This is a genomic window from Vallitalea okinawensis, assembly GCF_002964605.1.
In the GTDB taxonomy this organism is placed as follows: domain Bacteria; phylum Bacillota; class Clostridia; order Lachnospirales; family PQDH01; genus Vallitalea_A; species Vallitalea_A okinawensis.
The window spans coordinates 576,716-807,401 of the sequence record NZ_PQDH01000002.1; the positions used below are offsets into that span (position 1 = coordinate 576,716).

Annotated in this window: 193 protein-coding genes, 3 pseudogenes and 2 riboswitches (1 of these 198 only partly in view); of the genes and pseudogenes, 42 read left to right on the forward strand and 154 right to left on the reverse strand. The window is 34.0% G+C overall.

The window, feature by feature from the left end:
• Positions 1-197: 197 nt before the first annotated feature.
• Positions 198-761, forward strand: coding sequence for a glycerol-3-phosphate responsive antiterminator (locus C1Y58_RS07660; protein ID WP_105615423.1), 564 nt, complete (start codon positions 198-200; stop codon positions 759-761).
• On the opposite strand, the gene C1Y58_RS07665 is transcribed toward C1Y58_RS07660, so the two are convergent.
• The 9 genes from C1Y58_RS07665 to C1Y58_RS07705 all read right to left on the reverse strand — a co-directional run bounded on the left by C1Y58_RS07665 (position 730) and on the right by C1Y58_RS07705 (position 10,610).
• A complete protein-coding gene (locus C1Y58_RS07665; RefSeq protein ID WP_105615424.1) occupies positions 730-2,007 on the reverse strand; it encodes an FAD-binding oxidoreductase in 1,278 nt (425 codons plus the stop codon). The genes C1Y58_RS07660 and C1Y58_RS07665 overlap by 32 nt on opposite strands.
• Complete coding sequence (locus C1Y58_RS07670; RefSeq protein WP_105615425.1) at positions 2,000-2,893, reverse strand: electron transfer flavoprotein subunit alpha/FixB family protein; 894 nt, start codon at positions 2,891-2,893, stop codon at positions 2,000-2,002. Before C1Y58_RS07670 ends, C1Y58_RS07665 begins: the two co-directional genes overlap by 8 nt.
• Positions 2,890-3,657 carry an adenine nucleotide alpha hydrolase family protein gene (locus C1Y58_RS07675; protein ID WP_105615426.1) on the reverse strand — a complete coding sequence of 256 codons (768 nt, stop codon included), beginning with the start codon at positions 3,655-3,657 and terminating at the stop codon, positions 2,890-2,892. The genes C1Y58_RS07670 and C1Y58_RS07675 overlap by 4 nt, the downstream gene beginning before the upstream one ends.
• Before the next feature lie 2 nt (positions 3,658-3,659).
• Positions 3,660-5,096 (reverse strand): FGGY-family carbohydrate kinase, encoded by a 1,437-nt coding sequence (locus C1Y58_RS07680; protein WP_105615427.1) that lies wholly within the window; start codon positions 5,094-5,096, stop codon positions 3,660-3,662.
• Positions 5,097-5,106: 10 nt separating this feature from the next.
• Complete coding sequence (locus C1Y58_RS07685; protein ID WP_105615428.1) at positions 5,107-6,387, reverse strand: MFS transporter; 1,281 nt, start codon at positions 6,385-6,387, stop codon at positions 5,107-5,109.
• 25 nt (positions 6,388-6,412) lie between these two features.
• On the reverse strand, positions 6,413-7,852 hold the full coding sequence (locus tag C1Y58_RS07690; RefSeq protein ID WP_105615429.1) for an FAD-binding oxidoreductase: 1,440 nt from the start codon (positions 7,850-7,852) through the stop codon (positions 6,413-6,415).
• 40 nt (positions 7,853-7,892) lie between these two features.
• The gene (locus C1Y58_RS07695; protein WP_105615430.1) at positions 7,893-8,678 is read right to left on the reverse strand and encodes an SDR family oxidoreductase; all 786 of its coding nucleotides are present in this window, start codon (positions 8,676-8,678) and stop codon (positions 7,893-7,895) included.
• A 212-nt stretch (positions 8,679-8,890) separates the two neighbouring features.
• Positions 8,891-9,829, reverse strand: a complete 939-nt coding sequence (locus C1Y58_RS07700; RefSeq protein WP_105615431.1) for an electron transfer flavoprotein subunit alpha/FixB family protein — start codon at positions 9,827-9,829, stop codon at positions 8,891-8,893.
• Complete coding sequence (locus C1Y58_RS07705; RefSeq protein ID WP_105615432.1) at positions 9,819-10,610, reverse strand: electron transfer flavoprotein subunit beta/FixA family protein; 792 nt, start codon at positions 10,608-10,610, stop codon at positions 9,819-9,821. The genes C1Y58_RS07700 and C1Y58_RS07705 overlap by 11 nt, the downstream gene beginning before the upstream one ends.
• A gap of 417 nt (positions 10,611-11,027) precedes the next feature.
• Here C1Y58_RS07705 and C1Y58_RS07710 point away from each other — a divergent pair, with 417 nt between their 5' ends.
• The 3 genes from C1Y58_RS07710 to C1Y58_RS07720 all read left to right on the forward strand — a co-directional run bounded on the left by C1Y58_RS07710 (position 11,028) and on the right by C1Y58_RS07720 (position 14,637).
• Positions 11,028-12,179: an agmatine deiminase family protein gene (locus C1Y58_RS07710; protein ID WP_207655726.1), complete on the forward strand. Its 1,152-nt coding sequence runs from the start codon at positions 11,028-11,030 to the stop codon at positions 12,177-12,179.
• A gap of 110 nt (positions 12,180-12,289) precedes the next feature.
• The gene (locus C1Y58_RS07715; protein WP_170311549.1) at positions 12,290-13,225 is read left to right on the forward strand and encodes a response regulator transcription factor; all 936 of its coding nucleotides are present in this window, start codon (positions 12,290-12,292) and stop codon (positions 13,223-13,225) included.
• 329 nt (positions 13,226-13,554) lie between these two features.
• Positions 13,555-14,637, forward strand: coding sequence for an acyltransferase family protein (locus tag C1Y58_RS07720; RefSeq protein ID WP_105615434.1), 1,083 nt, complete (start codon positions 13,555-13,557; stop codon positions 14,635-14,637).
• 116 nt (positions 14,638-14,753) lie between these two features.
• Here C1Y58_RS07720 and C1Y58_RS07725 read toward each other — a convergent pair whose 3' ends face one another.
• The 17 genes from C1Y58_RS07725 to C1Y58_RS07805 form a co-directional block, all read right to left on the reverse strand.
• The gene (locus C1Y58_RS07725) at positions 14,754-16,322 is read right to left on the reverse strand and encodes an aminotransferase class I/II-fold pyridoxal phosphate-dependent enzyme (protein WP_157950009.1); all 1,569 of its coding nucleotides are present in this window, start codon (positions 16,320-16,322) and stop codon (positions 14,754-14,756) included.
• Between the two features lie 754 nt (positions 16,323-17,076).
• Complete coding sequence (locus C1Y58_RS07730; RefSeq protein ID WP_105615436.1) at positions 17,077-18,036, reverse strand: CehA/McbA family metallohydrolase; 960 nt, start codon at positions 18,034-18,036, stop codon at positions 17,077-17,079.
• Between the two features lie 104 nt (positions 18,037-18,140).
• Complete coding sequence (locus C1Y58_RS07735; protein ID WP_242985357.1) at positions 18,141-19,262, reverse strand: glycoside hydrolase family 88 protein; 1,122 nt, start codon at positions 19,260-19,262, stop codon at positions 18,141-18,143.
• A gap of 30 nt (positions 19,263-19,292) precedes the next feature.
• Positions 19,293-20,675 (reverse strand): sulfatase family protein, encoded by a 1,383-nt coding sequence (locus C1Y58_RS07740; protein WP_105615438.1) that lies wholly within the window; start codon positions 20,673-20,675, stop codon positions 19,293-19,295.
• A 74-nt stretch (positions 20,676-20,749) separates the two neighbouring features.
• Entirely contained in the window at positions 20,750-21,730 is a 981-nt protein-coding gene (locus C1Y58_RS07745; protein WP_105615439.1) for a PHP domain-containing protein, read from the reverse strand.
• Between the two features lie 66 nt (positions 21,731-21,796).
• Positions 21,797-22,102 carry a hypothetical protein gene (locus tag C1Y58_RS07750; protein WP_105615440.1) on the reverse strand — a complete coding sequence of 102 codons (306 nt, stop codon included), beginning with the start codon at positions 22,100-22,102 and terminating at the stop codon, positions 21,797-21,799.
• A 105-nt stretch (positions 22,103-22,207) separates the two neighbouring features.
• Positions 22,208-22,894: a DUF1961 family protein gene (locus tag C1Y58_RS07755; protein ID WP_105615441.1), complete on the reverse strand. Its 687-nt coding sequence runs from the start codon at positions 22,892-22,894 to the stop codon at positions 22,208-22,210.
• Between the two features lie 50 nt (positions 22,895-22,944).
• Complete coding sequence (locus C1Y58_RS07760; protein WP_105615442.1) at positions 22,945-24,015, reverse strand: TolB family protein; 1,071 nt, start codon at positions 24,013-24,015, stop codon at positions 22,945-22,947.
• A 26-nt stretch (positions 24,016-24,041) separates the two neighbouring features.
• On the reverse strand, positions 24,042-25,838 hold the full coding sequence (locus tag C1Y58_RS07765) for a sulfatase (RefSeq protein WP_105615443.1): 1,797 nt from the start codon (positions 25,836-25,838) through the stop codon (positions 24,042-24,044).
• A 27-nt stretch (positions 25,839-25,865) separates the two neighbouring features.
• Positions 25,866-27,791 carry a DUF3604 domain-containing protein gene (locus C1Y58_RS07770; protein ID WP_105615444.1) on the reverse strand — a complete coding sequence of 642 codons (1,926 nt, stop codon included), beginning with the start codon at positions 27,789-27,791 and terminating at the stop codon, positions 25,866-25,868.
• Between the two features lie 12 nt (positions 27,792-27,803).
• Complete coding sequence (locus tag C1Y58_RS07775) at positions 27,804-30,956, reverse strand: alpha-mannosidase (RefSeq protein ID WP_105615445.1); 3,153 nt, start codon at positions 30,954-30,956, stop codon at positions 27,804-27,806.
• A 45-nt stretch (positions 30,957-31,001) separates the two neighbouring features.
• A complete protein-coding gene (locus tag C1Y58_RS07780) occupies positions 31,002-31,877 on the reverse strand; it encodes a sugar phosphate isomerase/epimerase family protein (RefSeq protein WP_105615446.1) in 876 nt (291 codons plus the stop codon).
• A 241-nt stretch (positions 31,878-32,118) separates the two neighbouring features.
• Positions 32,119-33,663: an extracellular solute-binding protein gene (locus C1Y58_RS07785; RefSeq protein ID WP_105615447.1), complete on the reverse strand. Its 1,545-nt coding sequence runs from the start codon at positions 33,661-33,663 to the stop codon at positions 32,119-32,121.
• Positions 33,664-33,713: 50 nt separating this feature from the next.
• A complete protein-coding gene (locus C1Y58_RS07790; protein ID WP_105615448.1) occupies positions 33,714-34,583 on the reverse strand; it encodes a carbohydrate ABC transporter permease in 870 nt (289 codons plus the stop codon).
• A gap of 34 nt (positions 34,584-34,617) precedes the next feature.
• On the reverse strand, positions 34,618-35,559 hold the full coding sequence (locus C1Y58_RS07795) for an ABC transporter permease (protein WP_105615449.1): 942 nt from the start codon (positions 35,557-35,559) through the stop codon (positions 34,618-34,620).
• A gap of 435 nt (positions 35,560-35,994) precedes the next feature.
• Positions 35,995-38,391: a helix-turn-helix domain-containing protein gene (locus C1Y58_RS07800; protein ID WP_105615450.1), complete on the reverse strand. Its 2,397-nt coding sequence runs from the start codon at positions 38,389-38,391 to the stop codon at positions 35,995-35,997.
• A 234-nt stretch (positions 38,392-38,625) separates the two neighbouring features.
• Positions 38,626-39,963: a serine hydrolase domain-containing protein gene (locus C1Y58_RS07805; RefSeq protein ID WP_105615451.1), complete on the reverse strand. Its 1,338-nt coding sequence runs from the start codon at positions 39,961-39,963 to the stop codon at positions 38,626-38,628.
• Positions 39,964-40,201: 238 nt separating this feature from the next.
• Between C1Y58_RS07805 and C1Y58_RS07810 the strand changes: the two genes are divergently transcribed.
• Positions 40,202-40,579, forward strand: coding sequence for a BlaI/MecI/CopY family transcriptional regulator (locus C1Y58_RS07810; RefSeq protein ID WP_105615452.1), 378 nt, complete (start codon positions 40,202-40,204; stop codon positions 40,577-40,579).
• A 1-nt stretch (position 40,580) separates the two neighbouring features.
• Positions 40,581-42,245: a M56 family metallopeptidase gene (locus C1Y58_RS07815; RefSeq protein WP_157950011.1), complete on the forward strand. Its 1,665-nt coding sequence runs from the start codon at positions 40,581-40,583 to the stop codon at positions 42,243-42,245.
• 174 nt (positions 42,246-42,419) lie between these two features.
• Here C1Y58_RS07815 and C1Y58_RS07820 read toward each other — a convergent pair whose 3' ends face one another.
• The 8 genes from C1Y58_RS07820 to C1Y58_RS07855 form a co-directional block, all read right to left on the reverse strand.
• The gene (locus tag C1Y58_RS07820) at positions 42,420-43,220 is read right to left on the reverse strand and encodes an EFR1 family ferrodoxin (protein ID WP_105615454.1); all 801 of its coding nucleotides are present in this window, start codon (positions 43,218-43,220) and stop codon (positions 42,420-42,422) included.
• Between the two features lie 115 nt (positions 43,221-43,335).
• Entirely contained in the window at positions 43,336-43,932 is a 597-nt protein-coding gene (locus tag C1Y58_RS07825) for a DUF4386 domain-containing protein (protein ID WP_105615455.1), read from the reverse strand.
• Between the two features lie 101 nt (positions 43,933-44,033).
• On the reverse strand, positions 44,034-45,314 hold the full coding sequence (locus C1Y58_RS07830) for a nucleotide disphospho-sugar-binding domain-containing protein (RefSeq protein ID WP_157950012.1): 1,281 nt from the start codon (positions 45,312-45,314) through the stop codon (positions 44,034-44,036).
• A gap of 370 nt (positions 45,315-45,684) precedes the next feature.
• Positions 45,685-46,674: an AraC family transcriptional regulator gene (locus C1Y58_RS07835; protein WP_157950013.1), complete on the reverse strand. Its 990-nt coding sequence runs from the start codon at positions 46,672-46,674 to the stop codon at positions 45,685-45,687.
• 11 nt (positions 46,675-46,685) lie between these two features.
• Positions 46,686-47,501: an oxidoreductase gene (locus C1Y58_RS07840; RefSeq protein WP_105615458.1), complete on the reverse strand. Its 816-nt coding sequence runs from the start codon at positions 47,499-47,501 to the stop codon at positions 46,686-46,688.
• A gap of 217 nt (positions 47,502-47,718) precedes the next feature.
• Positions 47,719-47,898 (reverse strand): DUF6472 family protein, encoded by a 180-nt coding sequence (locus C1Y58_RS07845; RefSeq protein WP_105615459.1) that lies wholly within the window; start codon positions 47,896-47,898, stop codon positions 47,719-47,721.
• 161 nt (positions 47,899-48,059) lie between these two features.
• Positions 48,060-49,988 carry a ribosomal protection-like ABC-F family protein gene (gene abc-f / locus C1Y58_RS07850; RefSeq protein WP_105615460.1) on the reverse strand — a complete coding sequence of 643 codons (1,929 nt, stop codon included), beginning with the start codon at positions 49,986-49,988 and terminating at the stop codon, positions 48,060-48,062.
• 738 nt (positions 49,989-50,726) lie between these two features.
• Positions 50,727-51,941 (reverse strand): aldo/keto reductase, encoded by a 1,215-nt coding sequence (locus C1Y58_RS07855; RefSeq protein ID WP_105615461.1) that lies wholly within the window; start codon positions 51,939-51,941, stop codon positions 50,727-50,729.
• 245 nt (positions 51,942-52,186) lie between these two features.
• On the opposite strand from C1Y58_RS07855, the gene C1Y58_RS07860 reads away from it, so the two are divergent.
• Entirely contained in the window at positions 52,187-52,822 is a 636-nt protein-coding gene (locus C1Y58_RS07860; RefSeq protein ID WP_105615462.1) for a TetR family transcriptional regulator, read from the forward strand.
• Between the two features lie 148 nt (positions 52,823-52,970).
• Here the strand turns inward: C1Y58_RS07860 and C1Y58_RS07865 are convergent, their stop codons facing one another.
• Positions 52,971-53,723: an EFR1 family ferrodoxin gene (locus C1Y58_RS07865; protein ID WP_105615463.1), complete on the reverse strand. Its 753-nt coding sequence runs from the start codon at positions 53,721-53,723 to the stop codon at positions 52,971-52,973.
• A 288-nt stretch (positions 53,724-54,011) separates the two neighbouring features.
• On the opposite strand from C1Y58_RS07865, the gene C1Y58_RS07870 reads away from it, so the two are divergent.
• Positions 54,012-54,815, forward strand: coding sequence for a patatin-like phospholipase family protein (locus C1Y58_RS07870; protein ID WP_105615464.1), 804 nt, complete (start codon positions 54,012-54,014; stop codon positions 54,813-54,815).
• A gap of 140 nt (positions 54,816-54,955) precedes the next feature.
• On the forward strand, positions 54,956-55,270 hold the full coding sequence (locus C1Y58_RS07875) for a hypothetical protein (protein WP_105615465.1): 315 nt from the start codon (positions 54,956-54,958) through the stop codon (positions 55,268-55,270).
• Between the two features lie 166 nt (positions 55,271-55,436).
• Here C1Y58_RS07875 and C1Y58_RS07880 read toward each other — a convergent pair whose 3' ends face one another.
• The 15 genes and pseudogenes from C1Y58_RS07880 to C1Y58_RS07950 form a co-directional block, all read right to left on the reverse strand.
• Complete coding sequence (locus C1Y58_RS07880; RefSeq protein WP_105615466.1) at positions 55,437-55,796, reverse strand: MerR family transcriptional regulator; 360 nt, start codon at positions 55,794-55,796, stop codon at positions 55,437-55,439.
• Between the two features lie 139 nt (positions 55,797-55,935).
• A complete protein-coding gene (locus C1Y58_RS07885; RefSeq protein ID WP_170311550.1) occupies positions 55,936-56,658 on the reverse strand; it encodes an SDR family oxidoreductase in 723 nt (240 codons plus the stop codon).
• A gap of 561 nt (positions 56,659-57,219) precedes the next feature.
• Entirely contained in the window at positions 57,220-58,737 is a 1,518-nt protein-coding gene (locus tag C1Y58_RS07890) for a sulfatase family protein (protein WP_105615468.1), read from the reverse strand.
• Between the two features lie 223 nt (positions 58,738-58,960).
• Complete coding sequence (locus C1Y58_RS07895; protein WP_105615469.1) at positions 58,961-60,514, reverse strand: extracellular solute-binding protein; 1,554 nt, start codon at positions 60,512-60,514, stop codon at positions 58,961-58,963.
• A gap of 267 nt (positions 60,515-60,781) precedes the next feature.
• Positions 60,782-61,663: a carbohydrate ABC transporter permease gene (locus C1Y58_RS07900; protein ID WP_105615470.1), complete on the reverse strand. Its 882-nt coding sequence runs from the start codon at positions 61,661-61,663 to the stop codon at positions 60,782-60,784.
• 22 nt (positions 61,664-61,685) lie between these two features.
• Entirely contained in the window at positions 61,686-62,663 is a 978-nt protein-coding gene (locus C1Y58_RS07905; RefSeq protein ID WP_105615471.1) for an ABC transporter permease, read from the reverse strand.
• Between the two features lie 97 nt (positions 62,664-62,760).
• A complete protein-coding gene (locus C1Y58_RS07910) occupies positions 62,761-63,783 on the reverse strand; it encodes a lactonase family protein (RefSeq protein WP_105615472.1) in 1,023 nt (340 codons plus the stop codon).
• On the reverse strand, positions 63,776-64,531 hold the full coding sequence (locus C1Y58_RS07915) for an SDR family NAD(P)-dependent oxidoreductase (RefSeq protein WP_242985358.1): 756 nt from the start codon (positions 64,529-64,531) through the stop codon (positions 63,776-63,778). Before C1Y58_RS07915 ends, C1Y58_RS07910 begins: the two co-directional genes overlap by 8 nt.
• A 26-nt stretch (positions 64,532-64,557) precedes the next feature.
• Positions 64,558-65,760 carry an enolase C-terminal domain-like protein gene (locus C1Y58_RS07920; protein WP_105615474.1) on the reverse strand — a complete coding sequence of 401 codons (1,203 nt, stop codon included), beginning with the start codon at positions 65,758-65,760 and terminating at the stop codon, positions 64,558-64,560.
• Between the two features lie 129 nt (positions 65,761-65,889).
• Entirely contained in the window at positions 65,890-68,505 is a 2,616-nt protein-coding gene (locus C1Y58_RS07925) for an alpha-mannosidase (protein WP_105615475.1), read from the reverse strand.
• Between the two features lie 259 nt (positions 68,506-68,764).
• Positions 68,765-69,910, reverse strand: a complete 1,146-nt coding sequence (locus tag C1Y58_RS07930) for a GntR family transcriptional regulator (RefSeq protein WP_105615476.1) — start codon at positions 69,908-69,910, stop codon at positions 68,765-68,767.
• A 139-nt stretch (positions 69,911-70,049) separates the two neighbouring features.
• Positions 70,050-71,516, reverse strand: coding sequence for a sulfatase family protein (locus C1Y58_RS07935; RefSeq protein WP_105615477.1), 1,467 nt, complete (start codon positions 71,514-71,516; stop codon positions 70,050-70,052).
• Between the two features lie 120 nt (positions 71,517-71,636).
• On the reverse strand, positions 71,637-73,952 hold the full coding sequence (locus C1Y58_RS07940) for a DUF3604 domain-containing protein (protein ID WP_105615478.1): 2,316 nt from the start codon (positions 73,950-73,952) through the stop codon (positions 71,637-71,639).
• Positions 73,953-74,267: 315 nt separating this feature from the next.
• Positions 74,268-76,997 carry an alpha-mannosidase gene (locus C1Y58_RS07945; protein WP_105615479.1) on the reverse strand — a complete coding sequence of 910 codons (2,730 nt, stop codon included), beginning with the start codon at positions 76,995-76,997 and terminating at the stop codon, positions 74,268-74,270.
• Positions 76,997-78,439, reverse strand: a pseudogene (locus C1Y58_RS07950) (sulfatase-like hydrolase/transferase); the annotation flags it as partial. The gene C1Y58_RS07945 and the pseudogene C1Y58_RS07950, both read right to left, overlap by 1 nt.
• A gap of 440 nt (positions 78,440-78,879) precedes the next feature.
• On the opposite strand from C1Y58_RS07950, the gene C1Y58_RS07955 reads away from it, so the two are divergent.
• Together C1Y58_RS07955 and C1Y58_RS07960 are read left to right on the forward strand one after the other, a co-directional pair.
• Positions 78,880-79,734 (forward strand): helix-turn-helix domain-containing protein, encoded by an 855-nt coding sequence (locus C1Y58_RS07955; protein WP_105615481.1) that lies wholly within the window; start codon positions 78,880-78,882, stop codon positions 79,732-79,734.
• A 101-nt stretch (positions 79,735-79,835) separates the two neighbouring features.
• Complete coding sequence (locus C1Y58_RS07960; RefSeq protein ID WP_105615482.1) at positions 79,836-81,173, forward strand: sulfatase family protein; 1,338 nt, start codon at positions 79,836-79,838, stop codon at positions 81,171-81,173.
• A 170-nt stretch (positions 81,174-81,343) separates the two neighbouring features.
• Here C1Y58_RS07960 and C1Y58_RS07965 read toward each other — a convergent pair whose 3' ends face one another.
• Entirely contained in the window at positions 81,344-81,571 is a 228-nt protein-coding gene (locus tag C1Y58_RS07965; RefSeq protein WP_105615483.1) for a Crp/Fnr family transcriptional regulator, read from the reverse strand.
• Positions 81,572-82,010: 439 nt separating this feature from the next.
• On the opposite strand from C1Y58_RS07965, the pseudogene C1Y58_RS26870 reads away from it, so the two are divergent.
• Positions 82,011-82,876, forward strand: a pseudogene (locus tag C1Y58_RS26870) (oxidoreductase); the annotation flags it as partial.
• Here the strand turns inward: C1Y58_RS26870 and C1Y58_RS27175 are convergent.
• The 5 genes from C1Y58_RS27175 to C1Y58_RS07995 all read right to left on the reverse strand — a co-directional run bounded on the left by C1Y58_RS27175 (position 82,829) and on the right by C1Y58_RS07995 (position 88,446).
• Positions 82,829-83,038 (reverse strand): hypothetical protein, encoded by a 210-nt coding sequence (locus tag C1Y58_RS27175; RefSeq protein ID WP_242985359.1) that lies wholly within the window; start codon positions 83,036-83,038, stop codon positions 82,829-82,831. The pseudogene C1Y58_RS26870 and the gene C1Y58_RS27175 sit on opposite strands and share 48 nt — an antisense overlap.
• 70 nt (positions 83,039-83,108) lie before the next feature.
• Positions 83,109-84,086, reverse strand: a complete 978-nt coding sequence (locus C1Y58_RS07980) for a serine hydrolase domain-containing protein (RefSeq protein WP_105615486.1) — start codon at positions 84,084-84,086, stop codon at positions 83,109-83,111.
• A gap of 57 nt (positions 84,087-84,143) precedes the next feature.
• Entirely contained in the window at positions 84,144-86,432 is a 2,289-nt protein-coding gene (locus C1Y58_RS07985) for an excinuclease ABC subunit UvrA (RefSeq protein WP_105615487.1), read from the reverse strand.
• Positions 86,433-86,462: 30 nt separating this feature from the next.
• Positions 86,463-87,392 (reverse strand): AraC family transcriptional regulator, encoded by a 930-nt coding sequence (locus C1Y58_RS07990; protein WP_105615488.1) that lies wholly within the window; start codon positions 87,390-87,392, stop codon positions 86,463-86,465.
• A 160-nt stretch (positions 87,393-87,552) separates the two neighbouring features.
• Positions 87,553-88,446, reverse strand: a complete 894-nt coding sequence (locus tag C1Y58_RS07995; protein ID WP_207655727.1) for an alpha/beta hydrolase family protein — start codon at positions 88,444-88,446, stop codon at positions 87,553-87,555.
• Between the two features lie 480 nt (positions 88,447-88,926).
• Between C1Y58_RS07995 and C1Y58_RS08000 the strand changes: the two genes are divergently transcribed.
• The gene (locus tag C1Y58_RS08000) at positions 88,927-89,832 is read left to right on the forward strand and encodes a helix-turn-helix domain-containing protein (RefSeq protein ID WP_105615490.1); all 906 of its coding nucleotides are present in this window, start codon (positions 88,927-88,929) and stop codon (positions 89,830-89,832) included.
• Between the two features lie 145 nt (positions 89,833-89,977).
• Here C1Y58_RS08000 and C1Y58_RS08005 read toward each other — a convergent pair whose 3' ends face one another.
• Positions 89,978-90,955 (reverse strand): AraC family transcriptional regulator, encoded by a 978-nt coding sequence (locus C1Y58_RS08005; RefSeq protein ID WP_170311551.1) that lies wholly within the window; start codon positions 90,953-90,955, stop codon positions 89,978-89,980.
• Between the two features lie 19 nt (positions 90,956-90,974).
• Positions 90,975-91,931: an SDR family oxidoreductase gene (locus C1Y58_RS08010; protein ID WP_105615492.1), complete on the reverse strand. Its 957-nt coding sequence runs from the start codon at positions 91,929-91,931 to the stop codon at positions 90,975-90,977.
• Between the two features lie 363 nt (positions 91,932-92,294).
• Here C1Y58_RS08010 and C1Y58_RS08015 point away from each other — a divergent pair, with 363 nt between their 5' ends.
• From C1Y58_RS08015 to C1Y58_RS08025, 3 genes are read left to right on the forward strand one after another with little or no spacing between them, the layout of a single operon-like run.
• Positions 92,295-92,945, forward strand: coding sequence for a TetR/AcrR family transcriptional regulator (locus C1Y58_RS08015; RefSeq protein ID WP_105615493.1), 651 nt, complete (start codon positions 92,295-92,297; stop codon positions 92,943-92,945).
• Positions 92,946-92,973: 28 nt separating this feature from the next.
• Positions 92,974-93,660, forward strand: a complete 687-nt coding sequence (locus tag C1Y58_RS08020) for a response regulator transcription factor (RefSeq protein WP_105615494.1) — start codon at positions 92,974-92,976, stop codon at positions 93,658-93,660.
• On the forward strand, positions 93,641-94,669 hold the full coding sequence (locus C1Y58_RS08025; protein ID WP_105615495.1) for a sensor histidine kinase: 1,029 nt from the start codon (positions 93,641-93,643) through the stop codon (positions 94,667-94,669). The genes C1Y58_RS08020 and C1Y58_RS08025 overlap by 20 nt, the downstream gene beginning before the upstream one ends.
• Before the next feature lie 19 nt (positions 94,670-94,688).
• Here the strand turns inward: C1Y58_RS08025 and C1Y58_RS08030 are convergent, their stop codons facing one another.
• The 10 genes and pseudogenes from C1Y58_RS08030 to C1Y58_RS08075 all read right to left on the reverse strand — a co-directional run.
• Complete coding sequence (locus tag C1Y58_RS08030; protein ID WP_105615496.1) at positions 94,689-95,765, reverse strand: metallophosphoesterase; 1,077 nt, start codon at positions 95,763-95,765, stop codon at positions 94,689-94,691.
• Entirely contained in the window at positions 95,756-96,583 is an 828-nt protein-coding gene (locus C1Y58_RS08035; RefSeq protein WP_105615497.1) for a phosphatidylserine decarboxylase, read from the reverse strand. Before C1Y58_RS08035 ends, C1Y58_RS08030 begins: the two co-directional genes overlap by 10 nt.
• Before the next feature lie 13 nt (positions 96,584-96,596).
• Positions 96,597-97,061: a hypothetical protein gene (locus tag C1Y58_RS08040; RefSeq protein ID WP_105615498.1), complete on the reverse strand. Its 465-nt coding sequence runs from the start codon at positions 97,059-97,061 to the stop codon at positions 96,597-96,599.
• A 15-nt stretch (positions 97,062-97,076) separates the two neighbouring features.
• Positions 97,077-97,676, reverse strand: coding sequence for a CDP-alcohol phosphatidyltransferase family protein (locus C1Y58_RS08045; protein ID WP_105615499.1), 600 nt, complete (start codon positions 97,674-97,676; stop codon positions 97,077-97,079).
• Between the two features lie 11 nt (positions 97,677-97,687).
• Complete coding sequence (locus C1Y58_RS08050) at positions 97,688-98,272, reverse strand: TVP38/TMEM64 family protein (protein WP_105615500.1); 585 nt, start codon at positions 98,270-98,272, stop codon at positions 97,688-97,690.
• 12 nt (positions 98,273-98,284) lie between these two features.
• Complete coding sequence (locus tag C1Y58_RS08055; RefSeq protein ID WP_105615501.1) at positions 98,285-99,040, reverse strand: sulfite exporter TauE/SafE family protein; 756 nt, start codon at positions 99,038-99,040, stop codon at positions 98,285-98,287.
• 420 nt (positions 99,041-99,460) lie between these two features.
• The gene (locus C1Y58_RS08060; RefSeq protein ID WP_105615502.1) at positions 99,461-100,582 is read right to left on the reverse strand and encodes a hypothetical protein; all 1,122 of its coding nucleotides are present in this window, start codon (positions 100,580-100,582) and stop codon (positions 99,461-99,463) included.
• 128 nt (positions 100,583-100,710) lie between these two features.
• Positions 100,711-101,187, reverse strand: coding sequence for a pyridoxamine 5'-phosphate oxidase family protein (locus tag C1Y58_RS08065; protein ID WP_105615503.1), 477 nt, complete (start codon positions 101,185-101,187; stop codon positions 100,711-100,713).
• 149 nt (positions 101,188-101,336) lie between these two features.
• Positions 101,337-102,317 carry a helix-turn-helix domain-containing protein gene (locus tag C1Y58_RS08070; RefSeq protein ID WP_105615504.1) on the reverse strand — a complete coding sequence of 327 codons (981 nt, stop codon included), beginning with the start codon at positions 102,315-102,317 and terminating at the stop codon, positions 101,337-101,339.
• Between the two features lie 248 nt (positions 102,318-102,565).
• Positions 102,566-102,748 (reverse strand): annotated as a pseudogene (locus C1Y58_RS08075) (recombinase family protein); the annotation flags it as partial.
• Positions 102,749-102,887: 139 nt separating this feature from the next.
• On the opposite strand from C1Y58_RS08075, the gene C1Y58_RS08080 reads away from it, so the two are divergent.
• Together C1Y58_RS08080 and C1Y58_RS08085 are read left to right on the forward strand one after the other, a co-directional pair.
• Positions 102,888-103,463: a TetR/AcrR family transcriptional regulator gene (locus tag C1Y58_RS08080; protein WP_105615505.1), complete on the forward strand. Its 576-nt coding sequence runs from the start codon at positions 102,888-102,890 to the stop codon at positions 103,461-103,463.
• On the forward strand, positions 103,463-104,962 hold the full coding sequence (locus C1Y58_RS08085) for a phytoene desaturase family protein (protein ID WP_105615506.1): 1,500 nt from the start codon (positions 103,463-103,465) through the stop codon (positions 104,960-104,962). The genes C1Y58_RS08080 and C1Y58_RS08085 overlap by 1 nt, the downstream gene beginning before the upstream one ends.
• A gap of 278 nt (positions 104,963-105,240) precedes the next feature.
• Here the strand turns inward: C1Y58_RS08085 and C1Y58_RS08090 are convergent, their stop codons facing one another.
• Together C1Y58_RS08090 and C1Y58_RS08095 are read right to left on the reverse strand one after the other, a co-directional pair.
• Positions 105,241-106,041 (reverse strand): alpha/beta hydrolase, encoded by an 801-nt coding sequence (locus C1Y58_RS08090; protein WP_157950015.1) that lies wholly within the window; start codon positions 106,039-106,041, stop codon positions 105,241-105,243.
• Positions 106,042-106,106: 65 nt separating this feature from the next.
• A complete protein-coding gene (locus tag C1Y58_RS08095) occupies positions 106,107-107,018 on the reverse strand; it encodes a helix-turn-helix transcriptional regulator (RefSeq protein WP_105615508.1) in 912 nt (303 codons plus the stop codon).
• 1,233 nt (positions 107,019-108,251) lie between these two features.
• Here C1Y58_RS08095 and C1Y58_RS08100 point away from each other — a divergent pair.
• Positions 108,252-109,211 carry a helix-turn-helix transcriptional regulator gene (locus tag C1Y58_RS08100; RefSeq protein WP_278286086.1) on the forward strand — a complete coding sequence of 320 codons (960 nt, stop codon included), beginning with the start codon at positions 108,252-108,254 and terminating at the stop codon, positions 109,209-109,211.
• Positions 109,212-109,309: 98 nt separating this feature from the next.
• Positions 109,310-110,251 carry an alpha/beta fold hydrolase gene (locus tag C1Y58_RS08105; RefSeq protein ID WP_105615510.1) on the forward strand — a complete coding sequence of 314 codons (942 nt, stop codon included), beginning with the start codon at positions 109,310-109,312 and terminating at the stop codon, positions 110,249-110,251.
• Between the two features lie 302 nt (positions 110,252-110,553).
• Here C1Y58_RS08105 and C1Y58_RS08110 read toward each other — a convergent pair whose 3' ends face one another.
• Together C1Y58_RS08110 and rlmD are read right to left on the reverse strand one after the other, a co-directional pair.
• Complete coding sequence (locus C1Y58_RS08110) at positions 110,554-110,910, reverse strand: DUF2200 domain-containing protein (protein ID WP_105615511.1); 357 nt, start codon at positions 110,908-110,910, stop codon at positions 110,554-110,556.
• 145 nt (positions 110,911-111,055) lie between these two features.
• Positions 111,056-112,429, reverse strand: a complete 1,374-nt coding sequence (rlmD, locus tag C1Y58_RS08115) for a 23S rRNA (uracil(1939)-C(5))-methyltransferase RlmD (protein ID WP_170311552.1) — start codon at positions 112,427-112,429, stop codon at positions 111,056-111,058.
• A 99-nt stretch (positions 112,430-112,528) separates the two neighbouring features.
• Between rlmD and C1Y58_RS08120 the strand changes: the two genes are divergently transcribed.
• Together C1Y58_RS08120 and C1Y58_RS26395 are read left to right on the forward strand one after the other, a co-directional pair.
• A complete protein-coding gene (locus C1Y58_RS08120) occupies positions 112,529-113,407 on the forward strand; it encodes a hypothetical protein (RefSeq protein ID WP_105615512.1) in 879 nt (292 codons plus the stop codon).
• Positions 113,404-113,571 (forward strand): hypothetical protein, encoded by a 168-nt coding sequence (locus C1Y58_RS26395; RefSeq protein ID WP_157950016.1) that lies wholly within the window; start codon positions 113,404-113,406, stop codon positions 113,569-113,571. The genes C1Y58_RS08120 and C1Y58_RS26395 overlap by 4 nt, the downstream gene beginning before the upstream one ends.
• A 72-nt stretch (positions 113,572-113,643) precedes the next feature.
• On the opposite strand, the gene C1Y58_RS08125 is transcribed toward C1Y58_RS26395, so the two are convergent.
• Positions 113,644-114,798: a Gfo/Idh/MocA family protein gene (locus tag C1Y58_RS08125; RefSeq protein ID WP_105615513.1), complete on the reverse strand. Its 1,155-nt coding sequence runs from the start codon at positions 114,796-114,798 to the stop codon at positions 113,644-113,646.
• A gap of 16 nt (positions 114,799-114,814) precedes the next feature.
• Complete coding sequence (locus C1Y58_RS08130; protein WP_105615514.1) at positions 114,815-115,639, reverse strand: sugar phosphate isomerase/epimerase family protein; 825 nt, start codon at positions 115,637-115,639, stop codon at positions 114,815-114,817.
• 121 nt (positions 115,640-115,760) lie between these two features.
• Here C1Y58_RS08130 and C1Y58_RS08135 point away from each other — a divergent pair, with 121 nt between their 5' ends.
• Positions 115,761-116,579 carry a helix-turn-helix domain-containing protein gene (locus C1Y58_RS08135; RefSeq protein ID WP_105615515.1) on the forward strand — a complete coding sequence of 273 codons (819 nt, stop codon included), beginning with the start codon at positions 115,761-115,763 and terminating at the stop codon, positions 116,577-116,579.
• Between the two features lie 75 nt (positions 116,580-116,654).
• Here C1Y58_RS08135 and C1Y58_RS08140 read toward each other — a convergent pair whose 3' ends face one another.
• The 7 genes from C1Y58_RS08140 to C1Y58_RS08170 all read right to left on the reverse strand — a co-directional run bounded on the left by C1Y58_RS08140 (position 116,655) and on the right by C1Y58_RS08170 (position 124,984).
• Positions 116,655-116,891: a hypothetical protein gene (locus C1Y58_RS08140; RefSeq protein ID WP_105615516.1), complete on the reverse strand. Its 237-nt coding sequence runs from the start codon at positions 116,889-116,891 to the stop codon at positions 116,655-116,657.
• A 246-nt stretch (positions 116,892-117,137) separates the two neighbouring features.
• Positions 117,138-118,079, reverse strand: coding sequence for a 3'-5' exoribonuclease YhaM family protein (locus C1Y58_RS08145; RefSeq protein WP_105615517.1), 942 nt, complete (start codon positions 118,077-118,079; stop codon positions 117,138-117,140).
• A gap of 116 nt (positions 118,080-118,195) precedes the next feature.
• The gene (locus tag C1Y58_RS08150; protein WP_105615518.1) at positions 118,196-118,747 is read right to left on the reverse strand and encodes a hypothetical protein; all 552 of its coding nucleotides are present in this window, start codon (positions 118,745-118,747) and stop codon (positions 118,196-118,198) included.
• Positions 118,748-118,885: 138 nt separating this feature from the next.
• On the reverse strand, positions 118,886-120,316 hold the full coding sequence (locus tag C1Y58_RS08155; RefSeq protein WP_170311553.1) for a S1C family serine protease: 1,431 nt from the start codon (positions 120,314-120,316) through the stop codon (positions 118,886-118,888).
• Between the two features lie 87 nt (positions 120,317-120,403).
• Complete coding sequence (locus C1Y58_RS08160) at positions 120,404-121,831, reverse strand: sensor histidine kinase (RefSeq protein ID WP_105615520.1); 1,428 nt, start codon at positions 121,829-121,831, stop codon at positions 120,404-120,406.
• A complete protein-coding gene (locus C1Y58_RS08165) occupies positions 121,831-122,514 on the reverse strand; it encodes a response regulator transcription factor (RefSeq protein ID WP_105615521.1) in 684 nt (227 codons plus the stop codon). The genes C1Y58_RS08160 and C1Y58_RS08165 overlap by 1 nt, the downstream gene beginning before the upstream one ends.
• A gap of 91 nt (positions 122,515-122,605) precedes the next feature.
• Positions 122,606-124,984 carry an endonuclease MutS2 gene (locus C1Y58_RS08170; protein WP_105615522.1) on the reverse strand — a complete coding sequence of 793 codons (2,379 nt, stop codon included), beginning with the start codon at positions 124,982-124,984 and terminating at the stop codon, positions 122,606-122,608.
• Positions 124,985-125,337: 353 nt separating this feature from the next.
• On the opposite strand from C1Y58_RS08170, the gene C1Y58_RS08175 reads away from it, so the two are divergent.
• Positions 125,338-126,378: a M23 family metallopeptidase gene (locus C1Y58_RS08175; RefSeq protein ID WP_157950017.1), complete on the forward strand. Its 1,041-nt coding sequence runs from the start codon at positions 125,338-125,340 to the stop codon at positions 126,376-126,378.
• A 53-nt stretch (positions 126,379-126,431) separates the two neighbouring features.
• Positions 126,432-126,827 (forward strand): bactofilin family protein, encoded by a 396-nt coding sequence (locus C1Y58_RS08180; protein ID WP_105615524.1) that lies wholly within the window; start codon positions 126,432-126,434, stop codon positions 126,825-126,827.
• Between the two features lie 27 nt (positions 126,828-126,854).
• Here C1Y58_RS08180 and trmL read toward each other — a convergent pair whose 3' ends face one another.
• Entirely contained in the window at positions 126,855-127,352 is a 498-nt protein-coding gene (gene trmL, locus C1Y58_RS08185; protein ID WP_105615525.1) for a tRNA (uridine(34)/cytosine(34)/5-carboxymethylaminomethyluridine(34)-2'-O)-methyltransferase TrmL, read from the reverse strand.
• Between the two features lie 234 nt (positions 127,353-127,586).
• Here trmL and C1Y58_RS08190 point away from each other — a divergent pair, with 234 nt between their 5' ends.
• The 3 genes from C1Y58_RS08190 to C1Y58_RS08200 all read left to right on the forward strand — a co-directional run bounded on the left by C1Y58_RS08190 (position 127,587) and on the right by C1Y58_RS08200 (position 132,359).
• Entirely contained in the window at positions 127,587-129,566 is a 1,980-nt protein-coding gene (locus tag C1Y58_RS08190; RefSeq protein WP_105615526.1) for a DNA gyrase/topoisomerase IV subunit B, read from the forward strand.
• A gap of 11 nt (positions 129,567-129,577) precedes the next feature.
• Complete coding sequence (locus C1Y58_RS08195) at positions 129,578-131,761, forward strand: DNA topoisomerase (ATP-hydrolyzing) subunit A (protein ID WP_330404405.1); 2,184 nt, start codon at positions 129,578-129,580, stop codon at positions 131,759-131,761.
• Positions 131,762-131,933: 172 nt separating this feature from the next.
• Positions 131,934-132,359: a transcriptional regulator PerR gene (locus tag C1Y58_RS08200; protein WP_105615527.1), complete on the forward strand. Its 426-nt coding sequence runs from the start codon at positions 131,934-131,936 to the stop codon at positions 132,357-132,359.
• A gap of 40 nt (positions 132,360-132,399) precedes the next feature.
• On the opposite strand, the gene C1Y58_RS08205 is transcribed toward C1Y58_RS08200, so the two are convergent.
• The 7 genes from C1Y58_RS08205 to C1Y58_RS08235 form a co-directional block, all read right to left on the reverse strand.
• Complete coding sequence (locus C1Y58_RS08205) at positions 132,400-133,566, reverse strand: pyridoxal phosphate-dependent aminotransferase (RefSeq protein ID WP_105615528.1); 1,167 nt, start codon at positions 133,564-133,566, stop codon at positions 132,400-132,402.
• The gene (locus C1Y58_RS08210; protein ID WP_105615529.1) at positions 133,563-134,045 is read right to left on the reverse strand and encodes an Lrp/AsnC family transcriptional regulator; all 483 of its coding nucleotides are present in this window, start codon (positions 134,043-134,045) and stop codon (positions 133,563-133,565) included. The genes C1Y58_RS08205 and C1Y58_RS08210 overlap by 4 nt, the downstream gene beginning before the upstream one ends.
• A gap of 125 nt (positions 134,046-134,170) precedes the next feature.
• The gene (locus tag C1Y58_RS08215) at positions 134,171-135,148 is read right to left on the reverse strand and encodes an AIR synthase family protein (protein WP_105615530.1); all 978 of its coding nucleotides are present in this window, start codon (positions 135,146-135,148) and stop codon (positions 134,171-134,173) included.
• Between the two features lie 31 nt (positions 135,149-135,179).
• Positions 135,180-136,832: a VanW family protein gene (locus tag C1Y58_RS08220; RefSeq protein ID WP_105615531.1), complete on the reverse strand. Its 1,653-nt coding sequence runs from the start codon at positions 136,830-136,832 to the stop codon at positions 135,180-135,182.
• Positions 136,833-137,033: 201 nt separating this feature from the next.
• Positions 137,034-137,540: a flavodoxin domain-containing protein gene (locus tag C1Y58_RS08225; protein WP_157950018.1), complete on the reverse strand. Its 507-nt coding sequence runs from the start codon at positions 137,538-137,540 to the stop codon at positions 137,034-137,036.
• A 140-nt stretch (positions 137,541-137,680) separates the two neighbouring features.
• Positions 137,681-138,241, reverse strand: coding sequence for an S-layer homology domain-containing protein (locus C1Y58_RS08230; RefSeq protein ID WP_105615533.1), 561 nt, complete (start codon positions 138,239-138,241; stop codon positions 137,681-137,683).
• Positions 138,242-138,532: 291 nt separating this feature from the next.
• Positions 138,533-140,572, reverse strand: a complete 2,040-nt coding sequence (locus tag C1Y58_RS08235; protein WP_105615534.1) for an ATP-dependent helicase — start codon at positions 140,570-140,572, stop codon at positions 138,533-138,535.
• A 171-nt stretch (positions 140,573-140,743) separates the two neighbouring features.
• On the opposite strand from C1Y58_RS08235, the gene C1Y58_RS08240 reads away from it, so the two are divergent.
• The 4 genes from C1Y58_RS08240 to C1Y58_RS08255 are packed head-to-tail and all read left to right on the forward strand — an operon-like array spanning position 140,744 to position 143,234.
• The gene (locus C1Y58_RS08240) at positions 140,744-141,601 is read left to right on the forward strand and encodes an ABC transporter ATP-binding protein (protein ID WP_105615535.1); all 858 of its coding nucleotides are present in this window, start codon (positions 140,744-140,746) and stop codon (positions 141,599-141,601) included.
• Positions 141,595-142,221, forward strand: a complete 627-nt coding sequence (locus tag C1Y58_RS08245; RefSeq protein ID WP_105615536.1) for an ABC-2 transporter permease — start codon at positions 141,595-141,597, stop codon at positions 142,219-142,221. Before C1Y58_RS08240 ends, C1Y58_RS08245 begins: the two co-directional genes overlap by 7 nt.
• 9 nt (positions 142,222-142,230) lie before the next feature.
• Positions 142,231-142,599 carry a GntR family transcriptional regulator gene (locus C1Y58_RS08250; protein ID WP_105615537.1) on the forward strand — a complete coding sequence of 123 codons (369 nt, stop codon included), beginning with the start codon at positions 142,231-142,233 and terminating at the stop codon, positions 142,597-142,599.
• An 11-nt stretch (positions 142,600-142,610) separates the two neighbouring features.
• Positions 142,611-143,234, forward strand: a complete 624-nt coding sequence (locus C1Y58_RS08255; protein ID WP_105615538.1) for a hypothetical protein — start codon at positions 142,611-142,613, stop codon at positions 143,232-143,234.
• A 67-nt stretch (positions 143,235-143,301) separates the two neighbouring features.
• On the opposite strand, the gene C1Y58_RS08260 is transcribed toward C1Y58_RS08255, so the two are convergent.
• Entirely contained in the window at positions 143,302-143,679 is a 378-nt protein-coding gene (locus C1Y58_RS08260; RefSeq protein WP_330404406.1) for a sulfite exporter TauE/SafE family protein, read from the reverse strand.
• Positions 143,676-144,047: a sulfite exporter TauE/SafE family protein gene (locus C1Y58_RS08265; RefSeq protein ID WP_242985360.1), complete on the reverse strand. Its 372-nt coding sequence runs from the start codon at positions 144,045-144,047 to the stop codon at positions 143,676-143,678. The genes C1Y58_RS08260 and C1Y58_RS08265 overlap by 4 nt, the downstream gene beginning before the upstream one ends.
• A 196-nt stretch (positions 144,048-144,243) precedes the next feature.
• Between C1Y58_RS08265 and C1Y58_RS08270 the strand changes: the two genes are divergently transcribed.
• The 3 genes from C1Y58_RS08270 to C1Y58_RS08280 all read left to right on the forward strand — a co-directional run bounded on the left by C1Y58_RS08270 (position 144,244) and on the right by C1Y58_RS08280 (position 145,917).
• Positions 144,244-144,423: a ferritin-like domain-containing protein gene (locus tag C1Y58_RS08270; RefSeq protein WP_105615539.1), complete on the forward strand. Its 180-nt coding sequence runs from the start codon at positions 144,244-144,246 to the stop codon at positions 144,421-144,423.
• Positions 144,424-144,437: 14 nt separating this feature from the next.
• Entirely contained in the window at positions 144,438-144,698 is a 261-nt protein-coding gene (locus C1Y58_RS08275; RefSeq protein ID WP_105615540.1) for a spore coat protein, read from the forward strand.
• A gap of 172 nt (positions 144,699-144,870) precedes the next feature.
• The gene (locus C1Y58_RS08280; protein WP_105615541.1) at positions 144,871-145,917 is read left to right on the forward strand and encodes an aldose epimerase family protein; all 1,047 of its coding nucleotides are present in this window, start codon (positions 144,871-144,873) and stop codon (positions 145,915-145,917) included.
• 61 nt (positions 145,918-145,978) lie between these two features.
• Here the strand turns inward: C1Y58_RS08280 and C1Y58_RS08285 are convergent, their stop codons facing one another.
• The gene (locus C1Y58_RS08285; RefSeq protein WP_105615542.1) at positions 145,979-147,358 is read right to left on the reverse strand and encodes a CehA/McbA family metallohydrolase domain-containing protein; all 1,380 of its coding nucleotides are present in this window, start codon (positions 147,356-147,358) and stop codon (positions 145,979-145,981) included.
• A 26-nt stretch (positions 147,359-147,384) separates the two neighbouring features.
• Positions 147,385-148,053 carry a histidine phosphatase family protein gene (locus C1Y58_RS08290; RefSeq protein WP_105615543.1) on the reverse strand — a complete coding sequence of 223 codons (669 nt, stop codon included), beginning with the start codon at positions 148,051-148,053 and terminating at the stop codon, positions 147,385-147,387.
• A 137-nt stretch (positions 148,054-148,190) separates the two neighbouring features.
• Between C1Y58_RS08290 and C1Y58_RS08295 the strand changes: the two genes are divergently transcribed.
• Positions 148,191-149,027, forward strand: coding sequence for a helix-turn-helix domain-containing protein (locus C1Y58_RS08295; protein ID WP_105615544.1), 837 nt, complete (start codon positions 148,191-148,193; stop codon positions 149,025-149,027).
• A 9-nt stretch (positions 149,028-149,036) separates the two neighbouring features.
• Here C1Y58_RS08295 and C1Y58_RS08300 read toward each other — a convergent pair whose 3' ends face one another.
• From C1Y58_RS08300 to C1Y58_RS08310, 3 genes are all read right to left on the reverse strand, one after another.
• On the reverse strand, positions 149,037-150,317 hold the full coding sequence (locus tag C1Y58_RS08300) for a sulfatase-like hydrolase/transferase (RefSeq protein ID WP_170311554.1): 1,281 nt from the start codon (positions 150,315-150,317) through the stop codon (positions 149,037-149,039).
• Between the two features lie 8 nt (positions 150,318-150,325).
• Positions 150,326-151,690: a sulfatase family protein gene (locus tag C1Y58_RS08305; RefSeq protein WP_105615546.1), complete on the reverse strand. Its 1,365-nt coding sequence runs from the start codon at positions 151,688-151,690 to the stop codon at positions 150,326-150,328.
• A gap of 161 nt (positions 151,691-151,851) precedes the next feature.
• Entirely contained in the window at positions 151,852-153,576 is a 1,725-nt protein-coding gene (locus C1Y58_RS08310; protein ID WP_105615547.1) for a DUF4091 domain-containing protein, read from the reverse strand.
• A 136-nt stretch (positions 153,577-153,712) separates the two neighbouring features.
• Here C1Y58_RS08310 and C1Y58_RS08315 point away from each other — a divergent pair, with 136 nt between their 5' ends.
• Positions 153,713-154,528: a helix-turn-helix domain-containing protein gene (locus C1Y58_RS08315; RefSeq protein ID WP_105615548.1), complete on the forward strand. Its 816-nt coding sequence runs from the start codon at positions 153,713-153,715 to the stop codon at positions 154,526-154,528.
• 486 nt (positions 154,529-155,014) lie between these two features.
• On the forward strand, positions 155,015-155,674 hold the full coding sequence (locus C1Y58_RS08320) for a 4Fe-4S binding protein (RefSeq protein WP_105615549.1): 660 nt from the start codon (positions 155,015-155,017) through the stop codon (positions 155,672-155,674).
• Positions 155,675-155,682: 8 nt separating this feature from the next.
• Here C1Y58_RS08320 and C1Y58_RS08325 read toward each other — a convergent pair whose 3' ends face one another.
• The 6 genes from C1Y58_RS08325 to C1Y58_RS08350 all read right to left on the reverse strand — a co-directional run bounded on the left by C1Y58_RS08325 (position 155,683) and on the right by C1Y58_RS08350 (position 164,407).
• The gene (locus C1Y58_RS08325; protein WP_105615550.1) at positions 155,683-156,123 is read right to left on the reverse strand and encodes a J domain-containing protein; all 441 of its coding nucleotides are present in this window, start codon (positions 156,121-156,123) and stop codon (positions 155,683-155,685) included.
• A gap of 62 nt (positions 156,124-156,185) precedes the next feature.
• Positions 156,186-157,283 (reverse strand): aldo/keto reductase, encoded by a 1,098-nt coding sequence (locus C1Y58_RS08330; protein WP_105615551.1) that lies wholly within the window; start codon positions 157,281-157,283, stop codon positions 156,186-156,188.
• 44 nt (positions 157,284-157,327) lie between these two features.
• The gene (locus C1Y58_RS08335) at positions 157,328-159,040 is read right to left on the reverse strand and encodes an ABC-ATPase domain-containing protein (protein ID WP_105615552.1); all 1,713 of its coding nucleotides are present in this window, start codon (positions 159,038-159,040) and stop codon (positions 157,328-157,330) included.
• Between the two features lie 228 nt (positions 159,041-159,268).
• The gene (locus tag C1Y58_RS08340; protein WP_105615553.1) at positions 159,269-159,571 is read right to left on the reverse strand and encodes a hypothetical protein; all 303 of its coding nucleotides are present in this window, start codon (positions 159,569-159,571) and stop codon (positions 159,269-159,271) included.
• A gap of 106 nt (positions 159,572-159,677) precedes the next feature.
• Positions 159,678-163,340, reverse strand: a complete 3,663-nt coding sequence (addA, locus tag C1Y58_RS08345) for a helicase-exonuclease AddAB subunit AddA (protein ID WP_157950019.1) — start codon at positions 163,338-163,340, stop codon at positions 159,678-159,680.
• A gap of 29 nt (positions 163,341-163,369) precedes the next feature.
• Positions 163,370-164,407 (reverse strand): ArsR family transcriptional regulator, encoded by a 1,038-nt coding sequence (locus C1Y58_RS08350; RefSeq protein ID WP_105615555.1) that lies wholly within the window; start codon positions 164,405-164,407, stop codon positions 163,370-163,372.
• 477 nt (positions 164,408-164,884) lie between these two features.
• Between C1Y58_RS08350 and C1Y58_RS08355 the strand changes: the two genes are divergently transcribed.
• Complete coding sequence (locus C1Y58_RS08355; RefSeq protein WP_330404407.1) at positions 164,885-165,580, forward strand: response regulator transcription factor; 696 nt, start codon at positions 164,885-164,887, stop codon at positions 165,578-165,580.
• A complete protein-coding gene (locus C1Y58_RS08360) occupies positions 165,570-166,922 on the forward strand; it encodes a sensor histidine kinase (protein WP_105615556.1) in 1,353 nt (450 codons plus the stop codon). The genes C1Y58_RS08355 and C1Y58_RS08360 overlap by 11 nt, the downstream gene beginning before the upstream one ends.
• 183 nt (positions 166,923-167,105) lie before the next feature.
• On the opposite strand, the gene C1Y58_RS08365 is transcribed toward C1Y58_RS08360, so the two are convergent.
• The 23 genes from C1Y58_RS08365 to C1Y58_RS08470 form a co-directional block, all read right to left on the reverse strand.
• Entirely contained in the window at positions 167,106-167,309 is a 204-nt protein-coding gene (locus tag C1Y58_RS08365) for a cold shock domain-containing protein (protein WP_242985361.1), read from the reverse strand.
• 368 nt (positions 167,310-167,677) lie between these two features.
• Positions 167,678-168,946, reverse strand: coding sequence for a M14 family metallopeptidase (locus C1Y58_RS08370; protein WP_105615557.1), 1,269 nt, complete (start codon positions 168,944-168,946; stop codon positions 167,678-167,680).
• 106 nt (positions 168,947-169,052) lie between these two features.
• Entirely contained in the window at positions 169,053-169,775 is a 723-nt protein-coding gene (locus C1Y58_RS08375) for a DUF6320 domain-containing protein (protein WP_105615558.1), read from the reverse strand.
• Between the two features lie 13 nt (positions 169,776-169,788).
• Positions 169,789-171,072: a hypothetical protein gene (locus C1Y58_RS08380; RefSeq protein WP_105615559.1), complete on the reverse strand. Its 1,284-nt coding sequence runs from the start codon at positions 171,070-171,072 to the stop codon at positions 169,789-169,791.
• Positions 171,073-171,470: 398 nt separating this feature from the next.
• Entirely contained in the window at positions 171,471-172,094 is a 624-nt protein-coding gene (locus C1Y58_RS08385; protein WP_105615560.1) for a V-type ATP synthase subunit D, read from the reverse strand.
• Positions 172,094-173,494, reverse strand: a complete 1,401-nt coding sequence (locus C1Y58_RS08390) for a V-type ATP synthase subunit B (protein ID WP_105615561.1) — start codon at positions 173,492-173,494, stop codon at positions 172,094-172,096. The genes C1Y58_RS08385 and C1Y58_RS08390 overlap by 1 nt, the downstream gene beginning before the upstream one ends.
• Complete coding sequence (locus tag C1Y58_RS08395) at positions 173,491-175,281, reverse strand: V-type ATP synthase subunit A (protein ID WP_105615562.1); 1,791 nt, start codon at positions 175,279-175,281, stop codon at positions 173,491-173,493. The genes C1Y58_RS08390 and C1Y58_RS08395 overlap by 4 nt, the downstream gene beginning before the upstream one ends.
• Before the next feature lie 51 nt (positions 175,282-175,332).
• Entirely contained in the window at positions 175,333-175,929 is a 597-nt protein-coding gene (locus C1Y58_RS08400) for a V-type ATP synthase subunit E (protein WP_105615563.1), read from the reverse strand.
• Positions 175,930-175,940: 11 nt separating this feature from the next.
• Complete coding sequence (locus tag C1Y58_RS08405) at positions 175,941-176,249, reverse strand: V-type ATP synthase subunit F (RefSeq protein ID WP_105615564.1); 309 nt, start codon at positions 176,247-176,249, stop codon at positions 175,941-175,943.
• Between the two features lie 14 nt (positions 176,250-176,263).
• Complete coding sequence (locus tag C1Y58_RS08410; protein ID WP_105615565.1) at positions 176,264-176,707, reverse strand: ATP synthase subunit C; 444 nt, start codon at positions 176,705-176,707, stop codon at positions 176,264-176,266.
• 13 nt (positions 176,708-176,720) lie between these two features.
• Complete coding sequence (locus tag C1Y58_RS08415; protein WP_105615566.1) at positions 176,721-178,652, reverse strand: V-type ATP synthase subunit I; 1,932 nt, start codon at positions 178,650-178,652, stop codon at positions 176,721-176,723.
• A gap of 57 nt (positions 178,653-178,709) precedes the next feature.
• Positions 178,710-179,750: a V-type ATPase subunit gene (locus C1Y58_RS08420; protein WP_105615567.1), complete on the reverse strand. Its 1,041-nt coding sequence runs from the start codon at positions 179,748-179,750 to the stop codon at positions 178,710-178,712.
• Positions 179,751-179,754: 4 nt separating this feature from the next.
• Positions 179,755-180,066, reverse strand: coding sequence for a hypothetical protein (locus C1Y58_RS08425; protein WP_105615568.1), 312 nt, complete (start codon positions 180,064-180,066; stop codon positions 179,755-179,757).
• A gap of 387 nt (positions 180,067-180,453) precedes the next feature.
• The gene (gene ispF / locus C1Y58_RS08430; protein ID WP_105615569.1) at positions 180,454-180,936 is read right to left on the reverse strand and encodes a 2-C-methyl-D-erythritol 2,4-cyclodiphosphate synthase; all 483 of its coding nucleotides are present in this window, start codon (positions 180,934-180,936) and stop codon (positions 180,454-180,456) included.
• 231 nt (positions 180,937-181,167) lie between these two features.
• Positions 181,168-181,329 carry a hypothetical protein gene (locus C1Y58_RS26400; RefSeq protein ID WP_157950020.1) on the reverse strand — a complete coding sequence of 54 codons (162 nt, stop codon included), beginning with the start codon at positions 181,327-181,329 and terminating at the stop codon, positions 181,168-181,170.
• Between the two features lie 299 nt (positions 181,330-181,628).
• The gene (gene pcrA / locus C1Y58_RS08435; protein WP_105615570.1) at positions 181,629-183,857 is read right to left on the reverse strand and encodes a DNA helicase PcrA; all 2,229 of its coding nucleotides are present in this window, start codon (positions 183,855-183,857) and stop codon (positions 181,629-181,631) included.
• Between the two features lie 163 nt (positions 183,858-184,020).
• Positions 184,021-184,317 carry a YerC/YecD family TrpR-related protein gene (locus tag C1Y58_RS08440; RefSeq protein WP_105615571.1) on the reverse strand — a complete coding sequence of 99 codons (297 nt, stop codon included), beginning with the start codon at positions 184,315-184,317 and terminating at the stop codon, positions 184,021-184,023.
• 90 nt (positions 184,318-184,407) lie between these two features.
• On the reverse strand, positions 184,408-185,130 hold the full coding sequence (locus tag C1Y58_RS08445) for a phosphatase (RefSeq protein ID WP_105615572.1): 723 nt from the start codon (positions 185,128-185,130) through the stop codon (positions 184,408-184,410).
• 229 nt (positions 185,131-185,359) lie between these two features.
• Positions 185,360-187,189: a glycoside hydrolase family 66 protein gene (locus tag C1Y58_RS08450; protein WP_105615573.1), complete on the reverse strand. Its 1,830-nt coding sequence runs from the start codon at positions 187,187-187,189 to the stop codon at positions 185,360-185,362.
• 41 nt (positions 187,190-187,230) lie between these two features.
• A complete protein-coding gene (locus tag C1Y58_RS08455) occupies positions 187,231-188,961 on the reverse strand; it encodes a glycoside hydrolase family 66 protein (RefSeq protein WP_105615574.1) in 1,731 nt (576 codons plus the stop codon).
• On the reverse strand, positions 188,939-189,766 hold the full coding sequence (locus tag C1Y58_RS08460) for a carbohydrate ABC transporter permease (RefSeq protein WP_105615575.1): 828 nt from the start codon (positions 189,764-189,766) through the stop codon (positions 188,939-188,941). Before C1Y58_RS08460 ends, C1Y58_RS08455 begins: the two co-directional genes overlap by 23 nt.
• Positions 189,767-189,778: 12 nt before the next feature.
• Positions 189,779-190,690, reverse strand: coding sequence for a carbohydrate ABC transporter permease (locus C1Y58_RS08465; protein WP_105615576.1), 912 nt, complete (start codon positions 190,688-190,690; stop codon positions 189,779-189,781).
• Between the two features lie 71 nt (positions 190,691-190,761).
• Complete coding sequence (locus tag C1Y58_RS08470) at positions 190,762-192,033, reverse strand: extracellular solute-binding protein (protein ID WP_105615577.1); 1,272 nt, start codon at positions 192,031-192,033, stop codon at positions 190,762-190,764.
• Between the two features lie 170 nt (positions 192,034-192,203).
• On the opposite strand from C1Y58_RS08470, the gene C1Y58_RS08475 reads away from it, so the two are divergent.
• Positions 192,204-193,112 (forward strand): AraC family transcriptional regulator, encoded by a 909-nt coding sequence (locus C1Y58_RS08475; RefSeq protein WP_105615578.1) that lies wholly within the window; start codon positions 192,204-192,206, stop codon positions 193,110-193,112.
• Between the two features lie 57 nt (positions 193,113-193,169).
• Here the strand turns inward: C1Y58_RS08475 and C1Y58_RS08480 are convergent, their stop codons facing one another.
• From C1Y58_RS08480 to C1Y58_RS08550, 15 genes are all read right to left on the reverse strand, one after another.
• The gene (locus C1Y58_RS08480) at positions 193,170-194,942 is read right to left on the reverse strand and encodes a S8 family peptidase (RefSeq protein WP_170311555.1); all 1,773 of its coding nucleotides are present in this window, start codon (positions 194,940-194,942) and stop codon (positions 193,170-193,172) included.
• Between the two features lie 187 nt (positions 194,943-195,129).
• Complete coding sequence (purH, locus tag C1Y58_RS08485; RefSeq protein ID WP_330404408.1) at positions 195,130-196,686, reverse strand: bifunctional phosphoribosylaminoimidazolecarboxamide formyltransferase/IMP cyclohydrolase; 1,557 nt, start codon at positions 196,684-196,686, stop codon at positions 195,130-195,132.
• A gap of 164 nt (positions 196,687-196,850) precedes the next feature.
• Positions 196,851-196,935: riboswitch (ZMP/ZTP riboswitch) on the reverse strand.
• Positions 196,936-197,017: 82 nt separating this feature from the next.
• Entirely contained in the window at positions 197,018-198,412 is a 1,395-nt protein-coding gene (locus C1Y58_RS08490; protein WP_105615581.1) for an NCS2 family permease, read from the reverse strand.
• Between the two features lie 171 nt (positions 198,413-198,583).
• Positions 198,584-198,684, reverse strand: a riboswitch (purine riboswitch).
• 227 nt (positions 198,685-198,911) lie between these two features.
• Positions 198,912-200,111, reverse strand: a complete 1,200-nt coding sequence (locus C1Y58_RS08495; protein WP_157950021.1) for a DNA polymerase IV — start codon at positions 200,109-200,111, stop codon at positions 198,912-198,914.
• A gap of 95 nt (positions 200,112-200,206) precedes the next feature.
• On the reverse strand, positions 200,207-201,106 hold the full coding sequence (locus tag C1Y58_RS08500; RefSeq protein WP_105615583.1) for a carbohydrate ABC transporter permease: 900 nt from the start codon (positions 201,104-201,106) through the stop codon (positions 200,207-200,209).
• Positions 201,107-201,131: 25 nt separating this feature from the next.
• The gene (locus C1Y58_RS08505) at positions 201,132-202,025 is read right to left on the reverse strand and encodes a carbohydrate ABC transporter permease (protein WP_105615584.1); all 894 of its coding nucleotides are present in this window, start codon (positions 202,023-202,025) and stop codon (positions 201,132-201,134) included.
• Positions 202,026-202,121: 96 nt separating this feature from the next.
• Positions 202,122-203,549, reverse strand: a complete 1,428-nt coding sequence (locus tag C1Y58_RS08510; RefSeq protein ID WP_105615585.1) for an ABC transporter substrate-binding protein — start codon at positions 203,547-203,549, stop codon at positions 202,122-202,124.
• A gap of 148 nt (positions 203,550-203,697) precedes the next feature.
• Positions 203,698-204,642, reverse strand: a complete 945-nt coding sequence (locus tag C1Y58_RS08515; protein WP_170311556.1) for a helix-turn-helix domain-containing protein — start codon at positions 204,640-204,642, stop codon at positions 203,698-203,700.
• 203 nt (positions 204,643-204,845) lie between these two features.
• Positions 204,846-205,778 carry a thioredoxin-disulfide reductase gene (gene trxB / locus C1Y58_RS08520; protein ID WP_105615587.1) on the reverse strand — a complete coding sequence of 311 codons (933 nt, stop codon included), beginning with the start codon at positions 205,776-205,778 and terminating at the stop codon, positions 204,846-204,848.
• 241 nt (positions 205,779-206,019) lie between these two features.
• A complete protein-coding gene (locus C1Y58_RS08525; RefSeq protein WP_105615588.1) occupies positions 206,020-207,306 on the reverse strand; it encodes a glycoside hydrolase family 125 protein in 1,287 nt (428 codons plus the stop codon).
• A gap of 28 nt (positions 207,307-207,334) precedes the next feature.
• Positions 207,335-208,321, reverse strand: a complete 987-nt coding sequence (locus C1Y58_RS08530) for a glycoside hydrolase family 130 protein (protein ID WP_105615589.1) — start codon at positions 208,319-208,321, stop codon at positions 207,335-207,337.
• A 305-nt stretch (positions 208,322-208,626) separates the two neighbouring features.
• Positions 208,627-210,060, reverse strand: coding sequence for an ABC transporter substrate-binding protein (locus tag C1Y58_RS08535; RefSeq protein WP_157950022.1), 1,434 nt, complete (start codon positions 210,058-210,060; stop codon positions 208,627-208,629).
• A 64-nt stretch (positions 210,061-210,124) separates the two neighbouring features.
• Positions 210,125-211,051 carry a carbohydrate ABC transporter permease gene (locus C1Y58_RS08540; RefSeq protein ID WP_105615591.1) on the reverse strand — a complete coding sequence of 309 codons (927 nt, stop codon included), beginning with the start codon at positions 211,049-211,051 and terminating at the stop codon, positions 210,125-210,127.
• 18 nt (positions 211,052-211,069) lie between these two features.
• Complete coding sequence (locus tag C1Y58_RS08545) at positions 211,070-212,017, reverse strand: ABC transporter permease (RefSeq protein ID WP_105615592.1); 948 nt, start codon at positions 212,015-212,017, stop codon at positions 211,070-211,072.
• Between the two features lie 501 nt (positions 212,018-212,518).
• A complete protein-coding gene (locus C1Y58_RS08550; RefSeq protein WP_105615593.1) occupies positions 212,519-213,649 on the reverse strand; it encodes a GntR family transcriptional regulator in 1,131 nt (376 codons plus the stop codon).
• A 450-nt stretch (positions 213,650-214,099) separates the two neighbouring features.
• On the opposite strand from C1Y58_RS08550, the gene C1Y58_RS08555 reads away from it, so the two are divergent.
• Positions 214,100-215,344 (forward strand): hypothetical protein, encoded by a 1,245-nt coding sequence (locus tag C1Y58_RS08555; RefSeq protein ID WP_105615594.1) that lies wholly within the window; start codon positions 214,100-214,102, stop codon positions 215,342-215,344.
• 95 nt (positions 215,345-215,439) lie between these two features.
• Here the strand turns inward: C1Y58_RS08555 and C1Y58_RS08560 are convergent, their stop codons facing one another.
• From C1Y58_RS08560 to ptsP, 14 genes are all read right to left on the reverse strand, one after another.
• Positions 215,440-216,375, reverse strand: a complete 936-nt coding sequence (locus C1Y58_RS08560) for a uroporphyrinogen decarboxylase family protein (protein WP_105615595.1) — start codon at positions 216,373-216,375, stop codon at positions 215,440-215,442.
• A 193-nt stretch (positions 216,376-216,568) separates the two neighbouring features.
• Entirely contained in the window at positions 216,569-218,233 is a 1,665-nt protein-coding gene (locus tag C1Y58_RS08565) for a putative bifunctional diguanylate cyclase/phosphodiesterase (RefSeq protein ID WP_105615596.1), read from the reverse strand.
• 113 nt (positions 218,234-218,346) lie between these two features.
• The gene (locus C1Y58_RS08570) at positions 218,347-219,147 is read right to left on the reverse strand and encodes an HAD-IIA family hydrolase (protein ID WP_105615597.1); all 801 of its coding nucleotides are present in this window, start codon (positions 219,145-219,147) and stop codon (positions 218,347-218,349) included.
• A gap of 108 nt (positions 219,148-219,255) precedes the next feature.
• The gene (locus C1Y58_RS08575; protein WP_105615598.1) at positions 219,256-221,430 is read right to left on the reverse strand and encodes a beta-galactosidase; all 2,175 of its coding nucleotides are present in this window, start codon (positions 221,428-221,430) and stop codon (positions 219,256-219,258) included.
• A 23-nt stretch (positions 221,431-221,453) separates the two neighbouring features.
• Positions 221,454-222,791, reverse strand: a complete 1,338-nt coding sequence (locus tag C1Y58_RS08580) for an L-fucose/L-arabinose isomerase family protein (RefSeq protein WP_105615599.1) — start codon at positions 222,789-222,791, stop codon at positions 221,454-221,456.
• A complete protein-coding gene (locus C1Y58_RS08585; RefSeq protein ID WP_157950023.1) occupies positions 222,788-223,642 on the reverse strand; it encodes a class II fructose-bisphosphate aldolase in 855 nt (284 codons plus the stop codon). The genes C1Y58_RS08580 and C1Y58_RS08585 overlap by 4 nt, the downstream gene beginning before the upstream one ends.
• 10 nt (positions 223,643-223,652) lie before the next feature.
• Positions 223,653-224,651: a dihydroxyacetone kinase subunit DhaK gene (locus C1Y58_RS08590; RefSeq protein ID WP_105615601.1), complete on the reverse strand. Its 999-nt coding sequence runs from the start codon at positions 224,649-224,651 to the stop codon at positions 223,653-223,655.
• A 12-nt stretch (positions 224,652-224,663) separates the two neighbouring features.
• Positions 224,664-225,305: a dihydroxyacetone kinase subunit DhaL gene (gene dhaL, locus C1Y58_RS08595; protein WP_105615602.1), complete on the reverse strand. Its 642-nt coding sequence runs from the start codon at positions 225,303-225,305 to the stop codon at positions 224,664-224,666.
• A 71-nt stretch (positions 225,306-225,376) separates the two neighbouring features.
• Positions 225,377-226,225, reverse strand: a complete 849-nt coding sequence (locus tag C1Y58_RS08600) for a sugar phosphate isomerase/epimerase family protein (protein WP_105615603.1) — start codon at positions 226,223-226,225, stop codon at positions 225,377-225,379.
• Positions 226,226-226,310: 85 nt separating this feature from the next.
• Positions 226,311-227,621: a PTS ascorbate transporter subunit IIC gene (locus C1Y58_RS08605; protein WP_105615604.1), complete on the reverse strand. Its 1,311-nt coding sequence runs from the start codon at positions 227,619-227,621 to the stop codon at positions 226,311-226,313.
• A gap of 102 nt (positions 227,622-227,723) precedes the next feature.
• Positions 227,724-228,014 carry a PTS sugar transporter subunit IIB gene (locus tag C1Y58_RS08610; RefSeq protein ID WP_242985362.1) on the reverse strand — a complete coding sequence of 97 codons (291 nt, stop codon included), beginning with the start codon at positions 228,012-228,014 and terminating at the stop codon, positions 227,724-227,726.
• A gap of 14 nt (positions 228,015-228,028) precedes the next feature.
• Positions 228,029-230,038, reverse strand: coding sequence for a BglG family transcription antiterminator (locus tag C1Y58_RS08615; protein WP_105615605.1), 2,010 nt, complete (start codon positions 230,036-230,038; stop codon positions 228,029-228,031).
• A 24-nt stretch (positions 230,039-230,062) separates the two neighbouring features.
• Positions 230,063-230,326, reverse strand: a complete 264-nt coding sequence (locus C1Y58_RS08620; protein ID WP_105615606.1) for an HPr family phosphocarrier protein — start codon at positions 230,324-230,326, stop codon at positions 230,063-230,065.
• Positions 230,313-230,686 carry the end of a phosphoenolpyruvate--protein phosphotransferase gene (gene ptsP / locus C1Y58_RS08625; RefSeq protein ID WP_105615607.1) on the reverse strand. It continues 1,342 nt past the right edge of the window, so the window shows 374 of its 1,716 coding nt (coding positions 1,343-1,716); the start codon falls outside the window, past its right edge; it ends in the stop codon at positions 230,313-230,315. Before ptsP ends, C1Y58_RS08620 begins: the two co-directional genes overlap by 14 nt.

Below are 230,686 nucleotides of genomic sequence, written 5' to 3' on the forward strand. Positions count from 1 at the left end.
CCCCCTATATAATCTTATTTTTTCTTGTGTATACTCTCAACCTCTCTATATACGATTCTCAAAAGTAATTTTTTTATATCATTAGTCATGTTATCAAAATAAGTCGATTTTAAGTATAATTAACTTGATATTAGTCATCAATGTTGTATAATAATTATATAACTTATGCTACTAAATTGATTAAAGAGGTGGTTACTATGAAAAACTTACTTTCCCTATTAGAAGATAATCCAATCATAGGTGGTGTTAAAGACAACAAAGGTTTAGATGAAGTCCTAAGATCCGATTGCAACGTTGTATTTGTTCTATATGGTAACATATTAACCATCAGCGATATCATAGATAAAGTTAAAAATTCAGGCAAACTTGCATTTGTTCATGTTGATTTACTGGAAGGTACATCTCACAAAGATGTAGTTATTGAATATATTAAGGAAAAGACAAAAGCAGATGGTATTATTAGTACGAAAGCACATATGATACAAGTGGCTAGAGAATATGGTCTTTTCACAGTACATCGTTTCTTTCTTGTGGACTCAATGTCTTTTTACAGTCTAGAAAAACAAATATCACATTCCAAGCCTGACTGCATTGAAATTATGCCAGGCTGTATGCCAAAAGTATTAGGTTGGGTTGTTGACTTGGTTGATGTTCCTATCATAGCAGGTGGCTTAGTATGTGCAAAAGATGATGTTGTTAACGCCCTTAAAGCTGGAGCTACTGCAATTTCTACAACAAATATGGGGGTTTGGAAGGTGTAGTTTCTTTCAAAGCTTCAAGAATGTACTGCTTTAATTTACCTATACCGTTTTCAGTAAAAATCGTCGCACCTTTTAAATAATTTTCAATAGATACCCTTTTGATGATTTCTTTTGCTTCCATATATTCATGATAATTCTGTGGTAGGAAATTTATATGTAAATGTGCATCTAGCATATGCCCAAATACTACATATCGAATATCTGTTTGTAGATTCACATAATGACATATATCTTTAATATTACTTATATCAGTTGATAATTTTGTTATTCTATTATCTGATTTTTTTGCTTGCTCGATGGACATATTGCAACATTCAGCTGCTGCATGTCTATAATTCGCCATTTTATCCAAGTCATCTTCCGTGGATACTGCTAAAGCTTGATCAATATCTGAGTGGTTATTAGCTGCTAAATCCATCAAAATCTCTGCTGATCTTTCAATATCTTCTTCATTATCCGAAAAAATTTCTGTATAAATCATATGGACATCTTTTTCAAATTCAGGAACTCCTTTTAGCTTATCCATGCCATACCGAAATTCTTGAATAAGAGCAATCGCACTAGCGCTCATATACTCAAAACTCATTATATTCTCGATTTTACTTTCTTCCACATCTTTGGCAAAACCAACAGCATCCTCTGTTCTATCAAAAAGAAAAACAATACCCCATATATGCTCCGCTTTTTTTAGTAATTTTAATCGAAGTTGGGTAACTACGCCTGCTTTTCCTTCCTTTTTATAGTAATTATATATTTTCTCATCTTCCGTGGAAATGATGTGCTTACGACCATCAAAGTCGATTACTTCTATCCCAGCAAAGTACTTGATGCTGTCACCTAAGCTATAATTTCTAGGACCTCTAGCCCCCGTTGAGAAAATCCCTCCAATACTTGCTGTTTTCTCTGTACAATCTACAGGAAAAAAGTATCCCTTTTTCTCACGATTAACAAATTCATTTATGGCAAATAGCGGTACACCAGGCATTACTGAAAGTATATCATCATCAATAGTGAATATCTTATCCATTTTACTCAAATTTATTAGTAGACCACCATGAGGTACACTTCCACCAACAATTCCAGTTCTACCACCTTGTACAGTTATAATGCTGTTTTCTTTATTATTGCTTTTTAGTAAGTCAATAACCTCTTCTTCGCATGTAGGGAACTCGATATAGTCACAGAATCCTTGCAATTTAGACTCATCACTTAAATAATCAACATACTTATCTTGATATTTATTCATATAACCCCTCCAAATAATTCACAATATCTTTATAATCACTTTGAATACAGTAATCTGAATATTTCATGATGGGTGCATCTTTATCTTCATTAATAGAAATAATCACTTTACTCTTTTCAATTCCCGGATAAAACGCTAAAGCTCCTGATACACCTAGTGTTATACATATCTTAGGACTATAAATCTTACCAGAAACGCCTACTAAATGTTCTAAAGATACATAACCACCCATGCATATTGGTCTTGATGCACCTAAATCTGCATCCATATGGGCTGTAAGGGTTTTAATTTTATTCAGATCATTGGTTACATCAACACCTCTTCCAATAACAATGAGCATATCTTTATCCTTTTCTTTTAGTATGGGATTAACTGATAGAACCTTTACAGTACTATCCATACTCACTTGATGTACTTTATTAATGGTTGATGGTTTTAATGATTCTTCTGACTTAGGTACTGTCTTTGACAGGGTAATACAAAAATCTATTGTTTCAAATTCTGCAACCAAATTAGCTGCATAGACATGCTTGGTAAAAATTACACTTTCATTATTACTCTTCATTGCTCTTACATCAATCAAACCAGGAATATTGAGTTTGTAAGATAATCTCCCTGCTAACTCTCTTGATAAAATACTGGAATCAAAAATTATTTTTCTTGATGGCTCTAAATGTTTTGCTATATAATTTGCAATAACTTCTGAATCATATGCTTCAAATTCTATGACATCAATCCTGTCTACTATAGAAGCGTATTGACTAGCTTTATCAGTAATCACAATTACTTTTACAGATGCTATACAATCTTTGATAAAACTCTTCAACTGTTTGAAATAGGTTTCATGTTCTCCTGCAAAATCAGAAATAATGACCGTTATATTCATTGACCACTGCCCCCAATAAGCTGAATCAGCTCTTCTTTCTTAATGACTTCATGATTTCTAGAATTATCAATAGGACTTAACTTAACAGGTTTCATTACATTTATAGAGGATACTTTACAGCTGTCCATATCTATCTCATAGACTTCCTTTTTACTTCCTTGCATTTTATCTTTCAAAGTAGGTATTCTCAAAGTAGTACCCGGCGCATTCTCTACTATAAGAACAATGGGTAAAGATACTTTTATTTTAACCATTCCTATGTCCCCTTGCTGGGTAATCATCAATTCCTGATCATTTATCTTTCTGACATCGATTACATTACTGACACATTTCATGTCTAATATCTCGGCTGCATAAAATGGTGTTAGAAAATTATTGCCATTTGGTGCATTGGATCCAAAGGTAATAATGTCTGCTTCGATATCAATAGCATAATCTGCGATGATGCGACTAATAATGTCTGGTCTAAATCGGAGGTCTTCCCCTTTACTGTTGCAAACTGCAACTTCATCATATTTTAGTCCATATAATTGTTTTATAAAACTTCTAACTTTTTTATCCGTGATGGTGATACCATAAACATTGGTCTCACCATCACTATCGTCTCTTAGGCGTAGAGCAAGTTCAATAGCACTTGCATCACTTTCATTAAGCATTGTTTTAATAAAAGATGTATCGACAAATAGACGACCAGCAATTTGCCAGTCATCTTTTGTCATTTTATCTAAGTCTTCAATTACTTTAAAACAGTTTAGAATCTTCATTCTTAACACCCAAATATTTCATATGATTTTTTTAGAAGCTCATCTGTAGATGAAGTAATATGTTTGTAGACTTCTTCATTCATTTTCCTATAGATACGTACATTGTCATCAATTGGAGCAAAGGTATCTCTACGTTTTACCATATGTTCTATAGCTTCTTGTCTGTTATTGTAAATTCCAAGAGCTAAGGCTGTACAAATCGCAGCACCCATACTGGCAGAACCATTTATGATATTTCTGTGAGCAGGAACACCAAAAACATCAGCAAAAATTTGCATAAACAGCTCACCATTAGACCCTCCTCCACTGACAATGATATTCGTTAGTTCTATACCTAACTCATCACACATTGCTTGAGCGTTATTCTTCATGGTTAAAGCAATACCTTCAAGAACTGATCTGAAGATATGAGGACCTTTATGAGTCCCATTAAAGCCGATAATGGTCCCCCGCTTATACTGTTTATCAGGAGGAGCTAACCAATCTAGAACAGTATAGAGCCCATCGCATCCAATAGGGACATCACTTGCTAATATATTCAAATATGCTTCGGGAGATATTTTTCTTTTTTCAGCTTCCATGATGACATCACTACCCATTAAGTCTTTAATCCATGTCACAGTCGTCATTCCTCGTCTGATGCCACTACTTTCATATAAGTACTCATCCTTAGTAGCACCAGGATTCGTCCAATAATTCACGGTGTTTTGATTATTTTTTTCACCGACCATCATGGATGTAATGTATGTACCTAGTGAAACAAGTACAGTACCATCATTCACTAATCCCGCTCCTAAGCCTTCAACAGCCTTATCATTTGATGTTGATACAACAGGAACACCTACTGGAATACCAGTGGCTTCACTAGCAAACTCCGTTATATAACCCATTACCGTTGATGGGTCAACTAGTTCAAAAAGCATTTCTCTAGGCGTTGTATAAGTATCAAATTTTGCTTTGTCATCATACCATTCCAACGTCACTGGATCAATGGGCCAGGGTCCAACATAATTACTCCTTGTATCTTTCGTCTCACCGGTTAATCGATATGTTAGGTAACCTGTAGTCGTTGTAACATATCTTACATCATCATCATCATGTTCATAGGGTTTTGATAATCGTATATCCATCCAACTTTGAACTGGAGATGCTAAGTTACCATCCTCTTTGACCAATGCTCTGCAACATCTAATTGATCCTAAGCCAACACCAATGATATCTTTTTTGTCACCTGGTAATTGCTTAAACATTTCTCTACACGCTTTTTTTAGACTCTCCCAAAGATCATCATCTGGATGCAAAGCTTTACCATTTTCATAGAGTTCAATTTCACGCAGTTTTACTGAGTGGGAACAAACTTCATTACCCAACACATCAAAAATTGCTACTTTCGTACTTTGTGTTCCTCCATCTATTGCTACAATATATTGATTGTTCATTTCTTCACTCCTATGCAACGTCATTTGGTGCTATTTCTTCTTTGTCATTATTATTCATAGTAATAGTATTATCCGATGCTTTCTTCAAGAAAATTAATGATACAAAGGCGATTCCTAACAGTATAAGTATGTATATAAACACCATCTTATAGCCGCCTATTCCTGGGTTATTATCAAGAATTCTACCCACAATCTTAAAATTAAACATATCTGAAGCAAAAGCAATTGTTGATATCAGACCCATTGCAGCTCCAAGTAATCGTTTAGGCGTTCCGACTTCACCAACTGGAGCAAAATATAGACCTCTTAATACAAATGTCATTAATCCAATAAGTGCAATAACAATACTTATAGCAAATACAAATGCTGTTGATACTGGAAGCACTAATGTAATACCGATAAGAACCGCTAAGAAAATGACACTAATTTTCATGGACGGTATGGATGATCCTGTTTTATTCGTTAGAGCAGTTCCAACAATACCTGAGATTGGTCTAAATAAGTGATTTTTAAAAGTTGCTACTAAGGCTGCTGTTGCCGCTGAAACCCCAAAAACTTCTGTCATGAATGGCGTAAAGTAACTTGATGTTGTATAAACGGTATAAATTGAAAATATGCAAATTGCAAGTAACCATGTAATAGGCATTTTTGCAACTTCAACCATATCTTTTATAACATTCATACCATTTTCTCTATCCTCTGAAGGAATTTTGTTATGGGGTACAAAGATAACGGCTGCTATACCAACTAGAATACAAACAACTGAATATAAATATAGTACAAAAATAAATTGTTCGGGATTACCACCAAGTCTAGCTATCATAGCCGTTGCCACAAGTGCCATAACTGAAGTAATAATACCTCTTCCGCCTTCAGTTAAAGCAAAAAGTTTACCTTGCTCGCTCTTGTCACCAAGCATACTTGTCGCTTTTAGCAAAGTAGACCAAAATGTAAATACAGATGTAACCCCCCAAAAGGCAAATAGTATTTTTGCTGAACCAAAATCTGGCCATGTTGATAGATAAAAACCCCCAAGTCCCGTTCCTATCAAAGAAAATCCTAATAAATATTTATGAGAGATTCTATCTGCCAACCATCCCCCAGGCAAATAGAAAATGAATGCTAATGTACCATAAAAACTCATAAGTTCCCCAAATTGCTCATGTGTTAATCCAAGTCCCTCTCTAAGCGGGTCGTAAAAGGTATACCGCATATAAGGTAACTCAAATATGATACCTGCAGCAGTTGCAAGAATCGCAACAATTATCCATTTTCTTGTGCTTTTTTTCATAATTCCATCTCCTTATGAATCTAATTTATTTTTTTCCAAGAATAGTTCCTGGATTCATAATGTTATTAGGATCAAAAGATTCGATTAAATTCTCAAGCATGTAATATGAAGATTGATACTCATCTTTTATCCAATAACTTCTATGCTTACCAACACCATGATGATGACACATACTTCCACCTCGTTTAAGTGTCTCCTCAACCAATATTTCTTTAATAGCTAAATGGTATTTCTTCAATTCTTCATCAACAGGACATTCCACATTATAAAAGTAGACAAAATACATATTGGTTCCATTTAAATAACTATGAGAAGAATGTCCACCCATTAGTGTTACATCAGGAAATTTCTCTTTGATTCTTTTCTTACCAGCTTCAAATATATCACATATAACATCCCAATTTCCTGAGACTTCAGTTGTGTGACAAATATTGTTGGTTTCAAGGGTTTCTTTTCTCTCTTCAATCAATGATTGAGGATCCCAATTAAGATGATTGAACCAATTTTCAATAAGCTTTGGATTAACTTCTTCTAATTCACTATATTTGACTAATATTTCTCTAATCCCATCAGCAGTTGCTTTCGCTAAATGTTTATTGCCCTCTGCAACAAAAATAAGAACACATCGTCCATCAGCAAAATGTGAAAAATGATATTCACCATCTTCTTCATCATAAAGTCTTGCAACAGAAGGCTTGTATCCTTCAACCATTACTTCTCTGAGAATACTGAATCCTAGTCGCATATCATCTAATAAGAATCCCATGAATTGGTTATTTTCTGGATGATATTTAAAAATCTTAACCGTCACTTCAGTGATGAAACATACAGCTCCTTCGTTACCTATAATAATATGACGAATATCTGGACCAGCAGCACGCCTTGGTACATTTTTAATCTTGCAGATATCACCACTAGGGAAAACTGCTTCAAGCCCAACAACCATATCCTCAATACCACCATACAGTGTTGAAAATTGGCCGATGCTTCTAGTTGCAACAAGACCTCCAAACTGTGCTAATGGTTTTGACTGTGGTGAATGTCCTGTTGTATAACCTTTTTCTCTTAATTTATTTTCAAGAACTTCCAATGGTACACCACAAGCTACTGTTGCTAACATGTTTTCTTCATTAATTTCTATAATTTCATTCATCTCACTACCATCCAGAACGATGGTGTTTTCTACAACCACTTCAAGACCACCTTCAGTTGCAGATTCTCCCGTTCTTGGTATGACAGGTATTAGATTTTCATTGGCGTATTTCAAGATTTCTGATACCTCTTCAGCTGAATGTACTTTACATACACAACTTGGCATAAAATCGCTTTGTCTGCCGTGGTACTTCTCATATCTTCTAAATCGATCCAAACTACTTTCTACTAAAACTTCCTGTTCTGTGATAACATTCCCTTTGCCCACTACAGCAGTAAGGAAATCTATGATTTGCTCTTTCGATGTCTTCATAATAGCCTCCTAAATAATTGAATATCTTAATCTATGATTATTATCTAACTAAATAACCACCATCAACATTGATCATGGCACCATTTACATAATCAGATGCTCTACTTGCTAAGAAAACACAAGTCCCCATTAAATCCTGCGTCTCCCCCCATCTGTTCGCTGGTATATGGTCGAGTACACGCTTGTTTGTTTCTGGATTTGATCTTGTTGCAGTTGTTAACTCTGTTGCGTAATACCCAGGAGCAATACCATTGACTTGTATGTTAAATTGAGCCAACTCATCACAGTATGCTCTCGTAAAACCCAATAAGCCTGTTTTTGAAGTTGCATAAGCTGGTGACCACTGACCTCCAAGATAAGAGAACATTGAACCAATATTTATGATTTTTCCTGAACGTTGTGGAATCATGTACTTAGCTGCTTCATGAGCTAATTCAAATGCAGCTGTTAAATTTACGGCCAACATTTTATCCCACTCTTTTCGAGTGAACATTGTTACATCTTCAATATTGATGCATAATCCAGCTGAATTCACAAGTATGTCAATAGAACCGAAAGTTTCGACACAGGCATCAATAATTCTCTTTGGTGCTCCTTCTTCTGTTATGTCAACTTCCATAAAACCCATTTTTTGTCCAGTTTCTTCGATTAATTTTTGAGTAGTTCCGTCATCTGACATAAGACTGGGTATAAATACATTAGCTCCTGCTTTTGCAAGTGCTAGAGCAAAGGTTTGACCTAAACCAGTATTTCCTCCAGTAACAATGGCATTTTTACCTTTTAATGAAAAGAAATCAAGTGAAAAATCTTGAATATTAGTACTCATAAAACTACCTCCCAATTTAAATTTGAATATTTGAATAATTAGTAATTTTTTGTATCAAAAAAGAGAGCATAAAAAAAACCAAATTTCACAAATAAAACACAACAAAAAGTGTCTTTTTGTTAAATTTGATTACTTTTCTCTGCTCTCTAGTAATCTAGGTATAAGTCTATCATAGCATATTGCTGTTGTCAAGCACTAATCGACTGTTTTTTTTATAGGATTTGAATAACCTCATACATATCCGCTAAAATAGGATAGTGTGCTACACTAAACATTCTACAATCTTTATCAGTATTAACAGCAATAATTGTATCAGCACTTCTAACTCCTGAAAGAAATTGTATGGAGCCGGATACACCAAATGTTATTAATACTTTTGGACTGATATAACTACCTGAAAGACCAATTTGCTTATCCCCTGGCATGATCCCTCTTTCAACAAGCGCTCTAGTACTACATAAAACTCCACCAATACTCTCGGTAAATGCTTCAAAGGGTTCAATATCCTTTTTATTCTTTATGGCATTACCAACAACCACCACAAAATCATACTCTGAAATTTTTCGACTGCTTTTTTTGACAGTCGTATTCATTATCTCATAAGAACTTCTGGGTAAAATAGAACCACTCATTAATATTGGTTTATATTCTATTTGCGGTCTATAGGGCTGAAAAGTATTAGGTCTAATAGTAGCCATTTGAGGTCTCGCAAATTCAGTAATAATCTCTGCGATTATGTTACCACCAAAGGCAGGTCTTATCTGAATAATCCTTCCCTTCTCATCCATTTGAAGGTCCGTACAATCAGCTGTCAAACCTGTTTCCAATATCCCACTAGCCAATGCAGCTGTGGATTTACCGATAGGGGTCCCACCAATTAGTACAGCACTTGGACTTAATAACCTAACAGCATCAACAAAGCAATCTGCATAGATCTTGGAGTCAAAAGAATCTAAACCTTCGAAATAGACAATCTTATCAAAGGGTAGAAAATTCAACTCTTTCTCTAATTTTTTAATACTTTTTGTAATACATACACCATAAATCTTATCCATCTTAAGTTCTAAGGATTTTTGAACTATTTCATAGACCACTTGACTAACTTTTTCATTATCGTTTTCAATTAAAATCAATACACTATTATTCATCATTGTTAATCCCCAATCCGTTGTATATTATATTTTTTACTTCTACAAGGGGAACACTTAAAACATTGTTTTTAGCCATCAGCTTCTTTGAATAGACTTTACTTACCTTTGTTGGTGAACCTTTAATACCTATAGATTTATGATCATAATGGGAACTCAAACTGAAGTGATTGATTTCCTTCTTCTTAGCTTGTATCTTCAATTTCAATGATGCTAGCCTTGATATATATATATCCTTTTCCACAGCAATCAAACAAGGCAACTGACATTTTATTGTCTGTATCTTTGTTCCTAAATCTTGTCTAACAATAATATAGGCTTCGTTAATCTCTACAATTTCACAGACATTTCCAATATACGGTACATCTAACCTCACTGAAATGGATGCGCCAACTTGACCCGTATCACCATCGGTTGTTTGTTTTCCGCAGATAATCAAATCATAATCATCAGCGATTTCAATGGATTTAGCGATAGTGTATGCTGTAGCAAGTACATCCGAGCCAGAAAATGCTTTATCACTAATAAGATAACCATCATCAGCGCCAAGAGCATAACACTCTTTGATAGTCTTTTCTGCTCGCTTAGGTCCCATGGAGAAAACATCAACATGGGAATCTGGTAATCTATCCTTAATTTGAAGTCCAGTTTCTACTGCTACAAGATCATAAGGGTTAGTCGTAACCCCTAGAGTCTTTCTGTCCAAGTTTCCAGTTTGAAAATCCATTCCCTTGTCTTGATTATTAGGCACCTGCTTAACACATATAGCCATTTTCAAACCCAATTGCAAACACTCCTCTCTCAATTATACTTTCAAGCTGATTATATTCTTGAAAAGTTTTTATGTCAATCACTAATTCTTGTATCTCTGGAATTATTCTCATCCATTACATGGCCTTTAAGTTCTTTATAAGCATTCACTTTTGCTTCATATGTTCATCATTTAGACAACAAGAAAAGTGACTACCATCACGTTCCAAGTATGTGCAGGAAAGTGCGATTTCTTATAACTTTAGTAATAGAGTACTCATATGACTTTTTTACAACCTACACTATCACATTTATCACCTATGACAGATTTTAATTAGTCTAAATATATGATAAATTAAGGCACAAGAAATGATAAGTGATATAGGAGCCAAATAAAGAAAACACATATTAGCAAAGAAATACTATACATAATGATTAAAGGAGAGATAGTATGTTATCTAAATATTTCATGTTAACTTGGCTAATTCTAAGTATACTTTTATCAGTAGGATGCAATAATGTAAGTGCAAATCAAGATTATGAGGAAAATTACCCTGAAACTTTGAAAGATAGTTCAGAATATTATTTCCCCCATGAAGGTGCAGAGCATGAAGGAACCTGGCTTCAATGGCCTCATGATTATACTTATAGCGGTGTGATTCAGGTCTATGAACCCATTTGGATTGAAATGACAAGAGGTTTAGTAAAGGGTGAAAATGTGCATCTCATTGTTTATGATGAAAACGAGAAGGAACGGGTTAAAGAAGTATTAGAAAATGAAAAGATTGATATGAATAAGATAGATTTCTATATCTTTCCCTCAGATGATGTCTGGATTAGAGATAATGGACCTATATTTGTATATGATCAAGAAGGCAATCTACTCATCCAAAATTGGCAGTTTAATGGGTGGGGAAACAAGGCACCTTATGAAAAAGATAATCTTATACCAACAAAAATAAGTGAAGCTATAGGCATTCCAAAGATAGATATTGACATGGTAATGGAGGGAGGGGCCCTTGAATTAGATGGTAATGGCACCTGTATATCCACATTAAGCTGTGTAAATAATGATAATAGAACACCTGATTTTACTATCGAAGAAATCGAAGAATACCTTACAAAATATTATGGAGTAACTAATTTTATTTGGCTCGATGGTGTAGCAGGTATGGATATTACTGATAACCATATCGATGGTATGATAAAAATGTTTAGTGATAAAATCATTATCGCAGATTCTGAATTCGATCTAGATCCTTCTGAATTGTCCGATGATGATGATGCAAAAAAATTATTAACCGCTAAAAACATCTACGGAGAGCCTTATGAATTCGTGTTTCTTCCATCAACTAAAGACACTGTTGTTGAGGTAGATGGTGAAAAGATGAAAGGTTCATATTTGAACTTCTATGTCGGTAACAAAGTAGTATTAGTGCCCAATTATGATGATGAAAATGATACCATTGCAAATCAAATTCTTCAGGAATTATATTCTGATCGAGAAGTCATAGGAATTGACGTAAGAGACTTATTTGCTGATGGTGGTATGATTCACTGCGTTACGCAACAACAACCCCTACCAAAGTTACAAGAAAAGTAACTTACTCAACACAGTACATACTACACTAAGATATTATTTAAAATTGATTGATTCACCCCTATATGATACAATATCTCTTGTGCAGAGGATTATTTATAGGGGTGAATTTTTTGGAGAATCTACTCTTTACATACAATATCATTTTAACAATTTTTTTTACTATTGCTCTAACAGGCTATTATATTGTCTATATGAAAAGTAAAAGAAGAGGATTTTTATTTTTGTCATTACTTTTTTTCCTTATGATCATTGATAATTCCATTATATATATCTCAGAGTTTTCATCGAGTTTTGGTTCGTTGTATGAAACTAGCGACATTCTCTATATCGTTATTGACTTAATATATTTCGGGATAATAGTAACTATAAGGTTAATCATCTCACACTTATTTCAAGATCCATTTACGACTAGGGAAAAACAACTCTGTATAGTGGTACCGATTATCTTATTAATATTGAGTATAGTGGCTCCTTTTCAAGTAAGTGAACTTCTGATTTATTTATCTTTTTATGCAACACTTTCTTATTTGGCATTGAGACTCTACAGACATATGAACTGTAACACTGAAGAATTTAGCGAAAGACGATCAAAGGCATATAGCGTTTTTTTGTTTGTAAGTATTCTATTAAGCTTCCTAGGCATTGTTGAATCAGGCTTTTATTTTATGTCTTATTTAAGTGATCCATACCTAAGCTCTTCTCCATTGTCATTAGAGTATAGGAGTGTAGCCTTTGATATCATAAAACTATTGATTTTCGTTATTGGAATCAAAAATCTATATAACTGCTTCGAGAATCTCTTTGATCAGAAAGATGTCAGTGATAAGAGTACAGATGAGAAACTGAATGAATTTTGTATAAAATATTCTTTGACCAGTAGGCAAAGAGAAATAATTGAATTAATCATTGAAGGATATTCGAACAAAGAAATTAGCACCAGTCTACATATTACAGAAGGAACTGTAAAAACACACATATATAATATTTTTAAGAAAACTGATATATCGAGTCGAAATCAAATAATGAAAAAAATAATGCAGGATTAATAAAACTCATCAGTATAATTAAACCTTTTTCTTAGTAATTTCAAGCCCAGATTAGTTCTAAAAAAATTAGAATTTAATCTAGGCTTTTTTTATACAATTGAACTTCATCCTACAACTATTATCTCAGATTAGCTATTATCAGTGGTTTAAGCCCCTATCACTTTAGTTATAGCATATCCTTTATAACTTTTTTAAACTATCTTTATCAAAAAATCATACTTTCAACAGATTTTAATGATCGTGAATTTTTGCTATATTTGACTTAGCTAGATAACATATAATTCATTGGATTAAAAAATCAAAATACTAATTCTAAAGGAGATGAGAGGATGACAAAGACTAGTTATTTTATAGATGTTATTACAAATGACTACGGTCAATATATAAAAAAACAGTCAAAAGAACGCATTCAAACATTTGATTTTATTAGAGGATTAGCAGTCTTCTTTATGGTTATTGTTCATGTATTAATGACTTATGGAACGGATGATGTCAATAGTTCTTTTTTTGGTGGTGTTATAGACTTTTTTGGTGGACCGCCAGCAGCTCCTGTTTTTATGTTTTCAATGGGTGTATTTTTTATACTTTCCACTCGCTCAAGTAATCTCAAAGCTAGCGTCAAAAGAGGTATTACGCTACTTCTACTAGGCTATTTACTGAGTTTTTTAAGAACTGACTTACTTTTGTTGATAGAAAACTATCTAACTCAAAAACATTTGACTAGCGTTCAACTCTTTACTCTTTGGGAAGTAGATATCCTTATATTTGCAGGCTGGGCATATATCCTGATGAGTATCATTAGATTTTACTTTAAAAAACCAATTTGGTGGTTATTTATAGCCATAATGGTGTTGATTGCTAGTCCATTCTTATGGGGTATATCGTCAGATATTAAGATTGTAGATTGGATTTTTAATTTTCTTTGGGGTAATAGAGAAGAGGTCTACTTTCCTATATTTGGATGGCTGTTTTATCCATTAATTGGTATGACTTTGGGAGTATTAATGAAAGCTTCTTCTGATATAGAGACTCTATTTAAATCCCTCTTAAAAGTAGGTTTATCTCTTCTATTTGTTGGTAGTATCATAACTGCTACCAATTTTGATTTTCACATTGGCGATTATTATAGAAGCGGACCAGGTTCAATGATTTGGATTATGGGATTTGTTTTCATTTGGTTATGGTTATGCCACAAAACGATTAACAAAATTAGAGACATTAGACTCTTTAATATCATATATTATTGGGGCAAAAATACTCCTTTAGTATATTTCATTCACTGGTTATTAATTTCATGGGGAACCATCCTATTGGGATATGAAGCATATGGCTATTTAGGTACTGCTCTGTTAATGGGATTGTTTTTAATAGCGACACACTTATCAACCAAGGTCATTAAAGCAATTACATAACTTTCAGTATTCGTAGATGAATTCACTCTATGCCTACTCACATAGTCTATTAACCCAACCTATTTCAGTCAAAGTCTTATGAAATAGGTTGGTCACTTACCTGCAGTATTTTAATTTTATACTACATTTTTTAGTCTAGTCAATTGATATGTATTTTCTTTAATTAAGTTAAATAAAATATCAATGGCTTGATCAATTTGCTCTGGTCTATGCATACTTGTTAAGCAAAAGCGAAGCCTTGCTTCCCCCATTGGCACAGCAGGATATATGGCAGGAGGGACAAACACTCCTTTTTGAAGCATTTGATTGGATAATTCACATGCTAACCCCTCATCACCAATTATAATTGGAACAATGGCCGACTCCTTAGCTAAACCAGTATCAAAACCTTTATGATGAGCAACCTTTAGAAAGTACTTAATTGACTCATGTAGTTGTTTAACCAACGTATTATCCTTTCGTATATGTTTGATGGCTTCTAGGGAAGATGCAGCAAGTATAGGGCTAATTCCTGCTGCAAATACAAAGCCTGGAATACAATACTTTAAGTAATCAATCAGACTATAACTTCCTGCTATGTATCCCCCACAAGTTCCTACTCCTTTAGACAATGTACCCATTTTAATATCTATATCATTTGGCATTAAGCCAAAATATTCATCTACACCATTTCCCCTTTCACCAATAACACAGGAAGAGTGTGCTTCATCTACCATTAAGAAACATTGGTGTTTCTTTTTTATATAAACAAAATCTTTCACTGGTGCTATATCTCCATCCATTGAATAGACACCTTCAATGACAATCAATACCTTTTCGTAGTACTTTCTATTTTTTTCTAACAGTAAATCAAGTGTTTTAAAATCATTGTGCGGGAAAGATCTTGCTGTAGCATCTGATAATTTGCATCCTTGAATGATAGAGTTATGAGAAAGTGAATCATACATAATCAAGTCATTGTCATTACATAAATTCCCAATAACTGTTGTATTTGTTGCATTACCAGACACTAAAACAATTGCATCATCTGCATGCTTCCAATTTGCAATTTCCCGCTCCAATTCTATGTATAAACTCTTCTCACCTGCAAGAATTCTACTACCACTTGAGGATGTCCCATACTTCTCAGCTGCATCTTTAGCAGCCTTAACTGTTATCGGATGTCCAGACAAGCCAAGATAATTATATGAACCAAAATTAAGTACTTCTTTACCATTTATAATAGAAGTATCTCTTACAACAGAATCATGAGGTATGAAATAAGGAAGTTCTACATCACCTAGAGCTTTCTTTTTCGCAGTTAATTCCATATATTCTCTAGAATTCTCAAATAAGGATACAGGGATTATATCTTTTCCTTTATGATGCTCACTATGTAATTCCCTACCATATTTCTTGTAATAGATTTGCTTAGCGATATCTTCTACAGAATATTTATTTGTATACTCAATATTATCTAACATTAAATCTAATTCACTCTCAAGTGCCATAACAATTTCTAAACTAGTGAGACTATCGCACAAAAGGTCATTACTAAAACTTGAACTGGCTGCAATCTCATCCATACCAATACCTAATTTATCCGAGCATATCTTTCTAACTTTCTGTAAGATCTCATCGTAATATAGATTGAATTCCTCTTTACAATCTTTTATTAAGTTTTGTCTGTTCGCTTTATTTACCATAACCACTTAGCTCCTCCCTAAATTATTACGTATAATACTCCCTAATCTTACTGTTTGTAGCATTACATAAACAAGATTTATTTTCATTATTTACCATTTTACACTTATATTGTATGTTTTGCAACTTCTTTTTTTGCTATTAATTATGAACCACTAACATCCTTCTTGCCCATCCTTCACATATAACCTAAAGTAATAACCTTATATTTTGTCACATAGACTATTTATGTTTTCAATGGGTGTATTTTATATACTCTCTTCAAAGTAAAAGAGTCTAAAAGCTGGTTTGGGAGTATTAATGAAAGCTTCTTCTGATATGGACACTCTATTTAACTCCCTCTCAAAAGCAGGTTTATCTCTTCTATTCGTTGGTAGTATCATAACTGTTACCAGATTGGATTATGGGATTTGTTTTCATTTGGTTATGGTTAAGCCACATGACGATTAAAAAAGTAAGAGAGAATAGACTCTTTAATTTCATATATTACTAAGGCAAAGAAACGCCAATTTATTTTTCATACACTGACTTTAATTTCATGGGGAACCATCCTATTGGGATCTGAAGTTTATGGATCCTCCCATTATCATGGTATCCAATGCTTCGTGGCACACATCTATTTGGTTACTCAATGGCTTGAACCATGCTCTAAAAGAACTATAACATAATAGTTATAGTTCTTTATTAGTGCGTCTTACTTAGCTATGGATGCTGTTCATTACTTATAATTAAGGTGATGTTTATCGTAGTTACAGGTTAAAGAAAGATTGGGTTGGTCCATGCGGTTTTTCCATAGATATCTTTACATTCTATACGGACATATAGCTCACTACCATCTAATTGATGTGTTGCCTTTGTCAAAGTATTTCCTGCTGCTATCTCCATTTGGGATCTTTTTTTATACGTAATAAAGTTTATGCTTTGAACAGGTGAACACTCAATATATACTTTACCTTCTATAACGCCATAATCGTATATTTCAGGTCCACATGAAGAATAAAATCTTCCTTCTAAAAGAGCATCTGCGATTGCATCTTGTGTAAGTTCAGGAGCTTTAACACACACCCAACCCCCAAATGAATCACTTCTTGGGTCTGATTCATCAAACTTATTGTGGTTATCATCTGTAGCAATACCCCATATCTTTCTTCCCTCTCTCAGTAACATATCCCAAAAAACTGTTCCTCTACCATCATCATCTCCTACTCTTTCACAATTGTAATTATAAATTTCCATGGCAAAAAAACCATCTAACTCCGAAATATCATCAAAATCTAATTGAGACCATATAGGATGATTTAGTATTACAAGATTCCCCTTATCTCTCATTTCATCAAAGAAAGCACTTTTAGCCTCATTGGAGTCTTCTATATCTAATTTTCTAATTCGAGTATTATGTTGCAAAGGGTCCTTTTTTGAATTTTTCTGAAAGGAATCTGACCCCTGTATGGCTTGATAATGATGTTTTTTCCCTTTATTAAGCATGCTAACACCAACTTCAACTGCAGGCATAACTATAAAATCTTCTGTATCAAATTCCTTAGTACAACTAAATAATCCATGATCACTCAGTCCAAGAAAAGAATATCCTCTCTTCTTATACATTTCAACTATCTTAACCGGATCATGCCTACCATCTGATCTTGTTGAATGTGAATGTAAATTTCCCTTATACCAAGTACCTTCTACTTCAAATGGACATAAATTTGATAGCATACGATCATTCCTCTCCCAGTGCGCAATGCACGAACTTTATTAGATATTTATCCATTGTTTGAAGAAAAAGAACGATCCTTCGACCGTACTTTTCTTCTGGTTTATTAAAATATATTATTTTCCCAACCAAGCAACTTTGCTATAGCTTCAATATAAAAGTAGTCTCCATAAATAAGCGAAACATTTACATTTTTATTTTTGACTCTATTTCCTACACCCTCACGAAGTAAGCCTTCATACTCTGGTTGGTCCCATGTTGCATAATGATTAGTAAGTGAATGAATGATCCTTTTTGCAGCTTTTTTATACATCCTTCCTTCTTGCTCTGGAAGATGATTGGCAATTTCAATTAAGCCTGATGCAGCACATGCTGCAGCAGATGTATCTCTAGGTTCTCCGTCAAAATTAGGAACTCTAAAATCCCAATATGGTACATAATCATCAGGTAATGCAGCTAAAAAGAAATGTGCAACTTTTTGAGCTGCTCTTAGGTAACGTACTTCTCCTGTATATTTATATGTATTTGCCATACCATAAATTGCCCAAGCTTGACCACGGCTCCAAGCAGAATGAGGATCATAGCCTTGTCCACCCAATGATTCAATAAATTCTCCACTCTCTGCATCAAAACTAGCAATGTGGCATACTGAACCATCTTCTCTAATAAAGTTCTTTAATACCGTATCAGCATGAGCTTTTGCAATATGCTTAAAACGAGGGTCACCTATCTCCTCGGCTGCCCAAAATAGTAACGATATATTCATAGAAGAATCGATAATGGCCCAACCATTTTGATCATTCCATGCGCGCAAATAATTCCCCGCAATATTAAATCGTCCAGATAAGAAATTTGCAGCTTGGAGACCTCTACGTCTTGCATCTTGATCTCCTGTTATTTTATGTTTGATAACAGCTGTTGGTAGAAATTGAAAACCAACATCATGATGTAATCTGGACTCTTCAATAAAGCATTGCTCTATACGTACATCCCATTCCCAAGCAGCATTATGGTATTCTTTTTTCTTCGTCATATCATACATAATCCATAATATTCCTGGCCAAAAACCGGAAGTCCACCAGTCAACAGGGATATTATCATAAACACCCTCAGCTGAAACATGGGCAGATTTATTTTCTTTCACCATACGATCTATTTTTACTTGTAAAGCACCCCATAATTCCTGTAGATAACTATCAAATTTTTCAAAGTTATTAAATTCATTCATCATCATTTTCTCCTCTTAATAAAATTTATTTTATTCAAAATTAACCCAATCACCATGGCTTGCTCCCCATTGCTTACATTTATCATGTAAAGCAATAACTAACTTCTCATAATCCTTTTCTTCTGCTATATTAAACATTTCATGTGGATCCATCAATAAATCATATAATTCTTGCTCATTACTGCCATCATAAATGTATTTATAACGCGATGTAATAATAGCTCGCCGAACATAGCCTAGTGAAGGATTACCGGAATATTGACAAAAAACTTGTCTATCTTCCTCCTTATTTTCATAATCAATAAGATGTTTTACTGAAGCTCCATCCAAACACTCATCATGGTTAATTTCTAATAGATCAAGCAAAGTAGGCATGACATCCAAATGAGATACAACAGTATTAATCTGTTTATGTTGGACATTAGGTATCTTTATAATTAATGGTACTTTAATGGCCTCCTCATACATCTCCATCTTTTGGTACATACTATGCTGTCCTAAATGATCACCATGATCAGCTGTAAAAACGATAATAGTATTATTAAGTTCACCTATAGTCTCAAGTGTATCGATCAAGTGCCCTATCTGCTCATCCACAAAGTGAACTAACCCTAAATGAGCTGCCCAAGCTTTACGCCATTCATCCATGCTTACACTTTCTGCTAGTTGAGCTGCTATACCATCCCTTCTGCTAATAGGTTCTTTTGATGAGATTTTACCTACATTATCAGGCAATGTGATTCGCTTAGGATCAAACTTGTATGCATGAGGTTCTGGAACGATAAGTGGTGGATGGGGGGCCCAAAAATAAGTGAAAAGTGCAAAAGGTTTCTTATGATTTTGCTTTAGAAAATCTATACTTTCTTCGCAGAAATAACAATCACGAAAATCCTTAACATCGTGTGGCCATACTGATGTCCTGGAATTAGAATACTTCTTTCTATAGCGCTCTCCTGTATCCTTTTGTTCCCACACTTCTTTCTTATGATCAAGGCTTTGGCTTGAATTAATGCCTTTTGATTTCAGACCTGACATATGATCTTTTTGAGTAACCCATTTCTTAAAGGATACTCTATCCTTTAGTGATGGTTGGGTACGTATATGATCGACTCCCACATGAGCCATTTCATATCCTGCTTCATACAAATATTCATGTATTGGCTTATGATTACCAGCTTTTACGCCCTCCCAATCATTATAGACAATACTATTATTAGTGGGGTACCTGCTTGTAGCCAATGCCGTCCTAGCTGGCACACAAAGAGGACAGGCATTATATGCTCGATTAAACACAACCCCTTTAGCTGCAAGCTTATTTAAGTTAGGTGTAACTTCCATTCCATCCTGAATCATACCTATACTATCAGCTCTCTGATGATCCGTCATAATAAACACAACATTAGGTTTTTTCAATAATACTTCACTCCTCACAAAACTCGTTATTACCAATTAAGCTACATACAAAAAACTATATAATTTATATTCATTTATTTTTGAAGGATAGGGACTAGATTATTTGTCCAGGCTAATTTCCCTTCTGCATCTTCAATTTCAATAAATAAATATTGTGTTTTTCCAATAAACCCTTTACCTTCAACTAAAAAGTCTATCGGAGCTAAATCAATACTTGAGGAAGTTAGATTGTCGCCCCTTTCTATTTTTAAGAGATCTTTATTTGCATAAAAACGTATGTAACTCACAGATGAACACTCCATATATATTTCGCCATTAATAATCTCTAAATGTCTTATTTCTGGGCCCATTGAAGCGTAATACCTACCATTTTGAATACTAGAAAATATTTTATTCTTTGTTGAATCGTCTGCCTGAACTGAAATAAATCCACCTATATGTCTGTCGACTAGCTCAATTGATGGCTTTATATACTTTACTTTTTCCTTAGCATGAAAATCATCAGCGGATATAGCTAACAAATTGCATCCTTTTGCAAGTGCATAAGTATAATGGCTCAAAGCTACTCCATTATTTGCCCTTATACAGGAACCATGGTTATACACTTCTATACTGGTTAAAGCTGTGAGTTTAAGTATGTCGTCATAATTTATGTAGGATGTGCGTGGATGATTAAGTGTGATAATTGCTTCTTCTATAGGCTCCAGAAATTCATTAAGTTCTTCATATGAATGAACATGATATTTAAAACCAGCTTCCCCCATAAAGTATCTATACCTTGTCTTTTCATCTTTAAAAATGACATTAATGTGTATAGGAAGTTTCCTTTCAGATAAATAAAAAGTTAATTCACAACCACACAGCACAATTAGTTCCATAATTAATGCGTCAAAATTACTGATAAACCTATTATGGTCTGAGATGGCTAAAAAATCGTACCCTCTGTCTTTATATATTTTAAGAACTTCTTTAGGAGTATATCTACCATCAGAGAACGTTGTGTGGGTATGTGTTGACCCTTTAAAGAAGGGTTGATTTTTATCCAATATAACCAATCTATTCGCCCCTATAATCTAAACTTTGCATTGCACTCTACCGCTCAATGCTTAACACTATCCCCTTTATATATCTAAATTATTGTGAAAGGTTATTCTATTACTGATTGCAAATCGAGTCAGCCCTTGCTTATATTCTTCGAAATATTTTTTATTTTTTAATTTTGGATATAGAATGGGATGACTTGATTGAGATGTATTAATAACTATTCTCTCTGATGATACAACATTGAAATATCTAAATTCTCGACATGGTTCAAAAATAATTGCTTGAATGTCCTCATAAGTCAAATTTAATGTCTTAACTTCTTTCTTTCCTGCAACAATTAAAACCAGCTCTGTTTTATCAAGCAGAATACGTCTTCCCTTCATGCCTTCCACCTCATTTATATATACATAGATTCATAACCTCTATTCAATTTCTAAGTTTCATTATCTTCATTACCTCATTCTAAGCTTTTTATTACGGTCTATAATTTACTCTGCCTTGATCTTATGGATTTGAAGATTTTCATATTCAGCAATTAGGGGTGCCATCTGTCTAAATCCAATCTTCCCATCTTTAAGAATATTACCATATGATTCCCCATCATCCTTCCACGAGAATAATTTAAGATTATTTTCATCGTTAGCTATGTAAAATTCCACGATAGAACCATACTTAACGATTTTAATCCTATAAGGACCTTGGGCTAAGTTGACTGATGGAATTGGATCTGCGCCCTGTGCTACTAAGTTAAAACCATGGCTCTTTCTAAGATTGCACACATTGTATGATCTTTGTGCTCTTCGTCTGAAATAGGATACATGGAGAGCATTTATATCACTGCTATGATACTGTGGGTACATGCCTTCTCTTTTGCTTAAAGAGGGACTAAAAATACTTTCACCATTTCTCCCTTTAGCGGCAAAAAACATTATGGCTAACCCAACATCACTTAAAGGATAAAAATCCCAAGAAATCTCAATGTTATCCGGAAAATCCTTATCGCACCAGAACACAATATTTGATCGTTGTAATTCTGAGGGATCAAGGACACTTTCAAGTCTCATCCTTTTCATAGGAAAAGTTACAGCACCGAAACCCTCCATCTTAAAATCTTTAACATCTTCTTGACAGGATAACTTGTTCGAATAAATTAACTCCGTTCTACTATATCTCATATTTTTACACCTCAGATAATAGATTTGTCAACATCTTGTGAAACCATGATTCATGATAACTCTGAAATATCAGCATATACCACTTCAACTTTATGATCATTGACTGGATGAACAAAATAAACTCTTTTACCATCTCTTGAAAACACAGGATTTGCGTGTGCACGCCCCTCCCAAACAGGAGTAGTATAATCACTACTATCAAGTACTGCTATAGGCTTTATCTCATGACATCTATATAAGTTGACCTCTACTGGTGCTTCATGATAAAAGTTATCACTTACATACCATTTTTTATCTGGAGATAGGTCAATATGATTACCCTTTCCTGCCAATAACCTAATTTGATTTCCAGTTAAATCGTATTGATAGATCTTTCTATCACTCTTATCGTTTTTATTAACAGCAATAATCGTATTGTCATCAAACCATAATTGATGTAAAGGTTTGTTTGGAATAATAAAGTGTTCATTCTTGGATAAATCTTTAGTAACAATAACCTTGCATTCCTCTAAAACTAATCTGATCATGACTTTATCCGCTGATGGATTTAATTGAACATGAGACACACTACTATCATCTATTGGTGTATAGCCTTTCTGTCGGATAAAATCAAAAATTTCACCTATTGGTACAAGTTTCTCTATTTTCATAGTCTTCATATCCAGTTGGTAGATACCGGGTTCATCAATATTTGAATGGTCACTATTATGTTTAATATGTTGCTCCTTTACAGCAAAGGGTATTTTGCTTTTTTCAGCTTGATGGCCTAAAGAAGCTGCAACAGGTCCATACATAACTTCTTTTGAATGAACATTCATTACTGAAAACTGACTTATGCCCTCATTGCTGATTTCCTGAAAAATTATGTGGTCATTATCAACCCATGATGTATCTGCTCCATTGTGTTGATTGATTAATACATCTGTGACTTTCATATGATTTTCGAGATCAACGTCGCATATCCATATTTCTAAATTTACTGGTTTATTATCTTTTGACAAATCTTTAATTTTTGCATAACATAATCGTTTTCCATCTGGACTCTCTGGACAAGTGCCATTATAGCCCATTACTGTAGATTCTTGCCCCTTGTAAATAGGTACTAATGTGAGATTTTTCATTATTTATCATCATTCCTTTCATTTTTCTAATACCTTCTTGCTAATAACCTTAAGAAATAGGCTGCCATATCCTTTTTGTCATCTGGTAAAACTTCCACAGCAAATTTTTCCACATGTTCAACGGTTATTTTCTTATGTTTATTGACGAACTGCTTCTGAAACTCTTCTCTTATTTCATCTCGTTCTTCTCTACTACTCATGTTCATGAGAGCAACAAATTCTTCTCTGGCATAATCATCCCACTGTATATCTATACCAAAATCAACTTGAAAAGCTTTCTCATACTCTTGTTTTTGTAACATTAAGTCTTCTCTTGTTATATGACCTTTTTCCGAAATTCCTAAGCTATTAAATCCCTCTGGTTGTACATCATTTTCCTTCATCAATGTTACCATCTCTTTAATCATAACCATTTCTTTATGGATATCATCTATAGGCTTCAATTGCCCTGGATCCTCTTTTACGTTGTACAAAACAGAAGGAAAACGATAATAACTGTTTATTCCATCTACTTTTATCTTTAAACACTGAATACCCTTGGTAAAACTTAATGCATCCGTAAGGCTCATATCTTGTAGTTCGCTAATTCTAAAACGACTTCTAAGATGGGTTGGCATTAAGGTGTATTCATAGAGATATTCTTCTTCAAGCTGACTTGGGGAACGCATATAAACATATCGCCCGTCGGTTATATTAACCTGTTTTCCATGATAGCCATAGAGTACATAATCATGTATCTTCTCGTTATTTTGAATGGTCTTTGCTAAAGATTTTCCTAGCATATCCTTTGGAATTTCCATATCAAAAAAGTCCAGTATGGTAGGGGCAATATCGATGGTTTGAGCCAAGGCATCCCTTCTATCGCCAGCACATTTTTGTTTAGGGTTCCATATGAAAAAGGGGATGTGCGCTATTTCATTATAGACAGGCATAATGTTTTTAGACCACCAATCATGCTCTCCTAGTAAAAAGCCATGGTCTGTGCAAACAATCAACATGGTGTCTTCCCACATATTATAGGCATCCATTTTATCTAAGACTTTACCTAGATAATGATCACACATGGATACCAGCGCTGCATATTCACATCGTATGTGATCTCTAGCTTCCTCTCCTTCAGTCAACATGTAATGGTCCGGCCAATCAAAAGGGTTTCCTTTATAATCATGATGATACAGCTCTCTAAATCTTTCTGGTGTATAATAAGGTTCGTGAGGATCAAATTCTTCTATTTGCAAAAACCATTGGTCCTCATCTTTATTTTCTTCTATGAACTCCAGAGCATCTTTAAAAACACGGGCTTGGCTAAATTTTTCTTCTGTATCCATATACTTTCTATTCGTATATTCCTGTGCCCACATATAACTTGCATCCCCTTCACTTGAAGATTGAAAGAGTCTTTGGGGAGCAATAGCCTTTTCAGGTATTGGGGGCTTTTTTAATGAACTCTTCCACGGCTCACCTTCTTGTCCCCTTTCAAATTCCCATGTATTATACCTTCCATGATAGGTTGCTCCTCCGTCAGCCCAATAGAAGGGATGATCGGAAATTAAATGCGTGTATATACCATTTTTCTTTAATATTTCTGGCATGGAATCATCATATGGTTCAAGAGGTCCCCAGCTCCTATGAAGGAAATTATATCTTCCTGTATGTAACTCTCTTCTTGCTGGCATACAAGGAAGACTCCCCGCGTAAAACTGATCAAAGGTCACTGTTTTTTCCCCTAGCCTTTTAAAGTTTGGAGCAACAGTAAAATCACACCCATAGTTGGGTAAATAATGTCTATTTAAACTATCAAACATCAACATTATAGCTCGCATTGCATCATCGCCTTTATACTAAAACTTTTATTTCGCATGAACCCAGATAGGACTGGACCATGCCATTTGATTGTCTATTTGAACTACCTTTATATAGAACCAGCTATCGGTTTGGACATCCAGTTGACCATCCAGTTCAAGATATCTCTTGTTATCCTTGTATTCCCATATTCTCCGTGTACCTAAAGAGGAAACCAATTCAACATATGAAATGGGTGCTGTACCGCCTACTTTTATAGTATATGTACAGGTTTGACTTACATCTTTGTCGTATTCACTTCCCATTAGTTGCCCATCGATTCTAAAGTCAAGGAATATACGTGCACCAGAGGTTGCGTAGCAACGACGATGATACATCCCATCATAGATGGCTTCTCTTGTTAATTCAGGTGCTAAAACTGCTGCAAGTCCGCCGCTATACACTAAGTTCGTAAAGCGTGAAGGGGTTGCCGATAAACCTGGTGCACCGTTATGATTATCACTTGATGAGATGAACCCTACTTTATATCCCTTATTAAGAATATCAATGGCTGACAGTCCAGTTTCAGCTTTCCTTGGTGAAGTCAGATAATTATTAAAGGCTGAATCATAATCTTCACTTGTACAATGCATGGAGTACATTTCGATGACCCTTGAGTATTTATCATTATCAAGATGTGGCTGTGTACCCCATATAATATGATGATGTGGAATCACAAGGGCTTCATGACCTTCTAAGTAGTCATACAATTCAGCTAATGTTTCTCCTCTAAACAGTCCAGGTGCAATACCTCTAAAATAGATATTTCTATGTCCCACATAATCCCTAAGAATATTCTGTTCAAAGGCTTGGATGGTAACAAAATTACCTGGCTTATTGTAGGCTTCACATGCTGCTTGTATCTGTTCATAAGCTTCATCGCTCATTTGTTTGGTAAAGGGTCCTTCTATGTAACTTGCTTCAACACAGTTGTGGTCAGCAATAGCTGCAAAATCCAGTAATGCTACCTCCTTTGCATGTTTAAAATAATCCATAGGGCTGTTAAGACCATCACTTAGGTTGGTTTTTGCATGGGTATCCCCAAAGTACACATTCATTTCTTTTTCGTGGTCAAGGACTATTTCATTGGTAACACCTTTTAAATTAAGTTGCCTGTTAAAAAGTACAAACTCACAACTGTTTCCTTCTTTTGGAGCTTTCACTGTTACTTCCCCATAGCCCATGGCATCTTTTTTTATGTTGGCTTTCCCTATTGGAACCGCAGGGTCCTTGGTAGAAAATGCAAACACCTCATGTTCTTTATATGGGAATGAGCGATTATTACAAAAATCCAGAGCTGAAAACTTTATTTTTATATCTTCCCCAGGCTTAACAGTGGCAGGTCCAGTAGTATTAAGCCATGCAGCAGGTGCTGCATTGATGATGGGTTTTTGTGTAGCTTTTGAATGAACAACTTTATAATCACCATCTGACTTGTAATCAATGATAACACGCATGGAACTTCTCCAATTTGTATATTCCCGTTGTGGAAAACGCTGAATGGTAACATCTTTATAATGAACCTTAATGACATCATTATCACTACTTGTATTTTTAACATTGATCCACCATTGAAGATTCCTGTTATGGGTCATATAACTTTCTAATTCATGCCCCTCTTTATCAAGTACTTTTACGAATCCAGGAGAGTTTTCATCTTCTGTCTGTGGTTGTGTCCATGTCCTTGGAATACTGAATTTAACTGTACTGTTGTCTTCTAATAACTGATCCGTATCATAATAGGTTAAAGCTATATCATAGGTATGACCGACTATTAATGGTTGGTTCGGTACAAACCTTGTGTACCCTGTTGTGAACTTTAATCCTCTTCCTTCAGGAAGCTTTGCAATAAAGTTTGAATAAGCTTCTTCTTCTTCAAGTTTCTTTTCACCATATATTGGATCAAAATAGAATTTATCTCCCACTAAAATCATCCTTTCAGCACCTTAAAACCATATTTTGATTGTCTTTATCTCGTAGGGTTTTATCTCTATTGGTATAGTATTAACTTTTACATCAACACTACTTAATTCTTCTTCCATCATGGTACATTCATAGGCTTTCTTAATATTAAAGCATGTGGTTAGTAGAACTTCACTTCTTCTATTAAATGCCTCATATAGTCTTATAATCAATGCATCATCATCTTCAGCCTTCTTTACGGTTTCAATAATGACATTATCTTGATCAACAGACATAAAGGAGAAATGATTTTCAATCTGACCTTCTTGTACCGTTAATGTCTTCGTCATCAACTCAAAGTTCAAATCATAACCCATCTTATGGGTATTGGCTGATCTCCAGCCTTCTTTATGAGGATAAAGAGCGTATGTAAACTGATGAACTTCCCTATCTGCCTTATCATATGGAAACATACCTGACTTTAATAAGGTAAGTCGCATGGTGTTATCGTGTATATCGCAGCCATACTTTGAATCATTTAAAAGACTAACCCCATAGCCATCCTCAGAAAGATCCATCCACTTATGGCTACATACTTCAAAACGTGCTTCATCCCATGACGTATTTTTATGTGTAGGTCGTTTAATATTACCAAACTGGATATCATAGGTTGCTTCGTCTGCATGTATATCCACTGGAAATACAGCTTTCAGCATGATTTCATCTTCTTTCCAGTCAACCTCCGTCTTAAAATCAATTCTATCGATAGCATTGTAAATGCAGATATCTTGCGTGATGAGGGAATGATTAAACTGTCTTTTCACTCTTAATACTCCGCGTACAGGACCTTCTTCGATGATGGATACCTCTTTGACTGCATCTACAATCCAACTTTTTTCTTCAAAGAAGTAATCAATATTCCAATTATCATGAATAGGCGGTTTGTCTTGATAGGCAATAATCTTGTTTCCAGTCTCATTTGGCTGAATGATTTCTCTTTCATTGATTTTGTCATATAAGGATTTAATCTGTATCAAATCATCCAGTTCAATTCTAAAAAATTTATTTTCTAATACTTTTTCAGATACAGTCATGTTATTCTGTAATCCATTACTACGATAACAATCAGTACTTCCCTCTTTTGTGTCATACACTTTGAATCCTTTTGAAGGAACGTTTCGTGCACAGAACAAACCTTTTTTTGTACCATTGTGCTCTACCATCTGACAAGGATACTCCTTACCTTCACTGTCATACAACTGTGGCGTATTAACTCCTTCTGGTAGATCAAACAAAGCCATGTCATTTCTCTCATAGGACATTGGATTAAAGACGACTACACCTTGGTTCTTGATATTTATTTGACTGGATAATGCATAAATAGTATCTTCATGTATCCTTTCAACGGATTGTTTGACTTCCTCATACTGCTCTTTTGAATCATCATAAACCTCTTTTATAGATGATCCAGGGAGTATATCATGAAATTGATTAAGAAGGACTAACTCCCAGTTTTTATTGATTTTTTCTAGTGGATAAGACTTTCCTAAAAGCAGGTTGATACTACTAAAAAGCTCTGCATTCATGAGATGATTTTCGCACTGTCGATTATATTTTTTGTTTCTTGCCATGGACGTATAGGTGCCTCTGTGGTACTCAAGGTACAACTCTCCTGTCCATTTAGGGAGTAACTTATTTCCTTTAACCTTCTTTTCTAGCCTTCTGAAATATCGTCCCACTGTATCCATCTTGACCACCGGTGTACCAGGGATACCTTTTTCAAATCTTTTTGCCGTTTCAAGCATCTCTCTTGTAGGCCCACCACCACCATCGCCATATCCAAATGCCATCAGTACATCATCATTTATTACCTTATTTTGATAGCGTTTCCATGTGCCTAATACATGAGAAGCAGTAAAAAACCCATTATAGGTTGTTTCGAATTCTTCATCTTGACAATCGTGATTTTGTGTTGTAATAAAGTGTGTTAGGATCTTAGTGCCGTCAATACCTTCCCACATAAATGTGTCATATGGTATTTTATTAAACTGATTCCAACTTATCTTTGTTGTCATAAAATAGTTTATACCACTTTTTATAAGTATCTGAGGAAGTGCACTACTGTAACCAAACACATCAGGAAGCCACAGAACCTCATTTTCAATATTAAACTCATTCCTAAAAAATCGGGTTCCAAATAATATTTGCCTAATCAGTGACTCACCTGAAGAAACATTTGTATCAGGTTCAACCCACATAGCTCCTTCAGCTTCCCATCTACCACTCTTAACTGCTTCTTTGATCTTCTCATATTTCTTTGGGTTTCTTTCCTTATAGTAGTTATAAAGAACAGGCTGACTAGACATAAACTTATACTCTGGATATTCTTCCATCAGTTTTAAAACCGTTGAAAAACTTCTCGTTACCTTTTCTCGTGTTTGAGCAAGAGTCCACTTCCAAGCCACATCAATATGTGTCGAACCAATACATGTAACCGTCGGTTGATCAACTGTACTGCATAACCCCTCATAAAAGTTTGTCTTTAAATAATTAGAAGCCACTTCTATTGATGTGTTAAAGCTTTCAGAGTATGGTACTCTAAAATCCACATCATTAACAGCTTCATTTAATACAGATAAAATACGTTGTCGATTATAATCATTTTCATCCATGCACATAGCAGCTTCTAATGGTACTTCTAAGTCATATCTTAAATCTCTTATCTGTTGGTCGATGGCTGTTAGTGCTAAATACAGCTGACTTTTTTCTTCTATTCTTCCACCATATGCATGAATACCTATTTTGTACGTCATGCCAGCCTTTGCATGTTTATCAAGCAATATTTCTGTATGATTTTGGTCAATTCCTTGTACTAACTGGTCATTGATATATAGAATAAACTGAGGATTAAGAAGTGAATCCCCTGTTTCTTTCATACCTGCCAAAAGGGCTATCTTCTCACCTTCAAAATGACTAGGAACAGCAACATCTGCTTTAAAGAAACCATGGTACTCAAAACCTCCCCAATAATCATCTTTCTCATATTGAAGCCATACTTTTGATGACTTTTCTGCTTCTTCTAATGTTTTATAATTGCCTTCTTTTAAAAAGACAGGTGATATTTCTAGATTATCCTTTTGTTCAAGTTGTTTTAGATCCCTACAGATTTTTAGTATTCTTTGATCGATAAATTTCATATTCTTCCTCTCACAATAATTATTCACTTAAGACTAATCTACCTACTATTTAGCAAAGCTTAATAGATATTCGCCTATCTCAACCGAATGTCTTAGAACAGTATCCCTAAGTTCAACTGGTATTCTATCAGTAAAGTTATGAATCTCAAATGTAAAATCATATTGATAATTAATTTCTTTAAGGGTTTTCATTAGTGGTATCCAATCAATTTTCCCATAAAATGGTGCTAAGTGGTCATCTCTAAAACCGAAGTTATCTGCAACATGGGTTGCAACCAGACGCCTACCTATCTTCATCAGTGCCTTATTTTGGTCTACTCCCATTAAATTTCCATGTCCAAAGTCCCAACAAACTCCAACAGATTGATCATTAAAGCTATCAACAATATCTATTAATTCTTCGACTGTTCCACAATATTTTCTACCATTTCTTTCTGGGTTATCAAAAAGATTTTCCAACGCAATTCCAGTTCCCAACTTCTTTGCAAGATCAAGATGTGGTGCAAAATACTCCAAATTACTCTGTTTAGATTTTTCTGCAGAAAAACCGTTATTATAAACGGTCCCAGCGTGAAGTACAACCCATCTAACACCTAGCCTTGCAGACCCTATGATCGCTCTACGAACAAGTTCTTCACGCCAAGGACGATTCTCGATACCCTTATCTGATACATTATAAAAAGTTGAATGGGACTGTGAAAACTCAATACCTAGAGTTGCAGCAAGCTCACCAATACTATCAACCCACTCTTCCCAATTATCTAATGTCAGAGGCATTCCCTCAGTAGACATGTCACAAAGGTTAATATCAAGAACCTTGTATCCTGCCTTCGCACAGCTTTTAATACAATCCTCTATCTTTACATTATTTTGAACAGTACAGTATCTGTCCATAATATTTGTTGATGTTGATAATCTCATATTCTAACTCCTAACTTTATTTATTTTTCATTTAGGCGCATAACTAATCAACTTCAATGGTATGAATATTCAAAATATTTACATATTTTTTTTACTATAAACTCATTCGTCTATCATCAGTTATAAATATAATTGATTAAATCAACACATTAGTCTCTTATGCTATTAAGCAAGTTACTACATGTAACTTGCTTAATATTATAAAGAGATCTGAAACATCTGATGCTTAGAATAAGATAGCTTAATTCATTTCACTGAATATCTGGTTCATTTCTTCTAACATCTTATCTGCACCTAATCTATCAATTTCTTCGATAACTTCATCATAGGCATCTACAGGTTTTTCTCCCATTATAATCTTTGTTATTACCTCTAATGCATACTTTTCTATGTCTACGCCTACCTGTTGGAATTCATCACTTTTTGACATAACAACATTTATACCTTTTCTTATTGCAAAATCATTCGCTTTATTAAAATTCTTTTCAACCATTGGATTAAGCACAGGTGGTACCAAATCATGTACAGATGCAAGTAAAGTACCAGCATTGAAACCTTGTTCCTTTTCTTCATCTATAAATTTAAAGTTACCATTATCCTCATAAACATATTGTTCACCTTCAACTCCAACTGATCTAAGCCATATACCTTCAGGACCAGACCAATATGCCAGAACCTTTTTACCTCTTTCAATGTCTGAACAATTTTTAGTTAGGTAATAGCCAGAAGCAGAACTATCTGTAGAATCATGGTTTGTTCCATATTTAGTTTCAATTGGTGCTATTGTATTAAGATTAAGATCAGGAAATACTGGTTCCATCTTTTTAATTCTATTTTCTAACCATAGAGGTGCTTTTATCCACATACCTGTTTTCCCTGTTACGAATTTATTCTCTGCATCACTGGCTTTATCAAGTATATATTCTGGGTCAAGTCCTCCCTCTGCATATGCTTTTCTGAACCAACTTAATGCTGTTTTCATATCTTTTTTCAAGTATAATGCGCTCTTAATTGTATCATCATCTTGATCCCAATATATTGCACAATCTTGAGGTCCAGCAGGCACGAACATTTTCCACACTGGTGATTGTGAACCATAATCCCCGGCTAGTGAAATTCCATATGTATCATCTTTTCCATTTTCATCTGGATCATTTTTAGCAAAAGCAATTAACATATCTAAAACTTCATCTGGATTTGTAGGCTCTTTTATATTAAGTTTTTCTGCCCAATCTTCTCGATAAATCATAGCATCAGGAAAGTTTTTCTTCTCTATCAAAGTATAGTAGTCACCATTATAGTACCCAGCAGCCAAAAGTTGTTTATCGATTTGACTCCAATTTGGATCATTTTCAACGATATCTGTTACAGGTACAAATACACCTGCATCAATAGCTTGACCTATTTTAGCTAAGTCTCTCATGAAAATCATATCTGGAACATCTCCTGAAGCAAACATAACATTCACTTTTTCTTCATAAGCACTATTACCAATAACTTGATATTCCATATCAACATTATAGAGCTCTTTCATCCTATCACGAAAAGCAATTTGTGTTGCACTTAATTCCGTTACTGGTGTCCCTCTTGATACAAAATGAAATGGCAAGGGCTCATCATATGTCGTTGTCTCTTCTGTGTTTGTCTCTTCTTGAGTTGTGGATGCGTTATCTTGTGCCACGTCATTTTGCTCAGTATTAACATCCTCTTTTTTCTCACATCCTGTAAGACTCATAGATATTAGTAGTACTAAAACCATCGTAAAACACAATACTCTTTTTAACATGTTAAAACCTCCTCTTTTTTATATCAACCTTGGTAAGGCTAATAACAACATTAACCCTTTACAGCCCCTAATAGAATACCCTTTGTGAAATGTTTCTGTAAGAAAGGATATACACATAGAATCGGAACAATTGCAACAATAACAGTTGCCATCTTAATATTGGTTCCTAGCTCAATTAAACCTTCTGCTTCAGCGGAAGCATCATCTCCTTGGGTTTCAAAAAGTATTTCTCTAAGAACAACTTGAAGTGTTTTTTTACTATTATCATTTATATAAATAACAGCATCCAAGTAAGTGTTCCAATGAGTAACAGCATAGAACAATATGATCGTTGCAATAATTGGCATTGATAATGGTAACACAATCTTAAAAAATACGCCAACTTCTGTACACCCATCCAACATTGCAGACTCTGATAGACTTTTAGGGATACTCATAAAGAATGCCCTCATTAATATAACATTACCAGGTGTTATCAGAGATGGTATGATAAGAGCCCATAAGCTATCAATTAATCCTAAATTTTTTATTAATAAATAAGATGGTATAAGCCCTCCACTAAACATCATGGCAAATAATACCAAGAAGGAGAATACTTTAATATAAGGAGTATCTTCATTCGAAAACCCATATCCTAACATAGCTGTTAAAATAACACCTAGCCCTGATGCCACAGCAGATACAAATGCTGTATTGAAAAAAGCTGATTTTATCATATCATTCTCCCAAATTGCAGCATAGGCTTTGAAGGTGATTGCCTTTGGTATTAAGTGAATTGTTCCTACCTCGCTAGCAATATACTCTGGTTCCAAAGAAAGACATAATACATTAAGTAAAGGAAACAACATAATAAATGCTAGAAATACGAAAAATACATTATTTACGACATTAAATATTTTATATGAAGTACTTGTCTTCACAATTTCTCAAACCTCCTTCCTCAAACGTAATCCATTATATAATGGAAAATCCTTGTGCCTTCTTAGCTATTTTATTTGTACCCAATATTAATATCAAGGAAACAATATTCTTAAATAACCCAGCTGCTATGGCATAAGAGAGATCTCCTTTTTGCATACCAACTTGATAGACATAAGTCCCAATTGTTTCTGACACTTCTGATACAGCAGGATTATACATAACAAATACCTGTTGGAATACATTTAGTACCTTACCTAATCGTAGAATAAAAACAACTGTGATCGGAATGACAATACTAGGAATCGTTATACGAATGGCTTGCTGAAATTTATTCGCTCCATCAATCATTGCTGCTTCGTACATCTCAGAGTCAATACCACTTATAGCGGCTAGATAAACAATTGTACCCCAGCCAGCCCCTTTCCAAATGTCAGAAAATAGTAATACCCATCGAAACCAGCTTTTATCTGCCATAAAAAATATTGGATCCATACCAAATAGAGCTAGAAATTCATTAACTATCCCTCCCGTTGGTGACAAAATAACAGCCCACATACCCCCAACAATAACCCAGGATAGAAAATGAGGAAGGTATAATAAAGTTTGTACAGTCTTTTTAAAGCGCTGTCTTCTAAGCTCATTCAATAATATAGCAAGAATAATCGGCACAGGAAATCCAAATAATAATTTCATACCACTTATAATGAGCGTGTTACTTAATGCCTGAAGGAAATACCTGGAGGTAAATAATTTAACAAAATTATCAAGACCTACCCAATTACTTTCGCTTAATGATACAAATACATTGTAATCTCTAAATGCCACCTGTAAGAAATACATAGGAATATATTTAAAAATAACAAACCATAAAATACCAGGCAATATTAACAAATATAAAAATCTGTGTCTCTTAATATTTTGAAGTTTACTAACTGATTGAAATGAATTTTTTTTAGCTACTTTTTGTAGTTGCATTCTCTCGCACCTCCTCATGTTTTTTGTTTTGTGCATTTTATTCAAAGCACAATCATATTATCTGATTTTTATTATGTTATTTCAATAGACGTTTTAAAAACTATGTTGTATATTTCAAAACAAACGGGCTTTTAATAGTGTAATTTAGCTATTATTAATACACATGGACATATTCTTAACTCTATTCGCATTTTCGAAACAAGGACCTATTGAAAACAATTTCTTCTTTATCCTTTGAGTGAAATGCTTAAGAAAATATGGATAATGGAAAAACTTGATTGAAAGAGATACATTTTTAAGAAAGTATAGCTTGATTTATATCTAAGATATAATAAATTTAAAACTTAAAAGCATGACTCCAATTAAATATTGAAATCATGCTTAATGATACTCGTAATGCTACTTATTGGGGTTCACTGCACAACTGGGTACTTTTCAGACCTCTTTTAATACAATATTCTTATATTCCCCTGCTGTAACACCTTCATATTTTTTAAACATTCTAGTAAAATGCCGGATGTTATTATATCCCACCTGCTTAGCAATCTGCTGAATCGTTAGATCACTCTCTCTTAATAGTTCTTTAGCCTTCTCCATTTTGTATTCTGTTAAAAATTCTTTAAAACTTTTACCAAACTCTGCTTTAAGAAGTCTTGATACATATGTAGTAGATACAGATAACTTATCAGCTATATAGGATAAACTCACATCATTTTGATATTCCTCCCTAATAATATGCACTGTATCTTCAACAATTTTGTTAAATTTCGGTTTTTGTGTATCTTCAAGTTGTTTATATACTCTTTCAATAAAACTACCAATCCAAGCTATTGTGTCATCTATGTATTCAAAATAGGTTTCAAGATTAATAATAACTTTATTAAGTTCTCTAATATCTTCCCATTGACTATAATTAATTTCAATAAGATATTCATTAATACAACCAATGATCTCCTTGGTATAGTAGATATAACTCATATTACAAAATAAATTATTAGCTAGGTCTTCTTGAAACTTTATCAATAGAGCCCTTAAATCGTATACACTTTTAGCTCTAAGTGCATTTTTAATACATTTTTTATAATAATGTTGTGGATGACTGCGTTTAGCTTCATTTGGTATTTCATTTCTAAGGATGATTGCATGACTACCCAATATAAATTTTAAATGAACTCCTTCTAATGCTTCTTTATAGGAGTTTGTTATACTCTCTAATTCCTTATAAATATTCCCTACAGAAATTACTGCTTTCAAGTTATAATTATCCAACATTGCATTTTGAAATACTCTACTGATAACTTTGACTGAATCTAAATTGGCTTCAACACTCTTACTTTCATCCACACAAATAATACTAATTAATCTTGTCCTACCCACAAAAAAGCTTTGTAAAGGTGCCGTTACACTGGATATAGCCTCTTCAAACATATTGATAATACTCATCTTCATCATTTGTCTTTTAGGTTGATCAAGTGCATTAAAAATATCTTCAATATTTCTTTGAAATTCTATCAGCACAACCTGATAAGTTGCATCCAAATCAATACTCATGGCATTTGCTTGATATACTATTTCTTGTTTATTCGTTATATCACCATAAACCAATCGTTGAAGAAAATATTTCTTTAGCTTTAAAGTATTATCATCAAGTTGACGCTTAAGAGTCTTGTTCTCCTTAGCAATGCTATCATTCAGTTTTCTCTCACAGCTCAACTGTGTAATGATGTGACTAACTTGTTGATTAATCTGTCCTAGTTCGTCCTGTCGTAATGACATTTTCTCTAACTGACATTGTTCTGGATTTTTTCCCTCCAACAAATTATATATCGCTAAAATAGGATTATACAAACCTCGTGCTGTAATAAATGCTAATACTACAGACAGTATGACAAAAATACCACACACAATAAGTATCATGTTTTGTATAACATAAACAGGGTTGTCAATTTCATCCGCAGGTAATACTGCTAAATATCTCCACTTGTTGAAAGTTGATGTAGTATATGATACCAATAATTCCTTATCATTTACCTCTATCTTATTGTATCCTTCATAAGCCTCCAGCAAGTTTAAACTAGATTGCAAACTTTTCTCGTCAATTAAGCTTTTGTTTTCACCCATTATAATTCTACTATCATCATCAATAATAAATATGTAGCCAGATTGCCGAATATATATTTCATTTATTAATTTGACGAATTCATCATTCCTCAATTCAATAAGAACAAAGCCTGAAATATTCTCTGTATCCCCATTATTAAAACCATCATATATAAATTTTAATAATTGTATGGAATCGCTATTAAGCTCAGCTGGCATTTCATAACCCGAATCTACCCACACAATGTCATCTGCTTTTGGTACCAGTTGTTTAATGGTTTGCATATATTGACTATCAATAATTTGATGATTCTCGCCATTACAAGAAACTAGCATATTGTTTTTATAACTGTAAATGCTGATGTTTTCAATATATTGTGCTCCTGCTATAATTGAATCAGTTACATTAATGGTTTCTTTTATTATCTCAATATCTTCTGTTTTATGTATACTTAATTCTTCATACCAAAATTCATGTACTTTTTGATTAGTTGTCAATTGTAAAGCTACCCGTTCAGTTAACTGGAGTATATTATCTACTGAAACTTTTGTTTGCCTTAAGATATCAAGGTTGGATTCGCTTACTTCCTTTTGCAGATTTTGTTTAGAGATAGAGTAATTAACTAAAGAAATCACTATAGTGGGAAGTATCGCAAGTGTAATGAGTGATATTATTAACTTCGTTAAATAACGCATTTTTTTTACTTTTTGCATTTTATAAAAATTAATCATACGTTCACTTCCTTTAACTGAAGACTACCTATAAATTAATTATACCGAAAAATTAAGCTTTTATCAAATACCTTCCACTTAAACTTATGGTATATCCCACCAAATCCCTACAAGCACAACTTTTTTTCCTTATAATTCCAACTTCTTCTGTATTCAAATGCAATTTAGTAGGAAGCTTTACAGCACAAAAAAGATACCTAACCATTTGGCTAGATATCCTTATACATCAAAAATTTACTGTACCTCTCTATTGATTAACAAAAGCATTAAGTCATCCGCTAATCTCTGTATACTATTAGTAGAATTAGCTACTACAAAAATACCTGCTTCTTTATTCTCATAAAATCCGATATAACTGTTAAAACCACCTGTTTGCCCATTATGCCAAATGATTGATTCGTCTATTTCCTCTATGTCATCGATAATCCAGTTCATTCCTATCTGACGATACTCATCAACTTGAAATAAGGGCTCTTTTGATGCAGTTATAGAAGGTAATGATTCATTTATGAGGGCTTCAAGAAATAACAACATATCCTCTCCTGTAGAACGAATTCCTCCTGCTGCTACAATGCCTTCCTCCAGTATCCAAGGTGCATTTTTCATCCCAATTGCAATATTACCAAGTCGTTTGTAGCTTCTAAAACCATCTGCATAAGAAGTGATCTTATCTTGATGGAACGAGACAGAAGTGTTTGTCATCCCCAAAGGTTTGGCTATAGTTTTTTGCAATAACTCATCATACGTTCTCTGATGAATTTCAGTTAAGCACATTCCCAAAACACCAACGCCATAATTAGAATATACCCAGTTTTCACCTGTAGGATTGACTAAAATTGCTTCTTCCATATACTCATACATCTTTTCTTTTGTTACTATCTTATATGGATTACCTCCAGTCATTCCTGAAAGCCATGCATTAAACATAAAACCAAAAGACTGCGGTAATCTAGGTAGCCCTGATGTATGGGTTGTTAAGTGTTTCATTGTAATATTTTTAAAAACAGGATTGTTTCCCATTTTTGTTGTATCTAAATACATATCCACTGTATCATCAATAGATACTATTCCATTCTCTACTGCATCAGCAAGTAAAATACCAGTGAAGGTTTTGGTTATGGATCCTACTTCAAAAAGAGTCTTTTCGTTAACAACCTCATAATTACTATAATCTCCATATCCATATGTAAATAAGTATCTATCACTACCATCAACAATACCAACAACAAGCCCAGGTAATTGATTTTCATCAAGAAAAGTTCTGATAGTATCTTCATATGCTTGAACAGACACATCTGGTCCTTTTTGCAATACCAAATCAGGTATATCTCTAACACCGATATCCAATCTCAATGATATGAAGATAAATACACCAACAAATAAAAGTATTAAACTATTAATTCCCGCTTTTAATTTGAGTCTATCAAAAGATATCTCTTTAAGATCTTTTTTCTTTTCTCGCTTCTGTTTCATTTGATTTGCAAGCTTTTCAACATTCAATAAGTTATATAATCCTTTAATCACTAACACTATTGCTATTGCCAAATAAAGGAAGGTTATCATAAAATTCATTAACTTTAGTCCTTTCTTTTTTACTTTACATCAATACAACTGTGACTATTTTATTATTGCATATAATTCTAAAACTGTCTATTCTTGCACAAAAGGTATTTATCTCTCCAACATAAGCTACAGTAGTAGCTTCATATGATGTCTTATAATATTGTATAACAAGTTTTCCCAATTCTATTGACATCCATTTTAGACAATTGTATAATATCTTTAAAGTATTTAAGAAGGAGAAACAGCCTTGATTAATAGAAAAAAGTTACCAGACGCAGAATTTGAAGTGATGAACGAAATATGGAACAATGCATCACCTATAACAACCAATGTTCTTATGAAGAAGCTAGGAAAACAAAAGGAATGGAAGGTCCAGACGCTGATTTCTATGCTAAACAGACTGATTAAAAAAGGATTTCTACATTCAGAAAAAAATGGGAAAGAGCGAACTTATGTGCCTTTAGTTAAGAAAGAAGACTATTTAAAATATGAAACCGAGAACTTCATTAAAAGATACCATGAAAACTCAATCGTAAATCTTGTTAATACGTTATACAGTAATAAAAAACTTAAGGAACAAGACATCGATGAACTCTCAACTTTGCTCAAAGAATGGAGGGATTGATGTGGCGTCTTTTATAACAACTTTACTAACAACTTCTCTTTCTATGAGTGTTGTAGCATTATTATACATCGCATTGCATCCTGTATTGATAAAACAATATACTGCTAAATCAATTTACTATGGCTGGTTAATTATACTTTTGGGACTAATTATACCCTTTAGACCACATTTTAGTAAAGCCCTTATTCAGATAGATCCTGCATTTGTGGATTTTATTAGTACTCCTAATGTCAATGCCCAAATGGATTATACCACAAATAGTGTTATGAATCATACAAGTATCATAAACCATTCGTTTGAAATTCAGTGGCCTCAAATTATTTTTTTTGTTTGTCTAGCTGGTTTTGTACTAATGATGGTCTATCATATTTGGAAGCATACTCTATTCATGAAGTCAATCAATCGATGGAGTGAAGATATTCTCTCCACTCAAATAGGATGCTTAACCGAGTCTTTGAAAGAAGAAATGAAAATATCTAGAAAAATACATATAAAAAATTGCCCATGCATCTCCACCCCTATGCTCGTCGGTTTTTTTAAACCTACAGTATTATTACCCTCAGTTGATTGGAGTTCTATAGAGACATCACTCATATTAAGGCATGAGCTGATTCACTATAAACACAAGGACCTCTTGTATAAGGTGTTTATGTTGATAGTTATCGGGGTTCATTGGTTCAATCCAATAGTCTATATCATTGCCAATTACGCCAGTAGGATTTGTGAAATATCTTGTGATGAAAAGGTAGCGCATTATTTAAATAGAGACAGTCGAAAACTATATGCTGAAATAATTATTAACGCCTGTAGGCAACCAAAAAAATTTCAAACAGTATTGTCAACAAACTTTATTGGAGGTAAAAAAACCATGAAAAACAGAATCCTTTCTATAATGAATACAAAGGAAAAGAGATTTGGCTTGCTTATACTTTGCTTAATTTTTGTAGCTACGATAACAACTGGGGAAGTATTTGCAACTGATAAAACCGACCTCAAATCAGATTCTAAGGCAATCGAATCTAGAATGACTGAACAAGCGAATGTAAGCATGGAGCAAAAAGACAATGATACAGTCAAACATAAAATTGCTATCTATGAAAACTACGGTTTGACATATGATGAAGAACAGGATATGTTCTTCTATAATGGAAAAACAGTGAAGTATTTTTATGATCAACTCAACGCTTCAAATAGTTATTACTTTATCATGCGTCCCAAAGGTGAAATAAGCCTAAAAGCTCTTCGTAATGAAGTCAATGAATTAACAGGTATAACTGTTATTAGCAATCACGAAGAAGACAATCTATCACAACAATTCTTTAGCGAAAGCAATAGTAGTCAAACCGCTATACATGAAGAAAAATCTGTGTCGCATAATACTGAAAAAGCTCCTTTTGAATCCAGAACCGATAAAATAGCAAAGGATTGTTATCCCTATAAAGCATATGGGTTAGCTTATGACCCATCATCCGATATGCTTTATTATCAAGGTGAAGCTGTTTATAGTTTTTTTGATGAAATTGACACGAATCGTTATTTTTTTATTACCCGTCCAACAGGGAGCATATTTATTAAAGCTCTTCGTAATGAAGATGGTCAATTAGTAGGTATTGACTATGCTAGTGCAGAAGAATATGAACAATTGTTTGGTCCAGTAAACCAATAAACGTATTTTATTTCTAACTTAAGGGATGTATCAATGATGAAACTTATTTCTGATACATCCCTTATTTCCCTTCCATATTGCTTTCTAAACTCATCGATTGTCATACTTGTACAATTTCTCTTTGATAAGCATCGGCATAGGAGTAGCCTATTGCTAGATGCTTTTGTATTCTTTTTACTCTCCCGGACCTTTATATTGTCTATATTTGCTTTTAGTCTTAGTGCTAAACATTCGGATAGCATCATTAGGACAATTATTGATGCATCTGAGACATACACTACAGTTATTATTTGTTTTTACTGGCTGTCCTTTTTCAGCTATATGCAAATTATTTGCAGGACATAATCTAACGCAGATACCACAACTCGTACATATACTTTCATTTATATGAATACCATATTTGTCCATTGCTCCTCGCCATCCACCTCTGTGCATTTTACCAGTTACAACATTAAATAAATCTCCACCATCATAGTGTTTTTCATTTTTTTCTATTCTTTGTACAATTTTTTCAATTTTTATTAGAGCTCTTTTTTTCATCTTTGCGATTTTATCGTTATTTGGTATTTTAAATAGCGGAACTGGAGTGTCAAAATTACATGGCATAATTATTACATTTCCCCACACTAATTCAGCTCCAATTCTTTCACAAAGTGGCTTTGTTATGATTGCCCCATCTGCAATATACATAGCTGCTGTCATTATGCTAAATGCTCTTGTATTTATTTTAAGGTTTATACCTTCAAGTTTGCTTAAATACTCATCATATACTTTAGGCATGTCACAACCATAGCCTGGATATAAAAAACCTATGATATCCGATTTTTTAAACTCATCTATTAATTCTGCAGCTTCAATTTCTTCAATTGAAAACATATTAACATCATGATCTTTTGCAATTAAACTGCTCTTTAGTTTTTCCGCTACCCAAGCTGTATTTCCTGTTCCACTGAAATATAGTCCCGTTATTTTCATATCAACTCTTCCTTTTTATCTCCATAATCTCTTTAAAGATGTTTGCACATATATTTACATTAAATAACGTATTATTTTTCTATTTAGATAATTATACTAAATCTAACAACCTTTTTTAACTTTCTATGTTGTCAGACCCAATGGCAGCTGGATTAAATCCTTTAACCATCAACCATATTGCTAGAAAAACTTCATTCAACATTATTTGAGAGTAGCCTATACCTAATATTAACATTGGAATAATGTTATTTGTCAATTCCATTAAGTTCACTATTAGTAATAGTATCACTGCAATGACACCCCAAACTGATATCCACCTGGGAATGATTTTTGATTTATACAATAAATAATAAAACATGTAAGCACTTATGATAAAGATGTAAGTATGACTTGTATAAACTGAATCTCGCATGCCAAATAATACATCATTGGAAGCCAAAAATAAAATCCCAGCAATAATCATAAGTGATCCTTCAATGATTTTTAGCAAGAGGTAGCTTACAGTTACTCTATTGTTGTATGGTTTAAAGATTGGAAACATTAGAACAGAAATACCGATAACTGCAATACCACTAATCACCTCAAAAAGCATCACCAATATTTTTGATTCTATTAAAGTACTAGCTAAAACACAATATGCAATTAGTATAAGTACACCTACTATTATTGATGTTTTTCTCTTCTTTTTCATTTTGCTTGTAATATTATTCATATTTTATACCTCCCAACGACATTTTCACAACATGGTCAAGTATGATAAATAGATAGCACAAAATAATTCTATGCTTATATTTAATATTAATAATACTTAATTTAATTGCAGCTATCAGTATCCATGAGAATATCAGCAACTTTTTTAATGCCATTAACTCTCTTTTGATGACTTGAAAGTCTTTGCATATTCTCTTTATAGGATTCATTATTCAATATCTGTTGAATTTTATCTCTAATCTCATCTGGGGTTACACTATTTTTACTTTGCATTATCCCAGCACCATTTCGCTCAACAATTACTACATTCAGTCCTTGTTCCATATGCAATGGGATGCCAATTATCGGTGTACCAGATTCAATTGCCGTTTGCACACTTCCTTGTCCTCCATGAATAATTGCTATATCAACCATTGGCATTATTTTGTGAGAAGGTAAGTGCTCCACCACTAGAATATTGGAATTTGACTGATTAGCAAATTTATGGACCGTACTGCAGATGATAGCTTTTGCATCTAAGCTACTTACAGCATCATAAACTTTACCAAGGACATCTGATCTTCCCGATGTCAATGCTACATATATCTTGGGTAAATTCGTGTCAAGGAACTCATGTATTTCACCTGAAACATCACCGAATAACTTTGCAAAAATAGCACCTCCATATTTCAATTTATAATCATATGAATAGTACTTTTTGTCTTTATGTGACGGAGCCCAGTTTTCCAGCTCAGCTTTAGGAATTCCCAAGATCTCTGGTACATCTGTTACTATATTGATATCTCCCATCATCATTTCGGTTATGCTATTAAAGGGCTTAAGATTATATTTTTTTGATACCTTATTAAAGGATTTTGTACCAAGCTTTGATCTATAAGCTATCTTATTGACGTACGAAACAAGCCATGTTTTTGGAATAAGGTCAAATAGTTTTGAATCAGGCAATAGTGTAGGTACTAACATATTACGTTCAAATACCGGTGGAACAAATGAAGCTAAATGAGTAACTGCCAGTGGGATACTAAGTACTCTTGCAGAAATACTACAGGATAATGTGAAACCAGTTAATAACGTGCTAATATTCTTTTCTTTAAAGAATGAAATTTCATTTTCAACATGAGTTGTCAATTCTTCAGTAGAGTAGAACTCAGTTAAACCTTTTTCACCTGTGTTTGTCTTAACAAATTCACGTGCTCTTTCATTTGTAACATAGGGCTTTACAATATGATATGCAATCCCTTCTTCTTTGAAAATCCACTCGTAGGGTCCACCATGAGTAGCCATAATAACATCTATATCTCTTGACTTTAGCTCCTTGTAAATGGCGATCATACGAGAAGTCTCTGATAGATAGGCGCAATTTGGAAATGTACAGATTTTCAATAACATACCTCCATTCCATAATCAAGATTCTCTAAAGCTATACCAACAATCACTATCACTTTAATATTTCGAACTAATAAAGTTTTCTATTACAAATCGCAATTCAATATCATTCTAGCGGAATTTCTTATTCTTATCATGCTTTCAAGATCTTCACAATGTTTGATTTATTTTAATAGACCATTGGTCTGTTTATACTTTTATTATAGACCACCAGTCTGTTATTGTCAAGATGATTAATCTTTCTAATATTCATATCCTCTGAATAAACTTATCACTTAATAAAATAATCATCCCATATTTTTATATAAAACAAGGGTGTATATCAGAAATATAACTCAGTTTCTAATACACACCCTTATTCTATATTTTATTCAACTTCGTAGTTCTTTCTATACTGGCCAGTAGTCATACCTGTCCAGTTCCTAAAAGCTCTTTGAAAAGCATTGGCTTCAGAGTAGCCTATAAGAAATGCGATATCATCATTGGAGATACTCTTGTCTTTCAAGTAATTTCTGGCAAGCAGTTCTCTTGTATGATTAAGTTCCTTAATGAATGTGGTGTTCTCACTTGATAGTTTTCGTTGAAGAGACCTAATACTTAGGGCGAGTTCTTTTGCAACTGACTCCACATTAGCTTCTCCAGCAGGAATTAGTTCAAACAGAACACTTCTAACTTTTGCAGAAAAAGAATCATCAATTTCTATTTCTTTTATACGTTTAGTGAGTTCTGGTTCCAAGTAACTCCACATAATATTGTTTTCAGTAAGGAATGGTTCTAGGATATCTTCCAAACGGAACTCTAAAACATTTATACTTGATTGGGTAGGTTTGATACCAAAGAATTTTTCAAAAGCACCCTTACCATAATCATGAACTGAGGCAACCTTTATAGGTTTAATATCCAACCCTGTTGCTTTTCTAATGATATTGACCATAAGGACTTGCTCACTTAATACTGTAATTCTTGGTAATTCTACGCTACCATCATCAAACTCATAGGTTAAGCTTAACTTTTCATCATCCGTCTCTACCCTCAGTATAAAAGGTCCAATTAATTTCTTATACTTTGATATTCGTTCAAAGCAGTGCTTACCATCTTTTGAACACATGGCTGCAAATAATGGTGGTACAAACATCATTATCCGGTCGATGTTACTGTGTTCTATAATCTGATGGTCATCCACCATCCTATCAATGTTATTCATCAATAGGATATATTGCTCTTTTGATATTGTATAACCATCCTTATCCACTGCATTTACTGGAATGCCTGACTTCTTAAAAATTAACTCCATATTCAAGCCAAGAGATTCCAAATGTGCCTTATATGATTCATCAACCAAATAAAAATTACTCAATCCATTCACCTCTATATACTTCTTGCAATACGATCAAACATTCTGTCTGATAAAATTCTTCTTAAGAAAACTGAAGGTTTTGCGCCAAAACCTAGAAGATATCTTGTCTTTGGTTTTCTGGCTGTAGCAGCTTTAACAATTGCATTCGCAATGATTTTTGGGTCTGAGAGACTATTACCGCTATACATTTTTTTCATGGAATCAGCTGACTTGGATGCACTCTTCTGGTATGCTCCACCTTTTGAAGCTTTTTTAAGGTTATCAGCTGCTATAATACCCCAATCTGTCTTAATTCCACCTGGCTCTACTAAAACTACATCTATTCCAAACTCTTCAACTTCCAAACGCATACAATCACTAAGAGCTTCTACTGCGAACTTTGTTGCATGATACCATCCCCCAAAGGATGTGTATATCTTTCCGCCCATGGAAGATATGTTAATTATTCTTCCAAATTTATTCTTTCTCATATAAGGTAACACTAATTGACTCATTCTCGCAAGTCCAAAGACATTAACTTCAATCTGCCTTCTTGCTTCTTCCATTGGAACATCTTCGATGGCACCGTATGAGCCATATCCAGCATTGTTTACCAATATATCGATTCTACCTTCTTCTTTAACGATGGCATCTACACAGTTTATCATGGACTCTTCAATAGTTACATCAAGTTGAATAGTTTTAACGCCTTTACTAGCTAATTCTTTCAACTTTTCTACTCTTCTAGCAGCTCCATAGACGGTAAATCCTTTATTCTTAAGCTCAATAGCTGCATCAAATCCAATACCACTACTTGCACCTGTTACTAACGCTACTCTTTTACTCATTTCTTTTCCTCCCTGATTTTTTTATCGTTAACTTATAATGCTATTATAACCGGAATAGAAAAAGAATTTAATTACAATGAGCGCCAATAAAAATACAATTTACGCCAATAGTTAGTGATATTCTATTCAGTAATGAAAAAGAACACCTACTATATTACAGAGATGCTCTTTACCAGATATGTTCATAATCGTACTATATTTTAAATCTAAATGACGCTTAAACCTGCTTTTTTACAATGGTATAGTCATCTCCCATACGAAAATAAGGACAACTGTCATGCTTACTGTATCTAATCCTCCCTATATCATCTTGATCCAAATTTATAGAACAATAGTATTCATCTGTTTCTCTATCATATGTTAAGTATAGACAATAATCACATTGACCTTTATTCATTAAATAACATCCTTTCAGCCGCTTTTCTCATCGCATCACCATCATTCTACTTTCTAATAAAGATGGTGTCAAGTAAAGTAGATATTTATTTGGGGTACAAAAAAAAGTGCCTCATAATAAACGATTAATCATTTACTATGAGACAACTTAAATATACTCTCTTAACTATTAAGACTTAACCACTCTTCCATAACTTCATCTAGCTCATTTCTTAATCTCTCTTTCTTAGAATGGAGTTGACTAAGCTCATCATAATGTAAACTTGAGTCAGTCATAGCTAAATCAATTTCACTTATCGCATCTTCAAGATTTTCCACCATTACTTCAGTTTTAGCTATTTTTGATTCTCTTTTTTTACTTTCATCAATGTTTCTTTGTTTCTTTACCTTCTTTTTCTTTACTACTGGCTCATTAATAACAGTAACATTTAAATCTTCTTTTGCATTTTTGTAATAATCATAATTACCAGAATAACTATTGAAAGCATTACCTTCAATAGCAATGACTCTTTCACCTATTTTATTGATAAAATATCTGTCGTGAGAGATGAAAAATATAGTTCCTTTAAAATCTTCAAGTGCTTCCTCAAAGGTTTCTATTGAGTTTATATCAAGATGATTAGTGGGTTCATCCAGTATCAATAGATTAATATCTTCAAATAATAGTTTACCAAGTTTTAATCTTATTTTCTCTCCTCCAGATAAATGTTTTACTTTCTTAAAGACACTACTTCCATAAAACATAAATTTGGATAGGTATTCACGCGCTTTTCCCTCTAGTATAGAAATATCTTCACGAAAACACTCAAGTACAGTGAGTTCCTCATTCTTAAAGCTTATTTTTTGTGGTAAATAGGCAACTTTTGTATTTGCCCCTAATCCTACTATACCCGTATCTGGCTGCTCTTCTCCCAAGAGCATTTTTAAAAATGTTGTTTTGCCACTACCATTTGGACCAATAAGGGCAGCTCTTTCACCATAATTTATGAGTACATCTGCATTGTTAAACAGTTCCTTATCTTTAAAGCTTTTAGTGAGTCCAATTGATTTGATGGTTTCATTACCTGAACGCTGTGTAGCATTAAAAGATAATTTCATATTCTGTCTCTTAAAAACTGGTTTCTCTACTCTCTCCATTTTATCAAGTTTTATTTGCACACTTGCAGCTCTTTTAAAGAATTTATTGTTATCAGCTCTCATTGCCCAGTCTCTTAATTCCTTTACAGTCTTTTCCATGGAGTTGATCTTCTTTTGTTGTTCTCTAAAATGCTCATATTGAATACGCATATTTTCTTCTTTTTGATCAACAAATGCAGAATAGTTTCCCTTGTATGTTATAGCTTCCATATCCTCGATTTCTACTATCTTTGTCACAATATTATCAAGAAAATATCGATCATGGGATACAATTATAACAATTCCTTTATAGCTCTTAAGATACTCTTCAAGCCATTCAATTGAATCCATATCTAAATGATTTGTAGGCTCATCCAGCAATAATATATCCGGATTATTGATTAGAAGCTTGCCAAGTACCACTCTCGTTTTTTCACCACCGCTTAATACGCTAAACTGCTTATTTAAGAGGCTATCACTAAATTTCAAGCCAGTGCAAATTTTACTTAATTTTTCATCTGTATTGTATCCACCTTTAACTTCATATGATTCAACGTATTCACTGTACTGTCTTAAGGCTTTTTCTAAAGATTTTCCCTCTAAAGATTTCATTTTTTCTTCTAAATCACGCATTTGATTTTCTATGGTATAAACTTCCTCAAATGCTGATTTCAAAACATCCATTACCTTTAAATGATGATCATATTGTGGTATTTGTTCTAGGTAAGCACATTTGTATTCTTTACGAAAAGTGATAAATCCTTCATCATATCCAGGACTTGTAGCTCCAGGATAACCGACACAGTAATGCATAGGCTCTTTGCCTGCTATTAGTTTAAGAACAGTACTCTTCCCACATCCATTTGCTCCTACTATACCAACTTTTTCTCCTGTTTGAACTTGGAAAGTTATATTTTTCAAAACAAGAGTTGCATCCATATATTTCTTTACGCCATCTAGCGATAATTCTATCATAAAAATCCCTTCTTTCTCATAATCTAAGTTATGCATTCTACAGAAGGACTTAAAAGGTCTTATCTACTCGTTTTTATATTCTACACCATAAAAAAGACCATAAGAAGATTCTATCTTCTTACAGCCTGAAAAATTTCAATAAACATTATAATATCTTGATTTAGGTCTTTAAGCTTCACATCGATAAACTAAAACTATACATCATCATTTAACAGTTCGGTTCCACACATAGGAACTTTTTTAATCTATCAGTTGTGAAAGTTTACACGTTTAAATCATCATATGATCTCATTAACTTACACCAGAATTTCACTGGTTTAATAGCCCACAATGATGACAAATGAATCCTACCAATTATAATATTGAATTCAGTAAAGTAAGTTACCTTCTAATTGCCTTATTCCATAAAGAGCATAACAATTAAACCTAAATACAATTAGTTTAACTCATTATAAAATACATATTAATTTTAAATCTTAATTAATATTAGCAATTTGCTGGTGTCATAACTTACTTTCCCCTTTCAATAGTCAAAATTTACTTTATTATATCACCTTTAATACTTTCTGTAAACAAAGAATTGCACGATCCTTTTCCTTTTCTAGTCTAATCAGATTATTATACCGTTACGTTTGAGGGAACCAAAACACTATTAAAATTGCATATGAGGTACTCAATCCAATGAGTTTTTTACCGCCCACCCTAGAGGGTAGTTATGGTTAGTACTATTTTTTCCAGCTATGCTTCTTCTCTCTTCTTCCTTCCCCCCATAAATCGCATGGCTATTCTCACAAAAAACCTCATCAACCTACTATCAAGATCCTGATGAGCATTTTTTAATTCTTTTCTTATCTGAATATTCTGAGGGCAGTGTTTCTCACACTTTCCACATTCTGTGCAAAGATCTGCACCAGACTTATTCCCACCAATCATACCGACTGCCCGACCAATGTATTGAGCTTGCGCCATTCTACCACCAAAGAAATACTTACTATTATATTCACTAAATGTAGAAGGTATATCCACACCAAATGGACAAGGCATACAGTAGTTACACCCCGTACAAGGCACTTTCATGAGGCTTTTATATATTTCCTTAACTTCATCAACAATCCTAATCTCTTCTATAGACATACAATCTGGAGTTGTCAAATTTGCAACCTTGATGTTCTCTTCTATATGTTCATCAACATTCATCCCACTAAGAACCACACCAACCTCTTTATGGTTCCATATCCATCTAAGTGCCCAATATGCAGGTGATCTATTTTCCTTGTATTCTGCGAATTTTTCTTTTACCTTGTCTGGGGCCTTTGCGGCTAAGTTTCCTCCACGTAATGGCTCCATGATAACAACACCAATTCCTTTTTCATAAGCTTTCTTCAGTCCCGCAAGTCCAGCTTGATTATACTCGTCTAAGTAATTGAACTGTATTTGACAAAACTCCCAGTCATAATCTTCAAGGATTTTTATGAATTCTTCAGGTCGACCATGAAAAGAAAAACCAATATGCCTTATCTGACCACTTTTTTTCTTTTCTTTAATAAAATCAAGTATCCCAAATCTCTTAAGTCTTTCCCACGATTGTAAGCTGTCTAGCATATGCATAAGATAGTAGTCGATGTAATCCGTATTAAGTCTTTCAAGTTGAGTATCAAAATACTTCTGAATCTGTTCAGGTTTGTTAACTAAGAATGAAGGAAGCTTATCAGCAATATAAATCTTATCCCTAAGATTATGCCTATTGATGAACTTACCTAACATGACTTCACTTTTGCCACCATGATAGGGATAGGCTGTATCATAGTAGTTAACTCCATTTTGAAAAGCATATAACATTTGCATCTCAGCTTTTTCCTCATCAATCCTTCCGTTTCTAGTAGGAAAACGCATACAACCATATCCTAGAACTGATAACTCTTCACTGCCATCTACCAATTTCCTATATTGCATCTCATAACCTCCTATTTGAAATATCAATACGTTTTTCAATATCATCTCCATAACGCATTATTTTCCCAAAGCTACCACTTAGCGCACTTTAGGCCAATATGTACTACATGCTTCTTTTACTAAAAAACTCTCTATTTAGTTGACACAGTGTCATTAATTGCATTATACGCTCTAATCGACACCGTGTCAACTATTTGTTGAAAATTATTAATAGCTATGATACTATATTCACTAGAGGTGAGATCATGAAATTTGAACGCGCAAGAACTAATGAGCAAATTCAAGAAAGAAAAAAAGAGATCCTGAAAGCATGCTCAAAGCTTTATGATGAGTCAGGTATTGATGGCGTGCATTTCAAAGCAGTAAGTGAGATAACAACTTTTGTGAGATCCACAATATATACTTATTACAAAACAAAAGAGGAATTACTTCTAGACCTTCTTCTTGAAGATGTTAAAACTTGGTCCTCGGATGTAAGTTCAATTTTAGCAAAATACGAAATATTATCAAAGGAAGCTTATTGTCGTGAATTAACAAATACTTATGTTAATAATACACGCATGCTTGAACTACTATCTTTACTTTATTCAACAGTAGAGAAAAATTGTAGTTTAGAAAAACTGACAGCATTCAAGAGTGAGTTAATGGCCCTGATGGAACCATTAATTACTAGTATATATAAATACTTTCCTGATGCAGATGATGAATCCATACAAACATTTTTATATAATTCATCATGCTTTGTTTCCGGCTTATATCCTTCAACGAATATGTCTGAAAAACAAAAAGAAGCCATTAAAAAATCTGGTATCCCATATCCATCTGTTAAATTTAGTGATATGTGTTACAAAGGATTGTTAGCATTAACCTCTACTCTCTAGCTAACATGTAAACAAATAAACGTAATTACCTTTTAACAAAAATTTATTATGAATAAAGAGTCCATAACTTTTAAGTGATATACATCTCTTTTATAGGGAGTACTTCAAAGTTTGGGCTCTTTTGTTTAGATTCATGATCTATGTTTATCTAGCTATTTGCTTGTATTATTTCCTTTAAAGAAATATCAAAATTCCGATATCTGGTTTTACTTTTCTCTCCTTTAAATCGTATTGCATTACTTGGACAGTTTTGTGTACAAGCATAACATCTAATACATTTTCCTTCAAAATTTACTTTTCCATCTACTTTAATATTATCAACAGGACAAACTCTTTCACAGACTTTACATAGAGTACAGTGACTTTCTACCTCAAAGAGGCTATCACAATCACCAATTTCCTTTCGATAAGCTTGGTAACCTAATTTTGAAATTTGATGAATGACAACATTGCCACAACCACGATTGCAAGCTTTTCTTTCAACATCACTCTTTATTACATCAATTTGTTTATTAACCTGTTTTTTTACTAACCCTTTAATCTGTTTCTCCATGTCATAATGCTTCAATGAATTATCCACCATTTTTACTTGGTTAGCATAGTCAATCTTTATCCCATTTTGTTTTGCAATGTCAATGAATTGTTTTGTTCCACCTAATGCAACATTACCATATGTCATGATAGCAAAAGTATAGCTTGCGTTCAATTGAATGGAGCTTAAGAATTCCTCAACAACTGTTGGGATGCTTGCCCTATAACAAGGAAAAACAAAACCTATTACATCATCTTCAATAGATGTATTTCCACTTTTCATCACTTTTGGGATAGAATAAACTTCACCACCAAAAGATTTAGCTACCATTAGTGAATTTCCAGTAGCAGTAAAATAAAACACCTTCATCTCCTTCACCCTTTCGCGACCATAGTTACACACTTGTAACACTTTGTTTTTGTATTATAATCCTAATATATACAGAGAGTCAATGGTTTCAAATGAAGTTACTCACTTGAAGGAGATGTGTGTAATAATGCAACAAGGACAAATCCACCCAGCTGCATCTAGCATTACCTGAATCGAAATTGACTTTAGATCAACCTTCTTTCTAAAAATGAATTATATTTTTTAAAACATAATTCAAATAAATTTATCTAATACTAAGGATACATTAATAAAATTAAGAGGTGGATTATGCGAATAGGTTTAGTTTTGTCAGGTGGCGGTGGAAAGGGAGCTTATCAAATAGGTGCATGGAAAGCTTTCGAGGAGTTTAAAATTAACTTTAATGCTATATCAGGAACATCCATTGGTGCAGTTAATGGACTGCTTATGTCATCAGTTGATGTTAACAAAGCAACAAATATCTGGTTGAATTTTGAGGAGAAAATAGGTATTGATTCAGCAACATTGATATCGGATCTTACTTTAAATGACTATAATTCTATCTATACAACCTTTATGGACCCAAGTTTCTGTGAACAGCTGGTCAAATATAAAGGTAAGGTTAATGAAACACTAATAGACGAAGGTATCAATAAACTTTTGAACACAGCAAACAAATGTGAAAATTTATACGTCTGTTCAACTCAAGTTAAAAAAAGTCCAAGTGGAGAATTTTTTAATATCATGAAATTGGATAAGGAAAATGCTAAGAAAGCTATATTATCATCAACATCAATACCAATTATATTTAGTGCTGTAAACATAGGTAATCATAATTATTATGACGGAGGAATAACTAACAATGTACCTTTCCAACCTATCATACAAAGCGATTGTGACCTGATAATTGCTATTTTATTAGATTTAAAAGACATTAACATGTTTAAACTTAATACACCAGTACCGATTATTCCGATTGTACCATCACAACAATTAGGTGACTTTAAAACTGGTGTATTAAATCTAAGAAGAGAAGCTGTAGAGTTGAAAATGGAATTAGGGTATACTGACACATATAAACTTTTGAATAGCATGAAAGGTTTAATGTGTTAAGATAATAAAGCTTAAGAGAGTGTTAGAATTCTTGGGATACAAGATTTTAGCACTCTCTTCAATTATTGTTCTAGTTTCTTAACAAAAATGAATTTTTCTTCATATTATAAACTACCTATATTATTCTAGGAGGAAATTTTTTGAGTGAAGAAATTTCAATCCCACAAAACCTTTTAGCTAAAGCTAAAAGACTTAATCCATATGCCTCGTTACCCAAAAAAGCAGGAGAAGGTACTATAAAATCAAGCTATTTTATTGGTGACATATCCCAAGGTGACGTATTTTACGTCGCTACTGCTAAATCTCACGATGGAAGATTATATTTGATATACCATAAGGTTGATCAACCGCTTGTTGATTCAGTACCCAACATTCTATTAAATTCTCCCTACTTATTTATGACATGGAATGAAAAGGGCAGAATTATGGAATGGGCTGCGGGTCAATCAAAATAATCCGTCACAAGAAAAATGACTAACGTCACGTTCCAAGTATGTGTAGGAAAGTATGGTTCCATGGAAGCAAAAAGCAGTACTTACCTATATTAGTATAGAAGTGGCTATCACCACGTTAAATTGGAATAGGAAAGGTCGCCTTTGCGACCTTGTAGTTTTCTTCCTATCAGCACTCATCTGCTCCTTCATAAAAAGCAATTTTTTTATCGATCTTGGATATATTATCTTGGAGTTCTTCCAGTTGTCTCATCATTTTTCTTTTATGATCCATAAGAATCTTTTTTCTGTCATCTATCGTTTGATCCCCAATAATGCTTAATCTAACAATCTCTTTGATTTCTTTCATTGGCATATTCGTTTTCTTTAAACAAGTTACAATATCAAGCCATGCAATATTCTCTTCACTATATATTCTTCTTCCACCACTATCACGTTCAATCGGTGGTAATATCCCTTCTTTTTCATAGTACCTTAATGTATGAGCTGTAATTCCTGCTATAGTAGCAGCTTCATTGATTTTATACATAGGACCAAACCTTTCATATTATCTATTAACCTCTAACCACTATTATAGTATATTACCCAATACAAAATAAAGGCTTAACTAGATTCAACGTCTAATCAAGCCCTCATTTTCTAAATTAAAAAGTTCCTTTAATTTCTCCCTACGCATCTTGCATTGTATCTGTAATTATTATTTGTCTTAGTGAAACTGCTTGAGGTAATTCATATGCAAATTTAATTGTTGTTGCTACATCGTCAGCTGTAATATTGACAGCACCTACCGATTCTTTCCAGTCATTGTAGGCATCAATGATATTTGGATCCGTCGTATGACCAAGTAACTCTGTAGCAACGGCCCCAGGGTTTACGGATAGGACTCTTACATTGTGAGCTGACATTTCTCCCCTTGCGACAGCAGTTAAACCAGTTACACCATATTTACTTGCGCAATAAGCGGCATGGTTTCCAAATGGTTGCACCCCTGCAATTGAAGATACGTTTATGATTGTACCGGATTTTCTTTCCTTCATATCATTCATAACAATTTTCATACCGTTCATCACACCAAGTACATTAACGTCGAGCATCTTTTTCCACTCCATAGGATCTTGCTCCTCAATACTTCCAAGTAACATAACACCAGCATTGTTCACTAACAAATCAGTCTTTCCATAAACTGCTTCTGCTTCACTAACAGCTAACTCAAAAGCTTTTGCATCAGTTACATCTACTTTTCTACACATGGTATTGGGTAGGTTCATCTCTTCCATCTTTTCAACTCTTCTAGCTAATAAGAGTAGTGGATATCCATCAGCTGCAAACTGTTTAGCCATTGCCATACCAAATCCAGAACTTGCTCCAGTAATAACTACTAATTTTTTCATTATGTTTCCTCCATTTTCTACAGATTATTTGATTATTTACGTTCTTTTTCTTGTTTGAATTCATTGTACAACTTTGAGTTAACTCTAAGTCAAGAGGTAAATTCTTTTTTTAGTTAGACCTATTGAAAAGTTCTCAAATCCTACTTGCGTAGCTACATCTGTATTATTTTTACAATGAAATGATGTTTTAGCCTTTTTAGAGCAAAGGGAGCTTTCCATTAACGATATACCCCTCCTTTGACAATTAGATAGTCTGAATGATTATTTTAAGATAAATCATATTTATCCTAAAAAGAGCCAACTGAATATTCAGATGGCTCTTAATTGCTCTACTTATTAATCTGGAGTTGCAATAATTTTTTCATGTTCCTCTATAGGTACTTTATTCATAAAATCCTTTCATCTCTTATAAACATAACAAAATCCACTCTACCTGATTCACTACCAATGCTCTCTAAATTATCACTTTTATACGCTTTTAGAGGCAAATTGTTTTACAATATATTGTATGTTTATTCATAAAGCTTGTTAGATTAGTATTGTAAACTGTGACATTCCTTACTAGTCAGTATATGGCGGCAGCTCATATCTGCATGGCTGCTCTACAACTCTTGGATCTTCTTCCCTAACTAAAATGTCAATAAGTTGTTTTGACAATTTTTCTTTTATGTTTTGATAAGATGTGTCATTAGCCACATTCTCAGTATAGAAAGGATCATTTTTCAAATCATAAAGTTCCTCTTTTGGTCGCTTATCAAAACAAAGATCATATTGTGTTTTGTAAGTTTCATTTTCTCTATTACAGACCATCCATGCTTTCGTAGGACCAGCGTCCATATCAGCATGAGTAACGAATGTATCTTCTTCTATCTGTTTATAAGTAAGTAGGTTTTCTTTGGTATCAATTCCTTTTGGAGTACCCATAGGCCATCTATCTGGCTCAAAATTTAAGATGTATAGATACTCTTTAGTATGAATAGCCCTTTGTGGATAAGGCAGTTTTCCTTCCCTAGCGCATGCTACATGCCTTTCTCTACCAGTAACCACAAATGTTCTATCTTGTTCTATTTGACCGCTTACTCTTGATTTAAGAAGTGGCATTAAACTTCTTCCGCTCATTCCTTCTGGTTTTACTACGTCTGCTGCCTCTAAAAAAGTTGGTGCTAAATCCATGATATTAACAAAATCATTAATAATTCTATTCTCACTTATATGTTTGGGCCACCTGACAGCAAGCGCAACTTCACAACCTATGTTGTATAGATTACATTTAGAACGGGGCATTCCTGGAACCCCATGATCGCCACTGACAATAAACAGTGTTTGATCTAACTCACCAATATCCTCTAATTTTTTAATGATAGCGCCCACTGCACCATCAAATGCCATAGCTTCACCTAAGTAATCAGCGAAATCCTCCCTGACATCTTCTACATCTGGAAAAAAAGAAGGCATCTTTCCTTTAAGTTTCTCTGGATCCAACCCCCATAGAGCTTTTCCTGAACCTCGTTCCCACGTTCTATGAGTATTTGTCGGTCCACACCAATAGCAGAATGGTGCCCCCTCCGGTCTATTGTCAAGGAAATCTGTAAAGTTCCCTTTAACTTCATCAAACATTACCTGCATAGCTTTTTCTTTACCTATTTTTTTAGATAATTTTGATACTTCTTGAGAAAATTGCCCAAATCTTGTACCTCTACTGTTGTAGGCTGTTCTTTTGGCACCATAAGGAGCATTTTCTTCTTCGCCAGGCGCCCAAACCTTATAAGAATGACCAATATGCCATCCATTTTTCTCTAATTCCAAGGGGTAAGACGGTATGTTTTCATCCCATTTTGCCCCTTGTAAAATAGCCCCCATTCCCGTCTGCCAAAAATATCTTCCTGACAAGACTGAGCTTCTACAAGGCGTGCATGTAGGTGCTGGAACAAATGCATTATTAAATAAAGCACCTTCTCTTGCAATCCTATCGATGTTCGGTGTATTTATTAAACTGTTTATTGAGTCTTTACCTTCCATATTTTTATAGATGCTGGCATATTTACCCCAGTCATCTGCAAATACAAAGACAATATTCATCTTCTATACCTCCTATGTTTATTTGATGTTTTAACCATCTTCACATTGTCATAAGATTCAACTCTCCAATTAGTGGAGAGATTATGTTTAAAACTTCATTAGTAAGCAATTAATAACTCATCTCTGATAGCTATCATAGTAATTGTTTTCATTTATACAAAGAAAAACTTTTATGGCTATTATTGACCATAAAAGTTTCTATATATCATTAATTATTAAGTGCTTACTTGTTTGCTAAGAACTCATCTACCTGTCTTTGTAATTCTTCAGTAATTACATTAGTTCCAGCTTCTTTTGATTCAGTTATAAATTCTTCTACAAAACTATCTGCATCTGGTCCTAAGCCCACTTCAATAACTTTGTTATATTCATCCCAAACTCTGCTTCTTCCAGCAATCTCTTTATCAATGTTCTCTGTATTAGGGAAAAATCCATTTAATGGTGAAGAAACATTTTGCTCAAGTGCTGCAAACTCAGCCTCTCTTACCCAGAATCCTTCTGAATATGATGGGTTAGCTCTGAAGAACTGTGGCTTCCATAGACCCCATTGTCCGCCCCACTCCATGTAGTTTGTAGATGATCTTGTCATATCCCCAGGATAAACAGCTCTACCATTATCTAATTCATATGTAAGGCCTTCTATTCCGTATTGAACCATATCATATAGTTTTTGATCCGTTTCTAATAATTCTAGGAACATTAATGTTCTTTCTGGATTTGCTGAATTAGCATTGATTGCAACAACATTTGCAAGTGGTGTTCTATCTGCGTATTTATTTTCTGGGTATAATAGAGAAACCTCTATTTCTGCACCCTCTTCTTCAATTGGATCATCAGCATAAGCCCATTCATGCCAAGTTGTTTTGGTAATCATCATTCCTTGACGAATTAATGTATTAGCATCCAAATCATCTATAAGAACGTCTTTTCTTATAATTCCACCATCTTGCCATCTTTTAGCGTATTCAGCCATTTCCTTATAAGCTTCAGTTTGTTCTACAGGAATAACCTTGCATTCTGGATCATTAAGATCAAATACATAATTTTGGAATCCAACTTCTGCTAATTCATATTTAGCAAGAAAAGTTTTAATAAATGCTCTTTCCTTTATGTATTTTTCAGGATATGCTTCTTTTAGTTCAAACAAGGCTTCATCCATTTCTTCTACTGTAGAAACCTCATCTACTGGAATATCTAAGCCTGCAGCATCTTCCAAGTCGCTTCTCCAATAGAAATATGGACGTTGGTTCATACTCATTGTCCAAGGTAATGCAACGATTTGACCATTTGATGTTGCTGCTCCCAAAGTACCTTGTTCCATATAAGTATCATAAAGGGTAGGTGCATACACTGGCAATAAGTCTGTTAAATCCATATATGCGCCGTTGTTTACCATCTGTGAATAACCCAGCCAGTCGCCATCAAAATTCATATCCCAGTCATCACCTGATGCTGCTAAAGTATTCATCTTTTGAACATAGTCTGATCCAGCAATAAATGTGGTTTCAATGTCACAATTAAGCTCTTCTTTATATTCTTTAGCAATAGCATCCCAAACTGTATCTGTTTCAGATCTCTTGTCCCCAAAAAATATAAATCTTAATGTTGCATGTTCTAATTCACTATCCGCTTCATTACTTTCAGCCTTTTCACTCGGTGTTGCATCACTCTTAGATGAAGTATCCTCATTATCAGAATTCTCACTACAACCTGCTAGTACAAAAATCATCATAAGGACTACTATTAACTGTATCACTACCTTAGATTTTTTTAACATATAACCGCTCCCAATTTTAAGTTTTTTTGTTGCATATCTCCCATTAATCTCTTAAGGGGATCGTACCACATATCATTAGAATATATCATTTATTTAATTGATATATCATATCCATAGATTATCATAAGGCTTCATATTTGTCAATTACTTTTTTGGTTATTTTAGCTCTTTTTATTTTGTATTGTGTATATTTTTTTATCAAATATTACGACATTCCATCTATCCAATAATAAAATTGGTCTAATTAGATATATTCAATTCCCAATTTTAACCCTTGACTGCTCCTACCATAATACCTTTTACAAAATATTTTTGTAGGAATGGGTAAACCAATATGATAGGACCTATAGTTATTATAACCATCGCCATTCTTATTCCCTCTGACGGTAAGCTGCCAACCAGCGATTGCATCTCTGGGGAAGGATTCATAGTTTTTAGAAACTGTACGTTTGATATAATATTTCGAAGTAACAGTTGAAGTGGTTGTAATTCTGCTTTATCTACCAACATCATACCATGCCACCAATCATTCCAATACGCTAAAGAAGTGAATAACCCTACTGTAGCCAAAACTGGTTTGCTCAGTGGTAAATATATCGTACGGAATATCTTAAAGGCTCTAGCACCGTCAATTCTCGCTGCCTCATACATTTCATATGGTATAGCGGAAAAAAAGTTTCTCATAAGAAATATATTCCACCCATTAGCAACCATGGGTAAAATTAATGCCCATAAAGTGTCTTTAAGATGCAAATAATTTACGCAAACAATGTACCAAGGAACCATCCCACCATTAAACATGATTGTAATTAAGGTAAATACATTCAAAAACCTTGAATATTTAATCTGTTTACTTGAAAGTACATATGCCATCATCGCATTTACACCTAACGCCAAAAGTGTTCCTGAAATGGTAACTATCACAGTTATTGTATACCCATTAAGGATTGATTTATAATTCATTAAAAGAGCCTTATAGGAACCAAGAGTAACTTCACTTGGAAAAATTCTATATCCATGTTCATATATCTCTTTTTGAGTACTTAATGACCCCCCTATTACCATTAAAAATGGATAGAGGCATATAAGAGAAAACACTCCAATAATTAAGTATATAGCCACATCCATTGTTTTTATTCTTCTTTTCATTGCATATCCTCCCCTAAAATAATCATGATCCTTCTTCAAAGTGGTTAGCTAGTTTATTACATACTATTACAAAAACGAATGAGATTATTGATTGAAAAAAGCCAGCAGCTGATGACATACCAATATCCCCTGTCTGCCTTAACCCTCTATAGATAAAGGTATCTATAACATCTGTAGTTGGGTATAACATGGGTACATCTGATGTTACATAATAGAACATACCAAAGTCTGCATTCATGATTCGACCAAAGGCTAATAAAACTAAAATGATAACTGTAGGTTTTAACATTTGTAAAGTTATAAAACGAATCTCTTGCCATCTTGTAGCCCCATCAATTCTAGCAGCCTCGTAGAAAGACTTATCAATGCCTGTTATAGCTGCCAAATAAACTACAGCACCATACCCAACACCTTTCCAAATATTTACCAACATTAGAATAAACGTCCAATATTGTGGTTCCATATAAAACATTATTTTTTCTCTTCCAAGTGATTCCAACAACTTATTTATAATTCCATTGTCATAGCTCAATATATTGGAAACGAATAATCCAACAACAATCCACGACATAAAGAAAGGAAGAAAAGTAATAGATTGTGCAAGTTTTTTAAATGTTTTTCCTGAAACCTCGTTTAACATAATTGCCAATGCAAGAGATGCCAAAGTACTTGTAATGATAAATAGAAAGTTAAGAGAAACAGTATTTATAATAGCCTGCCATGCACTTTCAGAATTTACCAATATTGCAAAGTTCTCAAAAAGAGGATCCATCCACTTACTACCTAAAATTCCATCTCTAAAGTTGTAATCTTTAAAAGCAATTATTATTCCAAACATCGGAAAATACTTAAACAAAATCAATAATACCATTGCTGGAATTGCCATCAAGTACAATGACCAATTTTTAACCAGTTCCTTCCCAAAACCAGCAATACCATTTAATATATTATTTCCGGTGCTCTTACCTCTTGTTTTTTTTGCCGCTACTTCACTAACCATTTTTCCTCCTTCACGATATAACTTTAATGCATTTGTCTTATTATTAATATCGACATACGGTATATCGCTTATATTTATTATTTGGATTTTTACCAATTTAGATATGTCTATTAATACTATCTACAAAGCTAGGCTTCTCAATCTCAAGTTCCTTGACCTTATCCCCCAATAGACCATTTATAGCATCTCTTTTTAAAATAACAACTCGATTACTAAACTGATTAGCAATAGCCATGTAGTTACCAGAGCCAATTAGAGCAATATGTCTGGGCCAATGTCCACAGCAATGAATATAGCCATTACACTCTAATATGCCCCAATTGTCAATAGCAAAAATAGCAATTGAATCATGTCCTCTATTAGCTGCATAAATAAATCGCCCATCATCACTCATGCAAATTGATGAACCAGAGCTTTCCTGGGTATAGGTATCTGGTAAGGTGCTGATTATTTGACAAATACTCAAGTTAACTTCATCAAACCTAATACCAATGATTTTATTTGAATATTCTGTATTTACATACAACATTTCACGGTTATCGTCAACAACTAAATGTCTCGGCCCACTTCCTGCAGGAAGCTTTAACACATCAACCTCTACTAACTTTTTAGAAACCAAATGATACTTATATATCACATCCGTTGCAATATTGGTAGCAAAAAGATATTCCTCACCTTGACTAGTAATAGCACAATGGATACGACTCTCACCTTCTAAGTTTCCATCTGTAATAATATAATCTTTTACATCACCAAACTTCTCCCCATTTACTTCAACAGAAAATAGAACACCCTCTTCATAACTAGAGCCTATTAGTAGCTTATTTTTAGGAAGATACTGCACATGACATAACTGTCCACATTCTAACCCAATAAGATCTAAAAATTCATAGCCATTTACACTTTCTTTATACATATAGACACAGCAGCAACCTTCTCTTTCTGTAATTCCAAAAAGTAACCCAGCACTCTCACTCAAAAAGGAGGATGCTCTAATATAACTATTCCACGTTACATCCCAAGAGCGTAACTTATCATCAAATTTAGTCAACGAAATAGATGGGGTATCTCCCCCTCCATAGCCAGAAACCAATAAATCAATTTCCATACTTTTACTCAACTTCTTTCATTCCAGGCAGAATTAATCCTCCATCAATTCTAATTGTTTCACCCGTTATATATTCGGCTACATCTGATACAAGATACTTCACCAAATGTCCGACCTCTTCTGGTGTACCTAATCGCTTCATGGGGATTTTTTTAGCCCACCCCTTAGATAATTGCTCCATAGAATAATCACCACGAATCGCAGTAGCTCCTGGGGCTACAACATTAATATTAATTCCATATTCAGATAATTCTAGTGCTACAGATTGAACCGAGCGAATTAATCCTGCTTTAAACGAGCCATAGATATTATCTTCCGGATGAGCTGATATCCCTCTTGTAGATGATATAAATATAATTGATCCTTCTACTTGTTCTTTCACCATGTGATTTGCCGCAACTTTTGCACACATCATATAACTTCTAAAATTAAGCTTATAAAGAAAATCAATATGATCCTCTGTAAGCTTTAGTATGCTATCATGCCTTGTAACCCCCGCATTACACACAAGAACATCTATGCCACCTAAGTCCTTAACCGCTGTTTCTGTGATGGTTTCTGGGACGCCATCCTTTTCCATACTGGCTTGATAATAGTAAGCCTTTCCTCCAAGATTTTCAATAATATGGCTTAAACTTTCAGCTTCGTCTAATCGACTATTATATGTAAAAGCTATATCATAGCCTTCTTTGGCAAGGACAATGGCTATTCCACGCCCAATTCCTCTACTCCCCCCTGTTACAAATGCCTTTTTTCTCATCAGATAACTCCTTACTAATTACTTTTTTATGGTGTATTTAATGTACCATCAGGTAACCTAGTTTGAGTCCACTTAGTTATCCTTGTTGTCACTGGATATTTCTTTGCCAACTCCTCATTAACATCAATACCTAGACCTGGCTTTTGATTTGGATAGACATAACCATTTTTAAGCTCAGGGACCCCAGGAAAGACCTCTTCTGATACTTCACTTATACCACTCCATTCTTGGATACCAAAATTTCTTGCAGTCATGTCTAAATGAATATTTGCAGAGTGTCCAACTGGTGATACATCTCCCGGACCATGCCATGCAGTTCTTACACCAAATTGCTCGCAGAATATAGCCAATTTTCTAGCTGGTGTAATCCCACCTATTTGACTTATATGTACACGTATAAAATCAATGAGGCGATTGGTTATTAAATAATCCCACTCTTTTGGATTATTAAATAACTCCCCAATAGCAATAGGTGTACACGTCTGACTTCGCAGCTGTTTGAGCCACTCTCCTTGCTCAGGAGAAAGGACATCTTCAAGAAAAAATAGCTTATATGGTTCTAGCTCTTTGGCTAATCTAACAGCATCTATCCCCGAAAGGCGTTCGTGAGTGTCATGGAGTAATTCAATATTAAATCCTATTTTACTTCTAACATAATCAAACATTCTTAATGCATTATGCCTATATTGGTCAGGACAATAATACCTCCCCTCCAGAACCCCTTCAGGTTTATTAAGACTCTTCGCTTCCCCACCATAACCACCCCATTGAATCCTAATATGCCTAACTTTCTTATCCATAAAACGGTGGATACTTTCTAGAATTTCATCTAAGCCCTTTCCACTGGCATGGCGATACACAGCTACTCCTGTCCTAGATTTCCCTCCTAATAAGTCATATACCGGCATACCAGCCATCTTACCTTTAATATCCCATAATGCAATATCCACACCTGAGATTGCATTGTTGCTAATACCGTCGTTCCTCCAATATGCATTTTGATGCATCAGCTGCCAAAGCTCTTCAATATCAGCTACATCTCGACCTACAAGTAATGGTTTAAGATAATCCTCAACAACACTTAGTACCGACTTTTCCCTATAGGCGAATGTCGCACACCCTAAGCCGTATAGTTCTGGTTCAGTAGTTTCTACCTTAACCACAATAAGGTTTATGCCTTCTGGTGCAGTTAAGATTACTCTCACATCTCTAATCTTAATCCCTGACATTATATTATCCCTTCTTAATTTAATATAATTTCATAACCCTGAACATTATTCTTTACCTATAAACCTCTCTTATTATAGAAGGGAACTCTACATAGTGTATTAAAGAATCAATGCTAGTTTATTATCAAATTACTTAAGCACATATTCATAGGTTTTAATTTCTTTCCCTTTAATTTCATTTACCATTGATTTACCTTTTATATCCATCTTCACTAATCTTCCCTCATTTAAATTAACTTCATATACCTCATTAACCAAGTCTGTTAAGGAGGTGGAAAAAGATATCATATCATTTGAGATGTTATATAAACGAGCAACAATACTTTCTCGTTCCTCGCACTTTTTAATTGCAGTAACCACAATATTATCATCACTAAAAGCGAAAGGAAATGTTTCATTATAGTTAGTTGAATCAATCTCTTGTTTAGCGATTAAAGGTAAGTTGAGTTCATAAGCTTCTCTATAAGCCTTACTTTCACACCAATCTCCACCATGAGGAATGATTGAGTATTCCACTGTCTGCTCTCCAATACATTGAGCACCAGGTGTTGGAAACTCTCCCCAATCTCCTAATTCCCCTACAGACCTTAATAGAGTAAGAGCAATTGTATCATTATTTAATATTTCATATTCAGCTAAGCCTTTATTAGCTATCATCAGACCTGTCGCACCATCATTCATATCAACAAAATAGCGTTGTTTTTGACAATATGAAGGATTTTTCCACCCTTCCCATGGTACGTTGGTTCTTTTAATGACATCAAACTGTCCATGGGCATAGTGATACGTTGATTCTAACCCTGTTGGGAATAAAGCCCTGAAACGATGGTCTTCCCATCTATTATCTATGGTTGTCTTTATATCAATGCGTTTTACATTTGACACCAAGGTAACCTTTGTGATAATTGTTGACTTAATCATTTCTTCAACTCTTTTAGATGTTTTCTTATCACATTTTATAGGCAGGCTTATCTCTTGGGTAATTTTATATACTGTTTTAAGCGAATTCTTGACTACCTCCTCAATTAGCGCATGTGAGTCCTTCGTCGTTACTATGCAATCTTTTTCCGGAGACTTAAAGATATACTCATTACCAACATCACCAACATCTTCATAGACATTCATGTCTTGATAGACTTTACCAGTTTCTTTATCAGTAATAACTAAGGAACCATTCTTATTAATATTTATGATAAAGAAATCATTTTCAAGTGATGGTAAATCTGCTTCTGCTTTATCCCCATCAGTTCCTATAAACGATAATTCACTATCATCAGATTTTAACCAAAAGCGTTCCATTCCAAGTTGTGGTATATCACTCACTAGGACATGTAGTTGATACCTATGTACATAATCTACTTTCCTAAATTTATCTTTTGGTAGTCTGTAATTAAAAGCAACACCTTTATCAACAATAGATGCTGGAACCACATTTCCATCTTTATCAATGACAATTGGATTTTTTAGCTCCTGATCATTAGGTACATCTATTTTTACTTCCACTACTCCACTTCTAGACCAGTTAGAAGGATTTAAGACACTAAAACTAATCTTTTCTACATCAATTGATTCAATGATTCTTTCTCCAAATAGGTATTCTAGACTTTCATCTAATAATGCGTGCGATAACTGCATAGTTTTATTGAATCTCGTTACCATCTCATCATGAACCTCATCTACACTACACCCACATATGCTGTCGTGAGGATGATTCTGTAATAGCTTTTTCCATGAATGGGTAATCATTTCCTTTTCATAGGACTTCCCATTAATATAGGCTAATACTTCTACCGGCTCTGTATAGTTCTCCAATAAACTTTGGCTCTCATGATTCATTTGCTTTAGATAGACCCTAGCAGAAGCTGTATTACATAAGGTCCACCAACCATCTGTAAATTGACCATTCATTTCTCCTTCATATGTTTTTAATGTACCTACATCTTTCTTAAGGTCTTCAATATAGTTCTCAAGTCCACTCTGCATCAAATGTACATCTCCTATAAGAGGTTGTACTTGTTTGATAATTTCAGGAAGCCCTACCTGAGGAGGTTGGTGATCACAACCATTCATTAAAAGCAAACGATCTGTAGTTGCCAATTTAGTAGAATTTTTTATCGCATTCTTTAAAAACTCAATAGCCTCTTCTTTGTTTTCTGGAATTTCCATCGCATTGTTATACCAATTAGCCATAAACACACCAAGAACCAAGGAACCATCCGGAGACTGCCATAAAAGTTCTGTAGGGTATTCTTCAACAGTTGTTTTACTAACCACTGTATTGTTGAATCCAACGGAATTAATCCCTCTTCCAAACACGGCATTATCAATACCAAACCCCTTTAATATTTGAGGCCCTTGAGAAATATTACCAAAAGCATCTGGAAAATAACCAACCTTGCAAACCTTTCCATACTTAGCACTTTCCCTATATCCAATAAGCATATTACGTATATTAGCTTCTCCACTTATTAAGTATTCATCTTGTAAAATGTACCATGGTCCAACAGATAACCTACCTTCACCAATATACTTAATAATCTTCTCTTTCATATGAGGCTTAATTTCTAAATAGTCATCTATTACGATTGTTTGCCCATCAAGATGAAAGTGCTTATATTCTTCATTCACTTCTAGGGTATCCAATAGTTCATCCATCAACCAAACTAATCGAAGTCTATGATGTTCAAATGGTAGATACCATTCCCTATCCCAATGGGAATGGGGCACAATATATACTTCCTTCATACTCTATCTCCTTCTAACAATTATGATATATCTTTTACTCATAATTATCGCGTTTTTGTTTAATTATACATATAATTTCACCTAAAGTCAATATTGGATATATCTAATTTAGGTATTTTTATGTTGTTTTTATATTGAACATATCTTTTATGTAGTAGCAATGTTAATCCATCATAAATAAAAACACTATGACATTTTTCATCTTGCCATAGTGTTTTCACACTTAATCACTTTTATTTACTTATTATCATTTAGCTCTTTAATTCTTAATGCAATGACTACATGAATTTCGTACGACCATTTTTGTTGGCAGAACAATTTCATTATACTTATGTTTTTGCTCAAAATCCTCTAATAGTAAGGTAGCCGCTTTCCTACCCATTTCATAAAAATCTTGAGAAACAGTCGTTAAGGGAACTTGAAGATGGGTTGCAATTTCAATATCATCAAAACCAACAATAGATATATCCTTAGGCACCTCAAACCCCAGCCCAGTAACAGAATGCATCACTGCTGATGCTACGTAATCATTTACACAAACAAAAGCCGTTACGCCATTAGTTATAAGTTTATTAACTATAGTATTATACTTTTGCTTATCATACTCTACTACCTGCTGCCTACAAGGGGCAAAACCAGTATTAATATACCTTTCATCTATACTTATTTCATTTTCTTTCAATGCTTGACAGTATCCAAAGTAACGCCTTCGTATAGAAGTTGCACTTTCAATGGTTTCATCAGATATAAACCCTATTTTTTGGTGTCCCAAATCAATCAAGTATTTAGTTGAATTATAAGCCCCTTTAGCATTGTCACTTACCACATAGCTTATAGGAATACTTTCAAAATACTTATCAATGGTTACAATAGGAAATTGATCAATGTAAAATTTACTAATTACCTCTAGATTCTCTCTATCCGAGATAGGGTAGAGAATAACCCCTCCAACTTTCTGATCAAATAAGTTGCTCAAAATGTCCCTTTCTTTTTCGAAATCCCTTTGACAACTATGTATACTTAGGAAATATCCATATTGACTAAGAACTTCCGATGCACCTTTAATAGTCTCCATCATCCCACCATTGGAAGCATCAAATGGTAACACGATAGATATAATATTCGTAATATTCGTAGGTTTTACTGTTGTATTAGTATTATAGACAGCATTTGAAGTCACTTTTTGTGGTGCTACAAAGCTCCCACTACCTCTTATCCTATAGATTAATCCCTGTATCCTTAATTCTTCTAAAGCTCTCTTAGATGTGATTCTGCTAACTCCAAAATGTTCAGCCAAATCTAATTCAGTAGGTAGTTTATCGTCCTCTACTAATTCTTTTGATTCTATTTTATCTTTCAAGTATCCTACAATTTGTTCATATAATAGTTTATTATCTTTTTCCATATTAACCTCTTACTCACATATTTCATTTATTATATCTTTTAAATTGATATATCTATATTGCCATAAAGTAAACTACTTTGTCAACATGATAAATAAATATACTTTTTTATTGCTCTAAATACTCCTAGCTCAAGTATAGTTATCTCATTTTTTCTCTAAAGTACTGTTCACTTGTTCCCCTACGCTCTACATCGTAACCTAGAGCATTATCTTGTTTTATTATATCAGCATACTCATCAAGACTAGTTGGTATAACTACTTCAAAGAGTGCCCAATGCCTAAGTTTCTCTTTAAACTTCTTGATTGCATCTTGATATGCTTCATCATAATACCTGTTCTCCAATTCAAGAGGATCATTTTCTAGGTCAAAAAACAGTGATTTATTTTCATCCTTAGATAATAACAATTTATATCTACTATCACGTATCATGTATTCAGTTTGATGTCCAGATTCGGATACAACAAATTCTCTTTTATCCTCTAAAATATTATAGTCCTCCATCTGTTCTGGTTTTTCTACTCCTGCTAAATGAACAATTGTGGAAGCCAAATCAATATTACTAACAAGTTGTTCACTTACACCCCCACCTTGATTACTGTTTACATACTTAATTATCAATGGCACTTTAATGACTGGATCGTACATATAATTACCTTTTAGCATAAGGTGATGAAAACCCATATAATCACCATGATCGCTGGTGTATATAATAATCGTATTATCATATAACCCCTTTTCCTTTAATAGTGCAATCATCTTACCTACTTCATGATCAATATGAGATATATTTGCATAATAGTAGGCCATCACCTTCTTTACTTTGGCTTCATCATTATCATCATGAGGAAAGTAACCTTTGCTAAATGCTAAATCCCTTTCTAGACACGCCTCTGTCCATCCAGGAAGTATACTTAATTCATTTGGATCGTATAAATCACTCCATGATTCAGAAGGGTCAAAAGGGTGGTGAGGCTTAACAAACCCAACCATTAGCAAATTGCCATCTTCTTTCCATTCGGTTATCTCTTCTAGTGCTTTTCTCCCAATCCAACTTGTACTGTGGTACTCATCTTGCAGATTAGATACCATTGACCCTAATGAATCCCAATATTCCTCTGGGGCATTTTCCCTATATTCAGCTCTCTGGTCCTCTAAATCATTTCTATCCCAAAGCCCTTTATCCATTAATTCCCTATGATAATCATCATCAAATCTCCCTGGACCATCCTGTTCACATAACACCATTTTATCAAATCCTACATCAAGGTAAGTTGGTGTAAAATGCATTTTACCTACTGAAGCTGTTTGATAGCCCTGACTCCTTAAAACCTTAGGAAAGGTATTAATATATGATGGTAAGGTACAGTGATTTGTCCATCCACTGTGTTGTCTCACTTGTAATCCTGATAACAACGAGTAGCGAGAGGGTGTACACACCGGAAATGAACAGAAGCTATTATTGTACACAACACCATCTCTTGCAAGTGAATCAATATTTGGTGTCTTAATATCTTTATTTCCATATGCTCCTAGACAATCAAATCTATGTTGATCTGCATGAATTAATAAAATATTAGGAGCTTTCTTTTTATTGACTTGTTCCATTTTTATTTTCTCCTTCACTTATTTATTAACTGCTTCAGTATTTAATTCTTTCCTCACAATATGCTAATGTTTCATAAAATTACTTTAGGTATTTGTTCATAAATGATATTTCTCTTGTTCCTACTCTTGATGAGATAAGAAAACGGGGCTTGCCCAGGCCATTTGATCATTCATTTGCCTTACACCAACATAGTAATAATGATGACCCTCACCTATATTCTCACTTGAATCTCTCCAATTAATTTCCATATCTTTTCCAGTACCCTCGTATCTCTTGATTTCTTTTCCATCTTTTACGATATAGATATAATCAATTAAATCTGTCCCGAATATCTTCGCAGTCAACTCTACATTTCCTGACATACTACCTAAGTCACTTCCCATAAGGTAACCATTAACTCGAAACTCTAGACGGATTCTATCACCTGTTGTTCCAAATGTATGACGGCCTTTCAGTGCATTGTATATACCTTCACGTGTCAAATCATCTGCATATACCCCTGTTACACCAACCCCTTCATGTTCACCACCGGAAGTGAATCCAAATTTATAACCTAAATTCAATCCATATCTTACAGAAGCATTCTTTTTGTATTCCCTCCCATAGTTATTTGGGTTCATCTCACAGTCATCATATTCATAAGATCCTCTCACCTGAAATATTTCAACCAAAGTCTCTTTCTCTTCGTTAAAGTACTCCCAATTTAATAGATGGGAACTGTCACTTGGATGGTGAGGTATAGTCAAGCACTCTGTATCTTTTAATATATCCCATACCATATCAATACGGTCTGCATTCTCTCCGGTCGTTTTTAACAAGGGTCCTGTTCCTTTATACAAAATATTATAGTGCCCAAAATTAATCTTATCAGTATGATGGGTACATGTCCATTCAAAGCCTTGGAAGGCAACAAATTGACCGGGAATATTTGCAGCATCTGCTCTATGCTTAGTTCGAATCCACTCTTGTGGGTCCATAGAATCATGGTCAGTAATCATAGCAAAGTCAAGCTGCCCTACATCCTTGCAGAAACAATATTTATCTTCTATTTCAACACAATGAAATGAACCTCCAAGTGAACAGCAAGATAAATTAGTATGCATGTGTAAATCTCCCCAGTAAAGATTTTTATGACCTTCTATACCATGAGTCTCAAATCTTTTAACTTGAAGTAATTCTATCTCCTTAAGAATCTTTGGCTCTTCATCAATCCACTCATAGCCTACAATATCTGTTATAATTGGCATTGGAATTTCGTAGATGGCACTTATCATAGTCTGATTATTTTGCGTCCATTCTCTTTGTTCACTTAACTCTCCATCATAGTTGATGCCTACAAAACGGAAACAATTATCTTGGTCATTTCTATATATCTTGGTAGCCACTCTTTGTAACTGACTAATACTGTTATTTTCAAAGGTAACCCAACATTTCCCATTGAAATATTTAACTCTAACTTCCCATCTTTTTCCATAATTATCAATAATCATTTCAACAAAACTTACAAATATAACTCCTTGTTCATCTATATACACGTATGGGCAGCCTGCTGATTTCGTCTCATCAGATAGTATTGTAGGTGTTTTGCATTTTTTATCATTTAAACGCTTAACATCAAAATGACCATTAACATATTTAACATTAGCCATCCCCATAGTTGTCTCTACCTTCCATCCATGTCCGAAGCCTGGCATTAAAACTGTATCATGCCACTTATAACCTTTATACAAAGGCCATGAGTTCTCAAAAACAACTATTACTCGTCCTTGTCTAATAGCCATTCTATGTTTTTGATCGTTATTATTCTTAGACCCTATATCTATGGCATCTGTAATAGTTCCCTTGTCTACAACACGTAAAAGTATATGATACCTGTTGTAAAAGAAGCTTTCATAAGCTATGTACAAATAATTACCATCAGAAATCATTGCTGGTTTGTAGCCATTTTCCCATTGTTTTGTAACAGAAATCTCTTTTGCTGTTTCTAGACTCTCAATAGGCAACTCTACTCCAATGTTTTTCATTAGTATTTTTGTTCTACCCTCACAACATCTTTCCCAGCAGATGTAAACTTTGTCATTATGTACAGATAATTCAATATTATCATTCTTCCCCTTACCAACTACACAAGCCTCATCTTCTTTTACTAATCCATTACACTTAATAAGATAGCCGCTTTTTTCACCTTGACTATAACTAGTAAAGGCTATATATATTATATCTCTATAACAATAGCTTGTTGGAGAGCTAAAATCCTCGCCTTCCATCAAAGCTACCTTCTCTCCACTATTTATGTTTTGTATATATACAATACTGTTACTGGCTAAGCCATCATTTGAACAATTGCTTTCTGTATAGGTCACATATTCATCATTAATCATTTCCACCGGGTATACAACATTCGAATTTTTAGTTAATATCAATTTTTCCTTCATTACTTTCAACTCTCTTTCTGAAAAACTAAATAAAATTATTTACATAAAAATTTCTTTCAGTTGTAATCATCTAAGATGGTTACTGTTCTCAAATTAAATGATAAACCAAGTCCAATATAGGTGATCCATGAACAAATGGACACTTCCCCCTATGTTTAGGCGCTAAAGTAATCTCCATTATTATTAGTAGTTTATTTAATGTACGATTATTACTTTAAATAATAAGAAACTAATAGGTACTAAGACACCGATTACAGTGAATAAAACCGTATTAGTCTCTTATGATAGGTATTGTAATAATATTTTATTAATTAATTAGTTAAATTTAACAGTTAAAATTTCCTTTGATTTTAATACTATAGGATCCATCTTGCCATTTGTATAAGAAAGCTCTTTTATTTTTTCTTCATTAAGATTGACTTGTTCAAGACTAGAAATTTCATTACAGTAGGTAAAACTAAATGTATTTGGTTTATCTTCACCATTTAATACTCTCAGTATTATACCGCTTCCATCTTCAGCTTTCTTAAATGCAGATATAACTACGTTATCATTTTCAACTTTAATAAATCCTTTTTCTAGCTTATAATCTACATACTTATACTTATCTTCTCTATAGAATATCTCAGATACCCAAGTCCCTTGAACTGCCGGCCTTCCTCCAACATATTTTGTAAGGTCTGCTGACTGTACATAAGGTAAAACCGGGCATTGATATGCTTTAGTACACTTAAGCAATTCCCCTGAACTATCCTCTCCATATGGGTAGATTGCCATACCTATATTAATTTTCCTCAGGACATTCCCACCAGGTGTAATCATTTTAGGGCTAATCTCTTCTAATCTATCGTACCATCTAGCAATATAACCTACACTCCTCAGCAATGTAAGGGCAATGCTTCCTTCACCCTCTATGTAGTGTTCATATTCGTATATCCCTTCATTTAGAATAGCAATTCCTTGGTTATTCTCAGATACACTTATGAATCCTGAATTTGGCTGATCTCCATTATTAATGCCATTTAGAATCTCTTTTCTATCTCTTGAAACAATATCAAATGGTATTAATGAATTGGATATGTCATTCTTCATTCCCGTATTAATAATGGCTCTTACTCGATGATCAATGGATTTATTGTCTATATCAAACTTAATATCTAACCATTCCATGCCCTTTTTAAGACTTAAGGTAATATCTAATTTATTTAAAACTAATTCCTGACTTCTTATATCCCTTTCAAAGTCATAGTCCTTTGGCAACATAAAGTCATAAGACAATTTATAAGATTTTTCAAGTTCATTATCTGTAACCAGCTTAATTTGTGGCTTCAAATCTTTGACAGCGAACAACTTATCTCCTCTTGGCTTTCTTTGTCTATAAAGATCTCCAACATCAGCTTCATCGATTATTGTAAGGATATTCTTATAAGTTATTCCATCAGTTTTATTAAACAGGTTAATTTCCCCATCATCTGTTATGGTTACTTTAAGATGACTATTTTCTAGCTCTCCTTCAGAAACAAACATCTCTTTTGTCACATTTAATTTCTGTGAACCTTTATACTTTTTAACCGTATAAACTTTATATCCTATACCTGGAATATCACTGGCTTCGAATTGTAAGAATAATCTATCTACTGTTCTTACACCAGGTAAATTTATTGAGCTATAAATATCTTTATTTATACGTTCTTTCTTTGTAACAATAAAAGGTATCTCATTACCACTTGGATCATAAAGCCTAATACCTTCAATATTCTCTTCTTCAGCAAAATCAACTTCTACATTTACAACTTCACTACGAACATCTTGTAGGGGATTAAAAACACATATTATATTATCATCCTTATTAAGATTATCTCTATTAATATGTGCCCCTAAAAAGTCCATACCTCTCTTCAGCAGTTCTTCCCCAAAAACAGTAATTCTATTAAATCGATCTTCCATATTGTTATGAACATAGTCATGACTACAACCACAAATACTATCATGAGGATGATTCTTAATCAATTCCTTCCACATAAAACGTAAATGTTCTTGGGGATATTTATCCTTAGCACCACTGGCATCAATTAGGGTGTATAAAGGCTCTAAATAATTTTCTAACAGATTTTGTATTCTAGCATTTTCTTTCTTAAGATAAATTCGTGATGATAGCGTATTTTGTAATATATTTGTATTTTTACCTGCTCTAAGCTCTCCATTATGAATATTCAATTTAGCTCTTTCCTCAGGGTGTGCCTCATAGAAATCCTTAACCTTATTAATGTACTCATGCATAGACGTTTGAATAATTTGTTTATCATCTGGTAAAGCGTTATTCATATTTTTAATAATTGGTAATAGATTTTCTTGGGCTTGAAGATGGTCAACTCCATTCATCATTAATAACTCATTTGAAGGAACCATCCCCTCAAAGGAATTTTCATTCTGTGCAAGTAAAGCCATGGAGCTATCTATATTCTCTGAGAATCTTTGGGCATTATTATACCAACATCTTAAATATATTCCCTGTAACTGACTGCCATCAGGTCCTTGCCAAACAAACTCAGTATTATACTTTGCTAAAACTTCTTCACCATCTACATTATCATAAAATTGATATCCTCTACCAAATATAAAGTTATCTATTGAAAATCCCTGCAAAATTTGAGGTAGTTGAGATATGTTGCCAAACTGGTCAGGTGCATATCCCACATCATCACATTTTCCAAAATCTCCAGCAATTTCTTTACCAATTAATAAGTTTCTAACTGTTGCTTCACCACTTGTAAGATAGAAATCATTTTGTACATACCATGGTCCAACAATTAATCTACCCTCTTTTATGTACTTTTCTAATTGAGCTCTCTTATTTGTTCTAATCTCAAGATAATCTTCTAAGACGATTGCTTGTGCATCTAGGTGAAAAATATATTCTGGTTCTTCCTCTAGAATATTGAATACATTATCTATGGTATCAACCAACTTAAGCCTGAATTGTTCAAAAGGAAAATACCATTCCCTGTCCCAATGTGTATGGGATATGACATTAAATGTTTTCATTACATTACCTCTCTTTCATTTTGCATTGCCTGTATGTAGGTTCTAAAATCATTACTAAATTTATCATTGTGAGCTTTCAACCACTCATAAAGTCGATGTCTCATTTCTGTAATTAATTTAGCAAATTCAACCTCTCTACTAAGGTTCTTTAGCTCATAAGGATCACGTTTAAGATGATAGAGTTCTTCCTTATCACCAGCATTGAATACATACTTATAGTCACCTATCCGTATCATTCGTTGAGAACACGCAGAATATCCAAGACCAGTAAACTCTGTTACAACACAATCTGTCCAATCCTTTACCTCTTCACCTTTCATGAGAGGTAATAGGGATCGTCCATCCCTTTCATGTAAATCTGTTGATACACCAGCCATATCTAAAATCGTTGAATAAATATCTGTAGTATTTACTAGTTCATCTACCTGACTTTTACATTCCACACATTTTGGAAGTTTAATAATTAACGGTATATGGGTGGTCTCTTCATACATATGGAAACCTTTATCAGACAAAACGTCATGACACCCTAATGAATCTCCATGATCACAGCTCATAATAATATATGAATTGTCATAAATCCCATCATCTTTCAATTTCTCAATTAATCTACCTATTTCATCATCAATAAATTCGCTGTAGGCAAAGGTATACTTAATTTTCTGTTCATAACTCTCCCACTCCCCTACGCTTCTTTTCATATTATGAATCATAGGTTTGTCCTCTTGATCCTCATAAAATGATGGCCAAGGTTCAAGGTTCATATTTCGATAACGCTCATAATACTTACTAGGAACATATGCTGGTCCATGAGGTCCCCAGAAATGTAGACCAAAAAAGAAAGGTCTTTCTCGTCGATTAAAACGGTCAATAAAATGGATAGCTGGTTCAGTTAAAAAATAGTCAATAGTTGATTCCTTAGGAGAAATAACCTCTGTGGTGCTACTGTTAGGATCTTTTAATATGTGGGATAAATCATTTGCTTGAAGGTAATCTTGGTACTGCTTATAGGAATGTCCACCACCACCATGTCCTGGGAAATTATCTCCTTCATACCCAAGATCTGTAGGCAAAGAGCTACCCACTCTATAGAAATTAGGGTAATCCACTACATTTAATGAACCCTCCACATCATGACTCTCATCCTCATACCAAGGATCATTATGGGCAGCACTTCCAAAACCTAAGTGCCATTTCCCAGTATGACCAGCAGAGTATCCGTTTGCCACTAATTGACGACTTAATAGTCTAGGGGAATCTGTCAATTCATGAACCACACAACCAGGTTGATATATATTGTTTTGCATACCATGTCTACAAGGATATACCCCAGTTTGTAGAGATGCTCTTGCAGGGGTACATACAGGATACACAGTATATACATTTTTAAATACTGTACCTTCACTAGCAAGTTGATCGATGTTTGGCGTTTTAACTACTTTACTTCCATAAAACCAATAGCATCTCTACGATGCTGATCAGTAAAGATTAAAATAATATTAGGTTTCTGCTCCATTTGCTCTCTCCTTTTATAACTTTACTAGTAAATAAAAAAAATATGATATATCATTTAATCAATAATTCAGCTTATAATTCTAGCTAATAATAGATCATTTTAGATTTATTGTATAACCAAAAGCAATAAAAGTCAATATTAGGTATGTCTATTATTCATTTTTGTTTATTTTGATATATTCTCTTATGTGATAAATTATTATAAACCTTTCAATGAAAAAACGTAATTTACTAAGATTAGAAAATAACATTTCCTAATATTTACCTATTCTTTGTTAAGACAATTATAAAATAAGGTTTGTTATATTGGTTTATAGGTTGAACTACGGTATAATGTACACTAGATTAAGACTAAGGAGATATGTAAATGAATAAGAAAATTCCTTATATTGAAAACCCATCTAATGATATAAAGGTAAAGAAAGTTCGTCGTTCTAATACTATGTACATTCATCAGCATAAATATTTTGAGATGGTTTATTTTTATAGTGGTAGTGGTACCCTTATCATTAACGAAACTGAATATCCTTTACAAAGAGGTCATCTTCTATTCTTTAATATTGGTGATGCCCATGCTGTTAATGCTGAGGGTGAAATTGAGACTGTGAATATTGCCATACCACCTGATTTTATAGATTATAATCTGATAAATAGTCAAAATATGCTTGATTTCCTATCTATTAGCGCTTTTAATGAGTTTAACATATATATAGATGGAATCTCCCCGGTCATGCAATTTAAAGGAAGAGATCTTGTGGACTTAGAGCATCTACTCAATTCAATAATAGATGAAAGTGTTGATCAAGATAAGGGGTATAAGACAATATTGCAAGCCTATATTAAAATCATATTTATAATAATTTTTAGACATTTAAGTAAAAATAATAGAAGTCACATCCAGAATGAATTGTCAACCTTTTTACCACAAGTCATTAGCTATGTTGAAAAGCACTATAAAGAACCTATAACCATAAAGGATATCGCAGCCAATAATTTTTATAATCCTTCATATCTAAGCAAAATCTTTAAAGAATGTTATGGTGAAAGTTTAACAAACTATATCAATAATAAACGTATCAATGATAGTCTAGAATTACTTAAAAATAGCACCTATAGTATAGAGAACATAGCTACAGAGGTTGGTTATTCCGATAAAAAACAATTCTATAGAATGTTCAAAAAATATATGTCTATAACCCCTGGTTCTTACAGAGATAAATAGTGCTATTTTTGCCACTTATTAAGTTCCTATTGCCACTGACATTGGAATTTTACTAATTATATAATATATATATCATTTATATTATTTAAGGAGTGAATACAATGAAATCGAAGCAAAAGCCAAATGTTATTTGGATTGTTGCAGACCAATTAAGGGCATCGGCCATTGGGTGTAATGGAGACCCTAATGCATACACACCTAATTTAGACCGCCTTGCTGCCCTTGGTGTTAACTTTAATCGAGCCGTTTCTGGTTATCCATTATGTTGCCCCTTTAGAGGTTCTATGTTAACAAGTACATACCCCCATAAATGTGTTCCAGGGCATCAATATCAAATGCCAGAGAATGCAAAAACAATTGCCCATGCTTTTAACGAGAAAGGTTATAGTACCTCCTATTTTGGGAAGTGGCATCTTGATGGTTTTAGAGAAAGTACTGGTCGCTCAACTCATCACATTGTTCCTCCTCATAGAAGGGGTGGGTTTAGTCACTGGGTAGGATATGAAAACAATAACAGTCAATGGGATACATGGGTTCATGGCACTAATATTGATAAACCATATAGATTGGATGGTTATGAAACCGATGTTCTTACAGATATGTTTATCACCCACATGGAAGAACAGATCACTAAAAGTGAAAAGCCTCAACCATTCTTCTCTGTATTATCAATTCAACCTCCCCACGACCCTTACGTTGCGCCAGAACAATTCTCTAGAAACTATAATGCTGGAAATATTGAATTTCGTAAAAATGTCCCTAACGTTGAATGGATTAGAAGTAAAGCAAGCCGTGAACTTGCAGGTTACTATGCACAGATTGAGAATTTTGATTGGAACATTGGTCGAATCATTGAAGCCTTAATGAGGAACGATTTATACTCCAATACCCACATTATTATTTTTTCAGACCACGGAGATATGCAAGGCTCTCATGGTCAATACCATAAAACAACGGTATACGAAGAATCTATTCGCATCCCATTTATTATTAGTGGAATAACCACTCACTACGACGGTTTTATAAATAAGGACTCTGACATCCTAATAAATCATGTAGATATTGGTCCAACTAGTCTTGGTTTATGTGGTATAGATAAGCCTGATTGGATGGAAGGTAGTGATTATTCAGGCTATAGACTTTTAGAAAGACCTAAGGTTGATAAACCAGATTCTGCATTTATCCAATCTGTTATACCTACTTATCATCATAATAGTTGTGATAGGCCTTGGAGAGCAGTTGTATCAAATGATGGTTGGAAATATGCATGTTTTGAGAATAGTGACTGGTTACTATTTAATCTTACCGAAGATCCCTTTGAACTTGTTAATATGGCTCACAATAGTTTATACCAAAAAAAGAGAAATTATCTAAAATCAAAGCTTAAAGATTGGATTAATAGAACTGGTGATAATTTTAGAGTACCTACAGAATACTAAGAAATATCCTACAATAATTACCCTGAGCAACTTACTATAAGTTAAAGTGACCTGTATATTTCAAATTACATAAAAAAGAGCCTCTAAGGCTCTTATAATTTTTAATCGATAATCGTAGATCACTAAGTAAGGCGTTCAATAACATCTACAATACCTTATTTCTAACTGCCTCATTGTTTAGTTATGATCACTTGATCAAACTTATCTTTTAATGCTTTGGAATTTTCAATAATGATTCTATTTCGTTTTGTAGAGATAATTCCTTCATCATGCAACTCTTTTAATACTCTTCCAAGTTGAATTCTTGATATGCCTAATTCTTCTGCTATTTCTTCCTGTGTAAAATTAAGTATCGTTTTATTTGTGTGGGTACCATAAAGATGTAGCATATAGATCATTTCGTATATTCTTTTTTTGAATCCATAACGGAAAGCGCCATAATTTCATATTGAAATAAATTATTCAGTTTTGCTGAGTAATTTAGACAAGCTAACGCAAAATCTGGATTTTTGAAAACAAATTCTTAAATACTTTTATGTGAAAGGAAATAGCCTTAACAGTGGAGAGCGCCTGTATACTAAAAGATGAGCTCAAGTTAAACATATCACTTGTTTGATAATTAAAAGGACTCATATTACCTTTTGACATGCGTAATATAGAGTACACTTTACCATCTGAATTAGAACACATCAAACTTACTCTTCCAGATTTTAAATAAAACACCTTTTGTCCATATGAATTTACTGTTGGTAGTAACTCACCAGTACTGAATTCTACCTCGTTAAAATCTTTCCCCTGAAATAAGTATTCAAATTCTTTAAACGTATCTAAAAAACAATGATAGAAACACCTCTATTCTTTTTGCCAAATGTAAAAACTAGAGCCCTTACAAAAGATGAAATCCATGGCCTAGTTAAAGCTTACGGTCTAGCAGCAAAACATGCTAAAGAGGCAGGTTTTGACTTTATCTATATTCATGCCTATACACATCTCATCGATCAATTTTATCTCCTGCTTGGAATCAAAGAACAGATGAATACGGTGGAATCATAGAGAATAGAATGCGATTTATGATTGAATGAGTTGAAGAAGCTAAGAAAAATGTGGGTGAAGATTTTCCATTGATTACTGGTATCTCTATGAACCAAGGTATTGAAAATGGTTTAACAAAAGAAGATGTCATTGTCATTGCGCAAACTTTAGAAAAAATGGGCATTCTTTCAATCCATTTAAGAATGGGTAGTTATGACGGTCTATATCTCCAGATGCCAACCTATGTTGATCCTACTAAAATGGGTTTGGAATATGCAGCAGAAGTAAGAAAACATGTCAATATTCCAGTTTCAGTAGATGGTGCATTATTAGATCTTGATACATGTGAATCTATCTTAGAAAATGAAAAGGTCGACTTAGTCGGTATTGGTAGACCACTTATCGGTGATCCATACTGGTCTAGAAAAGCACGATTAGGTAAGCCTGAAGAAATACGTCCATGCTTAAGATGCCTAGAGTGTCTAACAAAGGAAATACCTAGTGGCTATTGTGAATGTTCAGTAAATCCTGAGGTGGGCAAAGAAGGGTTTAAAACTGTAAAGGCTGATATCAGCAAGAAAGTTTTGGTGATTGGTGGAGGCCAAAGCGGAATGGTAACCGCTTTATATGCTGCACAAAGAGGTCATAACGTAACTCTTGTTGAATATAGCAGTCGGCTTCCTTTCTTCTTTTCTAGTAAGTTGAACAACGGTCTCCACATGAGTCGTATGCGGAAACATTTCAACAGATTGTACTTCACCAACATCAAATCCATATTCAACAAGATATTCGAAAACTCTTGCTAAAGTTGCTGAATCACAGGAGACATACACAATTCGTTTGGTGCCATCTACTAGTGTGTTCTATGACAATACCACTTTTTTATAGTCATTAGGATTATTATTACAAACTTTCGAACATTGGTTCAATATACTCTTTAATAAGCTTTAGTCTATCCTTAGCCTTGGGGACAAAAACAGAAGCAATGGAAATAACCATGTTTTTCTTTGCATTGACATAAATCACATTTCCACCATCTCCCATGGCTGCATAGATTTTTTCTTTTTCATTAATAATCCACCAAAGATAACCATATGACAGCTTATCCCATCGACTATGTTCCTTTATACTCTCTTCTATCCACCATGCGGGTACAATTTGTGTACCTTCCCATACTCCTGAACATAAGTATAACTGGCCTATTTTTGCCATATCCACAGGGGTTAATGTAAGACCAAAGCCTGCAGTATTTATTCCCTGTGGGTCAGTAACCCAACCTCTGGCATTTTTATCTTGGAAAAAAGCAATATGTTCCTCTTTATTGTGTAACACTACATTGTCGCCTATATGAATTCCAATTCCTGAAAACAAATTTTCTTTAGCAAAATCAATCACTGATTGCCCTGTTGCTTTTACAAGAATGCCCGATAAAATATGCGTTCCTACTATGGCAGAGTACATAAATTCTCCAGTCAGCCTTTTACCTCCTAATAAATCAAGTGCAGTTTTGATCCAGTTTTCACTGGTGAAAAATTCTTCATAAGGTTCTATCTTATATTTATACGGGGCTGTCATAGTTAGCATATCCTTAATCGTAATACTCTGTATTGTTTTTTCACCTGCTTTAACAGTGTAATCTGGAAAAAAGTCTAATACCTTCTGCTCTATACTTTTAATATGTCCCTTCTCAATGGCAATACCAATCAAAGCAGAAAGAATACTTTTTGTTACCGAAGCTACATGAACAGCATTAGTAGCACTATATTCATTAAAATACTTCTCATATAATATTTTACCGTCTTTAAGTACAACTATGCCTGTGGTATTGTTATAGCTACTATATATTAGCTTTTCTAACCATATCTTTTTTCTTTGATTCATATGATTTCCTTTCTTACGAAATTTGAAATAGTTCTTTTTTCATCAACATTTCAATCTTCATGCAAGATACCTTCCTGTCTTGGAATTCGGGTTGGCTCTCAGTTCATCTGGTGTTCCTTTAGCAATAATCTCGCCACCCTTGTCCCCACCTTCCGGCCCAAGTTCAATGATATAATCACAGCTCTTTAACACCTCTACATTGTGCTCAATGACAATCACTGAGTTACCGCTGTCAACTAGATGATTTAGTAACTTTAGTAGCAGTGCCGTATCATATAGGCTTAGCCCCGTCGTTGGCTCATCTAACACATAAAGCATATTACCCTTTAATTTCCGTCCTAACTCTTTAGCAAGTTTCACTCTCTGCGCCTCACCACCACTTAATGAAGAAGATGGTTGACCAAGTGTTAAATACCCCATGCCCATCTGCTCTAAGATACGCAGTGATTTCACAATGCTATTCTGATTTACAAAAAATGAAATCGCATCTGTAATATTCATCTCTAACACATCGGCAATGTTTTTTCCGCTATAGTCTACAGAAAGACATTCTTCATTAAAACGCTTGCCATGACATGTCTGGCAGACCTTATCTACAGAAAAGCTAGAGGTCAGAAATATCCTTTTATAACCACTCCCACCACACTCTTGACATGCCCCTTTAGAATTAAAGGAAAAATGTCCTGCGCTCATATTTCTTCTTTTTGCTTCTGACTGTTTAGCAAAAAGTCCACGAATCTTATCCCAAATACCAATATAAGAGGCAGGAGTGGAGTTAGCACTTCTTCCAATTGGCTCCTGAGATACCTTTACAAAACCACTAATCCCCTCTACTCCTACAACACCAGGTGCATGACCATATTTCATAGCACTGGTAAGTCGTTTTAAAAGCGTTTCTTCAATCAGAGAACTCTTGCCACTTCCGGATTGTCCAGCAATACCAACCATTGCATGAAGCGGAAAATCTACTGTTAAGTCCTTTAAATAATGGGTATTGGCATGTTTCAAAGTTAGACAGTGTTCTTTAACGATAGCATGCTTTTTAACCCTTCGTTCTGGCATTAAATATTGACCGGAAAAATACTGACTAAGTAGAGTGTTCGCTTTCACGTATTCCTTATAATCCCCCTGGTAGACCACTGTTCCTCCTTCTACACCTGCCTTGGGTCCAATCTCAATAATATGATCAGCATGACGGATCATCTCACTGTCATGCTCTACTATAATCACTGTATTACCCAGATCTCTTAGTGTCTTTACTTCATTAATCATGCTTAGCTTCTCAGATGGGTGTAACCCTGCCATCGGTTCATCTAGGACATAGATCAGGGAATCCAATCTGGACTCCAGATGGAGATGGAGAAAAATACGCTGAACCTCTCCACCGCTTAAGGAAACCATTTCCCGGTATAGAGTCAGATGTCCTAAGGAAGATTTGATCAGATGCTTTATTTTCTTGTTCACATTCTTTATCACGTTCTTACCAAACTGAGATAGATCTTCTTGGGGGATTTCACCTAAGAAATAGAAAAGATTAGACAGTGTCATCTGTCCCAGCTCGCCAATTTGCTTTCCACCAAGGAGTACTTCTTTCGCTTCTTCACCTACTCGCTCCCCTTGACAGACCGGACAAGTGGTCTTTGCATAGACCTCCTCTACATCCTCGCCCTTTTCATAAGCATTTCTTAGTATTCTCTCAAGACAATAGCTTTGTTTGCCATTGTCATATGTTCCATAGACCACTTCACCTTGAATATCTTCTGGAAGTTCCCAGAATGGAGTCTCAAAATACATGCCGTATTTCTTCTTTAAAATCCTTAAAAAACCTGTTGTTACCTTCATACTCTCATAGACATTCATGAGGGTTGTTGTTTGATCAGGAATCAATTGCTCCAGATTGATATCATAATAAAATCCACTCCCCTTGCAACTAAGACACATGCCATCGGCTGTTGTGTAAAGAAAAAAACCTGGAGAGAGATGTTCACTCTGCTCATCCAAAGATTTTCCGTCACTGGCATAAACAAGAGCCAGCTGGTTAAGAATCCCGGTCTTGGTACCAACTGAAGAACGGGGATTGCTCTGTCTGATTGTATTCTGGTGTACCGCCACCGTTGGACCTATTCCTTCTAACATATCGAACTTGTCATGACTATCAAGCCCAGCCAGTATACCAATCGAACTTAGATACTGGTTCTTGCCTTCTTCAAATAGGATATCAAATGCAAGACTCGATTTACCAGAACCACTGATACCAGTTATGACCACAAGTTGACGCTTGGGAATTGTTAGATTAATATTTTTCAAATTATGGATTCGTGCTCCATGAATCTTGATTTCTTCCATATGCTCACCTCTTAATTGATTTGCTGCATATTAGAAATTAATGGGCTCAATGGGAACGTAAATGTCCACCTCATGTGTATGACTCTCATCGGTACTCGCATCATTACGATACACTTCAAATGGATAGTAGTTTCTTGGAACATAACCACTTCCTGTAATCCACTCCTGATACATGTAATTCCAAGCATCACCATACTGTTCCTGCTGAATCTTGAAATGTCCTACAGCATATAGACCGCCTTCTAATTTCATCATTCCAAGGACCCCATCTTCCTGAATCTGAATGTCTTTTGGAACTGTCAGACATATACTTGTACGAAACTGACTTTCCTCTCCAAATTCAGGATTGTCATGGTACATGGCAAGCAGCCAGTTTTGATCACCCACAAGAAAGTGTTGCTTTTTTGCTTGAGTAAATAATGTTTGCATAAGATTGACATACTCTTTCGCTAATGTCTCATAAGTACCTATATGTCTCACATAAACCATCTGTTTCTCATCTAAGTTTTCAATGGTGATCTGCCCAGTAACAGGAAATGGATTATTGGCCCACTCTTTCTTTACTGTATTCTTATTGTAATCACTTAATAAAAAAGAATCTTTGCAATTCTTGCTATATTCCTTCCGATATTCTCTTGGGCTGATGCCATAGTAATTCTTAAATGCCCGTGAAAATACTGCTGAATCTGAAAACCCAAGAGCATAGGCTATGTCCGTCATATTTTTATCTAACCTGTGTGCAAGTAGAAACAGCGTCTTCTCCATTCTAATCCTGTTCACATAATGAGCTAACGATTCATGTAGTATTCCCTGAAAAATTCTACTGAAATGATACTTTGAAAACCCGGCTACATTAGAAAGTTCATCTACTGACAAGGAACGCTCTAAATGGTGTTCAATATAGTCAATTACTTTATGAATTCTCCGTATATATTCATCTCGACATTTTTGATCTGACATTTAACTCCCTCCTGACCGTTTAACTTATACACATTTTATCTTCTTATTTCCATATGCGCAAGGTACAAAAGAGACTAACGCCACATTTAAACTGATGATAGGAAAAGGACCCTTATTCGAAAAGGTCCCAATCCTTACTGCATTTATTTAATTGTCATTTTTAGTGCTTGTCATACCATTCAATCATCTGCTTAGGCTGCTCAGAAAAATAGGTGTATCCGCGGAATCGTTGTGTCGTTCCTTCAATCCAAAACAGTTTCTTATCCTTCACAGGTATGGCATCATAGATTGCCTGAATATCACCGGGATAGGTTGCTGAATCATCTTTTACTTGAATGACGAAGGTTGGTATGCTGACTAACGCAGCATCTTTTATCGGAGAGGAATCCTCAGTTCTATATCCCCAAAGTTCACGATAAAATTTTTCAAAGAGCTCAGGTCCTTTTTTACCCATTCTCAGGGTTTTGCTTAAAGTCTTAACCAGTGCTTCTCCTGAAATAGGCTGAACAAGCATCATTGATTTAACATCTTCAAATTTCATAGGATGTTTTTTCATCGCAGCTAACGTAGCATTGCCACCCAGACACATGCTGTGAAGATGAATCTCCATACCTTTGGTGTCTTCTCTATTACGAATATAGTTAAGTGAACCGATTACATCTTTGTATTCAAAAAGCCCGGGATTATAACCACCGTTTTGAGCTGCTGCACTGAATCCGTGATTTCTTAAATCATAAGCTAATATATTATAACCTGCTTCATGAAGGGCTTTGTACTTAGGTAAAAAGTTTACCTCAAAACCACCTGCAGTTCTCCATGGACGAATGTGTCCTGCATATCCATAACGATTTCCAGGTGAGAAATGATTGCAGATAACTACTTTGTTAGATAACTTCTTTGCTGGAATATACCACCCTTCTAAGTTCACACCATCAAGAGCAGGGAAGAATACATCTTCATATTCCATCCCATTTTCGTCAGGCCGTCTAAGTACAGGTGAACGATTTGCTTTACCTACCATACCTACTATACGTTTCATTATTATATTTCTCATCATGATCTCCTCCATAAAAATAAACTTATTTATATCAATTTGAACCTTTGATTTACATGTATCTATAAAGGAAGTCTGAAAGCAGTTTAGGATTCTTCCCTATATAGTCATAAGCTGCTGCTCTGCTCTTTTCCTTATCTATCCAAACCATTTCCTTTTCAGTTTTCAAACTGTCATAGTATTTTTGAACAGAGGCTTAGTTAGCCCACGAATCATTTGTGTTTTGAATAACCATAATAGGGATATCATATTGTTCCTCCTTTCAACTGTATCTGCTCTGTATATATATTTATCATACATGACAACATGCCATATCAAAATAAATCAATTGCAGAAAGTCTTATACATTTTCAGTATTTTTTAGAATCAGCAAAATGTATAATCATTTAGCGAATAGGTATATGGGTTTAAAAAATCACTATGCTATAATAATTATAAACAGAATAAATGGTGTTAAAATAAAGAAAAGGAGTTGAGAATATGGATACGATCTTTTCCATAGATAATATAACGACGCTTCACGAAATCAGCGGCTACGAAAAACCAACACATCCCCTTGTCACCGTTATGGATGTCAGTAAAATAAAACCACAACGTGAAGTAAAAGACGCAAGAGTACGTTTAGGCTTTTACAGTATATCGATGAAATCTAATGTTGAATCTGGGATGAAATATGGCAGACAATATTATGATTTTCAAGAAGGCAGTCTGATTTTTATGGAACCGAATCAGGTGGCAACCTTTGATATTGCAGCTCCTGGAGAAGATGCAGAGGGATGGATACTATGCTTTCATCCTGAATTCATTCGTGGTAGCGGGTTGGCCAAAAAGATTGACAATTTCAGTTTCTTTTCTTACAGCGCTAACGAAGCACTTCATCTTTCTGATAAAGAAAAGAATACATTGACTAATATCGTAGAATCTATACAAGAGGAAATCACACAGAATATAGATCCCTATACAAAAAAGCTGATTCTAAACAGTTTAGAATTGATACTCAATTATAGTGACAGGTATTACGGTCGTCAATTTCTGACCAGAACGTCTAAAAACAAAGACATCATAACAGAATTTGAATCCTTGTTAAAAGAAAGAGTTAATTCTGAACACCTAGCGGATAAAGGGATTCCATCTGTTAAAGAACTGGCAATATCATTGGGATATTCCCCTTACTACCTTAGCGATCTTCTAAAAAAAGAGACCGGAAAAGGGACACAAGAATATATTCAGGAGTACTTATTGTCTAAGGCAAAAGATTTGTTGATCAGCACGAATAAGCCGGTCAATCAAATAGGATATCAATTGGGCTTTGAGTATCCTGCACATTTTTCGAAGTTTTTCAAGAATAAGACGGGCATGACACCAAGTAAATATAGAGCAGGTTAATTCAGGTATAAAAAAGAGGCATTGCGCCAGCATATCTTTTGCTAGTGCATCAGCCTCTATATATTATATAATTTATCTACGACGTCAATAACAACTTCTATTACTACAATATCTTTTCTTTCTACTGATTGGATTATGTACCAACCTACATTTCACTTCTGTAATCAGTAATACTCATTCCAGTCCAAACTCTGAACGCTCTAGATAATGACTTAGCATCAGAATAATTAATCAGAAATGCTATTTCATTTAAAGTCATATCCATTCTTAAATAATTTCTCACCATCAATTCTCTGGTATGATTCAGTTGCTCATTAAAGCTCGTATTTTCTTCTTTAAGTCTTCTCTGTAATGTTCGCTTGCTAACACCAAGTTCACGTGATATTTTATCAGCATCACTAATCCCTGCTGGTAAGAGTTCAAGCAAAGTTTTTCTAACTGTTGAAGAAAAACTTAGATCGACTTCTAATTCTCTTAGTCTCTGATTCAATTCACTCTCCAAATAATCCCACATTCGGTTGTTTTCAGTTATAAAAGGTCTCTTTAAGTCTTCTTTACTAAAAGCAATCTCATTACCCTTCTTACTTTTTATTGGACTTATTCCCAAATAATCTATTGCTTCGTCTGGATAATCATATTCACTTGCCACTTTGATAGGTAGCAAACTTTCAACTCCTGTTCCCTTTCTTATGATACTCAAAATACTAATATGAGCATGTACAAGCATCATTCTTGGTAATGAACTTCCATCGTCATATGCGTATGATATCTGCAGTCGATCAGGCCCTTCTACAACATTCATCCTAACCGGAGCAATGATTATTTTGAATTTAGCAATCCTTTCAATACACTTCATCCCATTCTCTGCACATAATCCAGCAAAAAACTCAGGATTAAAAGATGCAACTGTATCTACTTTAGAAATTGCAACAATGAATTGTTTATCCATATGTCGATCCATTGCATTAATGAATCCTTTATATTGATCTGCTGTCAATTGAAAGTTACTATTTTGCACAGCTCTTGGAGGAATTTCAGCTTCTCTTAGAAGAAGTTCTAAATTCACTCCAATCTGTTCAAAGGTTTTTGCGCTGCTTTCATCGAATTTCAAATTATAATACAAGTTCACCACTCCTATCCATTCAATGCAATCCAACAAGTTTGTATGTTTTGCTCACTAGTTCTTTAGCGACTTTCATATCTTTTGCATGCGGATTCGGCGTTGCTAAAGGCCAACCACCATCTTTACATTCCTTATCTCTATATAATACACTACTTTGACTAAAATACTCACCTGAATGTTTAACAGCTTGATCGGAAATCAAGCAATGTAATGATGTTTGTGCTGATTCCTCATTTGAGTCTGTCATTGATCGAATAAAGGGTGCCATAATTGGACTAATAATTCTCATAAAAACATTTTCTTTGCCAAAATTTGATCTAGCCCACCCAGGATGTACTGAAAAGGTAGAAACATTAGTCCCTTTTAATCTATTTGATAACTCTAGTGCATATAAAACATTAGCCACCTTAGCTTCTGAATATGCATTCATTGCATTGAATTCCCTTTTGTCATAGTTTAAATCATCTAAATGAACATAAGGTCTATTATCAGGTCTTCCGGCATGAACACATGAAGATAATAGAACAATTCTTGATGGCGCACTTTTTTTCAGTATATCTAGTAATGATTCAGTTAAGAGAAAATGTCCAAAATAACTCACTCCTATTGACATTTCAAAACCATCTTTAGTTCTGGTAACGTCTCTTCCCATTGATACCATACCAGCATTACAATCTAAGCCGTGTAATTGATCATAACGACTAAGAAAATTCTTAACAAATTCTCTAACTGAACTTAAGTCCGCAAGATCTAATCTCATAACATCAAAACTACCAGTTAAACTCTTAAATTCCTCAGCTACCTTTTGACCTGCTTTTACTCTTCTACACGCCATCACAACGTGAGCACCTTGTTTTATAAGTTGTCTAGTTGTTTCGAGTCCTACACCAGAATTAGCACCAGTTACAATATATGTTTTCCCAGACAAATCCTTATTTTCTGTCACATTATCAATCCATAATTTTCTTCTTGCCATTATTATACCTCCAAAATCACTAATTTTTAAGTCTATATTTCGACAACCATTCACTAACCGGTTTGTTATGATAGCTTAAGTGTATCAAATCTGGAAAGAAAGTATAACTCCAAATCATGCCAACATGTCGTCAAATGACGCCATTAACTTGAATTACGAATATTCATGATAATTCCTCATAAATTTACTCTAGATATGTAAAAAGTTCTGAATCGCATATTTAAATTTAGATTACATTTAGTCACTTAACTATGATATATTTAATTGATTTCGCCAATACTAAGTATATTATTTTCAATTTTAGTTACGTTTAGTTGATTAATTTATTTAAATATGATATAATTCTAATTAAAAAGGTGAATTATGAGTTTTGATAGAGCAAGAAGCAAAGAAAATAAAGAAATTAGATTTACAGAAATTAAAAATGCTGCATGTAAGCTTTTTGATACAATGGCATATAGCGACATAACACTATCAAAGATTAGCGCTGAAATTAATTTTACTAGGGCTAATTTATATAAGTACGTAAAATCAAAAGAAGAAATTTTTATATTAATTATGAAGGATGAGTATAATTCTTTAGTAAAGGATTTAAAAGAGAATTTGATGTTAGATCATCCACTAGACTCTAAGAGTTTTTGCAATTTATATGCAAACGTATGTGGCAAACACACTAGATTTCTAAAACTTCAAACTATTTTATCATCTATAATAGAAGAGAATACAAATATCGAAACACTAATAGAATATAAAAATGGTTTTGTAGATATAATCAAAGATTTTTATGATATATATAACTTCAATTTTAATGGACTAGATTCAGATGATATATTTAAAATAATGGATTATTCTAACTCACTTATGATTTCAAGACACATTGTATGTCATTCCAGCGAAAAACAACAATTAGCATTACAGGCATCTAAGTTTAATTTTCAAGTCCCAGACTTTGAAGAAACTTTATCTGAAGCAATGCAATATTTAATAAAAGGTATTAAGGTAAGCAAGTTATAAGTCAGTATTCGAGGTAAAGGTAAAGCGTATGGTGAATATTTTAGTAGTAGAAGATGAAGAAAATATCAGAAAATTACTTGAGATAAACTTAAGAAATGAAGGTTATAATGTTATACTAGCCGAAAATGGCAGGATTGCACTTGATATCATGGACGTAAAACATATAGATTTAATCGTTTTAGACATAGTTATGCCTGAAATGGATGGATTCGAGTTTACAAAAATACTACGCACTTGTAACTACACAACACCTATCTTAATGGCGACTGCTAAGCATTTTCCATCAGATAAGAAAAGAGGATTTATTCTAGGTACTGATGATTATATAACAAAACCAATAGACATAGAAGAAATGCTTCTTAGAATTAAAGCACTTTTGAGAAGGTCAATGATCTCTACAAAAAATATACTTACAATAGGAAATGTTACTCTTAACTATAATACTTTAGTTGTTACGAAAGATACTAGAGAATACAATGTTCCTCAGAAAGAATTTGAGCTCCTTTATAAATTATTATTATACCCTAACAAAATATTTACTAGACTGCAACTTATGGACGAAATATGGGGACTTGATACAACCAGTGAAGAAACAACGGTAAATGTTCATATTAACAGACTTAGAAAAAAATTCTCTGATTTTGAAGAATTCAAGATTGTATCTGTTAGAGGTCTTGGCTATAAGGGAGTTATAAATGAAAGCAAAAAAAATTAATAAGTATAAATTAACAATCTCACTCTTTTTAATAATAATAGTATCATTTATTGTAATTCAATCTTTAGTTACATTCATAACACAAAATGTGCTTGAAATAACAATAATAAAACAGCTCAAAAATGCTAATCCTAATATTCATACTATATTTAAAGTATTTAGTTTTGTAGCAGTAGGCATAGGGGTTTCTTTTTTTATTAGTACATTTATACTTAAACCTGTCCATGTAATAATTGAAGGAATACATAGAATAGGTGAAGGCGATTTTACTATAAGACTTGAAGAAACTGGTGTAAAAGATTTAAAGTCACTTGCTATAAGCATTAATAAGATGGCTAAAGAACTAGAAAACAAAGAAATTTTTAATACAGATTTTATTAATAATTTTTCTCACGAATTTAAGACTCCTATAGTTTCTATAAAAGGTTTTGCCGAAATTTTAAAAGAGAATAATTTAAGTGATGATGAAAGAAAAGAATATCTTAATATTATAATTAATCAATCAGATAGATTATCAAAACTAGCAACTAACGTTCTTGATTTATCAAAATTTGAAAGTGAAGAAATTCTAAAAGATTTAGAAACATTTAATCTTACCGAACAAATAACACAATCTATATTACTTTTTGAAAAACAACTTGATGATAAAAATATTGATCTAAATGTAGATATGGAAACCATTTATTTCACTGCTAATAAGGAGCATTTATCTCATATTTGGATTAACCTTATTGATAACGGAATAAAGTTCAGTCCTGTAAATGGAATAATAATTATTTCTCTTTATCAAGTGCATAGCTCTATAGTATTTACTATTTGTAATAAAAATAGTTATATAAAAAAAGAAGATATCCCTTATATTTTTGATAAATTTTATAAAAGCAAAAATAGTTCAAAAGGTAATGGCCTTGGTCTTTCTGTAGCTAAAAAGGTTGCGATGATATATGGTGGAAATATTACCTGTAATAGTAACGAAGAAAAAGGAACAGAGTTTAAGGTTATTATCTAGCCTTGCTCTGTTCTTCTTTTTATTTTTCAGATCGTCCAATCAATTCAATTAACACATATTCTGATATAGTGCCAAGCCTAATAGGTGTCCCCCATGTGCCTATTCCTGACGTTACCACAGAATTAAAATCACCTATAGTCTTCAGTCCATAAGAATTATTATATATGAGTCCTACTATTAAGTTGCCGGGGAATATTTGGTCATTATGAGTATGCCCTGATAACGCTAAATCCACGCCTTTATCTGCTAGTACATCTAATTCTAACGGCTGATGGTCTAATACAATTACAGGTTTTGATAAATCTATGTCTTTTATAAGATTATGAAAACTTTCTCTATTATTATCTATACTAATATCATTTCTTCCCACTAAATAAAACCAGTCATCTATAAGTACTGTTTCGTCATTTATAACATTTATGCCATTTTTCAATAAGTTATCAAGCACCATATCTTCATTTAATTCAGAGAACATATTATGAGGTGCTGTATCGTGGTTGCCATAAACATAATAAGTTCCGTATGTAGATTTAATATCCCCTAATATAATGCTAGTTTTTTCCATTTCTTCTTTTTTTGTACTATCATCAAAAATATCACCTACTAATAGTACAATATCTGGTTTCTGCTTCTCAATCTCTTTAGCATACTTTTCTATATTAATACTCGTTATTGATACACCTAAGTGAACGTCTGCTATCATAGCGATAGACAGTTTTTCGCCTTCTTCCATTTTATCAGTAGTAATACTGTATGATGTTTGTTTTACGTCATATGCAGTAAATACACCTACTAAAATAATTATTCCTGTCAACAAAATTCCTAATATTAAAGAAAAATCAGCAAGTTTAATACCTTTAAAGTATTTACCTAAACCATTAAATAATAAAGTAGAAAAAAACAAAATAATAAAGACAATTATGCCTGTAACTACGCCTCTAATCATAATACCTATAAGAGTAAATCCAGTGAAAATCATAACACTTTTTTTTATTTTACTATCTGTTAGTTTATACTCATTTTTATAAAATTTGTAAAAATATATTGCCATAAAAACCACTAAAATCATTAAAATTATAGCAAAGACTATAAACATTTTTTCTCCTCCAAAGAAATATCATCTCCTATATTTTCTCCAATCGATACATAGGTAATATTATCTAAAAGATTATCTTTTGGTCTGATAACTCCCTTTTCAAATAGAATTACAACTGCACTGCCACCTAATTTAAAACTAGATATAACATCACCTTTTTTTATTTGCTCATTTACCTTTATGTGTTTATTTATACTACTAACAAGCATAGATCCTATTTGCACAATTGCAACCTGTCCAAAGTTTTTTGTATCAGCTGTATATACACTTCTGTAGTTAGTACATAAGGTATTTTCCCAAAATTTAGATACAACTGAGTGTGTAGAGTGATAACCACCTTCTATTATTTTTTCTGACTTAATTACCATATCATCGAAACTGTAAAGTCTATGGCAATGGGATGTAGTAAGCCTAAAAACATATGCTAATCCATCATCAAATTTATCAGAACCACTATTTAATAATTTTTTTGCTGTAAAGCTTTCTCCTTTTATTTCTACATCTGTACTTATATTTCTTATATTGTTTATAACCGTAACATTGCCCTCGCAAGGGGAACAAAAGGAGGTGTTCTTACTCTTTAAATGTACGAAATCGTCACCTCTAGCAAAAAAATCATTAAAGGAATTATAATTTCTTTCCACTTTAACACCTCTTTTTTTAGCGAATGTATTAATATGTATCGTACTAAGTCTGCTATCAGCATACTTTTGTGCTATTTTCAAAACATTTTTTCTCATAATTGCCGTTAGTAAGTTTCTTGTTATAAAATTACTATAAAGATATTTTAAGATCTTTCCATCAACGTCTTTTTTCATATCTCTCTTCCTCTTAACGTTTTAATTTAAGTTTATACTCTAGACTATTATTCCAATCACCAAAAGTAAGAATATCATCTGCTAAAGACTTAAATATAAATTTCCCGCTGTACATATGTGTACCTTCAAGGGCACCACTTTTTAAAACAACTGTAAGATCAGAAATTAAATATGCCCTTCTTACTTCATAGCTACCTTCCAAAGCACCACCAAATTCATAAGAATCTACAATAAATTTTTCTCCATCAAAAGTCCATATTCTATCTTCAGCAGTGTAATCAATTATTCCATTGCTATCCTCATACGATATGAGCTTCCACTCGCCGATTATCTCATTATCTACCGCCTCTACACTTAATATTTCTATATGCCTTAATTCCGTATTATTTCGTGAAACATCTGTTTGAATTTCTGTACTTGCATAGAATGTTAGTATCAACATTATACATATAAATATTACATTTCTAATTTTCAGCATATTTTTACTCCTTATTTATAATATGAAAAATAGCGTAAAAAGTCCTAATGCAGATAAAATCAACATTTCTCTTAATCTTGGTTTTACAACCTTTATTGGCGATATAAAGGCTATTGCCACTAACAATAAAAGCGCTGTATAGCAACTAGGATTTTCTACTCCAAATACGCCATAAAACATTGGCAATATAAGAGCCATTGACGTTATTGGTAGCCCTTTGAAATATTTCCTGCCTGTGTTTGTAACAAGCGAATTATTTTCCACCATAATATTAAAGTAAGCCAACCTTATCAGCCCTGCTAGTACATAAATACTAGATACTATCATAAAATGAAAACTTTTACCAGTTATCTGAAAACAAATTATTGCAGGAAAAACACCAAAACAAATTAAATCACAAAGACTATCTATCTGCACACCAAAACGTTTCTCGTCATCAGTCCGCTTTCTTGTTGCGGCTATTTTCCCATCAAACATATCGCAAAATCCAGATAACATAAGGGCTATTAGAGCATATTTTAAATTACCATAAATAGCAAAATAGATTCCAACTATTGAAATGAATAAGCTAAAGTACGTAAGTATAACAGTGTAATTGTAAAATCCAACTAACATATTTTCCTCCTTTAAAAAATCGACTCTAAAAGTCCACAATACATTAATAAGCTCCAAGGTTTACCTATAGCAACCATTAGCAGAAATCTTTTATAAGACATTTTAGTAAGACCACCAATATAATACAAAGTATCATCTGGCATAAGAAGTAAAGATACTATGGCTAAAAAAGATAAATCAAAACTTTTCTTCTTATCTGTCCACTTAGTGCATTTATTATAATTATTTTCTCCAATTATATTAATAACAAATTTTTTACCATACCTCCTTGCTAAATAAAATGCTAGACTACTACTAAGTAAATTTCCTATATACAGCAAGATAAATGCATTAATAGGACCAAACATTGTAACTCCACCTACATACCCTATAAAAGTTGGAATAATTGGTACTAGTACTCTAATCACAACATATAGAGTAAAAATCATTGGTGCCAAAATTCCAAAACCCTCTATATAGTTAGTAAATGTATCACTGTTTTCAAAAGCCCCAGTATAAAAACCAATTATAATAACGGACATAGCATTAATCAAAAAAACTGAAATTACTATAAATCCAATCTTTTTGATTGTGTTTTCTTCTATTTGTGACATCATACATTTTACTCCCTAGATTAAATAATTTACGCTAGTAATCATAATACCAAAAATTAATAAAAATACACCGACTACTTTGTTCAGTTTAATAGGATTAAGCTTGTTAGCATATGCTGCAGCAATTTTTGCTCCAATAAATGCAGTTAAACAGCATACAAATAAATATAAAATATCATGCGGCATAATTATCATGTGACTTACTCCTCCTATTAACGCAGTAAATGTCATTATAAATACACTTGTACCGACTGCAGTTTTTACATCGTATTTTAAAACACTTGTTAAAATTATAAGTAATGCTATTCCACCTCCAGCACCAAGATAACCGCACATCGCACCACATAAAGCTCCACAAATAACGCACTTAATAGTTCTATTTTTATCTTCTGTGTCATTACTCTCAGTAACTAAAATAGGTCTCGCTAGAAATCTAGTTCCAAGAATTATTACTATTAAATTTGTCATGCTACCTAATATTTTTGTATCACTAAGTGATGAGATGTAGGAAAATATAAGTGTGAAAACCAATACTGAACCTAGTAAATACAAACTGTTCATTATGTCGATATTTTTATTTTTTCTATATGTCAATGCAGATGTCGCCGAAGCAAAAACATCAGAGAAAAGAGCCATTCCAATAGCAACATAAGGGTCAGTTCCTAAAAATGTAACAAGCAGTGGTACAACTATAGCAGCTGCCGATACACCTACAAGACCTGTTGCAATCCCTGCTAGACCTCCTGCTATAGATAATATTAAATAATCCATAATAATTCGTCCTTTATTGTGATTTGTTTTTTACACTGAAAGAATAACATAAGAAAATAAACTGAAAATAAACTTTACAAAGAAAAGTAATACTAATAACTATGTTTTTTTATTAAAATATACTGAATATAAGATAATAAAATATTAAAAATTGAATTTTTTTAGATAGATATGTATTTATTAATTGAATAATATATGCAACTAAATCCCCACAACAGACTAAAGAAACCATAAAAAAAGAACAAACAATAATGTGGTACATGCATCTATACCAGTAGTACCTTTGACTTTTTTCTTTATACTCCTTTAGCTCTAAAATAAAAGATTCATGTTAAAAACCCCGCAGCAAGCTACGGGGTTTAGACCTTTAGTTTTTTACAGATATACTGAGATTTTTACAATCAATTAGTTTATTATTACTCACACCTCAGTACCGTGAGGTATTTTCTGACCATTCTTCTTTTTTTGCATGCTTGCCAGCTCGCTATCTAGCCATAACTGTAATTCCTGGCTTATATCAAGTAATGATTCATCCAGAGCAAAACGGAATCCTTCACAACCTTTTTGACAGTTTCCGTGACCACTACCATTCTTTCTGTCACATCCATATCCTTTAGAGATCTTCTCCTGCAAATAATCTGGGAACTTCTCAGTTACATGGGTATATGTTGAGGTGTTTTTAGTCTTAAGGATGATACGGTAACCGTTATGTAAAGATGTCGAAAACCTCCATATTGCTTTGCCTTTATACGTGTAGATAAAATGAACGCATAAAAATCTTAGATCTACATTGCATTTCATTCCCGAATCCAAATAATGTTGATGTAATTTTAAGACGAATTCTTGCAAAGGTGCAGACAGTGGATAGACATAGTCTTTCAAAATAGAGGCGACTTCTGTTTCCTCGTTTTTCAACACTCTGTAATCGCATCGGAGTAAAATATCGTCATTTTTACGGGATGATAGCTCATTCTGGGCAATACCCAAAACCTTCCAACCTGTTAGCATAATCGGATAATCGGGATATGTAACTTCTACTGCCTCAATTTTTGATATATCAGGTTTTTTCATACTTAAGTCAATGCCATCAAAATTAATACCGCATTCAGTCAGAAATCGCATGCTTTTAATCATCTGCGGAACAGAAATTTTTGTAGTTGAATTTTTATTAAGAGATCTTTTAAGACTAAGTTTTTCCCAACCATTAACCAACAGTGAATCACCTGTCTCAGATAATATACCATGCTGACCTATGTTTAATAATATACTTCTAATGTTGTTCATGAATGGAAACTCCACTGTAAAAGTTGTTTCGTCTGAAAACTTTTTTTTGCCTTTTTTAGGTATGTCACATAAACTGTTGTCATCGATTAAGCAATCACAAAATCGATATAGGAAATCTCTGAAAGCAAGGACGCCGCTTCGTATGTCCTCTTCATCTGAAATGTTTCTAAACATAGATTTAATTGTATATGTTTCAGGAATATTGACTGGTATGAGTTGTTTCAAGAATTTTGCCATGTCCCCCATTGTTATTTCCATAAATAATTCTCCTTTTAAGTATGCGCCAGTAATAATCGCCGAATGGCATTGCCTCGCCAATATTAAATTCTTTCATTCTTCTCTCGTATAATAAGTTTATAGCTTAATAAATTAAGCCTGTACACCCTTTATTTTACAACTTTATTAATAAAATCAATTTCATACTTCTGTTCACCATATTTTTTTTCATTGTCAATGATGGTACCTTCTGTGAGGGTGATTCGCATAACGATAGAGTTGGGATTGTCCTCGTCGCCTACATATTCGAACCATCCGAAGACTTTTTTGAACATCGCTAAGATTTCCGCATTCTTCTCGTCCTTGACCCAACCGAGATTTTCAGCTATGCCCTGGGAAGCAAACCAATCCAACCCGCAGACAGAAACTTCGTTGTTCTTCTCAATTTGCAAGCTTTTATTTTTTGTTGCGTCCGTGGAAACATAAAATACACCGTCTTCATAATAAGCGCAAACCATACGGGCAGCAGGACGGGGATTACCGGCAGCGTTCGCAGATAATGATATTGTCGCAAGGGCAATAACTACTTCTTTACCGTTTCCGCAACGCTCTTCCATTAGTTTGATTGCATCGTCATATTTGCTCATTTTAAATTCCTCCAATATTATTTTTTTTCCTTTATAGTAAGTCAAGCTGTAGATTCTACATCTTTCCATACTAGGCAAAATTGCAAAAACAATGTGAGCTTCAAAACCTTGACACCTTTATTTACTTCAGTGATAAAGTGTCAACGTGCTTACATATCATCTTTCAGCTTTATAGGAAAATATCTTTGCATCTGTTTATAGCCAAGTCCCTTTTCTATGTCTTTATAAGCAATATCTCTTCCCTCTTCATATATATAAGGCATATTGAACATAACATTGCGGCCTTTGTCAAGCTCGAAATTTGTGTTTTCAATCCATCGGCCAACTTTTTCTTCCACTTTATGTATACTCTCGTTATCTTCGTCTATACTGACTGCCATAGCGTATATGCCGCCCGGAAAGTCGAATAATTTAAAAGGGCTTACATCCGCATTGGTGACACCATCTTTAACGGCACATATCCATTCAGCTTTGTCATTTTTAGTAATCAAAAAATCAACACAATCGAAAATCACACTCTTATACAAATGATAATACTGCCACAATTGATACATATATCCGCCTTCTTTGAACATTTCCCCCCACGGTTGGTCACCGCACGTTACCGCTTTGAATCCCGGTATCCTGACAACCATTATATCAGGAATTTTTTTATCTAATTTTTCAGTAACTTTAATCAAGCGGTTTATATTGGAGGGCTTGCCAATATAGTCAGTACTTATCAAATGTGTTTCAATCTCTTTAGCCTTGTTATACAGCAGTTTTATATCGGAGTTATCTGCAAAGTTCACTTGTTCGATTTCGTGTATAAAATCCAGCACGATTTCCTTCAACTCATGCAAAAGCGAAACCTCGTCGTCTATTTTTTGTACTTTTTTCCCCAGCACTTCTAGAACTACATCGGAACCAGAAGTATTGAAAACTCGTTGAATGTCTTTTATACTGATATTTAGCTTGCGTAAAATTAGTATTTGTTCAAGCCGCCTAATAGCGTTATTGTCGTACATTCTATATGCGTAGTCATCACTTCGGGTGCTAGACAGCAATCCCATGTCCTCATAATAACGCAGTGTACGGGCTGTTATGTCATATTTGCTTGACACTTCTTTGATTTTGATTAGGTTGTTCACCTGTCTCGACCCCTCTTCTAAATTATAATGATAAACTTAATATAAAGGCTTACCCAAAGGAAGAGTCAAGAGGGTAATGCTATTTTCTGCAAGATTATTAGATAGTGAACATCTCACATCCATTAAATAGTTCCCTTATATACAAGCTATTTCTTCTCTAACACCACAACTGTCTCCACATGCCTTGTTAGGGGCATAGGTACACGTCTGTTGCGTAAGTAGACAAATTATCTTCTTCAATTATACCAGATGACTAAGAGCATTTCACCATTAATTGTCAATGTATTGATATTTTCTTTATCAAACATAATGGCTACGTTCTTTTTCTTTAATAAACATACATATTTCAAAGTATTCCTAGCAAATCTAGATATTATCTTTGTGATAATCATATCTATTTTGCCATCAAGGGCATCGTTAAACATTCTTTGAGAAAATCCCATACACAATCGCTGCAATCAGATAGGTATGGTCTTATCAAGACCAACAGCGATACTTGACATGCAAACCATTACACTGTATTATATAACTTAAGTTATATAATACAGTGTAATGTAAAGGATGATTGGTATGCCACCAAAAACGAAATTTGATAAAAATGCTATTGTAGATGCAGCTTTAGAGATCGCTAAAGAAAAGGGCTTTTCCGGAATCACTGCCCGCAACGTGGCGAATCAGCTTCACTCTTCCGTTGCTCCTATCTATGTCAATTTTTCTACTATAGAAGATTTGGTAGAGGCTGTGGTTCAGCGAGTTTTTGCCATATCGGAAGAACTGCTTGCAAAACAAAAGGGACAAAGTCTGTTTGAAAACATTGGGAAAGCCAGCTTGGCTTTTGCCCGAAAGTATCCGGTATTATTTCGGGAATTGTCGATACAGCCAAATCCATATATGGCTTCGTATGAAACAGTAGAGAATTCTATGATTGAGTCCCTTGCAGAAGATGAGGCTATGCAGGGTTGGACTCTTGAGGAACGTAAGAGGTTGTTGTTAAAAATGCGGGTATTTCAAATGGGTCTGTCGGTCATGATCGCCAATGGTCATGTGCCCTCATGGCTGGATAATCAAGAATTTGACGAGTTGCTTATGGAAGTGGGAAATGACATATTGATAGCGCAACAATTAAAACGAAAGGAGCATTCGTAATGAAAAAGATAGTTATTATTGGTGGAGGAGTGGCTGGATTAAGTGCAGGTATTTTTGCCCAAAAAAATGGCTTTGACAGCATTATTCTTGAGAAACACCATACTTTAGGTGGAGAGTGTACGGGCTGGGATCGTCAGGGTTATCACATCGATGGCTGTATACATTGGTTAGTAGGCACAAAGGATGGAACTCCAATCAAAAAGCTTTGGGAAACTGTAGGTGCTTTGGATGGAGTGGATATTTATGACCCCGAGAGCTTTATGGCTATAGAACACGACGGCGTTACTGTACACTTCTATCGTGATATTGATAGAATCAAGTCAAGCTGGCTGGAGATATCGCCGGAAGATAAAGATGCCATAGAGGAGTTATGCAAGGACATTCAGCATTTGCAATCCTTTTCCCTTCCAGTTGAAAAACCAATGGATATGATGAATATCATTGCAAAGATAAAGCATCTCCTATCAATGAAGGATGTTGGGTTGGTCATGCAAAAATATGACAAGATCAGTGTACAGGAACTTTCCAAAAAATTCAAACACCCAGCATTGAGAGAAGCCATAGCTTCTTTTATGCCTGAAGGAGATTATAGTGCTTCCTCAGTTATTTTTCCTCTTGGTACCTTTACCGGGGGGCAGTCTTCCATTCCTAAAGGAGGTTCTAAGGCCCTAGCCATGCGCATGGTGGAAAGATATCTCTCTCTTGGTGGAACCATTAAACCCTCCTGTGAAGTGGTGGATTTAGATATCGAGAAAGATGCAGTACGGCGTATCAAATGTAAAAGTGGAAAATCCTTTGAAGCCGATTATGTTATTGCGGCCTGTGATGCCCAAGTACTATATGAGCGGTTGCTAAAGGGACAATATCCAGATCCAGAGTTTCAGAAAAGGTACAATAATTTTCAACACTATCCTTTGGCCTCAAACATCTATATTGGAATTGGGTATGAGGGTATAATGGAAGATATTCCTCGTACCCTTAAATTCCCTGTTGAGTCACTGTGTATCAATCAAAACCAGAAGCCAGTAGAACATCTGCAAATGACCCATTATGATTACGAGCCAGACTTTGCTCCGAAGGATCATACCGTGATAACCTTCGCCATTAATCAATTCCAGCCGGAATTAGATGAGTGGGAAGCTTTGGTAAAAGACAGGGAAGCTTACTCCCGGGAGAAAGTTCGAATAGGCGAAGCAGTAATTCAGGCAATGGAAACTCGTTTCCCATACATGAAAGGAAAGCTCAAATTACTTGATGTGGCCACCCCACAAACCTACGAACGATATTGCAACGCCTACCGCGGTGCCTTCATGGGTTTTTGGCCTACCATTCCCGGAAAGCCATTGGTTCATAACGGTCACATAAAAGGTTTAAATAACATAGTCTTAAGCGGGCAGTGGCTACAACCACCAGGTGGACTCCCCGTAGCGCTGATTACTGGAAAAGACACAATCATGCGGCTTTGCAAGAAACTAAAAAAACCGTTTATAGGTGTTTAAAGTTACTAAACACTTACAACCCTAGATTCATCAAACTGAATCTAGGGCATTTTGCTATCTAAATTTACATAAACAACGCTCAAAATCTACTGCTAATAGACGTATTCCTACGTACCATCTTCATCAACCTTACCTATGGCCTCTCAAGGGCTTGGTGGGATACATATAGCCGAAGTTGCTTATCTTTTATCCTTATTGTTCTTATTAATAAATGCTCTCTCGATTGTATCAAGCAAGTCCACTGACTTAGATATCTTTTATTATGATGTAAAGAGACTCTAATTGATGAACCCTACTATTCTATCAACCAAAAACTCTGGCAACTCCAGTGGGATTATATGTGCAGACTTAACTTGCTCCTCTTTATAATTATTTATTTTGTCTTTAAAAACTTTACTTGAATTATATACATCTTCATAATCAAAAGATCCAACTAAATGATAAACTTCGTTATCTATTTCGTTTAATTGTACATTAACAGGTGGATTGATAAAATCTGGCATTTTATAGTTAGCACCATTTAAAAGATTCTGCTTAGTTATATTTTTAAACAAATCAAGCTTATCTGAAGAAATATCTTTATTACTTCTCTTTTCTCCCACTAGCCAAGTTTTAGTCCATATTCTGGCTGCTTCTTCCACATTTCCTGAATATAACTCAGATTGAAATTCCTTTATACGTACAACCTTGTTTTCATCTTCATTTACTCCAAACAATCCAGTTGAAATAATAAATAATTTATCTACTTTTTCAGGATATTGAATTACGTATTCTAGTGCTGTGTGACCCCCTGCGGAAAGACCAATTAGATTCACTTTAATTAACCCAAGTTCATCAATTAAATAATTCAAATCCTCGAACAAACTATAATTTGAGTTATCCTGTTCCGTTTTACCAGTATATCTAAAGTCAAACTGTATAACCTTATATTTCTTCGATAAACTCTCTTCCACATTGTTCCATATTCTTAAATCTGCAAATGCTGGATTCAATAATATAATGGGTTTCCCTTCTCCCATAATTTTATAGTGTAATTTCAAACCTTTTTTCTCTAAAAATAAACTTTTTTTATTATTCATAATACCTCTCCTTATTTTTTTAATCCTCATTATTCTAGAATAAAAAATAGGACATCTAGTATGTCCTATTTATATATATTATTCATTTTTCTTATCATTTTTTTTACATCAATCATGAGTGACTCAGGTTCTATAACCTCCACTTGATTCCCAAAAGATAGAATCATTGATAGTAGCCACGCATCATTTCTAAGAAATGTAGTTACAGTAATATATTCCTCATTTAATATGCTTATCTCATCATCACTAAAAATATCTACTACCTTCGGATATGATCTATTAGTGAATTTTAGAATTTTTTTCTCACTATCATTACTTCTCATTTTTTTATTGTCAAATTCATTATAATCCTTCTCAATAAAATGTTGTTTTGTGATTTCTAATCCAACGATTCTATTGACTTTAAAAACTCGAAACTCATTCCTATTTAGACAATAGGCATTTAAATACCACCTACCACTCTTCATTTTTAAGCCATAAGGTTCTATTTGTCTTTTTGATGATATTCCTTCTATATTACAATACTCAATGTTAAGTAATAATTTATTCTTAATTGCATCAGATAAAGTTTTTACTTTTAGTGAAACAGATTCATCATGATTCCATGGAGATAAATCAATTTTCATTGGAACTCTATCATTATTCGGCTCAGAGTTTAATGCATACTCAAATTTCTCCCATAATACTTCTAATTGCTTATTATCATAGATATTTCTTAATCCATCTAAAATAGAATTTAAGACGCCTACTTCAAAACTTGATAAAAGTTTTGTATCAAATTTATATGAATCTAGTATTCCGTATCCACCTCTCATCCCTTTTTCAGAGAAAACGGGTATTCCAGCCATATTCAATGTTTCTATGTCTCTTTGAATTGTTTTAATTGAAACTTCATTCTTATCAGCTAAATCTTTTGCTGATACAAGATCATTATTTAGTAAAGTTGTTAAAATAGATAATAATCTATATACTTTCATAACTCCTCCTTTTACTCCTACATAAGTTTTAAAGAACTTATGTTAATTGATTACTATTATTAATAAAATACAATGTAAAATCTAATTATTCATCACTGTGATACGGTTCACTCTATATAATCCTAAGTTAATTGTATCATATACAATAAAATCGTCGCTACGTTTCTGTACATTGTTTTTTTGCAGAGCAACCTTTTTGACTTGCTACAGCTATCACTTCACTCTTCTTCATATCTCCCTTCGGTCGATTTTGATGTTTTTTCTCCTATACCAAAAGAGATAGGTATCTGATTTTAAATCAAATCCTATCTCTTTTGCTCTCTCTCATATAGTCCTTCGAATCAGAGGTACTGTATGTTGACATGTCTATATTTAGTTAAGTGAGCACTACAATGATAATTTCAAGCTCTCCAATGGGCACTTTATTCTTAAAATCACACCCATCATTTATAAACTTAAAATCCTATGAATCCCTTGTAAACACAGCTATTTCGCTGATACCATGTATTCCATCAGGCTTTTTTACAGTACAGTCCACCACTAATCGTAAACCTGTTTTTTTAAAAAAGTTACTGAATAAGGATTTCTAATACCTGACTCATCAACTTTTCCAATGATTACTTTGTCGATAACATTCTCAAATATTTCTCTATCAAACATTTCTAGTACCATCAATATTTAATTCTACAAGTTTACTTAACTTATTTTCTAATCTATACCCAATTTATTGATAATACTAGCATTATATGCAGCGCTAAATAGGAACGCCTACAAGTTATATTTGCTAAGAACCAGATTAGGAATGTTATGTAACCAGAAAAATAGATAAAAGTAATTTTTATGAGAGGTGATAGAATGAGTATAAATGATAGAATTGACCATACAATACTTAATGCAGATGCCATAAGAGATGAAATAATAGAGTACTGTGATGATGCAAAAAATTGTCTATAAAGGAATCAACCTTATCCATTGTCAAGTCATACTCTTTTTCTTTTCATCAAGTAACTTTATTATCAAAAGGGCTCTGCTATCGCTTTCTTCAATCACCGCAGATGGAATATTTGAATCTTCACTATGGATACTTATTTCTAATGTAACTGTATGCAGCAAAATCGTAGTATATAATTTATTGTTAGTCAAATAAATTTCTTGTTAACTCTTCTTGACATTCATTATTTTAGATGCTATGTTAGACTGAAATAGCTAAATATTATTAGGAAATACTCTAGAATATGCCAAACATATGTTAAGGAGAAGAATATGAAAATAGACCGTATGCTGACAATCATTGTTATATTACTTAATAGAAGTCGAATATCGGCAAAAGAACTTGCGGAAAAGTTTGGAGTTTCAGTTCGAACGGTTTACAGGGACATTGAAGCTATTAATATGGCTGGTATTCCAATTATATCATACCCTGGGAATAATGGTGGTTTTGGTATTATGGAGAATTATAAATTAAACCATCAGTTGCTGACACTAAACAATTTGTGTTCCATAATTTCAGCACTTAAAGGTATTAACTCAACTCTTGAGGATGTTGAGCTTGAATCATCCATAGAAAAACTGCGAAATCTTATTCCACAGGATAAAACGCATCATCTTAACCTGCATATGGAGCAAATCATAATTGGTACGGAGCCATGGGTATACTCCTCAAAGCAGAAACAGCTGGTCAAAAACATCCGGAATGCTATCACTCAATCACAATTGATTACAATTATATATAGAAACTATGCAAACGAAACAAGTAAAAGGCAGATAGAACCAATGTCATTAATCTTTAAAGGTTATACATGGTACCTTTTTGGCTATTGTCACTTAAAAACAGAATTCAGGGTATTCAGGATTTCACGCATTATTGACTTGCAGATTGAAGATGTACTATTTAAGCGTAGAGAAAAGTCATATCAAGAAATTGAAGAAGCATCAAAGAAGCAGGTCTCTTTGACCAGCATTACATTAAAATTCGTACCTCAGGTGAGGACTCGAGTTGAAGATATTTTTGACAAAGAAAATATTGAAATTCTAAACACAGGTGAACTGATTGTGACTGCACAATTTCCAGAGAAGGAATGGTATTACTCATTGATCTTCAGTTTTGGCGAACACGTTGAAGTGTTAGGTCCTGAAAGGGTACGCCGAGCTGTTGCATCTAGAATAAAATCGATGCATGAAAAATATCAATAAAACTATATTTTCAAACCTGACATATTGGTGTCACACCACTATACTATAATGCTGATTGTAACCGTTTTTTTATTGCAGTTAGTATAGGAGGTAATATAATGATTAATAAAACTGTTTTTCCCGAGCCTACCCTTATTTCAGTCAACGGTGTAGAACTCGAAGTTTTTGAAGCAGGCCGACAAAATGTTGGAAAACCTATTGTACTTTGTCACGGTTGGCCAGAACATGCTTTTTCTTGGCGCTATCAGGTGCCCGTACTTGTCGAAGCAGGCTACCATGTCATCGTCCCAAACCAACGGGGTTATGGCAACTCATCCAGTCCGACTGATGTAACCGAATATGACATTGAACACTTGTCGGGTGATCTCATCGCACTTCTCGATCACTTCGGATACGAAGATGCTATCTTTGTCGGTCATGATTGGGGTGCATTTGTCGTTTGGGGACTGACCTTATTGCATCCAAACCGTGTAAATAAAGTGATAAACCTGAGCTTACCTTACCAAGAGCGAGGAGAAAGACCCTGGATCGAGTTCATGGAAGAAATATTAGGCGGCGACTACTATTTTGTCCACTTCAATCGACAGACAGGCGTCGCAGACGCTGTATTCAAAGAAAATACATCCCAGTTTCTTCGCAACTTGTACCGAAAGAATGAGCCATTAAGAGAGCCTCAGCCGGGTATGGCGTTGATCAATCTCGCCAGAGAAGAAACACCTTTCGGTGAACCCATAATGAGTGACAGCGAACTGGCCGTTTTTGTTTCTGCTTTCGAATCATCAGGGTTCACCGGGAGTATAAATTGGTATAGAAACCTTGATCGCAACTGGCACTTATTGGCGGACGTGAACCCTATCATCCAACAACCCACACTGATGATCTATGGTGCCCGGGATGGGATCCCGAAATCTGAAAAATTAACAGAGTTCGTGCCCAATGTTGAAGTGGTAAATCTAGATTGTGGTCATTGGATCCAGCAAGAAAAGCCAGTAGAAACAAACCAAGCCATTTTAAAATGGTTGAAACAATGGGAGATGTAATTTTTTCAACAACCGAGAAAAGTTTAACTATTGGCTAGAAGAACATCAAGATGAGGCTAGCGAAATTTGGTTGGGCTATTTCAGGATAATTATTGGGCATACAAGCTTACTTGGTCTACATCATTTGATGCCGCTCTTTGTTTTGGGTGGATATTTATACTTCCTTTTGATTTGGTGTTTTTCTCCTAAAACAAAAGAGATAGGTATCTGATTTTAAATCAAATCCTATCTCTTTTGCTCTCTCTCATATAGTCCTTTGAATCAGAGGTACTGATTATTCACCAAACATCAAAAAAATACATCTATTTTTGTTTACGTAATATCTTTTCCATTGATTTTCCTCTTGCCAACTCATCAATAAGTTTATCTAGAAATCGAATTTTTTGTATGATTGGATCTTCAACATCTTCCACTCTTACGCCACAAACAACACCTCTAATTAGAGAACTAAGAGGGTTGAAGTTGATAGCCTCCTCAATGAAAGTCTCTAAATCCGTTTGCATTTCTATATGCGCTTCTATTTCCTTTTGACTATAACCTGTCAGCCAACGCATGATCTCATCAACTTCAGATTTTGTTCTACCTTTTCTCTCTGCCTTATTTACATATAATGGATAAATTTTTGCAAAGCTCATTTTGTGTATTTTCTCTTTTAACATCCTGATATTACCTCCATTCATAACTATCTAGTTACATATAGATACTAATATTATATCACACAGTTAAATTTAGTAATATTTCTTTAGAGCATAAAAAGTTCTGAGAAGCTTTCGCTTAGAACTTGAAATTAGATACTATTATTATTTATAATGTTAGGTTTAGTTTCACAACAGTCTCCACATGAGTGGTATGGGGAAACATATCAACAGGTTGTACTTGATCAACCTCAAATCCATGTTCAACAAGATATTTCAAGTCTCTTGCTAAGGTTGCTGGGTCACAGGAGACATAGACAATACGCTTTGGTGCCATTTCCACTAAGGTGTTCAGCAGTTTTCCATCGCATCCTTTACGTGGTGGATCTACAACGATGACGTCTGCCTTAATACCTTCAACATACTTTTCTGGTATGATGACTTCTGCCTTTCCAACAAAAAATTCTGCATTAGTAATGCCATTTATGTCTGCATTATTCCTTGCATCTTTAATAGCTGGTTCTACTATTTCCACGCCATATACCTGCTTAGCTTTTTGTGCTAAGAAGAGGGAAATGGTACCTATCCCGCAATAAGCATCCCATACAACTTCTTCTCCAGTTAATCCGGCATACTCCAAAGCTCTATTATAAAGTACTTCTGTCTGAATAGGGTTTACTTGAAAAAAAGATAAGGGTGATATTTCAAATTTAAGATCACCAATATAATCTACTATTTTCTCTTTGCCCCAAAGCATCTTAATCTCTTTACCCAAAATCACATTTGTCTTCTCTTGGTTATAATTAAGACAGATACCAGCTACACCCTCAATAGCCTTTAATGCTTCAATGAGTGTTACAGTATTAGGCAGACTTCTTCCATTAATAACGATACAAGCCATGATTTCACCTGTATGATGGGATGTGCGTGTAACGATATGGCGGATGAGACCTCTATGCTTAACTTCATCATAGACTGATATATCAAATGCTTTGATAAACCCTTTAATAACCCTAATAATCTCTTTATTAATTGGGTGACCAATTTCACATTCATCTGTATTGATAATATCGTGGCTTCTCCTAGCATAAAAGCCAATATTTAAATCCTCTGTTTTGCCAACAGGAAATTGAGCCTTATTACGATAGTGGTAAGGTTCATCCATACCAAGAGTAGGTAAAACCTTTATATCTTTTAGTCCCCCTATCCGCTCCATGATATCTTGTACTTTCTTCGTCTTATATTGTAGTTGTCCTTCATAAGATAGATGTTGCAGCTGACAACCTCCACATCTTTTTGCAATAGCACAGCTTGGCTCTTTACGATGTTCTGAAGATCGAATAATCTTTAATAACTTACCATATCCAAAGTTTTTCTTTACTTTTACTGCACGCACTTCTACTTCTTCACCTGGCAAAGCACCTTCAACAAAAAGGGTATATCCTTTTACCTTACCAATTCCCTCGCCATTTACACCTATATCTTCAACCTGCATTACATAATGTTTATTCTTTTCAACAGGTATATTTCTATCTTTCTTCATATCTTCTCAGTCCTTCACATACAATCATAAATATATTGTAACCTTTTAACATTATAAGTACTAGTCTTATTTTGTGTCAAGTGGTCAAGAGGTGGTCTAATGTTATTATCCAAATTCGCAAGCTTTCTGGGGCAGAACTGGTTTCTATTAATCCTTCCTCTCATGTTGGTCATCTATTCAATCATCTTGTTCCGCATTAAAATCATTACAGATATTTTGATTAAAAAAATACGTGGTCTATACTATTCAATCTGTATGTTTATACTTGTATTTATCCCCAGCTTATCTCATGTATCTTTTACTAACAATTATCTTGATGATCAGATAGCTGGGGATATCTTTATGATCATTTTATTTTTTATTATTGTTCTCATTGTTGACTATTGTATCATTGATCCAAGAAGAATTAAGTTACTAGGTAAAGGTGGACTTGAGTTCAGCGAAGATAAGTTACAAGACCAAGTCCTTATCGATACTTTTAAACGTCAAGATGATATCACATTGAGTAAAATTGCATCTCTTTATTACATATTGAAAGATCAGGTAACTGTGATTAACCAACAAGAGACTGAGATTCAGAATATGATATTGGGTTATGACGAATGGGATTATGAAGAGGTTCTAAAATCCCAAGTAGAAGAGTTTTGTAACCTACAACAGCAAGAGATATCATTTAAATTAATAAAAAGAGATTGCTTAGAACGTGTTTGCAATACTTATAAGCTCAGTGATGATGAGATAAAAGAACTTAAAAAAAGAATAAATGGTAAAAAACCTTGTTTAAATAAATCCTTCAAACGCCTTATCATCCCTTATAACAGTATCTTTAATGAAGAGTATATCTTAATATTCGAGACTCAAAATGACATCTTTAGTAGCTTAGATTCATATATTATAGTAACAGTACTTAGTGAATTTGAAGTTAAACTGTGGAATCTTGTTATTGCAATATTAAATAGAAAGGGGAGTTCCAATTGAAATTATCATTAGCAGAAATAGAAAATTTAAAAGAACTTTATGACGAAAATGGCTTCCCATTTGAAAAAATTAATTTCACAAAAGAAAAGTCATTACTGGATGAAAAATATGAAGAGGTACTCGCTAAACGATCTATGGCTAATATAAAAACAGCTCGTAAATAACTGATGATATTCAAAAAAGGCTTATTTTATTTTGAAATAAGCCTTTTGTTATATTCATTATTGGATTTGCTATTAGATTACTGGTATATCAATCTCAATTTCTTTACCAAGGTCTGATGATTTAGATATACCATCAATGATGGCTTGATTATACAGTATTTGACTTGTTGGTACTGGAGCTTGAGTTTCGTCTATAATGGCATCTAAGAAAGATCTTATTTTCAGGTCAAATAAATCTTCTTCTGTCTTTAAAATAGGTATTTTAGTTTCTGTTTGCTCTCCTGCAACATCATGATATAAGGTCATAGCACCACCAACGGATCCGTTCCAACATTCAGTTGATGGAATACGAAGTGCTCCTTTTTTACCAAATAGAATCGTATCACCTGTTGTATCTGGATGCATTGCCCATGCTATTCTAAAATCTAAAACAATGCCACCTTCTAAGCGTACAAATGCAGCTGCAAAATCATCTACTCCAAAGATATCTGCATACTCCGGTTTATTTGAATATTCTTTGCTTTTGCCAAAGAAATCAGATTTATAGCCCGTTACAGTTAATGGCTTTGGATAACCAATTGCATTCAATACCATATCAAGGGAATAACATCCAATGTCTCCAAGTGCTCCAAGCCCCGCAGTTTCTTTTTCTATAAATGAAGTTCCAAAAGGAGTTGGTATACCTCTTCTTCTTCCTCCACCAGTTTGAATATAATATATTTCTCCAAGTTCTCCTGAATCAACGATCTTCTTGATCATTTTCATATTCTCATCAAGACGTGGCTGGAATCCGATAGAAAGTACTTTGCCACTTTCTTTCTCTACTTTCATTATTTCAATTGCCTCATCCAGTGTTACACACATTGGTTTTTCAAGTAAAACATGAACACCTTTCTTAAGAGCGTCAATTGTACACTCTGCATGAGTTGCATTATATGTACATACACTAACTGCGTCTAACTCTTCATTCTCTAGCATTTCTTTATGACTATGATAGCAATTTACCCCTTCAAGGTTATTATCTTCAAAGAACTTTTTTGCTTTTCCATCTACTAAATCTGCACCAGCTACTACTTCAACATCTGGCATATTCTTATATGCGATTAAATGGTATTCTGCAATCCACCCTGTGCCGATTATACCTACTTTTAATTTTTTATTGATGTCTCTTTCCTTCATGTTAGAATTAGATTCTTTAAACTTATTTAATAAATCATTACTCGCCATTATAATACCTCCATAATTACAGTCTTAATCCTTTTAGATATTGAATGCTTAGTTCAACAGATTCAAGAGGACTTTGACCTGTTGCTGGTCTATCTTGTTCTACTATTACCCACTTGGCACCAGCTTGCTTACTAGCTTCAATAATCTGCTTGAAATCTTGAAACCCATACCCTACAGGACGAAATGCAAATTCCTCTTTACTCTGCTGTGCATTCTTATCTATTCCTATTAATTCATATAAATTTTCTTTTTTGGCTCTACCCTTCATAACAAAATCTTTTAAGTGTACAACAGGTGCTCTATCTTTATATTTCATTATATATTCTGATGGATCTAGACCTGCAACATTAACCCAGCATGTATCAATTTCTGCTTGTAGTAAGTCTGCAGAGATAGTTTTATAAATTGTATCCAGATAATACTCTCCGTCAACTACATCAAACTCAAAATCATGATTATGATAGAGCATTGTCAAACCGTATTCTTTGGCTTTTTCACAAGCAAAAGCAATATTTTTAAGGGTATGATCAAAATTACCAGCATGTGGTCTATCCTCTTCTGGTAAATAAGGAATTGCTATATACTCTAACCCTATATCTTTATATGTCTTTAAGACTTTGTCCGGGTCTTTTAGTAATTCCGCTAAAGGGACGTGAGCTGATACTGCTTTTAATGAAAGATCCTTAAGAATTTCTTTAACTTCTTTTCCTTCCTTCCCAAACAGACCAGCAAACTCAACACCTTCATAGCCTAATTCTTTAACCTTTTCTAGTGTACCTTTAAAATCTTTTTCCATCTCATCTCTTAAAGTGTATAGTTGTACTCCTATTGATAAACTCATATTTTTTCCCCCTTACCATAATCCTATATTGTTGATTGTATTATAAGACACTATATGCTATAATACAAGTCAAAACAGGGTATTTATCAGACATATATTGTTCAGAATAGAGGAAGATGTTATGGTTGCTTTTTATGAAAACAAAGATAAGGATTTATTTATACACTATGGAAATAGTTTAGACTTTGCACCACATCTTCATAACCATATTGAGCTCATCTATATGCTTGAAGGTGAAACTGTTACCAATGTTGATGGTAATAAAGCTTTACTGAAAAAAGGTGAGATCTTTGTCTCTTTTCCTAACCAGGTCCATCAATATTCAAGTAAAGGTCCAGAAAAATATCTAATTTTCATCTTTTCACCTGATCTATTTAAAGAAATGAAACATATTTTTCAGAATTACATTCCTGATAATCAAGTCATTAAAAATGCATACAAATATCCTTGCTTATATTCTTTTTTATCTTCCGCAGCTGAGGTATATGAGTCAAATCATGAATTCAAAGACTTACAAATAAAAGGATATTTACTAGTATTTTTTGCAGAACTCTTAAAAATAATGAAACTCAAATCCATTAAAACATCTAATTTATCAATGCTTCAAAATATTTTAGTTTACTGTTCTGAAAATTATGCAAAAGATTTATCTTTAGATACTATTTCAGAGTCTTTACATGTAAGTAAGTATTATGTATCACATTTATTAAAGAAAAAAATAAATATAGGGTTTAGTGATTATATTAATGCACTTCGAATATCAGAAGCATGCGGACATTTATTGTCTGAAGACAAATCGATTACTGAAATAGCATATCTGGTTGGATTTAACACTATACGGACATTTAATAGAGCATTTATTAAACAAACAGAGCTGACACCTACTGATTTTAGAAAAAAGAATTTATATGGAATAAAGATTCAAAATAAAGAGTTCTAATTTAAACTTACAGAAAAGATTATACGCCCCTTATAATTAGTTAATTATAAGGGGCGCGTTTTAAACAACCATTTTTTATGAGCCTTCCATCATACATCTACATTGAATCTTTCGTCTTAATCTTTCTTCAGGTGATATATTTATTGATGGTGATGTAAATTTTCTTGTAGCATAAAATGAGAGACCGTGTTCTGGTTCTGGCTCTTCTTGTAACAGCATTGACTCTTCTTGAGAATCACTAGGAGGTTTTTCATATAACTCGGGATTATAATGACGACGATTCCATCTCTTAGGACGCTTTCTTCTTCCCATACACTTAGCTCCTTTAACATGAAAAAGTTAGCTTGACCAACTCTTCACTTCATTTCTACTCTATTATATGCTTTAAAAAATTTAAGCGGAACAAAAGTAATACAGTGCAAAAGTGGCTAACGCCACGTTTAAACTGGAGATAGGAAAGTATAATTCCTTGCGAGCAAAACGCAGTACTTTCTTATACCATGAAAAAAGAACCATAGCTCTCGGCTATAGTTCCTAATTGATAGATTAATTCATTTGTTATATATTTGTTCGTCGTATGTTTCTTTGCAGCATACGGTGATAATTTGTCCACATACCTTCAGTTGTATCTTCCATGATGGTTTCTTCGAAACACTTCACTTTGGCATCCATATTATCAGCACAATGGATAATCATAGCCTCAATCGTTTGAGGTACCTTAGGCGAACCGTACTCCAACTCCCCATGATGAGAAAGGACCATATGTTTAATCAATGTTGCTATCTCTTTAGGGAAATCCTTGATTTCACTCATTTTTTCAATAATGTATTCAAGACCAATAATAATATGACCAGTTAGTTGACCTTCATCGGTGTACTCATTAAGTGGTAATGGTGATAATTCATGAACCTTTCCTATATCGTGTAACATTGCCCCGGCAATAAGAAGATCTCTCTCAACAAAATAATATCTTCCAGATAAAAATTCACAGATCTCAACTACAGATAAGGTATGCTCTAATAACCCACCCATATAACCATGGTGTATATTCTTTGCTGCACTATGAAACTTGAATTTCTTAATAAAAGCTTCATCATCAATGAATATGCCCACTAATAAATTCTTAATGAACTTGTTTTTTACACTATGGACATATTTTTTTAGACTTTCATACATTTCATCAATATCTTTATTACTAACTGGGATATAATCTTTAGGATCATATTCTCCTTCTGTACTACGACGTATTTTCTTTACGTTGAGTTGGTAATCATTTTGGAATGTCACTACCATAGCATCTATTTTAATATAATCGTGTGTATCAAAATCGTGTATTTGATCGCTTAAATCCCATACCTTAGCATCAACTGTTCCCGTTTTATCCTGCAATACTAACGAATAATAGGATTTACCGCCTCTAGTTTTAAGTACAGATTTTTGTTTACATAAAAAATGTTCAACTACTCTGTCACCTTCTTTAAAATCTGCAATATACTGCATATTCTACTCCCTTTCTAATTCCTCATCTCACTCATTATACAATAAAAATCGCCAGACGTCGAGGATTCAAAGAAAAAAACCCCTTTCGGGGTTTCATAATTAATTGCATAGTCTATTTAGTTTAATGAGGTATCAGGTTTAATAACTTCATCACCAATACCCTCTAAGTCTTCTTCCATCTTTTCTGCGAAATCCCCTAGGTCTTCTGCTTGCTTATTTGCCTGGAGAAGATCTTTTTCTAACTCACCAACATATTCAATTAAACTTTTGTTTTCATTTTCAAGTTCATCTTGGTTTTGGTTGAGTTGCTCATTCTCAGCTACTAAATTTTCATTATCTTTTTCTAACTTTTGATTCGCTTTATCCAATTCGTTATTAGCTTGTGATAGATTTTTATTCTCATCTGCTAATTGCAGATTTTCATTCTCTTCTTCTTCTAGCTTAATTTCTAATTTCTCGATTTCACCATTGGCTGTTTCCTTAATAACTTCAATTCCATTAACGAGGTTATCTATCGACTTTTCTTGAGTCATGATTTTATCATACATTTCATTCATGACACTTTTGGTTTTCGTTAAATCCTCTTGACCTTCCCAAGCAACACTTCCTATGATGACACCAGAAATAGCTAGGGCTGATAATGTTGTAATCGCTTTAGCACTTAGCACCGCTATCCCCTTCCTTCTAGTTTTATTCTGTTGCGTCTCTCTTATTTTACATGAGAAGGTCAATCTGAATCAATGGTATTATTATGAAATAAAAAGCGTATAATAGGCTTCATATGTCCCTACTATACGCTTGATTGACTATTGTCCTTGCAGTGTTAAACTCACTTGTAATGCTCTACCATCTCGAATATATTTAATGGTTACTTGGTCACCAACTTCATAACTTTCAATACTACTCTTTAAATCACTCATATTCTTTATCATTTGGTCATTTAAACTAACGATGACGTCTGCTTGTTGCAAACCAACTTGTTCTGCTGGTCCACCAGGAATGACATCAATGATAAATACTCCAACGGGTAAACCATATAAACTTGATAGTTCGCCTGTTACATCTTGACCATAAATGCCGATAAATGGTCTTTGGATACTTCCATTCTCAATGATATCGTATAAGACTGGTTCAGCAATTGCTATTGGAATAGCAAATCCTATACCTTCAACATCAGTCTCACCAATTTTAAGTGTATTGATACCAATTATTTCACCATAACCACTCACTAGGGCCCCACCACTGTTACCTGGGTTAATAGCCGCATCTGTCTGTATAAGAGTAAATTGACCAGATTCCGTTTCTATCTGACGATTAATAGCACTCACCACACCAACAGTTACTGTTTCACCTAATCCTAGTGGATTACCTATGGCTACAGCTAATTCACCTACAACTAAATCATCGGATTCCCCTAATTGGGAAACTTTAATGTAATTAGATAGACTTGCAGGTAATTCAGATTTAATGATATAAAGTACAGCTAGATCTGTCATCGGGTCTGTTCCCTGAAGATATGCATTGACCACTTCACCATTAATTGTTAATGATATTTCAGAAGCTCCTTCAATGACATGGTTATTTGTAGCTATATAATAAACGTCTTCATTCTCTTCAAATATAAATCCTGATCCAGCGCCTTCACCATAGAAGGGCATATATCCATTATTAACTTTTGTTTTGGTATTGATCGATACTACAGAAGGTCCAACTTTTTCTGCAATTTCAGGTACCGTCAAAACTGTGTTTTGTGATGCTACCGGATCAGTCTTATTGGTTAAATCAATAGTATTATTCTTAGCTAAATCTTCATTTACATCTTCAATAGATCCCTCAAAATAATCTGCTAAGGTATAACCTGCGTAAACTGATGTTCCAATGACACCTGATAATAAGAAAACACCTAAAAAAATTGCAGCTACTACTTTCCAAGTCTTTCTTTTCTTCTTACTCCCACCGTTACCTCCATCATTTCTACTGCTGAAACAAGGTCCCTTGTTATCAAAATTTACATTGAAAGTATCTGTAGGGTTATCTGCTTTCTGTTCATAAGTTTCTTGTTTTTGGTCATTATATTGATTAACAGTATGTGTTGACCACTGATTATAACTTTGGCTAGAATAAATATTATCACTTTTTTGTTCTTGGTCTGAAGAAGAATTTCCTAGCTGAATAACATCCTGCTCATTATTTGATTGATTAGTATCATGATTTGAATTATTTTCATTTTGATCCATCATGCTACCTCCTTTTACCACTTATTAGTATATTGCGTCACTAACGCTCCTTATTTAATTTCATTATACCCAATGGTTTTAAATAAATTATGAACGCTTTGTTAATAATTTTGAATTATTTGCTAACGCTAGTGTAAAAGTAAATGCTGTCCCTTCTCCTTCTTTACTAGATACTGTAATTTCCTCACCATGTTTCTTAATAATTTCTTTAACAATGGCAAGCCCTAAGCCTGTACCCAATTTATGAACACCTCTTGAATAATCCCCTTTATGGAAGCGGTCAAAAATGTGCTTAAGGGATTCTTCATTGATACCTGGACCTGTGTCAATAATACTAATATGAACTTTCTTATTAATCACAGATGATTCAATAAAGATTTGATCATTCTCGCCAACGAATTTAACAGCATTGTCCAATAAATTATGAACAGCCCTTTGAATCTGTTCTAAATCACCATGAACCATTAGGCGTTCATCAATAAATATCAGTTCTATCTTAATATTTTTCTCATTAATGCGTTGTTCAAGTCCTATGAGAACCTTTCGTATCACTTCATGAACATCAAAATCACGATACTCCAATTGTACTTGATTAGACTCCATCTTGGTAAGATGTAAGATGTCATTCGTCATCTTTGCTAATCTCTCTGTTTCATCCAAAACAACATTTAGATAATGGTCCTGCATATCTTCAGGTATCGTACCATCTAATATAGCTGAAACGAATCCCTTAATGGATGTTAAGGGCGATCTAAAATCATGAGAGATATTTGCTATAAAACTTCTTCTCATCGCTTCGAGTTTACGTAATTCTTCACCCATGTGATTAAAACTTTCAGCTAATTGTCCAACTTCATCATCCGTATGAATTTCCACCTTAGCTGCAAAATTACCACCAGCCATTTTCTTAGCTGCTATATTCATCTGATTTATGGATCCAATGATATCCCTTGATAAGATGAATATAAGTATAAAGGCTACCAACAGTGATATCCCTAATACAAAGGTTATGATCGTTTGCATATCATCAACTGTATTTTCGATGGTAGCTATTTCAGTATGAAGAAACAGAAGCAAATCCATATGTCCATCATCACCATACAATGGCATACCTACAGTTAATACTTCTACATCAAAGTACCCTTGAAAGTCACCAGTCGTCTGAACCACATTCCCCTTTAATACTTCTTTACTTAAAGGTGAATCTAACTTCATAACCCCAGTAGCTCCATCACTGGTTACAATCTGACCGGTTTCAACGTTAACCAACCACATTTCTGTCTCTAACATTTTATTCACTAACCCAGCCAAAACTTCAAATTGGAAATTAAATCTAGTTGCTTTATAATACTCTGCAATAGACTGTCCTTCTCGCATTAATACGTCTGTTTGATTTTCTATAAAATAGCCTCTAATGATGCTCGGAAGTAAGGCAGATAGAATTAGAAAGGTTCCAACTATGATCCCCAAATAGATGGATAATAGTTTTTTCCTTAATGATTTAAATTTACCCATTATTTCACCTCAAATTTATAGCCTACTCCCCAAACTGTTTTCAAACCCCATTCGTCTTCTTCGTTGAATTTCTCTCGAATACGCTTTACATGAACATCTACCGTTCTTGTATCCCCAATGTATTCATAACCCCAGATTTGATTAAGTAACTGCTCTCTAGTAAATACTTGATTAGCATGGGAAGCTAGATAGTATAGAAGTTCTAATTCCTTTGGTGGCATTTCCACATTTTTTTCTCTATAAACTACAGTATAGTTTGATAAGCTAATCGTCAGATTAGGTATGACAATTTTCTTATCGGAATCATCTTTCTTATCTACTCTACGCAGAACAGCTTTAACACGTGCTACTAATTCTTTTGGGTCAAAAGGTTTAACAACATAATCATCTGCACCAAGTTCCAGACCTAGTACCTTATCAAATGTTTCTCCTTTAGCAGTTAACATGATTATAGGTATATTACTAACTTTGCGTATTTCTTTACAAACATCATAACCATTCATTTCTGGTAACATCAAATCTAAGACTACTAGATGTGGAGCAAAATTAGAAAATTCTTGAACCGCCTCAGAACCTGTATAAACCTTTTTTGTCTCATACCCTTCTTTAGTTAAATATAAGGATACTAGTTCTGCAATGTTTTTATCGTCATCTACAACTAAAATCTTTTGACCCGTTGTCATGAGCACTCCTCCTCGATTTCTATCTTTCGTACGCTAATTTTCTTATGGTTAACTTTACATGGATTACTCCTCATTACTTACTTCATGTGAATTATAATTCTACTATTGTCACACCTGATTCACCTTCACCATATTTACCCAAACGGTAAGCTTTTACATGACCATTTCTTTTCAAATATTGGTGAATGGCAGCTCTTAAGGCACCAGTACCTTTACCATGTATAATCGTTACTTGGGCTAAGTTGGCTAGATAAGCATCATCAATGTACTTATCAATTTCACCAAGAGCTTCTTCCACAGTACAACCTCGTAAATCCAATTCAGTCTTAATATTTCTTGCCTTACTTACATGAGTACGACCTTTTTTAACTGGTTTACTTATTTGATGCTGCTCTTTCTCTTCCATTATTCTAAGATTCTTCATGTTGACCTTTAACTTCATAATACCGGCTTGAACTGTAACATCACCTTTTGAGTCAGGCGTTGATATAACAACAGCTTCTTGGTTAAAAGTATCAACAAACACTTTATCACCTTTTTTAACACTCTTAGGTGCTTTTCTATTATTGTTCTTGAAAAGGCTTTTATTCATTTTCTTTTCTACATCCCCTAAAGCATCTCTTAATTGTGCGCGATCAGCTTCAAGTTCATTAAAGTTAATGGTCTTACCTTTTTCTCTTGCGGCTTTATTAAGTCGCTTTAAGATGTCATCAGCCTCAGTTTTGGCATCTTGTAATAAATCTCTAGCTTCTTCTCTTGCTTGGCTAAGAATTTTTTCTTTTTGATCGGCGATTTTTTGTTTCTGCTCTTCGCTTTTTTCTTTTAATCTTTCAGCTTCTTCTCGATAGCGTACAGCTCTATCTTTCTCGTATTCAGCCGTTTTTTTACTAATTTCTAAATCAGTTATTAAATCTTCAAAACGTACATCGTTTTGCTCAAGCTGTTCTTTTGCTAAATTAATGATATCATCTTTCAATCCAAGTCTTTTGGATATAGCAAAAGCATTACTCTTACCAGGTATACCAATTAATAAGCGATAAGTTGGTTGAAGCGTTTTAACATCGAATTCACAACATGCGTTCTCAACGCCATCGGTAGATAAAGCATAGACTTTTAATTCACTATAGTGGGTAGTAGCTACTGTTCGGATACTTCTCCAGTGCAAGTTTTGTAAAATAGCCATGGCTAATGCTGCACCTTCTGTTGGGTCAGTTCCTGCGCCTAATTCATCAAAAAGCACTAATGATTCTTCATCAACATTTGCTAAAATGTCAACGATATTGACCATATGGGATGAGAATGTACTCAAAGACTGTTCAATACTTTGCTCATCTCCTATATCTGCAAATACTTTCTTGAAAACAGCAAGCTCTGATTGGTCCAAAGCTGGGATATGTAACCCTGCTTGCCCCATTAATGTAAATAGTCCTATAGTCTTTAATGTAACGGTCTTACCACCCGTATTGGGTCCTGTAATCATCAACGTAGTAAATTCTTTGCCTAAATAGACTTCAATTGGAACCACTGTCTTAGAGTCTAATAGTGGGTGACGACCTTTCTTAATATGGACAAAGCCACGATCATTAAAGATCGGTTCTGTTGCGTTCATTCCTAAAGCTAATTGGCCCTTAGCGAAAATAAAGTCTAGTTCTGTTAAAACCTGAAGATTAGTCTTAATATCCTCATAGTTTTCATGTACTAATAAGGTTAACTCTTCAAGAATTCTTTCTATCTCTTCTTTTTCTTGAATGTAAAGCTCTCTTAGTTGATTATTGAGTTGAACAACTGCCATCGGTTCAATGAATAATGTATTACCTGATGATGATTGATCATGGATCATACCCTTGAATTGACTTCTATATTCTTGTTTAACAGGAACACAATAACGATCGCCTCTCATTGTAACAACCGCATCTTGTAACATATTTCTATATGAATTTGATTGAATGATCTTATTCAATTGCTGCTTTATTCTATCGTGAGATAGGTTGATCTCTCTTCTAATTTTCTTTAAAGTTGCAGATGCGTTATCATCAATTTCTTCTTCTGAAATGATACAACGACTAATTTCAGTATATACTGGTGTCAATGGACTAATTTGAAAGAATAAATTATCCAGAATATCAAACTGGCTCTGATCTCTTTCATCTCGCGAATAGTTCTTAACCTTCTTACATACTCTTAAAACCTCTGCTACATAAAGAAGCTCAATAGCTGACAAACTAGCCCCTAATCGTATGCGTTCTAAAGAACTACGAATGTCTTTTATTCCACCTAATGGTATAGAACCTCTTTTCAATAACATACTAACTGACTGTGCAGTCTCACGTTGCCAGATCTTTATTTCATTTATATCAGTTGAAGGTTCTAAAGCTTCACAACGATCTTTTGCCATCTTTGAAACGGCCTTATTAACTAATTGACTAATCATCTTATCGTATTCAAGCTTTTGTAACACTTTTTTTTGCACAATAATTACCTCACAATCTTATCTCTAACTAAATCCTAATTCCTCTAAATAATAATACTTGCTATTTACTATTATAGTATTTCCAGACTATAAATCAATATCTAATTTAATATAAATCATTCTACCTTCCTTATCTTATTATAGATTCATCACAATTCTTGGTTAATTTTAGTATGAATTTTTCACAAAAACGTTATTTTTGTAATAATTCTGTTACATTTCTATAATGATTATGTTATAATAAATACAACAAAAGATAAGAAAACAAAAGTACATAAGATGACTAAATGTTTATTTTAATGTTGGAAAGACGGTATCCTATTGTCTTTCCAATAAAAATGTGGGGGATTAAAATGAGCAGATTACGTAAACATAATCGTAAAGTTGATCGATATACCACACTGATTTTAATGTCAAGATCCAGTAAAAATCCAGTATCTATTCGCATTCCCAAATGGTCTAAATATCCTATTTTATTAATTCTTTTATGTCTTATTACATATTTTTCAATGCTCTCATACCAACATAGCCAATATGTGAAAACTCTTGAACAAGAAAACGCTATTTCATCTGAAGTTATTGATGGTTTAAATAGTGAAATTGATCAACGTGACAAATCCATTGAGAATTTAGAAGGCACCACTAAGAGTCAATTTGTAACTTTAAAACAATTACAAGATCAGTCTGCTGACGTTAAATCTGACCTTAATACTTTACAAGAAGAGAAGACCAAATTGGAAGAAAAATTGGAACATACTGATAAGACCACAGAGACAAAACCTTCTAGTTTTAATGACGTGCAATTAGAAGAAGAACTATATTCTTTAGACATTTCAGACGAATCTCCTAGACAATTGCGTACTACAGCTTTATTTTCAGATAGCTTTGAATTTCAAGCTAATATGTTATATAATGAATTGGAACAAACTAAGACCAACATAAATGTAGAACTTAATGACCTTGAAATGATGGAACAAGAAGCAGATGTTCTCATTCCTTATTGGGATGCCTATCCTTCGATCTATCCTACAAATGGAACAATTACTTCTTATTTCGGATGGCGCTCTAGTCCAAGCGGATGGGGTTCAGAATATCATGAAGGCATTGATATGCGTAATAGTTATGGTGCCGATGTCTATGCAACGGGCAGTGGAACCGTTATTGATGCTGGCTACAGTCCCTCCTATGGGTACTACATAGTAATTAATCATGGTTATGGCATACGCACAAAATACGCTCATAACTCTCAATTATGTGTTGAAGCTGGTGATGATGTTAGTAGAGGTGATGTCATCGCAAAAATCGGTAGCACTGGTTATAGTACTGGTCCTCATATTCATTACGAGATTAAGGTTGATGGTGTTGCAAAGAATCCATTGGATTTTATTGACTAAGTAAATTCATTATACATTTATGACGTGTAGGAAGATAAGGAGGTTCAATACCTATGAAGAAGAAAAAAGCAAACTATGAAAAGATAAATACTTTTATCGCACAAGATGTAACCATCGAAGGTGGTACTTTAAAATCGACTGAAACTATTCGTATTGATGGTACATATATAGGTGATGTTATATGCCAAGGTAGCCTTTGTGTTGGTGAAACTGGTCAAGTTAAAGGTAACATTGAAGCTAATAATATATTAGTGGGTGGAAACGTTGAAGGTAATTTGGTAAGTGCAAATGAAACACATTTAGCAAATACAAGTACTGTTGTAGGTGACATTCGATGTGGAAGTTTTATTGTTGATGAGGGGGCTACATTCGAAGGTCATTGTAAAATGGTTGGTAACCCACCAAAGTCTGGTTCCAAAAAACCTGAAACAAATGAATCAAAAAAATAAGCCTAAAAGGCTTATTTTTTTGGTTCATTATTCCCATTTATAATTGTGTAATTGGCCCTCTTCTTGGAGGTCACTGAAGTTTTGTTGACGTAGTGCTTCGTAAAGTATAACAGCCACTGCGTTTGAAAGGTTCAATGAGCGCATTTCATAACTCATTGGTATTCGTATGCAAGTTTCTTCATTCTCCACAAGGATTTCTTCAGGAATACCAGCACTTTCTTTACCAAACATGATAAAGCTGTTTTCATCATAAGCTACATCTGCATAAGTATGACGTGCTTTTGTTGTTGCCATAAAAATCTTAGCTTCAGGATATTTTGCTTTAAAATCATCATAACTTTCATGGACAAATAATTTTAGCTTGTCCCAATAATCAAGACCAGCACGTTTAACTTGTTTTTCATCAACAGAGAAACCTAAAGGTTTTATTAGATGTAATTCTGCTCCAGTGCAGACACAAGTTCTAGCTATATTACCTGTATTTTGAGGTATTTCTGGTTCCAATAATACTATTTTTAAACTCATTCAATCACCTTTATCCTAGTTTTCACCTATGATTTTAGCATACTCCATTCTAATAAGCAATATCCTCACTAACGTACCAAACATATGTTTGCATTTGCAATTTTTGCATGTTATGATAGAATCTATAGAGAAAGTTTTCGAATAAAAGTGACCAAAACAGATTAACATAAGACCGGAAAGAACTAGTTACGTTTAATGTTAAGTTCAATACATATAAGATAAAGAGGTGACAAATTGGTAAACGATAAAGCAAACAGCTATGGCAATGATTCTATTTCATCTTTGAAGGGAGCAGACCGGGTTAGAAAAAGACCTTCTGTTATTTTTGGTTCAGATGGCTTAGAAGGTTGTCAACATTCATTTTTTGAGATTCTTTCCAACTCAATAGATGAGGCTAGAGAGGGATATGGAAATGTCATTGAAGTTATACGACATAAGGATCAATCCATTACTGTTAAAGATAGAGGCCGAGGTATTCCTCTGGATTATAATACAAAAGAACAACGTTACAACTGGGAATTAGTCTATTGTGAGCTATACGCAGGGGGAAAATACAATACCAATGAAGGAGAAAACTATGAGTACTCTCTTGGTTTAAATGGTTTAGGTGCGTGCGCTACTCAATATGCTTCAGAATATATGGATGTAACTGTTTATACAGATGGTTATGAATATCAAATTAGTTTTAAAAAAGGTATTGTTGCGGATGAAGGTCTTCGGAAGGAAAAGAAAAACTATCGAAGTTCGGGTACTATTCAAAAATGGAAACCGGATCTAGATGTTTTTACTGATATCAATATACCTCTAGCTTATTTTCAAAACGTATTAAAGAAGCAAGCTATTGTAAATGCAGGTTTGAAATTCATTTTAAAAGATGAGGAATCTGGTGAAAAATTTGAGTTTCTATATGAACACGGTATCATAGATTATGTTGAAGAAATTAACGATGGTAGAGGTTTAAGCGAAGCTATCTATTATGAAGATTCTGGCCGTGGAAAAGATCGTGAAGATAAACCTGAATACAAAGTAAAAGTTCAATTATCCTTTGCTTTTAATAATGAAAATAATCTCTTGGAATACTATCACAATTCATCCTATTTAGAGCATGGTGGCTCACCTGATAAAGCCGTAAAAAATGCTTTTATTTATGAAATGGACAAATTCATCAAGAAATTGAATCTCTATAATAAAAATGAGAAGAAAATTTCCTTTGTTGATATTCAGGATTCATTGATTCTTGTAACAAACTCTTTTTCAACCATAACTGCCTATGAGAATCAAACCAAAAAAGCTATTACTAATAAATTTATTCAAGAGTTTATGACAGACTTCATAAAAAGACAGTTGGAAATTTATTTCATTGAAAATCGATTAGATGCTGAGAAAATTGTTAATCAGATTCTCGTTAATAAACGTAGTCGGGAAAAAGCTGAAAAAACACGATTAAATCTTAAGAAAACTTTAGGTGGTAAAATCGACCTCAATAATCGTGTCAAAAAGTTTGTTGACTGTCGTAGTAAAGATAGTGAAAAAAGAGAACTCTACATCCTAGAGGGTGATTCTGCCCTTGGCGCATGTAAGTTAGCAAGGGATGCAAGTTTTCAGGCTTTGATGCCCCTTAGAGGTAAAATCCTTAATTGTTTAAAAGCTGATTATGATAAAATCTTTAAAAGTGATATTATCATCGATCTCTTAAAGGTAATAGGCGCAGGTGTTGAGATCAACACTAAACACAATAAAGATCTAGCTAATTTCAATATGGATAATTTACCTTGGAACAAGATTATTATTTGTACCGACGCTGATGTAGATGGTTTCCAGATCAGAACCCTTATTTTAACCATGTTGTATCGATTAGTACCCACTTTAATTCAAGAGGGTAAAGTATATATAGCAGAATCACCACTCTATGAAATCAATACAAAGAAAAAGACTTATTTTGCTTATTCAGAAATGGAAAAGAATGCAATCGTCAGTAAGTTAAGTGGTAAGTATAACCTTCAACGCTCCAAGGGACTAGGTGAAAATGATCCCGAAATGATGTGGACAACAACCATGTGTCCAGAGTCGAGAAAATTGGTAGAAATCGTTCCTGAAGATATGGAACGCACAAAGGAAATGTTCGAGATCCTTTTAGGTGATGATTTAGCAGGTAGAAAAAGCTTTATTACTGACAATAGTGACGAGTACTTAGAATTATTAGATTTAAGCTAGGGGGATATACATTGAATAATACGAAACAAAAAATCACAGAAACTCTGGAAAAAAACTATATGCCCTATGCTATGAGTGTCATTGTATCAAGGGCTATCCCAGAAATCGATGGATTTAAACCTTCTCAGAGAAAATTACTCTACACCATGTATAAAATGAAACTCTTAACTGGAAATAAGACCAAATCTGCCAACGTCGTTGGACAAACGATGAAGTTAAATCCTCATGGTGATCAAGCTATCTATGCCACCATGGTACGTTTAACCACTGGCTATGATGCTCTATTACTTCCCTATGTTGATTCTAAAGGTAACTTTGGTAAATCAACTTCAAGAGATATGAAGTTTGCTGCATCCAGATATACAGAGGTAAAATTAGATAACATCTGTCATGAAGTCTTTAAAGATATCGATAAGGACACAGTGGATTTTGTAGATAACTACGATGCCACACTATTAGAACCTACTTTACTCCCTACCACCTTCCCTAATATTTTAGCAAATCCGAATAAAGGTGTAGCTGTTGGTATGGCTTCTAATATTTGTTCTTTTAATTTAAAAGAGCTTTGCGAAACGACCATCAACTTTTTAGATGATAGATCTATCGATTTAACAGAAACACTACTAGCACCTGACTTCTCAACTGGTTGCTATCTGCTATACTCTAAAGATCAGATAAAGAAAATCTATGAAACTGGACTAGGCTCATTTAAACTAAGAGCAAAATATGAATATGCTAAAAAAGATAATTGCATTGAAATAAAAGAAATTCCATATACAACTACTGTTGAACAGATCATAGAGAAGATAGCTGATATGGCCAAAAATAATAAATTGAAAGAGATCTCAGATGTTCGTGATGAGACAGATCTTGGTGGTTTAAAGGTCACTTTAGATTTAAAAAGAGGTGTTGACCCAGATAAATTAATGGCCAAGTTATTCCGTTATACCACTCTAGAAGATAGTTTTTCATGTAACTTCAATATCCTTGTTAATGGTCGTCCTAGGTTAATGGGTATCAAAGAAATTTTACATGAGTGGACTGCATATAGAATTATCTGTATTAAAAGGCAACTTACTTATGATATTAGTAATCTTCAAAAGAACCTTCACTTATTATACGGTTTACAAAAAGTACTCTTAGATTTGGATGCTACCATTAAAATCATTAGAGAAACGAAGGAAAATAGATTAGTTGTCCCTAACTTAATGGAAGCTTTCTCTATCGATGAGACTCAAGCCAATTATGTGGCTGATATCAAATTGCGTAACATCAATAAAGAGTACATTTTAAATCGTATTTCAGAAGTTGGCGAATTAGAAAAAGAACTTGATAAGCTTAACCAAACTCTTAACAGCGAAAGAAGAATTAAAACAATCATTAAAAGGCAACTAAAAGAAGTCTCCAAAAAATTCGGTAAAGATCGTGTGACCGAAATAATGGATTTAGAGGCAGCTGTACTTCATCAACACGAAGATCATATCGAGGACTATAACTTAAAGTACTTTTTCACAGATCACAATTATTTCAAAAAAGTATCTTTAGTTTCTCTTAGATCTAGTGGTGATCATAAATTAAAAGATGATGATGAGCTACGTCAAGAACTGGATGGAAATAATCTAGATGAAGTACTCTTCTTCTCTGATAAGTGTAGTGTGTATAAGATGAAGAGTCACGAGATTTCAGATCATAAAGTCTCTCAATTAGGACATTATCTGCCCAACTTACTTGAGCTTCCAGATGATGAAAAGATTTTATTTGTTCATAATACAAGAGATTATCACGGCTATATGATCTTTGCATTTGAAAACGGTAAGGTGGCTAAAGTGCCTTTGAATGCTTATCAGACAAAAACTAATCGAAAGAAATTATTGAATGCCTATTCAGATTACTCAAAGGTTATTAGCATTCACTTTATAACTGAAGATATCCCATTTGCAGCTATTCGTTATGCTTCACCAAATGAATATCGTTTATCTGTATTAGATAGTTCATTAATTACTGAAAAAAGTACAAGAAATACAAGAGGGGTACAAGTTATTCGAATGAAGAAAAATTCTTCAATGTCACACTTTGTACCCGCTGATACATTGACTATTCATGATATGGATGAATACACTGTAGATGCTATACCTAAGTCAGGTAAAGAATATGATATGAGCCCTAGTAAGCAAATTAATTTAGTAGACTCTTAAATTATAGAAACCTCAGGTTTTAGAATTCCTGAGGTTTGTTGTGGATGAAATTGGTCAATCTGAGAAATAATAAGCATCGATAACAGTTTGACACTTCATCATTAATATTGTATAATAATAATTAGTAGTTTATAATCATTATTGAATAATGAATAGAAAGAAGGTGGGATACATGCAAAAGTTAGCTGAATTGTTAAAGGCTAAGAAACTTAAAGTTACACCACAACGATTAGCTATTTTTAACATGCTATACAATACAACTTCTCACCCAAGTGCTGAAACCATTTATAAGTCGTTACAAGAAACTCATCCAACAATGAGTTTAGCAACAGTTTATAAGACATTGGATGCACTTCAAAAAGCTGGACTCATCCAACAGCTTAATGTCGGTGAGGATTCTTTTCGATACGATGCAAATGTAAGTTCACACCCTCACGTTATCTGTTTAGAATGTAACAGAGTCTTTGATCTAGAATCTGATATTTTAAACGATTTACGTTCAAAAGTTGCATCTAATACAGATTTTGATCTTATTAGTGAAAAGGTCTATTTGTATGGTACTTGCCCTGAATGTAAAGAGAGTATGAAAGAAGAGTAGCGTTTAAAGAAGAGAAATAGAGGGATGCTTAAGCATCCCTCTATTTCTCTTCTTTTATCTTCTTAACAAATACTGTTATTCGTTCTAAAGCTATTTTTAACTGTTCTATGGAGTATGCGTAAGAAACCCTTATAAAGCCTTCTCCACAGTCTCCAAAAGCCGTTCCAGGCACCACAGCTACCCCTTGATCATAGAGCAACTTGGTACAAAACTCTTCTGAAGTCATATTTAACTCTTGAATAGATGGGAAAACATAAAATGCACCCAAGGGCTCAAAGCAAGAAAGTCCCATTTCCCTAAAACCATTCACCACTACTCTTCGTCTTCCGTTATAGGCTTTTTTCATCTCTTCAACGTCAACATCACCATTGCGTAAAGCTTCAATGGCTGCATATTGACTGGTTGTAGGTGTACACATAATAGCATATTGGTGAATTTTTGTCATGGCTCCTATCAATTCTTCAGGGCCTACTGCAAATCCCATACGCCATCCTGTCATGGAATAAGCTTTCGAAAAGCCATTGATAATAAGGGTTCTTTCCTTCATTCCCGGTAAAGATGCTATCGAACAGTGCTTCTTTTCATAGGTCAATTCTGCATAGATCTCATCAGATATAACGAATAAATCATGTTTAATGATAACCTCAGCAATCTTTTCTAACTCTTCTTTGGTCATTGTCGCTCCCGTTGGGTTATTTGGAAAGGGGAGAAAGATAATTTTGGTCTTATCCGTTACATAAGCCTCAATTTCTTCAGCTGTCAATTTGAATTCATTCTCTTCTTTAAGAGGAATCGTTATTGGTTTAGCACCTGCAAGAATGGTGCAAGGTTTATAAGATACGAAGCAAGGTTCTGGAATAAGTACTTCATCTCCTGGTTCTATCATTGCTCGTAAGGTTAAATCTATACCTTCACTACCACCTACAGTAACTAGTACCTCATTCACCTCATAGGAAAGATCAAATTTTCTATTCAGGTATTTACAAATCTCTTCTCTTAATTCCAGCATACCAGCATTAGAAGTATAAAAGGTCTTTCCCTTCTCTAATGAGTAAATGCCTTCTTCTCTAATATGCCAAGGTGTATCAAAATCAGGCTCGCCTACACCTAATGATATAATATTTTCCATTTCTGCTGCAATATCAAAAAACTTACGAATCCCTGATGGTGGTATTGCTTTTACAGTGTCATTAACTAAATTCATCATGGCGATACAACCATCCTTTCATCTTTTTTATCCTCTTCTAAGATCATTCCATAATCCTTATATTTCTTAAGTACAAAATGGGTACCAGTACTTATGACAGAGTCTAGGGTTGAAAGTTTTTCAGCTACAAATAAAGCTACCTCTTTCATGGTTTTACCCTCGATAATTACCGTTAGATCAAATCCACCAGACATAAGATAAACTGCTTTAACCTCTCTGAAACGGTAGATACGTTCTGCTATTTTATCAAACCCCTGTCCACGTTGAGGTGTTACACGTACTTCAATCAATGCTGTTACAACTTCTTTATCAGTCTTGTCCCAATTAATCAATGTATGGTAGCCACAGATTATTTTTTCCTTTTCCATTTCTTTAATTTCTTTTTGAATCTCATCTCTAGGACATTCAAGCATAATCGCTATATCATCAACTGTTATTTTTGAATTTTGCTCTAGGAGCTCTAGAATTTTTTGCCTCATTGTCATTCCTCCCTTACTAGCTAAAAATATTGTTTCTATTTTACCTTATTAAAGAGTTAAAGTAAAGATAAAAAAATAAAGACGGTAACTTTACCATCTTCAACGCTACCATAAACTCATTTGGGTTAAACACGATATAACTCATCTACTTCCGGTTCTTCTAAAGGATATTTTTTCTCACCATCTATAATCCATTTCTCTTGTTTACCCGTTATTTTACCAATAATACTAGCTTCAACGCCTTGGCTTCTTAGTTGCTTAATCAATCCTTCACCCTTTGGTGCAGCTATGATCATACATCCACTAGATATTAAGCGATAAGGGTCGATTTTGAAGTATTTGCAGATCTCAATAGTTGGTTGTTTAATTGGAATCTTTTTTACATCTATTTCGATCCCAACATTTGAACAAGCTGCTAGTTCCCATGCTGCTCCTAGTATACCACCTTCAGTCACATCATGCATGGCGTGAACACCGTATGTAGATGCAATCTTTCCTTCTTGAATCACTGACAAATAGTCCATATAACCCTTGGCTTCCTTGATCAGTTCAGTATCAATATCCGTTAAATCCTCTTCATGATCATTAGCAATTATGGCTGTTCCTTCTAACGCAGCCCATTTAGTCATGATCACATCATCATTGACCTTTGCTGTACTGGATGCTACCATGTGATCTTTTTTTACTTTACCAACGGCCGTTACGGATATAACAGGCTTAACAACAGCATCTGTTATTTCTGTATGTCCCCCAATGATATCCATGTTATTAGCTCTACAATGCTCATTTAACTCTTTCATAACTTGCTGAATTTGACTTTCCGTAGTTTCTGGAGGTAGTAATAAGGTTACCATTAATCCAATTGGTTCACCACCACTTGATGCTATATCATTAGCATTGATGTATACGGCTAGTTGCCCAATATTTTCTGTAGCTCCTGTAATAGGATCCGTTGATAAGACCAAAAGTTCATCATTGTCAATTTCCAGGACAGAACAGTCTTCACCAATTCTAGGTCTGACTAAAACCTCAGGTCTCTCCCCTTGAATCCCACCAATAATCGTTTTCTCTAATAGTTCATGCGGTACTTTTCCTATCTTCATTTCTTTCTCTCCATCTTTAGTTTAGCATCTATTAATTTGTTTCCTCTTCTGCATTAGCTTCTTCTTCATCTATATTTTGTTGTTCTTTTTCGTTTTCTTCGTCAATATTTTCTTCAATTATTTCTTCACTGGCATCATCTGCAATTGGTTCTGCAGCCTCCTCAGATTCAGCTTCTAGATTAACCGTTTCTCCATCCACCACTGTATCACCTTCTGGTACTACTTCTTCAGTTGGTACCATATCAGTTTCATCGTCCACATCTGCTGCTGCAACTTCCTCTGGTAGAGACTCAGTAATTTCTTCTTCCTTTTCAGGTGGAAGCTTCTTCTCCCCTGCTCGAGGGTAATAATAACTGTAGTCTACAAAAGCTGTTTCTATTAATACATCGTTTTCATATATTTCTTTATAAAGCTTTACACGATAACCATTTTTGGGGTTTAAAGTAATAACTTCTTCTCCCTCAGATAAGGTTTCATCATAGACTATTTTTTCAGGTGGTGGTGCAATCGTTTCAATGACAACAGGTACATATTTAACGCTTCGCTCTCTTTCTCGAGCCTCGTAGCCAAAAACTAAAGCATATAATTTATTATCTTTAAGATAGCTTTCGATGTAAAGAGGATAATCCGTATTGTTCTTAAACTTAAAATCCACTACATTACCTGAAACAGTTGCATCCTGTCCTAATGGAACATAGCCAACTGGCATTGAATGATTACGTCGCTCTACAATTTCCAACTCAGCGTTTAAAACAGCATTATAAAGAGTAGTGGCAACTTGGCAAACGCCTCCTCCAACTCCTGGAATAAGCTTTCCATTAAAAATGACTGGAGCACTATAATAACCATTTTCTGAGTCTACTGGTCCAATAGCTTCCATCAAAGAAAAGACTTCACCTGGTAATAATAAGGTGCCGTTCATTTTATTTGCTGCAACTTCTAAATTTTTATTACGATTGGGATTGCTATCACTAAAAGTAGTATAAAAACTTCCAAGTACGCTTTCAACATGGCTTAAATATTCTGTTGTCATAGTTGGCATAAATTCATTTACAACAAGCTCTACTCTTCCTTCTTCACGTAAATCCAGTTTCTCTTTTATACGATTATAACTTTCCTCAATGTCTAAGTCATAACTAATTACTTCTGGAGTAATACTAAATCCTCCATCTTCTTTACTAATTATAGCATCTTTCATTTCTTTATTAAAGCTTTCATTGATACTGATCAAAACTTCTTCAATAATGGCTTCATCGTATTCATATTTTAAGTCATAAGTCATTTTCTCAGTCTCAAGATTTGTGATCATCTCATATCTTTCCCTTAGGCTTCCCTCTTTTCCCACCTCATAGGCTTTATCAACTAATTGCTCTATGTTTGTCTCAAATCCCCAATCTTCATAGGTTAGGATCCAGTTTTGGTCTTCATAATATAAGATTAATTCCTTCTGTAGGTTGTCCTCAGTTATGTAGTCTTGCAGTACATGTAGGGCTTCACTTTTGGACATATTACCTACTTCGATATTATGGATTGTTATGCCTTGATAAATAATATCTCTATACACAACCTCTTTCATTTCTTCATAGTAATTATACACGCCGTAGCCTACACCACCAATGCCTGCTATGACTATGACAAAGATCATACAGAATATTAACACCTTTTTTCTCTTTTTTGATTGCATTTCATGGACCCTCCCACTCTTTCGTAAACATAGATTTATTATTTACCAGTTTTTTCTTTTTCATTCTATTTTTATGCTTGTCTTTATTATTTATTCATAATATTTGAAATGCTCAAGAGAAAACTGAATATGTCAGAAAAATATTAAGAGGCATATGATAAAATTAAATATCATATGCCTCCATTTATGCTTACTATTCTGTTATTTAATTAATAGATCATTAATCATACCACTAAAACTTCTAAAATCATTTTCATAAAGGAAATTATAGCTTTGCATTGGTACATCGATTTTATTGAAGTATCCTCTTGCTTGTTGCTTTTCCAAATCAGATAATTCATTCAAGTCAATTTGTCCTGAAAAAACCTCCGAAAACTTAATAGGTCCAGGTAAATAATTCTCCATCTTATCTATATAGAGTTGTCTAGTTTGGTCAGAATCATCTTCTGTAGTCACAAGCCAGACTGCCTTATCCACATCCTCTAATTCCGCCCTATGATTGGTAATAAAACTCTTCATTTGGAATAAAGGCTCATTATTATACATAGGTGTTCCCAATACTACAAAATCATAATCTCTTATATTCTTCACATTTTGTACATCCATTACATCTACTTGATCAGCATTTATACCTGATGCTATCCATTGGGCCATTTGTTCAGTACTACCGTGGCGCGTAGCATAAGATACCAGCACTTTATGATACATACAGCTCCTCCTCATCCATCAAAGTTAATTTTCACTTTTCTCACGTTATAGTATTTGTTTATAATGGTTGATTATACATAAAGGCCGCCAAAGCTATACAATATTTTGCATCGCTTTAGCGGCCTAAAATTATTCTTCTTTTAATGTTTAATTAACAACGTACGCCATAAGTATTCAAATACTTCACCACGAGTTACAATATGATTAGGGTCAATGCTTTCTTCTGTAATTAAACCAATTGATTGACCTTTACTCATATAGTTTGTTGGCCATGGTTCATTTGGATCAACTTCTGCACCAATAGCTCTTAACATCGTAGCTGTCATCTCAGCAAATGTAATATTTTGATTCGGCTTAAATGTTCCTTCAGGATAACCTGAAATAAGTCCTAATGCAGCAGCCTTTTCAATGTTTTGAAATGCCCAAAAGTCTTGGCTAACATCGCTAAAATCCAACTCTTCATTAGCTACTACATGCTTATCATCATAACCTAAGATCTTCACCAAAATTGTAGCTACTTCAGCTCGAGTTATGTTGTTATCAAGTCTTAAGCTACCATCTTCATAACCTGTTACAATACCAAGGGTTACTAATTGATTGGCTGCATAGGTTTGTTCGTCAGTAGCTGAGAAAACATTGACTGGTTGCAGAAATAGGACAAAGGCTAATAACAGTCCTAGTACTCTTACGCTTTTACTCATTGGTTTACCTCCATTGTGCAATAGAGTATCATACTCTTTAATATAGGTAGTACTGACTCATGATAAGCATTATACCATTTAAGCATTACAACCTGATAACAAAGGTGATAACTTTCTATTACAATCTTGGTGCCATCACTACCTCATATTTATGATAAAACTTTCCTCAGCTCTTAATTCAATATTAATTTCCAATAAGTGTCATGATACCTGCTAAAACCGGTAATACAATTGCTCCTGCCATCACTACGATTGTTGTTATTGCTATTGCTCTTTTAGTCTTAGGTTTAATCATACTAACTCCTCCTTCTTAATTTGAATAAGTTTATTTTTAATACAATAGGCTAGTTCAATCTTTTTTGTCGCCATGTTCCCCTTGAATTTAACATGAGCAACTTGACCATCTATCTTTTTGATTTTACCTGCTCCATAAGCTTTATGATGAATCTGTTGTCCAACTTCTAAACTGGAGAAGTCAAAAACTTCTTCCATCTCGTCAAGAAAGCGAGATACTGCTACTTCCTCTTCATAACGAGTACGTACAGAAGATATAAAGAGTTGTTCCTTTGCACGGGTGAGGCCAACATAAAATAATCGTCTCTCTTCTTCAATCTCATCATCGCGGTTTGACTTTTCATGAGGTATAATGCCTTCAACAACACTGATCATCCATACCACTTCAAATTCAAGACCTTTAGCACCATGCATAGTGCTAAGGGTAATCTTATCTTCATTATTAAGTTTACTGGTTTTCTTTTGGTTGTGATGCAATTCTTCTCTTACATCATCTATATGCTGCAACCAGTGTTCTAAACTCTCAAAATGCTTAGCACTTTCAACTAGTTCATCTAAAATTTCTTTTAATCCTTTGATCCCTATCTTCTTAAAATTAGCATATTCCTTTATATAATCATCATAACCAATGGTGTGACGTATATATTTAACTGCATTTACAGGACTTTTAATCTTCAGCATTATTAATTGGCCTTCTAATTCTTCAACTTTACCAATTTGCCATGATTTCAAATCTGGATGTTCATAGATGAACTTGAAAAAATCCTTAGGACTTCTTTTGAGTTCATTGATAATCCATTTACTTATATAACGTTTAGGCTTATTGGCTATTCGAACGAGGCTTTCCTTGTCTTTTTGGTCCAATGCCCCTTTTAGATAAGCGATTATATCTTTTGCAATCCAATGATCATAGATACTGGGTGCCCTATCCCTTAATATAAAAGGCAGATTATGGTCTAAGAAGGCATCGACAACAGCTCTTGCCTGTAGGTTTGTCCTAAAGATAACTGCCATCTCTTGAAAGGGGATCCCTTTTTTATTGAGATTAAGCAAGGTCTCTGCAATCTTTCTTGCTTCCTCATCTGTGTCTTCTACATGAACCACAATGGGTTCTAACCCTTTACCTCTATGCGATGTTAACGTCTTTTCATAACGTTTATTATTTTTCTTAATCACTCTCGTACTTTTTCTAACGATAGCTTCATTAGAACGATAATTAATGTTTAAAACAACTGATTGGGTACCTTCAAAGTCCTCTGGAAAATCTAATAAAAATTCTGGTCTTGCCCCTCTAAATTTATAAATTGATTGATCGTCATCTCCAACGATAAATATATTCTTTTTTGATGTCGCTAACATCTTAATAATCTCATATTGTGCACGGTTAATGTCCTGAAATTCGTCTATTAAGATATAAGGAAAACGTTTCTGCCAATAGGCAAGAAGTTGATCATTATGACTCAATATTTGGTAACAATGTGTCAACATATCATCAAAATCGAGAAGACGTTTTTCTTTTTTATAGCCCTCATACCGTTTCACAATATTGATGAAATCCTCTGAACAAAAATTCATGGGGTTATAGTATTTTAAATCAATTAACTCATTTTTCATCAGTGAAATATCATTTTGAAGTGCTTCAATAAATTCTTGCTCGTCCTCGTAATCGATACCCAGATCATGAATAATACTCTTAAATAAACCATACTTAACTTCATCCTTAATGATACTATTAACCGTATAAGGATAAACAGAACGGATAATTCGAAAGAATATAGAATGAAATGTACCGAAACTTATATTCAAGGACTTTCCCATCAATGAATGAAAGCGATTTTTCATTTCATCAGCTGCAGCCTTTGTAAATGTAATGACCAATATATCCTTAGGATGAATATTGTGTTGTTCAATCATGTGTTTTACACGATGAGTAATAACCATGGTTTTTCCTGATCCAGGACCTGCTAAAACCATCATTGGTCCATCTAAGTGTAAAACAGCCTTCCTCTGCTGTTCATTTAACATATCTAAAGACATATTCTCCACTCCCTGAAGATTATTATAACATATCACCCACCGTTTTCAACAGTAGAAGTAAAATTCAAAGCACCCAACTATTGACATAATAGTACATATCATATATATTGTATATATATTATATTAACAGTATATTCACATATGTCCTATATTGGAGAAGGAGGATTACCCATGCAACCCCTATTAGAAGTTAAAAATATATGCAAGAGATTCGACAACTTTGAATTGAAGAATATTAATTTTTCCTTAGAACCTGGCTATATTATGGGTTTAATTGGCGAGAATGGTGCAGGAAAAACAACCACTCTGAAGAGTATTCTAGGCTCCATTCACTTAGATGCTGGTGAAGTCAAGGTAATTGATAAAGAGAAAATAGGTTTTATTATAGGAGAAAACGCCTATTATGAATTGTTGTCTATCAAACAAATGGCTAAGATTTTCAGTAAGTTTTATAAAAACTGGGATAATCAACTCTTTCAAAATTACCTTAATAGATTTGAATTAGATGCTAAACAAGAAATTCGTATATTATCAAGGGGCATGAAAGTCAAATTTATGTTGTCCTGCGCATTAAGCCACGGAGCTGAATTATTGATACTGGATGAACCCACTACTGGCTTAGATCCTGTATCTAGAGTGGAAATACTAGAAATTCTACAGGAGATCATACAAGATGGCACCAGAAGTATTCTCTTCTCAACCCATATCACATCTGATTTAGAAAGAATTAGTGACTATATCACTTTTATCAATAAAGGAGAAATGGTTTTCACTTCTGAGAAGGACCGTTTATTGAATGATTTCAAATTGGTTAAAGGGAAAAAAGATCAATTACCAATGCTTATCGAAAAGGGTTATCTAGATGCACATGAGGTGAACACCTATGGATTCACTGGATTAACACAAAACGCTTCTATACTCAAAAGAAATTTTGGTGACGACATACTTATCGAAAACAGCACTATCGAAGATATTATGGTTCATTTAGTTAAGCATTTCAGACAAGAAAAGGAGGTCATATCATGCTAGGATTATTGTATAAAGATTGCTTCATTTATATCAAATCAAAAGCTTGGATTAGCTTGCTTTTTTACTACTTTATTGCCCTAGGTACATTATTGTTTTCAAACACTTCAATAGGTTTATTGATCATGGTCATGTTTGCTTTAGCTAATGGTTTAACCTATCTTGTTTGGCTTGACGATAAATACAATGCACCACTATTTCTATCAGCTTTGAATATTCATCGAAGCAAGTTGTTATTATCAAGGTACATCGTTATAACCATCATCACCTTACTATTTATAATAACTATTTCCATACCAATACTGCTCTTTTCAGAAGTTTACCAGACCCCAAGTTATATTTTACGATTACTGTATTATCTCTGCTTTGTTTATCTCCAATTAGGCATTGATATGTATATTATTAATCATCTAGGCTATAAATCTAGATGGGTATTATATATTGTCAATACTATCATAGGTTTCGTAGCAGGTTATAGTTATGGTTATTTATTCTTTTATACACCTTTAATTGAATCTTTATCCGGCATATGGCTAGGTGTATTATTACTTTTCATTGGCCTATTAATATGGTATAGTAGTTACGTTATTAATGCAAAACTATACGAAAAGATAGATTTATAGGAGGCTTATATGGATATCATTATTTCTAATGCTTCAGATGCTCCTATATATGAGCAAATTAGAGAGCAAATAGCATCTCAGATACTCAATGGTGAGTTAGGTCCAGGTACCAGCCTACCATCTATTCGTTTATTGGCTAAGGACTTAAAAATCAGTGTTATAACGACCAAAAGAGCTTATACTGAGCTGGAACGTCAAGGCTTAATCGAAACAGTTCCTGGTAAAGGTAGTTTTGTAGCTTCCATCAATCCTGGTTTAATTAGAGAAAAACAACTTGAACTTATATCTGAAAACGTGGATAATATAGTTACGTTATGTAAACAATACGATGTATCCAAAGATGAACTACTAGAAATACTTGATATTCTTTGGCAGTAGGAGGTTATAAGATGGGTATTCCCATTTTCTTTGTACTATTTATTATCTTCATCTTGGTTTTTAATTTTAAAATGAGAAAAAACGGCAAGTCTAATCGAGAAAAACTTGAAAACTATTATCAACGTGAGGAAAGAGCAATGTCCGTTCGGAAGCAACCTTTAGACGACTTAAAATTATATCGTTTAGATTTGAATAAACTACCCTTTGAAATCATCCAAACAAAGGTGTTCATGGATATAGAGAAGGATATTGTTCGTTTAAGTAAATTACCTATGGCTTCCTTCAAAGGGCAGGATAATACAGAGTTAAAGTTAAAATATGGTGTTGCCAACTTAAATACACTCATCCAATATGAAACCACTTATAATTTGATGTTACAACGTCTTGTTGAATGGTCATCCTTACTAAAAGATGAAGGTTATTCACGAGAAGCCATGGAAGTTTTGGAAGTAGGCATCCATCTTGATTCCGATATGAGTCAGAATTATTTATTACTATTAAGTATTTATGAAGAAACCAATGAAATGGATAAACTTAAAGAATTCGGCCACCTTATTCATGAAAGAAATATACTTCGTAAAGACTTAGTTCTTCAAAAATACAACGTGATTAAGAAGGAAAAAGGGTTACGTTAGAGCACGGTAAATGATAAAAAGAGCGCATTATCCTATCATCATCAATGATTTGGATATGTGCTCATTTTTATTGTTTCTTTTCTTTAGATTGATTGGATGCTTTCTTAAATATTTCACTCAACCCCATAACCAGTAAAAAAACACCGAACCCTTTCCTTAAATACTCAGGTTCAAGGGCATTGGCTAACAAAGAACCTATTACAGCTCCAGCAATACCACCAATGATTAAACCTATCAACAGGTCTTTTCTGATACGCTTAGCTTTAATATGAGCACATAGGGCAACTGTAGCAGTTGGTATAAAGTAGAGTAGGTTAATGCCCTGAGCTGTTTTCTGAGGTAGAGCTATAATTAATGTTAATGCTGGAATCAGAATCGTTCCACCACCAATGCCCATGCCACTGACTATCCCAGCTATAAATCCTATTAAAATTAAAGTAATCATGCCATTAACATCCTCACTGCCGCAATGATCATCACTGCACCAAAAATTCGATGTAGCCACTTAGCTGGAATCTTACCCAGCAGTTTTGCACCAACTAACCCACCAACTGTTCCACCGATGGCCACATACATTAATGCTCCCCAATCAATGACGCCACTTTTTATATAGACAATGGAGCTAATAACAGAAAGAGGCAAAATAACACTTATTGCTGTAGCATGTGCCTCGTGTTCTTCTACGTCTAAATACCTTTCTAAAAAAGGTACCAATATTGTTCCACCACCAGAACCAAGTAATCCATTAACAAAGCCTACTATAGTTCCTAAGATGGATGATTTACCATGTTTTCTTAAAATTCTATTTTTCAATGTTTTCCCCTTTAATAATTTGATTATTCAATTTTAACCTATCCAAGTTATGCATTTTTATAGCATGAAAACCAAGAATAAATTAAATAAAAAATCAAATAATAATGTTGATAGTATTCACTATCTTGATTAACAAGATACCAACAACAGTGATTTTTTTTAAACTTGCTGTGAATTTTAAAGGAGGATTACTCATATGACAAGTAAAGAGTTATCTTATTGCAACGATACTCTTAATGCCGAGAAAAATATCATTAAGAAATACCAGGAGTATAGTCAAGAAGTTACTGACCCTCAACTTAAGAATCTTTGTACTAAATTGGCTACAGATCATCAAAAACATTATGACCAAATCTACAATACACTCAATAGCTAAAAGGAGGATCTACAATGCGTCAAGAAAGAGAATTAATGGATGACTTACTCATAACCGAAAAAGCTTTATCCACACTTTATACAACTGCAGTTACAGAAGCAGCTACACCAAATGTACGTAATCAGTTTAAAAGTGTCTTAACTTGTGAATTAGATTTCCAAGATGAGGTTTATCAATCAATGGCAACTCGCGGCTGGTACCAACCTGCAAACGCTGAACAACAAAAGATTCAGCAAGCTCTTACTCAACATGCTCAAAAACCTCTGAATTCATAATCTAAAATACTTAAAAGTGATGGGATCCTATATTTCTCATCACTTTTTATTTATTAATAAGTTTATTTATTAACTAATTAGTTTATTTATTATACTTTTTAAACTTTTATAATCAAAGATTATATTGTATAATCTAGTAGGAAGAAAAAATGAGAGCGAGGCGTTTAACAGTATGGAGATTAAATCTAAATTTTTTGGTACAACAAAAGATGGACAAGAAGTTACACAATATACACTTATCAATAAACATGGTCATTACATGAGTGTTCTAAATTATGGAGGTATTATTACAGAAATTATGGTTCCTGATCACAAGGGAACATTGGAAAATGTGGTACTGGGATTCAATAATATAGCTGATTATGAGGAGAAATCACCTTATTTTGGTTGCATCACTGGTCGTATTGCGGGCCGTATTTCCAATTCTAAGTTTGAGATCGATGGTGAGAATTACATATTGGCAGCTAATAATAATAGTAATAACTTACATGGCGGTGTAAAAGGATTCGATAAGGTCATCTGGAGTGTTACTGAGCTTGTTGAGTCTGATTATGTAGGGTTATCTCTTAATTATCTAAGTATAGATGGTGAGGAAGGCTTCCCTGGTAATCTGGATGTTCATGTAACTTATAAGTTGACAAATGATAATGAATTGGAAATTTTCTATTCAGCCACTACAGATAAGAAGACCATTGTTAACCTCACTAATCACAGCTATTTTAATCTATCAGGTAATACTAAAAGAGATGTTTTAGATCAAACTTTACAATTTGATGCAAGTCGTTTTGGATGTGTCGATGAACAGATTATTCCAGCTGGTATATCGGATGTTGAAGGTACACCCTTTGATTTCAGAACTGCTAAAACAGTTGGGCAGGACATTAAAGCTGACAATATTCAAATTAAGAACGCTGGCGGTTATGATCACCCTTTCTTATTAGATGGTCAGAAGGAAGTTGCAGCTATACTTGAAGATCCAGAAAGTGGTCGTTACATGGAAGTCAGGACTGATCAAAAGGCTATCGTCTTCTATGCTGGTAACATGCTTGAAGAAGGCATGTCCTTATCATGCGGTGCAACATCACGTCAACATTTAGCTCTCTGCTTAGAGACTCAGTACTATCCTGATGCTATTAACCAAGATTGCTTTGAAACAGAACTATTAAATCCTGGTGAAACATATAAAGCTTATACGAAGTATAGTTTTAAGATAAGATAATTCTTTGATTAGATGATTAAAAGCCTTCTTGTTATGGATAGGAAGAAGGCTTTTATTTCTATTACTCTACATGAAGAAAAATCGGATTGGAATAAAACCATAGATTTTCCCATGCCATTTTTTCAGTGCTTTCATTAAATGGGTCCATTTTGGGATTTCCTTCTTGATCAAGATAAGAACTGTCTCCTATTCTTTGATTCGTACCCCTTAATCTAAAATATTGATTTTTTGTTGCCTCAAAGGTGTATGTCATTGAATAAAACCCATCGTCATCAAGGGTCCAATCTTTATTTGTAAAGATTTTAATAATTTCAGCTGTAGGATTAATATCCTGATTATAAGCTTCTGTTCCGGGTTCTCTTATCTCCGTTACTTCCCCCATGATTAAATCAATGTGGTCCACTTTAACTCTGTCACCATTATTATTGATCTCAGGACTTTTATATCGAAGGGCTATTGTTACATTAGCTCCATTGCTGACGGTTATTTCCTCTCCCATGGTAGCCTCTTTATTGTAATAGGATATTGTAAATTCTAAGGTCTTAATCAAATCACCTTGAACAATATAGACATTACCTGAGCGTATCCCATCAATAAGCCCCAGCTCACTGTGTTCATCAGTATACACATAGGTCTTCGTATATTCACCAGGCCAAAATGAGCTTCTTTCATGATGAAAGTCGCAACCCTGATAGACAAAGAATCGACGTCCTTCACCTAAAAGAGCATCCCATCCTCCACCTATTTTGGCTAACATATAATCTGCTCCTCCATAAGTTCTGGCTTTATAGTTGAGTTCTTTACCATGTTCAATATAATAATGCCCCCTGATTGGTTTCTTTTGATAACCGGGCATCCCTTCGAATCCAAAGCAAACATCTGGTGCTACATTATTAAAATCACGCATTTGATGAATAGGGTATATCAACGCTCTTGAAGGATGATTAAAGAAGAGGTAACTCTTACCACTGTATCGATCTTGCAAAAATTTCGCTCCTCTTACTGCATCTTCATGGGTCTTATTAAACTTAAGTAGCCCTTCATTTAAACGACTAGTATCTTTTTCATTACCTCTTCCAAAAATATACTCAAAGTCACTCATTGAGTTTTCTTCATCTTCATAGATGGCCATTCCCATATGTTCATGTCCTGGTACATTCCACTCTAAACCCTGAAGCAGAATTTTATCTTCATATTTCATACGCATATAATTGATAATTTGTAAGGATGTTTTTAGTGATTGCCATCTTGGTATGGGTTTCACTAGTTCTCTACCGAAAGGTGTTTTCTTTGTTGTTCCACCATGTTCAGCGTTTATGTAGAAATCAAGATGATAGTCATCAAATGCTTTGACTAACAACTCTTCTTGTGTATGTCTTCCATCTGTTAAGTGTGTATGAGAATGTAATTCTCCTGCTAAATATCGACCAGCCTTCTTCATGTCTAAGCTCCTCTCACTATCTGGAATTAATCAATATAGCTCAAATCAGTATGATCAATATGAGATGTATCACCAAATCTTAAGCAGTTAGGATAGATAGTGTCACCTTGATTTCCTTTAAACTCAATATAAGTTACACCTGTAGGTCGCATAGGAAAACAGGTTGCTATCATGGAAAAGGGTATATTTAGAAGATGGGCCGCCCATGCTGAACCAAAACCAGCATGACAGAACACTGCTATATTTTCATCACTAGGATTAACACAAGCAAAACGATTTCCTTCTCTTCTATAACCAAGGCTAAATAAAAATTCATCGGACTTTTCTTTTAAATTTAAAAATTTCCCTTTTATGTCTACTCCTTGATAGATAGGAGAATCATACCAGTTAGCATAGTCCTTAAAGCCTGCTTCATCAAAAACCATGTCACTATGAACTTTCCAAGGCCATTGACGATCAGGTAAACGCCAATCAACCAGCTCTTGCATCCACTCTTGGGTTGTGCAAGGAACGCCTGTTGCATCAGAAGTATATTGCATCGTGTGTTGCGCTCTTCCCATTGGCGAAGCATAAATCTTATCAATTCCTATTTTGCTTAATTTAGCAGCTAACGCTTGGGCTTCTAAATGTCCTCTTGGTTTAATGGTCTTATTCTTATAGTCAGGGGTCGCATGACGTATAATTAATAGTTTCATAGATTATTAGCCTCCTTCTTAGTGCATAACGATAAAAAACATGATATAATATGCTATATATAAATGATTTTAAAATTCTATATACTGCATGTTACCTTGATATTTAACATTTGTGAATAGTTATAAAGGAGAATAGGATGATATCAAATTATACTATAGATGATTTTTTTAAGAATCTTATATATGAGATGCAAGGTTATCAATTTAAACTTAATGATGTGTACAATATTGAATATATGAATCGATGGGAACTCCCCCATCGCCAAACTTCTAATTACAGACTGATGTATATCAGACAAGGTAGTGGTCATCTCCATTTTCCTGATAGGAGCATTCCTTTAGAAAAGGGGCGTGTTATCTTTTTTTCTCCTTTATTAAGTCATCACTCAACACAAAAGGATATTACTCCATCATTAATATCCATTAATTTTGGTATGAAAAATAGGGGGAAACAAGTATCCCCTCCTCAGCCCTATTACTTAAGTTTCATACCTGATGATCTCCATTACTATCATACTCTTTTTGAAAAACTAGCTAAGGAATATCACAAAAAAGGAGATCATCTCGATGAACTCCTTTACAGATTGACCATCAAGCAAATACTTGCCCATATCTATACCGACTGTACCCGTCGTAAGCAACATAAACCAAGCGACCATCGAATAGAAGCTGCTAAGACACTCATCAATAAGAATATTACATGTTTACCTACTATTACGGAACTTTGCGAAAAAGCAGGTTTATCTCAAGCATATTTTAGTAAGCTCTTTAAGAGTCAAGTAGGTATGACGCCAAAGCACTATATGTATAGCATGAAGATGGATCATGGAAAATATCTTCTGACGCAAATGGATTATTCTGTGAAGGAAACTGCTCTAACCCTCGGTTATTCCGATCCATATATATTTTCCAACCAATTTAAAAAAGCCTTTGGTTATCCACCATCTTTATATAAGCATTTTAAAGATGATTGATAAGCATCTTTACTTAGAAAACCTTTGGACAACTTTGCCTTGAAGTTCTTCTATACTATTTTGATACTCAAGTACTTGAACTAAATTATTCAATTCATAAGGGTCATTAATCATATCAAATAACATAGTGGGTTCATCAGTTGATGCAGTCACTATAAGCTTATATTGTTTGGTTCGTATCATTCGCCAATCATCTTTAACAACCATTTCTGCATAAACGGGATCCTTTAATTCATTCTCATATCCAATCATATACTTGGCAAAATTATTCCCTTGGAGATGCTTCTCGGAATCAAGACCTGCAAGTTCAAGGCATGTTGGATATATATCAATGCCAGATACAAGCTCTTTGGATATTTCATTTTTTCTTCCCTTTGGAACATATGTAATGAAGGGAACACCACATGATTTTTCATAAGGTAATCGCTTATTTTTAAACCCATGACTTCCTTGCATATCACCGTGGTCCGATGTAAAAATGATGGTCGTATTCTCGTATTGACCTTTCTCTTTTAATCGTTCAATAAGTTCACCTATTCCAGCATCCACCTGTGTTACCATGCCATAATATAAACGTAAATACTCTTCCATGCTTTTCCCATAACGCTTATAATCAGGGCAAGCTTCATAAGGTCTTGGACTAGGTGGTGAAAAAGTAGGTGTATAAGGATCTATATCAACGTAACCTGGTTCCATTTCAAAGATTGTCTTCTTGTAAAGAGCTGCATAGCGTTCTGATGGCTGTTCAGGATAATGAGGTGCTTGGTAAGCTACAACTTGTAAAAAAGGTTGTTCTTTTTCAAGAAAGCTATCCAACTGTTCTAAGGCAATCTGAGTGGTCACATCTGTACGATGTCCTTGGTACTCTTCACACTGATCTTGTTCATTAAAGAATAAGATATCATTTTTAAAGCCGTTATAGCATTGATAGCCTCTAAATTTCTTAAAGCCGCCTCTTATTTCACGTGGTATAGGACCTTGTCCTGTTGCTCCAAGATGCCACTTCCCAACAAAACCTGTATCATAACCTCTCTCATTAAAAGCTTCTGCTAGTGTTTTGACGTCTTTTGGCAAGGGATCATTATTTCTCAGTACCCCATTACTACTGATATACATTCCTGTGAAAAGACTTCCTCGATAAGGTCCACAGATCGGAGCATTTGAATAGCCATTAGTAAACAAAACCCCGTCCTCAGCTAACTGATCCAAATTCGGAGTTTGAACCTGAGGGTTAATTTTACCTAAAGCATATTTATGCATTTGATCTGCGAATATAATAAGAAAATTCATACCTTCACCTACCTCAACCATTTATGTTCGTTATAACGATTTTTTAGTGCTTCTGCCAATTCTTTTGCTACTTTATTATCTTTAGCAACTATGTTTATGAGTTCATTTGGGTCTTCTTCTAGATTAAATAATTCATTTTCATCATTATAATGCTCAATGTACTTATACCTATCAGTACGTATACATCTAAAATGGCGCTCAGCTACTACTATATGTTGCCTATGCTGCTGCTTCTTAGCAATAAGCAATCCTTTAAAGGAACGACCGTCCATTCTGTTGATGTACCCTAATCCAGCTAATTCTTGTATGGTTGGATTCAAATCAATGAGTTCAATTAATGCCTCTGACCTCCCTTGCTTAACATCAGGACCTGCAATAATTAAAGGAATACGAATAGCTCCTTCATAAGGAACATGTTTATTATATAGGTTAAAATCACCTATCATTTCTCCATGATCACTTGTAAAGATAATATAGGTATTCTCCAAACAGGCTTTCTTTTCAAGTGTTTCCATCAGCCTTCCTATTTGATTATCGATCAACTGTATATAAGCACAGTACTGTTGCCTAGCTCTTTGAATTTCTTCTACAGCCATGTCTTGCTGACGTCTTTTAACCCACTGGGGTTTATTGGCTGCATCAATATCCACTGGGTCTGGCATTTCCCGATCTAAGTATTGATCAGCATATCTCTTTGGAGGATCGAAAGGATCATGTGGTCCAGGAAAACTCACAAAAAGATGCCATGGGAAATCTTCATCCATTTCATTAATAGCCTTTATGGTCTTATCAGCAACAAAAACATCAGCATAATCTTCTTCATTCAAACAGCTGTTTTCTATAAGATTTCTATAAAATCCTTTTCTTTTAAAATCCATTCGATGCTCATGGAAAGTTGTAAGTAATCCTTTATCATGAAGGTATTGGGTATAAGGTCCAATAGGTTCTTCTGTATTAGCAGCATGCATCTTACCCTCGACTTCAAAAGGCTTAGTAAAACCAAAGGCATAATTGCATGGTCGATCTCCTTTTATCCCATTGAACTTAGAGGGCTTAGCTAAATCCAATTTACCTACACATCCTACATGATAACCTTCATCCCGTAGTGCTTGATAATAAGTTTTAATACCCAATGGTAAGTATGCATTGTTATCTAAAGCGCCAATATTGGATGGTTGCATGCCTGTTGCAAGACCTATCCTCGCTGGTGCACATATGGGTGAATTGGTAAAGCAGTTAGAAAACACCATCCCTCTTTTAGCTAGTTTATCAATGTGGGGGGTATTCACATGAGTAGCGCCATTTATACCAATATAATCATTCCTCATCTGGTCTACCATAATCATCAGTATATTAGGTTGTTGATTATTCATTAAAGCATCTCCTTATTCATATATTTAAGTTGAATATAAAATACAACCAGTTATCGCTATACTGTAATGATACTTGAATGATGAAATTAAGGTAATAGTAGCAACTTATAAAAGGATGATGTTGAGTAATAAAAAACGCTACACAAGGGTAGCGTTTTTTATTACTTGTTACTCAATAATTCTAACATTTTTCTCTTAACAGATTGATAAACTTCAGACTCTAAACAATAATTATCATTCTTATAATATTCTTCATGAATCTTCGTTCTGTTATAGAAAATTTCATCTAAAAATTCATCTGTTGATACGTTTGCTTCTTTTAAATCCATTAAGTATTCATAGTCCCCAATTCCTCTTAATAAATTCTTGTAGCGTAATGTTAACATGGGCTTACCTGTTTTACCTGGGTACACGAAGTTCGTATCACCTGCTGCCCATTCTGGATAGGCATAGCTGATCTTTTCACGGGGTTGATCAGGCCATACTGTATAATTCCATCGAAGGAATCCATCTGTTCCAAGTAAATAAGCAAACCAAGGTATTACACGGCTCTCAAGAAGTGGGGAACTAATAAAAGTATTAGGGTTTTTAGGACCACAGCATACATAATAAGAAATTGTACCTTGGCAGCTATCTTTTATTTCTTGGAAACGTTGAAACTCCTTTGTTAGATCACGAATGTTTGGGCAGTAATCCATTAGATCTGGTATGTCTTCTTGCATAAATTCCACATGGTTAATTGCTGCCTTAAACTTAAATTTCGGAGTCACTTTCTTTAGAAAACTTAATCTATTTTTATACTCTTCAATATCAGCCGGTTCATCGGCGATAATGCGTACACGATCAATAATACCTTTATCTGCAAAATACTGTTCTAAAGCTTGTAAGTAACGTTCATAGTCAACTTTCTTACGTATATATTTAAATGTTTGATCTGATTCATCATAATAGCGAATACGTATACCGTCGTCATAACCTTCTATAACACAATCAAAGCCAGCTTCAGGTCTGGTCCACACATTGATTAACCCAAAAACTTCATACTCTTGATTAATACCATGCCTATCACATAATTCAACATACCGATCCAAGATGTTGAAATCAAATTTTAGCTCCTCTTCATTTTTATAGCACCTTACCATATTGTACTCATATAAATCTGATGAATCTATGGGATTAACTAATGAATTCTGCCCTGACCAAGGAATTTCAGATACAATGAGGGAAACTGCCTTTTGCCCCAGGTCAGCTAATGATGCTATATAATTATCTATGATACTAAAATGTTCTTCTCCCCATAATGGCACTTCGTACTTCCTGGCTATATTGGAGTTATGCTGCCATAGATCAAGGTAGAATCTAAAATCCTCAGGCTTCTTCATTGTGTGATCAAAGACATCTAATGAATAGTTAAGTTGGTTATATAATACTTCATCTTCAAAAAGATAACTTTTATAGATACTAACTTTAGGTTCATAATGCCCAGGCTCAACACCATTATCTGTTTTAATTTCAACCCATACACATTGTATTTTACCAGCTTTAACAAATATGCTTTGTTCATCAAGTAATATATCTGATTTCAACTGATGATCATCATCTTCAACGAGATCCACTAATTGAACCTTTATGCTTTCATCTGGTATGCCTTCTACGGTAACTTTTAAGCGGTAGCAATCTACAGCTCTCTTTTTATAGAATCTTGGATCATTATTAATGGTCACTAACATATCCTTATCAGATTCCAGTAATACTTGCACTGCAGACCAATCATTTTTCCCACATACTTCTTTAATCTCAATACTCTCTTTAAAAAAATCTGTTCTAAGTGTTGTCATACCATAGACGTATTTGAAAGACTCTCTTTCAAGTTTACACTTTAACATAATCCATCCTCCTACATCATCCTATACATATATAATATTTTGTCATTGATATAATTCAATAATAATATTAAAATAGTAATTATTAAATATATATTATTGCTGAAAATATATAAAATACTGCTAAGGAGTTTTGAGTATGAAATCCAATTATGGTTATAGTGAATTCAACGTGGAGCCATATGGTACTGAAAATTTACAGGTGCCTTTACAAGTCAATTGTTGTGGTTATGACTACTTCCTCTCAAAATCTACAGTAACAACTCGTCAAAAGGGACGTCTTGATTACTATTTTATTTATGTGATAAAAGGAAAGATTGAAATAGATATTACTGAACAAAGCTTTTCTTGCTTTGAAGGTGACTATATCCTACTTCCACCCCATACAGCCCATAAAGTTCACTATTCAATAGGCTCAGCAGTGTATTGGATTCATTTTACTGGAAAATGCGCAAGTGATTTATTTACTTACAACCACCCGCATAAATTAGGACTTCATCATGAGATTCTTGAACATATGAAAACCATAATCTCTGAGTTGCAAACAAGAAAACCCTACTATCAAGATTATTGTAATGGATACTTTTGGCTCCTCTATAGCTCAGTGAAACGTCATGAGAACACTTTTGATGAAGATACAATCATGGAAGAATTGATTCTTTACATTCATGAGAATTTACACCTTATCAAAGATGTTAATGAACTTTCAGAACAAGTTGGCTTAAGTCCATCAAGGTTGATACACCGCTTTACAGCTTATAAAGGTATCTCACCCATACGCTATCTTATCCAAGAACGACTAGAGAAAAGCAAACAACTACTACTCCAAACAGATATGACGATTCAAGAGGTTGCTGACCAAGTTGGATACCAAAATCAACTTTATTTCAGTCAGGCATTTAAGAAACATACTTCATATAGCCCTACTGCCTTTAGAAAAAGTAATCTTAACTAAATATATCTTGCCTTAATTTGTGTTATCTCGTCTAATCCCTATAGGGCTCATCATATACTATAATAAGATTTCGTATGCTGATATAGACAGGTATAGTTTTTCACTTGACTGCAACGACAGTTAGGAGTGCTTTTATGAAACGAGTTTGTACGTCCAACGCACCTATGTTTTTAGGTATTCTTGCTACCATCATAGGTCTGCCTTCTGCGATATTGAGCGGTTCTATCTACATCCTCTATTCTACCGTTCAAGCTACCAATATTTATATGTACAGCTCCTTGACAGCATGTTTCATCGGTCTTATCTTTGCCTTACTTTCCAAAGCTTATCCCTATACATCAGGAACTATTCTCATCCTCTCTGCACTACTATCATGCATAACGCTTTTCATCGGTAATGCTTTGGCTTTTATTGTTACTCTCCTTTACTTGATCGCTGGTTTCTTGTGCTTTACATTTACCGACTATATACGATGAGGAGGTCTTTATGGTATTTATCCAAAGGGTATGGCGAACAATAGCCAGCATGATATTTATTGCCATCTTGATTGCTGGCTTTTTTGATATTCGATATGCCTTTCTAGCTGTTTTATGTATGATTCTCCCTTTATTAATTGCTTTAGCTGGGAAGGGACGCTATTGGTGTGGTAATTTATGCCCACGAGGTAGTTTCTTTGATTTGATTTTTGGAAAGCTTAGTTCCAACAATAGAGTTCCTGGAATAATAAAATCCATACCAGTACGTCTACTAGTGATGACCACCATGTTTTCTATTTTTGGATTGGGTATCTTTAACAGCGGTGGAGATCTCTTATACATCGCTCATGTTATATATAAGATTGTGGTTGTTACCACTATAGTTGGCATGTTCTTAGCTTTAATATTTAACAAAAGAGCCTGGTGTTCAATATGTCCAATGGGAAGTCTATCGGCTTTTATTACATACATCATTGGTTCCAATAATCCTGTACAGGTTAAACCCTGTCTCAGTCGCTGTAACAGGTGCCAGGAGCAATGCCCTATGCATATTCCAATTAAAGATTACAAGAAGGGCTACATTACTCATGGTGACTGTATCCGCTGCCATCAATGCGTTCATGCATGCCCAAAACAGAACATTAAGAAGCCACCCAGATATAAAGCATAGGGTGGCTTCTATTTCTTATTCTTCAATTTTTTATAAGCCTCATAGACTTCCATAAACTTCTTAGCGTTTCCCCCTTGATCAGGATGATGTATTTTAGCCAAGGCGCGAAATTTCTCTTTAACCTCTTCCCATGTTGCAGTAGGAGGTAATCCTAATTTGTTGAGTATTCTAGGTTCAAATACTTCGTCTAGTATAATACCACTTTCTCTGTAATAGGTATAGTATACATAAGCAAAGTACTCATCAACGATAGCCTTCATTTCTTCATGAGAACATTCATAAAGAAAAGCAATATTATAGCGAACTTCTTTATCATATACATTTTTAGTACTAAAGAAATCATTCCAAACAAGCACTTTATTTGCCTGAATATTTTGACTACTAAAGCGAATTTTTATCTCTAATTTCTTAAGATCTCTTAGCTTCTTCTTCATTTGATCAACTTTCATCTTAACCTCCCTTTAAGGTAATTGAAGAGCACATGAAACTCAATCATGTGCTCATTGCATGCTTATTCGACATTAGCAATGTATTGTAATCGCTCAATTATTGGAATGTGTTGCGTGCATTTCTTTTCACACAAACCACACGCTATACATTCTGATGCCATCGCTTGTTCAATGCCCCAGTGATATTTTAGTCGACCTAAAATTCTTTTATCCTCATTACTTATAATTTTCATATTATAGGCATCCATCATTTTTGGTATGGCGATATCCTTAGGGCAGCCAGTACAATACCCACACCCTGTGCATAAAGAATCTAATCCAGCATGAAGCTTGCTCTTCATCTCTTCGAGACGTTCATCACCAATGAGCTTAAAGCTTTCGCCAGCTTTCACATTCTCTTCAACTTCCTTGATCGACCCCATGCCTGCAAGTGCACAAGTGATTTCCTTATGGCCTATATTGAATTTTAACGCCGCTTGAGCTATGCTATCTGACTCATCTTCTTTAATAAATTGATAAAAATTAGAATGCTGTGGTATAATACCTCCACCTAAAGGATTCATTGTCACAACGCCTACTCCCTCTTCATAAGCAGCTTTAATCCCTTCTTGTCGAAACGCAAAGTTAGTAGCGTTATAACCTAAGGTTACTCCCTCGAAATAGCCATCTCTTATTATTGTAGCAATTTCGTCTCCTGAACAGTGAGTTGAAAAAACAAGATGATCAATTAATCCTTCTTCTTTGGCCTTTAGTGCTCCTTCATAAGGTCCGCCTTTGGCCATGACATTTTTATACTGCTCAAGATTAAGTATACACCACATGTTGAAGAAATCTATCTTTTCTAATCCCATTCTCTTTAAAGATTTTTCAATACGCGCTCTTACTTCATCTGCTGTTTTCTCACTGGAAATAGAGCTTTTAGTGGACACATAGAAAGGGTTTGGCATATCCCTAAAGGCTTCTCCCATTATTTCCTCACTTTTATCATCACAATAAAACGGCGCGGTATCAAAGTAGTTAATACCTAATGCACTTGCTCTTCTAACTACTAAAGCTGCCTTCTCATAACTCTTTTCATAATCTTCTTTATGAAAACGCATACCTCCAAATCCAATAACAGATATTTTTTTACCTGTTTTTCCGTACGCTTTGTATTGCATTTTTTCACCCTCTCAAAATATCTATTTAAAAAATTTCCTAACAATTAATCATGTCGGATTTTAAGTTGTCTGAATCTATTAATAGTAGCTATTATTTCAAGTTTTCTTGGTAATGCCAAATTTCCTGGGTGTCCTCTAAAAGTAGATAAGCACTCCAATCCATCTTTCTCAATCAAGATTAAAAGTTCATCGATTGCTTCTTCTAATGAAAGGTTCTGACAATTATTTTTCTGACTAAAATTGGTCAGTATTTGGGCCAAAGCTCTTGTTTGACTTGAATCAATCAATTGCTCTACGTGTTTGAGGTCAATATCACATTTATTGTAGCTAATGGTTGATAAGCCACGGGCTATAACTTTCAATTTATTCCTCTGACTCTTAAAAGTTATTGGCATGATCTTCCTTTTCCTATAACTTTTTTCATAAGCCATGACTTTTTTGGGGCTGCTATTCCCTATCGTCTTAGCGATATCATAAGCCTCTTTTGTCTTATCTATAGGTCTATATTCATCCATCATTATGACTTGATCTGCTACATCAAAATAATCCCCTGAACCTCCAATAACAAGAACTGTAGATACACTATCCTTTTCATAAAGTTGTTTAACACGATCAATAAAGGGTGTAATAGGCTCTTTATCTTCATGTACAAGCTGCTTCATTCTAGCATCTCGTATCATAAAGTTGGTAGCACTTGTATCTTCATCAATAAGTAGTAACTTTGAAGATGCTTCCAAGGCTTCGACTATATTAGCAGCTTGGGATGTACTTCCACTGGCATTATCTGTTGAGAACCTTTTTGTATCCATTCCATTAGGTAAATTATTAATGAATAGGCTTATATCCACCTCTTCAACTCTTCTACCATCTTCCGCTCTAATTTTCATAGCGTCTTCACGAGTTATACAATACTCTCTGCCATCACCATGTATATGGTTGTATACACTCATTTCGATCGCATTTAGAAGTGTGGATTTACCATGATAACCACCGCCAACAATTAATGTAATACCTTCTCTAATCAACATACCTTTTATTGTACCTTTATGAGGTAACTCTAAGCTTACTTCCATAGTTTCAGGACTTTTAAAAGGAATAACCCCTTTGCTCATAGGTTTATCAGATATACCGCTGATTCTTGGTAATATAGCTCCATTAGCTATAAATGCAACAGCTTTATTTTCTTGGAGGTATTGACGAATGTAATATTGATCTTCGGCTAGCTTCACAGAACTTGCAAGTTCTTTATGATTTAGAAACTGCTTATAAATACTTTTTCCTACTATCCTAGGTAAATAGTCAAAGAAAATTTTGATAGCTTCTCTACTTAGAACTCGACGACCTGCCGCAGGTAAACCTACTTCAATTCGAATTTCTACTCGAGCTTTATCGATAGAAACTGCTGTTTTTTCAAGCACTTTTTGTCCAAAAAAGTCCATCTCTAAAAGCCCACTCTTACCGGAACCTTTAACTCTTTTATACGTGGCATCAATATTCTTCCTAATAACTCTTGCTAGATAATCAGTAACTGCTACGCGTTTATGCCTTAGATCAAATAAATCATTATGGATGCCAGTTTTTTGTTTATCTAGAACGACTCTAATTCTTGAGGGTGTTGCAAATGGGTCGCCTTGTACATAGTCAATAGCTAACTCAAACTCCTGAAAATCATAAATTCCTTGAATGTCCTTATATGCCTTATAACCTCGACCATCTATTTGATTCAATAATCGAAGTAAATTATCTTTGGTTTGCATCTACCTCATCTCCCTAATCTTAACTATACCATTATATTTTATTTTAGTAAATATCAGTACAATGGATTGCTTTTTTTGTTTTTTTCTAGTTAACAGTAATTTTGTTGTTACTACGAATGATCAAGGACACCTTTCCCGTCGGCGTAATAGTATTCTCTAATGCTTACTAGAGCAAAACGCAGTACTTTACTATACCTCCAAAAAAAGAAAAGTACGATTGTACTTTTCTTACTCATCTCTCTGGCTATTGGTAAATCTATAATTTTGTTGATAATCTGTATGCCCATTACCTTCATACCTTAATTCAGCTTCTATTTGAAATAAGTCCGAGTCCTTAAGGTCTCTGACATGCACTTCAATAGGACGCCCATCATCACTTATATGATTTAAATAGTTTTTTATAAAATCATAAGCATTTGACTCGTTTATGTCACCTTCATAAATAGATGCATATTCATTTCTAGGAACTGTTAAATAGATACGATAGTTTTCTTCTTCTCGAAATCTTTCTTCTGTCACACTATTGTACATAATAATAGCACTCCCTTAAATAGTTATATGACTAAAAACCTTTTTTAAGTTAATTGATGTCATACTATTATTATCTCCTGAATGTTACTCCACATTCATCAATTGATTAGGCTTCTATAGGTAATGAAATTGCTTCACCTAACGATGTGCTATATAAGTAGATCTCTTTAACCTTCTTCCCAATATTTTTTTCAATGGCCATTTTATACAACTCCATTTGCTTACCATATCGTTGTATTAAAATTTTTGAAATATCATTTTTTACATAATCCGTTTTATAATCTAAGAGAACAATCTCATTATCTTCTTCGAAAAAACAATCGATAACCCCTTGAATCATTACCAAATCATCATCTATAATATCAAAAATTTCTTTAGCATCTATGCCCAGAACAAAAGGAACTTCTTTTTCTATTCTTACTGACTTGATAAGTCTTTTATAAATATCAGTTTGACTAAACTTGACTATGTTATTAATATAAATAGTTTCTTTTTCTTCTGGTAATAATCGCTTGCTCTTCACCATATGCTGTAATTGCTTTTCTACCTCTGAAAAAGTACTGATTTGGTGTAAATCCAGATGATACATCACTTTATGAAAAATCGTTCCCTTTTCAGCAGCTGTATACCCCGTTTGACCTTCTATAAAATGGGGTCGATAAAAATCTTCCTCTTCATTTTTAATAAGGTCAGCAGATACCATTCCTTCATCAACCATTGATTTCTTTTTCAATTCTGAAACAGTAACTTTTAATGGTATTTCACTTAAATAGTATTTGGAATAGCTCCAATCAAGTTGTTCTGCTTGTAATAGTTGATGTTGTCCAGCTACTTGATCATCACTTTGATCCATCAACTCTTCTAGTTGAATCAAATCCCCTAATTCATAAGTTTGAATAATCCAAGTAGAAGTATCTTCTATGAAAGATAGATGTGAACCAGCACTCTCTGAAAGTTTAGCTCCATCTTTATGCCGCATAACTAAGGGCATAACCCAATCAAAATAATTCTTTGCAGCCATACTTCTGTAGCTTGGAAGAAAACCATCCTCTGATGTATCAAAAGCCCATTCTTTTATTTTTTTATTAAGATTTGAAACCGTTCCTGTCAAAATTAATTTCTCTTTAGCTCGAGTTAACGCTACATATAGTATACGCATTTCTTCTGATAAATTTTCTTTTTTTATTTTATGGCTTATAGCCGCTTTTGCTATGGTTTTAGAACTATAACGTTCCTCAAAATTTATAAAATCAGGTCCAAAGCCTAAGTCTTGATGTAAAATGATTTTTTTATTTAAGTCCATCTTATTAAAAGTTTTCCCCATTCCTGCAACAATAGCAATCGGAAATTCTAAACCTTTACTCTTATGAATACTCATAATACGGACAATATTTTCATTAGGTCCGAGGGTTTTAGCTGCTCCAAAATCTCCCTGGTTTGTCTTTATCTTCTCCATTACTTTAATGAAATTAAATAAGCCCCGATAACTACCTTTTTCAAATTTAATTGCTTTGTCCAGTAGTGCATCCAAATTAGCTTTTCTTTGATTTCCGCCTGGCATAGCAGTTACATAATAATAGTAATCCGTCTCCATATAGAGTTTCCAAATGAAGTCATGTAAATGGGTATAGGCTGCTTCTTGACGCCATAATCTTAGTTGTTGTATGAAATGATTGAGCTTTCTTCCTAAGGCAGTAGTAAACAGTTCTCCCTCTGCATAACACACAAGCGCATCATAAAAAGTACCTTCCTTTAAATTAACACGTATAGCTGTTAATTCATCTACATTTAAGTCCACCATAGGTGAACGTAACACCGTTAACAAAGGAATATCTTGCATAGGATTATCAATTATTTTAAGCAGTGCAAGGATAGTCTTAACTTCCAATGCATCAAAATATCCAAAATTGGATTCAGCATAAGCAGGTATTCCTCTTGCTGCCAACTCATCTAGAAATATTTCCGCTCTTGAACTGGTAGCACGCATCAAAATCACAATATCTTCGTAGCGCGGTTGACGATATTCATCCAACACTTTATCGTAAACAACGATTTTATTCTGTGGGTTAATAACATCTTCTATTTTGTTGGCCACCAATTTCGCTTCAATTTCAACAGAGGAAAGGTCTTTAATGATGTCAAGAACCTGGTCTTCATAAAGCTCTTCGTTGACTTTTAGATCAACTAATTCGATCTCTATAGGACCTCCAGCAATGCCTATTTCTTGCTCCTTAAATGTTGCTCCAGCATGTAAAGAAGCTAAATCATCGTAAATAATCTCCCCAATGTCTTTGTTCATAGCATACTTGAATATATAATTTACGCCATCAAGAACTTCTTTACGACTTCTGAAATTCTTAAATAAATCAATGCGTTTATACAAGCTTTCATCATTTAAATCATAGGCTTCATACTTTTCAACAAAGAGGTCTGGTCTTGCCATTCTAAAACGATAAATACTTTGCTTCACATCCCCTACCATAAAGATATTAGGTTGCTCCTTTTCTTTTCTCGATATACTGGTTAATATAATCTCTTGAACTAGATTACTATCTTGGTACTCATCAATAAGAATCTCTCTATATTTATTCTGTAAGTCCATAGCTTCTTTAGTAGGAACAACTTGTCCCTCTTTTAGATGGACTAAAATATTTAATGCAATGTGTTCTATATCGTTATAATCGATTAAAGCTTTATCTTTCTTAGCTTCCTTAAACCGTAAGTCAAATGATCTTACTACCTGAGCCAACATCCTCAAAACTGGATAGACTTGTTTTAAATCATCTAACAGTACTTCAGGGCTTTTAAAGAAAACATTGGACTTCAATTCTTTAATGACGTCGATGACTTGTTTGCTCCGAATGGCTTTACATTGCTCCTTAATATCTTCATCTACTTGTTGTCGACAGGTTTTCATTCTCCCAAATTTAACTTGACTGATTACTTGCTCTAAATCCAAAAAAGATTTTTTATAAGCCAATATGAGGTTATCTACCTTTTCCATATCCTCTAGTAACGTTGCCTCATAAACTTCTGGTCCTTCTGGACTTCGACTTAATTGTAATGCCTTATTAAGTGCATCTTTTACACCCTCTAGTATCAATCCAACATCTTTCATGAGTACTTCTATCCAAGCAGATTCTTTTAGTTCTTCAACTGAGTGGATATCAAACAAACCTACCTGCTCATCTAACCATTGTTCTGGCCAAGGATAGCTCTGAATAAAACTATGCAGGTTTAATATATAGCTCTCTAAGGGAGTATCGTACTTAATTCCACCATAACTCTCCACGAGATTGAAGAATTCATCTTGCCCTTCTGTATAATATTCTTCTAAAACTTCAGCTAACACATCGCTTTTCAATAATAATATTTCCGTTTCATCTGCTACTCTAAAATTAGGATCCAAATCCAATTGATGAAAATTTCTTCTTATGACATCTAAGCAAAATGAATGTATTGTATTAATTGAGGCGTGACTAAGTAGGTTAAGTTGCTTTCTTAACCTTGTATTACTTGGGTTATCTTCTAATTTCTTAGATAGTGCTTCGGAAATTCTTTCTTTCATTTCTCCTGCGGCCAAATTTGTAAACGTTACAACGAGGAGTTCATCAATATTGATTGGGTCTTCTTCATCAACTAACATGGTAATTATTCGTTCAACAAGCACTGCTGTTTTACCTGATCCTGCTGCTGCCGCTACTAAAAGATTACCTTTTCGATGGTCGATGACCCGCTTTTGCTCATTGGTCCATTGTACATCACTCAATAATATTCCTCCCTCCTCTACCTCTTCTTCTAACACTCTTCAAAAATATCATCTAAAACGCTTGTATATAAACTTGTAAATTCTTTCTTATCAAGACTATAATAAATGCGTTTATTAATGCCTCTTTCAATAATCACAATGCCAAAAGTCGTTAACTTTGTTAAATGGTAACTCATTGTAGCAGTCGTTAACTCAAAATGATCTGCTAATTCTTTACCATACCACTTCTTATTAGCTAGAAGCTTAATAATTTCATATCTTGTATCATCTTGTAGTAATCTAAGAAACTCTTTTCTTACTACCTTATTGTATTCTTGATTTAATCTTTGTTCTAAAGAAAAACCATAGAAGTAATAGACAGTTCCATTCTTCACATTATAAATGTTATTAAATTCACCAAAGTACATAACAAATAAGCGGATACTTGATTCTTCAAATTCCTTAGCTGAAGTAAAAAATAGCATGTTTTTTATAAATGCCTCTGTATGTCCTTCTAAGAGAATTTGATGAGCAAGTACCTTTTGCTTTAAAATGTCTTCAATTCGCTTTTCTTCTGCTTTAAAATGATGTTCATAATAATAGGTCATAATATGCAATAACCTTTGTTGCATCTCTTTTGGATGCTTCAAGTATTCTCTAATGACTTCATCATCTTTTGTTATGATATCAAGTCTTCCAATGATTTGCTCTCTTATAATACTAATTAATTTATCTTCTTCATGATTTTCAAGATCAATATCCCAGGTTTCCAAAATATCAGCTAATAAATCTAGAGGTTCTGTCTGTTCAATATAAACTAAAAGCTCTGGAACTGTTTTAATATCTGCATAAATGGAAGCATTGATTAATCCAAACATTCCTCCAACAAAATCACTAATGAGTAGTTCCATATCACGTTTAATAAGAAAACTCAATTCATTATTAACATTTTTAATGTACTCTTCTATATCTTTATCTTTTTCTAAAATCATTTTCTTATAATCTAAGAATGCTTCTTCTTTGAATAGACGAATCATAGAAAAAATAAATTCACATGCCATGTTGTATTCAATCTTTGGTAATTTCATGTTTTCACCTTCTCTTTTATCTCTATATAATGACGTTGTTTCATCAATTCATTGATTTAATTCTCTATACAATTTACATATCTAACTATTATAGAATATCAACTTATTATACATTCGAATTGCAAACATGTATTATGAGTTTATCTGCTTTAAATTTACTCACAAGAAAAGTATACCAAATATATAAGGTCACAACAAGTCTATAGACTAACGCCGATTATCACTGCAGACCCTAACCCACAACTTTCACATTATTTTCCCTTTGTAATGTTGTATAATACAGCTTTAATCAATTGTATAATATAAAGGAGAGTTGATAGATAGTAGTTTGAAAGGGAAAAATATGGGGTAATCGGAATAGCAAGCCCCTTTAGAACAAAAAGAAACGAAAGTAGTTGTATCAACTGTCAAAAATGTGATAAAGTATGTTCAATGACTATTAAAAATAACAACTAATAAAAAGTTAATTCATTAGGATTGAAACGAGGTGTTAGTATTAAGAATATATATTTAGTAGAAGATGAAGAACATCTGTCATCATTGCTGACAACTTATTTAGAAGATGAAGGATATAAGGTGAAAACATTCAGCGATGGATTAAAAGCATATAAAGAAATAAATAATGATGTGGATTTATGGATACTCGATATCATGGTATCAGGAATGAATGGATACACCTTAATCAAAGAAATAAAGAAACTTAATAAAGAAATTCCTGTGATATTTATGTCTGCTCGTAATGCTGAATTGGACCGTGTAATTGGATTAGAAATGGGTAGTGATGATTATCTCCCTAAGCCATTTTTGCCGAGAGAGTTAGTTTTAAGGGTAAACAGATTACTCAATAATGCGAACAGTAAAATAGTTGATTCAACTGAACTTATAGGAGATTACTTATTCCGAAGGCAAACTAGAGACTTATCTATAGATGATGAAAACATCGTGCTTACAAATAAAGAATATGATTTATTAAATTACTTTATTCAAAACCTAGAAGTAGCAGTAAAAAGAGATGAAATAATTGATAATGTTTGGGGTTTAGATTACTTTGGTTCATCAAGAGTTGTTGATGATACAATAAGACGTATAAGGAAGAAGGCACCATACTTGCCCATCGAAAATGTCTATGGATATGGCTATATCCTGAAGCGCGAGTTGAGTTATGAAAAATAAAAAGTATAATCCCAAAACATTAAGTTATAAAATATGGATTGAATTTGCTAAGATACTTATTATCCTTTTTATCGTTTTATTCATATTAAACATTACGATAATTGAAAAAAATCGTAGTGATGGTATGTATGAAAAGCTAAGAGCATTTGCTATTACTTCAGAATATTATGATCTCGAAGGCGTTTTGGATGATAATGAAAATTCTCGGTTGCCAGTATTTTTTACAATTAAACTCAACGAGAGTCGATCTATCATTGAGGATATCGTCATCAATGATTTTGCTAAAGAAACTTATTTTCATCATTTACTAGAAGATCAAATTCTAAATAAGATATCAAATTTAATTGTTAAAGATACTGATAAGCATACTCAAGGTAAAATCAGTCATTCTTTTTCAGATTATTATTATTATAGTGTTTTAAGCGATAATAATACTATCACTGTTTATGTGTTAAAAACCAATGATAGTATACTAGACTTTTTCATTATGTTAATTTTGATTGGAGTCCTCTTATCCTTTCTATTCATCATATCGAGAAATGCAGCAAAAAAGATTGCAGCACCTATACAAGAATTAAAGGGTTTTGCTACTGAAATAGCAAGTAAAAACTGGGATTATTCAATCGAACTGTCAGATACAGTTGAAGTAAATGACTTAATCTATGGTTTAAAAGAAATGAGTAAATCACTAAAAGAAGCAGATAATAGGGAACGAGAATTTCTCCAATCAGTATCCCATGATTTAAAAACACCGGTGATGATCATTAAAGGTTATATTGAAGCTGTAAAAGATGGGAAATATAATACAGAAGACATTGAATTCCTCAATATCATTACGGATGAATCAAATAGATTAGAAAGAAAGATTATTCAGTTATTAAGGTTGAATGCCTTAGATCATGTGCAAAGAGATAAAAGTACCTGGGAAGAAGTAAGTATAGATAGGATGATTAAAAATCTTGTTAAAAAATATAAAATTATATGCCCCAATATTAACTGGCAATTAAACCTCCAACAGTTAGAAATAATCGGCGATGTTGAATCTCTACTGGTTGCTTTTGAAAATATTTTGGACAATCAGATAAGATTTGCTAAGAAGCAAATTAAAATCCACATATCTAATAAAAATGAAATTATCATATCTAATGACGGTCCTCTCATTTCTATTGAAAATCCAGAGGATTTATTCGAAAGTCATACCAAAGATAAGCAAGGAAATTTTGGGCTTGGGTTGGCTATAGTCAAAAGGGTTATTAGAATTCATGATGGTGATATTCATGTAAGTAATTCTGAAAATGGAGTTGAGTTTAGTATTTTATTTAATAGAAGCACAAACTACTAAACTTATAATCCAAAACTCGAGCTTTTCTGTATAAGTACAAAAGTGGCTAACGCCACTTTTAAACTGGAGATAGGAAAGTATGGTTCTTTGCAAGCAAAACGCAGTACTTTCCTATACCATAAAAAAGGTGTTATAAATCAGTTGCTAACCAACTAATCTATAACACCACTTTATATCTTATTCTTAATAAGCTGTTGTAATATTTTCAGCTTGAGGACCTTTTGGACCTTCAACGATGTCAAAAGTTACTCTTTCGCCTTCTTCAAGAGTTTTGTAACCATCTTTATTTATTTGTGAAAAGTGAGCAAATACATCATTTCCATCTTCTGCTGTAATAAAACCAAAACCTTTTTCTGCATTAAACCATTTAACTGTTCCATTCATCATAATCAATTCCTCCGAAATTTTATTTCCCTAAAAATATTCAAAAGCTTTTCAAATTTCGGACTTATATTCAAGTTACCAAGAAACTATATCTCAAAATTCATAAATCTTTTTAGTAAAATTAAGGTACTTAGGTAGTGTATCACAAAATGCTCTCAAATGCAAACAAAAATAATAAAAAATTATAATAATAATTAAATGACCAAGCAAGTCTTCATAAGCTGCTCTAAAACTTGCTTGGGTAATTGAACTATAGTACCCAACTCATAATCATGATATTGAGGATAGTTCCCCTATGAAGCAAAAAGATAAGTTTTAGAATGCACTATCATCACTGACAATGCTTTCTAAAACTTATCTCTTTAAGGAGTTTAGATAACTGATGCTAACAGTAGTAACTCTTCATTATCTTCATATATTGTACCAAACTGCTCTAAGGGAAGAGGATTTTTGCCAATACCAGCTTCAATGGTATAACCTGGTCTAGAAAACTCTTTAATAAACCAATCTTTATATCCTGCGAATGATTGACTCAGTGCAGGATCTGCTAATACATAGCCACTCACCTTAGAGAATTCCTCACCTATGGGTAGTGATTCAGGTGGCTCAAAATTCATAAAGTCCCAAAAGATTACCTGTCCTTGGGTATGATAAGCTAAGGTTAATCGATACTCTTTAGCCATTGTAAAGTCAACCATAGCTTTTACTTCCGGCTGGCTTTCTGGAGCTTTTCCTGCATATAATGCTGGTCCTGGCCCTGTGACACCAAAGTCTGCTTCTAACTCTTTGTATTCATCCCATGCTGCATCATAATTTCTATTAAGATCTACACCATTGATGTTGGACTTCCAATCACTAAAATCATCATTGCCAAAGTTCCAACCTATTAATTGTTCAACGTTATCTTCTTCTGGATTTGGTCCATTGATAACTAAATCTACACCATCTGGATTAACCATAGGAATAATATCAATTGTGCTTCCATTCCATATATCCGAAATGTTATAACCCCGTAATGGTTCATTTCTTACATAGGATTTCAAAAATTCCTCAATCCATTTCATTAAAACAGGTGTGGTAATCCATTCGTTTGAATGATGTGATGCATTATAGGTAACTTGATTAGGTCCTTTACCTAGTTGAATGCGATAAAGTTCATTTCCTTTAACGCTTCTTCCAATACTATCTACTTTAATAAATGGATATCTGGCTTGAAGTCCCCTGATATCATAATTGAGTACTTCAAAGGTATAAGGAACATTTGTCTTAACTAAATCATAGCCATACGGAACAATTATTACTGTGCCTGGCACTAATGCTTGAGGATTAATATCTGGATTAGCAATTTGGATGGTCATTGTGGATGTACCAAAATTTTTGGCTATACTTGCATAGGTATCACCTCTTTGTATCTGATATTCCTGATATCCTAACAAATATGGCTCTAAAGCTTCCATTGTTTCTACTCCAACAATACCATCATCTATTAATCCTAAGTTTTCTTGAAAGCTAGTGACTGCATTCTCAGTCTCTTGATCAAATATACCGTTTATTTGTCCTGGATTAAACCCAATAAGCTGTAATATGTATTGAACAAGCTGCACGCGAGGTCCCTGATCCCCCTTTTTCAAACTTGCCATCTTCATAGCTCCTTCTTGCATAGACTTCTATTAATATATATTATTGTTACCCGGGAAATATGAAAAATCCAAGAGTATCATACTCCTGGATTTTTTTCACACTTCATTATATATGGAATTTACGTTTAAGTTTTTCCTTGAAGTCGTCAGGTATTCCAAATTTTAGCCCTAAAAGAAGAAGAATAATTGAAATCATAACAATCAAAATAATGATGGACCAGTCTACCATCAAACTATCAGCAATAAAGTTGGATATGATCAACTGTAAAACTAATGCAAATAATCCAAAACCCGCACATATATATATGGCTATGGTTAAAAACTCAACCTGATGGCGGAACTTCATAAAAATAGTATATAGCACAAAAGCAATGATGATATAACTGAATATAATCGGAAGAGCTATTTGGTTAAACCAAGTGAATGTTCCATCAACTTGATCCAAAAAATAACACATCCCTATAGCAACTAATGCACAACCTAAATTTCCTCTTATAAATCCCTTAGCAAAACCAAATAGAAAATAAATGGCTAACCACCCACCTATAATACCTATAACCGTATAATTTAGCCAAGGTCCGCTTTGATTAAAGGCATTTGCAACAGTATAACAAATCAATACAGCTGCAAAACAAACAATGGAGATAGCAAAATAGCTAATATTTCTCATTTCCTTGATACGTTGGGGATATATATTTAAGGTTATTGGAAACCGCTCTTCATCATTTTTTTTCTTTGGTGAACCTACATCTGGTATAGGAAAGGTGCATAGTGGACAATTATCAATTTTTCGGTCTACTTCCACACCACATTTAGGGCAATAAGGCATAATAACACCTCCTTTAGTGATTCGTTTCTATTTTAACATGTAATCCCATCTTACGAAGCTTTCTAAAGAAGTATTTCTCAATTTCACGAGATACTGCGATACTCCCAAAATTAATATAGGTCTTATCTTTAAAAGCAACAACACCTACTTTTATCTTACTTCCTTTGCTTGGTGGTGGATACATTTCAAATCGTTCAATATAAGGCTCTAATTCTTTAGGCATTTTTACTATACCTAAGTTTGAAATACTGCTGGTATAACTTCTTTCACCGTATTTATGATATATTGTTGGCATCAATAAGTCTTTAATATTTAAAGGAATAATCCTAATATACCATGACTTCTCGTTCCTTACATTTCTACTTAAGTACTGCGAAATATAGCGTTTATTAATGTGCATTTCCATGTAATAAGTGACATAAGTTAATATTTCTTCAAAACTATACTTGCCTAACCTTGGATCAATACTGGGTATGAGGCTAATGAAGAAATTTCTTAATGTTTTTGTAGGGTATAGACCTCTTAAATTAACTGGTACATTAATACATATTGGCCGCCAATGCCTTCTACGTTTCCTTGGTGGTAAATCATATAAGTAATCTTGAATAGATGAAAAATAAAGACCTACCAGAAATTGTGTTACTGTAACACCATACTTCAACTTGGCAATTTTATATAACTTATCACTATCAACAATACCTGTAACAACAGAATAAACTCCTTTTGGATACATATCAAAAGGAAAATGCATCGCGTTGGGTAATTTTTCAATAAAAGGAATATGTTTGTTATAATACTTTTGAAAAGCATCTTCATACTCTTCCAGATCAACTGCAGATTTCACATCAAAAATCCCTTGAATAGGTTCCGATTTTATGCCAAGTAGTCGAAAATATTCTACGATTAAGGTCTTAAAAAAAGTCATAGAACCTGTCCCATCTGTAATACTATGAGACATTTCTAAGCTAATCTTATTCTTAAAGTACAAGACTCTATAAGGTAATTTTTTTCTATTCTTGAAATACATAAACATACAAGGATCATACCGTTCTTCTTCAACGATAGCTCTCTGTTGGCTATGAACGAAGTAATACCAGAAAAAGCCTCTTCTCATATTAACATGAAAGTAAGGAAATCTAGGAACCGTAATATCTAAAGCTTCTTGAAGTATCTTTGGATGAACTCTATTCTTCAAGGTAACTGAAAGGCGATAGACTGTTGAAACCCTAGTGGACATGATAGAAGGATATATTTTACCTGCATTATCTATTTTAAACCAACTTTTCTTTTTGCTCATTCGTGTCTCCTTACAAAGTATATTGAACCTTTGCATTGATAACGGTTACACACAAGTTCAATATGTCTTGCTTTAGTTTTTTATTGATTCTTATCCTAAGTTTATTTTTTTCTTATGTTAATACATTATACTATCAAAACTGAATGAGTACAATCATCAATTCAATATCTTAAGAGTGATAAGGGTACGAAAGGGGCATATAATTCATGTTACTGCAGTACAGGACGTACTGCAAGAACCCTTGAAACATGGACGTTTCCCGGGTTCGTAAACACTTCTTTTTATTCGCAAAGGGCACATGTATTAGTGATGGCCAGTGGTACAGGACGTACCACTCAAACCCTCTGAAACACGGATGTTTCTCGGGTTTGCAATCATTAATACATGTGCCCCCTCTTTTAACTTGCTCTTTCCTTCTTCGCTTTAATCATTTTAAGTCGAGTAAATTCTTCACGTTCTTTCTCCTCTAAAGCATTGGTAATATCTTTCGTAATACGTTCATAACGAGGAATCATTACATTTTTTAAGGCATTAGCTCTCTTCTGTGTCCGTTTAATATTAATGGCTAATCGGTAGATAGCATTTTCTATCTCAGCAATAACAACTGTCAAGTGCTTAACCTTATAGAACTTCTGGAAAGCTTCATCTAAAGCAATGTTAGTTCTTGAAACACCAAACTGAGGTTTTATTTCCTTTTCTTCAATAGTGACAACAGGTATTTCAACACCCATAATACTACGTACTTTGATATGAACACCGATCTCTTCATCAATAGCATAACCGATTTCTTCAACTGTACTGATACCAATTGTAATATTCGCCATTTGTAAAGCCTCATAAGCGCCGCTAAAGGTAACATCGATTTCCTTTTGTATAGCATCCGCTTTATCAATAAGTAACATCATTTCACGTATTAAAATATTACGCTTCTTATCCAGTAATTCATAACCTTGCTTGGATAGCCGAAGAGAAGCCTTTGCTTTAATCAAATTCCCCTTGGTAGGAAATAAAGTTGTATCCATTAAGCATCACTGCCTTTTTTCTTATATGGTTTATAATATTCATCCAATAGTTCTGGAGCAATACGATCCAATTCTTCTCGAGGTAAAATACCAAGTAAACTCCACCCTAAATCAAGGGTTCCATCAATATCCCTGTTTTCATTTCTACCCTGAGAAACAAATTCTTTCTCAAAAGCGTGACCAAATGTCATGTACTTCTTATCGATATCACTTAACTCGTCTTCCCCTATTACAGATGCTAAAGCTTTTACTTCTTGAACATGTGCATAGGCTGCAAAAAGTTGATTTGCAACAGAAGGATGATCTTCTCTTGTATAACCTTTTCCAATACCATCTTTCATCAATCTGGATAAGGATGGCAAGACGATAATAGGTGGGTAGACACCTTTCTGATGAAGTTCTCTACTTAAAACCACTTGCCCTTCGGTGATATAACCAGTTAAATCTGGAATAGGATGGGTAATATCATCGTTTGGCATTGTCAAAATTGGAATCTGAGTAATGGATCCTTCTCGGTCTTTTAACATACCAGCTCTTTCATATAAAGAAGCAAGATCAGAGTAAGTATAACCTGGAAATCCTTTTCTTGATGGAATTTCTCCCTTAGAAGAAGAAATCTCTCTTAATGCTTCACAATAAGATGTCATATCGGTTAGTATAACTAAGACATGCATGTTATGTTCAAAAGCTAAATATTCTGCAGTTGTCAACGCACAACGTGGTGTAACAATTCTTTCTGCTACTGGATCATTAGCAAGATTCAAAAACATAGCAACCTTTTGAATAACGCCGCTTTCTTCAAAACTTCTTCTAAAGTAATCCGCTACATCATTTTTAACACCCATAGCTGCAAAAACTACTGCAAAGTTTTCAATACCCTTACCTTCAGCAATTTTTGCCTGCTGTACAATTTGAACCGCTAATTGATCATGAGGTAAACCGTTTCCCGAGAATACAGGTAATTTTTGACCTCTGATCAGAGTTGTCAAACCATCAATAGCAGAAATACCAGTTTGTATAAAGTTCCTTGGGTACTTCCTCGTAACAGGATTTAATGGACTTCCATTAATATCTATTTTCTTCTCTGCCAGTATTTCTCCTAATCCATCGATGGGACGTCCTTTACCATCAAAGGTACGTCCTAGAACTTCTTTTGATAGCGGCATTTCAAGAGGATGCCCTGTAAATAACGTCTTTGTGTTAGAGCCTGATAAACCAACAGTTCCTTCAAAAATCTGTACGATAGCTACGTCACCAGTTATTTGAATAACACGTCCTACACGCTTTTCACCATGCTCTAATGTGATTTCTACGATTTCTTCAAATGCTACATCTGTAACACCTTCAAGTATGATCAAAGATCCTTTAATCTCTTTTAAACCTACGTATTGTATACTCATGATTGTTTCTTCCTTTCAAACAATCTATAACTATCAATTAAACTGTCGCATTCCTTATCTATTGCTGCAAAGTATTCATCAAATTGTGACATATCATCGTTACCTACGGTATACTTAATGTTGATTAGTTTTTCAAAGATACCTGTTTTACGAATTTGTGAAACTGGAATGTCTTTTTTGATAACTTCTCTGGTTTTCTCTTTAAGTTGATGGATGAGTTTCAACATATAGTACTGCTTTTCAAGAGGTACAAAAGTATCGATATCATGAAAAGCATTTTGCTGAAGAAAACCAAGTCTTATGGTTTTTGTAATCTCTAAAGTAAGCTTCTGTCCTTCTGGTAATACGTCAGCACCTATTAATTTGACAATCTCCATTAGACTACTTTCTTCTTGAAGCAGCCCCATCATTTCCTTACGTAAATCTAGGAATTCACCAGATATTTTTTCATCGTACCAACTGCTTAAATCATCCATGTACTCTGTATAACTGTCTAACCAGTTAATTGCAGGATAATGCCTTGCATATGCTAACTGACGGTCTAAAGCCCAGAAGCAACGAACAAAACGTTTCGTATTTTGTGTGACAGGCTCAGAGAAGTCCCCTCCCTGCGGTGAAACAGCACCTATAATGGATACGGACCCTTCTGTACCATTTAGGTTTTCTACATAACCAGCTCTTTCATAAAACTGTGATAATCGTGATGGAAGATAAGCTGGGAAGCCTTCTTCTGCTGGCATTTCTTCGAGGCGCCCTGATATCTCTCTAAGAGCTTCAGCCCATCTTGATGTAGAGTCAGCCATAATAGCTACATGGTAACCCATATCACGGTAATACTCTGCCAATGTTATTCCAGTATAGATAGACGCTTCTCTTGCTGCAACAGGCATATTGGACGTATTTGCAATAAGTACTGTTCTTTCCATCAAAGATTTTCCTGACTTAGGGTCGATGAGTTTAGGAAACTCTTCTAAAACGTCTGTAATTTCATTACCACGTTCTCCACACCCTATATAGACGATAAGGTCAGCATCAGACCACTTTGCTAATTGATGTTGCGTCATGGTTTTTCCTGTACCAAACCCACCAGGGATAGCAGCTGTTCCTCCCTTAGCTATAGGGAAAAATGTATCAATTACTCTTTGTCCAGTTATAAGTGGCATTTCCATGCGTTTACGTTCATCAAAGGGACGTGGCTTTCTTACTGGCCAATACTGTACTAAAGTTAAATCTTCTTTTCTCCCGTTATCATCTTCTATAGTAACGATGGTATCTTTTATTGTATATTGACCATCATTAGTAATAGATAGCACTTTACCTTTTTTACCTGGAGGTAACATAACTTTATGAAGAATTAAACTTGTTTCTTGTACTTCTGCGATGGTATCTCCCGCTTTTACTTCTTCGCCTACTTTTACAAGGATCTTTGTCTCCCATTTCTTTTCAGGATCCAAGGCTTCTACCTGTAAGCCTCTACCTATAAATGCTCCTGTTTTCTTCGCAATATATTCTAAAGGTCTTTGAATCCCATCAAAAACCTCTCCAACAATCCCTGGTCCTAATTGCAGAGATAAGGGCATTCCAGTTGTATACACCGGCTCACCAATTTTTAAGCCAGTTGTTACTTCATATACCTGAACAATAGCCCGGTCGCCTGTTATACCAATTACTTCACCTGTCAATTGCATATTCCCAACCAAAACCCGTTCTAACATCTCAAACTTATCGCTACCTTCAATGGTAACAACGGGTCCATTTATTTCATAGATTTTGCCCTTTTGTTCCACTCTGTCACCTTCTTACTATATTATCAACAACCCACACCTTTGTCATTTGTCTTAACATGATTTCATATTACAACTTTTAATAAATTCTTGGCTTTTTTCTTGTAGACTTTCAAGTAATGTATCGTTTATATAACGTCTATTATCCACATTTTCTACGATACATCCCCCTATGATATCATCATAGCCATCATATAATATAACCTCATGACCAAAACGTTCTTTCAACTCTTGTAAGTACTTTTCATCATTCTTACTGATGATTATATGAATGTTTCCCTCACCTATTTGCTTCACATTAGCATCAATAGTCTTAAATAAGTAGTCTTTATATTCTTCTGTTAAAGTGTACTCTCTCAATTTCTTTTTGACTAAACTAAAAACTTCCTCTATGATTTCTTCACGACGATTGAGTAGGCTTTTCTTCTGTTCCATCAATGCCTTAGAAACCATCTCTTTTTTTTGTTGATCGATTGATCTAATACTATGTTGAATATTTAAATATGCAGTTTCCAAACAATCCAACTCTTTTTCCTTTAGAGCATTTGCTCGATTCTTTTCAGCTTTTTTTATGATATCTTCTTTCTCATGTGTAGCTTTCGTATATATGGTATTAGAAAACTTATCCAATTTATTGTTAATAGAACCCATTTATCTTCACCTCAAATCTTAAGCCCTATTGCATCTCTGACATACCTGGTAATGGAATCAGGTGTCCGTCCTGTACCATGTCGATCTGGAATCTCTACGATTAATGGTAGTGGATAATTAAGTTTAATATCGCTAATATCTTTTTCCACCAACTTAGCCAACTTTTCTGTAATTAGAATAATTCCAATATCTCGATCTTGTAAACACTCATCGAAAGCATCTTTTACTTCATTTGGTTCATGGACTACTACCCCATCCACACCAGCTAAACGCATACCCGATCTTGTATCCACGTTATCACTGATTAAAAACATTCTCATAAAAATCACCCAGCTTAAAGATTTCCAATAATCAAGATTGATATGATCAAACCATAAATAGCAATCCCCTCTGCTAAACCTACATAGATTAATGTCTTACCTAATAATTTTTCGTTTTCTGAAATAGCACCTAAGGCTGCTGAACCCGTAACACCAACCGCAATTCCTGCTCCAATACAAGCAAGTCCAGTTGATAATGCTGCTGCTAAATAGCCTAAACCAGAGCCTGTGCTAACCATGGCCGCATCTACTACTTCATTTGCCATCTCTGCTGCGGAAGCATCTACTCCACCATACATGAAAATAGTTGCACCAATTAGTAAGCCAAAGAAAGTCAATACATTAACTCCTAAAAAAGTTTTAACTTTTTTTCCATCAACAGCCCTCTTTGTACAAACTACTCCAAAAACCACTGTTGTTAATACAAGTAAAATTGTTATAAATAAAATGAAATTCATTTTAATGTCCTCCTTAAACTTCTGATTCATATTTTATTTTAAATGGATTAATTTCTCTTCCGTCCCCTTCATAAAAGCGGCTAAACATTTCATAATATTCAAGCCTTAAACCTTGAATAAAGACGATTAAGCCCTCAAGCCCGATAATGATGATGTTTCCTACTATAAAGATGATGATTCCACCAATTTCTCCAGTCATCTCTCCTAAGGTCTTAACAGCCATGAAAAGTCCAACATGATTCAGAGCAAAAGCTCCTATACGTACAAAAGAGAGTGTATTACTAAGTATTGATAAAAGTATCTCAACGACTTCAAAAAACGCTTCTACTATAAATCCACCCTTTTCCTTAGGAAATACATCTTTAGCATGGTTCACATACTTCATCAAAGGATGCGAGAAGAATAATATGATGATTGGTACTATAAGGAATAAAATAATATATAGAGGGTTTGAATAGAATTGATAATTAGCTACTATTCCTCCTACTACGCCTAATAAAGCTAGATAAAACACTAAACCTACAACACCATTTTTATCAAATAGCACTTTACCATAATTTTTATTTCTTAAAGCATTATAAATATTAATCAGCATAGCAATGATTATCAATAATACACCAATCCCTATACCTATTCCTAAGATTAGATATTGGTCTTCCATTGGCGTAATTAAATGAGGTATTCTGGTATGCCCAATTTCTTCTATACCAAATATTGATCCATATACTAAACCAAATATCATTGAAGAAAATCCAGTCATCATAATAACTTTCCCAAGCATAATACCGGATTTTTTGAAAGCCGAATACCCTAATAATGCTAATATAAAACCTTGGCCCACATCACCAAACATCATACCGAAAAATAGCATGTATGTAATAGCTACAAATGGTGTGGGGTCAAATTCATTATAGGATGGTGTGCCATACATATTGACCAATTCCTGAAAAGGTCTAAATATAGGATTATTTTTTAACTTTGTTGGTGGTTTTAATTTTGGTACATCTTCAGGTTCTTCTACGACATAAGAAATTGTTGACGATTTATCTAATTCATCTCGAAAATCTTCTAACTCTGACTCACTGATCCAACCGTGGAGACAAAAGATTTCTTTTGAATGTGCAGCGTACTTGCGCACATGAAATACTTGATAGTATTTATTAGCACTGTAATATATTTTCTTCAATTGTTCTACATGGTCTGTGGCATAATTACTAACCATTTTAGCTAGATCTTCCAGTTTCCGTTCAAGAACAGTAATGTCATTTTCTACTTTTATAAGAGCTTCCTTTGGATGACCTTCTACCTCACCAGAAATGAATATCCTATGAAAATATAATGACGAAAACAATGAGTCCACTTTTTCATGAGATTCTTCTGGTGAAAAGTACATGATGTATACTTGGTCCTCTTCTTGGAAGACTTCAATAACGATAACATCTACATTTTCAGTGTAATGATCCAGTTTATCAAAATTATACTTGGGTAAAGAACCGAATCTGAATTTAATAAAGTTGAAATGAAAGAATTTATCGATCTCAACATCCAAATCCTGTAAAAGTAGCAATTGCTTTTTTATCTTTCTCTTTTTATCTAAATCTTTCTCTACCTGTTTCCTGTAGTCATCCCATTCTTTAAGCTTTTTATTAACTTCATCCATATAGTCTTCAGTCATCTCAAGATCTGATATACAATTCTCATTGTATAAATCTAAGTCTTTTTCATTAACTTCTATCCCTAATTTGGCTAATGCTTCTTTAGCGCTTTTTAAAAGATGGGTATAAGGATTTTCCACTATATAAGGAGTAATACCCTTGACATCATCCAATATGCTCATAGAATTAACCAGTTCAATATCTCTTTTAACAAGGCATGTGCTTACAAATTCGTCTAAAGAATTTTTAGGTCCAACGATGTTAATAAATCGCATTTTTTCTACTGCCATTACATCCCTCCTCCTTTACTCTATAGTTCTTACAACTTATTTTGCTTTAATACTTTTCTAGGTTATACGAAAAATCATACTCTTAATCCTTTTAGGCTTTAAGCCATACCTAATTCCTTCAACAACTGTAATAATATTCATCAGTTCTACTTCTTTTAGATGCAAATAGGATATAATAGAAGCAATTGAAAAAGGTTTTGTTTTCAGAAGTTTCTCATGCAGCTTTAAAATATACTTCCAATGATTATAATCAAATAGAAGTTGATTATCATCTTCAAAGATATGGGCATATGTGGTCATCTTATAAAGCTTCAATAAATCATCAACGGATTCAGTTTCTACCATTTGATGCAGCAACGCTTTACTGATATGATTATTACCTGGGATGAGGTAACGATAAACCAGATCTTTATCCATATGATAATATTTCTTGACACGATAAATCCATAATAAATTCAGTATATCAATTTCTTCTCCAATAGATCGAGTAACGACACGTTTGTCTTCACCTTTTAAGTAACGATCTTTAGCTTTTGATATCCAACGGAAGTAATATAAGTCTAAAGCCATCTCAATTGTAAACATACTGGCTTCATTATCACTTTCTACTAAAGGGACTAATATTTTATAATATTCTGTTCCTTTTAAACCGTTTACCAATTCAGATAATGTAGTCGAGGCTAATAGTTTCTTTAAATTAATCTGACTCTTTTCCAAAATAAATAATGAAGGCTGTATCTCATCTAGACTATGATGGATATGCAATGTTCGAATCATCATTTTTATGTCTTCAATTTCATAACGTATTATATTATACATCATAAAATGAGCTTCATAGCCTTTGATCAGCTTCATAAGCTTCTGACATCTTCTAAACTGAGCATTCCTTAAGATATGCTCTAATTCCCCTCTGTGAATGGTCTGTTCATCAACATTACTGAGCACCTTGCCATAGCTTGTTTTATGTTTTAAGAACGCAACGACCTCATTGACAGATTGCTTAGTTATGAGTTCTTCATAATCTTGATCAATTAACATCTTACTGGTTTTGGCTTTAATTTTAGTATTCAGATAACTGTACTTTAATATTGAAAACATACTTTCACCTTCTCAAAACGAGTTCAACTAATTGATCAGCCCAAGGTTCTATTTTTTCTTTTGCTTGTTCATCCATCTCTTTTAATTTTTCAGTAGTCTCTGCTTTAATTTTGTCTACTTCTTTTTGAACAAAATCAAATTCGAATTCCTTTAACTGATCTACCTTATGTTGTTGTTTGTCCAGAATATTGCTTTCTAAGTGACTAATTTCACTTTTTAGATTATTATCAATATTCTTTTCTTCATCACGAGCACTTTCTATAATCTGCTGCGCTTTCTCTTCAATGGTTATTATCTTTTTTAATAACTCATTCATCCTCTTTGCCCCTTGCCATTATATTTTCTTCATCTATATATATATTGAACTTAACATTTAACATCGAAATATTGAATCTTCATCATTTTTGTGATACATGATAAAATTTAATATTTCTTCCATATTTATATATGTTGAATAGTTAACTTCAATATGTATACCTTGATTTAGCCATTAATGCACCTTTTTTATAGTATCAAAAACAAGGAGTCATTTCAAATATAAAAAATGACACCTTGAAACCTTTATTTTATTTAACTTTTCAATAGAATTTACTACAATATTTTTTCTAATCGTTTTTTAGTTATCATATCACACAAAAACCAATAATACAAACGCTATTTTTTATCTACATTCTACAATTAAAATGGTTTACCTGGTGAATATTCAAGGTGTATTCGCTAATAGTAAACAAATCGCTTGGGCTGAAATACCTAAGCCATTGCCAGTAAAGCCTAACCCTTCTTCAGTTGTTGCCTTAATATTTAACTTGCTTGTTTCAATGCCTATAGTATGACTGATATTATCTTTCATATGCTGAATAAAAGGTAGCATCTTAGGTTGTTGGGCAATGATTGTTGCATCTATATTAGCTATTTTATACCCCTTGTCTTTTAGTAGTTTATTTACTTCCTCAAGTAATTTCATACTTGAAGCACCTTTATATCTCGAATCCGTATCTGGGAAGTGTTTACCTATATCCCCTTCTGCCATTGCTCCAATTAATGCATCCATAATAGCGTGAACCAATACATCTGCATCAGAATGACCTAACAACCCTTTTCCAAAAGGTATATCTACACCACCTAAAATTAATTGACGTCCTTCAACTAGTTTATGAACGTCATATCCTTGTCCAATACGAAACATGAATACCCTCCTAATCAAATCTCAGTTTTCTTAATTTTATTTATAGTCTATTTTACCACAAATGCCCATTAAAATTCTAAATTATTTATCAAACACTGAATGAAGTTTTCCTCTTTTATGGGAATAGGAGACAAGCATATAATTTTAAACACATAGTATAATGAAAAATTGTCAGAAGTTGTACGACACAAGGAAGATGAGGCAAAGAAAAAAAAATAAGGGGTCTCCCCCTTAGCTCATACGGTCGTTTAAATATTGTAGTTTATTAACGGTTAAATTCTTATATTGTTCCTCGTTGATAATCCCTTTTGCTAGCATCGATTCGGCTAATTCAACGAATTTTCTAATTAGTTCATCTAATTCCGTAACTTCATTTGTATTTATATCGCTCATTATCTCACCCAATCATTAAAATATACTATTATTATAATCCAATATCCATAAATTTACAATTTTAATATAAACTTCTATATTTTTCCAAATAGCATTTATATAGGATTATAAGGGATTATCTTCACTATTCTTTCATTTTCATAATATTACTCCGTTATTCTGCCATACATTATCATACTACACTTATTATACTAGTCAATCTCCAAGAAAATAATCAGTGATGTTTTAACTGGGATTGTTAAGGTGAAAAAAAACATATGTTTAGTATCATAAAAATACTAGACATATGTTTTCTCATCTTAATCATCAATTTTTTTTATCCCAGCTAACTTAGCCAACAATTTCTTTTCTCCAACTTTCATAAAGTAAATCGTCACTTGTAGATCAGCTCCACCTGACTCAACCTTCTTAACTGTTCCTGTTCCGAATTTTTTGTGCTTTACAAGATCACCGGGTTGTAAGAACAAATCCTTCTCACTTACATTGCCAAAGGTTAAACCAGGTTTTTCAGTTTGGTAACGCTTCTTGAAGTTGTTTGTACGCATACTATTATTAAAACTTTTTGATTGGTGCATTTGAACAGAACTTGGTCGCTCTGAAGCCGATTCAAACTGGAGTAATTCCTCTGGAATTTCTCGAAGGAATCGTGATGGCTTTGAGAATTGGGTTAACCCTTTTACCATTCTACAACGTGCATGTGTTAAGTAAAGTTGGTGCTCAGCCCTTGTTATACCTACGTAACAAAGTCTTCTTTCTTCTTCAATATCTGTTTCATCTTCAGATACGATGCTCATATAACTTGGGAAGACACCATCTTCTACACCTGCTAGGAATACTCTAGGAAACTCTAACCCTTTTGCACTGTGTAAGGTCATCAAGGATACACGATTATCGCCTTCAAAGCTATCGATGGCTGCGACTAAAGCAATTTCTTCCAATAAGCCTGCTAGATCTGGATCATCTACACGCTCTTCATATTCTGCCACCTTTGAAATCAATTCATTAATGTTTTCTATACGTGAATCGTAGTCTTCTGGATAATCTTTCTTAAGGTACTCCTTATATGCTATTTCATCAATAACGTGTTCAACAAACTTAACTAATGACATATGATTCATTTGCATTTTTAATGTGAGCATGAAGTTTGCGAAGTTAAAAAGCTTCGTTGAGGCTCTGCCTAAAGTACTGAATTCATTGGCATTCCGTAATACAGCAAAAAAATCCATATCATTCTGTGATGCTAATATATCAACTTTATTAACTGAAGCTGCACCTATTCCTCTTTTAGGTACGTTAATAATCCTTTTGACAGCTATATCGTCTTTACTGTTACTAATGGTTTTGAGATAACAAAGAATGTCTTTAACTTCCTTCCTTTGATAGAAGGCAACACCACCATACAAACGATAAGGTATATTGCTTACCATGAAACTTTCTTCTATAGCACGTGATTGAGCATTTGTACGGTATAAAATCGCATAATCGTTGTACTCATAACCATCATCTTCAATACCCTTAATGATTTGGTCAGCTATATAACCAGCTTCATTACGTTCATTTTCTGCTTCAAAAACAGTAATTAAGTCACCATCTTTATTATCCGTCCATAAAGTTTTAGATTTTCTCTTACTATTATTTCTGATAACATAATTAGCTGCATCTAAAATTTTCTTTGTACAACGATAATTCTGCTCTAAGCGTACCACAAAGGAATTTTCAAAATCTTTTTCAAAATCTAAGATATTACGAATATTAGCCCCTCTAAACTTATAAATAGATTGGTCATCATCACCTACTACGCAGAGATTCTTATGCTTCCCTGCAAGTAATCGAATAAATTTATATTGTGCTGTATTCGTGTCCTGATACTCATCAACCATGATGTAACGGAAACGATCTTGATAACGTTCAAGTACATCTGGACGACATCTAAATAACTCAACAGTTCTAAAGATAATATCATCAAAATCCAATGCATTGTTACTAAATAATTTTTCTTGATATAACTTATATATTCTTGCAACTTGCTCTTTACGAAAATCACCCATAGCTTCTGTTTCATACTGCTTGGGTGTGAGCAATTCATTCTTCGCTGAAGAAACTTCACCAATCATACTTCGAGGATTAAAGTTCTTTTCATTCATGTTCAATTCTTTAATACACTGTTTCATTAATCCCTTTTGATCTTCTGTATCATAGATTACAAAAGAACGATCATACCCAAGTTTATCAATATGAGCACGAAGTATTCTAACACAAGCTGAGTGAAATGTACTTACCCACATTTCATTAGCCTGATCTCCAACCAAACTAGCTACCCTTTCCTTCATTTCAGTAGCTGCCTTGTTTGTAAAGGTTATAGCTAAAATATTGTAGGGCATAACATTTTTTTCTTCTAATATATAAGCAATACGATGTGTCAATACGCGAGTCTTACCTGAACCCGCTCCAGCTAAAATAAGTACAGGTCCTTCAGTTTGAAGTACAGCTTTTCGCTGCATCTCATTTAACGTTGAAATATCCACCATTTTTAATCACCTATCTTATATATGATAAGAGGTTTTGTAGCCTCTCTAATGAATTCTTCCTAATTAAGCGGAACTGATGTTCTCCACTTGAGCATAGAAAAAAGTGCTCATCGCACTTTCTCTATCTATCATACCATATTTTATTACATTTTTAAATACCAACCTATAGGTTTTTAGCTGGTAATCGATCAATCACTAAATTATATCCATCTGCCCCATAATGCAAAGCCCTATTAACACGACTTATAGTAGCTGTTGAGGCTCCTGTTTTATCACAAATTTCGTTATAAGTCTTTTGCTCATTCAACATCTCTGCTACTTCCAACCTTTGAGCTAAAGATTGTATTTCATGTATCGTACATATATCTTCAAAAAATTTATAACATTCATCTACATTCTCTAAAGATAGTATTGCTTTAAATAAACGGTCAGTTATTTCTGAACGAACTTTATTATTCATCTTTTCACCCCTAAGTCTATAATAGCCTTTTCCTTAACTAAATTTTAACAGACTAGTGTAGTGAAGTAAAGAGATTTTGGCTTTATCCAATTAATTGTTTCTTTTGTCTTCTAAATACTTCAAAAATTTCTCAGTAGATACGTTCATAATTAAATCTTCTGGAAAATCTACTTCCTTTAGCAATGCATCAGCATACTGAAAATCACCTAAAGTTGCATAGAAATGCGAATCGCTTCCAATAATAATCGGCACTTTGTATTCTATACAGTATTTTAACATTTGCTTATAATTCTCTTTGCTGTTCATTCTGAAAGATGTAGGTTTTAATGATGAATTATTTAACTCCAAAAGTACATTATATTCCTTAGCTGCCTTTACTAATCTTTTATAATCCATCTTATATCGTCCATCATCAGGATGACCTATAATAGTGATATTGGGATTTTTCATAACATTTAAGTAGGTGTCCGTAACTTCATCTACCGTATCAATACCGAAGCAAGGTGGATGAACACTAGCAATGATGAGGTCCATGGCCTTTTGACACTCTTCCTCCATATCAATCTCTCCTGCCTCATTCATGATATTAACTTCAGCACCTTTTAAGACACGAATACCACTCACAACATCTGGTATAATCTTAAGGTTATGAAAATAGAAAACATGAGTACTCCCTGGCATTTCTGGTGTATGGTCAGTTACAGCGATTAGTTCAAGTCCTATTTCTTTAGCATAATCAATGTATTCTTTTAATGTGCTATATGCGTGCCCACTAGCAATGGTATGCATATGGCAATCGAATTTATATTTCATTGTTACCTCCTGAAAATTAGTCTTAACATCTATATAATAACATCGAGAATATCACTATGATCTACAGTTTAGTATATCCTCAACTATAAAATGCTATCATTGTCTACCTCACAGCATTATAGCACAGATAAAAGTAAATTCCAACATTTTAGCAAGGACCTTAATTATCCATTCATAGATATAGGAAACTATATAAAAGAAAAAGCTAAAAGGTGGCTATGCCAACCTTTTAACTTTCTTTTTGCAACATAATCATATCCCAATACATTAAATCTGGAACCACGAGTTCAATAAAATTACCATTTTCGTCTTCACCTTGTGTATACTCTAAAGGTATGGTAATACCTTCATATAAATCAGGCGTAGCAATCAACACTTTTTTTATAGCTTCATCGGTGTAGTACTTTATACTCACCTCTTTTTGCTCAGTAGGTTTCACCTGAGTACCACCATCATCCCGCCAATTCATGGATTGAATATCACTGAAATTTATTAAATGTAATACTTCATAGTCTCTCACATCCTTAGCAAAATACCAAACAGAATTAGGCTGAGGACGTTTACTCAACTTGATATCTTCTGATAAAACTTTTCTTCGAATTTCATGAGGTTCATCACGTAACATATTCTCATAAGCCGTTAGAAAATCATAATACTCTCTTAACTGTCTTTCTAACTCTGGAGAGACTTTCAGTTTGTCATTTGGGAAGTATTCATTAGATAACATACCACTATCCCCAAGTTCTATATGGGAGCCTCCACTGGCAAAGATAACTGCATCCGTAAGTAAAACACCACTCGTATTAAACTCACCAGACGGTACCCCATAGTTCATGTAAGCAGCTAGTACCATATTGATTTGATCTTCAGTATAACGGTAACCTTCATCAATATAATTTTTTAGTTTACCATAACTATCTGTATCCCAAACTTCAGTATACAAGAAATCTATATCTTTGTTGATAGCAATCAACCCTTGACCATATCCGTTAACAGCATTAAAAACAAGTTTTTCATCCATTTCTTCATTAGCTTTAGCAATTAAGGAGGCATAGCCTTCTCCCAAATTAACACGTTCTCCATTATAATCAAATAGAGTGCCTCGATCCCCTAACTGGTCAATATGCCATCCATCAAATCCAATGTAATGAAAGACTTCCTTTTCTTTATTAATTATATATTGTTGCCACTCAGGATTATTGGGGTCAAATAAATAGATCTTATCAGATGCCCAATCACTTGGTAATGGATGATGGTCTTGACGTTCACCATTCGGATTTTTATAAACACCCCATTCTGGTAAAACACCATCTTCTTCATAGTCTTTCCATGCCCCAAAGATTAAATTATAATTCATAGCAGCCATATCATACTGATGAGCTGATGCAATATAACCATCAACAATATCTTTGCTAACTGGTCTATTGGCAATTTCTATCCACTCATCTGTTACATCACCATTGCTATCCAAAGAAACAGGTTGCTGATGCTTATATTGCCAGTCATAGAATTGTAGACCATTAATATGATATTTATTTAAGCTATCTATATTAGATTTAATCGCATCCTCCGGTATACTATCAAATACTGATACATAGCCATATCGCGGAAACTTGGTCCAATCTGTGGATACATCTACAGCAGTTGTACCATAATCCATAATTGCATTACCATCCATGAAGTAAACTTCAACCATATAACCTTTGAAATCTTCATCAGGTAATTCTAGTGTAAGTACAATCTTTTCTCGTTCATTGACAGCTAATTCAACTAACTCTGACTTAACACTATTAACTGTATCATTAATATGTTTACCATGCAAAAATAACTCACCTTTTAATTCTGTATCTGTATCATTACTTAATTCAATTGTGACATTGACAATCTCATTGGGATTATACTTTGCCTTATCCGTATAGACATCTTGTATTACCTGATTGTCATACTGGATATTTTCAGCATTAAAAACAATGTTCTCATCTTTATTTGTCATTACAAGATAGCATACTATCAAACCTAATAGTACAATTCCTACAACAATAAGTACTTTTTTGCTCATCAATGATCTCCTTTACTATCCTTAGAAAATATTTATTCAATTTATAGAACATTTCCCTCTGAGGTCACCATATAGATCATGCTCCAATAATGCAACTCTGGTACTTTTATCTGAATGTAATGACCTCTTTCCTTTTCAATAACTTTATAGGCTAAAGACTGTGCTTTAGCATTGACGTAGTCAGGTGAGGCTAAATATACACCTTGAACTGTTTCATCAACGAGTATACTGATCTCAATATCTTTTTGAATAATGGGTGATGCTTTTAAGGTATTCCACTTTTCATCTTCTTGACCAATTAAATTAATTAAATGAAGTACATGATAACCCTTTAATTCCTTGTAGATGGTCCAAACTTTACCGGCTTCACCATAAGATGAAAACTTACTATTAGCTAAATGAATTTCATCATTTACACCTCCAGCATGAGTCATGGAACAATCTCTACCTTCTAATTGATTAAGAAGCTTGCTATATCTTACAAAGAAATCATAGTAGCTTCTTAAGATTCCTTCTGCGTTCTTATCTTGGGCTTGACCGTAATTTACATAATAAGGATCAGCTAATACCCCATTATCTTCACCAAGTAATAGATGAAAACCACCACTAGCAAAGATAGTGGCTGATGCCAGACAAAAAGTGTTCATCTCCTTTTCCTTATCTCGAGGTTTTGTAGGATGAAAGCTCTCGAGATAAGCAGCTAGAACAACGTTTTTATGTCCTAATTCTTTACCACGATTAATGAGTTGGTAAAGATGAATATACTTTTCTTGTGGGTCCCAAACTTCAATATATGCCACATTAAGTTTTGACTTGGAGATATCTTCAATCCCCCAGTTACTAACAGCATTAAAAAATAAACTTACTTCTTCTTTCTCATGAATCAAATCCTCATATACTGTATCGATAAATTTAGGGTAGAGTTCATTTAATCTTTTTATATGAGTACCTTCATGGGAAAAAGCTGTTTTTGGGAACCCATAGGTATCCATATGAATGCCATCAAAATCTAATAGGTTAATCGCTTTTTTAAACTCACCTTTAATATGACCTACCCAAGGAGACTCTTCTGATATATCCATTATATAAAATAAATTAGCAAATTCAATGGCTTCACTTTTCTTATTATAAAATCCCCATTCTTGATGTGTTCTAAAAAATTCTTTAGATGATGCATAGATAGCTCCATAAGCGACAGCCTTCATACCATGTTGATGACATAAATCAATTTTATGACGAACTGCTTTTAAAGACAGTTTTCTTCCAAGTACATCTTCAAATACATCTGTCGGCGGTATAAGATCATCATGACGATACATCCAGTCATAAAATTGCACTGCACTGATATGATATTTATTCATCTGCTTGACATCATTAGAATCTTCTTCGTCTTTTTCATAGAAGTCACTTAGGAAACCATACCTTGGAGCATCTTCCCATGATGTTACGATATCAAAAGCTGTTGAAGATTGATCAACCAATGAACCTTCTTCTAAAATCTTAACATCTACCCCGTATGTACCAATTTGATTCACTTCATTTCCACAGGCAACTTGAAATTGTTGGGTTTCATTACTGATCTCTTCTGTCTTGCTCCATATACACTTTTCTAAATCAAAGATTTGCATCTCATAACATAAAGATTCTTTATTTTTCAAGCCCTCAACTTCAATGTTAATAAGAATCTCATCTTTTGGACGGTACTGTCCTTTATGGGGATAAACATCCATATGCATACTTTTCATCTCCTTATCCTTTAATACTTCCCTCACTTATGCCACCCCTAACTAACTGTTTTTGAAAGATGATAAACACAAGGATAATAGGTGTTACTGCAATAATTGAAGCTGCGAATATTAAACCATAGTCACTGGCGTGTTTTCCTTCAAACATACGTAAAGCAATAGGCAACGTTCGTTTAGCTTCAGTTTTAATAATAGTTAATGCAGCGAAAAACTCGTCCCATGCGCCAGAAAAAGCAAAAATGGAAAAGGTTCCTATTGATGGTGCTGCTAAAGGTAAAACAATTTTATGAAAAATAGTCCATCTACTCCCACCATCGATTGTAACGGATTCTTCCAGTTCTTTAGGAATACCTTCAAAGAATCCCCTTAAGAAGAATGTACTCCCTGCTATACCAGACCCCACATATAGGATTATTAGTCCTGTATACGTATCTACTAATCCTAGTGATTGAATAACCGTGAACTGGGGTATGATATTCAAAATCCCCGGAACCATCATACTTATAATAAAACATTTAAATATAAATTCTTTCAAAGGAAACTTAAACTTTGCAAATCCATAAGCTGTCAAAGATGATATAAATACATTACAGATCATCGTCGTTATTGCTACAAAAAAGCTATTAAGAAAATAGCGATTAAAATTATTCGATTGCCAAACTTCTATATAGTTCTGGTAATAAAATTGATTCGGTAATACATTAGGAGGATATGGTAAAGCGTAAGTATCTTTCGTTAATGACGTTGTAATCATGTACAAAAATGGCGTGAACGTCACAAGTAATCCCGCGCATAGTACACCGTATAATATTATCTTTTTTATATCTCTCATCCCTTTACCTCCTTACCTTTCACTCTTTTTAATGACCCATTTTTGAAATATTATGATACATAGTATAACCGCTCCTTGAAGTACACCCATTGCAGAGGCAATACCAAATTCAAAGTTTTGGAAAGCTCTAGCATACATTAAACTCATCATAACATGTGTGGTATTCATGGGTGCTCCATTGGTCAAAATATAGGTCTGAATAAACGAATTAAAAGCACCAATAGTTAAGTTAATGAGAATAAAAAATGTAATAGGTGCTAATTGTGGAATGGTAATGAATCTGAACTTCTGATATTCGCTTGCCCCATCTAAGGCTGCACTCTCATAAAGCATTTTGGGAATACCCTGCAGACCAGCAATATAAATAATCATACACCATCCAATACCCTTCCAAATACTGAGTATCCATGTTACAGCCAAAGCTGTCCATGTATTTTGAAACCATCCGATTGGCTCACTGATTATATGTAGATTCATCAAAATATAGTTCATGAATCCACCTTTTCCACCTGCGAAGATATACTTAAATATGTAGGAAACGACAATCCATGATGTAATAACAGGAATGTAGTAAGCCGTTTTAAAGAATGTCTTGCCTTTCCTCGCATTATCAATTATATATGCTAATACAACACCAAAAATTATTTGTGTTGGCACTGTTACTAGAACCATTAATACTGAATTCCTAAAGGCATAATAGAATTTATCGTCATTAAAGATCTGTTTGTAATTTTCTATACCGACAAAAGGACTTTCTGCTCCAGGGATAATCGTATATTCAGTTACGCTGATATAAAAGTTTTTAAAAAGTGGATAAAAAACAAATACAAATACAAGTATTAGTCCAATAGCTATATAAGGTAATACTTCCAACCATTCTTTAATCCCTTTTTTTATTCGATTTTGTAATAAATTTGTATCCATAAAATCCTCCTTAAAAAGCTAAGAAAAGGGTACTTTTCTTAGCTTTAATACAGATTATCTACTTCATTCATTTACTCACTTAAAATACTATCTAACCTAACAGCTAACTCATCTAATAAAACTTGTGGCTCTCCTTCTTTTCGAATTGCCATTTCGAATGTTAATTGAAATTCTTCTGAGATTTTTTCCCATTTGTAATGAGGTGTTCTTGGATAAGCTGTTTCTAATTGCTTAACATAGATACTGTTAATTGGATCATTACTAAAAGCTTCGTTATTTGCAGCTGATTTCAACGCTGGTATTAAACCTGTACCGCCCATGGTAACTTGCGTTTCTTCACTTAATAAGAAGCTCATGAAATTCCAAGCAGCATCTTTTGCTTTGCTAGATGAGAACATAACAACATCCTCTCCACCAATGATGGAATGACTACCAGCTGAACCTGCTGGAAATAGTTCTGGAACAACCAAATCTTCAATTCCAGCTTCTCTTTGCATAGAGAAGTACCAAGGCCCATCATCAATCATGAGGTAATTATTAGCCTCCATTCCTCCCCACGTACCTGGCTCTTCACCTAATATACAAGGTCCTATTAAACCTTCATCATTTAATGCAACAATTGTTTCTAAAGCACTAACACTTTCAGGACTATTGATAAAACCAGAAGCTTTTGAATAATCATCATTAGTAATACGACCACCTAATGACCAGAAGTATGGAGGCATGCCCCAAGCATGGGTGCCACTTAATCCTATTCCCCATACATCATCTTGACCTTTTAACTGTCTAGACAAATCAATTAACTCATCAAAAGTTGTAGGTGCTTCTGCACTTATACTATCCAATAATTGTTTATTGTAAATTGCAATCTTTGTATTCGTATTGAGTGGTAAACCATAGTATTCACCTTGATAAAAAGTAGTATTAAGAGGACCTTCGAAAACATTATTTTTTATGGCTTCGAAGCCATTTTTATCGCTAACTTTCTCTAAAGCTCCCATATTAGCAAACTCAGGCACCCATATGATATCCATACGCATAACATCTGGTGCCACGCCACCAGCAATTGATGTGATTAATTGCTGCTTTAAGCCGTCATAAGGCATTCTAACAACTTCTACATCTACGTTAGGATAGAGTTCTTCAAATTGAGGCATAACTTGTTCTAAAAACACTTGTTCCTCAGCATCACTATATGTATGCCAGAATAATAAGGATTCTGACTTCGCTTTAGTGCTATCGGTTGCATTGCCAGTTTTTTCTGCTCCTTCATCACCTTTACATCCGGCTAGTGTTGAAGCAAGCAATGTCATCATTACTAAGAGTGTAACTATTCTTTTCATCACAATACCCTCCTCATTTATTTAGATTCTCCTTCATTATAGCCAAACTGATAATAATAACAATGTACAATATATAAAAATGATGTATAATTTCTACCTAAAAAAATTGATTTACGTGGAATAATTGTGTACTATAAGAGTATCTCTTTACTTTAAGAGGAGGTTTAAACATGATTTATCCGATGGATACAAAGGTTATGCCCTATGTTCGCTTCATAGGACATATTGAATACAAAGAGCCTTGGTGTCATTTTGAAAGAGTTATTAATGAATACATTTTATATATAGTTAAAAAAGGGCAATTGCATATTGAAGAGGATGGAATACAGTATACATTAAAGAAGGGGGACTTTCTATTATTGCACCCTAATAAAGTCCACAAGGGATTTAAGACTTCTAAATGCTTTTACTATTTTATACATTTTCAGCATAAAAGTATCTATGAACCCATCGATAAAGATTACGAATATGTACAAACCCAATTATTAGAACGTAGAAAAGAACACTTTCTGAGTAATCTTTATGAATATGATGATTCTTTGAATCATAGAACTTACTTACCTAAGACATTCCATATTTCAAATAGTATGGCCCTAAACGATATTTTTCAACTTCTTAATCAAGCAACTGATGACTTTTATAAGAAAATGGAGGATTATCGGCAACTGATATCTTGTAAATTCTACGAGGTACTCCTAAGGTTAGGTCAAGCCTACTTGAATACCCACTTAAATTTAGCTGATCAGCAAAACTATTCAATGCAACTGAAAATTGATACCATAACAAGCTTTATTCACAGTAATTATTATAGAAAAATTACAAGCCAAGATTTTGAAAACCTCTTAGAAAATAACTATAACTACCTTAATCGTATATTTCAAAAACATAGTGGCTATACCATTAATAATTTTATCAACGTAACCCGTGTAGAGAAATCAAAGGAACTACTATCAACGACTCCTATGGCTATCAAAGAAATTGCTTACCTAGTAGGTATCGATGATCCCTATTACTTCAGTAAACTCTTTAAAAAGTTTACTGGTCTTACGCCAACTCAATATAGAAATGTGCAGACTTGATAGCTAGGGCAACATGGAAGAAGAGTCATATCACCAAGGTGTATATCACTCTTTTTTCTATGTTGCCTCTTGAAATGTTGACAATAAATTTAATTCACCAAATCCCCATTCTCTATTGGGATAGCTAATGGCTTGTCGTCTTGTAGCTCCCCTAATTAAGTAATTTCTAGCACCTAATGTGTCAATATTCGGGTTATTATCTCTAACAATTGCCCATTCCAATAGTAAAGCGCATGCCCCTGCAGTAATAGCTGATCCAGCGCTAGTGCCAGATAAAAACCCATATTGATTATTGGGTATGGGACCCCTTATGGCTGCTGAAGGTGCAACAATATCTGGTTTAATCAGATTATTCCGAGTAAAACCTCTTCCTGATGGTAAGTACAAACTACCACTCACATCATTATAGCCACCGACTGTCAATACATTTAAAGCATCTCCTGGGTCAGTCACAGTAACAAAGGGATCAGGGCTAACAAATATTGTATTCTTTTCTACAAAATTAGTTAGTGGTAAATATGCATCAAAGATACCCGATACAATGATCTCACCATGAACTGTTATGGTCCATATGCCAGGAGTGGGATTATTAAAGCGAATAAAAGTTGCTTGCTCTCCTGTTAATAATTCAACCACATGATACTCAACAAGGATTTGTGTCTGCTCTAAAATCAAGGTAATCTCCTGCTTTATACCTGATTCAAGGGGAATTATGTCCGTATAATACCCACTTGGAGAGGTTATAGAGACCAAATTGCGATCCGGGGCAGTATTCCACATAAAGACAAAGAAACCACGTTCCCCATCATCTACATTAATCTCCATGTTTATTTCAGTTTCATCTTCATGAAATTCACCTCTAAAATGATGACTAGCATTTGATTCATCTCCAGAGGGAACAACAGTAACTAACCCATTAATAGAACCCAATGAGTTAAAGTATTGCTCCATTATAGAGTTTCCTTCATGAGCTGATAGATTCGTACCTCCTGCAAAAATGATAACTAAAGGTTTTTGCAATTGGTCAGCCTTTTGGATCAGATATCTTGATGCTAATATGATATCATTGGATTGAAAACCAACAGCTCCTTCTTTAAACAGGTAATAATCCATCACACATTTCTTGGCTGGTTTTAGTTTAACAACAATTAAAGAGGCATCTGGCGCTGCTCCTGAGAAATCCGAATCACTGCTTGCTCTTCCAGCCGCAATTCCAGCAACATAAGTTCCATGTGTTAATTCATCATTCTCTGGTACGATGGAATAAGGATCTTCACTTTGCAGCGCTTCATTAATTTGCGCTTCTGTATATTCTACGCCATAACGAAACCCTTCTGGTGGTTCCCCATCACTTGCGGTCTGATCCCAAATACTTAGTATTTTAGTTGTACCATCTTCATAGATAAACGCTTCATGAGTATAATCGATTCCTGTATCTATTACACCTATTATGACATCTTGACCAGTTAATTGAAGTCCAGGTAATTGATAGATGGGATAAATTCCTGATGCTTCTAGTGATCTGCGTGATGCAAGACCGAAGACATCGGGTACCTCAATAAAAGGGACACTTTTATAGACCTCTTCGCAACTCCTCCCTTCTAGAGGTACATGAAAAACAGCAAATTTCTCATTTAGAATTTGAAAGCAATCTGCTCCAAATTCCTCCATGTCGTTAATGACCATTTCATAACTATACTCTCGAATCAAATCAACATAATCTTCTGACTGTATGACTGCATCACAGTTGGTACCAACAGTACCATCCTCTAAGATATTAGTATCTATTTCATTAATGCCATCTTGGCGATTACTATCTCGAATCTCCATCACCTCACTCTCACTATTAATGTATATGCTATAATTGGTGACATTATTAAAGGGTCCCGAAGGACCCTTTGTAACCCAGCAAAAAAATATTGATAACATTCCCGCTGTTATTATTTAATATTACCTCAACCTGTGTTATAAATCATTTATTAACATAGGTATTGGTGTTTGAAAGCTGGGGTAATAACTAGTGTTTAAAGTGACGCATGCCAGTGAATACCATAGCAATGTTATGTCTGTTACATGCATCAATGGATTCTTGATCTCTTATTGAACCACCTGGCTGAATAATACATGTAATACCTGCTTTAGCAGCTTCTTCTACGCAATCAGCGAATGGGAAGAATGCATCTGAAGCCAATGCTGCTCCTTGTAAGACTTCTTCGCCTAGACTATCTTTGGCGTGATCAATAGCTTGCTGACATGCCCAAATACGATTAACTTGACCAGGTCCAACTCCCAATGATTGTTTATCTTTACCTATAGCAATACCATTAGACTTCGCATACTTAACAATTTTCCATGTAAAGAGCATATCTTTCATTTCTTTTTCTGAAGGTTGTCTTTCAGTAACAACATCCAATTTCTCATCATCTTGCAGTAATACATGATCGATATCTTGAATTAATAACCCACCAGATACCTTTTTTAAATCATAAGCACCTAGTGGAGCTTTCATTTTAATATTACTTAATTGAAGAACTCTTATATTTTTCTTTTGTTTTAAAATTTGTAATGCATCCTCTGTATAATCTGGTGCAACTACTATTTCTACATAAATTTTATTGATTTCCTCTGCTGTCTTAGCATCAATTTCTTCATTCGATACAACTATTCCTCCAAAGATAGATACAGGATCTGAGTTATAAGCCTTCATATAAGCCTCATAAACGTTCTCTGCACTACCAACTCCACATGGGTTTGCATGCTTACATGCAACTACCGTTGGTTCGTTGAATTCTTTTAAGAGTTCAAGAGCACCATTGGTGTCATTGATGTTATTAAAGGATAATGGTTTACCATGTAACTGAACAGCTTCCGTTAATGTACCCTTTGTATCTGTAATTTGCTTATAAAATGCAGCTTTCTGATGAGGGTTTTCACCATATCTTAAGTCTTGAACTTTTTGGAATGTAAGAGATAATGTCTCTGGATAGGATTCATCACCACGTTTTTTACGCATGTAGTCTGCTATTAATGTATCGTAATGTGCTGTGTGACTAAATACTTTGTTACAAAGATAGAACTTAGTATCCAATGAAATGTCAGAATCACTACTTAACTCTGTAATAACTTTCTTATAATCTTCCGGATCAACAACCACTGTTACATCTTGATAGTTTTTAGCAGCTGAACGAAGCATAGTAGGTCCACCAATATCTATATTTTCAATAGCATCCTCTAAAGTAACTCCCTCTTTTAAGATGGTCTCCTTAAAAGGATATAGATTAACTACAACAAGGTCAATAGGTTCTATGTTTAATTCATCTAGCTGTGACATATGCTCCTTATTGCCTCTCATAGCTAGTAGTCCTGCGTGAATATTAGGGTGTAATGTTTTAACTCTTCCATCTAAGCACTCTGGAAAGCCAGTAACTTCAGAAATACCTATCACTTTTACATCGGCTTCCTTTAGCTTCTGTGCTGTTCCACCTGTTGAAATAATTTCAACACCTAGCTTTTCTAATGATTTAGCAAAATCAACAATTCCTGTTTTGTCTGATACACTAATCAATGCTCTCATCATCTTACCTCCAAGTTAATTTATTTTATTTAAATAAGCTTATCCTAATTTTAAGGGGTACCTAGCTAAACCCTAGTGGTTTAGCTAGATCACATGAGTGTATATAAATAAGTGGTTAGCTAAAAAATGGTAGTAAAAAGCCTGGGCACACCTACTATGTATAGTAGATGTGCCCAGGCGGTCGACAGTTTTCGTTCCGTACTTCCCGTGGGTTAACCCCACTTATTTCCGCCAGTCGTACAGAACAATTTGGTTTGAGGAATTTTAATGAAATCTTTTTGATATATATGCTATAGCATGCATAAGCAATGCTAATATAGCTGTGAATTAATTATTTTGTACATAGGTACCATAAGAAGATTAAGCATAGTACTGCTAATACTGGATGAATCTTATTAGCTTTTTCTTTACCGCTAAATAAACCAACAATCCAGATGATACCATTAATAATGACATAAGATACAACACCAAAAACGATACCTTCTGAAATACTATATGTTAATGGCATTGCAATCATGGTAATAAAAGCTGGAACAGCCTCACTAAAGTCATCAAATTCAATATGCTTAACACCATCTAACATAAAGAATCCAACAATGATTAATGCTGGCGCTGTTGCAAAAGCAGGTATCGCCAAGAAAATTGGTGATAAGAATAAAGCTAATGTAAATAGTATGGCAACGACAACACCTGTTAAACCAGTTCTACCGCCTTCTGCTACACCTGCTGCACTCTCAACATAAGTAGTTGTTGTTGAAGTACCTAACACAGCACCTGCTGTTGTAGCTAAAGAATCTGCGAATAATGCTTGCTTTGCTTTTGGTAATTTACCTTCTTTATCTAAATAACCAGCTTTACTGGAAACACCAATAAGTGTTCCTAATGTATCGAATAAGTCAACGAATAAGAACGCAAAAACGATTGCGAAGAATTCCAGTGACATAATTTCATCCATGTTTAGTGCTAAATTAAAGCCATCACCTTTAAATGCACCGAAGAAAACAATAGGTTCAAGGCTTGGTACTGATAAACCATTTGCAAAGGAAGGAATCAGTGAAAAAGCTCCAACTTCTGGATTAACGATATACCAACCTGCTAATTCTGCCCCTATACCAAGTACATATGTAATCAAGATACCAATTAAAATAGCTCCTCTTACTCTAAAATGTGAAAGAATTGCTATGATAAGAACTCCAAAGCAAGCTAAAGCTGCTTGAGCTGAAGTGATGTTACCGAGTGATACTAATGTGGCTGGATTATCTCCAACAATCCCAGCACCTTGTAAACCAATAAATGCAATGAATAAACCAATACCAGCACTTACTGCATATTTTAGATTCTTTGGAATAGCATTAAAAATTGCTTCACGAATATTAAATGCTGTCAAAATGATAAATAGAATACCTTCAACAAATACTGCAAATAATGCTGTTTCCCAACTCTTACCCATACCTAAGACAACTGAGAATGTAAAGAAAGCATTTAATCCCATACCTGGCGCTAAAGCAAATGGATAATTTGAAAATAGTGCCATTGCTAATGTTCCTATAACTGCTGCTAATGCTGTTGCAGTAAAAACAGCTCCTGCATCCATGCCAGTTGCACTTAACATTCCTGGGTTAACTGCTAATATGTAAGCCATTGTAACAAAAGTAGTAAGCCCCGCTATGATCTCTTTTCTTACTGTTGTGTTGTTTTCAGAAAGTTTAAAATATTTTTCAAACATTCTTAATACCCCTTTCGATTTCCATCATCTAACACACTTTTTTCTTTCATTTGTTTGAAACACTGCTATAACTCGTCTTTATTGTTAGCCTAAAAAATTTTAGAAAATAAAAAAATCCTCTTGGCTAAGAGGAAACGATGAATAGAAGTAGGGTACATCCCTACATAATTAATCATATATCGTTTCACTCGTAGACAGGCAATTTATGGTTGCCGGTAGAAACATCTAGACCTTATTTCCAGATTTATACAAGCGAGTCATTTCAGTATCATGGTGTTCTTTAATACAACCTTATTGTAGCAGACTATAAAAGCAGTGTCAATAAAAATTCGAACATTTTTAAATCATTTTTTTGTAATGTTCATAAATAATGCTAATTTCAACAAAATACTGTATATAACGTTGGTGTATAGGGCACTTACATATATTTCTTTGTAAGAATATCACATATTTAAACCCGAACATTTAGACAACTTGTCCAAAACCAACAATATCCTTCTTAGTGCTTTCTTATATGCTCAGTTCCATGAAGAGTAGATGCACGTTTAACAATATTATAACCGAATTTTTTTCTCAGATCATCTGTTAGTTGATCAACCTTCTTCAACTTAACATCATCTTGCTTTTCTTCTATTAATGAGAATAAACTGGTTTGAGGGCTAACGTCTTCAAAATTAGTAACTGTTACCCCTAATAAACGTACAGGTTTTTGCCGCCAACTGTTGGTTAATAATTGATAAGCATTTTTATAAATCGTATCTGTAACATTAGTACAGTGATCGATTGTGGTGCTTCTAGTGATTACACTGAAGTCATTATATTTTACTTTAATGGATATAGTCTTTCCTTTCAAATCTTTTTTCCTCAGTCTATAACCTACTGATTCACTTAGAACAAGTAGGCGCTTATAGAGTTCCTCTAGTTGATTAATATCATTAGAAAAGGTCAACTCGTTGCCAACTGACTTGGCATCATAATAATCTCTACTAACAACTGGACGTTGATCGATACCATTAGAACGCTGATACATCATATCTGAATATTTGCTTCCAAATAGTCTGGTCAGTTCATCTCTATCATAGGTTGCTAAATCACCTATGGTTTTAACGCCTAAATTTTTAAGCTTTACCGTTGTTTTCTTCCCAATACCATAGAGATCTCCCACTGGTAAAGGCCACAGCATTTCTTCTACATTTTCAGGATAAATTATAGTAATCCCCATAGGTTTTTTATAGTCTGAAGCCATCTTAGCTAACAGTTTATTAGAAGAAATACCTATTGAGCAGCCTAGATCCAACTTATTTTTGATTTCATTTTGTATTTTGTAAGCAACTTCAATAATACTACCATATAAATGTTCTGTTCCTGTCATATCCAAAAAAGCTTCGTCAATAGATAGTTGTTCTTTTAATGGAGTGTAATCATCAAAGATCTTCATCACCTTTTCAGACATATCACTATACAACCCATGAGTTGATTTGAGTAATATAGCCTCAGGGCATAGTTTTAAAGCCTCATGAATGGGCATCGTCGTCTTCACACCAAATGCTTTTGCTTCATAACTGGCAGCCAATACGATACCTCGTCTCTTCTCAGGATCACCACCTACAATAACAGGCAGACCTTTTAGTTCAGGTCGTATTACTTGCTCGCATGAAGCAAAAAAAGAATTCATATCTACATGTAAAATATTTCTCATGCTCATCACCCAACATACGTTCTCCATTAATTGTATCACTATTAGCAACGTTTGAAAAGAAAAAAGCCGCAAAGCGACTTTTAAAATAGCTAAACCTAACCTTTTATACCTGTAAGAACAACCCCTTCAATGAATTGCTTTTGCCCCATAAAAAAGAACATAATAATAGGAAGAGTCATTACCGTTGTAGCAGCCATAAGCAACCCGTATTGAATATCTTTATTAACATTCTGCTGGAACAACCTGAGTGCTAAGGATAATGTGAATTTACCCGTCGTATTAATATAGATCAATGGTCCCATAAAATCATTCCAGGTACCCATGAAGACAAATATTGCTACAGTTGTCAGCACGGGTTTTATTAAGGGCAGCATAATTTTCCTATAGATTGTGAAGTAACCTGCCCCATCTACAAGAGCACTATCTTCCATATCTTTAGGTATCGTCATCAGAAACTGCCGAATAAGAAAGATAAAAAAAGCTCCACCACCAAACCAAGCCGGCACCCATAAAGGTCTATAAGTATCTATCCAATGTATATGAGAAAAAAAGATATACATTGGAATCCTCGTTATATCTGCTGGAATCATCATAGTACCTAATAAAACATAAAATAAAAAATTTCTACCCGGCCATTTAAGTCTTGAAAAACTGTAGGCAACTAATGGCGCTGTTAATAATACACCTGCCAAAACAAGAATAACAACTGTTAATGTATTTTTCAGATATAGAAAGAACTTGAATTGCTCAAACATTTGCACGTAATTTAACCACCTTACTGGATTAGGTAAGATATCTGGCGGAAACTTATATATTTGTTCAGGCGTTTTGAGAGATGTAGAAATCAGCCATATTAAAGGAAACATAAAAAGTATTGACCCTACAACCAGTAAAAGATGAAGAGCTAATTTTTGCATCCTTTTTTTTCTCTCCATTTTAACTCGCCATTTTGTATCGATTGTTGCTTTATTCAATTTTATTACTCCCTTACTCATCTTATCACCTCTTTATCTTAATTCATCAGCTATAATGTACCCATTTTTTCGAAAGAGTAAAGTTAATCACAGTAAAAAACATGATAATTATAAACAGTACCCAAGCTAACGCACATGCATAACCCATCTTCCAATGCTTAAACGCACTATAGAACAGATGCAGATAATAGAACAATGTGGAATCGTTAGGTCCTCCACCCGTCATGACATAAGCCTGCGTAAATATCTGGAATGATCCTATTATACCCATTATTAATTGGAAGAAGATTGTGGGTGTTAATAACGGAAGAGTAATGTATAAAAATTTCTTTATGGAGCTAGCCCCATCCAGTTCAGCACTTTCATAATACATTCTAGGAATATTTTTTAAACCAGCAAGGTAAATAATCATTCCTCCGCCAGCACCCCATAGTGACATGATAATTATGGAATTCTTTGCAAAACCAGGGTCTGATAACCAACCTGGTGCTGCAATACCAAAGAATTCTACAAAGTTAGTTAATATACCATATTGCTGGTGAAACATCCATTTCCACAAGATAGTGCCTGCTACTATTGGAACAATGGAAGGCATATAGAATAAGGTTCGATAGGCTGCTATTCCTTTAATATCTTTATTGAGCATAAGAGCTATGCCTAGTCCCACAAATATGCTCAAAGGAACTTGAAAAATAACATAGTAAGCCGTATTATAAAGGGATTTATAAAAGAGAGGATCTTTCGTAAACATGTGTCGGTAATTATCTATACCAATCCAATTAGGTTCTTCCAAAATGTTGTAATCCATAAAACTGAATCTTATAGCTTCCGTTATAGGAAATAATGTAAATATAATAAATCCTAAAATCCATGGAGCAGCAAATAGTAGTCCGAATACCTTTTGCTGGGTGCTTATCTTTAAATGCCCTGTCTTCAACATTATTTCACTACCTTTCTCATTGATTTTAATAGGATAAAAGCCCCCTACTTCAGTTTAGTTGGTGTATTCGTAGGGGGCTCTTATTAATATTTATACTTATTTATTATCATAATCAGACCAGAACTTATCTAATTCTGTTTGAACAACCTCATTCCCAGCGTCTAGCGCCTCTTGAGCAGTTAATTCTTTATATATAGCCTTATCAATTGCTCTCTCATGCTCAGTCCATAGGATACCACCAACAGGAGAAACAGGACGATGTAATGCAACTGATTTTGCATCAAATGCTACTTGGAATGCATCTTTAAGGGCAGGATTATCTAAACCTTCAACATATTTTTCAAACAATTTCTCTGCCGTTGGCTTATGTGCCGCCAAAGAAGGTATATAGTACTGGCTACCTTGTTCTTCCTTATTATATTTTGCTGAGGCTTCGGCTTGAATTAACATACCATCAGTCGTTACATATTTGATTGCCTCAAAACCTTCTTTTGCATGTTTAGCATTTTTAGGAATGCAATAGGACCACCCACCTGCCCATGTTATTGGATCTGTATTTTCATCAGGTGTTGGAGCTATGGCACATGCAAAGTCTAGATCTGGCTTATATCGAGCAATACTTCCAATAGTCCAGTTTCCATCAATTTTCATTCCAACTATTCCATTAATAAATGGATCATCTGCACCACCTTGTAGGTCTTGTTTGAATGTATTAATTTTTTCTGCACCACCTCCAAGATCATAACCTTCTACCATAAATTCTAAGGCTTCTACGATCTCAGGTTGGTTAAGCATCGCAGTTCTACCATCATCACTTAAGAATTGCCCCCCATTTTGAAAACCATATAAATATAGCCAACTGTTTCCGTAATTTGGTATGAATCCGATTTTTTCGATCTTACCATCTGCATCAAATGCTGTTAGTTTTTTAGAATATTCTAATAATTCATCCCATGTTTTTGGTGGCTTTTCTGGATCTAGTCCAGCATTTCTAAAAGCCTCTTTATTCCAATAGAGAATTCTTGTATCAGTACCTGTTGGAAGCGCCCATACTTTGCTATCAAATGTAACTTCATCAACAGTATAACCTTCATACTCATTTATATCAAAATCAGACTGATCCATATAAGGATCTAAAGGACTAAGTGCACCACGTGAAGCAAACTGAGAAACCATAAAACGATCTAGTACAGCAACATCAGGTGGATTTCCAGCTGCAATAGCAGCAAGTAGTTTGGTTACATCCTGTGTTGAATAATTATTTCCTTCAGTACCAGGTGTTGATTGAGCATCAATCTCTAAGTTAGGGTAAGCTTCATGAAATGCCTCAATCATCTCTTTGTTACCAGATCCTATTTGTTCTGGATTTAGCCCCCAGAAAACAATTTTTGTAGGCTCCCCATCATCATTACTCTTTTCTTCATTTGTTTTAGACACTGATTCTTCACTACTATCATCACTAGAGCATGCACCAATACTTAACAGCATCATGAAAATTAAGATTATGGCTAGTAGTTTCTTCATAAAAATCCCCCTTTTAATTTTTTAGACACGCAATCAAAAATATACAAAATCACTTAGTTATTTTCAAGTATTTTTGTATATTTATTATATGATTTTACCATTTATATTGAAATACTTTTAAAAGACAGCTTTTTAAGTTTTTTGGACTTTACAATATTTTCCTTATATTTCGTCTATAAAGAGATGGGGAAAAACTCTCGTATTTTTTGAAAAATTCTGTAAAATAATATTGACTTGAAAAACCTAATAAATCAGTAATGTTCTTAATAGAGTAATTTGTTTCTTTTAAAAGTTCTTTTGCTCTTTCCAGCCTAACTTTGCAAATTAGTTCTTTTGTAGACATCCCCCTTTTCTCCCTAACAATTCGACAAATCTGTTTTTCACTTAAATACAAATGTGTAGCTATATCTTTTGTAGATTTAATAGAACTTATGTTATCTCTTATGTAAACTTCAATGTTTTTATAACGTTCATCGTTCTTTCTAATTTTTTTAGGGATACTATAATGAATCTCCCTATCTAGATGATATTTTTCATTAATGGTACGAGTTGTCTTAATGAGTATCTGTATAACAGTACTTTTAATCGCATTATAATAGCCAATTTCTTGATCCATGGACTCCTTTAGACACGATTGAAAAAGACCAATAATATTTTTTGTATCATTATAAGCTTCACTTTTAGAATTCTTTAAAATGGTTACCATATTAAATTCTTCGGAAGCATTAATTTCAAGTTCTTCTATACTACAATTGAGACAATATTCCACGTATATATCATCAAGATTTTCTTGAAGATGATAAGTTTCTGGTGGTGTCACATAAAACTGACCTGCTTTTACAACAAAAACCCCTTCATCAGTCGTTACTTTACTAGCACCTTGGGCGACTAAATGGAATTCATAACTGGAATGTTTATGTCTGTCAATTTTCCACTTTTCCTCTCGATACATTACTCTAAACCAAAGTATGTCAATATGAATATTACCTAAGTTAAAGATGAGATCAAGAGAGGTCAGCTTTTGTGAAGCCTCATTGATTTCTTCATCGGTCCATAGATTATTGCATATCCAACTCTTTAAAGTACTTTTCATAATACTCCCCCTCATATCATTTGTAGAATACATTCATGGTTCTTATAATCATTATATCAATTCTATTCTTACAATAAAAGTAAATATAATAATATTTTTACAAACATTTAACTATATAATGATATGCTCACATATAGAACAAGTACAAGGTCAAGTTAAAGTACTTCTTATACTATAAAAAGAAAGCGCAAAGCGCTTTCTTTCTAAAAGTTTTCTATCATATGATGTTCTGCTGCATAAACAGCTGTAGCTCCATCAGATGCGGCTGTAATGACCTGTCTTAGCAATTTTTTTCTTACATCACCAACTGCGAAGACTCCTGGAACACTTGTTTCGCATCCTTCATTGGTCACTACATAACCACCTTCATCAGTAATGACTTTATCTTTTAATAAATCAGAGTTGGGAATGGTACCAACTGCTATAAAAACACCATCTACTTCAATACTAGAATCTTCATCCGTCTTCTTATTGTGTAGATTGATGCTCTTAACAACATCATCGCCTTTAATTTCTTCCAATACAGTATCCCATATAATTTCAACACCTTCTGTTTCAAATAGTTTGTGTTGAAGTACTTTAACTGCACGAAGTTCATCTCTACGATGAATTAAGTATACTTTTTTGCAAAAACGAGCTAAATAGATAGCATCCTCAACAGCCACATCTCCACCACCAACAACAGCTACTACTTTATCTCTAAAGAAGGCTCCGTCACAGGTTGCGCAGTAAGATACACCTCTACCTTTGAATTCTTGCTCTCCTTTAACACCTAGCTCTCTCCATTGTGCACCTGTTGAGACTACAACAGTCTTACCATAGTAAGTATTACTAGGTGTTACAACTTTCTTTACTTTATCTGTTAGATCTAAATCTATTACTTCATCAAAAACAGAAGCCATATCATATTTCATGGCATGCTCTTGTATTTTCATAGCTAATTCAGGTCCTGTTGTATCAGGAATTCCTGGGTAATTATCGACCTCATAAGTATTGAGAACCTGACCTCCAGGCATACCCTTATCAATCATTATCGCATCAAGCTTTGCACGAGATGCGTAGATAGCAGCAGTTAAGCCTGCTGGTCCTGAGCCAACAATAATCATATCATGAATTTTTTCAACAGTATTTGCCATCATCTGCCTCCTTATTTATAATTAATAATTATTCTCTTATAATATTCTCTTTACATATTATACTCTCATTTATTATAGAAATCCAGTATAAATATTACATTACAATATTATAATATACTCATATTATAATATTTGTTACCTAAAATTTCAACCCTTACAGCATTCTTTATTATTCCCAAGTTATGAAAAAGAATGAGTATAGCAAAAGGTACGTCCCTTATATAATGGACGTACCAACATTTTATCCTACATTTAACCCACAATAATCTAATACTAATTCACAGTACATGGCATTAGCCCATGAAAACCACGCTCTTGTAAACTGATTAGGATCATCTACATGAAATCCTTCATGCATTCTATCTGTACCAGCATCTGTTTTTTCCATTAACTTAATAATTCTCAGTTTCTCATCTTGAGATTCTGCTGTTAACCCTTCAATGGCTAGAGATATATGCCAAATGAAATTCTCAGGTGTATGAGGACTACCAATACCTTCAGCAACTTTACCTTTATAAAAATAAGGATTATCTTCGCTCAATAAAAACTTTCTAGTATTTAAATAAATAGGATCATCGCATTTGCAATAGTCTAAATAAGGAATCGATAGCAAACTAGGCACATTAGCATCATCCATTAAGTTATAATTCCCCATCCCATCAGTCTCATATGCATATATTTCTCCGTATTTTTCATGTGAAATGATAGCATGCTTTTTAATTCCTGAATCAATCTCATTCTTTAAAATTTCTGCTCTTTTAGCTATTTGATCATCGTTCAGTATTTTATCAGCTATCTCTATGATATATCCTAAGACCACTACTGCGAAAATATTGGAAGGTATTAAATATCCGTATTGGCAAGCATCATCACTTGGTCTAAATCCTGACCAAGTCATACCTGTTCTTTTTACCGGTTCTCCTAGCCCATTTCGTGATAATGTGTCAGTAGGTGGACAATTTTTTCTTTGGAAACTATATTTAGAATTTTTCTCATGATCTTGCTCATCTTCCCATACCTTTAGTATACTGTGTATGGCTTTTTTAAATGTGTCATCAAAAAAACTTGTTCTTCCAGTTACTTTCCATAGCAAGTAGGCTAACTGTATCGGATAACATAATGAATCTATTTCATATTTCCTTTCCCAGAGCCAATCGTTCATTTCTGTTAAATCGTCATCCCATCTCTTCCCATTAGCTGTTTCATTAAATGCATTGGCATAAGGATCAATGACTATGTACTGCAACTGTTTTTTTACGACCCCTTCTATGATATCAGCCATCTCTTCATTTTCTTTAGCTATTGTTAAATAGGGGCGAACTTGAGCTGCTGAATCACGAAGCCACATAGCAGGAATATCTCCAGTAATGATATAGGTTGTGCTATCCTTCTGTCTTCTTATGGTTGTTTTTAATGTATTCCAATAACATCTTTCAAATATTCTTATAAGTTTTTCTTCACCTTCTAGTTTCTCCGCGACTTGGTTGATCACTTTTTCCATAGAGGATGAAATATCGCGATTTGACATACTGAATCCCTCTTTCCAAGTACATATCTTACAATCTAGAATTATTCTTTATAAAATCGATTAGTTCATCAACTTGGGCATAAGCCAAACATGTCACAGTATCAGCACCACCATAATATATAGCTATACGACCTGTTTCAGCATCTGCTAGAGCTGCACAAGGGAATACAACATTTGGAACATCACCAACACACTCATACATCTTTTGTGGTGATAATAAATAGGGTTCTGTTCTCGCAATCACTTTCCATGGTTCATCCAAATCTAACAAGGCTGCACCAAAATGATACACATAACCGTTACATGATGTTAAGACACCATGATAAAATAGAAGCCATCCTTCTTTTGTTTCAATAGGAACCGGTCCCGCTCCAATTTTCGTACTTTGCCAAGAACCTCTTGTTCCCATGACATGTCGATGTTTTCCCCAATACTCCATGTCTTTACTAAAGCTGACAAATATATCGCCGAAAGACGTGTGCCCAGTATCACTTGGTCGGCTTAACATAGCAAACTTTCCATCGATTTTCCTAGGAAACAAGACACCGTTTCTGTTGTATGGTAAAAAAGCATTCTCAATCTGATGAAATTCTTTGAAATCATAAGTATAGGCCATACCAATGGTTGGGCCATGATAACCATTACACCATGTTACATAATAGCGATCTTCTATCCAACACACACGTGGATCATAAGCATATTCAAAGTTACCTATCTCATCATCTTCACTTACAAATTGGATAGGTTGCTCATCAATATCCCACTGAATTCCATCCTTACTGAATCCTGCATGAATTCTCATTTCACGCCTTTTATCATCACATCGGAAAACTCCAGCAAATCCATCCTTATAAGGAACAACTGCGCTATTAAATATACTATTGGAATTCGGTAATAAATCTCTAGGAATAATAGGATTCTTTTCAGAACGCCATACAACATCCTTGCAACCTTCAGGTCTACTTTCCCAAGGGATATTTTTAAGTGTCTCTCCTAAAATAGTTCTTTTAAGCATATAAAGTACTCCTTTTATACAATAATTATCATCATTAAACATAAGTTATCTAACAAAAAAAGCAATACGCACAGTTTCCTACACTAAAATCTTAGGTTACCTATAGACCTATTGCTTATTCATAATACGTTTCAATATATTATTTTTTAGTACAAGTTCATTAATTACCTATTAAGGATTAAAAGAATAGAATATCCTCCTCAAGAGCAAATACTCTTATTCTTTTAATCACTTTTAATTGTTCGTAGCATTTCAATACTAAAGCCGTTTAATTCCTATCGTTGATACGATGTCATAATATGATTTTATTTAAATGCATCAACTTGTGCTTGTATCTTAGCAACAATATCACGATAGCCTACTGCTTCAAGTTCTTCCATCATTTTTGGAATCTCTACAGATGGATCTGTAGAACCAGTTAATAAACCATGCTTATATTTGTCAACAATTGTCTTTGCTGCTGCGATCTCAGTTTCAATCTCAGTAATATCAGGAGTGAAACCAATTAACGGACTTCCTGGCGCGTTTTGAATATCTTCTTTAACTAATTCCCACTGGTTAACTGGTGCAGGAGCAGTTGGGTACATTGTGAAGAATGTAGCTTGAGAGAATGTCCATGGTTGGAAACCATCATTCAATCTTTCAACAGTTCCTTCTTCAGTCTTCTTATAATGCTCTCCTTCAATACCATAAGCTAACATATTTCTGTAGTCTACATCTAAGTTTGCATATTGTAAGTATTTAAGTGCAGCATCAATATGTTTTGAGTTAGCACTAATGCCGTTCATAGCACCACGAATAGATGCAGTTGAATATACTGGTCCATACTTTTTAACAGTTGTTACTTTATGATTTTTAGTTGAACTCCAAATAGCATCAGCTCCTACAAACCCCTGTCCAGACCAAACAGCAGAATATTTAGGTTCTTCTTGTACCTGTGGCGCATCAGGATTAATATATCCAGCTTGATACCATTCGTGTAATTGTGCGAAATCACTTTGAATATCTTCTTGATCAAATAGACTTACTACATCTGCTGAACCATCATATGGAACACCAATATATAGATCTCTTACTAAGTATTCGTACTGATTACCAAATCCATTTAATCCATCTCTGTTGAACGTTAATGGATATTCGTTTGGCTTTTTAGCTTTTGCAGCCTCTAATATAGGTGTTAATGTTTCAAGCTCGAATCCCACTTGTGAAAGATCCATACCTAACTCATCTACAATGAACTTTTCATCAAAACACCAATACTGTGTTGCAGCAGAATCCTTATATACAGGTATTGCATATAAGTGATCCTGAACCATAGATCCTTTCCAAACTACCTCTGGAATATATTCATATAATTCTGGAGCAGATTCTTTAACCTTCTCAGAAATGTCTGCAAAATAACCTTTTTGCGCACCTATTGCATGGTTGTTATACCATTCACATGTAAAAGCGATATCAAAATATTCGCCTGTTGACATGGCTAATAAAGTTTTTTCATTTTCATAGTATTTAATATCAACTGTTACGCCTATGTCTTCTGCAGACATTTTATTAAGTTCTTCCATTACTTTAGCATACTCTTTTGGTTGATCTCCACCTTGAATCCATATTAAGTTAACAGGTTCATCAGATGTACCTTGAGCATCACCATTTGTGTTCTTTTCACTTGAACCACAGGCTGGTATAGCTAACAATACTGTCATAACTAGTAAAATACTAATAAACTTACGTAATTTCATACAATTTTCCCCCTTAAAATTATTTATTGTTAAAGCTTTTACCATGAAAAGCCTTCCAATCACCTTAACCTTTAACCGCACCAATCGTAAGACCTGAAATAAAATATTTTTGAAAGAATGGATAAGTTACGGCAATAGGTACTACTACAACCATAACGATAGCCATACGGATTGTTTCTCTCGGCAAACGATTAGCAATATCCGACGCATTACCCATTAATGCTCCGTTGGTGGCAAGGAATTCAACATTTCTTTCGATCCTCATCAATACATATTGAAGTGGGAATAGTCCCTGATCATCCATGTAAAGCATAGCCAGGAACCAATCGTTCCAATAGCCAAATGCTAGAAATAAGCCAATAGCTGCTAATGCTGGTAATGATATAGGTAAAACCAGCTTAAAAAATATAACAAGTTGATTAGCACCATCCATTTTAGCTGACTCAATAATTGAATCAGGTACAGTGGTCTGGAAAAATGTTCTTAAGATAATAATATAAAATGATGATACCGCTATCGGTAAAAGCAAAGCCCATATGGAATTTTTCAACATAAGAAGTTGTGTATTAATCATATAGGATGATACCATTCCTCCATTGAATACCATTGGGATAAATATAAGGTATGTTAAAAACTTTTTAAATCGATAATTTTTTCGTGAAAGTACATAGCCCATTGAGGCGTTAAGCAATAAACCAAGAGCAGTACCACCAATAGTGAGTAAGACTGAAACAATAAACGCCTGCCCCATGGTATCTTTTATATCCCATAAATACTCGTAAGCACTTGCTGATAGTTCATTAGGAAAGAAACTATATCCTAGCTGAGCAATTGATTCATTTGAAGATATAGAAATGATAAAAATGAAAATAAGAGGTACAACACATGCCAAAGCTAATACGAGGAATATGCAATTAAATATGATATTCGCCAATTTTGATACTTTATTAAATTCTTCAAAGCCACCACGTCCACTTTCAGCTTTTTTCATATATAAGCCTCCCTCCTTCTAAAACAATGAATTTTCACCGTCAATTTTTTTTGTTATTGCATTGGCAGTAATTATTGTAATGCACCCAAATACTGATTGAAAAAATGCTGCCGCCGAACTCATTCCAATATTCCCTTGATTCCTAAGAGCTTTATATACATAAGTATCTATAGTAGTGGTTACGTCAAAAAGCTGTCCAGAATCTCTTGGTACTTTATAGAATAATCCGAAATCAGAATTAAAAATTCTACCAACCGCTAATATAAACATAATGATGATGATAGGTTTAATTAATGGTAATGTAATCTTTATGACTTGTTGCCACTTAGTTGCTCCATCAATAATTGCAGCTTCGTAATATGTAGAATCTATACCAGAAATCGAGGCTAAATAAACAACCATTCCATACCCTACACTCTTCCACATATTAACAAACACTAAAATGTATGGCCAATATGCAGGTTCAATATACCATTGCACTGGATCTTTACCAAAGAAGACTAAAGACTTATTTAGCATTCCTTTATCAAAACTTAAAAAAGAGAATATAAAATAGCCTATAACAACCCATGATAGAAAATGTGGCAACAGCATAGCTGTTTGAAAAGTTTTTGCTGCTTTTTGATTATGTAACTGTGACATCATAATTGCTAATATTACTGGGATAATTACACCTAAAACTATAAATACGGAATTATATAATAAAGTATTTCTAATCATTATAAAAGCATCTTTTGTTGCAAATAAAAATTCAAAGTTTTTGAATCCTATCCATTCACTTAATATCAGACTTTTAACAAAACCCTCACCCGGTATAAGCTGGTATTTTTTAAATGCGATAATAACACCAAACATGGGCAGAAATGCAAATAATATGTACCAGATCATAGTAGGAAGTGCAAGCAATGTTAACTCAAGATCGTCACGAGTAAGTTTTCTACTCTTTTTATTACCTACCTTATTCATATCATCCTCCTCATAAAATGTCATTCATTCAATTAATATTTATATATCAATATCAATCGACTTCTTAAATGTAAACTTATGACAATTATAGTCACTATCCCCGTATATCTGCACTTAAGATATGGACTCATTGTTATAAAACACCTTATAACTTTTATTTTCAACTTGTTTACAATTTGTTATAACATCATTATATACTATCGTACAGGTTTTAGTCAATATATTTTATAACATTTTAAACAAATATTATATTGATATATGTTATTATGTTATTTGTTATGGTTTACATTATACATTATATGCATTTATACAAATTTTCCTCAGCATTAGACGATAAAATACAAAACTATCATGCAAATATCACATTTCATTACATAAAAACGACATAAAAGTGATGATATCACATTTCAAGTATGTGCAGATAAGTATGGTTCCTTGCTTGATTATTTCATGCAGTACTTTCCCACACTAATAAAAAAAGCTATCGTTTTCGCGATAGCTTTACTGGGTGGTTTCACCAATAATTAATTGAGTATCTAACATCATGATTTTTTCCTGTGCTTTTCCTTCAGTAAGTTGTTCGATCAATAACTTAATAGCCCATCTCCCCATATTATCTTCGTCCTGCTTAATGTGGGTAAAAAATGACTCTCCTGTATAAGTTTTAGGTTCATCAAAACAAATAATTGCTATATCCTCAGGTACCCTTTTTCCTAATTTCTTTATTGCCTTTTTAATAAAATTTGCTATCCCATATTCTAGTGCAAAGATACAAGTAACCTCAGGATTATCTTCTATTTTCTTCATGAGTAGCTGTAATTCTTCTTCTTTATTTTCATAAAACTCTTGTCCTGGTACATAATTAGTGATATTTGTTAACCATAGATTACTATCATTCCAAACAACACCATTTTCAGAATAACTTTTCTTAATACCCTCTACTCTATCCTTTAAAGGTGTATTTTGGATAGGCGCTGATACATGAGCAATATTCCTATGCCCTTTTTGAAATAAGTAATTTACAGCCTTCTCAGCTGCCAAAATATTATTAGTGCCAACAAAACTAGCTGGAAGGCCCTTTAATTGACGGTCAACTACAACAACAGGAAACTCATCTAATATGAGTTTTAAAATTGTAGGATTATAAAACTCTCCATGAACAGGTATAATAACTAATCCATCTACACCTATGTTTATTAATTTATCTATAACATTTTTTTCAAGTGTTTGATCATCAAAGGAACGTTTGACTATCATGAAACTATTATTTTTCTCCACTTCAAGTTCCATTCCTGATAGAATATCCACCCCATAACTACTATTAAAATCCGACATAACAATCCCAATGAGTAGATGGTCGTCATCAGATTGATTAAAGGGTTGATTTTTATCTATCCCCTTATTTATTTTAGCCTCATCTATACTTAGTACGTAAGACCCCTTCCCTTGAATTCTTTTTATGTATCCATCTAGGGCGAGTTGATCTAATGCCTTTTTACTAGTAATTCTACTTACATCATATTCTTGAGCAAGTTCATTTTCAGTAGGTAATTTATCCCCCTCCACATATTCCTTATTCATAATCTTATCAACAACTGTTTTATAAATTTTTTTATACAGTGTTTGTTTCATGTACTCATCTCCCAATTAGCACGCTAGAATTATATCATGCTAATAATGTTATAATGAGTATAACAAATTTTAATAACAAGTTCAAGCTATTTACATACAAAAAACTAGCAGCTTTACAGCTACTAGTTCTTTAGGAATACTTATAAATGCTCTGCCACCCTAACCACACCTCTCATTTATGACTTAACTTAAAGAAAACTATGGTAACAATTATTTGTTTTCCACTGGTAATGCACCTCACTTATAAGCATATGTGAGAAGATAATCAACTCACACTAATATATTGCCATAAATCCTTGATCATTATGCAGTTAGTATTTACCATTTTATCACCTTAAATCATACTTAATAAACAGGCAATGATATTTACAATAACTTTACTCTGTAGTATAATAATGCTTAATCCAAAATATAACTATATATTTCCATAACAAATTAAGGAGGATACATATGAATAGATTCAAAAAAGTAATTTCTTTACTTATTACACTTACGTTATTTGTAGCAACATTATCCGGATGTAGTGTACCAGAAAAAGCAGTTTATGATGCCATGCTAAAATCCGCAGATATCACATCAATGGAGCAAGAAGTGCATTTCTCATGGAATGTAGAAGCTTCAGGGTTATCATTAGAAGAACAAGAGCAAATGAATCAAACGCTAGCAATGATTAACGGATCAGATCTTACATTTAAACAAGCAGTTATTGCAAGTGAAGATGGTCAAAAATCTAAAGCTCAAATGGATGTCGTCTTTAATATGGGTGGCACATTAACTAATGTAGGTCTTTGGGTTGATGTTGATATGACAGAAAATGCTAATAAGATTTATGAGATTATTCAAGTACCACCGATGATGACCTACTACTTACCAGAAGAATATATGGGTAAAGAGTATATTGTTTTCGATTTTGATGACATGGAAACATTTATGTCAGATCAAGATTTAGGTACTTTCCAATTTAATGAAATGATGCAATCAAGTCAAGTGCTCTCTGAAAAAGCACAAGATTTTGTGACTGCATATATCAAAGAATTTAACTTTAAGCGCGATCTTGTTACTTATAAAGGAACAGAAAAAGTAGAAAATGATACTCTTCAAATCTACGAAGTTAAATTGGATGATGAAACAACGAAAGAATTACTTCATTATACCTTACTCTCACTCATAAACAGTGAGGCTACAGATGAGTTCATGAAGGATTATTTCAAATCTGTAGATGATATGATGTTATCAATGGGTATGGAAGAAGATCTACAGGGTGAATTCACTGGAGAAAGTTTATATAATGACTTTATCTCAGAGAAAGAGACACTTAAGATGGATATTCATAAGTTATTTGCTGACATAAGTGATATACAAATTGTTGGTGACGAAGGAATAATTGTTGAGTTAAAAATTAACGATGAAGGCTATTTGGTAGGTACAACAACTAATATTCACCTTTCAATTGATCCTAATGCATTCAATGAGCAATATGGATACACAGCAAGTATGTACGATATCCAAGAACCTACTTTTGATATCAAACTTGCTATTGATTCCGTCATAACCAATATAAATGAAGATATCGAAATCACTTTCCCAACTGTAACTGAAGAAAATTCATTTAATTATTTTGATTTTATTACAAGTCAATTAACACCATATTATGCTCCAGAAACTGAGTATGAGAATATTAACCTCAATCAATAACTCTTGAACAATTAATAGAAGCTAAACAAAAGATATGTCTCTTTTGTTTAGCTTTTTTATATTTATTAGAAAATTTAAATGAGTTATTTATTCGGCTATTCATAATTTCGCATACGTTTCCATACATCAAGTATAAGTAGATATTTCTCTAAAGGCATTCCTTTAAAGGGTGTATTACTTGAACAGAAAATATATCCTCCACCTGTCTTCCCATGTGTTAAGCAATACTCTGCACTTTTAATTATCTCTTCATCGCTTCCAGTTTGCATAGCAGCACAATGAACGTTTCCACATAAACAAACTTTATCACCTACTAATTCTTTCACTTTTTTAATGTCTACCCCAGCCATTGGATCTATTGAATGCAGGGCATGGGGTTCACACTCTACAAGTTGATCCAATATGGGCATAATATCACCATCAGTATGCTTTATCGTATAAGCTCCTGCTGCTTTTGTCTCTTTTATTATTTGATATAAATACGGCTGAATAAACTCTCTAAACATGGTTGGTGACAAGAATGGACCACTATTAAAACAGTAATCACTGCATAGTATGAAACTGTCATAGCCACCTTCAATAAGTAACTTATTATTCTCAATAGCTCTTTTAGCCATTTGTTCTGCTTTTCTCTTTGCCTCTTCAGGTCGATCGGCTAGCCCGTACACAAAATCCAACATCTCTTCTCCTGATGGAATCGCATAAGTACCATCACCATGAGCACATATCATATACTTATCACCAACTAAACTCCTAATGTGTCTAGCTGTCATAATCATTCCATCTCTATCAAGATAATGAATAGGAAGAATGGCATATTCCAGTTCTTCATAAACCTTTAGAATATATTCAGCATTTTCTTTAATCCTATATTCTTTTTCGCAAGGTGATAAATTTTTTATATCATCAAATGTCAAAAATGGGGTTCCAAATAATTCGTCAGCCAATTGAAACTCCAATTCAAAATGGGGCACTTGATCAGGCGTTTGTAGAGTTAACGCTGCGACTGCTCTTTCTTTTGGTGTCATCATTCAAATTGCTCCTTTCTCCTACAAATCTAAAAAAAGAATTTTTATTTATTATACTTCTTATGAATGGTTATGAATATAGATTAATCGGATTTAAAGTTTTAAAAATCGGACAAATATTAAGAGCGATAAGTGTTACTGTCCTTTAAATTAATAATATAAAAAAGACTGACATGATTACTGCCAGTCTTTTTTACTAGAGGATTAAATTCTCTTCTATCAACTCTATAGGTACAGGTTTACTATAATAATACCCCTGATACTCATTGCACCCTATAGATTTTAATATATTTAATTGTTCACTAGTCTCTACACCTTCGCATATTACTCTAATTTCTAAAATTTTGGTCATCATGACAGCTGCATTAAGTAAAGACTTGTCTTTTTCATCTTTCGTAATCCCATCTACGAAAATTCTATCTATTTTCAATGAATCTATTGGCAGAATCTTTAAATAGTTTAGTGAAGAATAACCAGTGCCATAATCATCTAAAGCAATCTTAATATTTTTCTTCTTAAGTGCCTCTAATATACTTCTAACATATTGAATATCTTCTATTCCTTCCGTTTCAGTTATTTCAATACTTAAATAAGAAGCATCAATTGCCGCAGTCTCTAATATATCCTCAACTTTTTCCAAGAAGTCTAGAGTACTAAACAATTTTGCTGAAATATTAACAGCAATATTTAGCGGCTTAATACCTTGATTCATCCACTTTTTTATCTGCATACATGCAAGTTCTAGTACCATGAAATCTATTTCTTTTATAATCCCAGTTTCTTCAGCTATTTGAATAAACTCATTTGGATAACTTAATTTCCCATTTGGTCTTTGCCACCTAACAAGAGCCTCCAAACCTGTTATTTCCCCAGTCAGTATATCTACTTTTGGCTGATAGTGAAGAATAAACTCTCTTCCCTTTAATGCCTGTTGAAGATTTTCTTTAATCAAGAGCTTTCTTTGACATTGCCTATGCATCTCCTCATTAAAGATAGTATACTGATTGCCTCCGTTTACTTTAGCTTTATGTACTGCCATGTCTGCATTACTAAATAAGGTCTCCATATCCATCCCATGTTCAGGAAAAAGTGTCACACCAATACTGCATGAGATGTGAATATACTTCCCATTTAACATAAACGGTTCTGAAAAAATATTTAAAACATCTTTTGCGATTTCCTTTATAGCTCTCCTGAATTGCAAATTACTCAATATAAGGATGAATTCATCACCACTCAACCGAGCTAGAGAATCTTTTTCACCAACAATAACCCTCAACCGATCTGCAACTTGCTTAAGCAAATCATCTCCGACTGCGTGACCAAATGTATTATTAACCAACTTAAATTTATCAAGATCAATAAACATGATACCTACTTGCTCATTATTTTTTGAATCATTCTGAACCATCTCTTCAAATCGCTTGACGAGTAAACTCTTATTGGGTAATCCAGTGAGTGGGTCATTATTAATCATATATTCAAGTTTATTAAGAATTACATTCCTCCGTGTTAAAGATAAGTACAACCCATATATCACTAAGACAAACCCTACTCCGAATAAGAGTTTTTCTAGTATAAATTCTAGCCATTCATAGGGCTGCCAAGCATCGATCTCATCTAATGTATCTGTTAATAATGAGATACTAAGAAATAACCATCCAAAACTAAATGGTTTGTTCTTCAGTTCCAAAGATACAATAAGACACCCGATACTTAAACAAGTAAATAAACCCTCTAAAATAAAATCTAAAAGATTGACTTCAATAGAACTTAATAATAAAGCTATGACAATTAATACATATATAAATGATATGAATATGATAAATCTTACAGATTTAATCAACAGTTTTTTTCTCATATTTCATCCCCGTAACAGATTCATGACAAATTTATCGCTTACACTTATATATTCTACAAAATCGTCTTAAATCCTCCCTTAGAAAAACAAGTTTATGCAATACTTTAAATTCTTTACCCTATATTCAGCTCTTCACCTAATTCTTTGAGGGATGGGAAAATATAATTAGCTGTCACATCTGATACTTTATAATCTTCCATATTGGTTTCTCCAGACAGTACAAGGATCGTAGTTATATTTGCATTCATTCCTGTTCGTATATCTGTATAGAGACGATCACCAACCATGGCAATTTCCTCTTTCTTATAACCGTATTTTTTGCATATTGCATCTATAATATCTTTATTAGGTTTACCAACAATGTGAGGTCTCACACCTGTTGATGCAGCTATGAAATCTATAATCGCCCCAGAATCAGGCATGAACTTACCGCCCTCTAAAGGGCAATTATAATCAGGGTGGGTTGCTATATAGGGTATACCCTCACGAATAAAGTCACATGCCATCCATAGTTTTTCATAGGTTATCGTTGTATCAAATCCTAGAACAATATAATCCGGTTTTTCTTCTCGACTATGTATAAGGTCAAATCCTGCCTTTTCAAATTCTTCTTCTAAAAATGGAGTGCCCAGTAAAAAGACTTTAGCATTGGGTCTTAAATCCTCCAAATAAATAGTCGTTGCTTCTCCAGAGGTAAATACTCGATCAGGTACAACTTCACATCCTAACTTTGCTAACTTTTCTTGATAAGCATATCGATTTTTAGATGAATTATTCGTTAAAAATAAGTACTCTTTTCCTTGCTTTTCTAATGTCTTAACAAAGTCCATAGCACCATCAATAAGCTCATTGCCTAAATAAAATGTTCCGTCCATATCTAGCAAATAACATTGGATGCTATTTAAGTCTCTCATAACAACACCTTCCGTTCACTTTAATTGACTTTGCTCCTCATTGGAGCAATATTATTCAAGTATTCTTTGACTATATCTTCTTAACCTTCGCTTCCCTTCCTTCAGTTTCTAAAGGAGCTTAATAAGTTTCACAGTATTTTTTAAAATCTCTAATTCCATACCTATTGTATCCTTTTCTTTTAATAGAGGAATACTTTCATTAGTTTCTATATCTACAGCGCTCTTATACATTTGACTATTATTAATTTTTACTCGAATTTTCTTTTTATTATTAATAAAGAATCCGCTATGTTGCTTATTCACATAATTGGTCACAATGAGCATACCTTCATCTCCATATGTTAAGTAATGCACATCCACTTCTTTAGCATTTCTATTGGTATAGTCTACTTCAACACATGGTTTAATTTCTTTCTTGCCCAATACCTCTTCCAATACATCCCATAGCAGATAATCCCCTTCTTCTAAATAGGCTACATCTGGATGAGTGGCAAAGTAGATCGCCTGGCCACGACCATAATCATTAGCTGTAACTGCTGGTCCATCATCATGAAAATGGGCTAGTATTGTAACCGCATCATTTTTAACTTTTAGGACTTCTTTATGCCAATAACCTCGATAATTTTTCATCTTATAACTTATACCAGGATGGGTATTGGCATATACCTCCATTGCATCAATTCCAAATACATCTTGCAAACTATGACAAGGTATTTGATGATTGTACCATCCATATTCACCTAGCATGCCACATCTAGCTGTTCCTATCAGTGTCCCCCCTTGATTAACATAGGTTGATAGGACCTCTGAAAGCTGTTGATTAATACATGTCATAAAAGGCATATAGATAGCTTTATAATCACTGCCAACACCCTCATTAAGCATTTCTGGCGTTATAAAATCAACTTTATAATTCTTCTCCCAAAAGATTCTATATGCTCCTCTAAGAGCCTTCATTAAAAATTCTTCCTGCCCCATTCCATTCAATACAATTGCATTCTCTTTAGCTATTAGGATAGCGATTTGTGCTTTGGGGCTTTTTGCTTTTGTTAAAAAGGAGCTATTTTCAGCCAATATGCTACCGATCCTTGCAGCTGCTTCCGTTCTTTCCGTTGGCTTACCATCTAAATCAACAATAGCCCCCCAATGAAGTGGCTGAAAATCCCATTCTCGCCATCCTTGATACAAGGTTAGTTTTGTATCATGTCCTATAGCTTCAAAGATATTTCTCATTAAGTCAAATCCCTTTACATTTCTACTAGGACCTAGTACCCAGCCATTAATGGGTCCGCTCTCTGTCTCTAGTAACCAATAGTCTTTATCCATGTATGCAGTAGAACTTCTTGCCATATCTAGAAACATAGAAGCGAATTCTGGTTTCTTTTCTAACTTATCACCACTGCCTGGATATAAGTCATAGCCAATGATATCTACAGCTTTAGCCATACTAAATTGATCAATTCCTGTCAATACCCCTAAAGGATCCTGGGATTTTAAGAAAAAGGTATTGGTTGTTGTAAGATGATCATCATCAAGGGATTTGATAATTTGATGCTGCCACCCTATAAAATCAACATAGTTTTCCATCCAATAGAGGCGCCAATCTAACCATCTCGTAACACTTGACCAACTAGTAGGTTTTGTCCTTGGAGGAGTAACCTGATCCCAACTTGTGTAGCAGGTATTTGTTGCTCCCCATCTATAAGCATGATTTAATCGTTGGATGGATTGATATTTATCCTTAACCCATTTTCTGAACTTTTTAATGGAGTGGTTACAATAGCAATAAACATCTATATTACCTTCTTTCAAAGGCATAAAAGGAAAACCTATCTCGTTATGTATTTGATAGGCATAAAGGGCAGGATGATCTTTGTATCGATTAACTAGTGTTGTCAAATACCTTTTAGACTCTTGTAAATACCCCGGATGATCAATACAGGCCCAAGTATACGAAACATTATTAGGATATTGTTCATGATGATTATTCAAAATGTTGACATCTGGATACAGCTCATGAAGCCAATAGGGTGGTGAAGCTGTCCCGGTTCCTAATAATATTTTTATACTATACTCCTGACATAAATCAAAGAACTTATCTAAAAAATTAAAATTAAAATCGCCTTTCCGTGGTTCAATCCTATCCCATGTATTGAAGAGCTCTGCTGTACGTATGAGATTAATTCCAGAAGCCTTCATCAATTGTAGATCCCTTAACCAGTCCTCTTCATCATGCATCAGTGGATAATAACCAGCAGCATATATAAACTCACTTTTCTCCATGTTAGTACCTCCCCGTTGATTATTTACACAATTATCGGTTCAATGTTCATCCATTTACAAACTTCCAAAAGATCATCCTTTATTTCATGATAAACAATAGCATAATGGTGTTCTATTCCATGCTCCATAATAGTATCTAATAGTTGTTCTGCAGTAGAATCAAACCGAATATCTGCTTGGTTAGCAACTAAGTCTCTATCTTCTTCCACACCTGTTCCGGTTGCAATAAAAAACTTATATCCTTCATGTCCTTCCTTAAGCTTAATCATTGTCAATCTACCTAATAACATTTTAAATTCAACAGCGAAACCAATCCCCTGTTTAATAGTAGGGTGCTCACAATATTGAGTAGTTGAATGATCTCTGGCTAGACAAATCGGTGCAGGACCACAGTGCCAAGCTTTAACAATACCTTCATCATTAATATTAACTAAATCTGCGAAAAAACATGGCTGCTTCGTAATAAGGTGTTGCATATACATGGTAACTAAACCTGTTACATCGCCCTCACAAGAAGTCATAATTCCTTCGTTATTGAGCCTAGATACCACACCACACACACTACTTTGGTATAATTGTTGAAACTCCGGCCAACACTTAATAGCAAAACCTTGTATTGCATTTTTTTCTTGAAAAGCTTTGATTGCTAAATATAGGCGTGCTGATTTGACTAACATAGCATCAGTTGTTGTCACACAGCAAACTTCAGTTTTCATTTTCTTAACTTCGTCATTCACTATTTGATCGTTAATTTTCCCAGCATCTTCTAATAAACTTGCTATGGAATAATAGACTATTTCAGGACCTATTTCATGTCTGAAACGTATTTCATCAACATTGGAAAGGTAGAAACCCGGTACCCTGCCTCCGATAACACAAAATTTGGATTGCTTTAACGTGTTCTTGATGGAAACAGCTTGAATGGTACGCTGCACCTTTTTATATGTAACCTCATCTTCAACACTACCATAAACATAGCTAAATTTCTTGTTAACTTTCTTTAAGAAACTCCCATACATATTGAGACCACACAATGAATTCAAAGGTAGCCCTCTCTCCCCCTCAATGATGGGCTCAGGAAATCCCCATAGAAGAAGAGGAATATCTTCCAACATCTCAATTACCTTTAACATACTACTCCCATAAGAATATGTACCGCATTGAATAATTAGTAAATTTATATTTTCTTTTCTTAAACGATCAATCTCCTGATTGATACTTTGCTCATCGATAAGAATTCTTCCACAAGTTATTAAGGTATACGCATCACTTTTTAAGCGCCCAATAGAAATCTTTAGATACTTTTCCCCATAATCGTATCGAAAATTAGGAAATCCTAGAGATAATAAACCCACTTTCATCTTCTACTTCTCCTCTCACACAAAGCAATTTTTAGGGCTATCTCCTTCATCATAGCTTGCCGACCACTCTCTTGAGCAGCCATCATATAGACTTGATGATTCCCTTGATAAGCCTTCAAAAATCCTTCAACAAAACTACGATCTACTTCTGTAAAAAAATTTATTTTGTTAATCCCCGTTTCAATAGCTAGATCTATATCATCCTCTGAAATTCCTGTACCACCATGTAGAACCAATGGTATACATGCCATGTTTTTTATGTTTTTAAGCCTTTCAAAATCTAATCGTGGTTGACTCTTATAGAAACCATGTGCATTCCCAATCGCAACAGCAAGACAATCCACACTTGTATATCTTACAAAATCCTTAACCAGAAGTGGATCAGTCATGTAACTGTCCTGATTTTCATTGCTATGACCTTCAGCACCACCAACTTTACCAAGCTCAGCTTCTACTGTGACACTGAATTCCTTAGCAAAATCAACTACTTTTTTAGTATTATTTTTATTTTCCTCATAGCTTTTAAGGGAACCATCGTACATCACTGATGTAAACCCTGCCCTTATAGCTTTATAGCAATCTTCAACCTTTGTTGCATGGTCTAAATGCAGAGCTGCTCTTACATCGTATCTTTTACCGAATACATTGACTAACGCCACTATTTCTTCATAAGTAATTTGCTGCACTTCCATTTGGATAGGTGCAACTTGGATTATTACAGAAGCATTCTCAATTGCAGCTGTTTCCAATAGAGCCAAGATAGTTTCCATGTTGCTTATATTAATAGCCGCAACAGCTTTATTTTTCAATACAGCATCCTCTAACAATAGCCTCATAGGTACTAACTTCATAAGTTTCTCCTTATAAGCTGAAACTTGGAGCATCTGTTTCTTTTGCCCACAACAGTTTAGTTTCATGATCAAGCTTGCAAAATGCTAAAGCTATACCTCCCATTTCTTGGGTTGTAATAAAATTCCCAATGGCTGGTTTAAATACTTTCATACCTTTTTGATTGAGTATTTTTTCAACCTCATTAAAGAATATTAGCAATTCCATCATCGTTGTTTGACCACATCCATTGACTAATACTGCAACTTCATCGCCACTCTTATAAGGCTTATCATCGATTAGCTTCTCACACATTACCTTTGCAATTTCTTCAGCAGTTGCCAGTTTCATCGTATGAGCTGCAGCCTCCCCATGAACTCCCATACCGATTTCGATTTCATCCTCTTCAATCTCAAACATTTTATACCCAGTAATCGGTGATGATCCTGGTACTGTAGCGACAGTTAAGGTTCTTGTATTATCTCTAACACGTTTAGCCATATTCACCACTTCATGAAGGGAATGTCCTTCATCAGCATAACTACCAGTTATTTTGTAATTGAATAGGGTCCCAGCAGTTCCTCTTCGCTCATGGATTTCTTCTTTAGGTGCAGAAGCTATGTCGTCGTATAGTATGACACCTTCGCATGTCATATCATCATCTTCAGCCATATCCAATGCCATCTTTGCATTGATAACATCTCCAGCGTGATTAGATATTAAAACACATACACCAGCCCCATTGTCAGATGCTTCTATGGCATCATAAATGGTATCTGGACCTGGTGCTGCAAAAACAGCACCATAAGCATTGGCAGTAAGCATATTACTTCCTACAAAACCTATACAAGCTGGTTCATGTCCGGAACCATTACCGATAATCACAGCCACTTTATTTTTATCTCTTTTCTTTCTGATAAGTACATTACTATTGTTAAGTTTTTCAATTCGATCGCCATAAGCTTTAATAAATCCATCTATCGTATCTTTAACAATATTATCTGGATCATTTAAAAACTTTTTAGTTTTCATCCATTTCCCTCCTTACCTACTTTTTAAACCATGTATATAATCATTCATGGTTTTGATTAAATAATAAAATGATGTAGCACCAGCATCTTGATGTCCTATGGATTTATCTTGCAAAAATTTGGATCGGCCTCTTTTAGCTTTCATGGGAATAGTTGATTGAACACCAGCATCCGCCGCTAAAACTGCGTTATCAAAAGCCCTTTCCAGACTCAGCTTATTGTCTAATGCCTCTTGAAACGCTTCTACTGTTGGGTGGATAGCATCAATCATTGTTTTATCCCCCACCTTAGCCCCACCTAAATCCATGACTTTTATTTCAGCATTTCTAAAACCCACTGCTATTTCCATTAATCCTACTGTCTTTTTACCTTTACACGCTTTTGATAATTCAAGAAAGATACACCCAAATAGAGGTCCCATAGCCCCACCTAATGTTGAAACTAGAGTTCTTCCATAAACTTTGAAATAATCCCTGCAAGAACCTTCTTCCATTTTTTTTAGTTTTTCAATTGCTGCTTTAGCGCCTCTAGCCATGGTTACGCCATGATCGCCATCGCCGATGACAGCATCATACATTGATAACTCATCTTCCTTCTCGATAAAGGTGGTAGCAATAACCAATAGCATGTTATGTACATCTATTCCAGTCAACATATTTTTTCCTCCTGTCAATACTTCTCTTTTCCAATTCAATTAATCGTATCTGAAAATTTAAAATATTCCACTTACTCTTTTGTACTCAATAAGCTCTTCATAAATTTAATGCCTTTTCTTGCCACTTCATTACCACTTTTATCTATTGAACGCCATATAAAGACGTCTTTTCCAACTTCACAATTAGGCATCACAAAATTCTCTAAAATAATCCAACGATTATAACCAATATCTTGTATGCCTTCTTTAACTTCTTGCCAATTGATATGCCCTGTTCCGGGAACCCCTCTATTATTCTCGCAGAAGTGAATATGATAGATATCTTTATTCCCATTCACTAAAGCTTGCTTTAATGATTTTTCTTCAATATTAGCATGAAATGTATCAAAATGTAATTTAATATGTGGATGATTGATTTCTCGAATATAATTTTTTCCTTCCTCAACAGTATTCAAAAAATAAGTTTCATATCTGTTGAGGATTTCTAGGGCTAATACAACCCCCTTTTCTTTAGCATAGTTCCCGATCTTAGCTAAATTTTCTAAACTAGTTTGAATGCACTCTTTTCCTTCTTCACGAGTCATGTATTGCCCCCATGGAGCGTATAATACACCTCCTAGGCAATCTGTCTCTAATTCATTGCAGATGTCAATACACTTTCTTAAATGATGTAATCCATTCTCCTGAATAGATGTATCCAAGGATGATATATCTCTCTGGTTATTTAGTCCTGTACCACAAGTACACTTCATTTCATAATCTTTTAAACGTCTTTTAGCCTTTTTTATATCAAATTGTTCTGGGTTCATAAGAGGAAATTCAACCCCATCGTAACCATAAACCTTAGAAGGCTCTATGTATTGAAAGACGTCTTCATCCCATGTTTTTGTATATGTCGACAAGTGTATACCAAATTTCATAATAACCTCCTTTTACATGTTTTAATGTGTCTTTTAAAGAACATATGACACACAAAATTGTGTGCCATATGTTTTTATGACCTACCTAACTGAATAAATTACCGATCCAATAACTGATGACTGACCATAATGAGAAATCATTACCACCAAATAACTGGTTAAAGCCTGCTGCTGTATTGAACACCACACCTATGGAAACTGAAACCAAGAAAATCATAAGAATACCACTAACTATACTTGTTATGATAGCCGCTCTTCGACCACCAGTGGCGTTGGCAAAAATAGCTCCTGGTGCAACATCAAAGAAACATGCTACAGTTAACGGTATAACAGCGTAAGTTAATGTTCCAGTTGATGCTAGAACTAATATCGTTCCTATACTTGTAATCATACTGACGATAAAACCAATAAGTAACGCATTAGGTGCATACGGAAATATCATTGGTATATCAAGGGCGGGAATGGCATTTGGAATAAGTTTATCAGATATTCCTTTAAATGCAGGTATGATCTCACCAAGCATTAATCGAACACCAGTTAATAGAATAGTTAACCCTGCTCCAAAAGTTAAACCTGCCATTAAACTAAATGTAAATAAGTCATATTGCATTCCAGGAATTGTGTTGATTGAACCTAAGGCAGAACCGAACACTTCTACTCTTGCTTCTTGCCCTATGATGAGACCAACGACAATATAAGTTAAAAACATGACCAATGATGTGATAATGGTTGTATCTCTTAAGAAATCCAGACTGCTTGGAATTTTTATATCTTCAGTAGATTTCTCTTTATCACCAAAGAATTTTCCGATTAAAGAGCCGATGAAGCAATAAATAGCAGCAGTATGACCAATAGTAAAGTCATCTGATCCTGTCACTTGCTTGACAAATGGTTTCAATAGTGCTGGTACAACAATGATATAAAGAGCTAAAAATGCTGTTGCAAATACTACTAAAACTGTCCCATCTAATCCCGCTTCAACACCTGCTGAAACAAATATGTATGACATCCAGAAGAAGATATGTCCTGTTAAGAAGATATTCTTCATTGGTGTAAATCTTGCTGCGATAATATTGATGATGAAAGCTAGAACGATAACTAAACCAATCGTTGATCCATGAGTACCAAGTATATCCAACCAAGCAGTAGGGTTAAATTGATTGGCTTCTGGCAAGTTATATAAAGTAGCAAATGCTGTTGATAAAGGTGATGCTGCTGTACCTATTAGGTTAACACCTATGAACAAAATAATAACACCTATAATTGTTTTAAACGTCCCTTTAATGATCTCTCCGATACTTTTCCTTTGAAGAATTAAACCTATCATGGCTATGACGCCAAGAAATATTGACGGTTGTTTAAAAATGTTACTGGTGAGATAGCTAATAAAACTCATTGTTCATCCTCCCCTTATTTAGAATTAAGAAAATTCTTAATTTTTATTAAAGCGTAAAAGGTACATGACCTTTCGCTATTAATACGTTTGAATATGACTTCTTTATAGTAACTTTTTAATAACAGGTACTCCTTTTTGTGAGATTTCACTATTATCCATAAAGTTATCAATTTGCACCAGTGGTATTGTAACCTTAGATTGAAGCTGTGAATAAAGTTCCTTGGAAGTAAAAATAATATCAGCACTAATAGAACCCGCAGTTGTTAAATCTGCATTGTTAACTTCTGCATCAATGTTGTTTTCTCTAAGTACTTTTTCAATGTTCATCTTAAGAATCAAACTTGTTCCTACCCCAAAACCACACACAGCTAACACCTTAATCTTTTTCGCCATTCTAATACCCCCATTTAATTTAGAATTTTATCTAATATAACTTTTTTATCCTTTGCGCCTTTTAAGAATTCAACATTTTCTTCTATGGCTAAAAACTTAGCTAAATCCTGCAATGCTTTCAAATGGTCATTCCCATTCTCTGCACCAAAAGCAAAAATTATACTAACAGGATCATTCATATCACTTCCGAAGTTTATTGGTTCTTTCAAAGTAATCATACTCATACAAGTTTCCTTTACAGTTCCATCTGGTCTTGCATGAGCAAATGCAATGCCTGGCATGATCACAATATAAGGACCTAGATCTCTGATGGCTTGAACCATATTGTCAACATATTCAAGCTCTACTTTTTCATTTTGAAGTAAAGGTATAGACGCTTTTCGAATGGCATCTTCCCAATCCATTGCGTCAACTCCTAATTCAATCATATCTATATTAAGTAATTCATCAAGCAAAATAACCCTACCTCCTTCAGTATACTTGGATTGATTGTATTTATAGATCTGCTTAAATTTATTCAACTTTATTAACGTCTGGTTAATCTTAAATATATCCTTGTTGTCAATGAAAGGGGTTACCCTCCTTACTTCAACGTCTTTTATTTTGAATTTATCTGTTGTGATTATAAGATCTATCTCATTTTTATACTGTTCATAATCATGAATTGAACAAGTCTCTATAATACCTAAATCAGGGAAATTCATTTTTAATTTCGTTGTTAGGAGATTAAGTAAAGCCAACCCTTCAATACATACCACCAATGCTGTTAATTTATAATTTTCTTTATAATTACGCTCATAAGCTGCTCGAATATGTAAGGTTATATATGCAATTTCAGCATCTTCAAAGGTATACATATTTTCAAAGGACTGAAGACTCTCTTTAACAATTTGAAAAACAAGGGGATATCGACTTGTTATCTCATTGGTATAATCATTCTTGATTTGCTTATTATTCTTAATGCGTATCAATGATGTTTTTAGATGTAATCCTAATCCATTATATAATTTCTTATCATGGTTGAACTCTACATTAAGTTCATTCTCAGCATAATGTATGACGTGCCTTGTAATTCTTGTTACATCTTCTTCTAACTGAGTATTAGTATCGTATTTTATCAAATGATTTGCTTGATAGGACCTTGCTTCCATTAATCGAATAGCTATTTCATTCTCTTCTTCTGGTATAACATCTATCGAAAAAAGCTTTTGTAATCTCTTAGCAATCAGAAAGCTAATTTCATTTTCTAGCTTATCAATAATCACCAACTCTTTATCAATGTAGTGACACTTCGAAAGACGATTCACTGTAATCGTCATATAGACCAGTAATCTTGCTATAGCGGTATCTGTTAGATAGAATTTATACTCTTTTTCTATATTCATGATTTCATTAAAAATTATTTTCATGTTCTCAAAATGAAAAGATTTATATTTGCTTTTACAGAATTCTATTAATTCTTGATAAGCTTCATCATCATTCATGGCTAAAATAATATTATGTATATCAAATATATCTAAAAATACTTCAACCAGTACGATTCTCTTATGTATCTCTTCACCTCTTATAGCTAATCCTTTACCATAGATTTTATTAAGCTTTAAGTTATTAGACTCCAAATAGAGTTCTACCTTTTTTATGACCTTCAAAATGGTATTTCTACTTAATAGAAGGTGATTGCATATATCCTCTATGGACATGTTTTTCTCGCTGGATAATAGTTCTATGATAACGAAGTTAACTCTTTCTTTCTCCGTTAAAACCCTATTCTCTACTGAGAGAAACTTCAATTTCTCAAGTAAAAGAACAGAATCAGTAGCTGCTTTAATCTTGATTCCTTTTTTTGGTACTTTAACAACTATGGCTTTATTCTCATTCAGCCAGTATTCAATGATTTCTAGATCATATCGAATTGTTCGTATACTGACTTGATGTTGCTCAGCAATTGCCTTAGCAGAAATGTATTCATTTTTATTAAGAAGATCAGTTATGATTTCTGTTTGCCGCTTATTTAAGCAATACATAGGCCTCTATCCTTTACTCATAATCTACTCATTGAAACCACTTTCTACTAGCTCTTGTAAGGCTTCGATTGCTTCCTTTTCATCCTGTCCATCTGCTTCTAATGTAATGGTACAGCCACATGCTGCTCCCAAAGTTAAAATACCTAAAATCCCTTTAGCATCTACCTTTACACCATCTTTTTCAACGGTTATTTGAGATTTAAATTCTTTTGCAAGTCTAATGAATAAATTGGCTGGTCGAGCATGTAAGCCAGCTTCATTAATTAATTTCACACTACTTGATGTCATCTAATTCCCTCCCACATAAGTACTTCTCTATCTTTGATCCTTCACTCCAATTTAATACTTTTAATAATCTTTGAACTTCTTCATAATAAAGATTATTTATAAGGTATCTTGATCTTGGTATCATACTACTACTCATACTGAATTCATCTAACCCCATAGCCAGTAACAAAGGAATAAGTTTCTCATTGGAAGCTGCTTCCCCACACATACCAACCCAGATGCCTTCACAGTGTGCATTCTTGATAATCATATGAATGAGTCTCAACACTCCTGGATTATACTCACTATAGAGATAACTAATGTTTTCATTTCCACGATCAACAGCAACAGTATACTGAATAAGATCATTAGTGCCAATAC

Excerpts from the sequence above, each read along its gene's own strand:
- C1Y58_RS07660 (WP_105615423.1), top strand. The coding sequence starts at position 198 with ATGAAAAACTTACTTTCCCTATTAGAAGATAATCCAATCATAGGTGGT.
- C1Y58_RS07665 (WP_105615424.1), bottom strand. The coding sequence starts at position 2,007 with ATGAATAAATATCAAGATAAGTATGTTGATTATTTAAGTGATGAGTCT.
- C1Y58_RS07670 (WP_105615425.1), bottom strand. The coding sequence starts at position 2,893 with ATGAATATAACGGTCATTATTTCTGATTTTGCAGGAGAACATGAAACC.
- C1Y58_RS07675 (WP_105615426.1), bottom strand. The coding sequence starts at position 3,657 with ATGAAGATTCTAAACTGTTTTAAAGTAATTGAAGACTTAGATAAAATG.
- C1Y58_RS07680 (WP_105615427.1), bottom strand. The coding sequence starts at position 5,096 with ATGAACAATCAATATATTGTAGCAATAGATGGAGGAACACAAAGTACG.
- C1Y58_RS07685 (WP_105615428.1), bottom strand. The coding sequence starts at position 6,387 with ATGAAAAAAAGCACAAGAAAATGGATAATTGTTGCGATTCTTGCAACT.
- C1Y58_RS07690 (WP_105615429.1), bottom strand. The coding sequence starts at position 7,852 with ATGAAGACATCGAAAGAGCAAATCATAGATTTCCTTACTGCTGTAGTG.
- C1Y58_RS07695 (WP_105615430.1), bottom strand. The coding sequence starts at position 8,678 with ATGAGTACTAATATTCAAGATTTTTCACTTGATTTCTTTTCATTAAAA.
- C1Y58_RS07700 (WP_105615431.1), bottom strand. The coding sequence starts at position 9,829 with ATGATGAATAATAGTGTATTGATTTTAATTGAAAACGATAATGAAAAA.
- C1Y58_RS07710 (WP_207655726.1), top strand. The coding sequence starts at position 11,028 with ATGTTATCTAAATATTTCATGTTAACTTGGCTAATTCTAAGTATACTT.
- C1Y58_RS07720 (WP_105615434.1), top strand. The coding sequence starts at position 13,555 with ATGACAAAGACTAGTTATTTTATAGATGTTATTACAAATGACTACGGT.
- C1Y58_RS07725 (WP_157950009.1), bottom strand. The coding sequence starts at position 16,322 with ATGGTAAATAAAGCGAACAGACAAAACTTAATAAAAGATTGTAAAGAG.
- C1Y58_RS07730 (WP_105615436.1), bottom strand. The coding sequence starts at position 18,036 with ATGCTATCAAATTTATGTCCATTTGAAGTAGAAGGTACTTGGTATAAG.
- C1Y58_RS07735 (WP_242985357.1), bottom strand. The coding sequence starts at position 19,262 with ATGAATGAATTTAATAACTTTGAAAAATTTGATAGTTATCTACAGGAA.
- C1Y58_RS07750 (WP_105615440.1), bottom strand. The coding sequence starts at position 22,102 with ATGAAGGGAAGACGTATTCTGCTTGATAAAACAGAGCTGGTTTTAATT.
- C1Y58_RS07755 (WP_105615441.1), bottom strand. The coding sequence starts at position 22,894 with ATGAGATATAGTAGAACGGAGTTAATTTATTCGAACAAGTTATCCTGT.
- C1Y58_RS07760 (WP_105615442.1), bottom strand. The coding sequence starts at position 24,015 with ATGAAAAATCTCACATTAGTACCTATTTACAAGGGGCAAGAATCTACA.
- C1Y58_RS07765 (WP_105615443.1), bottom strand. The coding sequence starts at position 25,838 with ATGCGAGCTATAATGTTGATGTTTGATAGTTTAAATAGACATTATTTA.
- C1Y58_RS07770 (WP_105615444.1), bottom strand. The coding sequence starts at position 27,791 with ATGATTTTAGTGGGAGATAAATTCTATTTTGATCCAATATATGGTGAA.
- C1Y58_RS07775 (WP_105615445.1), bottom strand. The coding sequence starts at position 30,956 with ATGAAATTTATCGATCAAAGAATACTAAAAATCTGTAGGGATCTAAAA.
- C1Y58_RS07780 (WP_105615446.1), bottom strand. The coding sequence starts at position 31,877 with ATGAGATTATCAACATCAACAAATATTATGGACAGATACTGTACTGTT.
- C1Y58_RS07785 (WP_105615447.1), bottom strand. The coding sequence starts at position 33,663 with ATGTTAAAAAGAGTATTGTGTTTTACGATGGTTTTAGTACTACTAATA.
- C1Y58_RS07795 (WP_105615449.1), bottom strand. The coding sequence starts at position 35,559 with ATGCAACTACAAAAAGTAGCTAAAAAAAATTCATTTCAATCAGTTAGT.
- C1Y58_RS07800 (WP_105615450.1), bottom strand. The coding sequence starts at position 38,391 with ATGATTAATTTTTATAAAATGCAAAAAGTAAAAAAAATGCGTTATTTA.
- C1Y58_RS07805 (WP_105615451.1), bottom strand. The coding sequence starts at position 39,963 with ATGAATTTTATGATAACCTTCCTTTATTTGGCAATAGCAATAGTGTTA.
- C1Y58_RS07820 (WP_105615454.1), bottom strand. The coding sequence starts at position 43,220 with ATGAAAATAACGGGACTATATTTCAGTGGAACAGGAAATACAGCTTGG.
- C1Y58_RS07825 (WP_105615455.1), bottom strand. The coding sequence starts at position 43,932 with ATGAATAATATTACAAGCAAAATGAAAAAGAAGAGAAAAACATCAATA.
- C1Y58_RS07840 (WP_105615458.1), bottom strand. The coding sequence starts at position 47,501 with ATGAGTAAAAGAGTAGCGTTAGTAACAGGTGCAAGTAGTGGTATTGGA.
- C1Y58_RS07845 (WP_105615459.1), bottom strand. The coding sequence starts at position 47,898 with ATGAATAAAGGTCAATGTGATTATTGTCTATACTTAACATATGATAGA.
- abc-f (WP_105615460.1), bottom strand. The coding sequence starts at position 49,988 with ATGATAGAATTATCGCTAGATGGCGTAAAGAAATATATGGATGCAACT.
- C1Y58_RS07855 (WP_105615461.1), bottom strand. The coding sequence starts at position 51,941 with ATGCAATATAGGAAATTGGTAGATGGCAGTGAAGAGTTATCAGTTCTA.
- C1Y58_RS07860 (WP_105615462.1), top strand. The coding sequence starts at position 52,187 with ATGAAATTTGAACGCGCAAGAACTAATGAGCAAATTCAAGAAAGAAAA.
- C1Y58_RS07865 (WP_105615463.1), bottom strand. The coding sequence starts at position 53,723 with ATGAAGGTGTTTTATTTTACTGCTACTGGAAATTCACTAATGGTAGCT.
- C1Y58_RS07870 (WP_105615464.1), top strand. The coding sequence starts at position 54,012 with ATGCGAATAGGTTTAGTTTTGTCAGGTGGCGGTGGAAAGGGAGCTTAT.
- C1Y58_RS07880 (WP_105615466.1), bottom strand. The coding sequence starts at position 55,796 with ATGTATAAAATCAATGAAGCTGCTACTATAGCAGGAATTACAGCTCAT.
- C1Y58_RS07885 (WP_170311550.1), bottom strand. The coding sequence starts at position 56,658 with ATGAAAAAATTAGTAGTTATTACTGGAGCAAGTTCTGGATTTGGTATG.
- C1Y58_RS07890 (WP_105615468.1), bottom strand. The coding sequence starts at position 58,737 with ATGAATATTGTCTTTGTATTTGCAGATGACTGGGGTAAATATGCCAGC.
- C1Y58_RS07895 (WP_105615469.1), bottom strand. The coding sequence starts at position 60,514 with ATGTTAAAAAAATCTAAGGTAGTGATACAGTTAATAGTAGTCCTTATG.
- C1Y58_RS07900 (WP_105615470.1), bottom strand. The coding sequence starts at position 61,663 with ATGAAAAGAAGAATAAAAACAATGGATGTGGCTATATACTTAATTATT.
- C1Y58_RS07905 (WP_105615471.1), bottom strand. The coding sequence starts at position 62,663 with ATGGTTAGTGAAGTAGCGGCAAAAAAAACAAGAGGTAAGAGCACCGGA.
- C1Y58_RS07915 (WP_242985358.1), bottom strand. The coding sequence starts at position 64,531 with ATGAGAAAAAAGGCATTTGTAACAGGGGGGAGTAGAGGAATTGGGCGT.
- C1Y58_RS07920 (WP_105615474.1), bottom strand. The coding sequence starts at position 65,760 with ATGTCAGGGATTAAGATTAGAGATGTGAGAGTAATCTTAACTGCACCA.
- C1Y58_RS07925 (WP_105615475.1), bottom strand. The coding sequence starts at position 68,505 with ATGAAGGAAGTATATATTGTGCCCCATTCCCATTGGGATAGGGAATGG.
- C1Y58_RS07930 (WP_105615476.1), bottom strand. The coding sequence starts at position 69,910 with ATGGAAAAAGATAATAAACTATTATATGAACAAATTGTAGGATACTTG.
- C1Y58_RS07935 (WP_105615477.1), bottom strand. The coding sequence starts at position 71,516 with ATGGAACAAGTCAATAAAAAGAAAGCTCCTAATATTTTATTAATTCAT.
- C1Y58_RS07940 (WP_105615478.1), bottom strand. The coding sequence starts at position 73,952 with ATGAAGGAAAAATTGATATTAACTAAAAATTCGAATGTTGTATACCCG.
- C1Y58_RS07945 (WP_105615479.1), bottom strand. The coding sequence starts at position 76,997 with ATGAAAACATTTAATGTCATATCCCATACACATTGGGACAGGGAATGG.
- C1Y58_RS07955 (WP_105615481.1), top strand. The coding sequence starts at position 78,880 with ATGAATAAGAAAATTCCTTATATTGAAAACCCATCTAATGATATAAAG.
- C1Y58_RS07960 (WP_105615482.1), top strand. The coding sequence starts at position 79,836 with ATGAAATCGAAGCAAAAGCCAAATGTTATTTGGATTGTTGCAGACCAA.
- C1Y58_RS07965 (WP_105615483.1), bottom strand. The coding sequence starts at position 81,571 with ATGATCTATATGCTACATCTTTATGGTACCCACACAAATAAAACGATA.
- C1Y58_RS07980 (WP_105615486.1), bottom strand. The coding sequence starts at position 84,086 with ATGAATCAAAGAAAAAAGATATGGTTAGAAAAGCTAATATATAGTAGC.
- C1Y58_RS07985 (WP_105615487.1), bottom strand. The coding sequence starts at position 86,432 with ATGGAAGAAATCAAGATTCATGGAGCACGAATCCATAATTTGAAAAAT.
- C1Y58_RS07990 (WP_105615488.1), bottom strand. The coding sequence starts at position 87,392 with ATGTCAGATCAAAAATGTCGAGATGAATATATACGGAGAATTCATAAA.
- C1Y58_RS07995 (WP_207655727.1), bottom strand. The coding sequence starts at position 88,446 with ATGAGAAATATAATAATGAAACGTATAGTAGGTATGGTAGGTAAAGCA.
- C1Y58_RS08000 (WP_105615490.1), top strand. The coding sequence starts at position 88,927 with ATGGATACGATCTTTTCCATAGATAATATAACGACGCTTCACGAAATC.
- C1Y58_RS08010 (WP_105615492.1), bottom strand. The coding sequence starts at position 91,931 with ATGGCAAGAAGAAAATTATGGATTGATAATGTGACAGAAAATAAGGAT.
- C1Y58_RS08015 (WP_105615493.1), top strand. The coding sequence starts at position 92,295 with ATGAGTTTTGATAGAGCAAGAAGCAAAGAAAATAAAGAAATTAGATTT.
- C1Y58_RS08020 (WP_105615494.1), top strand. The coding sequence starts at position 92,974 with ATGGTGAATATTTTAGTAGTAGAAGATGAAGAAAATATCAGAAAATTA.
- C1Y58_RS08025 (WP_105615495.1), top strand. The coding sequence starts at position 93,641 with ATGAAAGCAAAAAAAATTAATAAGTATAAATTAACAATCTCACTCTTT.
- C1Y58_RS08030 (WP_105615496.1), bottom strand. The coding sequence starts at position 95,765 with ATGTTTATAGTCTTTGCTATAATTTTAATGATTTTAGTGGTTTTTATG.
- C1Y58_RS08035 (WP_105615497.1), bottom strand. The coding sequence starts at position 96,583 with ATGAAAAAAGACGTTGATGGAAAGATCTTAAAATATCTTTATAGTAAT.
- C1Y58_RS08040 (WP_105615498.1), bottom strand. The coding sequence starts at position 97,061 with ATGCTGAAAATTAGAAATGTAATATTTATATGTATAATGTTGATACTA.
- C1Y58_RS08045 (WP_105615499.1), bottom strand. The coding sequence starts at position 97,676 with ATGTTAGTTGGATTTTACAATTACACTGTTATACTTACGTACTTTAGC.
- C1Y58_RS08050 (WP_105615500.1), bottom strand. The coding sequence starts at position 98,272 with ATGATGTCACAAATAGAAGAAAACACAATCAAAAAGATTGGATTTATA.
- C1Y58_RS08055 (WP_105615501.1), bottom strand. The coding sequence starts at position 99,040 with ATGGATTATTTAATATTATCTATAGCAGGAGGTCTAGCAGGGATTGCA.
- C1Y58_RS08060 (WP_105615502.1), bottom strand. The coding sequence starts at position 100,582 with ATGGAAATAACAATGGGGGACATGGCAAAATTCTTGAAACAACTCATA.
- C1Y58_RS08065 (WP_105615503.1), bottom strand. The coding sequence starts at position 101,187 with ATGAGCAAATATGACGATGCAATCAAACTAATGGAAGAGCGTTGCGGA.
- C1Y58_RS08080 (WP_105615505.1), top strand. The coding sequence starts at position 102,888 with ATGCCACCAAAAACGAAATTTGATAAAAATGCTATTGTAGATGCAGCT.
- C1Y58_RS08085 (WP_105615506.1), top strand. The coding sequence starts at position 103,463 with ATGAAAAAGATAGTTATTATTGGTGGAGGAGTGGCTGGATTAAGTGCA.
- C1Y58_RS08090 (WP_157950015.1), bottom strand. The coding sequence starts at position 106,041 with ATGAATAATAAAAAAAGTTTATTTTTAGAGAAAAAAGGTTTGAAATTA.
- C1Y58_RS08095 (WP_105615508.1), bottom strand. The coding sequence starts at position 107,018 with ATGAAAGTATATAGATTATTATCTATTTTAACAACTTTACTAAATAAT.
- C1Y58_RS08105 (WP_105615510.1), top strand. The coding sequence starts at position 109,310 with ATGATTAATAAAACTGTTTTTCCCGAGCCTACCCTTATTTCAGTCAAC.
- C1Y58_RS08110 (WP_105615511.1), bottom strand. The coding sequence starts at position 110,910 with ATGTTAAAAGAGAAAATACACAAAATGAGCTTTGCAAAAATTTATCCA.
- rlmD (WP_170311552.1), bottom strand. The coding sequence starts at position 112,429 with ATGAAGAAAGATAGAAATATACCTGTTGAAAAGAATAAACATTATGTA.
- C1Y58_RS08120 (WP_105615512.1), top strand. The coding sequence starts at position 112,529 with ATGTTATTATCCAAATTCGCAAGCTTTCTGGGGCAGAACTGGTTTCTA.
- C1Y58_RS08125 (WP_105615513.1), bottom strand. The coding sequence starts at position 114,798 with ATGGCGAGTAATGATTTATTAAATAAGTTTAAAGAATCTAATTCTAAC.
- C1Y58_RS08130 (WP_105615514.1), bottom strand. The coding sequence starts at position 115,639 with ATGAGTTTATCAATAGGAGTACAACTATACACTTTAAGAGATGAGATG.
- C1Y58_RS08135 (WP_105615515.1), top strand. The coding sequence starts at position 115,761 with ATGGTTGCTTTTTATGAAAACAAAGATAAGGATTTATTTATACACTAT.
- C1Y58_RS08140 (WP_105615516.1), bottom strand. The coding sequence starts at position 116,891 with ATGGGAAGAAGAAAGCGTCCTAAGAGATGGAATCGTCGTCATTATAAT.
- C1Y58_RS08145 (WP_105615517.1), bottom strand. The coding sequence starts at position 118,079 with ATGCAGTATATTGCAGATTTTAAAGAAGGTGACAGAGTAGTTGAACAT.
- C1Y58_RS08155 (WP_170311553.1), bottom strand. The coding sequence starts at position 120,316 with ATGGATCAAAATGAAAATAATTCAAATCATGATACTAATCAATCAAAT.
- C1Y58_RS08160 (WP_105615520.1), bottom strand. The coding sequence starts at position 121,831 with ATGGGTAAATTTAAATCATTAAGGAAAAAACTATTATCCATCTATTTG.
- C1Y58_RS08165 (WP_105615521.1), bottom strand. The coding sequence starts at position 122,514 with ATGACAACGGGTCAAAAGATTTTAGTTGTAGATGACGATAAAAACATT.
- C1Y58_RS08175 (WP_157950017.1), top strand. The coding sequence starts at position 125,338 with ATGAGCAGATTACGTAAACATAATCGTAAAGTTGATCGATATACCACA.
- C1Y58_RS08180 (WP_105615524.1), top strand. The coding sequence starts at position 126,432 with ATGAAGAAGAAAAAAGCAAACTATGAAAAGATAAATACTTTTATCGCA.
- trmL (WP_105615525.1), bottom strand. The coding sequence starts at position 127,352 with ATGAGTTTAAAAATAGTATTATTGGAACCAGAAATACCTCAAAATACA.
- C1Y58_RS08200 (WP_105615527.1), top strand. The coding sequence starts at position 131,934 with ATGCAAAAGTTAGCTGAATTGTTAAAGGCTAAGAAACTTAAAGTTACA.
- C1Y58_RS08205 (WP_105615528.1), bottom strand. The coding sequence starts at position 133,566 with ATGATGAATTTAGTTAATGACACTGTAAAAGCAATACCACCATCAGGG.
- C1Y58_RS08210 (WP_105615529.1), bottom strand. The coding sequence starts at position 134,045 with ATGAGGCAAAAAATTCTAGAGCTCCTAGAGCAAAATTCAAAAATAACA.
- C1Y58_RS08215 (WP_105615530.1), bottom strand. The coding sequence starts at position 135,148 with ATGAAGATAGGAAAAGTACCGCATGAACTATTAGAGAAAACGATTATT.
- C1Y58_RS08220 (WP_105615531.1), bottom strand. The coding sequence starts at position 136,832 with ATGCAATCAAAAAAGAGAAAAAAGGTGTTAATATTCTGTATGATCTTT.
- C1Y58_RS08225 (WP_157950018.1), bottom strand. The coding sequence starts at position 137,540 with ATGTATCATAAAGTGCTGGTATCTTATGCTACGCGCCACGGTAGTACT.
- C1Y58_RS08230 (WP_105615533.1), bottom strand. The coding sequence starts at position 138,241 with ATGAGTAAAAGCGTAAGAGTACTAGGACTGTTATTAGCCTTTGTCCTA.
- C1Y58_RS08235 (WP_105615534.1), bottom strand. The coding sequence starts at position 140,572 with ATGTCTTTAGATATGTTAAATGAACAGCAGAGGAAGGCTGTTTTACAC.
- C1Y58_RS08240 (WP_105615535.1), top strand. The coding sequence starts at position 140,744 with ATGCAACCCCTATTAGAAGTTAAAAATATATGCAAGAGATTCGACAAC.
- C1Y58_RS08245 (WP_105615536.1), top strand. The coding sequence starts at position 141,595 with ATGCTAGGATTATTGTATAAAGATTGCTTCATTTATATCAAATCAAAA.
- C1Y58_RS08250 (WP_105615537.1), top strand. The coding sequence starts at position 142,231 with ATGGATATCATTATTTCTAATGCTTCAGATGCTCCTATATATGAGCAA.
- C1Y58_RS08255 (WP_105615538.1), top strand. The coding sequence starts at position 142,611 with ATGGGTATTCCCATTTTCTTTGTACTATTTATTATCTTCATCTTGGTT.
- C1Y58_RS08260 (WP_330404406.1), bottom strand. The coding sequence starts at position 143,679 with ATGATTACTTTAATTTTAATAGGATTTATAGCTGGGATAGTCAGTGGC.
- C1Y58_RS08270 (WP_105615539.1), top strand. The coding sequence starts at position 144,244 with ATGACAAGTAAAGAGTTATCTTATTGCAACGATACTCTTAATGCCGAG.
- C1Y58_RS08275 (WP_105615540.1), top strand. The coding sequence starts at position 144,438 with ATGCGTCAAGAAAGAGAATTAATGGATGACTTACTCATAACCGAAAAA.
- C1Y58_RS08280 (WP_105615541.1), top strand. The coding sequence starts at position 144,871 with ATGGAGATTAAATCTAAATTTTTTGGTACAACAAAAGATGGACAAGAA.
- C1Y58_RS08285 (WP_105615542.1), bottom strand. The coding sequence starts at position 147,358 with ATGAAGAAGGCTGGTCGATATTTAGCAGGAGAATTACATTCTCATACA.
- C1Y58_RS08290 (WP_105615543.1), bottom strand. The coding sequence starts at position 148,053 with ATGAAACTATTAATTATACGTCATGCGACCCCTGACTATAAGAATAAG.
- C1Y58_RS08295 (WP_105615544.1), top strand. The coding sequence starts at position 148,191 with ATGATATCAAATTATACTATAGATGATTTTTTTAAGAATCTTATATAT.
- C1Y58_RS08300 (WP_170311554.1), bottom strand. The coding sequence starts at position 150,317 with ATGAATTTTCTTATTATATTCGCAGATCAAATGCATAAATATGCTTTA.
- C1Y58_RS08305 (WP_105615546.1), bottom strand. The coding sequence starts at position 151,690 with ATGAATAATCAACAACCTAATATACTGATGATTATGGTAGACCAGATG.
- C1Y58_RS08310 (WP_105615547.1), bottom strand. The coding sequence starts at position 153,576 with ATGTTAAAGTGTAAACTTGAAAGAGAGTCTTTCAAATACGTCTATGGT.
- C1Y58_RS08315 (WP_105615548.1), top strand. The coding sequence starts at position 153,713 with ATGAAATCCAATTATGGTTATAGTGAATTCAACGTGGAGCCATATGGT.
- C1Y58_RS08320 (WP_105615549.1), top strand. The coding sequence starts at position 155,015 with ATGGTATTTATCCAAAGGGTATGGCGAACAATAGCCAGCATGATATTT.
- C1Y58_RS08325 (WP_105615550.1), bottom strand. The coding sequence starts at position 156,123 with ATGAAAGTTGATCAAATGAAGAAGAAGCTAAGAGATCTTAAGAAATTA.
- C1Y58_RS08330 (WP_105615551.1), bottom strand. The coding sequence starts at position 157,283 with ATGCAATACAAAGCGTACGGAAAAACAGGTAAAAAAATATCTGTTATT.
- C1Y58_RS08335 (WP_105615552.1), bottom strand. The coding sequence starts at position 159,040 with ATGCAAACCAAAGATAATTTACTTCGATTATTGAATCAAATAGATGGT.
- C1Y58_RS08340 (WP_105615553.1), bottom strand. The coding sequence starts at position 159,571 with ATGTACAATAGTGTGACAGAAGAAAGATTTCGAGAAGAAGAAAACTAT.
- C1Y58_RS08350 (WP_105615555.1), bottom strand. The coding sequence starts at position 164,407 with ATGAAATTACCAAAGATTGAATACAACATGGCATGTGAATTTATTTTT.
- C1Y58_RS08360 (WP_105615556.1), top strand. The coding sequence starts at position 165,570 with ATGAAAAATAAAAAGTATAATCCCAAAACATTAAGTTATAAAATATGG.
- C1Y58_RS08365 (WP_242985361.1), bottom strand. The coding sequence starts at position 167,309 with ATGATGAATGGAACAGTTAAATGGTTTAATGCAGAAAAAGGTTTTGGT.
- C1Y58_RS08370 (WP_105615557.1), bottom strand. The coding sequence starts at position 168,946 with ATGGCAAGTTTGAAAAAGGGGGATCAGGGACCTCGCGTGCAGCTTGTT.
- C1Y58_RS08375 (WP_105615558.1), bottom strand. The coding sequence starts at position 169,775 with ATGCCTTATTGCCCTAAATGTGGTGTGGAAGTAGACCGAAAAATTGAT.
- C1Y58_RS08380 (WP_105615559.1), bottom strand. The coding sequence starts at position 171,072 with ATGAGCAAAAAGAAAAGTTGGTTTAAAATAGATAATGCAGGTAAAATA.
- C1Y58_RS08385 (WP_105615560.1), bottom strand. The coding sequence starts at position 172,094 with ATGGATACAACTTTATTTCCTACCAAGGGGAATTTGATTAAAGCAAAG.
- C1Y58_RS08390 (WP_105615561.1), bottom strand. The coding sequence starts at position 173,494 with ATGAGTATACAATACGTAGGTTTAAAAGAGATTAAAGGATCTTTGATC.
- C1Y58_RS08400 (WP_105615563.1), bottom strand. The coding sequence starts at position 175,929 with ATGGGTTCTATTAACAATAAATTGGATAAGTTTTCTAATACCATATAT.
- C1Y58_RS08405 (WP_105615564.1), bottom strand. The coding sequence starts at position 176,249 with ATGAGAATGTTTTTAATCAGTGATAACGTGGATACAAGATCGGGTATG.
- C1Y58_RS08410 (WP_105615565.1), bottom strand. The coding sequence starts at position 176,707 with ATGAATTTCATTTTATTTATAACAATTTTACTTGTATTAACAACAGTG.
- C1Y58_RS08415 (WP_105615566.1), bottom strand. The coding sequence starts at position 178,652 with ATGGCAGTAGAAAAAATGCGATTTATTAACATCGTTGGACCTAAAAAT.
- C1Y58_RS08420 (WP_105615567.1), bottom strand. The coding sequence starts at position 179,750 with ATGTTTTCAATATTAAAGTACAGTTATCTGAATACTAAAATTAAAGCC.
- C1Y58_RS08425 (WP_105615568.1), bottom strand. The coding sequence starts at position 180,066 with ATGAATGAGTTATTAAAAAAGATAATAACCATTGAAGAGAAAGCGCAG.
- ispF (WP_105615569.1), bottom strand. The coding sequence starts at position 180,936 with ATGTTTCGTATTGGACAAGGATATGACGTTCATAAACTAGTTGAAGGA.
- C1Y58_RS26400 (WP_157950020.1), bottom strand. The coding sequence starts at position 181,329 with ATGAGCGATATAAATACAAATGAAGTTACGGAATTAGATGAACTAATT.
- pcrA (WP_105615570.1), bottom strand. The coding sequence starts at position 183,857 with ATGGTGGATATTTCAACGTTAAATGAGATGCAGCGAAAAGCTGTACTT.
- C1Y58_RS08440 (WP_105615571.1), bottom strand. The coding sequence starts at position 184,317 with ATGAATAATAAAGTTCGTTCAGAAATAACTGACCGTTTATTTAAAGCA.
- C1Y58_RS08445 (WP_105615572.1), bottom strand. The coding sequence starts at position 185,130 with ATGAAATATAAATTCGATTGCCATATGCATACCATTGCTAGTGGGCAC.
- C1Y58_RS08450 (WP_105615573.1), bottom strand. The coding sequence starts at position 187,189 with ATGAGCAAAAAAGTACTTATTGTTGTAGGAATTGTACTATTAGGTTTG.
- C1Y58_RS08460 (WP_105615575.1), bottom strand. The coding sequence starts at position 189,766 with ATGAGAGATATAAAAAAGATAATATTATACGGTGTACTATGCGCGGGA.
- C1Y58_RS08465 (WP_105615576.1), bottom strand. The coding sequence starts at position 190,690 with ATGGATACAAATTTATTACAAAATCGAATAAAAAAAGGGATTAAAGAA.
- C1Y58_RS08470 (WP_105615577.1), bottom strand. The coding sequence starts at position 192,033 with ATGAAAAGAATAGTTACACTCTTAGTAATGATGACATTGCTTGCTTCA.
- C1Y58_RS08475 (WP_105615578.1), top strand. The coding sequence starts at position 192,204 with ATGATTTATCCGATGGATACAAAGGTTATGCCCTATGTTCGCTTCATA.
- C1Y58_RS08480 (WP_170311555.1), bottom strand. The coding sequence starts at position 194,942 with ATGGAGATTCGAGATAGTAATCGCCAAGATGGCATTAATGAAATAGAT.
- purH (WP_330404408.1), bottom strand. The coding sequence starts at position 196,686 with ATGAGAGCATTGATTAGTGTATCAGACAAAACAGGAATTGTTGATTTT.
- C1Y58_RS08490 (WP_105615581.1), bottom strand. The coding sequence starts at position 198,412 with ATGTTTGAAAAATATTTTAAACTTTCTGAAAACAACACAACAGTAAGA.
- C1Y58_RS08495 (WP_157950021.1), bottom strand. The coding sequence starts at position 200,111 with ATGAGAAATATTTTACATGTAGATATGAATTCTTTTTTTGCTTCATGC.
- C1Y58_RS08500 (WP_105615583.1), bottom strand. The coding sequence starts at position 201,106 with ATGAGTAAGGGAGTAATAAAATTGAATAAAGCAACAATCGATACAAAA.
- C1Y58_RS08505 (WP_105615584.1), bottom strand. The coding sequence starts at position 202,025 with ATGTTGAAGACAGGGCATTTAAAGATAAGCACCCAGCAAAAGGTATTC.
- C1Y58_RS08510 (WP_105615585.1), bottom strand. The coding sequence starts at position 203,549 with ATGAAGAAACTACTAGCCATAATCTTAATTTTCATGATGCTGTTAAGT.
- C1Y58_RS08515 (WP_170311556.1), bottom strand. The coding sequence starts at position 204,642 with ATGAAAAGTACTTTAAAGAGTTGGATATGCAATAATCTATGGACCGAT.
- trxB (WP_105615587.1), bottom strand. The coding sequence starts at position 205,778 with ATGGCAAATACTGTTGAAAAAATTCATGATATGATTATTGTTGGCTCA.
- C1Y58_RS08525 (WP_105615588.1), bottom strand. The coding sequence starts at position 207,306 with ATGTCAAATCGCGATATTTCATCCTCTATGGAAAAAGTGATCAACCAA.
- C1Y58_RS08530 (WP_105615589.1), bottom strand. The coding sequence starts at position 208,321 with ATGCTTAAAAGAACTATTTTAGGAGAGACACTTAAAAATATCCCTTGG.
- C1Y58_RS08535 (WP_157950022.1), bottom strand. The coding sequence starts at position 210,060 with ATGAAATTACGTAAGTTTATTAGTATTTTACTAGTTATGACAGTATTG.
- C1Y58_RS08540 (WP_105615591.1), bottom strand. The coding sequence starts at position 211,051 with ATGAAAAAAGCTGAAAGTGGACGTGGTGGCTTTGAAGAATTTAATAAA.
- C1Y58_RS08545 (WP_105615592.1), bottom strand. The coding sequence starts at position 212,017 with ATGAATAAGGTAGGTAATAAAAAGAGTAGAAAACTTACTCGTGACGAT.
- C1Y58_RS08550 (WP_105615593.1), bottom strand. The coding sequence starts at position 213,649 with ATGAAACAAACACTGTATAAAAAAATTTATAAAACAGTTGTTGATAAG.
- C1Y58_RS08555 (WP_105615594.1), top strand. The coding sequence starts at position 214,100 with ATGAATAGATTCAAAAAAGTAATTTCTTTACTTATTACACTTACGTTA.
- C1Y58_RS08560 (WP_105615595.1), bottom strand. The coding sequence starts at position 216,375 with ATGATGACACCAAAAGAAAGAGCAGTCGCAGCGTTAACTCTACAAACG.
- C1Y58_RS08565 (WP_105615596.1), bottom strand. The coding sequence starts at position 218,233 with ATGAGAAAAAAACTGTTGATTAAATCTGTAAGATTTATCATATTCATA.
- C1Y58_RS08570 (WP_105615597.1), bottom strand. The coding sequence starts at position 219,147 with ATGAGAGACTTAAATAGCATCCAATGTTATTTGCTAGATATGGACGGA.
- C1Y58_RS08575 (WP_105615598.1), bottom strand. The coding sequence starts at position 221,430 with ATGGAGAAAAGTGAGTTTATATATGCTGCTGGTTATTATCCACTGATG.
- C1Y58_RS08580 (WP_105615599.1), bottom strand. The coding sequence starts at position 222,791 with ATGAAAGTGGGTTTATTATCTCTAGGATTTCCTAATTTTCGATACGAT.
- C1Y58_RS08585 (WP_157950023.1), bottom strand. The coding sequence starts at position 223,642 with ATGAAGTTAGTACCTATGAGGCTATTGTTAGAGGATGCTGTATTGAAA.
- C1Y58_RS08590 (WP_105615601.1), bottom strand. The coding sequence starts at position 224,651 with ATGAAAACTAAAAAGTTTTTAAATGATCCAGATAATATTGTTAAAGAT.
- dhaL (WP_105615602.1), bottom strand. The coding sequence starts at position 225,305 with ATGTTGACTGGAATAGATGTACATAACATGCTATTGGTTATTGCTACC.
- C1Y58_RS08600 (WP_105615603.1), bottom strand. The coding sequence starts at position 226,225 with ATGAAATTTGGTATACACTTGTCGACATATACAAAAACATGGGATGAA.
- C1Y58_RS08605 (WP_105615604.1), bottom strand. The coding sequence starts at position 227,621 with ATGAGTTTTATTAGCTATCTCACCAGTAACATTTTTAAACAACCGTCA.
- C1Y58_RS08610 (WP_242985362.1), bottom strand. The coding sequence starts at position 228,014 with ATGGCGAAAAAGATTAAGGTGTTAGCTGTGTGTGGTTTTGGGGTAGGA.
- C1Y58_RS08615 (WP_105615605.1), bottom strand. The coding sequence starts at position 230,038 with ATGTATTGCTTAAATAAGCGGCAAACAGAAATCATAACTGATCTTCTT.
- C1Y58_RS08620 (WP_105615606.1), bottom strand. The coding sequence starts at position 230,326 with ATGACATCAAGTAGTGTGAAATTAATTAATGAAGCTGGCTTACATGCT.